The organism is Nocardia sp. NPDC049737 (assembly GCF_040674755.1).
Lineage (GTDB): Bacteria > Actinomycetota > Actinomycetes > Mycobacteriales > Mycobacteriaceae > Nocardia.
The window spans coordinates 1-192,474 of the sequence record NZ_JBFANH010000018.1 but is presented as its reverse complement, the minus strand read 5'-3'; the positions used below and the strand labels follow the sequence as shown (position 1 = coordinate 192,474).

At 64.8% G+C, this 192,474-nt stretch carries 189 protein-coding genes and 7 pseudogenes; 94 read left to right on the top strand and 102 right to left on the bottom strand.

The window, feature by feature from the left end:
- The first annotated feature begins 509 nt into the window (after window positions 1-509).
- Together AB0J47_RS24410 and AB0J47_RS24405 are read left to right on the top strand one after the other, a co-directional pair.
- Window positions 510-1,643 (top strand): ThiF family adenylyltransferase, encoded by a 1,134-nt coding sequence (locus AB0J47_RS24410; RefSeq protein WP_364350135.1) that lies wholly within the window; start codon window positions 510-512, stop codon window positions 1,641-1,643.
- On the top strand, window positions 1,640-2,848 hold the full coding sequence (locus AB0J47_RS24405; protein ID WP_364350132.1) for a hypothetical protein: 1,209 nt from the start codon (window positions 1,640-1,642) through the stop codon (window positions 2,846-2,848). The genes AB0J47_RS24410 and AB0J47_RS24405 overlap by 4 nt, the downstream gene beginning before the upstream one ends.
- Before the next feature lie 682 nt (window positions 2,849-3,530).
- On the opposite strand, the gene AB0J47_RS24400 is transcribed toward AB0J47_RS24405, so the two are convergent.
- A complete protein-coding gene (locus AB0J47_RS24400; RefSeq protein WP_364350129.1) occupies window positions 3,531-4,307 on the bottom strand; it encodes a LuxR C-terminal-related transcriptional regulator in 777 nt (258 codons plus the stop codon).
- Window positions 4,308-4,493: 186 nt separating this feature from the next.
- On the opposite strand from AB0J47_RS24400, the gene AB0J47_RS24395 reads away from it, so the two are divergent.
- Window positions 4,494-5,084, top strand: a complete 591-nt coding sequence (locus AB0J47_RS24395; RefSeq protein ID WP_364350126.1) for a hypothetical protein — start codon at window positions 4,494-4,496, stop codon at window positions 5,082-5,084.
- Between the two features lie 44 nt (window positions 5,085-5,128).
- Here the strand turns inward: AB0J47_RS24395 and AB0J47_RS24390 are convergent, their stop codons facing one another.
- Together AB0J47_RS24390 and AB0J47_RS24385 are read right to left on the bottom strand one after the other, a co-directional pair.
- Window positions 5,129-5,653: a DinB family protein gene (locus tag AB0J47_RS24390; protein WP_364350123.1), complete on the bottom strand. Its 525-nt coding sequence runs from the start codon at window positions 5,651-5,653 to the stop codon at window positions 5,129-5,131.
- Window positions 5,654-5,708: 55 nt separating this feature from the next.
- Window positions 5,709-6,278, bottom strand: a complete 570-nt coding sequence (locus AB0J47_RS24385; RefSeq protein WP_364350120.1) for a TetR/AcrR family transcriptional regulator — start codon at window positions 6,276-6,278, stop codon at window positions 5,709-5,711.
- Window positions 6,279-6,363: 85 nt separating this feature from the next.
- Here AB0J47_RS24385 and AB0J47_RS24380 point away from each other — a divergent pair, with 85 nt between their 5' ends.
- Entirely contained in the window at window positions 6,364-6,894 is a 531-nt protein-coding gene (locus AB0J47_RS24380) for a DUF1772 domain-containing protein (protein ID WP_364350117.1), read from the top strand.
- 149 nt (window positions 6,895-7,043) lie between these two features.
- On the opposite strand, the gene AB0J47_RS24375 is transcribed toward AB0J47_RS24380, so the two are convergent.
- The 3 genes from AB0J47_RS24375 to AB0J47_RS24365 form a co-directional block, all read right to left on the bottom strand.
- A complete protein-coding gene (locus tag AB0J47_RS24375; protein ID WP_364350114.1) occupies window positions 7,044-7,508 on the bottom strand; it encodes a hypothetical protein in 465 nt (154 codons plus the stop codon).
- Window positions 7,509-7,849: 341 nt separating this feature from the next.
- On the bottom strand, window positions 7,850-10,051 hold the full coding sequence (gene helR / locus AB0J47_RS24370; protein ID WP_364350111.1) for an RNA polymerase recycling motor ATPase HelR: 2,202 nt from the start codon (window positions 10,049-10,051) through the stop codon (window positions 7,850-7,852).
- A gap of 397 nt (window positions 10,052-10,448) precedes the next feature.
- Complete coding sequence (locus tag AB0J47_RS24365; RefSeq protein ID WP_364350108.1) at window positions 10,449-11,015, bottom strand: hypothetical protein; 567 nt, start codon at window positions 11,013-11,015, stop codon at window positions 10,449-10,451.
- A 240-nt stretch (window positions 11,016-11,255) separates the two neighbouring features.
- Here AB0J47_RS24365 and AB0J47_RS24360 point away from each other — a divergent pair, with 240 nt between their 5' ends.
- The 3 genes from AB0J47_RS24360 to AB0J47_RS24350 all read left to right on the top strand — a co-directional run bounded on the left by AB0J47_RS24360 (window position 11,256) and on the right by AB0J47_RS24350 (window position 13,041).
- The gene (locus AB0J47_RS24360; RefSeq protein WP_364350105.1) at window positions 11,256-11,660 is read left to right on the top strand and encodes a peptidase inhibitor family I36 protein; all 405 of its coding nucleotides are present in this window, start codon (window positions 11,256-11,258) and stop codon (window positions 11,658-11,660) included.
- 87 nt (window positions 11,661-11,747) lie between these two features.
- Window positions 11,748-12,404 (top strand): YdcF family protein, encoded by a 657-nt coding sequence (locus AB0J47_RS24355; protein WP_364350102.1) that lies wholly within the window; start codon window positions 11,748-11,750, stop codon window positions 12,402-12,404.
- Between the two features lie 163 nt (window positions 12,405-12,567).
- Window positions 12,568-13,041 carry a nuclear transport factor 2 family protein gene (locus AB0J47_RS24350; protein WP_364350099.1) on the top strand — a complete coding sequence of 158 codons (474 nt, stop codon included), beginning with the start codon at window positions 12,568-12,570 and terminating at the stop codon, window positions 13,039-13,041.
- 136 nt (window positions 13,042-13,177) lie between these two features.
- Here AB0J47_RS24350 and sigJ read toward each other — a convergent pair whose 3' ends face one another.
- Window positions 13,178-14,074 carry an RNA polymerase sigma factor SigJ gene (gene sigJ, locus AB0J47_RS24345; RefSeq protein ID WP_364350096.1) on the bottom strand — a complete coding sequence of 299 codons (897 nt, stop codon included), beginning with the start codon at window positions 14,072-14,074 and terminating at the stop codon, window positions 13,178-13,180.
- Entirely contained in the window at window positions 14,071-15,255 is a 1,185-nt protein-coding gene (locus tag AB0J47_RS24340) for an FAD-dependent oxidoreductase (RefSeq protein ID WP_364350093.1), read from the bottom strand. Before AB0J47_RS24340 ends, sigJ begins: the two co-directional genes overlap by 4 nt.
- A 169-nt stretch (window positions 15,256-15,424) precedes the next feature.
- Between AB0J47_RS24340 and AB0J47_RS24335 the strand changes: the two genes are divergently transcribed.
- A complete protein-coding gene (locus tag AB0J47_RS24335; RefSeq protein ID WP_364350090.1) occupies window positions 15,425-16,090 on the top strand; it encodes a hypothetical protein in 666 nt (221 codons plus the stop codon).
- Between the two features lie 236 nt (window positions 16,091-16,326).
- Window positions 16,327-16,788: a hypothetical protein gene (locus AB0J47_RS24330; RefSeq protein WP_364350087.1), complete on the top strand. Its 462-nt coding sequence runs from the start codon at window positions 16,327-16,329 to the stop codon at window positions 16,786-16,788.
- A 2-nt stretch (window positions 16,789-16,790) separates the two neighbouring features.
- Here the strand turns inward: AB0J47_RS24330 and AB0J47_RS24325 are convergent, their stop codons facing one another.
- From AB0J47_RS24325 to AB0J47_RS24315, 3 genes are all read right to left on the bottom strand, one after another.
- A complete protein-coding gene (locus AB0J47_RS24325; RefSeq protein ID WP_364350084.1) occupies window positions 16,791-17,762 on the bottom strand; it encodes an alpha/beta hydrolase family protein in 972 nt (323 codons plus the stop codon).
- Window positions 17,763-17,825: 63 nt separating this feature from the next.
- Entirely contained in the window at window positions 17,826-18,302 is a 477-nt protein-coding gene (locus tag AB0J47_RS24320; RefSeq protein ID WP_364350081.1) for a DUF1801 domain-containing protein, read from the bottom strand.
- An 84-nt stretch (window positions 18,303-18,386) separates the two neighbouring features.
- Window positions 18,387-19,307 (bottom strand): LysR family transcriptional regulator, encoded by a 921-nt coding sequence (locus tag AB0J47_RS24315; protein ID WP_364350078.1) that lies wholly within the window; start codon window positions 19,305-19,307, stop codon window positions 18,387-18,389.
- Window positions 19,308-19,382: 75 nt separating this feature from the next.
- Between AB0J47_RS24315 and AB0J47_RS24310 the strand changes: the two genes are divergently transcribed.
- Window positions 19,383-20,882 (top strand): MFS transporter, encoded by a 1,500-nt coding sequence (locus tag AB0J47_RS24310; RefSeq protein ID WP_364350075.1) that lies wholly within the window; start codon window positions 19,383-19,385, stop codon window positions 20,880-20,882.
- A 25-nt stretch (window positions 20,883-20,907) separates the two neighbouring features.
- Here the strand turns inward: AB0J47_RS24310 and AB0J47_RS24305 are convergent, their stop codons facing one another.
- From AB0J47_RS24305 to AB0J47_RS24295, 3 genes are all read right to left on the bottom strand, one after another.
- Window positions 20,908-21,417, bottom strand: a complete 510-nt coding sequence (locus tag AB0J47_RS24305; protein ID WP_364350071.1) for a pyridoxamine 5'-phosphate oxidase family protein — start codon at window positions 21,415-21,417, stop codon at window positions 20,908-20,910.
- A gap of 10 nt (window positions 21,418-21,427) precedes the next feature.
- On the bottom strand, window positions 21,428-22,675 hold the full coding sequence (locus tag AB0J47_RS24300; protein ID WP_364350068.1) for a helix-turn-helix domain-containing protein: 1,248 nt from the start codon (window positions 22,673-22,675) through the stop codon (window positions 21,428-21,430).
- A gap of 269 nt (window positions 22,676-22,944) precedes the next feature.
- The gene (locus AB0J47_RS24295) at window positions 22,945-23,673 is read right to left on the bottom strand and encodes a TetR/AcrR family transcriptional regulator (RefSeq protein ID WP_364350065.1); all 729 of its coding nucleotides are present in this window, start codon (window positions 23,671-23,673) and stop codon (window positions 22,945-22,947) included.
- A 55-nt stretch (window positions 23,674-23,728) separates the two neighbouring features.
- Between AB0J47_RS24295 and AB0J47_RS24290 the strand changes: the two genes are divergently transcribed.
- The 3 genes from AB0J47_RS24290 (at window position 23,729) to AB0J47_RS24280 (ending at window position 27,231) form a co-directional block, all read left to right on the top strand.
- Window positions 23,729-25,099, top strand: coding sequence for an AarF/ABC1/UbiB kinase family protein (locus tag AB0J47_RS24290; protein ID WP_364350062.1), 1,371 nt, complete (start codon window positions 23,729-23,731; stop codon window positions 25,097-25,099).
- A 118-nt stretch (window positions 25,100-25,217) separates the two neighbouring features.
- Window positions 25,218-26,174 carry an alpha/beta hydrolase gene (locus tag AB0J47_RS24285; protein WP_364350059.1) on the top strand — a complete coding sequence of 319 codons (957 nt, stop codon included), beginning with the start codon at window positions 25,218-25,220 and terminating at the stop codon, window positions 26,172-26,174.
- A gap of 310 nt (window positions 26,175-26,484) precedes the next feature.
- Window positions 26,485-27,231: an alpha/beta hydrolase gene (locus AB0J47_RS24280; protein WP_364350056.1), complete on the top strand. Its 747-nt coding sequence runs from the start codon at window positions 26,485-26,487 to the stop codon at window positions 27,229-27,231.
- A gap of 105 nt (window positions 27,232-27,336) precedes the next feature.
- On the opposite strand, the gene AB0J47_RS24275 is transcribed toward AB0J47_RS24280, so the two are convergent.
- The 3 genes from AB0J47_RS24275 to AB0J47_RS24265 are packed head-to-tail and all read right to left on the bottom strand — an operon-like array spanning window position 27,337 to window position 29,812.
- Window positions 27,337-28,305, bottom strand: a complete 969-nt coding sequence (locus AB0J47_RS24275; protein WP_364350053.1) for a superoxide dismutase — start codon at window positions 28,303-28,305, stop codon at window positions 27,337-27,339.
- Window positions 28,272-28,895, bottom strand: a complete 624-nt coding sequence (locus tag AB0J47_RS24270) for an NAD(P)H-binding protein (protein WP_364350050.1) — start codon at window positions 28,893-28,895, stop codon at window positions 28,272-28,274. The genes AB0J47_RS24275 and AB0J47_RS24270 overlap by 34 nt, the downstream gene beginning before the upstream one ends.
- Window positions 28,892-29,812, bottom strand: coding sequence for an EamA family transporter (locus tag AB0J47_RS24265; protein WP_364350047.1), 921 nt, complete (start codon window positions 29,810-29,812; stop codon window positions 28,892-28,894). The genes AB0J47_RS24270 and AB0J47_RS24265 overlap by 4 nt, the downstream gene beginning before the upstream one ends.
- Before the next feature lie 78 nt (window positions 29,813-29,890).
- Between AB0J47_RS24265 and AB0J47_RS24260 the strand changes: the two genes are divergently transcribed.
- The 5 genes from AB0J47_RS24260 (at window position 29,891) to AB0J47_RS24240 (ending at window position 34,245) form a co-directional block, all read left to right on the top strand.
- Window positions 29,891-30,775, top strand: a complete 885-nt coding sequence (locus tag AB0J47_RS24260) for a LysR family transcriptional regulator (protein WP_364350044.1) — start codon at window positions 29,891-29,893, stop codon at window positions 30,773-30,775.
- Window positions 30,776-30,865: 90 nt separating this feature from the next.
- Window positions 30,866-32,242 carry an MFS transporter gene (locus AB0J47_RS24255; protein ID WP_364350041.1) on the top strand — a complete coding sequence of 459 codons (1,377 nt, stop codon included), beginning with the start codon at window positions 30,866-30,868 and terminating at the stop codon, window positions 32,240-32,242.
- Window positions 32,232-32,651, top strand: a complete 420-nt coding sequence (locus AB0J47_RS24250) for a MarR family winged helix-turn-helix transcriptional regulator (protein WP_364350038.1) — start codon at window positions 32,232-32,234, stop codon at window positions 32,649-32,651. The genes AB0J47_RS24255 and AB0J47_RS24250 overlap by 11 nt, the downstream gene beginning before the upstream one ends.
- A 96-nt stretch (window positions 32,652-32,747) precedes the next feature.
- Window positions 32,748-33,974, top strand: coding sequence for a cytochrome P450 (locus AB0J47_RS24245; protein ID WP_364350035.1), 1,227 nt, complete (start codon window positions 32,748-32,750; stop codon window positions 33,972-33,974).
- 46 nt (window positions 33,975-34,020) lie between these two features.
- The gene (locus AB0J47_RS24240) at window positions 34,021-34,245 is read left to right on the top strand and encodes a hypothetical protein (RefSeq protein WP_157110482.1); all 225 of its coding nucleotides are present in this window, start codon (window positions 34,021-34,023) and stop codon (window positions 34,243-34,245) included.
- Window positions 34,246-34,255: 10 nt separating this feature from the next.
- On the opposite strand, the gene AB0J47_RS24235 is transcribed toward AB0J47_RS24240, so the two are convergent.
- Window positions 34,256-34,729, bottom strand: a complete 474-nt coding sequence (locus tag AB0J47_RS24235) for a hypothetical protein (protein ID WP_364350031.1) — start codon at window positions 34,727-34,729, stop codon at window positions 34,256-34,258.
- A gap of 159 nt (window positions 34,730-34,888) precedes the next feature.
- Between AB0J47_RS24235 and AB0J47_RS24230 the strand changes: the two genes are divergently transcribed.
- The gene (locus AB0J47_RS24230) at window positions 34,889-35,809 is read left to right on the top strand and encodes an LLM class flavin-dependent oxidoreductase (RefSeq protein ID WP_364350028.1); all 921 of its coding nucleotides are present in this window, start codon (window positions 34,889-34,891) and stop codon (window positions 35,807-35,809) included.
- 12 nt (window positions 35,810-35,821) lie between these two features.
- Here the strand turns inward: AB0J47_RS24230 and AB0J47_RS24225 are convergent, their stop codons facing one another.
- Window positions 35,822-38,368, bottom strand: a complete 2,547-nt coding sequence (locus AB0J47_RS24225) for an MFS transporter (RefSeq protein WP_364350025.1) — start codon at window positions 38,366-38,368, stop codon at window positions 35,822-35,824.
- Window positions 38,369-38,642: 274 nt separating this feature from the next.
- Window positions 38,643-39,644, bottom strand: coding sequence for a polysaccharide deacetylase family protein (locus tag AB0J47_RS24220; protein ID WP_364350022.1), 1,002 nt, complete (start codon window positions 39,642-39,644; stop codon window positions 38,643-38,645).
- Between the two features lie 118 nt (window positions 39,645-39,762).
- Between AB0J47_RS24220 and AB0J47_RS24215 the strand changes: the two genes are divergently transcribed.
- Entirely contained in the window at window positions 39,763-41,361 is a 1,599-nt protein-coding gene (locus tag AB0J47_RS24215; protein ID WP_364350019.1) for a putative glycoside hydrolase, read from the top strand.
- Window position 41,362: 1 nt separating this feature from the next.
- Here the strand turns inward: AB0J47_RS24215 and AB0J47_RS24210 are convergent, their stop codons facing one another.
- The gene (locus tag AB0J47_RS24210) at window positions 41,363-42,847 is read right to left on the bottom strand and encodes an alpha/beta fold hydrolase (RefSeq protein WP_364350016.1); all 1,485 of its coding nucleotides are present in this window, start codon (window positions 42,845-42,847) and stop codon (window positions 41,363-41,365) included.
- Between the two features lie 137 nt (window positions 42,848-42,984).
- On the opposite strand from AB0J47_RS24210, the gene AB0J47_RS24205 reads away from it, so the two are divergent.
- Window positions 42,985-43,311 (top strand): hypothetical protein, encoded by a 327-nt coding sequence (locus AB0J47_RS24205; RefSeq protein WP_364350013.1) that lies wholly within the window; start codon window positions 42,985-42,987, stop codon window positions 43,309-43,311.
- Window positions 43,312-43,359: 48 nt separating this feature from the next.
- Window positions 43,360-44,835 carry an AIM24 family protein gene (locus AB0J47_RS24200; protein ID WP_364350010.1) on the top strand — a complete coding sequence of 492 codons (1,476 nt, stop codon included), beginning with the start codon at window positions 43,360-43,362 and terminating at the stop codon, window positions 44,833-44,835.
- Window positions 44,836-44,883: 48 nt separating this feature from the next.
- On the opposite strand, the gene AB0J47_RS24195 is transcribed toward AB0J47_RS24200, so the two are convergent.
- A complete protein-coding gene (locus AB0J47_RS24195) occupies window positions 44,884-46,908 on the bottom strand; it encodes a M3 family metallopeptidase (RefSeq protein WP_364350007.1) in 2,025 nt (674 codons plus the stop codon).
- A 91-nt stretch (window positions 46,909-46,999) separates the two neighbouring features.
- Between AB0J47_RS24195 and AB0J47_RS24190 the strand changes: the two genes are divergently transcribed.
- From AB0J47_RS24190 to msrA, 3 genes are all read left to right on the top strand, one after another.
- Complete coding sequence (locus AB0J47_RS24190; RefSeq protein WP_364350004.1) at window positions 47,000-48,565, top strand: phosphatase PAP2 family protein; 1,566 nt, start codon at window positions 47,000-47,002, stop codon at window positions 48,563-48,565.
- A 130-nt stretch (window positions 48,566-48,695) separates the two neighbouring features.
- On the top strand, window positions 48,696-49,151 hold the full coding sequence (msrB, locus tag AB0J47_RS24185; RefSeq protein ID WP_364350001.1) for a peptide-methionine (R)-S-oxide reductase MsrB: 456 nt from the start codon (window positions 48,696-48,698) through the stop codon (window positions 49,149-49,151).
- A gap of 67 nt (window positions 49,152-49,218) precedes the next feature.
- Complete coding sequence (gene msrA, locus AB0J47_RS24180) at window positions 49,219-49,731, top strand: peptide-methionine (S)-S-oxide reductase MsrA (RefSeq protein ID WP_364349998.1); 513 nt, start codon at window positions 49,219-49,221, stop codon at window positions 49,729-49,731.
- Window positions 49,732-50,023: 292 nt separating this feature from the next.
- Here msrA and AB0J47_RS24175 read toward each other — a convergent pair whose 3' ends face one another.
- The 4 genes from AB0J47_RS24175 to AB0J47_RS24160 form a co-directional block, all read right to left on the bottom strand.
- Window positions 50,024-50,449: a hypothetical protein gene (locus tag AB0J47_RS24175; RefSeq protein WP_364349995.1), complete on the bottom strand. Its 426-nt coding sequence runs from the start codon at window positions 50,447-50,449 to the stop codon at window positions 50,024-50,026.
- Between the two features lie 85 nt (window positions 50,450-50,534).
- Window positions 50,535-51,089 carry a hypothetical protein gene (locus AB0J47_RS24170; RefSeq protein ID WP_364349992.1) on the bottom strand — a complete coding sequence of 185 codons (555 nt, stop codon included), beginning with the start codon at window positions 51,087-51,089 and terminating at the stop codon, window positions 50,535-50,537.
- Between the two features lie 135 nt (window positions 51,090-51,224).
- Window positions 51,225-52,076 (bottom strand): alpha/beta hydrolase, encoded by an 852-nt coding sequence (locus AB0J47_RS24165; RefSeq protein ID WP_364349989.1) that lies wholly within the window; start codon window positions 52,074-52,076, stop codon window positions 51,225-51,227.
- 287 nt (window positions 52,077-52,363) lie between these two features.
- Complete coding sequence (locus AB0J47_RS24160) at window positions 52,364-54,091, bottom strand: DUF3556 domain-containing protein (RefSeq protein WP_364349987.1); 1,728 nt, start codon at window positions 54,089-54,091, stop codon at window positions 52,364-52,366.
- Between the two features lie 233 nt (window positions 54,092-54,324).
- Here AB0J47_RS24160 and AB0J47_RS24155 point away from each other — a divergent pair.
- Window positions 54,325-54,573 (top strand): annotated as a pseudogene (locus AB0J47_RS24155) (ISL3 family transposase); the annotation flags it as partial.
- A 14-nt stretch (window positions 54,574-54,587) separates the two neighbouring features.
- On the opposite strand, the gene AB0J47_RS24150 reads toward AB0J47_RS24155, so the two are convergent.
- Together AB0J47_RS24150 and AB0J47_RS24145 are read right to left on the bottom strand one after the other, a co-directional pair.
- Window positions 54,588-54,725, bottom strand: coding sequence for a hypothetical protein (locus tag AB0J47_RS24150; protein WP_364350156.1), 138 nt, complete (start codon window positions 54,723-54,725; stop codon window positions 54,588-54,590).
- A gap of 49 nt (window positions 54,726-54,774) precedes the next feature.
- On the bottom strand, window positions 54,775-55,362 hold the full coding sequence (locus AB0J47_RS24145) for a TetR/AcrR family transcriptional regulator (RefSeq protein WP_364349984.1): 588 nt from the start codon (window positions 55,360-55,362) through the stop codon (window positions 54,775-54,777).
- 160 nt (window positions 55,363-55,522) lie between these two features.
- Between AB0J47_RS24145 and AB0J47_RS24140 the strand changes: the two genes are divergently transcribed.
- Entirely contained in the window at window positions 55,523-55,777 is a 255-nt protein-coding gene (locus AB0J47_RS24140; protein WP_364349981.1) for a hypothetical protein, read from the top strand.
- Entirely contained in the window at window positions 55,774-57,366 is a 1,593-nt protein-coding gene (locus tag AB0J47_RS24135) for a carboxylesterase family protein (protein WP_364349978.1), read from the top strand. Before AB0J47_RS24140 ends, AB0J47_RS24135 begins: the two co-directional genes overlap by 4 nt.
- Before the next feature lie 64 nt (window positions 57,367-57,430).
- Here AB0J47_RS24135 and AB0J47_RS24130 read toward each other — a convergent pair.
- Window positions 57,431-58,209 (bottom strand): annotated as a pseudogene (locus AB0J47_RS24130) (IS256 family transposase); the annotation flags it as partial.
- Window positions 58,210-58,437: 228 nt separating this feature from the next.
- Window positions 58,438-59,229 (bottom strand): transporter substrate-binding domain-containing protein, encoded by a 792-nt coding sequence (locus AB0J47_RS24125; RefSeq protein ID WP_364349975.1) that lies wholly within the window; start codon window positions 59,227-59,229, stop codon window positions 58,438-58,440.
- 111 nt (window positions 59,230-59,340) lie between these two features.
- Here AB0J47_RS24125 and AB0J47_RS24120 point away from each other — a divergent pair, with 111 nt between their 5' ends.
- Window positions 59,341-59,622 carry a YggT family protein gene (locus tag AB0J47_RS24120; protein ID WP_364349972.1) on the top strand — a complete coding sequence of 94 codons (282 nt, stop codon included), beginning with the start codon at window positions 59,341-59,343 and terminating at the stop codon, window positions 59,620-59,622.
- A 114-nt stretch (window positions 59,623-59,736) separates the two neighbouring features.
- Here the strand turns inward: AB0J47_RS24120 and AB0J47_RS24115 are convergent, their stop codons facing one another.
- Complete coding sequence (locus AB0J47_RS24115) at window positions 59,737-63,207, bottom strand: protein kinase (protein ID WP_364349969.1); 3,471 nt, start codon at window positions 63,205-63,207, stop codon at window positions 59,737-59,739.
- Between the two features lie 182 nt (window positions 63,208-63,389).
- Between AB0J47_RS24115 and AB0J47_RS24110 the strand changes: the two genes are divergently transcribed.
- Complete coding sequence (locus AB0J47_RS24110) at window positions 63,390-63,533, top strand: hypothetical protein (protein WP_364349966.1); 144 nt, start codon at window positions 63,390-63,392, stop codon at window positions 63,531-63,533.
- A 2-nt stretch (window positions 63,534-63,535) separates the two neighbouring features.
- Here the strand turns inward: AB0J47_RS24110 and AB0J47_RS24105 are convergent, their stop codons facing one another.
- From AB0J47_RS24105 to AB0J47_RS24090, 4 genes are all read right to left on the bottom strand, one after another.
- Window positions 63,536-64,033 (bottom strand): maleylpyruvate isomerase family mycothiol-dependent enzyme, encoded by a 498-nt coding sequence (locus AB0J47_RS24105; protein WP_364349963.1) that lies wholly within the window; start codon window positions 64,031-64,033, stop codon window positions 63,536-63,538.
- Between the two features lie 3 nt (window positions 64,034-64,036).
- On the bottom strand, window positions 64,037-64,492 hold the full coding sequence (locus tag AB0J47_RS24100) for an SRPBCC family protein (RefSeq protein WP_364349960.1): 456 nt from the start codon (window positions 64,490-64,492) through the stop codon (window positions 64,037-64,039).
- Between the two features lie 107 nt (window positions 64,493-64,599).
- On the bottom strand, window positions 64,600-66,021 hold the full coding sequence (locus tag AB0J47_RS24095; RefSeq protein ID WP_364349957.1) for an amidase: 1,422 nt from the start codon (window positions 66,019-66,021) through the stop codon (window positions 64,600-64,602).
- 385 nt (window positions 66,022-66,406) lie between these two features.
- Window positions 66,407-67,531 (bottom strand): cytochrome P450, encoded by a 1,125-nt coding sequence (locus AB0J47_RS24090; protein ID WP_364349954.1) that lies wholly within the window; start codon window positions 67,529-67,531, stop codon window positions 66,407-66,409.
- A gap of 324 nt (window positions 67,532-67,855) precedes the next feature.
- Between AB0J47_RS24090 and AB0J47_RS24085 the strand changes: the two genes are divergently transcribed.
- The 3 genes from AB0J47_RS24085 to AB0J47_RS24075 all read left to right on the top strand — a co-directional run bounded on the left by AB0J47_RS24085 (window position 67,856) and on the right by AB0J47_RS24075 (window position 71,308).
- Window positions 67,856-69,145, top strand: coding sequence for a transcriptional regulator (locus tag AB0J47_RS24085; RefSeq protein WP_364349951.1), 1,290 nt, complete (start codon window positions 67,856-67,858; stop codon window positions 69,143-69,145).
- A gap of 91 nt (window positions 69,146-69,236) precedes the next feature.
- Entirely contained in the window at window positions 69,237-70,760 is a 1,524-nt protein-coding gene (gene adh / locus AB0J47_RS24080) for an aldehyde dehydrogenase (RefSeq protein ID WP_364349948.1), read from the top strand.
- Window positions 70,760-71,308, top strand: a complete 549-nt coding sequence (locus AB0J47_RS24075; protein ID WP_364349945.1) for a DUF779 domain-containing protein — start codon at window positions 70,760-70,762, stop codon at window positions 71,306-71,308. Before adh ends, AB0J47_RS24075 begins: the two co-directional genes overlap by 1 nt.
- A gap of 28 nt (window positions 71,309-71,336) precedes the next feature.
- On the opposite strand, the gene AB0J47_RS24070 is transcribed toward AB0J47_RS24075, so the two are convergent.
- A complete protein-coding gene (locus AB0J47_RS24070) occupies window positions 71,337-71,540 on the bottom strand; it encodes a hypothetical protein (protein WP_364349942.1) in 204 nt (67 codons plus the stop codon).
- Between the two features lie 93 nt (window positions 71,541-71,633).
- The gene (locus tag AB0J47_RS24065; RefSeq protein WP_364349939.1) at window positions 71,634-73,346 is read right to left on the bottom strand and encodes a putative PEP-binding protein; all 1,713 of its coding nucleotides are present in this window, start codon (window positions 73,344-73,346) and stop codon (window positions 71,634-71,636) included.
- A gap of 145 nt (window positions 73,347-73,491) precedes the next feature.
- Here AB0J47_RS24065 and AB0J47_RS24060 point away from each other — a divergent pair, with 145 nt between their 5' ends.
- Genes AB0J47_RS24060 through AB0J47_RS24045 form a run of 4 tightly spaced genes read left to right on the top strand, consistent with a single transcriptional unit; the run spans window position 73,492 to window position 77,847 of the window.
- Window positions 73,492-74,259 carry a DeoR/GlpR family DNA-binding transcription regulator gene (locus tag AB0J47_RS24060; RefSeq protein ID WP_364349936.1) on the top strand — a complete coding sequence of 256 codons (768 nt, stop codon included), beginning with the start codon at window positions 73,492-73,494 and terminating at the stop codon, window positions 74,257-74,259.
- Window positions 74,256-75,206: a 1-phosphofructokinase family hexose kinase gene (locus AB0J47_RS24055; protein WP_364349933.1), complete on the top strand. Its 951-nt coding sequence runs from the start codon at window positions 74,256-74,258 to the stop codon at window positions 75,204-75,206. The genes AB0J47_RS24060 and AB0J47_RS24055 overlap by 4 nt, the downstream gene beginning before the upstream one ends.
- 11 nt (window positions 75,207-75,217) lie before the next feature.
- Window positions 75,218-77,560: a fructose-specific PTS transporter subunit EIIC gene (locus tag AB0J47_RS24050; RefSeq protein WP_364349930.1), complete on the top strand. Its 2,343-nt coding sequence runs from the start codon at window positions 75,218-75,220 to the stop codon at window positions 77,558-77,560.
- A 29-nt stretch (window positions 77,561-77,589) separates the two neighbouring features.
- Window positions 77,590-77,847 (top strand): HPr family phosphocarrier protein, encoded by a 258-nt coding sequence (locus AB0J47_RS24045; RefSeq protein WP_364349927.1) that lies wholly within the window; start codon window positions 77,590-77,592, stop codon window positions 77,845-77,847.
- 103 nt (window positions 77,848-77,950) lie between these two features.
- Here the strand turns inward: AB0J47_RS24045 and AB0J47_RS24040 are convergent, their stop codons facing one another.
- The gene (locus AB0J47_RS24040) at window positions 77,951-78,631 is read right to left on the bottom strand and encodes a winged helix-turn-helix transcriptional regulator (protein WP_364349924.1); all 681 of its coding nucleotides are present in this window, start codon (window positions 78,629-78,631) and stop codon (window positions 77,951-77,953) included.
- 155 nt (window positions 78,632-78,786) lie between these two features.
- On the opposite strand from AB0J47_RS24040, the gene AB0J47_RS24035 reads away from it, so the two are divergent.
- Window positions 78,787-79,215 (top strand): organic hydroperoxide resistance protein, encoded by a 429-nt coding sequence (locus tag AB0J47_RS24035; RefSeq protein WP_364349921.1) that lies wholly within the window; start codon window positions 78,787-78,789, stop codon window positions 79,213-79,215.
- Between the two features lie 180 nt (window positions 79,216-79,395).
- Here the strand turns inward: AB0J47_RS24035 and AB0J47_RS24030 are convergent, their stop codons facing one another.
- A complete protein-coding gene (locus AB0J47_RS24030) occupies window positions 79,396-79,803 on the bottom strand; it encodes a RidA family protein (protein ID WP_364350150.1) in 408 nt (135 codons plus the stop codon).
- 135 nt (window positions 79,804-79,938) lie between these two features.
- On the opposite strand from AB0J47_RS24030, the gene AB0J47_RS24025 reads away from it, so the two are divergent.
- Window positions 79,939-80,319, top strand: coding sequence for a helix-turn-helix domain-containing protein (locus AB0J47_RS24025; protein WP_364349918.1), 381 nt, complete (start codon window positions 79,939-79,941; stop codon window positions 80,317-80,319).
- Between the two features lie 85 nt (window positions 80,320-80,404).
- Here the strand turns inward: AB0J47_RS24025 and AB0J47_RS24020 are convergent, their stop codons facing one another.
- Window positions 80,405-81,340: an AraC family transcriptional regulator gene (locus AB0J47_RS24020; RefSeq protein WP_364349915.1), complete on the bottom strand. Its 936-nt coding sequence runs from the start codon at window positions 81,338-81,340 to the stop codon at window positions 80,405-80,407.
- Between the two features lie 132 nt (window positions 81,341-81,472).
- Between AB0J47_RS24020 and AB0J47_RS24015 the strand changes: the two genes are divergently transcribed.
- Window positions 81,473-82,165, top strand: a complete 693-nt coding sequence (locus tag AB0J47_RS24015) for an NAD(P)H oxidoreductase (protein ID WP_364349912.1) — start codon at window positions 81,473-81,475, stop codon at window positions 82,163-82,165.
- Between the two features lie 96 nt (window positions 82,166-82,261).
- On the opposite strand, the gene AB0J47_RS24010 is transcribed toward AB0J47_RS24015, so the two are convergent.
- A complete protein-coding gene (locus tag AB0J47_RS24010; protein WP_364349909.1) occupies window positions 82,262-82,714 on the bottom strand; it encodes a VOC family protein in 453 nt (150 codons plus the stop codon).
- A gap of 159 nt (window positions 82,715-82,873) precedes the next feature.
- Between AB0J47_RS24010 and AB0J47_RS24005 the strand changes: the two genes are divergently transcribed.
- A complete protein-coding gene (locus AB0J47_RS24005; RefSeq protein ID WP_364349906.1) occupies window positions 82,874-83,758 on the top strand; it encodes an aromatic prenyltransferase in 885 nt (294 codons plus the stop codon).
- Between the two features lie 171 nt (window positions 83,759-83,929).
- Here AB0J47_RS24005 and AB0J47_RS24000 read toward each other — a convergent pair whose 3' ends face one another.
- The 3 genes from AB0J47_RS24000 to AB0J47_RS23990 form a co-directional block, all read right to left on the bottom strand.
- Window positions 83,930-84,451 (bottom strand): flavin reductase family protein, encoded by a 522-nt coding sequence (locus AB0J47_RS24000; protein ID WP_364349903.1) that lies wholly within the window; start codon window positions 84,449-84,451, stop codon window positions 83,930-83,932.
- Window positions 84,444-84,980 (bottom strand): NAD(P)H-dependent oxidoreductase, encoded by a 537-nt coding sequence (locus tag AB0J47_RS23995; RefSeq protein ID WP_364350147.1) that lies wholly within the window; start codon window positions 84,978-84,980, stop codon window positions 84,444-84,446. The genes AB0J47_RS24000 and AB0J47_RS23995 overlap by 8 nt, the downstream gene beginning before the upstream one ends.
- A 61-nt stretch (window positions 84,981-85,041) precedes the next feature.
- Window positions 85,042-86,187, bottom strand: a complete 1,146-nt coding sequence (locus AB0J47_RS23990; RefSeq protein ID WP_364349900.1) for an RNA-guided endonuclease TnpB family protein — start codon at window positions 86,185-86,187, stop codon at window positions 85,042-85,044.
- A gap of 91 nt (window positions 86,188-86,278) precedes the next feature.
- Between AB0J47_RS23990 and AB0J47_RS23985 the strand changes: the two are divergent.
- Window positions 86,279-86,404 (top strand): annotated as a pseudogene (locus tag AB0J47_RS23985) (transposase); the annotation flags it as partial.
- Window positions 86,405-86,472: 68 nt separating this feature from the next.
- Here AB0J47_RS23985 and AB0J47_RS23980 read toward each other — a convergent pair.
- The 3 genes from AB0J47_RS23980 to AB0J47_RS23970 form a co-directional block, all read right to left on the bottom strand.
- Window positions 86,473-87,681 (bottom strand): SfnB family sulfur acquisition oxidoreductase, encoded by a 1,209-nt coding sequence (locus AB0J47_RS23980; RefSeq protein ID WP_364349897.1) that lies wholly within the window; start codon window positions 87,679-87,681, stop codon window positions 86,473-86,475.
- Window positions 87,681-88,796, bottom strand: a complete 1,116-nt coding sequence (gene sfnG / locus AB0J47_RS23975; protein ID WP_364349894.1) for a dimethylsulfone monooxygenase SfnG — start codon at window positions 88,794-88,796, stop codon at window positions 87,681-87,683. The genes AB0J47_RS23980 and sfnG overlap by 1 nt, the downstream gene beginning before the upstream one ends.
- A gap of 128 nt (window positions 88,797-88,924) precedes the next feature.
- Window positions 88,925-90,298, bottom strand: coding sequence for a styrene monooxygenase/indole monooxygenase family protein (locus AB0J47_RS23970; RefSeq protein WP_364349891.1), 1,374 nt, complete (start codon window positions 90,296-90,298; stop codon window positions 88,925-88,927).
- 125 nt (window positions 90,299-90,423) lie between these two features.
- On the opposite strand from AB0J47_RS23970, the gene AB0J47_RS23965 reads away from it, so the two are divergent.
- Entirely contained in the window at window positions 90,424-90,909 is a 486-nt protein-coding gene (locus tag AB0J47_RS23965) for a GAF domain-containing protein (protein ID WP_364349888.1), read from the top strand.
- Here AB0J47_RS23965 and AB0J47_RS23960 read toward each other — a convergent pair.
- On the bottom strand, window positions 90,906-92,336 hold the full coding sequence (locus tag AB0J47_RS23960; protein WP_364349885.1) for an LLM class flavin-dependent oxidoreductase: 1,431 nt from the start codon (window positions 92,334-92,336) through the stop codon (window positions 90,906-90,908). The genes AB0J47_RS23965 and AB0J47_RS23960 overlap by 4 nt on opposite strands.
- Complete coding sequence (locus AB0J47_RS23955) at window positions 92,333-93,556, bottom strand: acyl-CoA dehydrogenase family protein (RefSeq protein WP_364349882.1); 1,224 nt, start codon at window positions 93,554-93,556, stop codon at window positions 92,333-92,335. Before AB0J47_RS23955 ends, AB0J47_RS23960 begins: the two co-directional genes overlap by 4 nt.
- Window positions 93,557-93,736: 180 nt before the next feature.
- Between AB0J47_RS23955 and AB0J47_RS23950 the strand changes: the two genes are divergently transcribed.
- Complete coding sequence (locus AB0J47_RS23950; protein WP_364349879.1) at window positions 93,737-94,879, top strand: LLM class flavin-dependent oxidoreductase; 1,143 nt, start codon at window positions 93,737-93,739, stop codon at window positions 94,877-94,879.
- Window positions 94,880-94,953: 74 nt separating this feature from the next.
- On the opposite strand, the gene AB0J47_RS23945 is transcribed toward AB0J47_RS23950, so the two are convergent.
- From AB0J47_RS23945 to AB0J47_RS23935, 3 genes are read right to left on the bottom strand one after another with little or no spacing between them, the layout of a single operon-like run.
- Window positions 94,954-95,082, bottom strand: coding sequence for a hypothetical protein (locus AB0J47_RS23945; protein ID WP_364349875.1), 129 nt, complete (start codon window positions 95,080-95,082; stop codon window positions 94,954-94,956).
- Window positions 95,079-95,981 carry a lipase family protein gene (locus AB0J47_RS23940; RefSeq protein WP_364349872.1) on the bottom strand — a complete coding sequence of 301 codons (903 nt, stop codon included), beginning with the start codon at window positions 95,979-95,981 and terminating at the stop codon, window positions 95,079-95,081. The genes AB0J47_RS23945 and AB0J47_RS23940 overlap by 4 nt, the downstream gene beginning before the upstream one ends.
- Window positions 95,884-96,459, bottom strand: a complete 576-nt coding sequence (locus tag AB0J47_RS23935) for a hypothetical protein (protein WP_364349869.1) — start codon at window positions 96,457-96,459, stop codon at window positions 95,884-95,886. The genes AB0J47_RS23940 and AB0J47_RS23935 overlap by 98 nt, the downstream gene beginning before the upstream one ends.
- Window positions 96,460-96,759: 300 nt before the next feature.
- Between AB0J47_RS23935 and AB0J47_RS23930 the strand changes: the two genes are divergently transcribed.
- Complete coding sequence (locus AB0J47_RS23930) at window positions 96,760-97,236, top strand: GNAT family N-acetyltransferase (protein ID WP_364349866.1); 477 nt, start codon at window positions 96,760-96,762, stop codon at window positions 97,234-97,236.
- Between the two features lie 99 nt (window positions 97,237-97,335).
- On the top strand, window positions 97,336-98,976 hold the full coding sequence (locus AB0J47_RS23925) for a GMC oxidoreductase (protein ID WP_364349862.1): 1,641 nt from the start codon (window positions 97,336-97,338) through the stop codon (window positions 98,974-98,976).
- Between the two features lie 26 nt (window positions 98,977-99,002).
- Here AB0J47_RS23925 and AB0J47_RS23920 read toward each other — a convergent pair whose 3' ends face one another.
- Window positions 99,003-99,323 (bottom strand): DUF3349 domain-containing protein, encoded by a 321-nt coding sequence (locus AB0J47_RS23920; protein WP_364349859.1) that lies wholly within the window; start codon window positions 99,321-99,323, stop codon window positions 99,003-99,005.
- 422 nt (window positions 99,324-99,745) lie between these two features.
- On the opposite strand from AB0J47_RS23920, the gene AB0J47_RS23915 reads away from it, so the two are divergent.
- A complete protein-coding gene (locus tag AB0J47_RS23915) occupies window positions 99,746-100,021 on the top strand; it encodes a hypothetical protein (RefSeq protein WP_364349856.1) in 276 nt (91 codons plus the stop codon).
- A 767-nt stretch (window positions 100,022-100,788) separates the two neighbouring features.
- On the opposite strand, the gene AB0J47_RS23910 is transcribed toward AB0J47_RS23915, so the two are convergent.
- On the bottom strand, window positions 100,789-101,949 hold the full coding sequence (locus AB0J47_RS23910) for a lipase family protein (RefSeq protein ID WP_364349853.1): 1,161 nt from the start codon (window positions 101,947-101,949) through the stop codon (window positions 100,789-100,791).
- A 680-nt stretch (window positions 101,950-102,629) separates the two neighbouring features.
- On the opposite strand from AB0J47_RS23910, the gene AB0J47_RS23905 reads away from it, so the two are divergent.
- On the top strand, window positions 102,630-104,120 hold the full coding sequence (locus AB0J47_RS23905) for a wax ester/triacylglycerol synthase family O-acyltransferase (RefSeq protein ID WP_364349850.1): 1,491 nt from the start codon (window positions 102,630-102,632) through the stop codon (window positions 104,118-104,120).
- Window positions 104,121-104,232: 112 nt separating this feature from the next.
- Here AB0J47_RS23905 and AB0J47_RS23900 read toward each other — a convergent pair whose 3' ends face one another.
- A complete protein-coding gene (locus AB0J47_RS23900) occupies window positions 104,233-105,051 on the bottom strand; it encodes an SDR family oxidoreductase (RefSeq protein ID WP_364349847.1) in 819 nt (272 codons plus the stop codon).
- A 127-nt stretch (window positions 105,052-105,178) separates the two neighbouring features.
- Here AB0J47_RS23900 and AB0J47_RS23895 point away from each other — a divergent pair, with 127 nt between their 5' ends.
- A complete protein-coding gene (locus AB0J47_RS23895; protein ID WP_364349844.1) occupies window positions 105,179-105,826 on the top strand; it encodes a TetR/AcrR family transcriptional regulator in 648 nt (215 codons plus the stop codon).
- Window positions 105,827-105,961: 135 nt separating this feature from the next.
- Here AB0J47_RS23895 and AB0J47_RS23890 read toward each other — a convergent pair whose 3' ends face one another.
- Window positions 105,962-106,606, bottom strand: a complete 645-nt coding sequence (locus tag AB0J47_RS23890; protein WP_364349841.1) for a helix-turn-helix domain-containing protein — start codon at window positions 106,604-106,606, stop codon at window positions 105,962-105,964.
- A 173-nt stretch (window positions 106,607-106,779) separates the two neighbouring features.
- Here AB0J47_RS23890 and AB0J47_RS23885 point away from each other — a divergent pair, with 173 nt between their 5' ends.
- Window positions 106,780-108,060 (top strand): cytochrome P450, encoded by a 1,281-nt coding sequence (locus AB0J47_RS23885; RefSeq protein ID WP_364349838.1) that lies wholly within the window; start codon window positions 106,780-106,782, stop codon window positions 108,058-108,060.
- A gap of 80 nt (window positions 108,061-108,140) precedes the next feature.
- A complete protein-coding gene (locus AB0J47_RS23880) occupies window positions 108,141-108,311 on the top strand; it encodes a hypothetical protein (RefSeq protein WP_364349835.1) in 171 nt (56 codons plus the stop codon).
- A gap of 41 nt (window positions 108,312-108,352) precedes the next feature.
- On the opposite strand, the gene AB0J47_RS23875 is transcribed toward AB0J47_RS23880, so the two are convergent.
- Together AB0J47_RS23875 and AB0J47_RS23870 are read right to left on the bottom strand one after the other, a co-directional pair.
- Window positions 108,353-109,909: a carboxylesterase family protein gene (locus AB0J47_RS23875; protein ID WP_364349832.1), complete on the bottom strand. Its 1,557-nt coding sequence runs from the start codon at window positions 109,907-109,909 to the stop codon at window positions 108,353-108,355.
- Window positions 109,910-110,024: 115 nt separating this feature from the next.
- Window positions 110,025-111,677: an MFS transporter gene (locus tag AB0J47_RS23870; protein WP_364349829.1), complete on the bottom strand. Its 1,653-nt coding sequence runs from the start codon at window positions 111,675-111,677 to the stop codon at window positions 110,025-110,027.
- Between the two features lie 370 nt (window positions 111,678-112,047).
- Between AB0J47_RS23870 and AB0J47_RS23865 the strand changes: the two genes are divergently transcribed.
- Window positions 112,048-112,989, top strand: a complete 942-nt coding sequence (locus AB0J47_RS23865) for a LysR family transcriptional regulator (RefSeq protein ID WP_364349826.1) — start codon at window positions 112,048-112,050, stop codon at window positions 112,987-112,989.
- Window positions 112,990-113,049: 60 nt separating this feature from the next.
- Here the strand turns inward: AB0J47_RS23865 and AB0J47_RS23860 are convergent, their stop codons facing one another.
- The 3 genes from AB0J47_RS23860 to AB0J47_RS23850 form a co-directional block, all read right to left on the bottom strand.
- A complete protein-coding gene (locus tag AB0J47_RS23860) occupies window positions 113,050-113,859 on the bottom strand; it encodes a sugar phosphate isomerase/epimerase (protein WP_364349823.1) in 810 nt (269 codons plus the stop codon).
- Between the two features lie 21 nt (window positions 113,860-113,880).
- Complete coding sequence (locus AB0J47_RS23855; protein WP_364349820.1) at window positions 113,881-114,957, bottom strand: dihydrodipicolinate reductase; 1,077 nt, start codon at window positions 114,955-114,957, stop codon at window positions 113,881-113,883.
- A 197-nt stretch (window positions 114,958-115,154) separates the two neighbouring features.
- On the bottom strand, window positions 115,155-115,772 hold the full coding sequence (locus AB0J47_RS23850; protein ID WP_364349817.1) for a TetR/AcrR family transcriptional regulator: 618 nt from the start codon (window positions 115,770-115,772) through the stop codon (window positions 115,155-115,157).
- Between the two features lie 158 nt (window positions 115,773-115,930).
- Between AB0J47_RS23850 and AB0J47_RS23845 the strand changes: the two genes are divergently transcribed.
- The 5 genes from AB0J47_RS23845 (at window position 115,931) to AB0J47_RS23825 (ending at window position 121,114) form a co-directional block, all read left to right on the top strand.
- The gene (locus AB0J47_RS23845; protein ID WP_364349814.1) at window positions 115,931-116,764 is read left to right on the top strand and encodes a mycofactocin-coupled SDR family oxidoreductase; all 834 of its coding nucleotides are present in this window, start codon (window positions 115,931-115,933) and stop codon (window positions 116,762-116,764) included.
- Window positions 116,765-116,775: 11 nt separating this feature from the next.
- On the top strand, window positions 116,776-117,597 hold the full coding sequence (locus AB0J47_RS23840) for a mycofactocin-coupled SDR family oxidoreductase (RefSeq protein WP_364349811.1): 822 nt from the start codon (window positions 116,776-116,778) through the stop codon (window positions 117,595-117,597).
- 69 nt (window positions 117,598-117,666) lie between these two features.
- Window positions 117,667-118,497: a carboxymuconolactone decarboxylase family protein gene (locus AB0J47_RS23835; RefSeq protein ID WP_364349808.1), complete on the top strand. Its 831-nt coding sequence runs from the start codon at window positions 117,667-117,669 to the stop codon at window positions 118,495-118,497.
- 8 nt (window positions 118,498-118,505) lie between these two features.
- Window positions 118,506-119,984, top strand: coding sequence for an aldehyde dehydrogenase family protein (locus AB0J47_RS23830; protein ID WP_364349805.1), 1,479 nt, complete (start codon window positions 118,506-118,508; stop codon window positions 119,982-119,984).
- A gap of 317 nt (window positions 119,985-120,301) precedes the next feature.
- Window positions 120,302-121,114, top strand: a complete 813-nt coding sequence (locus AB0J47_RS23825) for an SDR family NAD(P)-dependent oxidoreductase (protein WP_364349802.1) — start codon at window positions 120,302-120,304, stop codon at window positions 121,112-121,114.
- Between the two features lie 58 nt (window positions 121,115-121,172).
- Here AB0J47_RS23825 and AB0J47_RS23820 read toward each other — a convergent pair whose 3' ends face one another.
- Complete coding sequence (locus AB0J47_RS23820) at window positions 121,173-121,592, bottom strand: MarR family transcriptional regulator (RefSeq protein ID WP_327099085.1); 420 nt, start codon at window positions 121,590-121,592, stop codon at window positions 121,173-121,175.
- 168 nt (window positions 121,593-121,760) lie between these two features.
- Here AB0J47_RS23820 and AB0J47_RS23815 point away from each other — a divergent pair, with 168 nt between their 5' ends.
- Together AB0J47_RS23815 and AB0J47_RS23810 are read left to right on the top strand one after the other, a co-directional pair.
- The gene (locus AB0J47_RS23815) at window positions 121,761-123,647 is read left to right on the top strand and encodes a hypothetical protein (protein ID WP_364349797.1); all 1,887 of its coding nucleotides are present in this window, start codon (window positions 121,761-121,763) and stop codon (window positions 123,645-123,647) included.
- Window positions 123,648-124,103: 456 nt separating this feature from the next.
- Window positions 124,104-124,748 carry a hypothetical protein gene (locus tag AB0J47_RS23810; RefSeq protein ID WP_364349794.1) on the top strand — a complete coding sequence of 215 codons (645 nt, stop codon included), beginning with the start codon at window positions 124,104-124,106 and terminating at the stop codon, window positions 124,746-124,748.
- A gap of 68 nt (window positions 124,749-124,816) precedes the next feature.
- Here AB0J47_RS23810 and AB0J47_RS23805 read toward each other — a convergent pair whose 3' ends face one another.
- The 6 genes from AB0J47_RS23805 to AB0J47_RS23780 all read right to left on the bottom strand — a co-directional run bounded on the left by AB0J47_RS23805 (window position 124,817) and on the right by AB0J47_RS23780 (window position 131,010).
- Window positions 124,817-125,635 (bottom strand): NAD(P)-dependent oxidoreductase, encoded by an 819-nt coding sequence (locus AB0J47_RS23805; RefSeq protein ID WP_364349791.1) that lies wholly within the window; start codon window positions 125,633-125,635, stop codon window positions 124,817-124,819.
- A 154-nt stretch (window positions 125,636-125,789) separates the two neighbouring features.
- Complete coding sequence (locus tag AB0J47_RS23800) at window positions 125,790-126,626, bottom strand: mycofactocin-coupled SDR family oxidoreductase (protein WP_364349788.1); 837 nt, start codon at window positions 126,624-126,626, stop codon at window positions 125,790-125,792.
- A 5-nt stretch (window positions 126,627-126,631) separates the two neighbouring features.
- Window positions 126,632-127,312 (bottom strand): SRPBCC family protein, encoded by a 681-nt coding sequence (locus tag AB0J47_RS23795; RefSeq protein WP_364349785.1) that lies wholly within the window; start codon window positions 127,310-127,312, stop codon window positions 126,632-126,634.
- Window positions 127,309-127,800, bottom strand: a complete 492-nt coding sequence (locus AB0J47_RS23790; RefSeq protein ID WP_364349782.1) for a (2Fe-2S)-binding protein — start codon at window positions 127,798-127,800, stop codon at window positions 127,309-127,311. Before AB0J47_RS23790 ends, AB0J47_RS23795 begins: the two co-directional genes overlap by 4 nt.
- Window positions 127,793-128,668, bottom strand: coding sequence for a xanthine dehydrogenase family protein subunit M (locus tag AB0J47_RS23785; RefSeq protein WP_364349780.1), 876 nt, complete (start codon window positions 128,666-128,668; stop codon window positions 127,793-127,795). The genes AB0J47_RS23790 and AB0J47_RS23785 overlap by 8 nt, the downstream gene beginning before the upstream one ends.
- A complete protein-coding gene (locus AB0J47_RS23780; protein WP_364349778.1) occupies window positions 128,665-131,010 on the bottom strand; it encodes a xanthine dehydrogenase family protein molybdopterin-binding subunit in 2,346 nt (781 codons plus the stop codon). Before AB0J47_RS23780 ends, AB0J47_RS23785 begins: the two co-directional genes overlap by 4 nt.
- 352 nt (window positions 131,011-131,362) lie before the next feature.
- On the opposite strand from AB0J47_RS23780, the gene AB0J47_RS23775 reads away from it, so the two are divergent.
- Window positions 131,363-132,439 (top strand): XdhC family protein, encoded by a 1,077-nt coding sequence (locus tag AB0J47_RS23775; RefSeq protein WP_364349776.1) that lies wholly within the window; start codon window positions 131,363-131,365, stop codon window positions 132,437-132,439.
- Here AB0J47_RS23775 and AB0J47_RS23770 read toward each other — a convergent pair.
- From AB0J47_RS23770 to AB0J47_RS23750, 5 genes are all read right to left on the bottom strand, one after another.
- Window positions 132,403-133,029 carry a helix-turn-helix domain-containing protein gene (locus AB0J47_RS23770; protein WP_364349773.1) on the bottom strand — a complete coding sequence of 209 codons (627 nt, stop codon included), beginning with the start codon at window positions 133,027-133,029 and terminating at the stop codon, window positions 132,403-132,405. The genes AB0J47_RS23775 and AB0J47_RS23770 overlap by 37 nt on opposite strands.
- Window positions 133,030-133,071: 42 nt before the next feature.
- Window positions 133,072-133,680, bottom strand: coding sequence for a TetR family transcriptional regulator (locus tag AB0J47_RS23765; RefSeq protein WP_364349770.1), 609 nt, complete (start codon window positions 133,678-133,680; stop codon window positions 133,072-133,074).
- 113 nt (window positions 133,681-133,793) lie between these two features.
- On the bottom strand, window positions 133,794-134,225 hold the full coding sequence (locus tag AB0J47_RS23760) for a nuclear transport factor 2 family protein (RefSeq protein WP_364349767.1): 432 nt from the start codon (window positions 134,223-134,225) through the stop codon (window positions 133,794-133,796).
- Between the two features lie 88 nt (window positions 134,226-134,313).
- Window positions 134,314-134,502, bottom strand: a complete 189-nt coding sequence (locus tag AB0J47_RS23755) for a ferredoxin (protein WP_364349764.1) — start codon at window positions 134,500-134,502, stop codon at window positions 134,314-134,316.
- A 428-nt stretch (window positions 134,503-134,930) separates the two neighbouring features.
- Entirely contained in the window at window positions 134,931-135,134 is a 204-nt protein-coding gene (locus AB0J47_RS23750; protein ID WP_327099590.1) for a cold-shock protein, read from the bottom strand.
- A 257-nt stretch (window positions 135,135-135,391) separates the two neighbouring features.
- Between AB0J47_RS23750 and AB0J47_RS23745 the strand changes: the two genes are divergently transcribed.
- The 3 genes from AB0J47_RS23745 (at window position 135,392) to AB0J47_RS23735 (ending at window position 139,032) form a co-directional block, all read left to right on the top strand.
- The gene (locus tag AB0J47_RS23745; protein ID WP_364349760.1) at window positions 135,392-136,450 is read left to right on the top strand and encodes an endonuclease/exonuclease/phosphatase family protein; all 1,059 of its coding nucleotides are present in this window, start codon (window positions 135,392-135,394) and stop codon (window positions 136,448-136,450) included.
- Window positions 136,451-136,477: 27 nt separating this feature from the next.
- Window positions 136,478-136,750, top strand: a complete 273-nt coding sequence (locus AB0J47_RS23740) for a hypothetical protein (RefSeq protein ID WP_364349757.1) — start codon at window positions 136,478-136,480, stop codon at window positions 136,748-136,750.
- Window positions 136,751-137,019: 269 nt separating this feature from the next.
- Window positions 137,020-139,032 carry a caspase family protein gene (locus AB0J47_RS23735; RefSeq protein WP_364349754.1) on the top strand — a complete coding sequence of 671 codons (2,013 nt, stop codon included), beginning with the start codon at window positions 137,020-137,022 and terminating at the stop codon, window positions 139,030-139,032.
- Here AB0J47_RS23735 and AB0J47_RS23730 read toward each other — a convergent pair.
- The gene (locus AB0J47_RS23730; RefSeq protein ID WP_364350153.1) at window positions 139,007-139,387 is read right to left on the bottom strand and encodes a hypothetical protein; all 381 of its coding nucleotides are present in this window, start codon (window positions 139,385-139,387) and stop codon (window positions 139,007-139,009) included. The two genes, AB0J47_RS23735 and AB0J47_RS23730, sit on opposite strands and share 26 nt — an antisense overlap.
- Before the next feature lie 278 nt (window positions 139,388-139,665).
- On the bottom strand, window positions 139,666-140,166 hold the full coding sequence (locus AB0J47_RS23725; protein ID WP_364349751.1) for a DUF6194 family protein: 501 nt from the start codon (window positions 140,164-140,166) through the stop codon (window positions 139,666-139,668).
- Between the two features lie 34 nt (window positions 140,167-140,200).
- Here AB0J47_RS23725 and AB0J47_RS23720 point away from each other — a divergent pair, with 34 nt between their 5' ends.
- Together AB0J47_RS23720 and AB0J47_RS23715 are read left to right on the top strand one after the other, a co-directional pair.
- Window positions 140,201-140,947 carry a MerR family transcriptional regulator gene (locus AB0J47_RS23720; RefSeq protein ID WP_364349748.1) on the top strand — a complete coding sequence of 249 codons (747 nt, stop codon included), beginning with the start codon at window positions 140,201-140,203 and terminating at the stop codon, window positions 140,945-140,947.
- A gap of 203 nt (window positions 140,948-141,150) precedes the next feature.
- Window positions 141,151-141,342, top strand: a pseudogene (locus tag AB0J47_RS23715) (amidohydrolase family protein); the annotation flags it as partial.
- 141 nt (window positions 141,343-141,483) lie between these two features.
- Here AB0J47_RS23715 and AB0J47_RS23710 read toward each other — a convergent pair.
- Window positions 141,484-142,659: an aromatic ring-hydroxylating dioxygenase subunit alpha gene (locus tag AB0J47_RS23710; RefSeq protein ID WP_364349745.1), complete on the bottom strand. Its 1,176-nt coding sequence runs from the start codon at window positions 142,657-142,659 to the stop codon at window positions 141,484-141,486.
- A gap of 95 nt (window positions 142,660-142,754) precedes the next feature.
- Here AB0J47_RS23710 and AB0J47_RS23705 point away from each other — a divergent pair, with 95 nt between their 5' ends.
- Window positions 142,755-143,360, top strand: a complete 606-nt coding sequence (locus AB0J47_RS23705; protein WP_364349742.1) for a TetR/AcrR family transcriptional regulator — start codon at window positions 142,755-142,757, stop codon at window positions 143,358-143,360.
- A 151-nt stretch (window positions 143,361-143,511) separates the two neighbouring features.
- Window positions 143,512-144,417 (top strand): hypothetical protein, encoded by a 906-nt coding sequence (locus AB0J47_RS23700; protein WP_364349739.1) that lies wholly within the window; start codon window positions 143,512-143,514, stop codon window positions 144,415-144,417.
- Window positions 144,418-144,460: 43 nt separating this feature from the next.
- Here the strand turns inward: AB0J47_RS23700 and AB0J47_RS23695 are convergent, their stop codons facing one another.
- Window positions 144,461-145,339 carry an SDR family oxidoreductase gene (locus AB0J47_RS23695; RefSeq protein WP_364349736.1) on the bottom strand — a complete coding sequence of 293 codons (879 nt, stop codon included), beginning with the start codon at window positions 145,337-145,339 and terminating at the stop codon, window positions 144,461-144,463.
- A gap of 54 nt (window positions 145,340-145,393) precedes the next feature.
- Entirely contained in the window at window positions 145,394-146,218 is an 825-nt protein-coding gene (locus AB0J47_RS23690) for an LLM class F420-dependent oxidoreductase (protein WP_364350144.1), read from the bottom strand.
- A 304-nt stretch (window positions 146,219-146,522) separates the two neighbouring features.
- On the opposite strand from AB0J47_RS23690, the gene AB0J47_RS23685 reads away from it, so the two are divergent.
- From AB0J47_RS23685 to AB0J47_RS23635, 11 genes and pseudogenes are all read left to right on the top strand, one after another.
- Window positions 146,523-147,728, top strand: a complete 1,206-nt coding sequence (locus AB0J47_RS23685) for a cytochrome P450 (protein WP_364349733.1) — start codon at window positions 146,523-146,525, stop codon at window positions 147,726-147,728.
- The gene (locus AB0J47_RS23680) at window positions 147,728-148,525 is read left to right on the top strand and encodes an SDR family oxidoreductase (protein WP_364349730.1); all 798 of its coding nucleotides are present in this window, start codon (window positions 147,728-147,730) and stop codon (window positions 148,523-148,525) included. The genes AB0J47_RS23685 and AB0J47_RS23680 overlap by 1 nt, the downstream gene beginning before the upstream one ends.
- Window positions 148,522-148,722: a ferredoxin gene (locus AB0J47_RS23675; RefSeq protein ID WP_329408583.1), complete on the top strand. Its 201-nt coding sequence runs from the start codon at window positions 148,522-148,524 to the stop codon at window positions 148,720-148,722. Before AB0J47_RS23680 ends, AB0J47_RS23675 begins: the two co-directional genes overlap by 4 nt.
- Window positions 148,723-148,777: 55 nt before the next feature.
- Window positions 148,778-148,900 (top strand): annotated as a pseudogene (locus AB0J47_RS23670) (nuclear transport factor 2 family protein); the annotation flags it as partial.
- Between the two features lie 183 nt (window positions 148,901-149,083).
- Window positions 149,084-150,709: an acyl-CoA synthetase gene (locus AB0J47_RS23665; protein ID WP_364349726.1), complete on the top strand. Its 1,626-nt coding sequence runs from the start codon at window positions 149,084-149,086 to the stop codon at window positions 150,707-150,709.
- A gap of 71 nt (window positions 150,710-150,780) precedes the next feature.
- Window positions 150,781-151,374, top strand: coding sequence for a TetR family transcriptional regulator (locus AB0J47_RS23660; RefSeq protein WP_364349723.1), 594 nt, complete (start codon window positions 150,781-150,783; stop codon window positions 151,372-151,374).
- A 782-nt stretch (window positions 151,375-152,156) separates the two neighbouring features.
- Window positions 152,157-153,509 (top strand): cytochrome P450, encoded by a 1,353-nt coding sequence (locus AB0J47_RS23655; RefSeq protein ID WP_364349720.1) that lies wholly within the window; start codon window positions 152,157-152,159, stop codon window positions 153,507-153,509.
- Between the two features lie 49 nt (window positions 153,510-153,558).
- Complete coding sequence (locus AB0J47_RS23650; protein WP_364349717.1) at window positions 153,559-154,800, top strand: cytochrome P450; 1,242 nt, start codon at window positions 153,559-153,561, stop codon at window positions 154,798-154,800.
- Window positions 154,801-154,843: 43 nt separating this feature from the next.
- On the top strand, window positions 154,844-156,100 hold the full coding sequence (locus AB0J47_RS23645; protein WP_364349714.1) for a glycosyltransferase family 4 protein: 1,257 nt from the start codon (window positions 154,844-154,846) through the stop codon (window positions 156,098-156,100).
- Between the two features lie 40 nt (window positions 156,101-156,140).
- The gene (locus tag AB0J47_RS23640; RefSeq protein WP_364349711.1) at window positions 156,141-156,872 is read left to right on the top strand and encodes a methyltransferase domain-containing protein; all 732 of its coding nucleotides are present in this window, start codon (window positions 156,141-156,143) and stop codon (window positions 156,870-156,872) included.
- Window positions 156,859-157,884 (top strand): prenyltransferase, encoded by a 1,026-nt coding sequence (locus AB0J47_RS23635; RefSeq protein WP_364349708.1) that lies wholly within the window; start codon window positions 156,859-156,861, stop codon window positions 157,882-157,884. The genes AB0J47_RS23640 and AB0J47_RS23635 overlap by 14 nt, the downstream gene beginning before the upstream one ends.
- Before the next feature lie 48 nt (window positions 157,885-157,932).
- On the opposite strand, the gene AB0J47_RS23630 is transcribed toward AB0J47_RS23635, so the two are convergent.
- Window positions 157,933-158,610 carry a class I SAM-dependent methyltransferase gene (locus AB0J47_RS23630; protein ID WP_364349705.1) on the bottom strand — a complete coding sequence of 226 codons (678 nt, stop codon included), beginning with the start codon at window positions 158,608-158,610 and terminating at the stop codon, window positions 157,933-157,935.
- A 283-nt stretch (window positions 158,611-158,893) separates the two neighbouring features.
- A complete protein-coding gene (locus AB0J47_RS23625) occupies window positions 158,894-159,634 on the bottom strand; it encodes a glucose 1-dehydrogenase (protein WP_364349702.1) in 741 nt (246 codons plus the stop codon).
- A gap of 117 nt (window positions 159,635-159,751) precedes the next feature.
- Here AB0J47_RS23625 and AB0J47_RS23620 point away from each other — a divergent pair, with 117 nt between their 5' ends.
- From AB0J47_RS23620 to AB0J47_RS23610, 3 genes are all read left to right on the top strand, one after another.
- Window positions 159,752-160,852 (top strand): diacylglycerol kinase, encoded by a 1,101-nt coding sequence (locus AB0J47_RS23620; RefSeq protein ID WP_364349699.1) that lies wholly within the window; start codon window positions 159,752-159,754, stop codon window positions 160,850-160,852.
- Window positions 160,853-160,935: 83 nt separating this feature from the next.
- Window positions 160,936-161,202: a hypothetical protein gene (locus AB0J47_RS23615; RefSeq protein WP_364349696.1), complete on the top strand. Its 267-nt coding sequence runs from the start codon at window positions 160,936-160,938 to the stop codon at window positions 161,200-161,202.
- 53 nt (window positions 161,203-161,255) lie between these two features.
- A complete protein-coding gene (locus AB0J47_RS23610; RefSeq protein WP_364350141.1) occupies window positions 161,256-161,408 on the top strand; it encodes a DUF1059 domain-containing protein in 153 nt (50 codons plus the stop codon).
- Window positions 161,409-161,766: 358 nt separating this feature from the next.
- Here AB0J47_RS23610 and AB0J47_RS23605 read toward each other — a convergent pair whose 3' ends face one another.
- From AB0J47_RS23605 to AB0J47_RS23560, 10 genes are all read right to left on the bottom strand, one after another.
- Window positions 161,767-162,372 (bottom strand): hypothetical protein, encoded by a 606-nt coding sequence (locus AB0J47_RS23605; protein WP_364349693.1) that lies wholly within the window; start codon window positions 162,370-162,372, stop codon window positions 161,767-161,769.
- Window positions 162,373-162,419: 47 nt separating this feature from the next.
- A complete protein-coding gene (locus AB0J47_RS23600; protein ID WP_364349690.1) occupies window positions 162,420-163,376 on the bottom strand; it encodes an MlaD family protein in 957 nt (318 codons plus the stop codon).
- Window positions 163,373-164,470, bottom strand: coding sequence for an MlaD family protein (locus AB0J47_RS23595; protein ID WP_364349687.1), 1,098 nt, complete (start codon window positions 164,468-164,470; stop codon window positions 163,373-163,375). Before AB0J47_RS23595 ends, AB0J47_RS23600 begins: the two co-directional genes overlap by 4 nt.
- Window positions 164,467-165,576, bottom strand: coding sequence for an MlaD family protein (locus AB0J47_RS23590; protein ID WP_364349684.1), 1,110 nt, complete (start codon window positions 165,574-165,576; stop codon window positions 164,467-164,469). Before AB0J47_RS23590 ends, AB0J47_RS23595 begins: the two co-directional genes overlap by 4 nt.
- Entirely contained in the window at window positions 165,570-166,604 is a 1,035-nt protein-coding gene (locus AB0J47_RS23585; RefSeq protein ID WP_364349681.1) for an MlaD family protein, read from the bottom strand. Before AB0J47_RS23585 ends, AB0J47_RS23590 begins: the two co-directional genes overlap by 7 nt.
- Window positions 166,592-167,548, bottom strand: coding sequence for an MlaD family protein (locus AB0J47_RS23580; protein WP_364350138.1), 957 nt, complete (start codon window positions 167,546-167,548; stop codon window positions 166,592-166,594). The genes AB0J47_RS23585 and AB0J47_RS23580 overlap by 13 nt, the downstream gene beginning before the upstream one ends.
- Before the next feature lie 47 nt (window positions 167,549-167,595).
- Window positions 167,596-168,651: a hypothetical protein gene (locus AB0J47_RS23575; RefSeq protein ID WP_364349678.1), complete on the bottom strand. Its 1,056-nt coding sequence runs from the start codon at window positions 168,649-168,651 to the stop codon at window positions 167,596-167,598.
- A gap of 4 nt (window positions 168,652-168,655) precedes the next feature.
- Complete coding sequence (locus tag AB0J47_RS23570) at window positions 168,656-169,519, bottom strand: ABC transporter permease (protein ID WP_364349675.1); 864 nt, start codon at window positions 169,517-169,519, stop codon at window positions 168,656-168,658.
- Entirely contained in the window at window positions 169,519-170,376 is an 858-nt protein-coding gene (locus tag AB0J47_RS23565; protein WP_364349672.1) for an ABC transporter permease, read from the bottom strand. Before AB0J47_RS23565 ends, AB0J47_RS23570 begins: the two co-directional genes overlap by 1 nt.
- A gap of 509 nt (window positions 170,377-170,885) precedes the next feature.
- Window positions 170,886-171,527, bottom strand: a complete 642-nt coding sequence (locus AB0J47_RS23560) for a TetR/AcrR family transcriptional regulator (RefSeq protein ID WP_364349669.1) — start codon at window positions 171,525-171,527, stop codon at window positions 170,886-170,888.
- 88 nt (window positions 171,528-171,615) lie between these two features.
- On the opposite strand from AB0J47_RS23560, the gene AB0J47_RS23555 reads away from it, so the two are divergent.
- The 4 genes from AB0J47_RS23555 (at window position 171,616) to AB0J47_RS23540 (ending at window position 174,260) form a co-directional block, all read left to right on the top strand.
- A complete protein-coding gene (locus tag AB0J47_RS23555) occupies window positions 171,616-172,329 on the top strand; it encodes an SDR family oxidoreductase (protein WP_364349666.1) in 714 nt (237 codons plus the stop codon).
- Between the two features lie 80 nt (window positions 172,330-172,409).
- The gene (locus AB0J47_RS23550) at window positions 172,410-173,222 is read left to right on the top strand and encodes an oxidoreductase (protein ID WP_364349663.1); all 813 of its coding nucleotides are present in this window, start codon (window positions 172,410-172,412) and stop codon (window positions 173,220-173,222) included.
- 32 nt (window positions 173,223-173,254) lie between these two features.
- On the top strand, window positions 173,255-174,106 hold the full coding sequence (locus AB0J47_RS23545; protein ID WP_364349660.1) for an alpha/beta hydrolase: 852 nt from the start codon (window positions 173,255-173,257) through the stop codon (window positions 174,104-174,106).
- The gene (locus tag AB0J47_RS23540) at window positions 174,099-174,260 is read left to right on the top strand and encodes a hypothetical protein (RefSeq protein ID WP_364349657.1); all 162 of its coding nucleotides are present in this window, start codon (window positions 174,099-174,101) and stop codon (window positions 174,258-174,260) included. The genes AB0J47_RS23545 and AB0J47_RS23540 overlap by 8 nt, the downstream gene beginning before the upstream one ends.
- A gap of 12 nt (window positions 174,261-174,272) precedes the next feature.
- Here the strand turns inward: AB0J47_RS23540 and AB0J47_RS23535 are convergent, their stop codons facing one another.
- The 4 genes from AB0J47_RS23535 to AB0J47_RS23520 all read right to left on the bottom strand — a co-directional run bounded on the left by AB0J47_RS23535 (window position 174,273) and on the right by AB0J47_RS23520 (window position 177,957).
- The gene (locus AB0J47_RS23535; RefSeq protein WP_364349654.1) at window positions 174,273-175,301 is read right to left on the bottom strand and encodes an AraC family transcriptional regulator; all 1,029 of its coding nucleotides are present in this window, start codon (window positions 175,299-175,301) and stop codon (window positions 174,273-174,275) included.
- 55 nt (window positions 175,302-175,356) lie between these two features.
- Window positions 175,357-175,872, bottom strand: a complete 516-nt coding sequence (locus AB0J47_RS23530; protein WP_364349651.1) for a hypothetical protein — start codon at window positions 175,870-175,872, stop codon at window positions 175,357-175,359.
- Window positions 175,873-176,149: 277 nt separating this feature from the next.
- Window positions 176,150-176,344, bottom strand: a complete 195-nt coding sequence (locus AB0J47_RS23525; RefSeq protein WP_364349648.1) for a hypothetical protein — start codon at window positions 176,342-176,344, stop codon at window positions 176,150-176,152.
- Window positions 176,344-177,957 carry a GMC family oxidoreductase N-terminal domain-containing protein gene (locus AB0J47_RS23520; protein ID WP_364349645.1) on the bottom strand — a complete coding sequence of 538 codons (1,614 nt, stop codon included), beginning with the start codon at window positions 177,955-177,957 and terminating at the stop codon, window positions 176,344-176,346. Before AB0J47_RS23520 ends, AB0J47_RS23525 begins: the two co-directional genes overlap by 1 nt.
- 208 nt (window positions 177,958-178,165) lie before the next feature.
- Here AB0J47_RS23520 and AB0J47_RS23515 point away from each other — a divergent pair, with 208 nt between their 5' ends.
- A complete protein-coding gene (locus AB0J47_RS23515; RefSeq protein WP_364349642.1) occupies window positions 178,166-179,161 on the top strand; it encodes an alpha/beta hydrolase in 996 nt (331 codons plus the stop codon).
- 300 nt (window positions 179,162-179,461) lie between these two features.
- On the opposite strand, the gene AB0J47_RS23510 is transcribed toward AB0J47_RS23515, so the two are convergent.
- Complete coding sequence (locus tag AB0J47_RS23510; RefSeq protein WP_364349639.1) at window positions 179,462-180,376, bottom strand: serine hydrolase; 915 nt, start codon at window positions 180,374-180,376, stop codon at window positions 179,462-179,464.
- Window positions 180,377-180,872: 496 nt separating this feature from the next.
- On the opposite strand from AB0J47_RS23510, the gene AB0J47_RS23505 reads away from it, so the two are divergent.
- From AB0J47_RS23505 to AB0J47_RS23490, 4 genes are all read left to right on the top strand, one after another.
- Entirely contained in the window at window positions 180,873-182,306 is a 1,434-nt protein-coding gene (locus AB0J47_RS23505; RefSeq protein WP_364349636.1) for an aminobutyraldehyde dehydrogenase, read from the top strand.
- Between the two features lie 518 nt (window positions 182,307-182,824).
- Entirely contained in the window at window positions 182,825-183,337 is a 513-nt protein-coding gene (locus tag AB0J47_RS23500) for a hypothetical protein (RefSeq protein ID WP_364349633.1), read from the top strand.
- A gap of 94 nt (window positions 183,338-183,431) precedes the next feature.
- Window positions 183,432-183,743 carry a DUF3467 domain-containing protein gene (locus AB0J47_RS23495; protein WP_364349630.1) on the top strand — a complete coding sequence of 104 codons (312 nt, stop codon included), beginning with the start codon at window positions 183,432-183,434 and terminating at the stop codon, window positions 183,741-183,743.
- Window positions 183,744-183,761: 18 nt separating this feature from the next.
- Window positions 183,762-183,920, top strand: coding sequence for a hypothetical protein (locus AB0J47_RS23490; RefSeq protein ID WP_364349627.1), 159 nt, complete (start codon window positions 183,762-183,764; stop codon window positions 183,918-183,920).
- Window positions 183,921-183,982: 62 nt separating this feature from the next.
- Here AB0J47_RS23490 and AB0J47_RS23485 read toward each other — a convergent pair whose 3' ends face one another.
- Window positions 183,983-184,405, bottom strand: a complete 423-nt coding sequence (locus AB0J47_RS23485; RefSeq protein ID WP_364349624.1) for a low affinity iron permease family protein — start codon at window positions 184,403-184,405, stop codon at window positions 183,983-183,985.
- Window positions 184,406-184,556: 151 nt separating this feature from the next.
- Here AB0J47_RS23485 and AB0J47_RS23480 point away from each other — a divergent pair, with 151 nt between their 5' ends.
- On the top strand, window positions 184,557-185,063 hold the full coding sequence (locus tag AB0J47_RS23480; protein WP_364349621.1) for a flavin reductase family protein: 507 nt from the start codon (window positions 184,557-184,559) through the stop codon (window positions 185,061-185,063).
- Between the two features lie 199 nt (window positions 185,064-185,262).
- Complete coding sequence (locus AB0J47_RS23475; protein WP_364349618.1) at window positions 185,263-185,391, top strand: CDGSH iron-sulfur domain-containing protein; 129 nt, start codon at window positions 185,263-185,265, stop codon at window positions 185,389-185,391.
- A 767-nt stretch (window positions 185,392-186,158) separates the two neighbouring features.
- Here AB0J47_RS23475 and AB0J47_RS23470 read toward each other — a convergent pair.
- The 3 genes and pseudogenes from AB0J47_RS23470 to AB0J47_RS23460 form a co-directional block, all read right to left on the bottom strand.
- A complete protein-coding gene (locus tag AB0J47_RS23470; RefSeq protein ID WP_364349615.1) occupies window positions 186,159-186,629 on the bottom strand; it encodes a VOC family protein in 471 nt (156 codons plus the stop codon).
- A gap of 25 nt (window positions 186,630-186,654) precedes the next feature.
- Window positions 186,655-187,605 carry a DUF5996 family protein gene (locus tag AB0J47_RS23465; RefSeq protein ID WP_364349612.1) on the bottom strand — a complete coding sequence of 317 codons (951 nt, stop codon included), beginning with the start codon at window positions 187,603-187,605 and terminating at the stop codon, window positions 186,655-186,657.
- A 79-nt stretch (window positions 187,606-187,684) separates the two neighbouring features.
- Window positions 187,685-187,807 (bottom strand): annotated as a pseudogene (locus AB0J47_RS23460) (alpha/beta hydrolase); the annotation flags it as partial.
- 692 nt (window positions 187,808-188,499) lie between these two features.
- Here AB0J47_RS23460 and AB0J47_RS23455 point away from each other — a divergent pair.
- Complete coding sequence (locus tag AB0J47_RS23455; RefSeq protein ID WP_364349609.1) at window positions 188,500-189,780, top strand: GNAT family N-acetyltransferase; 1,281 nt, start codon at window positions 188,500-188,502, stop codon at window positions 189,778-189,780.
- A 123-nt stretch (window positions 189,781-189,903) separates the two neighbouring features.
- Here AB0J47_RS23455 and AB0J47_RS23450 read toward each other — a convergent pair whose 3' ends face one another.
- The 3 genes from AB0J47_RS23450 to AB0J47_RS23440 all read right to left on the bottom strand — a co-directional run bounded on the left by AB0J47_RS23450 (window position 189,904) and on the right by AB0J47_RS23440 (window position 192,258).
- Window positions 189,904-190,239, bottom strand: coding sequence for a calmodulin (locus AB0J47_RS23450; protein ID WP_364349606.1), 336 nt, complete (start codon window positions 190,237-190,239; stop codon window positions 189,904-189,906).
- 162 nt (window positions 190,240-190,401) lie between these two features.
- Window positions 190,402-191,433, bottom strand: a complete 1,032-nt coding sequence (locus AB0J47_RS23445) for a MauE/DoxX family redox-associated membrane protein (RefSeq protein ID WP_364349603.1) — start codon at window positions 191,431-191,433, stop codon at window positions 190,402-190,404.
- A gap of 219 nt (window positions 191,434-191,652) precedes the next feature.
- Window positions 191,653-192,258, bottom strand: coding sequence for a TetR family transcriptional regulator (locus tag AB0J47_RS23440; RefSeq protein WP_364349600.1), 606 nt, complete (start codon window positions 192,256-192,258; stop codon window positions 191,653-191,655).
- Between the two features lie 92 nt (window positions 192,259-192,350).
- On the opposite strand from AB0J47_RS23440, the pseudogene AB0J47_RS23435 reads away from it, so the two are divergent.
- A pseudogene (locus AB0J47_RS23435) lies at window positions 192,351-192,474 on the top strand (hypothetical protein); the annotation flags it as partial.

Sequence of the window (192,474 nt, the reverse complement as noted above, 5' to 3'; positions counted from 1 at the left end):
AGCCGAAACATCCTCGGCCACAACATCATCAAGCACGCGCGACAAACTACAGCAGGATCAACTATCTTGCAGCACAACGAAATACAACTGTCGTGCTAGGCCGAGACTCGCAGTGGCTCACCAGATTCCAGACCGACCGCACAAGCAGGGCTTGACAGTACGGCGCTACGTACCTCAACGTTGTACACGTAAACGATGTGCACCTGATCGATGTGCACATGAATAGTGGACATCGATATTGTGCACTTATTTGATGGCGAGGAATTGAGTTCATGAAAAAGTCCAAAAACAAGGCACCCGCTCAGCCGACCATCCAGGATCGCGTCGTGATCAAGATCCGGCGCTTGGACAAGAAGGAAACGACCGGCAGTACCTCGGCGTCGGGCGCGTAGGCGTCACCGCAGGGTGCGCCTTCCATCCGGAGAGTCGCGTGGAGGTGCACCCTGCCTGGTTGGCCAGCGGGCGATGCCGCACCTCGGCGAGCGAGCCCGATATCGGGAGTCCCCTTGATGGACGGCACAATACGCGCCTCGGGCATGGTGCGTCCGCGGGTCAAACCGGAGCATGTCCCGTATGTCACCGTGGACGGCAATGTCAGGATCGGCGCGACGGTCCATGGCGTCGGTGCGGAGATCGAAGATCCGGACGGTTGGGTCTGGGTCCTGGTCGGGGCGCTGGACGGAACCCGGTCACCCCAGGGGGTGCTGGCCGTGGTGAAGTCCAGCCATGGGGATGTGCCGGATGCTGACGTAGCCGATGCTATGCAGCAACTCCTCGACGCCGGATTCGTCGAGGACGCCGGCGTACCCGTTCCGGCTCAGCTGTCCGAGCGTGAGCTGGAACGCTACTCGCGCGGCATGGCGTTGTTCCACTGGCTCGACCAGACACCCCGCTCGAGCCCCTGGGACATCCAGATCGAATTGAGCCGATCCCGGGTTCTCCTGATCGGCGTCGGCGGCACCGGCGGAGCTGTCGCGCAAGGGCTCGTCGCCTCAGGCGTCGGATATCTGCACTGCGTCGACTCCGACACCGTTGAACTGTCCAATCTCAACCGGCAGGTCCTCTACCGCGAGGATGACATCGGGAAGTCCAAGGTCGACGCCGCGATGGCGCATCTGCGCGCCCTCAACTCCGATGTGGAGGTCACGGGCGAACGGCGGCAGGTCGACGGACCGGCCGACATTGCCGACCTGCTCCGGCCCGGATACGACCTCGTCGCCCTCTGCGCCGACCAGCCGCGCGCGATCCGCAGATGGGCGAACCGTGCCTGCCTGGCTGCGGGCATTCCTTGGGTGACCGGCGGCTATCACGGCCCCATCACCTCGGCCGGCGCCTATGTCCCCGGTAAGGGCCCATGCTGGGAGTGTCTGCACGATCAGGAAATCGAGCAGGCCGATATGCGCCTCCCCCCGGACGTGCCTTTGGACAGCCTCGGGCCGCGACTGCCCTGGCAGCCCGCCAACGTCGTGTCCGCCGCTATCACGGGCAACCTGCTCACCCACTTCGCACTCGCCGTGCTGACCGGCGCGCCGCCGGTCGAGCCAGGCTTTCAGTACGGCGTGAACCTCGCTGTACCGGGTCTATCGGCCCTGAAGCGATACCCACGCCGACCGGACTGCCCTTCCTGCGGGGATACTCGGTGACCGAACGGCCCGTGGCCGACATCCTGCCGGCGAGCCAGATCCGCCTGTACGACTTGGCGATCCGCCCGGATCATGGGGAATGGATCGTGGGCCGGTTCGAGACCCGCCAGTTCGTGGCGCTTCCGAGGGCGGGCGCGGTCGCGATCGACCTGCTCGGTGCGGGGCTCACCGTCGAGCAGGCGGAGGTACGTCTGGCCGACGAAGAGGGCTGCGAGTTCGATGTCCTGTCTTTCGTCCGAGAACTGATCGCGCTGGGCTTCGTGGCCGAGATCGACCACCACCCCGTGCCATCCGAGATGCCGCAGCCGGCGTCCTTTCCCCGAGTGCGCCCCGAACACGTCCGATTCGCGCTCAGCCCGGTTCTGCCGGTGTTGTTCGGCAGCTTGATGCTGGCGGCAGTGCTGGCACTCGCCGTGCGGCCCGACCTGCTGCCAAGCTTCCAGGACCTGCTCTGGAGCCCGCGGGGCAGTCTCGTGCTGGCAGTCGGCTTCGTCGGCGGGTGGTCGTTGGTCTTCGTCCATGAGCTTGCGCACTTTGTCACCGCACGGGCCACGGGCGTCCACGCTCGGATCCAGCTGGGCACGCGGCTTCAATTTCTGGTGGCCGAGACCGATATCAGCGGGATCGAAATCGCCTCGCGCCGGCATCGACTGACAGCCTATTCGGCTGGCATGGCGGTGAATCTCTCGGTCGCCGCGACAGCGGTCTTGCTGCTGACGGTGACCGTCGAGACCACAACAACGCATAAGATCCTGGCCGCGGTTATGGTGCTGGCGTTGCTGGCGCTGCCGTTCCAGTTCTTGGTGTTCATGCGTACAGACGTCTATTTCATCCTGCAAGACCTTACTGGCTGCCGCGACCTGTTCGGCGACGGCAAGGCGTATGCGCGCTACAGCGGGAATCGGCTGTGGGGCGCCATTACCGGGCGCGGGCAGGCTCTGCAGGACCCGAGCCATTACCTGCCTGAACACGAACGTCGCGCAGCGCGCGTCTACAGCGCTTTCCTGGTATTCGGCACGACGCTCTGCCTGGCCTCGATGGCGGCGTTCACCATACCCGCCGACGTCACACTCATCTCCCGCGCCGTGACCCGACTCGGCCCCGAACACCCGATGACGACCAACCTGGACAGCATCGTCGTCCTCCTTGTCCTTGGCACAGTGCACACTCTCTGGGCGGTGACATGGTGGCGAAGGCGTCGGTGAACAACATCGTTGACGGTACCGTGCTCTCGCGATCCACCGGAGCTACCGAATACACCAGCACCGGGAGCACACCCGTACCGGTAAAGGAATGGCTGGCCGATCAGTGCAGGAGGGCAGACCCCGCTGGACTCGTCTGCCCGGGTCATCCGCTCACGTAGCCCTGCGGACGGCTGGGTTGCCGCTGCTTACGGTGCGCGCCACCCGAGCAGGGGTCCAGGCCGTGGCGCATCGCTGCCGCCCCAGCCGCGTCTACCAGTCACTGGGCCGGACGCATTGGCTGGCGCAGTACTGCTGCTGCTCGGAGCCGTGCTGGTCCAAATGGCCGGGCCCGAAGGGGTTTTCCGCGGACGCGGCCCGATTACGGATTGCCTCGATCTGATGGACGACCCGCGTGGGCGCGGCCGGGCGCGTTCCACCGCTGTCGGCCCGATTGCCTACCGATGCATCGCCGATACCTAATCCTGTCGGCGATCCCGACCGGCGAAAGCGCTGGTACGAGTGCAGTTTGTGTGGCATGTGCGGCAGGGCCCAGGGCGATAGGTAGTTAGTGGTAAACCGGCCGGCTTCGCCATGGCGGTTCCGGGCCCACCGTGCTACTCCTGCACAGCTATTCGATGGACGCCGAGATATTCGCCCCGCAGGTGCGCCTGAACTTCGACAGCGCCCAGGGTGTTCCTTAGAGCTACTCGGATTCCGCGAACCGGCGGGGTGGGACGAGGCCGAGACTGTGCGCTTTGCGCAATGCCGAGACGCGGTCGCGCACGCCGAGCTTGCGGTAGATGTTCTCGGTGTGCTTGGACACGGTCGCTTGGGTGATCGCGAGTCTGGTGCCGATGGCACGAGCGGTCAGCCCTTCGCACAGCAGGGGCAGGACTGCCAGCTCGCGTGGGGTGATCTTGTGTTCGGCGGGGTCCCCCGGTGGCGTGCGGCCGATGACAACTGTCTCGTGGGCTTCGACGGTGTCGAGCAGTGATCTGGCGAGCACGGCGTATTCGAGGTCGCGATCGCTGAATCCCACACCGCTGCGGCTCATGATGACACTTCGGATTCGGCCCGGCCGCGCGGACAGCGGCAAAGCGAGTTGGCGGTCGATACCGATGGCGTCCTTACCGGCGCGATACCCCTCTCCTTTCCACCAGCGGTCGTCGGCGACCTCGTCCATGCTCAGCGGTGTCAGGTCCCGAGTGTCTGCGTAATGTCGTAGCAACGGATGGGATCGCATGTGCGCGTGGATGAGTGCGTCCAGTGGTGCCTCGTGCAACCAGTCCGGGGCACCGGTGAGCGCGTGACCCGTGCCTGCGTTCCAGTTCAAGTCGACCAGCACGGCCAGGTCGCATGGCAGGTCGGTGGTCAACCTGTGCATCAATAGCGGCCAGACCCGCACCGGCTGTTTCTCGGTGATGATCTCCAGCGCTAGGTCGTGAATCTTCTTGGCGACCCCACCCGGCCGATCGGACACTCCTGCATTGTCCACCAACAGATCTCGCATATCAGCCGAAAGACAAGACTGCTATACGCAAGTCTGCGTATAGCAGTCGGCGCGGCGCGAAAACTACCGTTGTATTGCACGTAACCAGTTGACCGACAAGCGCTTTCGAGGAAATTCGAGGCCGTAGGTGTCGGGAGACCCGAAAAGGGGAGAATCATGATGCGACGGATCAGGGTAACAACAGGCTCGATATCGGGGGCGCACCGAGATGCACGTTCCCGTCGTCAGCGGCTGGCGATCTCGGCGGCCACGCTCCTGGCTGCCGCAGGTATAGCGGGGACCACTCTCACTGCCGCACCCGCCGCGCAGGCCGACGTTCCGTCGCTGTACCCGCTCTACACCTGGTGGAATCCGGACCGCGGCGACAACTTCACCACCGGCAACCGCAACGACGAGAACAGCGCCACCGCCGCCGACTACCTGCCCATCCGCAAGGAAGCCTTCGTCTACGAGACCCAGCAGCCGGGAACCGTACCGCTGCACCTGTTCTGGAGCAACAGCCGCCAGGACAACTTCAGCACAGCGACACAGGCAGGTATCGATTCCGCCTACAGTGCCGGATATACCCACATCGGCATTCAGGGATACATCAACACCAACCAGGAGCCCGGCACACGCCCGCTGTATCAGTTCTGGAGCGAAGCGCGCCAGGACAATATCGTCGCAGTCGATCAGACCACCATCGACTCCGCTTACAGCGCAGGCTATGTCCTCGTCCGCGTCGAAGGCTACGCGCCGTACTACTGACGCCCGACACGCCCGGAGAAGATTCCAAGGATCCGCATCAGCCATTACGGGCGGTGACCGCTAGCCGCCCGCAGTAGTCGCAACTGTCCGATCTCGGTGGCATTCTTCATCAGTTCGGCGTTCACCCATGCGATGGTGTGAGCCACGGATTTGTCGGGGTCGTTCTGCCATGGAAATGCGGTTGGCGCGTCTAGATCGGATCGGTCGAGGACCTGCAGCCAGTCCTGGCGCAGGTTGTGCAGCCAGTCAATGCTCGCGGGTCCGGGTCCAGGCCAGATGATCTCGGTACGGTCCGGAGGGGTGTGTCCGCGCATGTGGTCGATCGTCACGCTCCACCACCATCCGATGTGCCAGCTGATCCAACCGATGGTGGGAACGGGGATCGGATCAGGCTCGGAGTCCGCCCAGTCCGGCACCCACATACCGGTCTCGTCCTGGCACATCCTCCATGTCAAATTTGCTGGCTCCCAGAGGAAGTCGTCCGGTTCCAGTCGCTCGAGATGAAACTCGAACAGCGACCAGACCAGTTCGAACTGCCAGCGCAGCACAGCGGAACGCGACGCAACCATGCGCGGCATCCTGCTCGGCCGCCACCATTCCGACAACCGATTTCTTCGACCGGGCTCAGCCGAACAGACCGGCGCGCGCCGCGGTCAGCGCGACTGCGGCGGCCGCGTCGGCGGTGCTGTCGTTCACCGGCTCACGGGTAATCAGCACACGGAAATATATCGGCGCCACAAGCGTTTTGATCAGTTCGACGGGGTTTGTGCCAGCGGGGAGTTCGCCGCGTTCGACCGCACGCGTCGCGACGGGCAGCGCCTTGCGGATGCGGTCGCGGAAGGCATGGCGCGTCCGGTCGGGTGGCGCTGCATTGGAGAGCATGACAGCGAGGACCGCCCGGCCGGACGGGCTGCCGATCCACGCGACCAGACCGCGGGCCAACGCGCGAAGGTCGTCCTCTATCGAGCCCGTCTCGGGGATAGGGATTTCCGCTTCGACGCTCTCGGCCAGCGCATCGGCGATCAGGGCATCCCGATCGGCCCACCGCCGGTAGACGGTGGTCTTGTGCACACCGGCACGCAGGGCGACGTTCTCGACGGTGAACGCGGCGTACCCGTGCTCGCTCAGCTCCTCGACGGTCGCGGCGAGCACGGCGGAGCGAACCTTCGGTCCACGTCCGAGGGGTGCAGTCATTGCAACTCCTTGTTGCGATATCGGCGTACAGCGGGCATGCTGACGATATCGCAACTCGATGTTGCGATATGAGATGGGAGCTCCAATGTTGTCGAAATCCGTTCGGGCCGGGGCACTGCTGTTCCCAGGCCTGCTCGCCGGGGCATTCGGGTATGGCGCGGTGAATGTGCTGTACGCGTTTCGCGAAGTGCCCCTTGATGTTCGGTTCACCTTTCATACCGCGCTGATGCGGGTCAACGGGCCAGTGATGCAGTCGCTGATGGGGCTCGCCGTGCTGAGCACGCTGGTCTTGGCGGTGCTGTCGAAGTCGTGGCCGCGGTGGGTCGCGGCGGGCGCCTCGGCGCTGACATTCCTCTCCTTCCTGGTGACCCGCTTCGGGAACGTACCGATCAACCAGCAGATCAAGCAGTGGGCCGTGGGGACCCCGCCCAGCGACTATGCCGACATCCTGCGGCGTTGGGAACTGTTCCATTTCACCCGGACCGGCTGCGCACTACTCGCATTCATCCTGGTGATCACGGTCGTCGTCGGCTCCACCCGGCCCCGCAATGAGGCCGCGCGCCCGAGCTCAGCCGCGGACGAACCCTCGGCCGAGGTCTCCGTAGCGACGCCGTGACGCACCGTCCGCAAACGCCGGTCGGTGCTCCCGGATTCCATGCAGCAAGCATCATTCGACGTAGCCACGTGCCCGATGGCGGGCTGCCCGTAGCCCTCTGCCCAGCAGAATGAACCTCGCGGAATAGTACGAGTTGGTCTCGAGTCGGGTCACCAATCGTGATTGCGCGCGAGCTCTGCTTTTGCTTGCGATATCAAGTCGGATTGAAGTGGCCGACAATGTGCCCACCAATCAGGGTGGGCCACAGGGTCGCGCACAGCGTCGTGCAGCCCCCGAGCATGGGCGACCATACGGTCCCGCAAGGCATCTGAGCAGATGAGCTCGACCCGCTTCTCTGCTAGCCAGACGCTCTCGATCATGCGCTTCATGTCGTCCGGAGCGCCGCCTCGCTCTCGGACATCGAGCTCTCCCTGTAGTCGCTGCGCCGTCTCGAAGTAGTCGAGTATGGCGGACTTCAGTTCTTCCCGATGCGCGAGGCGACTTTCAGCGCGAAACTTGAACTTCGCCTCGCGCGCCGAATTCCGTTGCACCAGAAGCGTTGCCGATGCACCGAGACCAGCGCCCAGCAAGGGCATCAGACCCGTCACCAACGTCGAAACCACACCAGAAGACATGGGCCCGATTCTTGCAATCGGCAGCCCACCCGCGGGTCGATTCCGCGCGCTGCTGTCGTTTCCAGCCGGCTAGGGTGTCGATATGGAGTGCATAGTCGGCGACGTTTCCGTGCATTATGTCGAGTACAGTGCGGGCACTCCGATCCTGATGATCTTCGTTACTCCTTCGGACAGTGATCGACAACACCTGTGAATGCCGGTGGTCTGGCTCGCCTATCCGCAGATCGGTTGGCAGCCAGCATCATTCGTCGTCCACGTATGCCGACGAGCGCACATCGGTCCGCTGTCACAACCGTCGACCGCGGGCCCCGGTCTCGGGTCCGGGATCGCACGCGAAATGGCTACGTCCAACTTCGATCACCGGCCGGAGCGGGTGCGCCTAGTCCAGTGAGCGCCTGCGGCAATGGACCCTGGTGCAGCACGCCGAGGCGTTGGGTGGCACGGGTCAGGGCGACGTAGAGTTCGGCAGCGCCGCGCGGGCCCTCGGCGAGGATCCGCTCCGGCTCCACGACCAGGACCGCGTCGAATTCCAGCCCCTTCGTCTCCGACGCGGGCACCGTGCCCGGCACACCCGCCGGGCCGATCACGATGCTGGTGCCTTCGCGATCGGCTTCGTCGCGTACGAATTCCGCGACGGCAGTGGGCAATTCATCCTCGGTAACCTGCCTGGACCAGGGCTGTACACCGCACGCGCGGACCGACTCCGGCGCCTGCACCCCGGGTGCGAACTCGGCGAGCAATGCGGCGGCGACGGTCATGATCTCCGCCGGTGTGCGGTAGTTCACCGATAGCGACCGGTAGACCCAGCGGCCGGGCACGTACGACTCGAAGATCGTGTCCCACGAGATCGCACCGGCCACCGACCGACGCTGCGCGAGATCGCCTACCACTGTGAAGGATCGGCCCGGGCAGCGCCGCATCAACACCCGCCAGTCCATTTCGGACAGTTCTTGGGCTTCGTCGACCACGACGTGTCGATAAGTCCAATCCCGGTCCGCGGCAGCGCGTTCGACGAGTTCGCGGGTGTCGCGCTCGAGGAAGCGCTCGGCAAGGTCCTCGGCGTAGAGCATGTCCTGGGCGAGCAGGCCGATGTCGTCGTTAAGGTCTTCGCGCGTGATGAGAGTGTCGAACACGCCAGCGGCGTACTCGGCCTCGGCCTTGCGTTCCCGCTCAGCGGCTCGCGCGGCAGCCTCATCGGCCGCCTTGTCGCGGCCGAGCAGGTCGACCAGTTCGTCGAGCAGCGGAACGTCCGACACCGTCCAGGTCTCGCCATCGGCGCGCCACAGCGCCCGGTCGGCACCGGCGGCACGCAACCGTTCAGGAGACGAATACAGCTGTGCCAGTATTATTTCCGGCGTCAGTATCGGCCAGAGTTCGTCTAGCGCGGCGGTGAACTGGTCGGTGTCGGCGAGCTCGGCGACCAGGTCCGTCCGTAGGTTCTCCCATGCTTCGCGGTCCTTCCGGGTCAACCAGCCGCGGCCGATCCGGGCTATCGCCCGTTCGGTGAGCACATACGTGACGATCTCGCTGAATACCGCGCGGGCCTCGTTGTGCGGCAGCCCGCTCGCGCGTGCCTCCTCCCTTGCCCACTCCGCGGTCTCGGTGTCGATCCGCACCGTGACGTCTTTCAGTTCGATCTGCACCGAATGCTCCGGCACCCGCTGCCGATCGGCGATCGCCGCCGCGAGCACGTCCAGGATCTTCAGCGAGCCTTTGAGCCGCGCGGCATCCGGCGTGTCTTCGGCGGTGACGCGAAACCCTGGCATCAGATCGCCAGTGGTCATGAACACGACGTTCGTCTCGCCCAGCGACGGCAGAACGCGGCCGATGTGGTTGAGAAATGCCGGATTCGGTCCGACGACGAGCACACCGTGGCGTTCCATCCGCTCCCGCTGGGTGTAGAGCAAGTACGCGACGCGGTGCAGCGCGACCACGGTTTTGCCGGTGCCCGGGCCACCCTCGATCACCAGCACCCCGGGGTGATCGAGGCGGATGATCTGGTCCTGTTCGGCCTGGATCGTCGCCACGATGTCGCGCATGCCCGAACCTCGCGGCGCATTCACTGCCGCGAGCAAGGCCGCGTCGCCGCGCTCGCCATCACTCGGGCGGCCGAGCACTTCATCGGTGAAATCGACCACTCGACGCCCGCGCGTGTGGAACTGTCGGCGGCGGCGCATGTTCTCCGGTGTCGCGGCGGTCGCGACATAGAACGCGCGCGACGCCGGTGCCCGCCAATCGAGCAACAGCGGCTCGTACTCGTTCTCGTCGTCGAAAATGCCGATCCGGCCGATGTAGGAATGTTCGCCCGAAACTGTGTCCAACCGGCCGAAACACAGACCGTTGTCGGCCACATCCAGCCGCTTGGCCTCCTTGGCCAGCGCGCGCACCTCGAAATCTCGTTCCATGGGTGTCCCGCCGGTTCCGCGCAGTGCGGCGGTGTACTTGCCCTTCACTCGCGCGCGTTCGGCGTCGAGCCGCGTGTAGAGCTCGGCCACATAGCTTCGCTCGGACCGCAATTCGGTTTCGTACCACTGAGTCGTCATATGCCCCTTGCTTTCCTGGCTCTATGGGTTCACACGGACACGGTTTCTCGACTGAGCGCGTCGAGCAGCAGCGTCGCGGCCACTTCGCCCCGTCGGTGCGGATCGTGTCGGTCGGCCACGGCGGTCGCTCGTCCCCGGGTCTCGGGGATCACCCATACGTCGACAGCAATACGCGCATTTCGTAACCCCATTTCCGCAGGTTCTGGCTTCGGTCAGTGATTCTGCGGTACGACGGGGGTCTTGCCGCAAGCCCCCGGGTGCGCTATACGTTGAATATGGAAGGGAGTTCCCCTCCCTGCGTCTTGCGAAGTGCGTATCCCGGTTTCCCGGCCCCAGCGGTTGATCCTCACTTCGGTATCCCTCACCGACGACCTGGCCGTGTGCTCCTGAGGGCGTCCTACTTCATGAGACCCAGCAGACCGAGGTGCGGCTCGAGCGCGCCGTCCTGGCCGAGCGCCAGGAAGTCCGGCTCAACGTCCGCGAGCGCGAGCTTCCCGGCGCGTACCGCGCGGTAGCGCACAAACGACCAGAGGAAGACGTCGAGATTGTCGAAGCGGGTGCCGCCTTCGAGCACTTCTTCCTCGTGGAACCACACGGCCACTTGACCATTGGTGAGTACGACATACAGATTGCCGCCGCCGTCCGCACCGATCGAGTACACATCGTCGTCGGTCAACTCGGTCGTGTAGTCCGAATCAACGATGCCGCAGTCGTTTCCGGCGAAATCGAATCCGTAGGACCAATCGAAGATGTCCAAGAACTGCGGCAGCATGCCTGAGCGCACACGGCGGTCGAACGCGGCCAGCGCCGCAGAGTCCGCGGGAGCCAGGCGCGCGAGAAACGGTGCCACCGGCCGGGTCTGCTCGGGAACCTGGACGGGTGCGGCGGCGGGAAACCACCGCGCCAGATCGGTGTCGAGATCGCGATCGATGTAGCCGACCAGGTCGGCAAGGGTAAGCGTCACGCCGGGATTGTAGAAGTACCTCAGGACATCCTGCGACGTCGCTGTGAGCCAACGGTTGATACGCAATCGCGCCGGTACGTCTGAATCCGTGTACAGCAGGAATATCGGCTCGGTCCGAGTTGGTGGTGAGCCCGCTGATCTGCCCGATTAGTCCGTCGTTGGTCGGTCGTTGGTGAGTCCGCACAGAGTTGGTGTCAAGCCGTCAGAAGGCCGACACCGATTCTCACGAAGGACACCACCATGAAAATCACCTACCGCGCCAACGCCGTTCGCCGTCTGGTCCCGCTCGCCGCGGCCGCTCTGACACTCGGCACAGTCGCGGGTGGCGCGATGATCTCGGCCGCTCCGGCATCGGCGACACCGAGCTACGACTGCCCGGGCGGAAAGTTCTGCGGCTGGGACGGTGCGAATGGCACGGGCGAGATGCTCTTTCAGTATGGCGCGGACTGTTTTCTGCACGACATCGGCAATGGCGGTGTCGGCGACCGTCTGACCTCGTACTGGAACCGCACCGGCGTAACCGTCGCGGTGTACAACTGGACGGGCGAAAACTGGCAGTTGCTCGCATCCGTTCCGAACAACGCTCGCGGCACCCTGCCATCCAGCGCGGACAACAAGGCCGACGCGGTCGAGATGTGCCGCTGAACCGCGCCTCGGGGATGCAGCCGAGATATCGGTGAAAAGCCATGTCGCGAACCGGCCTTTCGAAAGGCTTGTGCTTGGCTGAATCTCATGCGGAAACGGACTTGGCTTTCGACGACCGGTCTCGTGCTCTTGCTGCTCTGGGGCGAGTGGGAGAACTGGCGCGCTTCCCACAGGCTCGTGGGATCGGCCCCGGGCACTTCCGAGGCCATCGTTGTCCTGGGCTATCGCAATGCGGGCACACGCGCGAACCTCATGAACCGGTGGCGGGTGCGGGCCGGTCTGCGATCCATCGACCCCGCGGTCAGCACTCGTCTCGTGCTCTGTGGAGGGGCGTGCGCGGGTCCGCGAACCGAGGCTGCACTGATGGCTCGATACGCCACCGAGACCTGCGGGTACCGCGGCGAGCTCGTCTTGGAAGATCAGAGCCGGACCACATGGGAGAACATCGGTTTCGCGATCCCGTACCTGGAGGACATCGACCGGATCAAAATCGTATCGATTCCCCTCCATGCCGAGAAGGCGCGACAATACCTTGCCCAGCAGCGCCCGGAGCTGGGGGCGCGTCTGGTGCGGGGCGCGGATTATCGGTTCGGTGAGTGGACGCTGGCAAAGCCGGTGGTGGCGATCTACAGCCTGTGGAAGGACGCCCGCGACCGCTCACGCGCCGACCGGAATACCCCCGCCGAGCCCGCGGGTCGCGGACCTCGTCAACGCTCCGACGACCGAGCCCACCGACGGCGGTAAGCCGAATACGACAACTTAGCGGCCGCTGATCGTTTGGTCCGCAACGCGTTTGGGCTCGCAAGAGCCTCGATGCACACGCCGACGGTCACGCCTGCACGCCAGGTGAACGGTATTACGTCGGAGGTAATCGACGCGGCGCAGCGGCGCGGGCATGGTGGCAGCCATGAACGAACTCGGGACGATCAACACCCGCACCGTCGTCGAGGAATTGCTGCGCCGGATCGGTGCGGGCGATCCGGACGCCACCGCCGCGCTCTACGCCCCGGTCAGCGACTGGAAACTCAATTGGCCGGACAATGAGCACGACCGACCCGCCACCCCATGGATCCGCCACCGCGCCACCCGCGCCGACGCGGCCGCGCATTACCGCCAACTCGCTCACCACCACGTGCCCGAAGAGGCCGGCACCGTGATCGAACGCATTCTGGTCGACGGCCCAGATGCAGTGGTACTCGGTGAAATACGCCAAACTGCCCGACCCACCGGCCGCGCCTACCGCTCCCGTTTCGCGCTACACCTCACCATCGAAAACGGCCTCATCACCCGCCACCACGTCTACGAAGACAGCCTCGCCGTCGCCCAAGCCTTCGACACACGGAAACCCGAGCGCCACCAAACCGGCTCGAACACACCATAATCCCGCCGATCGTGTCAGCGGAACCAGCAGATCAGTTGGCAGCCAATGTCACTCGGTATCCGCGCCCGCCGAATAGTGTGGGCTCGACGGCGACGGCCGGTATCGAAAATTGTTACCGTCAACCGCTTTCGAACCTCTATCGGCTGATCCGACGCGGAACCGCCACCGTAACGAGTTTGTCCGGGTTACGGATGGCGTAGAAGTTGGTGATCTTGCCGTCGACGATCTCCATCAGGAAGACACCTTCCAGGTAGTCGTCGCGGTAGACGGCCATCGCGGGCGTGTGGTTGCAGTTGAGCATTTCGATGCCCAGGTTCGGCGTCCTGCTCGCCTTGTGGAACAGTTCCACGAGGCATCGGGCTACCTTCTGCGCGCCCACGACCGGCCGCCGCGTCGCGACGGCCTTACCGCCACTGTCGGCGGTCCAGGTGGCGTCCGGAGCGAGTAATGAGAGCAGCCCCTGCGTGTCACCGGTGGACGCCGCTGTCATGAACTGCTCGGTGATCTCTGCGATTTTCGCCGCGTCGACTGGCACGAAGCGTTTACGCCGAGCCTGCACGTGTGACCGGGCGCGATGGGCGACCTGGCGCACCGTCATCACGGATTTGCCCACCGCTGCTGCGATGTCGTCGTAGTCGAAGCCGAATACCTCGCGCAGCACGAACACGGCACGCTCGTCGGGAGTGAGTGTTTCCAGTAGCACGAGCATCGCCATCGACACCGATTCGGCGAGCACCACGTCGGCCGACGCGTCGTGCTCATCGAGCAGCAGCGGCTCGGGCAGCCACGGGCCGATGTAGTCCTCGCGACGGCGTGCGCCGGCCCGCACGGCGTTGAGGGCCTGACGGGTCACCAACTGCGCCAGATACGACTTGGTGTCGCGCACCGTCACGAGGTCCACCTCGGCCCACCGCAGATAACTGTCCTGCAGCACGTCATCGGATTCGGTTGCCGAGCCGAGGATTTCGTAGGCGATCGTGAACAGCAGCGGCCGCAGCACGGTGAACCGCTCGGCGTGCTCGTCGGTCGTCACGAGGACGTGACCGCCGGCGCAGCGGAGGTCGGCTGCTCGGGACGCGGGCCGCCCTTGGGCCAGATCAGGGAACCCGGCTTGCGGGCCTCACGGCGGATCTTCCACACCGCGACCTTGCAGGTCATCTCCTTGATCCGCGCACCCATGCGGCCGCCGATGTAGAGGTTCACCGCGGTGTCGTCTTTGCGGGCGAGTTGTCGGATGCCGACGCGACGACCGAGGCTGACGCACGCCCCCGTGAGGGCCAGGTCGATTGCCGCGGGTTCGGTCCCCGCGATGTGACTCAATACCGTATCGGCGGCCTGCGCCCCGAGCGGCCCAGCGCCCTGGCAGCTCATCCGCAGCGGCTGGCCCGACGGTGCGGCGGCATCGCCGGTCGCCATGATCCGGTCGTCGTCGATGCTGGTCAGCGTTTCGTCGGTGAGCAGGCGGCCGAGCGCGTCGGTCCGCAGCCCGCTCGCGGCCGCCAACTGTGGCACGCCGAATCCCGTGGTCCAGATGGTGAGTGCGCTCGGACGCACCCCACCATCGGCGAAGACGACCGCATCCGGCCGGACCTCGGTCACCACATCGCCCTCGAGCACGGCGACGCCGTGCCGCGACAACCACTTGGCGACATATCGGCGACCCGGCGCACTCAGTGACGGCATCAGCGTTGCGCCACACGCCAGCGTGACCGTGCGTCCTTGTGCGGCCAGTTCGGCGGCCGTCTCGATGCCGGTCGGTCCACCGCCGACCACGGTGACGGCGGCATCGAGGGGCAACTCGTCCAGCTTGGCGCGCAGCCGCTGCGCGGACTCGAATTCGGCGATGGGGAAAGCGAATTCGGCCGCGCCGGACACCGACGGTATCGCAGCGGTGCTGCCGACTGCGTAGATGACATAGTCGTAGTCCAGCATGCGCCCCGACGCCAGTCGCACTGTGCGGGCAGCGGTGTCGATGCCCGTGGCGCTGTCGACAACCAACTCGATGCCCGTTCCGAGCAACGTGGCGTAGTCGATCGTCGCGTCGCCGGTGCCGGCCGCGAACTGGTGCAGCCGAACCCGATCGACGAACTTCGGGCGGGGATTTACCAGCGTGATGTCGACATCGGTGCGCATCCGCAGATGGTTGGCCGCGAGTGTCCCGGCGTAACCGCCGCCGATGACGACGACCTTGTGGAGCGTGTCGTGTTCAGTCATGCCCACAAGACACCGCGGACCGCCGAAATATGACATGGATACAACGTGACGTGCGTCACATCAATCTAAGACCAGTCGGTGATCGGCATCCGGCCAGGAGGTGGCGATGTGGAAGTCGGCATTGCCCCGTGGGCGGCGATCTGTCGGAGCACGCCGTTAATCTGCGAGCATGGTCAGACCTGAGTCGGCGCTGCGCCGCCTGTTGCGTGAAACAGGAAAACTGTTGCAACCGTATGGTTTTCATGGCTCTGACCCCAGGTGGATACGGGTCGAGCCAGGCGGTGTCGCCGCCGTCGGCCGCACCCGAGTTTCCCGCACGTGGACCAGTGGACAGCAGGTGCTCGGATTCGGCTTGGAGCTGAGTGCCACCCCAACCGCCTGGTGGGAATACCGCAATTGGCGCAACGCACAGCTGGGCCTGCCGCCCACACCACTGGAAGAGGCCACCGGCCCCGACCTGATCAATACCCACACCCTGCCCGACGAACTGACCGCATCGTGGTCGATAGGGCTCGACCCGGAACAACCCGGTCATGTGCTGCAAACCGATATCGATACCATCCGCACCGAACTCCCCCGGCGCGTACACGCTTACGCGCGCCACGCATTACGGCTGGTGGAGCCGGATCGATACCTCGACGAGCTGCTCGCCCACCCTGAACCGCACACCGGCACCTGGGAGGCGATCGTTGTCCTGCTCGCTGATCGGGGACCGGGACCACAACTGGAGGACGCATTCGACCGGCTCCGAATGCATTTCGCGGAACGAGATGCGTCCCCATACGCGGAAGATGTCATCGCGTACGCACGAAACCGCGCCGCCCTGGTCCACTGAGGCTTGCAGGAGACGACTTGATGGAGCTGCCGCCGGCTACGGCGCGGCTACTTGTGGTCGGCATCGTCGCGGATGTCCTGGACGCCACGCCATCCCGCCAGGGTGACCCATCAGGTTCAGGGGCCTGGTGACGGCTAAACTGCCGATCGAGTCAGCAGTGGTTCGCGTTGCATGTTCATCGGCGTCCAGCTCGACCGGCCGCGTGAATTACTGTCCCGTCGTAGGGAGGTGCTGCGGTGTCTGTTCGTCGAAGCGTGCTGGTAGCGGCCGTGCTGTGCGCCCTGCCGGTGCTGGGTGGGCCGCAGGTACAGGCCGACCCGCCGAGCGCCGGCAGCGGTGGTTGTCGGCAGGGCAGTTCGATGACCGGCCGGTTGGTGCCCGGCACCGGTAGCGCGGGGCAGAACATCCGGCGTACAGCCACGCTGCGGGGATGCGTCAGCTCGTTGCTCCCGGGTATCGATTCCGGACAGTTCGACGTGACCATTCCGTGGAACGCGCCCGGTACGCCCAGTTCGGCCCAGTTCTCATGGTCGGATGGCAGCATCAGCCCGGCGACCGGGTACGGCAATGGCCTGTGGTTGATCACCGACGGTCCGGCGCGTGGCCATGCGATCCAGGTGATTGTCGCCGATACGTGGAACGGCTGGTATTACAGCTACGCCGATGTGGCCGTGACATCGGCGATCTTCCAATCCTGAGTTCAGTGCGCGCCGAGGGCATCGAGAATCATCGGACGCGCCGACGCGAGCGCTTGCTGCCAATAGGGCCAGGTGTGCGTGCCGTTGACGACGTCGAATCGCGCGGCAATGCCGAGCTCGGCCATTCGATCACGCAGCATCTGGGCGGAGGTCAACGTCATCGCTTCGAGAGCCATCCCGTTCATCGTGTTGCCGATTCCGTACGGCAGGTCGAGCGGACCGGGCTGGCCATTGCCGGTCCAGATGTAGACCGGCAGCCCGCGCAGCGATTCCGCCTGGACGGTGGCATCGTTACGGCTCCAGGCGGGGTCACCGGCCAGACCCCACATATCGTCCACATTGAAGTTGCCCTCGTCCCACATGGCGGCGCGCATCGCTTCGTTCCAGAGCGGAAAAGTCGGGTGCACGAAGCCGGAAAATGATCCGGCGAACTTGAATTGGTCGCGATGCTGGCCCGCCATTATCAGTGCGGCATTGCCGCCCATAGAGGCACCGACGATCGCGTTGTTGGTTCGCGAAACGCCGTACCCCGCCAGGTATGCGGGCAACTCCCGGGTGAGGAATGTTTCCCATTTGTACGTCGTCTGCTGACCATTGGTACTGCTGGGTCGGTACCAGTCGGTGTAGAAGCTCGAGCGACCGCCAACCGGGAACACCAAAGTGACGTTGTCGCCTGCGAATTGGCGTAGCGCGTCGGTATCGCTGACCCACTGACTGTGATCGGCGGGCGCGCGCAGACCGTCGAGCACGTAGACGGCCGCGCTCCCGCCTCGGGCCGCCCACTGCACCTGGACCTTGATCGGTCCCATGCTCGACGGCACGAACAGGTCCTCGTAACCACCCGCGGGGGTGCGCAGTTTCGGTGTGGCGCCGGCTTGCGCCGCACCGATCGATGACAGCAGAACGGCGGCTGCCAGCACAGCGCCGATCTTGCGCAACCAACCCCAATGATTCCCAGACCGTGCTGCACCCACCCGCACACCTCCTACCGATCGGAAAGATCATCATAGTTTGCGTGACTGACTATCGCTCTCGCCTCAGCTGACCGCCTTCTCAATGAGCGCGCCGAGCCGTTCCTCATCCTCGGCCGTCAACTTCGTCAGCGCGAAGGCGGTCGGCCACATGGTGCCTTCATCGAGGTTCGCGATGTCGTTGAAGCCGAACGTCGCGTACCGCGACTTGAATTTCTCGGCGGTTTGGAAGAAACAGACGACCTTGCCGCCCATGGCATATGCGGGCATACCGTACCAGAGTTTCGGTGTAAGAGCTGGTGCGTTGGCCTTGACAATGGCATGGATCCGTTCGGCCATGGTGCGATCCGGTTCCGCCATCTCGGCGATCTTGGCGATCACGTCGGCTTCCCCGTCCGCTTTGGCCGCCCGCGAGCCGCGGCGCGCGGCGGTCTTCAACTCCTGGGCGTGCTCCTTCATCGCGGCCCGCTCTTCTTCGGAGAATCCGACCGAGGCCCGGCTCTTCGCGGTGGTCGCCTTGGTGGGCTTCTGCGCTTGCTTCATTGTCTTTTCCTCCGTGATCGTCTCGCTTTGGGGACGTTTCCAATGCTATGGAGCCGGTCCCGCACGGGGCTTCTTCGAAACTGATCAATCGATGGGAGCCAAAGCTTCGGCCGGCGGACGGAGCGCGTCGCGGATCGTGTCGCGCAGCCAGCGCTGCGCCGGATCGGCGTCGAGGCGTGCGTGCCAGAGCAGTCGCACTTCGACCTCCGGGAGGGGTGCCGGGATCGGAAACGCGCGAAGGCCGAGGGATTGGCCGTACTGTTCGGCGAGACGCTGTGGGACGAGCCCGACATACCGACCGGACGCGACCAGGAGCGCGGCAACAGCGGAAGTGGGCACGACGGCAGCGACGTGGCGTTGCAAGCCCGCAGCGTCGAGTGCATCGTCGAGCGGCCCGCGAGCGTGACCGCGCCGGGAGGCCGAGACGTGGGGATGGCGGCACAGTTGCCGCAATGTCGGGCGGCGGCCCAGTGGGCTGTCGGCACGGACGATGCCCACTATTCGTTCGCGATACAGCACAGCTGACCGAAGGTCGGGAGCGACGATGTCGCCCGCGCCGATATCCAGATCGACCGAGCCATCACGCAGCGCCTCGATGCTCTCGCTGCCCTCGGCGACGAAGCGCAATGTCACGCCGGGGGCGACTGCCGCGGTGGCATCGACCGCCACTGCCGCCAGGGTCGCGGCCACACCGTCGTTGATGCGAATTGTGAAGGTGCGCTGCAATTCTGCGACCGTGATCTGGCGATCGGCGCTGATCAGTGCTGATGCTTCGTCGAGCAGGGACCGCACCCGTGGCGCGGTGCGCAGCGCGAACGGTGTCGGAGCCATCCCACGACCAGCACGCACCAGGATCGGATCGCCCATCGCCCGCCGTAACCGTCCCAAGGCCCGGCTGGTCGCCGGGATGGACAGATGTAGGCGCTCGGACGCCCCCGTGACGCTGCCGTCCTGGAGCAGGGCGTCGAATACGCGCAGGAGATTCAGATCGAGCTGCTCTACCACAGTTGCATCATACGCAATAATTAGTTATGAAAGTTGCGTGGCACACAGACCACCCACGTCCATACCGTCGTGGCCATGCAATTCAATGTCCTGGATCAGGCTACGGCCCTGCCATCGCGTCCGGCCTCGCAGCGCGGACTGCTCGCGGTCGTCTGCGCCTGCGTCGTGCTCGTCGTCGGTATGGTCGCCGCGATCAATCTCGCCGTCCCGATGCTCGCCGCCAGCGCACTGCACCCCTCCGCGTCCGCGCTGGTCTGGATCGTCGACACCTATGTGATCGTTTTCGCCTGTCTGGTGATACCCGGCGGAGCGGCGGGAGATCGCTTCGGGCGCAAGGGGATTCTGCTCAGCGGACTGGGGCTGTTCGCGGTGGGCGCGCTCATCTCGGCGGCGGCACCGAATGTGGCACTGCTGCTCGCCGGGCGTGCGGTCACGGGTATCGGTGCTGCTGCCGTCCTGCCCAACACACTTGCCGTCCTGCTGCACGCTGTTCCCGCCGAGCGCAACAGCGCGACAATCGCGGTCTGGGCGTCGATGACCGGCATCGGTGGAGTTGTCGGCAATGTCGGTGGCGGGGTGATCCTTTCGGGCGGCTCGTGGCGTTGGTTGTTCGCCGCCGCCGTGCCGATCGCGCTGCTGCTCGCTGTGCTTGTGGGATGGATCGCGCCCGTGTCGCCGCGCCATGACCGCCGTCTCGACCCGCTCGGGGCCGTATTGCTCGTCGGCGCGTCGGTCGCGCTGCTACTCGGCATCGTCCAAGGTCCGGAGTCGGGCTGGTACAGTGCGCTCGTCCTCTCCGGATTCGCCTGTGCCGCAGCACTGTTCGCCGTATGGACGATAGTCGAGCTGAAAGTCGAACATCCGCTGCTGGATCCGCGGTTGTTCCGTCTCCCGGCCCTGCGCAGCGCCTGCCTCGGCATGACGGCTGTGTTCTTCGGCATGTTCGCGCTGTTCTACATCAACGCATCATTCCTGCAGTACGGCAAGGGATTCGGCGTGCTGCGGACCGGCCTCGGGATCATTCCGCTCACCGTCCCGATCATCCTCGGCGCGAAACATGTCGGACGACTCTCACCGCGAATCGGGCTCGACGCCACCGCCGCGCTCGCATTCGTATTCGTCGGAGGCGGACTGCTCGGCCTGTCCACGAGCGATGCGCAGACACCGTATATCGCATATGCCGCGTGGCTCGTAGTGATGGGAGTCGGAGTGGCGCTCGCACTTCCGACATTGTCCGGCGCGATCGCCGGGTCGCTGCCGCCGGAGCAGGCCGGGGTCGCAGCCGGATTGCAGGCCACCACCCGCGAGTTCGGCAGCGCACTCGGCGTCGCGGTCATCGGCACGGTGCTCACCGCACGATTCGTCGCCGCACTACCGCCGGACATCCGCGCCGACCACGATCCGCACACCGTAGCGCGAGCTCTCGCATCCGGGCACACCAATGATGTTGTCGCAGCGTTCGTTTCGGGCGCGGACGCCGGACTGAGGGTGATCGGCGTGCTCGTGCTCATCTGCGGCGTGCTCGTCGTGCTGCAGTCGCTGCTGTCCCGACGTGGATCCGATCGTCGGGCGTAGGACCTCGCTCTGCGGAATCTTCTTGTCACAGACGCGACATCATCACCGGGTACCGCACCAGCCGGAAGTCCGTGAAAGCGATATCACGAACGTGACTGAAATCGGACCACAGCAGCCTGCCACCACGCAGCAACCGCATCGGACGAACCCGCCGCCGAACCTGATCGAGTTCGGCGGCGGTCGCAGGCCGTCTGGGGCCGACCGTGCCGTACAACCGCACTCCAGGTGCAGCACTGAATCGTCCGAGCAGCAGCGAGCGGAACCAGAAGAACGATCCACTGTCGACCGCCATCAGACACACTCGCGGATTCGCCTCGAGGTTGGCCGCCAGTGCACTGGTGTACTGGTCGAAGTAGAAGCCGGTGCAGTCCGCACGAAGGAAAACGGTCCCCACCGGTGTGACATTCGGCATGCCCTCGGTATCGACCGACGCGATTGCGAAGTGTCCGGTAGAGCGTCGCCCCCGAGCCACGATTTCCCGGATCTGGTCCCAATGCTCGTCGAGCCTCATCGTCGTCTCCCCGCCCCACTTCATAGGCCGAAGGCTAACAGGCCGTTGATCGTGTCGGACGGTGTGCGGGGTGGCCCTTGCGGGCGACGATGGCAGAGCGCAGGTACCAGAGTCCGCTGGGTTCGGCTGGGTCGCAGCCGGTGAGATGGGCTATTCGGCGGAGTCGGTAGTCGACGGTGTTCGGATGGACGCATAGTTGGCGAGCCGCGCGCGTTCGGCTCAGGCCGGTGTCGATATAGATCTGCAGGGTTTCCAATAGGTCCGGATATTCGTTCAGTGGGGTGAGTCGGGTGGCGAGAGCATCGCGACCTATTCCGGGTCGAGTCAGTTGGTACTGCAGTGCCAGTTCGGTGAATCTGTATACGCCGGGCGCCAATTCGAGTTGTTGCACGGTGTCGAGGAGTTCGTGGGCATGACGCGCGGCGGCGGGCACCTCGTCCGGTCGGGTGGTGACAACGGCGACGGTGAGCGGCACCTGCGTGGCCGAGGACATCCGTTGCACCAGGTCGTCGAGATCGGGATCGGTCCGCACGGTCGACGGGAGCAGAATCGTTCCACCGTCTACGGATAACAGTGACAATGCATGGCCTCCGAAGATGGTCGCGAGTGCGGCCTGCAGGCGGCGGAGCTTACGGCGTGCGACGACCTGCCCGTCGAGCCGCGGATGACGCTCATCGGGATGCGCCGGAATCGCGACGGCGAGCACCGAGTACTCCTCGGCGATCGGTAATCCGCTCTCCCGCGCCGCCGCGGAATCGAGATGACCGGCGAGCAATGCCGAGGTCAGGCTTTGCGCGGCGGTCTGATGCGCGGCGGCGACGGCTTTGTGCTCGAGAACGTAGGCCTTGCTGACGGTGGCGGTAATCAGTTTCGAAAGCTCCAGCACCCTGGCGGTGCCCGTGACAACGCCGACGACATCCGCCGGACCCGTACGAGCGAAGATCAGATCCATCCCCACTTTGAAGCCCTCGTGAACGGCATGCAGAACGGTATCGACCGGGATCCCCTCCCGGGTACATCCGGCGGCCGCAATCGCCAGCCGGTCGGTGCTCGTCGGCAGCACATGTCCGTTAACGCAGTGGATCAACCATCCGAGGCAGATCCGGACCACGGCCTTCACATCGCGAACCAGCGTTTGTCCCGGCAGTGCGCCGCACTGTTCGTCCGACTCCGCGAGATGTGCCATCACCTCGCGGGTCAACCTGTCGATATCGCGTGCGGATGGCGAAATCGGCCGATCCAGCCCGTTGCGTTCGGGCCGGACGAGACTCTCGGTCGTCACGTATGACCTCCTTGTCACCGTAGTCACGCGGTCGCTACGACCAGGGTGAACAACTGCCGCGCCGAGAACTTTGCTGTTACCGGCTGTCTGCTGTATCAGGAAACGTTAAGCCGAGCGGTAGCTCACCTTCTACTCCTCTTTGAACAATCTGCAACGGCCGCAGATACCGTTGACTATCAGGCAAAATGCTGATTCTCGATCGACGCCGAGGAGCGCTCACGCACCAATAGTTGGGGAGGTACTCACTTTTACAGCCGCCGAGGGCGACGTCAGGCCGCCTTGGCCTTGATCTCGGCCTCGGCCATGGCCGTCATCATCCGCGCGGTCATCTCGATCGCCTCTTTGCGTTCCTGGCTGTCGACCTCCAGCGCCGACGCACGGAGCACTGCGGCAAAACCGGTGTTGATCAGCACGAATGTCATCACGTCGTACTCGTGATCGTCACCGGGGCCGAGCAGCTGGATCACCAGCAGCTTGACCAGCAGCCGCAGCCGCGGCTCGAATTCGGGGATACCGCTGCTGTAGAACTGGACCCCGGCCACCAGCGCCCGCACCAGCCGGGCGTTGACCACCAGTTCGTCGGTGATGACTTCCAGGATGCCCGTGATCATCTCCAGGATCGGCTTGTCCGACAGCCCGAATATCCGCTCGGTAAAGCGCCTTTCGACGTTTTCGAGCAGGCGCCGCAGCAGCTCTTCGACGATGACCGAGCGGTCGGCGAAGTACCGATAGACAGTGCCGATGCTCACCCCGGCCTCGGCCGCGATCCGGTTCGTCGAGGTGTTGGCGATACCGCGCTCCCCGAAAAGCTCTGCGGCGGTGTCGAGTATGTGTTCTCGGGTCGCCTTGGCGCGTTCCTGTGTCGGACGACGGCGCTGCCCAACGGTTTTCGATGGCATCGCACGCTCCTGCCGAACTGTCCTGAGAAGATGAGCGTGGCTCAGTTTAATGGCCGCGCCAATTTCATGCCACGAATTCCTGATCCGATGACGCCGCAATGGGGTGGAATGTGGTGAGTCCAGCTGTACAAGCGTTGCCGATGGAGGTGCGATAGTGGCCGGTCGGGTGCCGAAGAGTCGTCTCGCGCGGGGCGGCCGGGTGGGCCGATTGGTTGCGGGACAGGCCATCCGGGAAGTCGGCACCCGCCTGTCGATGATCGGTCGAACCGAACAGGCCCGGCAGTTGCTCGCCGAACGGTCCACACTGCGCACCGCACAGCAACTCGTCACCGTGCTCGGCGCCATGAAGGGCGCGGCGATGAAGTTCGGACAGATGCTGTCGGTATTGGATGTCGATCTGCTGCCGGAATCGCACCGTGAGATGTTTCGCGATAAGCTCGCCGAGCTACGCGATCAAGCGCCCGCATTCCCGTTTCCGGCAATGCGGCAGGTGCTCGAGGACGATCTCGGACCATTGGCGCGGGCATTCGCCGAATTCGACGAGACGGCGATCGCCGCGGCTTCGATCGGCCAGGTTTATCGCGCGAAGTTGCACGATGGACGCACAGTCGCGGTAAAGGTCAAATACCCGGGCGTGGACGAGGCCGTCGAGGCGGATATGCGCAATCTGGCTATGATCAGCAGACTCTGGAAATCCATTCTACCGAGCGCGGCGGACAGCGATGTGCTGGACGAAATCGCCCGCAATATCGGCAGTGAACTCGACTACGTGCGCGAAGCACGGACCCAGCATCGAGTCGCCGCACGCTACCTGGACCATCCGTTCATCACGGTTCCGGACAGTGTCGAAGAGCTCTGCGGGCACCACGTTTTGGTGACGGAGTTCGTCGACGGGAAGTCGTTCCAGCAGATCCGGGACCTGCCTGCGACCGAACGCGATGGGATCGGCGAGCTGATCTATCGCTTCTATGTCGGTTCGCTGTTTTCGGATTTCGAATTCTGCGGAGATCCACATCCCGGCAATATCATGCTCGCCGCGGACGGTCGCGTCGGCTTCGTGGATTTCGGACTATACAACAATATGGATCCGGTGCATGTCGAACTCGAGCGTGCGTGTCTGCAGGCCGCCGGTGAAAATCGGGCTCAGGACCTTTATGAGGCGTGGGTGGACCGCGGCATTATCGACCCGGAATCGGATGTCACGGCAGCCGAATGCCTGGAGTATGTGTGGGCGGCCGCGGGCTGGCATCTGACCGATGAGGAAATCACGGTCACACCCGAACTCGCCACCGGCGCAGTGATTCTCGCGGTCGACCCCAGGGCCGCGGAGTTCCGCGGTATGCGACAGCAGTGGCTCCCGCCGGAGCATGTCTTCTCGCGGCGAGCAGACCTGTTCACCCTCGCCGTATTGGGCCAATTGGGGACGACGAACAATTGGCACCGGATCGCCCGGGAATGGCTCTACCACGAACCTCCGGCAACCGAGATCGGACGGGCGACAGCGCGGTGGCGCACCGACCGGTAACACCTTGGTGGTGATCCGGTCCACCTTGGGGGAACGAGCTCAGCACTCGGGGACCTGATATCGGCGGCCGATGCGGCGGACAGTTAATCAAGTCACCGCAACCGAACCGGAGCACTCCATGTCGATCACCAGCACCATCGCCACCTCGGCGGAACGTCGTGCCACGGTCTCGACCGAGGACGGCGTGGAACTCGCGGTTCGCGAGTACGGCCCGCAAGATGCCGAGCTCACCGTCGTCCTGCTACACGGACACTGCCTGCGCACCGCGTCGTGGACCTACGTCCGCCACGCGCTGCTGCGCCAGTACCCGGGTGCGCGGATCGTCTGCTACGACCACCGCGGCCACGGCGATTCCGCCGCCGCGTCCCGGCGGACCTACCACCTCGAGCAACTCGGCAATGACCTGCGCGACGTCCTCGACGCGGTCGCCCCCACCGGGCCGGTCGTCCTCGTCGGCCATTCGATGGGCGGCATGACGGTGCTCACCTACGCCAGCCAGAACCCGCTCGAGATCGGCACGCGCATTACCGGCGTCGCCCTCATAGCGACCGCCGCGAGCGGACTCGCCGACGCCGGTTTCGGCCGTCTGCTGCGCAACCCGGCCGTTTCCGCATTCCAGGCGGCCGTCCGACGTGCTCCGGGCCTCATGCATCACGCGAAACTCATGGCCTGCAAGGTCTTCGCCCCGATCATCCGTACCGCCGAATTCGGCGATCGCAAGGTGAGTACGCGGGTCCTCACCCTCGCCAGCGCGATGCACAACGAGACGCCGATCGTAACGATGGCGAGCTTCCTGAGCGCCTTCATGGCCTTCGACCAGACCGATGCCCTCGCGGTCTTGTCGAAGATCCCGACATTGGTGCTGTGCGGTAATGCCGACCTGATGACGCCGCCGTCGCATTCCATCGCGATGGCCGCCGCCGTCGAGTACTCGGATTTCGTCCTGGTCGACGGCGCCGGTCACTCGGTGATCCTCGAGCAGCCCACCGAGGTCGCCGAGGCCATCACCCGCCTGATGGCGCGCGCCAGCGGCACCGGCAAGGTCGCGGGCGCGCGCCTCGCCCTCGCCGCGTAGTGAGGGCGGCGAGCAAGCTGGTCGGCATCGACGCCGAATTGGTAAGCAGCGTAATGGGAATCGTCAGCATCGGTGCGATCGACGAGCTGCGCTGAGTCATCCTTATACGAAATGGGTCATCCTTATAGGAAATGGTTGGGCGCGACGGCCTCCGGGCTGATAGCGTGCCGGAGACCGTGACATCGCGCGAGGAGGTGAGACCCATGAACGCTGTATCCATGTGGGTACTCCCCTTCGGTTCACGGTAGGGCGATTGAGGTAGCTGTCGCCGGGAGTGCCTCTGAGGCAATCCCGAAAGGCAACAAACCCTATGCATTTCACCTCGCAGACATCGTCGAACGGTGTCATCGAACGCGACTTCACGCTGGGTGAGGTCCCCGGCTTACTCTTCTCCCCCGCGTCCGGCCCCGACCACGCACCGCTGATCCTGATGGCGCACGGCGGCGGCCAACACAAGCGAGCACCGGGCATCCTGGGCCGCGCCCGCCACTACGTAACCAGCTGCGGCTTCCATGTCGCCGCCCTCGACGCACCCGGACACGGCGACCGGCCCCGCACAGCGACCGACGAGCAGCACGTAACCGCCCTGCGGCAGGCTCAGGCGGCGGGCGAGCCAATCGCCGCGATCGTGGTGCAGCTCCACCTCGCCCTGGCGGAGCGTGCTGTACCGGAATGGCAGGCAACAATCGACGCCCTCCAGAAACTGCCGGAAATCGGCACCGAAGCGCCGATCGGCTTCTGGGGCATCATGCAGGGCACCGGCATCGGCGTGCCATTGACCGCCGTCGAACCAAGGATCACCGCCGCTGTCTTCGGTTGCCTCGGGCACGAATACTTGACCGAGGCCGCAGCCCAGATCACCATCCCGATCGAATTCCTGCTCCAGTGGGACGACGAGCACATCGACCGCCAATCCGGTCTAGCGCTTTTCGACGCCTTCGCCTCGAAAGAAAAGACCTTGCACGCCAACGCAGGTGGACACGCCGCAGTACCCAGGTTCGAGGTCGATAGCGCGGGACGCTTCTTCGCCCGGCATCTCGGCCCGGACGGCAAATAACCGGCCTGCGGATCAGGTATCGGCGGCCGGCTTCGAGCCGTTCGCCGATACCGGTCGTAGATTTCGTCGGACCGGATCGCGGCACGTTCGGATCGAGCGCAGGCTCTACAGCGGCCGGGCGACCGCGACGGCGCTGTAGGGCGTAGTCGGAGACTGCGGTGTGGTGAAGCGAGCGTTCGGCAGATACAAGCGATTGCCGAACGCAGCGATGGTTGTCGGTGTGTCGAAGCGCGGATCGGTCACGCGCTGCTCTATCGAACCGGTCGTGCCCGCCGCGTTGAGCGTGATCACGGCGATCGCGTTGCGCCGGTTCTGGACAACCAAGAGCCTGCTCCCGCACAAAAGCAGTCCGTCCCCGTCGGGTACGGTCTCGGCGCCCAGGTCGATCTGGCGTGTCACCCCCGTCGAGGGGTCGACGCGGAACAGTTGGCCGGTCACCGACTGAACAATGATCAGCCCCGTGCCGTCGGGGGTGCGAACGATTCCGTTGGCGTTGAAGGCTCCCGGCACATAATCGATGTCGCCGCTCAGTGGGAGGCGCACCACCGCCTCGGGCGGTGGTAACGCACCGTCGCGGCCGACCGGTAGGTGGTACAGCGCCGGGGCGCGCGAGTCGGTGAACCACGCGCCGGTCGAGGTGAGCACCACATCGTTGACGAACGTGTCCGGCGGCGTGCCGAATCGGTAGCTCGCCGACACCACGCCCGTCCGGTTATCTACGACACGCGCATCGCCAGCGGTGCCACCGGCGACGAACAGCCGACCGCGGTGGTCGAGCCGGAGCCCGAGCGACGGTGAACCGTGCCCGGGGCTCAGGATGGCGCCCTGTCCGGTCATCAGGCTGACGCGGTATATCGAGCCGTCTACCTGCGAACCGAGGTAGGCGACCGGCAGTGCCCCGATCGCGATACCTTCTGGTCGAAATCCGGCGGGCAGGACGATCGTGGTGTGGAACGCGCCGTCTGCCGCCGCCTGATCCGCGGGTAGCGGCACGGCGACACCGAGGCAGGCGAGCGCGGCGAAGATGCCGCGGATTCGCCTCAGTACCCGACGGTGAAATGTTGGGTATCGCATGGGGTTTCGAGTTCGTCGAGGATTGCCACAGCGAGGTCTTCGACCGAGATTCGGGCTACGCCTTCGGCATCGGTCACGAGGGTGGTGGTGCCACGTCGGTACTTTCCGGTGCGATGTCCGGGTTCGAGGAGGGCGGGTGGACTGAGATAGATCCAGTTGGCCGGGTGTGTTCGGCAGGCTTCCAGTTGCGCGAGGCTGGCGGCGGCGATGGGACGGATTGCGGGCGGAACGTACTCCGGGCTGTCGATGACGAGCCGATCGGGATGTCCCGGGATTTGCAGCGGTGCGGCGCCCCCGACAACGAGGATGCGCGCATCGACTGCCACGGCCGCGTCGAGCAGCGGCTTCGTGGTCGCGGCGACGGTGTTTTCCTGCCCCGGAGCCGGACGAGTAGCCACCACGATCGCGTCGGTGCCACTGAACAGTCTGCTCATCTGGTCGGCGTCATGCGCGACGGCGGTCACCCCGGCGGGCAGCGTGGTCGGCCACTCTTTCCGAAATACCGCGATGAGGTCGTGACCTCGGCTTGCGGCTTCGTTGACGACGCGCGAACCGACCATGCCTGCGGCTCCGACAACGGCGATCTTCATCGATATGTCCTTTCCAGTACGGCGCGGGTGGGAACGGGAAGTTGTCCCGCGACTATGGCGGCGAGGGAGAGCCCGAACCCGATGAGCTGGATCGGGCCGAGTGTCTGGCCCAGCAGGACCGCACCGAGTACGGCGGCGACCAGTGGCGAGAACAGGGAGAGAATCGAGACCGAGTTGACGGGCAATGCGGTGATGCCGCGCAACCACAGGATGTAGGCGATCAGGCCCCCGATCAGTCCCAGCCAGAGGTAGCCGAGGACGGCAGGCGGGTCGATCGCGGGAGGTGCACCCTCGAAGAGGAGGGTGACGGGCACCAGGAACAGGCCGCCTGCGGTGAGTTGCCAACCGGCGAAGGCGGTGGGACTTACTTCGGCAGGGCGTCCCCACCGTTTCGTGAGGGTCACGCCCAGCGCCATCGTGGCCGCGCAGCCGAGACCCGCCGCAATCCCCAGGACATCGAGGGCCGCATTCGGCCCGATCACCACCAGGCCGACGCCGCCGACCCCCATCGCACCCCAGCCGATCCGCCAAGCCGACGGGCTCTCGTGCAAAACAGTCACAGCCAGAATCGCCACGATGAGCGGCTGAGCTGCCGCCAACGTCGCGGCGACGCCGCCGGGCAGGCGTTCGGCCGCGACGAACAGCAGCGGGAAGAACAGCCCGATATTCAGCACTCCGAGCACCGCTGCCTTCCTCCACCAGGCACCGCGCGGCACCGTCCGGGTGACCGCGAATGCGATGAGGCCGGCGGGCAGCGCACGCAAGAGTCCCGCGAACAGTGGATGTCCTTGCGGGAGAAGTTCGGTGGTGACGACATAGGTCGTGCCCCACGCCAAAGGCGCGAGCGCCGTCAGGGCGGCGCGAGGCAGGTTTCCCTTCGAAGCACCGGAAACCCCCTGTGCTACTGAACTTTTCACACGTGCAGTCTCACTCGCCGCAATCTATGAGTCCAACACATGTTTGTCAACGGATCAATCTCGATTCAAGATTGATCTATGGAGCTCCAGCAGATGCGCTACGTCATCGCGGTCGCCGAGACCAGCAACTTCACCCGGGCCGCCGAGCGATGCCTGGTCGTCCAGTCCGCTCTCAGTCACCAGATCGCGCGTCTGGAACGAGAACTCGGCGCACGACTCTTCGAGCGAACCAGTCGCCGAGTCCGACTGACTCCGGCGGGCGCGGCTTTCCTCCCCGCCGCCCGTCAGTGTCTGGACGCCGCCGAGCGCGCGGCCGCCGAGGTCGCCGCGGCAGTCGGTGAGATACGCGGACGGCTCTCCGTCGGCCTGATACCGACCGTCGCCGCGGTCGATATTCCGGGCGCGCTGCGCGACTTCCGTCGGAAGTATCCCCAGGTGCGCATCGACCTGCGGGTCGGCGCTAGCGACGACCTCGTCGACCAGGTCACCGACGGCGCCATCGACGTGGCCTTCCTCGGCCTGCCGACCACGGCACGACCCCAGGGCGTCGCCGTTCACGAACTCGCGCGAGACCGACTCGTCGCCGTAGTCGCGCCGGATCATCCCCTCGCTAGCGAAACGCTGGTCAACCTGCACAGACTTGCATCCGAGGTTTTCGTGGACCTCCCAGCCGGGACAGCCGGGCGCATCCAATCCGACCAGGCCTTCGCAGCCGCCGGTCTCGACCGTGACGTCGCCTTCGAAGTCACCAGCGCCGACTACATCGCCCGACTCGTCGGACCGGGCCTCGCCGTGGCCATGCTTCCCGCCGCCTACGCGCCGCAGCTCACCGGCGTTGTCACCATTGAGGTCACCGACGCACCGGCCCGTGTCGAGTACGTCATCTGGAGCCGCGTCGGCAGCACGCCCGCGGCGACCGCCTTCCTCGCCGTTCTCGGCATCCCGACCCACACTGGCAACTGAACGTCAGTCCCGCGCATAAGCGGGCATGTTGCGCGGCTCACACCCTGGAACCCCTTGCACTCGGAACAGTTGTAATTACACAATCATTGTGTGAATACAACTGTTGAAGAGTTGACGCCACGGCAGAAGTTGGTGGTGTTGGCGACGTGTTGCCTGAGTCTGTTGATCGTGTCGATGGATTCGACGATCGTGAATGTAGCGGTGCCCGCGATTCGGGCGGATCTGGGTGCGCCGCTGGCTCGGCTGCAGTGGATCGTTGATATCTACACGCTCACGATGGCGAGTCTGCTGATGCTCGCGGGCGCGACGGCGGACCGGTTCGGGCGGCGGCGGGTGTTTCGGATCGGATTGACGGTGTTCGCACTCGGCTCGCTGGCATGCAGCCTCGCACCCAACATCGAAACCCTGATCGGGGCACGGTTTTTGCAGGCGATCGGTGGGTCGATGCTGAATCCGGTTGCGATGTCGATCATTACGCAGGTTTTCACCGGAAAAGTGGAACGTGCTCGCGCGGTGGGCATTTGGGGTGCGGTGGTCGGCATTTCGATGGCGCTGGGTCCGATGGTCGGCGGTGTGCTGATCGATGCGCTGGGGTGGCAGTCGGTGTTCTGGATCAATCTGCCGATCTGTGTACTCGCGCTGGTCCTGACGACTTTGTATGTGCCGGAATCGAAGTCGGCCATAGTGCGCGGACTCGACCCGATCGGGCAGTTGCTGGCCATCGCGTTCCTGTTCACGGCGGTCTTCGGGTTGATCGAGCGGTTGCCGATCGCATTCGCGGTGTCGGCACTTGCCCTCGCAGCCTTCCTGTGGCAGGAATCGCGGCGCTCGGATCCATTCATCGATCTGCGCTTCTTCCGCAGTGTGCCGTTCGCCTCGGCGACGGTGACCGCGATCTTCGCCTTCGTCGCGCTCGGCGCATTCCTGTTCACCTGCTCGCTGTATCTGCAAGAGTTGCGCGGTTATTCGGCGGTGCACACCGGGGCGCTGTATCTGGCCATGGCGGTCGCGACACTCATCTTCTCGCCGCTGTCGGGGCGTCTGGTCGGTCGCTATGGCACCAGGCCTTCACTGCTCGCGGCGGGCATCGCGATGACCATCGCCGCCGCGCTGCTCACCCGACTCGATGCGACAACTCCGATCTGGCAACTTGTCATCATCTTCGCGATCTTCGGAATCGGATTCGGCATGGTCAATGCGCCGATCACCACTGCGGCGGTCAGCGGGATGCCGCTGGATCGCGCGGGCGCCGCGTCCGCGGTCGCCTCGACAAGCAGACAGGTCGGCGTGAGCATGGGTGTCGCACTGTGCGGCGCGCTGACCGGCGCCGGTCTGTGGTGGCTGATTGCGGTTTTCACGGCCGGGATCGCCATACTCGGCATAGTCGCGAACACCCGCTGGGCCGCGCGGTCCCGCGATCGCGTCGCCCCGATACTGGAAGAGAAGGTCCCCGCACATGCCGGATGACGTACCCACCGCCGACGATGTGTGGGCCCAGCTCACCCACCTGGTGATGGATACCCGTGACTCGTGGAAGCGGGCGGTCGCCGAGCGAACGGGCTTGCCGTTCAGTCGAATTCGTATTCTACGCCGCCTGCGCCCCGGCCCGCTCACACTCAACCAGATCGCGCAGGCCACCGGCATGGACGCACCCGCGACCACGGTCGCGGTCAATAACCTCGATGAACTCGGCCTCGTCGTGCGCGAGATCGATCCAACCAACCGCCGCCGCAAACAGGTCTCCATCACCACCGCCGGCCGTGCCGTACTCGCACAGGCGATGGCAACCCCCGACCCCGCACCGGCCGCTGTCGCCGCCCTGCCCCCCGACGACCTGCACACGCTGCACCGGCTCTTACGCAAGCTCGAGCACTGACACCGAACCCGCCGACGCATAGGCATTTCACCATCTCCGAGCGGCACATTGTGCTTCAATCGGTTGTAGAACGTGTTCCATCTCTGGGAGGTGGCCATGGCCACGCCGTCGATTCCCGCCGGATTCGATTTCACCGACCCGGACCTGTGGGCGAAACGCAGACCCACCGAAGAATTCGCGGAGCTGCGCCGAACCGCACCGGTCTGGTGGTGTGCCCAGTCCGACCGGTCCAGCGGCTTCGATGACGGCGGCTATTGGGCGGTCACGAAGCTCGAAGACATCAGGGAGATCTCGAAACATCCAGAGATCTTCTCCTCCTCCGCGAACAGCGCGATCATCCGGTTTCAGTCCACCATCACCCGCGAACAGATCGATATGCAGCGGCTGATTCTGCTCAATATGGATCCGCCGGCCCACACGAAGAATCGTCGCATCGTGTCCAAGGGCTTCACACCGCGCGCGGTGGAGGGTCTGCGGGCGGCGCTCACCGAGCGCGCGGCCCGAATTGTGCACGAGGCCAAGAAGTCGGGTAGCGGTGATTTCGTGGAGCAGGTCGCCTGTGAATTGCCGCTGCAGGCCATTGCCGAACTACTCGGGGTGCCGCAGCAGGATCGCAAGAAGCTGTTCCACTGGTCCAATCAGATGATCGGCGCCGACGATCCGGAGTACGCCAGCGATGCGCAGACCGCACAGCTGGAATTGAGCGGCTACGCCTGGACCATGGCCGAGCAGCGGCGCGGCTGCCCGGCCGACGATATCGTGACGCAGCTGGTCAATGCCGATATCGACGGTGAGCATCTGGGTTCGGACGAGTTCGCGTTCTTCGTGATCCTGCTGTCGGTGGCGGGCAATGAGACCACCCGCAATTCGATCACCCACGGCATGAAGGCCTTCGTCGACAATCCGGACCAGTGGGAGCTCTACAAGCAGCAGCGCCCGCGCACCGCGCCGGATGAGATCGTGCGCTGGGCCACCCCCGTATCGGTATTTCAGCGGACGGCGATGCGCGATGTCGAGCTCGGCGGACAGTTGATCCGCAAGGGCCAGCGCGTCGGATTGTTCTACAGCTCGGCCAATTTCGACGAGGACGCCTTCGAGAATCCGTTCACCTTCGATATCCTGCGCGACCCCAATCCACACGTCGGCTTCGGCGGCGCGGGCACGCACTACTGCCTCGGCGCGAACCTGGCCCGACTCGAGATCGATCTGATGTTCAATGCCATTGCCGACACCATGCCCGAATTGAGTCAGGTCGCCGAACCGGAGTATCTGCGCTCCGGATGGCTCAATGGCATCAAACGGTGGGAAGTACGTTTCGATTGATGCACGCGACTTCGGCAAAGCCGTTGCGAGCGCGCATCATGTAACTATGGATCCGGAACCAGTGCGGGTGCGGGTGATCCTGTTGTTCGGCGATCGGGCGCAGGTGCAGACACCATGGCATCCGGCACATTCGCCAATGTGGATACCGGCGGCCGATATCGCCGAACAAGCCGGGCTGCCACAGAACGAATTGCCGGGACGGGAGTTCTGGGCCACCGGTGATGAGCACGGGCTCACCGGATTTCGGCTGGTCTTCGATCCGCGACTCTGATACGCATGGGTTAGTTCGGCACGATGTCGTACTTCAGTAGTTCGAAGCCGGCGGGCACGGTGGCGCTCATCGAGATGCGATCTCCGGACCAGGTGCCGACCAATGCGACGTGGCCGTCGGCGCAATCCGCGCCTTCGGCGGTGAGCATCGGCAGCGGGTGGATGCGGTGGCGGTCGTCGCCGTGCCGGACCGTCGCCTTGTCCACATAGGTGCGTTTGTCGTGATTGAGGATGTAGCGGCCGATGAAGCCGTGCTGGGGCGCGACCAGAGGGGCGACGGAGGCGGCCTTGGCGTAGAGGCTGGCCTGCTCACCCACCTGCGGTCCGGCCCACACCACGCGTGTCGGCACCGTCAGGAGGCGCTCCACACCCTGGACGAAGTCGTCGCCGATCCAGGCGCGTTTCAGGAATCGGACCTTGGGTTCCAGATACCCGATCAGCTTGTGATCGGCGTCCAGGAAGACGGCTCTGCAGAACGGCCCCACGGGGTTGTTTTCCTTTCTGGGATAACGGCTTTCGGATAATCTAACCGTGCGGGCAGCGCTGCCGCTCGGCGGGCGGTTACAGTCGAGTTACCAGCATGTTCAGGTATGGCTCGAGATCACCGGAACGACTGGATCGACCCCGCGAGATAAGGTCCGACGATGCGATACGCCATTTCGGTTCCGCAGCTCATTCCCGACGGATCGTTCCAACCGGAAAATCTGCGGGCCTACCTGGATCGAGCCGAAGCGCTCGGCTTCGAGAGCGCCTGGACGACCGAACAGCTGCTCGGTTCCGCGCCCAATCTGAGTCCGATCGAGTTGTTGACCTACGCGGCCGCATGCAATGAGCGGCTGCGCTTCGGATGCGCGGTGTTCGTCACGCCGCTGCACAATCCGGTGCACCTCGCCAAACGCATCAGCACGCTCGATCAGCTCACGCGTGGCCGACTGGAGATCGGCGTCGGGATCGGCGGACGCAACCGGATGTTCTCCGCCTTCGATGTCGACCCCGCCGACAATCTGGTGACCCGTTTCAATGAGGGCCTGCGCGTCATGAAGGCGCTGTGGACGCAGCCGCGAATCGATATCGAGGGCGAGTTCTGGCAGCTGACCGGCGCCACCATGGAGCCGAAGCCGTTCCAGAAGCCTCATCCGCCACTGTGGTTCGGTGGCAGCACACCCGCGGCATTGCGGCGGGCGGTGCGGCACGGCAACGGATTCTTCGGTGCTGGTTCGAGTAGGACGGCCGAATTCGCCCAGCAGGTCCGGTACGTGCGCGGGACCTTGGCCGAAAACTCCGGCGACCCATCGGATTTCCGCATCGCCAAACGCGTCTACATAGCGGTCGACGATGATCCGGCGCGGGCCGAACAGCGCATGGGCACCGCTCTGATCGACTTCTACGGCGAATTCGGCGCAACCCTGCTGCCCGTCGCCGTACACGGCACACCCAAGGACTGCATCCAGGGCCTGCGCGCAGTGGCCGACGCCGGAGCCGAAACGATCCTGATCAACCCGTTGTTCGACGAGGGCGCTCAAATGGAGCGCATTGCCGCGGAGGTGCTACCGCACGTCGAATAGACCGTTCCAGCGTCATCGGGGGTCGGAGGCTTCGGCGGGTTCGTAGCCGAGCCGGACGTCGTGGTTTACTTCGCCGCCGGAGACTGTTACTCGGGTGGTAACGGGTGGGTAGCCGCGGGCTATCACCGTGTAGTGGCCTTCTGGGAGGTCGGTTACCAGGTAGCGGCCGTTGGCATCGGTGCGGGCGGTGGCGGTGAGGTCGCCGGCTGCGTCGAGGACGGTGATCTGGATGTCCGAAACGGCCCGGTCGCCGTCGGCCCAGGCGGATCCGGCCAGCACGGCCATCGATGCCATATCAATGTCGTGATGCAGGAGGCCGCTGTCGGGGATGGTGAGGGTGGTGGCGCTGGGGCGCATATGTTCGGCGACGGCCACCAGGGTGTAGGTGCCGGAGACGACGCCGTGGCAGATGTACGCGCCGTCACCAGCGGTAATGGCGGCACCGACGACCTCGCCGTGGATATCGGTGAGTGTGACGGTGGCACCCGGTAGCGGGGTGCCGCGACCGGCCGAGCGGACCACTCCGGACAATTCGCCGGAGCCGGTGAGGGTCAGGTCGAGCAGCTGTGGTCGCTGTCCGATGGCCACGCTGACCGCCTCCGGCCGGTGTCCGGTCGCCGACGCGATCAAGACATAATTGCCCGCGGCCGGTGCCTCGATGCGGTAGCCGCCGTCGGCATCCCCGGTCGCGCGCGAAACCTGGTGTCCCCGTTGGTCGATCAGGGTCAGCACCGTGCCGGGCACCGGTCTGCCATCCTCGCGTCCGATCCGCCCGCCGATCGACGTGCCTTCGTAGTCGAGGCCCGAATGCGACTGCGGCACAACGGCGGCCACATACACACCATTGCCGTCGTGATTCACCGAGACTCGGCTGACCGCGCCCGCCAGCACCGGTTCGGGTTCGGAGAGCACCTTCGCGGCACCCTCCCAGACCTGCGCCTCCTCCCAGCTGGATTCCAGGGTCACCGACTCCACGACGGGAGCCGGATTGTCCTGCAGCGGAATCTCTTTCATGAACATCAGCACCAAGCACGCCAGCAGCGCAACTCCCGCTGCGACATAGAAGACGCCGTGCATCGCATCGGTGAACCCGATCAGGATCGGCACCCTGAGCTCATCCGGCAGCGCCGCGATTCCGCTGGTATTGCTCTGCATGGTGCTCAACTGAGCGGCGTCGAATCCGGCGGGCAGCGCACCACCGAAGGCGTCGATGATCCGGTGCGGCAAGAGGTTGAACAGGATGGTGAGGAACACCGCGACACCGAGCGTGCCGCCCATCTGCCGGAAGAAGGTCGCCGATGCGGTCGAAACACCCATATCAGAACGCGGACCGGCATTCTGTGCCGCGATGATCAGGGTCTGCATGCAGCAACCGAGCCCGAATCCGATGACGCCGCCGTAGACCAGCGGCTGCCATAGCGGACTGTCGTAATGCACCTGCCCGTAGAGCGCCGCGCCGACGGCGATTATGAATGTCCCGATCACCGGCAGGATCTTGTAACGGCCGGTCAATTTGGTGGTCAGCCCGGCCAGCTGCGAACCGAACATGATCCCCAGTACCAGCGGCAGCATCAGCAGACCCGATTTGGTCGGCGAATATCCGCGCACCACTTGGAAGTACTGCGGCACCATGACGATCGCGCCGAACATCGCGATACCGACAATGAACCCACCCGCGATGGTCACGCTGAAGGTCGAATTCTTGAACAGTCGTAGCGGAATCAGCGCCGCATCCTTCATCAGGAACTCGACGAGCAGGAACAGCAGCAGTCCGCCCGCACCGATCCCATAGCAGATGAGCGCGCGCTGCGAACTCCAGCCCCAGTCCCGGCCCTGTTCGGCGACGATCAGCAGCGGCACCACACAGGTCGTCAATGCGACCGCGCCGAACCAGTCGATGCGGTGATCCTGGCGCTGATGCGGCGCATTGAGCACCTTGGCGACCACGCCGAGCGCGAGCACGCCGATCGGCACATTGACCAGGAAGACCCAGCGCCAACCCTCGAGACCCCAGAGCTGATCATAATTCGAGAAGAAGCCGCCGAGCACCGGGCCGAGCACGGTCGCCGTACCGAAGACCATCATGAAATAGCCCTGGTAGCGCACCCGCTCCCGGGCCGGCACGATATCGCCGATGATGGTGAACGCCAACGACATCAACCCGCCCGCACCAAGGCCCTGAAAGGCGCGGAATCCGGCGAGTTCGTACATCGAGGTGGCGAAGGTGCAGGCCACCGAACCGATGACGAACAGTCCGATCGCGGTGAGGTAGAACGGCTTTCGGCCGTAGATATCGGCGAGCTTGCCGTACAGCGGCGTGGTGATCGTCGCGGTGATCAGATACGCCGTGGTCGCCCAGGCTTGTTCGTCGAATCCGTCCAGGCTGTTGGCGATCCGCACGATCGCGACGCTCACGATGTTCTGATCCAGCGCGGCGAGGAACATGCCGAGCAGCAGTCCGGACAGGATGGTGAGGATCTGCCGGTGTGACAGTGACGCACCCTCACCGGCATCCAGGTCCGGCGACGTTGCCGGGGCCTGGGTCGTCGAATTCGTCATAATTTGAGCCCTAGTTCTGATCGGCTATCCGTGGTGGAAGTGTCTCGAAACCTGAGTCGAGCCGGTCGAGCAGTTGGCACACTGCGCCACAAGCGATCTGCCCCCACACGCCGATCACCCGTAACTAGTTGCGCTCGCTAATATACATACGGCCGCTCAGGGCGAAACGGCCTGGTCGGATCATCCCGACATCCAACACCTCAGCGGCCGTGAGTTGACCACTGTCTCCCGGGTCCGGCGCCGCAAACTCTTGGCATACTTGGATCTATGCTTGTCAATAGGGGTTGAACTGGCCACGCCAGCGCGGATTCAGTTCGTCGGCAAGCAGTTTGGGGGCCGAGATCTTGTTCGGATTGCCGTCGGAGGTGTAGCGCTGGTCGGGATGTTGATCGAGGCGGTCGAGCCAGTAGGCGGAGGCGAAGTCGACCTCACTCTTCCCCGACCGGATGCGCGGCACACCAGCGGGATCGAGCTGTCCGAATGGGGAGGGTGCGGGCTCGGCGCCGACCAGCAACACGGCCTCGAACGCGTAGTTCGTACCGTCCCAGCTTCCTGCGGTGGCGAGTACACGATCGGCCGGAAAGATGCCGAGCGGTAAGGCCATCGTGCGCACACGATTACCAGGCGCCGCGGTCACGATCGCGCGCAGGTTCTCGACCAGCTCACGCTGTACGCCGATGCTATCCAGGCGACCGAGGTTGGCGTGGCTCGCGGTGTGCGCGCCGATTTCGTATCCGTGCGCGGCCAGCCAGGGCAGTGCGTGCCCGTCACCGGCGAACGGCTCGTTATTGACATAGAACGTCGCGGTGGGCCGGAAGTCCGGATTGCGCGCTCCGAACTCCTCGAGTATCCCGATCGCGGTATCCGGGACCACCTCAGCGTCCTCGGTGAACCGAAGTTGGGTGATGGTGGAGTCGTCGAAGGTAAGCACCACCGGGTGGGTGCCTGCGGGGATGTCGATATGGCCGCAGATGTAATCGCCAGCGGTCACCGGTCGATAGTTCTCGCGGTACAACCGCTCGAGTTCGGCGCGGAACTTCTCCGGAGTCTGGTCGTATTCGCCCACCGGACTCGGTGTTACCTGGTGGTACATCAGAATGGGGACGAGTCCGAGTTCGTTGGCTCGCACTGCAATCGGGTCAGGCGTCCATGTGGCCACCGGAACCTTTTCGATGGCCGCCGGGACCGGATCCGCCGCCGCACCGCACGCGGTGCCCGTCGCGAATATCAAGGCCGACAGGACAACCCGAGTTCCGATAGCCGAGCACCGCACCACCGATCGAACGGTACGCGGCGCCAAGGAATCTCGGTTGCGAATCGGTATAACCACGCCCGGCAGCGCTGTCCGAGGTAGATAGTTAGGCAATAGCGACAAATGAAAGTTGGTGTGCGCGTTGAACAAATCGGTCCGGATCACCGGGCGGTGGCGGCTGGCGGCAATGGCGGTTATCGCAGCTTTATCAATCCTCATCGCATCCGTGATCATCGGCGCCAATCGGTCCGAACCCGCGGGGTTGGCGCTGGCCGGATTACCGGATGGAGTCGTCGGGGCAAGCACGCTGACCGGTCTGGCATTGCGCGTCGACGCCGAAGGCCACAACCCGAACGATATGCGGCTCGAACTCGACGGCAAGACGGTGACCGGCACGGTCGAGGGCGATTCGGTGGTGTACCGGCCCGGTCAGCTCGCCGATGGCAAGCACAAGTTCACCGCCGAGATCCCACGCGGGGGAATCGTCGGCCTATTCAGCGCCGGTCCGGGCGTTACCGCGACCTTTACCGTCGATACCGAGGCGCCGAAACTCGAGGTGACCCAGCCGGGCGGGCCCGGATCGTATCGTCAGCCGATCACGTTGCGCGGCAAGGAATCCGGTGCGGTACACGTCTCCGTCGGCACACAGTCGGTCACCCCCGCCGCGGACGGCACCTTCGAGATCACGCTGCCGCGCACACCGGTCGGCGAGGAGGTGACCGCAGTCGACGCGGCGGGAAATAGGGCGACGCAGGCGATTACGACCTCGGTCGATATGCCCCGGGTCAAGGCCGTGCACATCACGGCGTACGGGTGGGCATACGAGGGCTTACGCGATCCCATTCTGGATATGGCCCGCGAGGGACGCATCGATACCGTTCAGCTCGATATCAAGGATGAGGACGGGGTCATCGGCTACGACTCGCAAGTGCCGCTGGCACGGCAGGCGGGCGCGGCCGCCGATATCTACGATGTGCGCGCCGCACTGCGACAACTGCACGATATGAATCTGCGGGTGGTCGGGCGGATCGTGGCCTTCCGCGATCCGACTATGGCCGGATGGGCCTGGCGCGAAGGACATCCGGACTGGGTCATCCAGAATCCCTCCGGTCAGCCGTACGCCAGCAAGTACGGTGCGATCGCATTCACCAATTTCGCCAATCCCGAAATCCGCAAGTACAACATCGATCTCGCCACCGAGGCGGCCGAACTCGGCTTCGACGGAATCATGTACGACTATGTCCGACGGCCCGATGGTGCACTGTCGCAGATGCAGTTTCCGGGGCTGACCGTTACGCCGAGTGATTCCATCGCCGAGTTCCTACACGAGAGCCGGGATCCGGTGCGCGACAAAGGCGCGAATCTCAGTGCCGCGGTGTTCGGCATCGCTGCGACGCGGCCGGATGAGATCGCGCAAGACATACGACAGATCGCCCGGTACGTCGACTATGTCGCTCCGATGCTGTACCCGTCGCACTGGAATGCGGGTGAGTACGGTGTCACCAACCCCAATGCCCAGCCGTACGACATCATTTTCCGGTCGCTGGCCGACTTCTTCGAACAGACCAAAGGCACCGGCGCGAAAGTCATTCCGTGGCTGCAGGATTTCAGCCTTGGAGTGAACTACGGGGATGCCGAGGTCAAAGCGCAGATCGATGCCGCGGCCGCGGCGGGGACGAACAGTTTCTTCCTGTGGAATGCGGCGTCGCGGTATCACTCATGGGCAGTGGTTCCCGGTTGACCTACTGGTCCGCGTGGCAGGTGACGTCGGCGGCGGGCAGGGTGCCATCGGCGTAGTAGGTATTGATCGCGTTGTTGACGCAGGCGCTCAGATCCGGCCGGAAGGTCATGTGGATGCGGATGTCCTGCAGTGTGACCAAACGGGATGCGGACAGGTGCTGATGTAGTCGGATGCCGTGGGTGTACGGGGTTCGGGCATCACCGGTCGCCTGCAGGATGAGCACCGGAACCGAATTCCGGACGGTGGTGGCGGGTTCGACGGGTCTGGGCCAGAATGCGCACGGCTGGATGTTGTTGGCCAGCGGACCGAATATGGGCTGGGTGGCACGGCTGGCTTCGATATTGCCCGCATACCATGCCGAATCCGTCGGTGCCGCGGCATCGCCGCAGGCGATCTGGGCGAGGACGGAGTTCTCCTCGGATCGCAAGGCCTGCAAGACGATTTGCAAGCGTGGCGCTCGCGCGGCCACGGGAGGGCCGCCCGCCGCATCGGCGATCTCTCGTAGCGTTTCGGCCAGCACTTGGTTGCGCCGGAAGTCGGTCACCAGGTTGTGTAGGAGAAAGGGAAGCCAGTGATCGTTGATCGGGAAGTCTTCGATCACGATCGGTTGCCGTGCCACTGCGACGATCAGCTCTGTCAACCATGCCCGCACGTCGGTCGGGGACGAACCGAAGTGATACTTATCATCCTGTCCCGCAGCCCAATTCGACCATTCATCGATCGCCTGCTCGTCCGAGGCACCCCAATCCTGAACGAGGCCGGTCCAATATCGATCCGGATCGATCGCGCTGTCGAACACCATCCTGTCGCTGCGGTCCGGGAACATCTGGGTGAATACCGCACCGAGATATGTGCCGTAGGAGACGCCGTAATAGCTGAGCTTCGGTTCGCCCAGCGCCACTCGAATGACATCCATATCGCGAGCGGTATTGCGGGTGGTGAGCTGGCGCACCTTCACCGGATCATCGGCCAGACAGCCCGCTGCCATATCCGCCGCCAGTGCGGTTTCACGCGCGAAGCCTTGCGCATCCACACCCGCCGAATGGATCATTTCGCCGACCGGCCATCCGCAGCGCGGCGTGCGCCCGGAGTCGCCGACACCACGCGGATCCATACCGATCAAATCGAAACGGGCCCGCACCTGCGGGGTGAGCACGTCGCCGAGCAGATCCACGGTGTCCAGTCCCGATGCACCCGGCCCACCCGGATTGGCCAGCAGAACACCATGACGCTGATCCGGACCGCTGGCCCGAACTCGCGATATCGCGATCTTCAGCGTGCGATCGGAGGGTCGCAAATAATCGAGCGGCACCAGCACATCCGCGCATTCGGCCCCGGCCTTGTCCAGATCCTCGAGACCGCAAGCGTGCCAGTGCAGTCTCTGGTGATAGAACCGGTATTCCGGATCGACCTGTGCCCCCGGCACGGTGATCAGCGCCGCACCGACCACAACCAGCACCGACCACCGCAAAAGCCTCGCCGACAACCCACTCGCCTCTCACCGCCAAATCTCGCAACTTCGTACCACACCCCGCCGCAGGGCAGCCTTGCCACATTTGGTGGTGCCGCCGATACTCCAAGAGGGCCGCGCCACCGCCGGTTCCGCATCGAGGGGAGGAATCAATGCTTCGAAGCCAATTGAATTCACTACGCACAGTGGATGATTCGCTTATCTACGGGCAACCGTACGAAACATCCGACGGCACCACGATCATCACCGTCGCCAGGACCGGCGGCCTGCTGCACAGCGCGCGTCCGGTTGGTGCGTTCGTGGTCCATGAAGGCGCGGTCAGCTGGACACCCGCCGTCGATGCGACGCGGATCGCGCTGATGGGTGAAATGATCGGTCTGCTGGCCGCGGTCATCGCCACGCTCGCGGTGCTGCGCAGGCCGCCGTGGCCGGATCTATCGCGGGTGGTGGCAATCGGACGGGACTCGCGACACACTTGATCCCGTGAATCGCATGCCACTCGGACATATCGACCGGGGCGGTCCGCCGTGACCGCACTCGCACGCGGGGAGAATCGCCCCGCGCCCGGCGACCGGATGATCGTGACCGTCACCTGCGCAGCGCCGGTCGATGTATCGGCGCTGCTGCTCGGCGCCGACGGCAGGGTCCGCTCCGATGCCGACTTCGTCTTCTTCAATCAACCGGCCGGACCCGGTGTCACCTATCGGCACGGCCGCGGTGCCGGCGATATGGTCGATGTGCAGACCTCCGCGCTGCCCGCCGACGTCGACAAGGTCGTGGTCACGGCCAGCCTCGACGGCAGTGGGCCGCCGACCTTCGCGGGCGCGAGTTCGCTGACCGCGACGATCGGATCCGATGCCGCAACGCTGACCTTCCCGATGACCGGGCTCAGCACCGAGACGGCCGTTGTGTGCGTGGAGATCTACCGGCGCGGCGGTGCGTGGAAGGTGCGCGCGGTCGGGCAGGGTTATGACAACGGTCTGGCCGGAATCGCGACGGCATTCGGTGTGAATATCGACGACGAACCCGAAACAGCATCGCCAGCCGCTCCGGCTCAGCCGCAGTACCAGCCGCAGGCCACGGTGCCGCCCGCTCCGGTACCGCCGCAATACCCAGCCCAGCCGCAGTACCAGGCTCCGGTGCCCCCGGCGGCGCCGCAATATCCAGCCCAACCGCACTATCAGGCTCCGGTTCCGCCGGCCTATCCCCCGTCCGGCGCCGTGCCGCCGCCACCACCGATTGCACCCCAGCAAGGAGCGCTGCCGATGCAGAGCGAACTATTCAATCCGAGCCACGCCGAGGTCAACGGCATCGGCATCCAGAAGCAGGGCGGCAAGATGATCAAGGTCGCCGTCAACGGCGAGACCATGGCGCGGGCCGGCTCGATGGTCGCCTACCAGGGCGACCTGCAGTTCAAGGCGCTCGGTTCGGGCGGAATAGGCCGTGCGATCCAGCAGCGGCTGACCGGCGAGGGGGTGCCCCTGATGCAGGTGTCCGGTCGCGGCGACCTGTTCCTCGCCGATTCCGCCGCCGATGTGCACACCGTCGACCTCGACGGCACCGATGGCCTCACCATCAACGGCTCGAATGTGCTCGCCTTCGATACATCGCTGTCCTACAACATCCAAAGGGTCCAGGGCGCAGCCGGTTTCGCCAGTAACGCGGGTTTCTTCAACTGCGTGTTCAGCGGGCGCGGTCGCATCGCCATCACCACGCACGGCTCGCCCGTCGTCCTCAATGTCGACCAACCGACCTACGCCGATCCGCAGGCCGCGGTGGCCTGGTCGTCGAGCCTGTCCACCGGCATCAAACGGAACGACTCCTTCGGCCTCGGCCGACTCATCGGCCGCAGCACCGGAGAGGGCCTGACGCTGTCGTTCACCGGGCGCGGCTTCGTCATCGTGCAGCCCTCGGAACTGCCACCGGGCGGTTTCATCGGCGGCACCGGTGGCGGTCAGGAGGCCGGACAAAGCGGCGGCGTGCTCGGCGGCTTGTTCGGGTAGCGATCCCGCGCTGGAACCGGCTGCACCACAGCCGGTTCCAGCGCGGGATCAGTTCATCAGACCCCGTCGGACCAGCAGCGGTTCGATTTCGGGGGCGCGGCCGCGGAAGGATTCGAAGGCCGCGAGCGGGTCCTCCGAGCCACCGCGGGAGAGCAGTTCGCGACGGAAGGTCTCGCCCTTCTCGCGGATGGACCCGTCGCCCTCGTCGAACCATTCGACGGTGTCCGCGTCCAGCACCTCGCTCCAGATGTAGGAGTAGTAGCCCGCCGCGTAACCGCCGGAGAAGATGTGGGCGAAGTAGCCGGTTCGGTAGCGCGGCGGAATCGCGTCGATGGCCAGACCGGCCTTGCGCAAAGCTTCCTCTTCGAACGCCTCGGCATCGGTGTCGGCCAGCGCCTCGGGTGCGGGTACGCGGTGCCACGCCCAGTCCAGCAGTGTCGCGCCGAGGTATTCGACGGTCTTGAAGCCGGTGCCGAAACGCGCGGCCTCGGCCATCCGCTCGACCAGTTCGGTGGGCATCGGCTCACCGGTCTCGATATGCCTGGCGTAGTTGGCGAGTACGTGCGGTCGCGACATCCACATCTCGTTCACCTGGGATGGGAATTCGACGAAATCCCGCGGTACTTTGGTGCCTGAGAAGAACGGATACGTCACATCCGAGAACAGCCCGTGCAGCGCGTGCCCGAACTCGTGGAAGAGGGTGCGCACGTTGTCCCAGGTGAGCAGGGCAGGTTCGCCCGCGGGCGGCTTCACGATATTGAGGTTGTTGACCACCACCGGCCGCTTCCCCAAAAGCCGTGACTGGCTGACCAATGCGTTCATCCACGCCCCGCCGCGCTTCGACGGTCGCGCGAAGAAGTCACCGAGGAACAGTCCGAGCGCACTGCCGTCGGCGTCGAATACCTCGAAGATTCGCACCTCCGGGTGGTATCCGACCAGATCCTTGCGCTCCTGGAAGGTGATCCCGTACACCTGCTCTGCGGCGAAGAACACCCCGTCGCGCAACACCCGCTCGAGCTCGAAATAGGGACGCAACGCCTCCGCGTCCACCGAAAACCGTTCGGCCCGAACCTTTTCCGACCAGAACTGCCAATCCCAGGAGCGCAGCTCCTGCCCACCCATGGCTTGCGCCAACTCGGCCGCCTCCCGCTGCGCATTGGCCACCGCTGGTGCAACCAATCGCTCTAGCATCTCCTCCACTGCCGCAGGGGTTTTGGCGGTCTGATCCTCGACTGTATACGCCGCATGATCCGAATAGCCGAGCAGCGCGGCCCGTTCCGCTCGCAATGCGGCGATCCGCACGGCGAGCGCACCGTTGTCACCCAACCCGCGGCCCAGTGAAGCCGCCATCACGCGCTGCCGCAGATCCCGGTCGGCAAGTTCCGCCAGCACGGGTTGATTCGAAACATTCTGCAGCCGAAGCGCCCACGCGCCCTCGCGCCCCATCGCCCGAGCGTTCTCCGCGGCCGCGGCCACGGCGGCCGGCCCCAGCCCCGCCAATTCCGCTGCCGACTCGACGACCACCGTCGCACCATTGGTCTGCGCCAAAATGTTCTGACCGAATTCCGTAGCCGCCGCAGCGAGTTCCGCATTCAACTCACGCAACCGCGCTTGCCCCGCCGTATCCAATCGAGCCCCCGCCCGCACGAACCGAATGTGATACTGCTCCAACAGCCGCGCTTCCTCGGGATCCAAGCCCAATTCCGCCCCGCGCCCATAGAGCGCCTCGACCCGTGCAAAGAGTTGGGTATCCAAATAGATCACGTCCCGATGCGCTGCCAGCTTCGGCGATACCTCGGCCTCGATCGCATCGGTGGTCTCGCTGGAATCGGAGCCCGTGATATTGAAGAACACATTCGAGACCCGGATCAGCACGGCCCCCGAACGCTCCAAGGCCGCAATGGTATTCGCGAAACTCGGCTCCTCTCCGCTCGAGCTGATGGCGGCAACCTCTGCCAATTGCTCCGCCATCCCTCGCTCGAACGCGGGCAAATAGTGCTCCGTACCGATCTCGGCGAACGGAGGAAGCTCATACGGCAGCGCACTTGGCTCGAAGAACGGGTTGCTCGTCATAGGTCAACCCTATTGACCTATGACCTGCTTCGCACTGCCCTGGGCCACGAGCCGCACCAGGTTGTCCGCAGCGATCGGTAAGGTCGAGCGGGTGAGTAGCTGGGTACGCCGAAAGTTCTACAGGGTCGGACGATTCGATCGGGCGGTCGGCAGCGCGGTCGCCGAGTTGCCGGCCTCGATGGTCGACAGCGGCCTGCTTCGGCTCACCAAGAGTGCCAATTTCAGTGCGCTGTGGCTGGCCAGCGCCGCGCTGCTCGCCACCCGCCAAGGCACACCGCGGCGGGCCGCGCTGCGCGGAGTCGTGTCGGTGGGGGGCGCGAGCCTGGCCGTCAACCTCGGCCTCAAGACGCTCATTGCGCGACGCCGACCGGCCGCCGAACTATTGCCCGCATACCGGCGGCTGACGCCCGCCCCGAAGTCCTCCTCCTTCCCCTCCGGGCACAGCGCCTGCGCGGCGGCATTCGCCACCGCGGTCGCGCTCGAAAGTCCGCGCACCGCACTCGTTGTCGCCCCGCTGGCAGCCACCGTCGCGTACTCGCGGGTGCACACCGGCGTGCACTGGAGCTCGGATGTGCTCGTCGGAGCGGCCGTGGGTTCCGGTATCGCATTGGCCACCCGACGCTGGTGGCCCGTGCGTGAATCGGACGAGGCACAAGCCAGGCTGGTCCGTGAGGCGCCCGCACTAGAGGCGGGCGAGGGGCTTTTGGTGTTGGTGAATCCGGTTTCCGGCGATCCGAACTACGATCCCACCGCCGATATCATCGCGGCCCTGCCCGCCGCCACCGTTCTGCGCACCGAACCCGACCTGGATGCCGCCGAACAACTCGAACGGGCGCTCGCCGAAGGCGCCGGGCGGGTGCTGGCGTTGGGCATCGCCGGTGGCGACGGCACCGTGGCGGCCGCGGCCGCGGTGGCGCTGCGGCACGAGTTGCCACTAGCCGTCATCCCCACCGGCACGCTCAACCATTTCGCCCGTGATCTCGGCGTCTACGACCTGATCGAAGTGATCGATGCCACCGGTGCGGGTGAGGCGGTCGCGGTCGATATCGCGCGCGTCGAGTACGGTGACGAAACCGGTTCGCACACCAGGCATTTGATCAATACCGCCAGCATCGGCGCCTATCCTGACCTGGTGCGGCTGCGCGAGAAGTGGCAGGCGCGCTGGGGCAAATGGCCCGCCTTCGCTGCCGCGCTGTTGGTCACCCTGCACCGGTCCGAACCGATCGAGATCTATCTCGACGATCGCTGGCAGCGAGTGTGGTTCCTGTTCATCGGCAACGGCCCCTACCACCCGCACGGCGCCGTACCCGCCTTCCGCGACCGGCTCGACGCCGGACTACTGGATGTCCGCTGGCTGCGCGCCGATCTGCGCTGGTCGCGCACCCGCGCGTTGGTGGCGCTGCTGCTGGCCGCGATCGGCCACAGCAAGGTCTACGGCGAGCGCCGCCTACCCGAACTCTATGTGCAATTGCCCAGGCCGGAGGCCCTGGCCACCGATGGCGAGGTGATCGGCAAGGCCACCCACCTACATTTTGCGATGGCGGGCCAGCTCGCTGCCTACCGCCGCGACGAATCGAACCCGCGCTGGGCCGACCGGTTCCGCCCGCACCACCGCCGGGCGCCTTGGCTCCGCGATGCCTTCCGCACGAACCGGTGAATTTTCGACTTCGCACCCACGTTGCACGAGTTCTGGCCACGCAATAATGACGGAAGTGTGACGCGCTGGTCGGCGGGGACTTTCCGGATCGGACCGCGGGTTGTACGTGGGGCCGATATGAGGAGGTCAGGTGGCAAAGGAATACAACCGGAACCCCGCCGCGGTGGACGCGCTGTCGCCCGAGCAGTACCACGTCACCCAGGAGAACGGGACCGAGCGGGCGTTCACGGGCGAATACTGGGACAATCACGAGCCAGGTATCTATGTGGACGTGGTGTCCGGTGAACCGTTGTTCGCCTCGGTCGACAAGTTCGACAGCGGTTCGGGATGGCCGAGTTTCACCAAGCCGATCGAGGGCGAGAACGTGCTCGAAAAGCGGGATTTCAGTCATCTGATGATCCGCACCGAGGTGCGTTCGGCGCACGGTGACAGCCATCTGGGGCATGTGTTCACCGACGGACCGCGCGCGGCGGGAGGCCTGCGGTATTGCATCAACTCGGCGGCCCTGCGGTTCATCCGCCTCGATGACCTCGAGGCGGAAGGTTACGGTCGGTACAAGAGTTTGTTCACTAAGGAGGACGCATGAGCGAGCGAACAATCAGCACAGCCGACCTGTCGGTCGTGACGGAGCCGAGCACCAGCGAGGCGGAGTCATGAGCGACACGCGAAAGGCGATTCTGGCCGGCGGCTGCTTCTGGGGCATGCAGGATTTGATCCGTAAGCAGCCGGGAGTGATTTCGACGCGAGTCGGCTACTCCGGCGGGCAGAACGACCACCCCACCTATCGCAATCACCCGGGCCATGCCGAGGCCGTCGAGATCATCTACGACCCGGCGCAGACCGACTACCGGGCGCTGCTGGAGTTCTTCTTCCAGATCCACGACCCGACGACGAAGGACCGCCAAGGCAACGACATCGGTGCCAGCTACCGTTCGGCGATCTTCTATCTCGATGACGAGCAGAAGAGCGTCGCGCTCGAGACCATCGTCGATGTCGAGGATTCGGGCCTGTGGCCCGGCAAGGTGGTCACCGAGGTGACCCCGGCCGGCGAGTTCTGGGAGGCCGAGCCCGAGCACCAGGACTACCTGCTGCGCTATCCGGACGGCTACACCTGCCACTTCCCGCGACCGGGCTGGAAGCTGCCGAGGCGGCAGACCACCACGTAGTAGTTGGCCTTGTGCCGCAAAATTGGTTGCGGCACAAGTATTCGACGCGCCGAGCACCACTTGACACCAGAGGTGCCTGGCGGACGCGATTCATCGCGGGCGCGCTGGCGAAGGTGGTGCTCGATGATGACAACGAGGATCGGGTGCGGCGAGCGGCGGGCGCGCTCACCGTGGTGTCCATGCAGAACACGCCCGAGAGTTCCGCTGGGGCAAAGGTAGTCGCTGGCGGCGAAGCTGATGGCCTAGCGTGTGTCGAACCCCGCGACGATTTCCTGCGATCGGGGTCGCGTGACTAGAAGAATTGCGCGGCGGCGAATCCTGTTAGCAGGACACAGAATCCGCCGATTTCGCCGAGGATCAGTGCGACCAGTACCCAGCGCATGGCCGGCGGCGGATTGTGCATCTGGTTGTCGGTGTCGCGGCGGATACCGTGGTTGATGTAGTTGGCGATGGTGATGACGAACATCAGGATCAGCACAGTGGCCGCGGTCGCGTTGACGGCGGCGGGCCAGTCGGATAGTTCCACGAAGATCGCGATCATCGCGGTCGCGAACGAATAGAGCAGGGCCGAGCGGTGCGCGATATCGACGTACGGGTGCGCCCGGCCATCGGGTGCGCCGACCATCGCCAACCATTTCCACACTCCGAGGCCGAGCGCCGTCACGAAGAGCAGGCCGGCGGCGAGCAGTACCAGTGCAGTCAGCGGGCCGATGGTCATGCCCGGACACCTTTCACCGACGTTGTCATGTCAAGCGTCGAGTATGTCTGGACGGGCGACCATCTGCCACCGGTGGGAACGACTATTAACTCCCGGTGCGGGATTCGAGCTCATTGCGCAAGTCCGCGACCTCGGCGGCCAGCTCATCACGCAACTGTTCGCGTTCCCGGAGGCTGGCGCGCAGGTTGTCCACCGTGTCGTTCATTGCCGCCAACTTCCGGTCGGCACCGGCCAGCCGCCACTCGACGATCGCACGACGGTCGACCTCCGCACTGGCGTACATCACCCAGCCCACAACGTAATCCAGCCAGTCCGGCTGTTTGGGCATGCGCTGATCCGTATCCCACCCGCGCCGCATCGACGGCTTCGACGACAGCACCCGATCGGCGCTCGGTCCCGTCAGCTGCACGAGATCGAACTTTCCGGCACTCGTCACGACCGCGGTCAGGCGGAAACGCCCGGCGAGGTGCATTCGCAACTCGGCCGCCCCCCGACTGTCGGTATCCATCGCACCGAGCCACGAACCTTCCGCCGCCGCGATGATCGACCCGAGCACCCCGAGTTGCCCGGCACTTCGACGCCCCCGCATCACCCGCTCGCGGAGGTCATCGGGCGTTGCGGACATCTGATCCCAGTGCATGTCGCCTCCCTGTCTCACGTTTGTGACTACCGACAGTTTCACCGCTCGGTCTCAGGTGTGCGGGCGCGGCGCGCCAGGGTCAGCCATCGGAGTTGCCCGGCCGCGGATACGGCGTCGTCAACTGACCGGCGTCCGCTACAGCTTCGGATGAGGAACGGGACCAGGTGCGCGCTCCGGCCCCCTCACCTCCGGTGGCGAATCATCCGGAGACGGAGCCTCGCTGGTGCAGGTCAGGATGGTGCGCAGGACCAACGCCGGGTCATCGATCATGGGGACGTGCCCGACACCGGGCAGAACCTCGAACGTGACACCTGGTAGGCGCTGCTGGGCGATCGCGCCATTGACCGCTACCGGAAAGATACGGTCGGCCTGCGACCAGGCCACGGTGATCGGGCAAGGTAGCCGCTCGAACTCCGCGATCGCATCTTTGGTATTGAGCAGATCATCGGTGACCGTGCAGCCGAGAAGATCCGCGACGATGCCCTCGGCGGCCGATGATTCGAGGCGATCGCCGTGTTCGGCGATGACCCGCAAGGCCAACCGCCGCACCAGCGATGACCGTAGCGTCAGCGGTGCGAGCGGCCGGGTCAGGCGCGCGAAGGTGACGTTGCGCGCGATGGTGGCGGAAGAATCGGCATGCCCGGTTCCGCCCGCATCCCAGAATCCGGCGGGTGAGAGCGCGCAGACAGTACGTGCACGACCCCGCCGCGCCAACTCGATGGCGGTCCACCCGCCGAGCGAATTGCCGACCAGATGTGCTGTCGCCCAACCATTTTCGTCGAGCAGACGTTCGACCTCGTCGACAAAGTCGGTGATCCGCGCCGGCCGCCGCGACACCACCGCCCCACCCCGATGCCCCAGCGCGGTCGGTGCGAGCACCTGGTATCGGGCGGACAACTGCGAAATCAACGGATCCCATACACGCGCCGACATCGCTACACCGTGCAACAGCACCAACGGCTCACCGCGTCCCGCACTGACATTCATGGCCTTATCTCCTGGTCGATGTCGCTTCGGTACAGGTCTACTCGACTTCCTCCCTGCGCCTGAAGCCGGGGGATTCAGACCGGACATACCGCGCTCACGTGCCGTTCCGGCGCGATTATGCCGTCCTCGACGAGGAACGATACGTACCAGTGGCGGCCGTCGCAGGACAGTGCCGCTGAGCGGATCGCGCCGCCGAGAGCGCGGGACCAACGGAACTGGACCCACGGGTAGCGGGCGTGCGCCCGTTCAACGGGCTCGAGTGACGATCCGCAGGCGCGACCATCCGATCAGTCGCGGTCGGTGTGTATGACGTGGACGGGGACGTCGTCGGCCCAGGGTTGGCGGGTCACCATGTCGGCGACTTTTACTGTGCCGCGTTCGAATTCGCCGGTGGCGGCGTCGACCAGGCGATATGACTGGGTTTGTTTGTGGATGGGTTGGGCATCCAGGAGGACTACGCGGACTTCGCCGGGTTCGAAGTGGCAGCGCTCTTGCATGGCGGTGATGAGTTGTTCGTTGTGCATGTGGCCGTCGCCGAAATTCCAGCCGAGGGCGGTGCTGCAGATGCGTTCGCCGTCGGTGAGGGTGTATTCGTCCTCGCGGCCGGGTGGCATGGCTCGGTGCACGAGGGTGAACAGGGCGCGGCCGTGGGTGTTCATGGCGCGGAAGGCATATCCCATGAACATCGGGATCTGGGCGCGGTCCTTGCCGTAGAACCGTTCCAGTTGGGCCTGCGGCATGCTGGCGATCGCGACGATGTCGCGCCCGATCTTTCCGGCGGCGGAGGGTTTGATGCACCACATCGTGGTGTCCCAGTTACCGGCGTAGTAACGCATGCCCGGTAGGAACGAAATCTTGTGCGGGAAAAGGTTCCCAGCGATCACGATGCCCGCGATGACCAGGAACAGCAGCACCACCGGAGCCGGGTGGTGCAGATCACCGAGGCCGAGATCAGCGTGCGCGAGGAACAATACGAGCACACCGAAGATCATGAAGACGTTCCATTCCAGCGGAACACCCATCGGAATGGCGGTCAGGATCGCCAGATGGAAACACACCATCACGAATGCGGCGACCGCTGTCAGCCAGCCACCGTGGGAGAAGAACAGCACCAGCGGAATGCACATCTCGACGGTCGTACCGCCGTGGGCGAAAACGCGGGACAGACGACCCGGCCGCAGGTCGTCGGGAAAGTTCTCGAAGAACTTCCGCTTGAGCGACTTTCGCCGGAACACCGGACTATTGGACATCATCGTGGACACCACGAACGGAAAGTGCTTGTTCAGCTTCGATGTCGCCGCGCCCATCCAGATCACCAGAAAGACCAGCTTCGAGGCGACGACCATATCGGCGGCGAAAAGGAAGGTAACCGCGAGCGTGGCATAGACCTCCCCGCGCGCCGCCAGGAATACCACCTTGTCGCGCAACCCGGTCAGCGCCAGCAGGCCGAGGATCACCGCGATCTGCCACACCGGCAGCAGCCCGACCGTCGTATCCAACTCGGGCACCGCTCCGGTTCCGTCGGATAGCAAGGCGACCACGGTCATCACCAATAGCGCTGCGTACAGCCCGATATCCACCAGCGAACGGCTGTTCCCCTTGGTCAGCGGTACTACGCTCGGCCATGGCGGCAGCCGAATGGTCTTGGGCCGCAACCAATACAGAATCGAACCCATCGGCGGAAAGAACCTGTTGTTCAACGGACCGAACCCGCACCCGAGACCGACCACCTCGAACAGCAGCGTATACAGCACAACCTTTTCGAAGACGATCGGCTCCGACCACCACGCATCGACATCCGCGAATCCATCGATCCCCTTGGTGGCCAACGCGATCAGCCAGCCACCGAGAATATAGAGACAGACCTTGCCGACATAGAACAAATGCAGCGCGACCGGCGTCCCGAATCCCACCTCCGCCCAGTGCCGCGCCATCGGCCGGATCCGCTCACTGCGAGTGCCCTTGCTCCACTCCGCCATATCGACCACAGGCAGGTCGGGTTCGAGAAACCCCATCAAGCACTCTCCGATTCGCCGGCACCGGAGCACCGAGCCGATCACGTACCCCGATGTGCTCCGATACGTTGACAGCTCGACCATTTGCTGTCAATAACGGGTCTCGACGAACGAAGATGATGGCGTGGACGGTTGGCGGGAGCTGCTTTGACGGCCCGGGGCTATCGGCGTTAGTTTTGTGCGGCCCTCCGGCCAGATCGAACTGCCCGGCGGGATCGTCGACAGCATCCAAGTTGATCGACTCCGGTGTCGGGTTGCTGGACTGTTCCCGCCGGCTGGGGCTGGCGTTGAACACGGTGAAGCGGTATTCCCGTGCGCCAGAGCCGGATTCGCTGCGTCGTCCGCCTCGATACGGACCTGGGCTGGTCGATCCTTATCGTGACCACCTGCGGGCCCGGCGGGTCGCCGAGCCTGGCGTGCCGGTCAGACAGCTGTTTCGGGAGATCAAGGCACTCGGCTACACCCGTGGGCTGAACCTCCTCGCGTTCGGACTCGCTCAACCGCTCGCCGGCGGCACCGTCTCGAGTCTGACACCGAACTCGGGGGCAACCTGCGCCACCGGACGCCCGGTCTCCCGTACGATCCGCACCGCACCCTCATAGAACTCTCGATCGAACTTGCTCTTCTCCGCCATCTGGCCTTTCCTCTATGGTCAGGCCTCCACGATATGAGGGGAATCGCACTCAAGGGCACAGCGGCCGGACAGCATGTTCGATGAGCTCGCGGATACCCACGGCATGACCGAGTGCGGCGTGCTGTGTGAAGCCATCGATGAGCGCGTGCAGGCCGCGCGCTGTAGGTTCGGGATCTACGTCGTCGCGGAATTCGCCGATGCCGCGACCGTATTCGATCAACCAGATGATCAGCTCCAGTGTCTCACGGTGAGCGGTTCGAATGGCCTCCGCGTACTCCGCATGTGTCGTTGCGTGAGCCAGAAAGGCCAGCCACACCCGCGCCGCGGCGCACTGCTCGGGATCGGCGATGGCGAGCTCCTGTAGTGTCACCGTCAACAACACGCGGGCCGACCCGGGCGCACCGGATGCTTCGATACGTTCGGTGGCGCGCTGTTTGATCTGCGTGGATATGTGGTCGAGCGTGAACCGCAACATGCCATCCTTCGAGAAGGCGCGCTGCACTGCTCCCATGGAAACCCCAGCACGGGCCGCGGTTTCGCGAAGAGTCGCCGCTTCGATCCCCCGCTCGGCGATCAACTCGCACACCGCCCGCGCTATCTCGGTGCGCCGGGCGTCGTGATCGACATATCGTGGCATCTACTGTCCTCACCCTCGCCGCTGTGACAACCCGTGACTCGCGTCGACCCTCATCCTCACGGTTATGGAAGCTCATCCTTGGTACTGATGCAATTGCATCGAAAAGTGTTTTAGGATCGCGTTCCGATGCAGTTGCATCATAATGACTAGGAGGACAGAGATGAGCTCGGAGAAGGACCGGACACGGCGGAACTGGTTGTGGCTGCTGGCGGCAATCCTAGTTGTGCAGGGATTCGGGTCGGGGATCACCGAGGCCCTGTGGGGTTCGTCGTTCGGGGTGTCGGGCATTCTCATCGGCGGACTGGGTGCTCCGGCGTGGGTCTCATGGCCGATCGGGGTCGCGGGACTCATCATGGCCGGGTGGGCTGCGTTTGGCTCGTCCGGCAGCCGGAACGAAGACCGTCGTCGCATATGAACACCCGTGTTCATACGACTGCGGTACTGAGCTTCGCGATGACGGCAATTCTTGCTGCCAGCGCGTGTACCGCCGGGGACACCGAACTCGGGTCGGACGACGGCGTGGTCGTCAGTACAACCGCAGGCATGATCCGCGGCACCGTCGACGGGTCGGGCCACCGACTGTTCACCTCGGTGCCGTATGCACAGCCTCCCCTCAACGAACTGCGCTGGCAGCCACCCCGACCGATGGCTCTGTGGGATGGTGTGCGGGACGCCGCTGCCCCCACGCCCGGATGCGTACAGGACCCAGGCCAAACTTCAGCGCAGGTACTGCAAGAAGACTGCCTCTACCTCAACATCAGCACGCCCGCACGGCTCGATCCGGCCCGTCCGGCACCCGTCATGGTGTGGATTCACGGCGGCGGCGGATTCGCCGGAGCCGGAGCCGACTATCGACCCACCGGGTTCGTCTCTCGGGGAGTAGTCGTGGTCACGATCAACTACCGCCTCAGCGTCTTCGGATTGTTCAACCATCCGGCCTTTGCCTCCAGCGGAGGCAATCTCGCCCTGCAGGACCAGCAGCTGGCGCTGCGGTGGGTTCGTGACAATATCGCGGCGTTCGGCGGCAACGCTCGCAACGTGACCGTCGCAGGCGAATCCTATGGCGGCATGAGTATTTGCGCACAGCTGGCCATGCCCTCGTCGGCCGGACTGTTTGACAGGGCCATCGTCCAGAGCGGGTCCTGCGCCATCGAATGGCCTTCCGGCGCACTGTACTCGGGTTCTCCACCGTTCGCGCCGTACCGGTCACGCACCGACAACGAAGCCACCGCCGTACAAGCAGCGACCGAGTTCGGTTGCAGCGACCCCGCGGAAGTCGAGCGATGCCTGCGCGCGCTGCCGACCGCAACTCTGCAAACCAGAACACCTAGCTTCACCACGATTACGTACGACACGCCGACATTGCCGCGTAACCCCTTCGATGCTCTACGGGTGGGCAAGTTCTCCCGCGTTCCCGTGCTGATCGGAGAAGTGACCAACGGTCATTCGCTATGGGTGGCAGCGATCGTGGCGACCCAGCAAGCTCCTATCACCTCCGACTCGTATCGCAGCATCCTGTCCACGGCTTTCGGCACCGTCGCGGCGGCCGTGGAAGCCGACTATCCGGTCAGCGCCTACCCAACACCCGCAGCCGCGCTCACCGCGGTCCTGTCTGATCACAGCTGGGCCTGCCCCATGCTCGACACCGCCCGGGCGTTGGCGGCGAGAGTGCCCGTGTACACCTACGAATTCGCCGACATGACCACCCCCGCCCCGTCGCCGTACCCGCCCAGCCTGCCGACCGGAGCCGCCCACGGTGCCGAACTGACCTACCTTTTCGACCTGACCCCCTCACCGGGACCCGTAGTCGCCTCGTCCCAACCACTGGCCACAGCGATGCTCGACTACTGGGCCCACTTCATCGGCACTGGCAACCCCAACCAACCTGGGCTACCGCACTGGTCACGCTCCACCATCAGCGGTGACGCGGTTCTCCGACTGACACCGGGATCTCACGGCATCACCACCGAGTTAGCCGACAACCACCACTGCAATCTATGGTGATACCTACGTCCCGAAACCTGGCGCGTTGTGAACATCCTTGTGCGGCAACGACACTGCCCGGGATCTGTTCGGTCGGGAAGTGCCCTCGGGCGCGGATCGCGCGCCGGTAGCGGGCGTTCAATGATTCAATTGCGTTGGTGGAGCAGGTGATTCGCCGTATCTCGACGTCGTAGTCGAGGAACGGCACGAACTCGGTCCATGCGTTGTCCCACAACCGCACGATCGCTGGGTACTGCTCGCCTCATCTGGCGGCGAACTCACCGAAACGTTCCTTGGCGGCCGCTTCGGTCGGGGCGGTGTAGACCGGTTTGAGATCGCGACTCATCTCGGCCCAATACGTGCGGGATGCGTAGCGGAATGTAGTGCGCAGCAAGTGAATAACGCATGTCTGTACGACAGTTCGTTCCCACACGGTATTGATCGCCTCCGGCAACCCCTTCAGCCCGTCGCAGACCGCGATGCACACATCGGCGGTGCCGCGGTTCTTGATCTCGGTCAACACCTGCAGCCAGAACTTGACGCCCTCACCGCCGTCACCGGCCCAGAGTCCGAGGATGTCGCGTTCCCCGGCACATGTCACGCCGATAACGACGTATACGGGCCTGTTGGTGACCTGACCATCCCTGACCTTCACATGGATGGCATCGATGAACAGCACCGGATACACCCGCTCGAGTGGCCGGTTGCACCACTCGGCCATCTCCGCGATCACCTTGTCGGTGATGCGTGAGACGGTGTCGCGCGAGACCGACGCGCCATAGATCTCGTCGAAATGGGCCGAGATCTATCGGTGGTCAACCCTTTCGCGGTCAACGACAACACGATCTCATCGATACCGGTCAGACCACCGAAAGTGCGACAGAGCCGAAAGTGCGACAGAGCCGTTTACTGGACAGACCCCTCTACGGCGGCGACTTCGTCCCATGGGCAGGCGGTGTTCTGATCACCGACGGCGAGTTGATACTCGGCGCCGCAGGCGCATCCGGAGCCCACGCTCTCGAGACGAAGCGGCCGTACAAACAGCGGTGCGGCGGTGGCAGGATAACCGCTCGGCTCGATAGCCGGAAGGTGTCAGCCGATCCAGTCGGTCAACAGCTGATTGCTTCTGCCGGTGCGGATTTCGGATTCGAGCCAGGTGTTGACGACGGTGTTGAAGAGGGTGTCGCCCTTGGGCAGGAGGTAGGCCTTCGGAGCGGAGTCGAAGGGGGTGTCGGGGTGTAGGACCTGGAGGGTCGGGTGGGTGCGTTGACGGTAGCGGCCCTCGACCGAGTCGGTGACGAAGACGTCGGCATTGTGTTGTTCGAGCTGGTCGTAGATGGTGAGGTTATCAGGCCAGATGGTGAGTTGGGCTTCGGGGAAGTTGGCGCGGGCGAAGGCTTCGTTGGTGCCGCCGCGGTTGACGATTACCCGGACCTCGGGCCGGTTGATCTGGTCGACAGTGGCGTAGTCGTCGGCGTCGGCGCGACGGACGACGGGGGTCTTGCCGTCGATGGAGGTGGGGATGGAGAAATCGGCGACGACACGGCGGGCGGGGGTGTCGGAGATGCCGCCGACGGCGATATCGCAGCGTGCGAGGAAGTCGTCGGTCAAGGTGGACCAGGTTGTCGGAATCCATTGCGGAACAACATGCAAAGTGGCGGCGAGGTCGGTGGCGAGAGTGATGTCGACGCCGCGGTGGGTGCTGTCGTCTTCGCGCAGGGTGTAGGGCGGATAGTCGCCGGTTGTGCAGACGCGCAGCACTCCCGACTGCTGCACAGTGATCAGATGCGACGCCTCCTGTGCGGTCGCGACCGGCCCGGTGGCGAGCAGCCAGGTCAGGGTCGACAGGACGGCCAGCGGCAGATATCGGAGCGGTCGGTGCATCGGGACAGGCTAACCGACCTGATAGTCGACTGAGAACCCGACGAATACGGCACTTCCCAGCCGGTGCCGACCGTTGATACTCGTAGTTGGCCACCCACGAAGGAGTTCGACATGAGCCTTATCGGCACCTTGCTCGGGTTAGCCCTGACGGTATTCATCCTGCTGCTGCTCGCCCGGCTGGTACTCGATTGGGTAGGGGTGCTCGCTGAGGGCAGGCACCCGGGGTGGGTGAACCGCGCCCGCGACCTGAGCCACGCCGCGACCGAACCGGTGATCGCCCCGGTGCGCCGGTACCTGCAGCCGGTCCGGCTGGGCGGACTATCCATCGATCTGGCGTTCACCGTGGTGTTCATCGTCGCCCTGGTCCTGCGTCAGATCTTCTTCAGCCTGTAAGCGATGGAACCCATCGCCCGCGGCCCACACCGCGACCAGGTGGCCGACCTGTATCTGCCCGCACAGCTCGTGGTGGTGCTGCACGGGCGGATTCTGGCGCGCGTTTGAACGAACTCAGATTCGTTGCGCCGCATCTGCATTGACCAATGCCAGCAGGAATTCCGTTGGGACGTCCGGCCATTCGGGACACCAACGCCCAGCGAGCTGGTCTGCGTACACGGCCGCGAGTGTGGCGATCACGTGTGGCCCCCCGTCCAGCAGATAGCGGACCGATCCGAGTTCGGCGCACTGGGCGGTTACCGTTGCCAGCAAGGTCTTGGCCTCGTCGATGCGGCCCGCGGCGGCGAGGCAGGCGATCAACATTCGGCGTGCCTTCAGCAATTCCCTGGGTCGCTCGACTGTTTCGAGCAGATCCACCCATTGCTGGGCCCATGTGCAGGCGAGTTCGGTCTTTTCCGGCGTTTCCGCGGCGAGCAGCAGCCGGATAGCGGTGAATTCCTCATACAGTACGGTGAATTCGTCGATCGGGTCGACCGGCTCGCGGCGACTTCCGTATTCGACAACGGGTAGTGGACCGAATTCCGGATGCGGCGGCAATCCGAGTCGCAGCCGCTCGTTCTCCACCTCGGCGCCCAGTCGCGGCAATGACATCGAACGCGCCACGCGCGCACCTTCGTTCAATCTGCGAATCGCGGCCGCCCGATCGCCGCGCAACGCCTTGATGCGGGCCCCAACGACATAGCGCGCCAATTTGAAATCGACGACACCCGCCTCGGGCCCCAACTTGTAGCCCTCATCGAGCAGCCGCTCCGCCTCCGCGACTTCCCCACGCTCATACAGCAATTCGCCCAGCAGGGATCCGGCCAACCGCGCGCCGTAGGAATGACTGCCGCCGGATTGCTTGGCCACCTTCATCGCCTTGCGGAAGTACTGTTCGGCACTGGCGATATCGAGTCGCAGGCTCGCGGCCAGCCCGAGAAAGCACAGTCCGTGAATGTTGTTGTAGAAGCCCTTGTTCTGGCGCATATACGGTGCCGACCACTCCTGGATGCGCAGGGCCTCGTCGAAGTCGCAGCGATACCCCGCGGCGAAGGTCGCGACATTCGCGCCGATCGCCACCACATACGGTGACAGTTCCTCGGCCCGGAGAAAGCAGGGTGCCAACAGGTCGTCGACGCCGGCCAGCGCATCCGCGCGCACCGCGACCACCGCATGCACCACACCGGCCTCGGCCCGCAGTCGCGCGGTGTCGGCTTCGTCGAGTTCACCGAGGTCCAGCGTCGATTCCGCAAGGCGCAGTGCACGTTCGGCCGGTGCGGCCCGGTGCAGCAGGATATTCGCCCAGGCCAGATCCAGTTGCAGCCGTGGATGCGTTTCGATGATGTTGGCGGGCAGCTTGTTGACCAGACCGATGAGACTGGCGAACTGCCCATATTCGAGCAGCGACATCCCGTCCCGCTCGACTATCTCGATGGCCCGCTGCTTGTCCCCGGCCAGCAGGGCGTGATCGACCGCCTCGCTGACATGTCGATGCTCGGCCAGCCACCGCGAAGCCTCCCGATGCAGTTCGGTTATCCGTTCGGGCCGATCGCGTTCCAGCCGCTGCTGCAGGAAATCCTGGAACAGGTGGTGGTAGCGGAACCAATTGCCGTCATCGAGCTTGCGCAGGAACAGATCCTGGAGTTCGATCTGCTCCAGCATCGCCTGCCCGTCTGGTACACCGGTCAGCGCCGAGGCGAGTTCACCGCAGATCCGCGGCGTGATGGAGGTCGCCACCATGAAGTCGAGGATTCCAGGCTCGAGGGTGTCCAGGACGTTCTGCACCAGGAACTCGCTGATGGCGTGGTGACGGCCGGTCAGATGGCTGATCAACTCGCCGGGATCGTCACTGCCGCGCAATGACAGTGCCGCCAGTTGCAGCGCCGCGACCCAGCCTTCGGTGGATTCGGTGAGATCCTCGACATCGGCACGATCCAGGTCGAGTCCGCCCAGCTCGACCAGAAAGGTATATGCCTCCGCGACATCGAAACGCAATGCGCTGGGGGCAATTTCGACCAGTTCGTCGCGGGCCCGCATCGAACTCATCGGCAGGCCAGCCTGATTGCGGCTGGTGATCACCAGATGCAATGTGGGACTGCAGCCTTCGAGCAGAAAGCGCAGTGCGCGCGTGGTGGCGGAATCGGTGGCGCAATGCCAATCGTCGATGACGACGACCAGTTCCTCACCGCGGCGGTCGATATCGTTGATCAGCGAGGTCAGTACGTAGCGTTCGGATTCGTCGCCGTGCTCCTCGAGCAACTCGCCGAGTTCGCGTGCGAGCGAGGGTCGCGCGGCGCGTATGGCTTCGATCAGATGCGAGAGGAACCAGACGACATTGTTGTCGTCGTGATCAACGGTCAGCCAGGCCACCGCAATGCCCTCGGCGGTCAGCGCCGCACACCATTGGGCGGCGAGGGTGGTTTTGCCGAATCCGGTGGGGCCGTGGATGACCGCGAGCCTACGGTTGCGACCGTTGTGCAGCAGCGCGAGCAGGCGCTGGCGATCGACCAGTGGGCGATTGGCCACCGGCGGCCGCAAGCGGGTGGCGGGCACGGGTGGGGTGACGGTCGATGACGTCGCCGAGGTGCGGCGGCGACCGGAGGTGGGCGTCGGCGATGGCCGATGCCCGACGGGTTCGGCGGTGGGTAGCGGGACCGGCATATCGTCGGGCGGCAGGCCGTGCCGCTCCTGGATCTGGCGCAGTTGCTCACCGAATTCGGCTGCGCTGGAGGGCCGTTGCGTGCGTTCACGCGACATCGCGGCTTCGATCGCGGCGGTCAGGTCCGGGGGCAGGCCCGCCTCCCCCAGATCCGGTATCGGCTGTTTGGTGATGCGCAGGAACTGGGCGACCAACTGCTCGCCGTTGCGTCGCTCGAAGACCGCGTGACCAGTGCTGGCGCAGAACAGAGTCGAGGCCAGGCTGTAGATATCGGAGGTCACGTCCGGGACATGACCCTGCAGCACCTCGGGCGCGGTGAAAGCGGGCGAACCGGTGATCGTGCCCGCCGTCGTCTCGAAGCCGCCGACCAACCGGGCGATACCGAAATCGGCCAGCTGCGGTTCACCGTATTCGGTGAGCAGGATATTGCCGGGTTTCACATCGCGGTGCAGCAGGCCGCGCCGGTGCGCGGTCTCCAGTGCGCCCGCGATTTTCACGCCGATATGCAGCGCGTCCTGCCAGCCGATCGGACCGTGCTCCTGGACGCGGGTATCCAGTGAGCCGTGCGGGTGGTATGGCATCACGATGTAGGGCCGTCCGGTCGTGGTGGAGCCCACCTCGAAGACGCTGACGATATTGGGATGACCCGACAGCTTGCCCATGGCGAGTTGTTCGCGCACGAAGCGTTCGAGATTCTCCGATTCCAGATCGGCGGTGAGCACCTTGATCGCCACCATGCGCTCGAGCGCGGGCTGGGCACACCGATAGACAACACCGAATCCGCCACGTCCGATCTCGGCGGCATCGGTGAATCCGGCAGCGGCCAGCTCTGCCGCGAACCCTGAGGTGAGGTCGCGTTGCGTGGAAAGCGGATCGATATGCGACACGACGACCCCGATTACAACTACCAGCCAGCTACTTCGAGCATATTCCCGTCGCGACGATTCCGCGCGTGCTCGCCTAAGATGCCGCCGCATTGCCTGCGGTGCAGGCGATTCTGGTCACTGAATGCCCGGACCGCCGAAACTATTCGCGCCGCGCACGCCCGGGGGCTACTGGTTGGCGAACTATGTCACGATCCGTCCACGGTGAGCCAGAATCCGGTTCGCTCGCGCCACAGGTCGAGCAGGGCACTGTCGCCGCTGATTTCGAGCCTGCCCGGGGCTGGGCGCTGGTAGACGAACCGAAGGAGATCGGCGGCACTACCACGTAGCATCACCGATGCCGGTTCGTCGGCGCGGCGGCGACCTCCAGCCACTCTTCGAAGCCATCTGCCACGACATCTTCCGGCACGTCGAGTTCGGCCTTTGCGGCCGCCGCGGCATCCCAGCCGTGCACCACCGCCTCGTGCAGTGCGCGCCGCGCCCAGAAGACCGTCGTACCACCGGGTCCCGGTGTCCAGACCTTCGTCTCGGGCCCGGACGTCGACAGGGTTTCGGCCAGCCGGGTGGCGCCTTCGGTGAGCCACGGCACGACGGCGCTCGGATAGTCGGACAGATCGTTGAACTGTGCATCCGAGACCGGTCCCGCGGCGCGGGTGCGCACGATCGTCTCCATCCAGCGGTGGTAGCCGCCGATATGCCGCAGCAGCTGTCCGAGATTCCATCCCGGGCAGTCCGGCACCGGAAGCGCTGGATCGGCGTTCTCGACAAGCGATGCGAGCGCGCCGGTCTGCCTTGGGATTTCGGCACAGAGTCGGGCAAAGTGCAGCAATGCCTACCCTTCGGCGATGGCGGCGAGTCGGTCGATGGATGCCTGCAGCTTGGCGGGCGTGGTGGCGCGGGCGCGTGGGAGTCGGTTCTCGTCGGTCAATCGCGACCAGTCGTAGGTATGCGTGACCCGAGTGCGTGCCGCGTCCACCGGCTCGAGCTCCCAGCGCCACAGATGACCCGGCGGTTCGCTCGCCGGTTCCGCGGGCAGCCAGGCGATTCGGCGGCCCTCTTCGAATTCCACGATGTGGTTCTCGCGGATGTGGCCCTTGGTGGTGGTCATGGCGAAGACCTCGCCGACCTTCCGGACGCGTTGACCCGCCGGGGCTTCGGCCAGATTATCGTTGCCATCCCATCGCGGCTGTTGCGCGGGCTCGGCGATCAGCTCGAAGATTTCATCCGCCGCGGCCGCGATCTCTCGGCTGGCGGAAACAATGCGTGGCACCTCGCTGTCGTCGGTCATGCCATGATCGAAGCATCCGAACGCGACTCCCGCCAGGGTTGTGTGGCGATTCCAACCGGGGCAATCAATTCGGGCTTTCCGAGGGCTATTCCGGCGAGGTGCCGGGATCAGGCCTGCGGCGTCGTGGGCTCCACATCGATCCGTGGGAACGGATTCTCCGCTTCCAGCAGGTACCCGATCTCCAGCAAGGTGCGCTCGTCACCGTAGGCCGCACTGCACATGACGCCGATCGGGACACCGCTGGAGCCGATGCGCATCGGCATCGCTAGGGCGGGCGAGCCGGTCACATTGTTCATCGGGGTGTAGCCCACATACGTCCGCAGCCGCTCGATCAGCTCTTCGGACGGCACTTTTGGATCGAGATAACCCAGCGGCGGGACCACATGGGTGACCACCGGCGAAAGGACGACCTCATACCGCGTGAATACCTCCGCATAGATCCGGTACGCCCGGCGCAGCCGGTGAAGCGCGGCCGGTGTGCGCAGGATGCGCTTGCGGTGATAGCGGCCGAGACCGCGCGTGAGATCGTCGAGCGCATGGCGATCGAATGACCTGCCGTGCAGGATCTTGCCGCCGATGGCCGACATATCGGCAAGGAACGCCCAGTACAACAGGAAGTCGTCGGCCAGGTGCGGCGGGAAGGGGACGGCCATCGGCTCGATGTGATGTCCGGAGCGTTCGAGCAGCTTTGCCGCGAACTCGACCGCGCCGCGGGTTTCGGCATCGGGTTCGGCACCGGTTCCCGCGGTGGTCAGCAGTCCGATGCGCAGGCGGCGGTCGGCCGGGCCATGCACTTCGCCGATCGGCACGAGATCCGGATTCCGCCAATACCGTTCGGCGGCGGCGGTATACGCGGCGGTATCGCGCACCGTCCTGGTCAACACGCCCTCGGAGATGAGCCTTATCGGCAGATGCTTGTCGAGGACGTTGTCCAGGTGTCGATATCGACTCGGTTTCAGTGCGACCAGTCCGGCGCATGCGGCCGGGATCCGCAACGATCCCCCGCCGTCATTGCCATGGGCGACCGGCACCACACCGGCCGCGACCATGGCGGCCGAACCGCCGGAGGATCCCCCGACCGAATACTCCGGATTCCACGGATTCCTGGTCGGCTCGGCGGCTTGGAATTCTGTCGTCGGGTTCAGGCCGAACTCCGGCATCCGTGATTTGCCGAGTACCGTCACCCCGGTGCTGAGGAACTGCGCGGTGTAGGCGTCGTCGCGAGCGGCCGGACGGGCCACAAATGCGGCGCTGCCCTGGTTGGTCGGCATGCCGGCGACATCGGCATTGTCCTTGACGAACGTCGGAACGCCATACCAGGCACCGGTGCGCTCCGACGCGTATCGCGGCCGCTCGACACTCGAGTACGCGATGGCATTGAGCTGCGGCTCCACCAGCGCCGCCCGGTCGATCGCCGCGCGGGCCAGTTCCTTAGAACTCACTGCTCCCGACCGCACCATGGCCGCCAAGGCGACGGCATCGTGGTCGGCCAAAACATCATCGGAGAATGCGTGTACTCGATCGGCCATAACACTGCCCGCAGCTGCGAATCACGGGTTCGGGCGCGTCGAACCCTGTCTAGTGGACGTTCGTCCAGATAGGGGAAATGATACGCGCCCAGCCTCCGAATCAGAAGTATCGACGTCGCCTCAGGCCTGCACGGGCGTTTACTCTCTCCGGACGTCCTGCGGCGAGAATATTGTTGGCGGCGTTGCGGTCCCGGTCATGGACGCAAAATACCGTTCCGCCGCCTCCTTCATCACCGTGAGCAACACGAGGCCGATGGCAATTCCGATTGGGACCTGTCGTTGAACACCACCCTGGCACACCTGAATGCCCCTGCTGGACAGACGATCTGGCCTCAGCAGCACAGCCCGACGCGCCGATGCGATCGCCATTGCACCCGAGTGCGCATCAGAAGACTTGCAGCGGAGGGGATTTGGGGAAGGTGATGGGAAGGGCTACCAGGGCACGGTGGAACGGTCCCGGTCGCCATTCCAGTTCTTCGACAGGGACGGCCAGCCGCATTTCGGGTAGGGCATCCAGCAGTTGATCGATCGCGTCCTGTGCGATCAGGCTCGCGATCGAGCGGGCGGGGCAGGCGTGCGGGCCGACGCTCCACGCCAGGTGGGAGCTGTTGTCGGTGTACTCGCCGGTGGTGATCGCGGGATCGTTGTTGCAGCCGGTCATGCTGACGACGACCGGCTGGTGCGCGGGCAACCACGAGCCCTCGATCAAGATCGGCTGCCTCGGGAAGGTGATGCAGTAGTTCGATAGTGGCGGGTCGGTGAACAGCACCTCGTCCAATGCGTCGCGCGTGGACATGGTGCCGCCGAGTATCCCGCCGCCGAACCGGGTGTCGGTCAACATCAGCCGCAGTGTATTGACGATCAGATTCTGGGTCGGTTCCATACCCGCGCCGTACAGGCTCAGCACCTGGTGGATCATCTCCGGGTCGTCGAGCTTCGCCGGATGGGCGAGCAATCCGGAGACGATATCGTCGCCCGGCTGGTCGCGCTTGAGCTGGATCAGCTCGAACATCGAGTCCATGACCATTTTGTTGCCCTCGACGGCGGCATCCGCGCCTTCCATCAATGCGGCCATACCGGCCGCGGCACGCTGGCTGATCTCCTGCGGACAGCCGAGTATTGCGTTGATCACCGCGAAGGCCAGCGGCAATGCGTACTGCCCGACCAGATCCGCCGTGCCTTCCTGACAGAAGGTGTTGATCAGCGGTATGGCGATCTGCTCCACGGTGGTGTGTAAAGCGAACATGTCGACGACACCGAGGCCGGCAACGGTCGCCTCCCGGTAGCGGCTGTGCTCGAGGCCGCTGGAGCGAATCGCCGCCGGACGCCATTCCAGCATCGGCCGCACCGGGCAGTCCTCGGGAACGCCTTGCTGCCAGCTTCGCGAATCGTGCGGAAAATGGTCGGGATCATTGAGGATCTGCAATGCGGTGTAGTAACCGATCACCAGGGTCGCCGGTACACCGGGAGCCAACTCCACCGGCACCAGCGAACCGTATCTCTTCCGCATCTCGCGGTAAGCCTCGTGCGGGTTCGCGGCGAATTCCGCTGAGTAGAGCGAGATTCGGGGTCCGTTGGTATCAATCGGCGAGCCGTGCGGGACAGGGTGGGAGCGAGTGGTGGTTGCCGACTCTGGCGTGGTCAAGAGACGTGACTCCAGTCGTTGTGCAGAAGCGATGAGCATGGTGCGCGACCGCAGACGCATCCGTGCGCCTGCGCAGAGCAGAGCCAGCCTACGTGGGCTGTCCGGTCCGCGCGTACCGAGCGCCCCACCCTTGGCCATACGACATGTGACCGGCATTACAGTAGATAGGGGCGACACGAAGGACACCGATTGAGCACAGCAGCGCACAGCAACCCCTGGGTGGCCGTTCGACCAGAGGACGACCTCGCGCAATTGGCGCGACAGGTGTCCTGTGCGCATCGCTGCTTCATCGAAAGCGACGAGCAGCTGCCGATCGATCCGGTGCGCCCGGTGGTGCTGGATTCCTGGCGGCGCAGCCGCAGCAACGGCGTCGATCCGGATCGCTTCGGCGCCGGTGTCGACCTCGATGGCCTTGAACTGCAACGGTATCGGGCCACGCATCCGACCGCGCTGATTCGACCGGTGGTGCGCAAACTGCTGGTCGAAGATGCCGCTGATGCCGGACTGCTCGTCGCGATCAGTGATGCCGAAGGCCGTTTGCTGTGGGTGGAGGGCGATTCGAAGGTCAAGGACCGGGCGCTGGCCATGAATTTCATCGAGGGTGCGGACTGGAGCGAGGACCGGGTCGGCACCAATGCGCCCGGCACCGCGCTCGCCCTCGATCACCACGTGCAGATCTTCGGGGCCGAACACTTCAGTCGCGTGGTGCACGAATGGAGTTGTTCCGCTGCGCCCGTACATGATCCGCGCAGTGGCCGGATCATCGGCGCCATCGATATCACCGGCGGACCGCGTGTCGCGGCGCCGGAAGTGTTGTCACTGATTCGCGCGACGGTGTCGGCCGCGGAATCCGAACTGCGACTGCTCATGCTCGACATGCCGAAACCACTCGCGTCGACGGCACGCCTCGAGGCACTGGGCCCGGCCCGGCCGACCCTGATCCGCGATGGTGAGCGCATCCGTCTATCGCAGCGGCATGCCGAAATCCTTTTGCTGCTGGCCAATTTCCCGGAGGGACTGAGCGCCGACCATCTCGCCATGCTGCTCGACGAATCCGAACTGGATCCGGTGACGGTGCGCGCGGAGATGTCGCGGGTGCGAAAGATGTTGGGCGCCAATGGTCTCGGTTCGCGTCCGTATCGGCTGCTGATGGATCTCGATACCGATGTCGACGAGGTTCGGCGCGCTCTCGCCCGCGGCGATACGTCGGCGGCGTTGCGCGCCTATCCCGGCCCGATCCTGCCGCGATCGCTCGCACCGGGCATCGATGACCTGCGCGTCGAGTTGCGCGGACGCCTGCGTGCGGCCCTGCTGACAGCCGGTGACCGCCGCCTACTCGCCCGCTGGACCGGTTCGGTCGATGGCCGCGAGGACGTTGCCGCATGGACCGCCTACCTCTCCTCCCTGGACCGGCAGTCCTCGCTGTATGCCCAGGTAAAGACACAATTGCGGCTGCTCGATCGCAAATTGGGCATCTGACCAGTTTTTTGCAACTGTCGTGCAACATGGACGCTTCTAGTGTTCCGGATCACATCTGACGTAGAAAAGTCAGCAGATCGAGGAGCATTCGATGACCGTCTTCGCCCGTCCAGGCACACCCGGCGCCGCCATGTCGTTCCAGACCCGATACGACAACTGGATCGGCGGCGAATGGGTCGCGCCGGTCAAGGGGCAGTACTTCGAAAACCCAACGCCCGTAACCGGTCAGCCATTCTGTGAGGTCGCGCGCGGCACCGCGGAGGATATCGAACTCGCCCTCGATGCCGCGCACGCCGCCGCGCCCGCCTGGGGCAAGACCTCGGTCGCCGAGCGCGCCATCATCCTCAACAAGATCGCCGACCGCATCGAGGAGAACCTGGACGCGATCGCCCTCGCGGAGGCCTGGGACAACGGCAAGCCGATCCGGGAAACCCTGGCCGCCGACATCCCGCTGGCCATCGATCACTTCCGCTACTTCGCCGGCGCCATTCGGGCACAAGAGGGTTCGCTGTCGCAGATCGACGCCGACACCGTCGCCTACCACTTCCACGAGCCGCTCGGTGTGGTCGGCCAGATCATTCCGTGGAACTTCCCGATTCTGATGGCCACCTGGAAGCTCGCGCCCGCACTCGCCGCCGGTAATGCGGTCGTGCTCAAGCCCGCCGAGCAGACCCCCGCCTCGATCATGTTCCTGATCGGCCTGATCGGTGATCTGCTGCCACCCGGTGTGGTCAATATCGTCAATGGTTTCGGTGTCGAGGCGGGTAAGCCGCTGGCTTCCAGCCCCCGGATCAAGAAGATCGCCTTCACGGGTGAGACCACCACCGGGCGCCTGATCATGCAGTACGCCTCGCAGAACCTGATACCGGTCACGCTGGAACTCGGCGGTAAGAGCCCGAATATCTTCTTCAGCGATGTCCTCGCCGCCAATGACGACTTCCAGGACAAGGCACTCGAGGGCTTCACCATGTTCGCGCTGAACCAGGGTGAGGTCTGCACCTGCCCGTCGCGCGCGCTCATCCAGGCCGATATCTACGACGAATTCCTCGCCGCGGCCGTGGTGCGCACCAAGGCTGTGCGCCAGGGGGATCCGCTCGATACCGAAACCATGATCGGCGCACAGGCCAGCAATGATCAGCTCGAAAAGATCCTGTCCTACCTCGAAATCGGCAAGGGTGAGGGCGCGACATTGCTGACCGGAGGCGAGCGCGCCGATCTCGGCGGCGACCTGTCCGGCGGATACTACGTGCAGCCAACGGTTTTCGCGGGCAGCAACTCGATGCGGATATTCCAGGAGGAGATCTTCGGACCCGTTGTCTCGGTGACCTCCTTCGCGGATTACGACGAAGCCATCAAGATCGCCAACGACACCCTCTACGGACTCGGCGCGGGCGTATGGTCGCGCGACGGTTCGGTGGCCTACCGGGCCGGACGCGATATCCAGGCCGGACGCGTGTGGACCAACACCTACCACCAGTACCCGGCGCATGCGGCATTCGGCGGCTACAAGCAGTCCGGTATCGGCCGCGAGAATCACCGCATGATGCTCGACCACTATCAGCAGACGAAGAACCTGCTGGTCGGCTACGCGTCGAAGGCGCAAGGCTTCTTCTGATGGCCGCAGTTCCCCGGCGCGTGCGCGCCACCGCGGCGGCGATGGATCTACTCCGTCGCCTCCGCGGACTGCATGGTCCGTTGATGCTGCACCAGTCCGGTGGCTGCTGTGACGGATCGGCCCCGATGTGTTATCCCGCAGGCGAATTCATCATCGGCGATCACGATGTGCTACTCGGATTGCTCGATCTGCGGTTGCATGTCGATGAGTTACCAGCCACCGCACCGGAGCCGGCGGATATTGCGCCGGTGTGGATCTCGGGACCTCAGTTCGCTGCCTGGCAGCACACCCAACTCGTCCTCGATGTCGTGCCGGGTCGCGGTTCCGGCTTCAGTCTGGAATCGCCGGAAGGGTTTCGATTCCTCAGTCGTGGAAGGGTTTTCGATGACGACGAGCTAGTTGCGCTCGCCGCGGCCGAGCCGGTGACGGGCGCGGGCTGGGAGCGCGGGGAACGTCCGGCGGTGTCGAGCGAACCACAGGTAGTCGCCGAGGCAGCCGATGCCTGCCCGGTCCCCGGTAGCCGAACGCGGCCGTCGCTCGACAGCTAACTTTTACTGCGAGCCTGCCGTTTCCGGCTCAGACTCCAGTTCGCGGCTCGATCGCCACCAGGTCGAGTACCAAATCCTGGAGCACCCGGCGCGTGGTGTGAGCCTGTGCGATCAACGGTTCGGACGATTCCGTCTCGGCTAGCTCTACCAGCTTGTTGACTACGTGGCAGACCGCGACAAGTCGTCGGATCGCTTGACGTCGCTCGGCGAGATTCATGGTGTCGGTGGCCATATTCACCAGATCGCCGCAACACTCCCGAACCGTTTCGCTCAGGTTTGCTGGATCACCAAGCGGCACATTCAGCAATCGCGATGCAACCGTCGCTCATTCACCGGACTGAAGGGCCACTCGGGCGGCGGCGCGGGCGCTGTCCGGGTCGGAGGTCGACAGGACAGCGGCTGCGGCACGGCGACAGTCTTCCAGGCTGACCGTGGATAGGGCGGCACCCACGGCGGCCACCGCGGCACCGGCAGCGGAGAGCGAGCCGATGCCGAATCCGGTTAAGACACAGGCCAATAGCGGATCAGCGGCGGCTTCGCCGCAGACACCAACGGGCTTGTGCGCAGTCACGCCCGCGGCCGCGGTGCGGGCGACGAGCGCTAGCACCGCGGGTTGCCAGGGGTCGGTGAGTGCGGCGAGGTCGGCGGACATACGATCGGCGGCCATCGTGTATTGGGCGAGGTCGTTGGTGCCGATCGAGAGGAAGTCGACGTGTTCCAGAATGGCCTCGGCCAGTAGGGCGGCGGCGGGGACCTCGATCATGACGCCCGGGACCAGCCCGCGCGCTCGCACCTCGGCGGCGAACGACTTCGCCTCGGCCGCAGTGGAAATCATCGGGGCCATGACCCACGGCGTCGGCGTGCGGTCGGTGGCGGCCTGGGCGATCGCATCGAGTTGGCGGTCCAGGATTCCGGTGTGGTGGGCCGCGATGCGGATGCCGCGCACGCCGAGTGCCGGGTTCGCCTCGTTGGCATGGTCGGCGAAACGCAGAGGTTTATCTGAACCGGCGTCGAGGGTGCGGATCACCACCTTCGACCCGGCGTAGGCATCGAAGACCTCGCGATAGATCCCGGCCTGTTCGGTAACGCTAGGCTCGGATTCGCGGTCCAGGAAACATAATTCGGTGCGGAACAGGCCGATGCCCTCGGCCGGTTGTGAGCGCGTCGCGCGGGCTCCGGCCCCATCCTGAACGTTGGCGAGAATCTCGACCCGATGCCCGTCGGCGGTCGCGCCCGGACCGGTCCAGGCCGCAGTACGCGATTCCTGCTTGCGGTACTCGGCCACTGCGCGGGCGGCGGTTTCCGGGTCCGGGCCGATGGCGACCTGTCCGGCCGCCCCATCGATCAGCACGTCGACGCCAGCGGGCACATCGTCGAGCCCAGCGATCGCGACCACGCACGGGATGCCGAGTTGCCGGGCGATGATCGCCGTGTGGCTGGTCGGCCCGCCGCGCGAAGTAGCGAGGCCGACAATGAGATTCGGATCCAGACCGGCGGTATCGGCCGGGGCGAGGTCCTCGGCCAGCAGGATGGATGGCCGCGTGGGCGTAGGAATGCCCGGTTCGGGCGCTCCGGCCAATTCGGCGATCACCCTGTCGCATACATCGCGCAGGTCGGTGACGCGTTCGGCCATCAGCCCGCCCAGCTTGGTGAAAACCTCGGCGAATTGATCGGTTGCCGCGGTCGCCGCGACGGCGGCGGGACTGCCCGCGGCGATCAATTTTTCGGCGGCGGCGAGCCAGCCGCGATCGGCAGCCATGGCGGCATTCGCGGCGAGCACCTCCGCGGCCGCGCCGCTCGCACGGGTGGCACGCTCGCGCAAGCGCCGTGCAACCACCGATGTCGCGGCAAGGAAGGCTTCGTATTGGGATGCCCGATCGGACTCGGCGACCGGTTCGGAACGAAGGTCCACGCGGATCCGTGGCGCCGGACGCACGGTGGGCGCGGCGGCGATTCCGGGCACCGCCGGGGTGCCGCGCAATGTCATGGCACTGCGCGCTACCCGCGCGGAACCCGTGGCCTGCGGTGATCCGGACATTCGATTCCTCCTCCACGCCGATGTCGAGTGAGTGCAACCGATACTCAGCTCGGCTCGATGTGATCCAGACTACTCAAATCTCTTGACAAAGCAACACAGACGGGCATAAAACAACATAAACACACATTGCCAATCGGAGGGTCGGATGTACGCAGAGGAGCGCCAGCAGGCCATCGCCGCCCTGGTCGGGCAACGCGGGCGCGTATCGGTCGCCGATCTGTCCGAGCAATACGGGGTCACCACCGAAACCGTGCGCCGGGATCTGGCGGTCCTCGATCGGATGGGACTGATCCGCCGGGTGCACGGCGGTGCGGTGCCCGCGGCGGCGCTCACCGCGATCGAACTCGGAACCACCGAGCGTGAGCACACACGTGCCGCCGAGAAGGACCGCATCGCCAAGGCCGCCCTGGACTATCTGCCACCGACCGGCGGCAGCGTGCTGTTCGATGCCGGGACCACCACCGCGCGGGTGGCAGCCGCCCTGCCCACGGACCGCGAACTCGTCGCCGTCACGAACTCGGTGCCCATCGCGGCCCGGCTCAGTGGATTCGGCGGTGTGCGGTTGCATCTGATCGGCGGTCGGGTGCGAGGTGTCACGCAGGCCGCGGTCGGCGCGGAGGCGCTGCGCGTACTCGGCGAACTGCGGGTCGATGTGGCATTCATCGGGACCAATGCGCTGACCATCGGCCACGGACTGTCCACCCCAGATCCCGATGAGGCGGCGGTCAAGCGCGCCATGATCGCCAGTGCCCACCGGGTCGTAGTGGTCGCTGATGCCACCAAGGTCGGGCGCGAGGATCTGCTGAGCTTCGGCTCGGTCGAGGAGTTCGACGTGCTGGTCACCGATACCGGGCTGCTGCCTTCAGTGCACAACGAACTCACCGAGTACGGCATCGAGGTGGTCACGGCATGATCGTCACGCTCACCGCGAATCCCAGTATCGACCGCACCGTCAGCCTGCCCGATCCATTGCGGCGCGGCGCTGTACACCGTGCCGAGGCCGTGCTGTCGCAGCCCGGCGGCAAGGGCGTCAATGTCTCTCGGGTGATCGCCGCCGCCGGTGTCGAGACCGTTGCTGTGCTGCCCGGCAATGCCGGTGATCCGTTGCTGCGCATGCTCACCGATGCCGATATCGAGCACCGCGCGGTGCCGTGCACCTTCCCGGCGCGCACCAACCTCACCGTCGCCGAACGCGACGGCACCACCACGAAGATCAATGAACCCGGATCATCGCTGTCCGCCGAATGCCTTGCCGCACTGGCGAATCAGCTCGATGAACTCGCCGATAGGGCGAGCTGGGTGGTGCTGTCCGGGTCCTTGCCGCCCGCCGTCCCCACGGACTGGTACGCATATCTGCTGCACCGGCTGCGGGGCACTCGGGTCGCGGTGGACACCTCCGACGCTCCCCTGCTCGCACTGGCCGCCGAGCTGGAATCGGCTGCGCCGCAACTGCTCAAGCCGAATGCCGAAGAGCTGGCCCAGCTCACCCACGGCGACCCCGCCGAACTCGAGGATCCCATCGCCGCGGCTCGCGCGGCGAGCACGCTGGTCGCTCGCGGCGTCGATGCCGTGCTCGCGACACTCGGCGCGGCCGGGGCCGTGCTGGTCACAATGGACGGTGCATGGCATGCCGCCGCACCCGCCATTACCCCGCGCAGCACCGTGGGAGCAGGCGATTCCGCGCTGGCCGGATACCTGCTCGCCGATCTCGATGGGCTGGACGCACCGGATCGGCTGCGCCGCGCCGTCGCCTATGGCAGCGCGGCCGCCGCGCTGCCCGGGACCGGGCTGCCCGGCCCACACCACACCGACCCCCGCGCCGTGGCCGTCACGACGTTGGAATCCCTGCACAGTCGCTGAAGGACACTGCGATGGCCCACTCCCATGATTCGATCATCACCACCGAGCTGATCAGCCTCGATACCGACCTCGGCAGCGCCAAGGAAACGGTCATCGCGACGCTGGCGCAGCGACTCACCGACAATGGACGCGCCACATCTGCCGACGCATTACGTGATGCGGCGCTGGCACGCGAATCGCAATCCGCGACAGGGCTTCCCGGTGGGATTGCGATTCCGCATTGCCGGAATGCGGCCGTGACCAGTGCGTCGCTCGGGTTCGCCCGGTTGGAACCTGCGGTGGATTTCGGTGCTGCCGATGGGCCCGCCGATCTCGTATTCCTCATCGCCGCGCCGGAAGGTGCCGGGGCCGAGCATATGAAGTTGTTGTCGAGTTTGGCTCGGGCGCTTGTTCGGCCGGAGTTCGTGAGTTCGCTGCGGGGTGCCGCGAGCGCTGATGAGGTGGTTTCGCTGGTTACGGATGTGCTTACGCAGAAGCCTGCGATGACGCCCAAAACCCCTGCAGTGGGGTCTGTTTCGAGCGACGCCCGGGTGTCACGAGCTGCTTCGAACGGTAACGCCGCGAACGCCGCCGTTACGCAGGCCCCTTCCGGCAGCTCACCGACGCCCGAGGCAGCTCCGGACAGTGCATCAACGCCCCAGACAGCTCCGAATGGAACTCTACCGCCAGCAGCCGCTTCGATCGGCGCACCGGCACAGGATCCCGGTTCGAACCGTACTCCCACAGACGTAGCCGTTTCGAACGGCGCATCCGCGTCCCGAGCGGCTTCGAAAGGCACCACATCCGCACGCGAACCGGATTCGAACAGCACACCTTCGACAGCGGCCGGACGCGGCAGCTCGGACAGCGCGACAACACCTGCGCGCGACGGCGTTTCGGCCGACGCACCGGCCGGGCAAACAATCGTCGCGGTCACGGCTTGTCCGACGGGCATCGCCCACACCTACATGGCCGCCGACTCCCTCGTCGCCGCCGGTGACCGCGCGGGTGTCACGGTGCACGTCGAGACCCAGGGTTCCAGCGGCAGCACCCCGCTGAGGGCCGAAACCATCGCCGCCGCGAGCGCGGTCATCTTCGCCACCGACGTCGGTGTACGCGGTCGGGAACGATTCGCGGGCAAGCCGGTTGTGGAATCCGGAGTCAAACGCGCGATCAACGAGCCCGACACCATGGTCGCCGACGCACTGCGCGCCGCCCTCGACCCCACGGCGGCGACCGTCGCGGGATCGGCACGCAGCGATGGCGATTCAGCACCCGCCACACTCGGCTGGGGTACCCGATTGCGCCAGATCCTGCTCACCGGCGTCAGCTATATGATCCCGTTCGTCGCCGCGGGGGGCTTGCTCATCGCGCTCGGATTCCTGTTCGGCGGCTACGAAATCGCCGACCACGCCAAGAAGATCGTGCTCGACAACTCGCTGACCGCACTACCCGACGGCGGCCTACCGACCTATCTCGGCGCGGTGCTGTTCCAACTGGGTTCGCTCGCGTTCAGCTTCCTGGTACCCGCCCTCGCCGGATATATCGCCTTCGCCATCGCCGACCGACCAGGCCTGGCACCAGGATTCACCGCCGGTGCGGTGGCCGTCTTCGTCGGCGCCGGATTCCTCGGCGGCCTCGTCGGTGGTCTGATCGCCGGATTCGCGGCCCTGTGGGTGGCGAAACTGCCTGCCCCACAATGGGCGCGGGGACTCATGCCGGTCGTGGTCATCCCGCTGTCCGCCTCACTGATTGTCGGCGCGTTGATGTTCATCTTCCTCGGCAAGCCGCTCGCCGCGATCACCAGCGGACTCACCAATTGGCTCAACAGCCTGACCGGCACCTCCGCCCTCGCCCTCGGCGCCATCCTCGGCCTCATGATGTGCTTCGACCTCGGCGGCCCGGTCAACAAGGCCGCGTATTCCTTCGCCGTGGCCGGACTGTCGGTCACTGATCCGGCCTCGCTGCGCATCATGGCGGCCGTCATGGCCGCCGGCATGGTCCCGCCGCTGGCCATGGCGTTGGCCACGGTTCTGCGGCCCCGGCTGTTCACCACGGCGGAACGTGAAAATGGCAAGGCCGCATGGCTTCTCGGTGCCTCCTTCATCTCCGAAGGAGCGATCCCCTTCGCGGCCGCCGATCCGCTGCGCGTGATCCCCTCGATGATGGCCGGTGGCGCGGTCACCGGTGCGCTGATCATGGCGACCGGAACCACGCTCAGCGCACCGCACGGCGGCATCTTCGTCTTCTTCGCGGTCGGCCACATCGTCTGGTTCCTCGCCGCCCTCGTCGCGGGCACCGCCGTCGCCGCCCTCTGCGTCACCGCCGCAAAGGAATTCATCAAGCCACGCACCCCCGCCCTCGCCACCGCCTGAAGTCCCCTCTCACCCAAGGAGAATCCCCCATGGCCAGCACCACTGTCACCGTCGCCTCCGCCATCGGCCTGCACGCTCGCCCCGCCAACATCATCGCCGAAACCGTCACCGACTCCGGCGCCGAGGTCACCCTCTCCCTCGTTGGCGGCGACCCCGTAGACGCGGGCTCGGCCCTCATGATCATGACCCTTGGCGCGGCCCACGGCACCGACGTAGTCGTCACCAGCGACGACGCCAACGCCCTCGAGCTCGTAGCTAAACTCGTAGCTACCGACCTCGACGCCTGAACGACCGGTCCGTTGACGCCGATTCCCTTGTCTCATCGGCTGATTCGCGAACCTACGCGCACTCTCCATCGACCTAGGTGCGCGACGGCTCCAGCCGGCACAATCACGTGTGATCGGGCGTGCGGGAACGCGAGGGCGGCAATCGGAACAGGCCCTTCAGCCTGCGCAAGGCCTCGCTGTCCCCGGACGCCGACGCAGCACCGGTCTCGATCGCGTCGGCGAAGGTTCGCCCCTGACTCGTCACGTCGAGGAACGCTTCCTCGCTGATCGTGATAGTCGCATCAGGGTGCTGAGCAGGTCCGTGCAGCGCCTCGATCGTCCCGTCGTCGATCCGGGCATGGAAGATCTCATCGTCGATCCGGAACTCGTACACCGCGCGCAGCCCGGCGGCGACCTCGGCATCGAAGCAGGCCTGTAGGCCGAGCACCGCCCAGCCCGGATGGAACGTCTCGGTCTCGCGGCGTTCACCCATCGCCCACTTCAGGCCCCATCGAGCCAGTCCCAGGATCGGCGGTCCGAGTTCCTCGCCAGCCTCGGTGAGGGCGTACGCGGGGGTTCGGGCGGGCGGTGGGAGCGTGATCTTTTGTGCGAGTCCCTCGCGCTCGAGATGTTTGAGGCGGGCGGCCAGCAGTCCAGTGCCCAAGCCGCGCATGCTGGCCTGCAGGTCGCCGAACCGTTTGGGCCCGGTCAGCAGTTCGCGGATCAACAGCAGCGTCCAGCGCTCGCCGACAAGGTCGAGGGTGCGCGCGGTCGCGCAGTACTGGTTATAGGTTCGCTGGTCCACTTCCTAATTCTAGACTCCACGCTTCCCGTTCTTGGATGAACGAAGGCCAGGACGAACGGCTTGGCGCCCTCGTCAGATTCCAAACTTTAACCCATTGACTTCCTATTCTAGAAGTGCCAAGTTCTTTTACTGGTAGCTATCGAAGGGAGTTCAATATGACCGAGGCGCTGTACACGGCGGAAGCGCACGTCACTGGGGGAAGGAACGGCCGAGGGCACACATCCGACGGACGGCTGGATCTGGAACTACGGCAGCCCAAAGAGCTGGGCGGAGACGGTGCGGGAGCCAACCCCGAGCAGCTCTTCGCAATCGGCTACGCCGCCTGTTTCGGCACTACACTTGCCCTGCTAGGGCAGCGCGGGAACCTCGAGGCGAACGACGCGGAGATCGACTCATCGGTCTCACTGATCCCAATCGACGGCGGCCGCTTCGAACTCGGCGTCGAACTGCGAATCTCACTGCCCTCGCTCACCGGCGACCAGGCAGTCGAACTTGTCGAGACGGCCCACCAGGTCTGCCCGTACTCCAACGCCACACGCGACAATATCGACGTCGCACTGGTGGTCAATGGCACCCGGTTGTGACCACTTCCCCGCTCCTCTCCCGATGCGAGAAGCGGGGCATCACAACAGATTCAGTGCCGGAGCCGGTAACAGCCCGTCCAGAAGCTGGCGGACCGCGGTTTCAGAGGCTGTTCCCAGGCAGTGGATCATTAGCCGGTATGCCATTGGTAGCTCACCGCTCGGCCGCTCAGCGGTACATATTCAGTCGAGGACCGCGGTGGCTTCGATCTCGACCAGATGCTCGGGAACATCCAGCGCCGCGACGCCGATCAGCGTGGTCGGCGGCACCGGAGTGACCCCCAGCTTCGCGGTCGCCCGGGAGATTCCCTCCAGGAGCGCGGGCATCTTGTCGGCAGTCCAGTCGACGACATAGAAGGTCAGTTTCGCTACGTCGCCAAAGGAACCGCCGGCCTCGCCCAGCGCGGTGGCGATGTTGAGGTAGCACTGCTCAACCTGCGCGGCAAGGTCGCCCTCGCCCACCGTGACCCCTTCCGCGTCCCAGGCGACCTGCCCGGCGATGAAGACCAACTTCGAACCCGAGGCGATCGCCACCTGCCGGTAGACATCGATTTTCGGCAGTCCATCGGGATTCTTCAGGGTGATAGCCATGCTGTCCGCCTCCTTGTCCGGGCTCCTGAAGCCCGTGTTCGTCAAACGACCTTTGGTCTCTTGTAGTTACTCAGGAACTGTAGGAGAGTGTGCGTTGACATGGAAGAACGCACTTTTCAGTGACTGAGGAACCTTATGGTGACCAAGCAGCTCAGCGGCTCGGCCGAGGATGCCAACCTGCGGCGAGCCGACTCCCTGGCGCGGGAGATCTTCTCCGATGTCGCCAACAAGTGGGCGCTGTTGATCATCGAGGCCCTAGGGGAGGGCACCCTGCGCTTCAGCGAGCTGCGCAGCCGAGTCGAGGGCATCAGCCACAAGATGCTCACCCAGAACCTGCGTATGTTGGAGCGCAACGGCCTGGCCGAGCGGACCGTCCACCCCACCGTCCCGCCCCGGGTCGAATACACCCTTACCGAAGCGGGCCACGGACTTCGAGCGACCGTCGACGGAATGTGCGAGTGGACCTACCGGTACTTCCAGCACATCGAGTCCGCCCGGCGGCACTTCGAAGCCTAACGGTCGGTGAATGCGGAGCGCGCGGACTTCAGTGCCGAAGTCGGTGACAGCCCGATCGTGCAGGCCCTGATGGCTGGGTACCGGTTCACGCTCCGAGATCGGCGGTGGCGCGGAAATCGCTGGGGCGGATACCTCGATGGCGCTTGAACGCCGCGCTGAAACCGAAAGCGTCCGCATAACCGACAGCCTTCGCGACCTGCGCCACCGTGAGACTCCGGTCGGCCAGTAGTTCCTCCGCCTCATCCATCCTGCATTCGGTGAGATACGCCAGCGGCGACTGCGCCATGACCTCGGAGAACCGCCGGGCGAACAGCGCCCGCGATACCCTCGCCTCGGCGGCCAGCGACGCGACCGTCCAACCGGCGGCCGGCCTTCCGTGCATGGCCTCCAACGCCGGCCCGACCACCGGATCGGCCGGCCCGCGATACCAACCCGGCGCGTCAGCGTCCAGCTTGTCGAACCAGTTGCGCAGCGTGCACACCAACGCCCAGTCGAGCAGCCGGTCCATCATCGCCTGCGCTCCGGCCGGACGTCGGGCCGCATCCGCGGCGATCGACTCCATCCACGCGCACACCTCCACATCGTCGGTCACGACCAGGACGGGTGGTAGAGCACGCAGCAGCCGTTCGTGGCGCCGACTGGAGGCCCGATAGGCGCCGACAATCAGAGCGGTCTCACCGGCGGGGTCGTTCCCCCAGCGACCACTGTCCAGCGCGGGATCGCATTTCGCGTCCGGCGCGAAGCAGGCGACTTCGTACTCCTCGTGCGGTCGGCCGACAGTATCCGCGCGGTCGACTAGGACGAACGTTTCCGGGCCGCGCACGATCGCGGTGTCTCCCACCGTGATCCGATGCTCGAGACCGCCGGACAGCAGCAGTGTCCCCCCACCGCGCAGCACGGTGACCATGGTCAGCGGCGCTTCGTCGGCGAACCGGATGCTCCACGGTGCTTCCAAGACCGCGTTGGTGAGCACAGCTCCCTCGGCACGGATACCGCTCAGCAGTTTGCTCAATGGATCCACACCATCGACGGTAGACGAACTCCTATCGAATGTAGATCCTTACCCATAGATCGTCCATTGCCCGGAGTGTGGAATGAAACCCAGACCGCACAACCGATCGTCCGGAACTCCGGACCCACAGAGGAGGCACCCATGCAGCACAACTCGACCGTGGACATCGCGACCACCCGTACCGCGCTGGTCGTCGTCGCTCATCCCCGGCCCGACTCGCTCACGGCCCATATCGCCGAGCTGGCCACCCGGCGGCTCGCCGCGCTCGGCTACCGGATCGATCTGCTGGACCTGCACGCCGAGAACTTCGATCCCCGGATGAGCGCCGCCGACCTCCCGGAATGGGGCAACCGGGAGAAGGCATACTCCCCCGAAGTCGAGAATCACATGCGGCGCATCCTCGCCGCCGACGTGATCGTCGCGGTGTTCCCGGTGTACTGGATGCAGGTCCCGGCAATTCTGAAGGGCTGGATCGATCGAGTGTGGAACTACGGATTCGCCTACGGCCGCAGCAAACCCCGGCTCGCGGGCAAGCGGATGCTGTGGCTGGGCCTGGCGGGCGTGGCAGACGACGACGCGGTCGTCGAGCTCATGCAGGATGCGCTGAGCGCGCAACTCAACGACGGTATCGCCTATTACTGCGGCCTCACACAGTCCTCGGTGGGGTTGTTGCCCGGCGCGGAAGAAAAGCGGCAGCGCGTGGATGCCGCGGGCAATCTGCTGCTCGACGAGGCCCTCACCGGCGCGGTCCGCGAAGCCCACTATGCGGGCTTGGAAGAGCGGGCGCTCGGCTTCGTCGACGATTTCCTCGCCGCCGACAGGGTTCCGGCCTGACCACTGAAGGCATACCTCCCGGCGCTGGGCGCGGACCGAACCCGGCCACCGCCGCAACCGCGAGTCGGCCCCGTGTTCGACACTGAAGAGGAAATCCTATGCGGCGCAGAACTCGTTGCCTTCGGGGTCGCGCATAACCCACCAGTGACCGGCTGGTCCCTTATCGATTTCGCGGATCCGGGTTGCTCCCAATGCTTCCAATCGCGAGACCAGCGCATCAAGGGTGCCAGGCTCGCTGTGCACGTCGATGTGTAGACGGTTCTTACCGGATTTTTCCTCCGGAACGTCCTGGAAGAGCATTCGCCGCCCCTGGCCGACGCCGCTGATCGGGTCGAAGGGGTCGTCGGGGTGGCGGATGGCGGCGTAGCCGCGGAAGGTTTTGCGTCCGTGATGGTCGACGACCGCGGCCGCGGGGAGCTGCCCGGCGGCCAGTAGTCGCTCGACGAGGGTGCTCGGGTCTTCCACCTCGTAGTCCAGCGCCGCGGCCCAGAAATCGGCGAGGGCGGAGGCGTTCCTGGTGTCGACGACCAGTTTCCAGTTCAAAGCCACCGCCGAAACCTACCGCAACAGCGGGCGCACCTCACGGACGCCGGGTCCGCGATCGGTAACCGAACTTCACCATCGAATGGGCTGCCAACGCCCTGAATTCGCCCGCGAGATCATGCGAAGCGCTGCGATCGGGCGGACGTTTCCGGGACGATGAGCGTCATGGCAAGGACACTCGATCGACTCCGGAAGGATCTGCAAAAGTATGCGCGCCTGGCCGAGGTTCGCTACGACCCCGCGATCGCGGATCCGGTACTGGAAACACTGGCTGAGCTATGGACCAATTCGGTTGTGGGCGTGCGCACCACCACGCATCCGGTGCCCGAGCGCGAAGTCAACGCCCGGGTGATGCACCCCGGCGAGCCCACCGAGCTCATCGAGAAACTGCGTGGCGCAGGACTTCTCACCTATACGGGCCATCCGATGGAGCAGTTGCTTGCCGAGATCTCCGCCGAAGTCCCGGTCAGCTCGGGTGTCGATCTCGCGATCGCCAGTGGGGTGCAGAAGATCTGGCTGGTCTTTCCCGAACTGATCAGCGTCGAGCGGATTCTCGCCTTCTCCGGAATCCCGGAGTCCGCGCGCGCGCACGCGGACCATCTGTCCCGCTACGGCGGCCGAATCGGGATTCTCGCAGTAGATTTCGACGCCCGCACGATGAACCTGTACTCGAATGTCTTCGAGCCCGGCTACCTAACTCCCGCGGATATCACCGGAATCCTGGCCGAACTCGACTTCACCGCACCCACCGAAACCGAATTGGCCTTACTCGCCCGCACCTTCAACCTCTACCGCACCTTCTCTTGGACCTCATCACGCATGGAGCGCATCTGCTTCCCGGTGCGCTGCGAACCGTCCAGCTTCCCAACCGACCTCGACCCGGTCCTGGCCCGTTTCGTCGCCGATGCACCATTCGCCGAGCCCGAAACCCGCGGCTTCGTCTTCTACGCCACCTACGGCCCGACCAACCGCTACTACAAGGTCCAGGCCGAATACGCGGGCGTCCGCGTCGCCACCTTCCCAGGCGGCACCGCACCCCGCCCAACCTAGTATCTCGCCCGGATAGCTTCTGCCGTATCGAGCCTTGGTTCGGGGGTTCCGTCGAACGCAGTCCAATCGTGGTCGCCCACGCCGCATTCGACGGCCACATCACTACGCTCGGCGAACAGCCGGAGCGGGTGGCGCACAAGCCATCCGGACGAGGCGCTAGCTCATCGAATGTCAGCTGGCGATCTCGGTGATCTCCCGGTGCGGGTGCAGGCTGCGGAATTTGCTGCCGTGGAAGATCAGTGGTTCGGCATCGGCGCGGGCGGCGAGGCGGTTGATCCGGAGGATGACCACTGTGTGGTCGCCCGCGGGGATACGTGCCTCGACCGCGCCCTCGATCCACGCCGTCGCGCCCTCGATGAAGATCGCGTCGGCCGCGCCACGGTGCACCTCCACATTGTGGAAGCGGTTGCCGTTGCGGTTGCTCAGTGCCCGAGCCGCGTGCTCCTGATCGGTGCCGAGCAGGCTCAGACCGAGGTGCGTTGCGGTATCCAGCTTCGGCCAAGTCGCCGAGCTGTTCTGCACGCAGAACGACACCAGCGGCGGGTCCAGCGAGACCGGGACGAAGGTGCTCACCGCCAAGCCATGTGGCGTCCCTTCGATTTCGGCGCAGACCGCGACGACACCGCTGGGGAAGCTGGCGAAGACACGACGTAGGCCGGAACCGTCGGACGGGAATTCGAAGAGCTCACGCATGATTGGCCGCCTTCGAGGCGAGGGCAGCGGCGACCGGGCGCCAGCGTTCGGTGTAGCGCGCGATGGCGCCGTCTTCCTGAAAAGTACTGTCCGACAGGTAGAGACCGGGCAGCGCCGCCGTCGCACCGAGTTCGACCAACACCGGCTTGAGCAGCAGATCCGGGGCGAGCGCATGGACCGGGCCCGCGCCGAGCATGAGCGGCACCACCACCACATCGGCCAGTCCGGTACCGCCCTCGAATTGTTCGAGGAACAGCTTCAACAGCCCGGTGTAGGTGGCCTTGAAGGTGGGACTGGCGAAGACCACCAGCTCCGAACTGGCCACCGTGTGAACGGCGGCCGCGACCTCTGGATCACCCCAGGACAGCAGGCCCGCGCCGTAGGAGACCAGATCGATCACCTCCGGCTCCACGTCCGGGCGTAATCCCGCGGCGACCAGCGTTGCCGCGGTCAGGGTACGAGAGGCTGGCTTCGGATTACCGACGACGACCGTAACTTTGACATCCTCCCGGCTGTGAACGACCGGGATTCCTCCCGCGGCACCATGTGCCGCTCCGGTGGGTTCCTGTTTCACAGGGACTCGCCTCCCGCTAGGCGGCAGGACTTACGGTCCCTCCGCAGGCGTTTAAACTCTCGGCGCGTCCCGCCGCGAGAATGTTGACTGCCGCGTTCAGATCGCGGTCGTGGATGGTGCCACACGGGCACGTCCACTCTCGGACATGCAATGGCTTCTTCCCGCTGAGCGCCCCGCACACTGAGCACAGTTGCGTTGACGGGAACCAGCGGTCGACCTTCCCAAAATGCCGCCCAGACCGCCGGGCCTTCTCCTCCAACATCCGAGTAAACATGCCCCACCCGGCGTCGTGGACAGATTTCGCCATCCTGGTGCGTGCCAGACCCTTGACGCACAGATCCTCGACGAACACCGCTTGGTTGTCGCGGATGATCATCGTGGACTGCTTGTGCGCCCAATCCCGGCGTGTGTCGGCCACTTTGGCGTGAGCCTTGGCGACGCTCAGCCGAGCTTTCGCCCGGTTCGCCGAACCCTTGTCCCTGCGGAACAACGCTTTCTGCGCTCTCCGTAACCGGCGTTCCGCCTGCCGTAGGAACCGTGGCGACTCGATCCGCTTCCCATCCGACAGGACCGCGAACGTCGACAACCCCAGGTCGATACCCACCTCGGAATCGACCGGCGGCGACGGCTGATCGTCCACCTGCACCACGAACGACGCGAAGTATCGCCCCGCCGCGTCCCTGATCACGGTCACCGAAGACGGTTCGGACGGCAGTTCCCGTGACCACCGGACAGCCAATTCGCCGATCTTCGCCACATACAGCCGCCCGCCCGGCCGCAGCGAAAACCCGTTGCGGGTCAACCGGATCGACTGCCGGTTGTCCTTGCGAGACCGGAAACGTGGCGCGCCCAGCCTGGAGCCGTTGCGTTTGCCGGATAGGGAATCGAACCAGTTCCGGTACCCGGCCCGCGCATCCTGACACGCTTGGACGAGCACCACCGATGCCACGTCCGCCAGCCACGCCCGCTCCGGGCTGCGCTTCGCCAACGTGACCACCCGACGCTGAATCTCGGTGTCGGACACCTTCACACCGGCGGAATGTGCTTCCTGCCGCACCCGCAGGCAATCGTTGTACACCACCCGCGCGCACCCGAACCCCCGAGCCAACGCAATCTGCTGGCCCGGCGTCGGATAGACGCGGAAGTTGTACCGTAGCTGCACAATTCGACTTTATCATTGGTCCATGGTTTCGAATTCGGACCGCCTTCGCGACGGATGCCGTGGTTGAGTGAACCGGCACAGCATGAACGGAAACTTCTGGCCCCCGAGCTATTTCGCTGCCTCCTGCGGCGGCGCGCCACTGTCGATCATCCAGCAATACATCGAGCAGCAGCGACGGCCGCCCCGTACCCCAGGAAGACCGAAGTTGATGCGCTAACCCGACCCCGAAGGACCGGGCTTGCGCGCTACGTTTCTCGGTCACTTCCGTATCCTCTTCTCGCTCGATCAGATCACGCCGTGCAACGGCGGCGTGGTGTCGTGCAGTAGTGCCCGGCCGATGTGCTGATATTTCCACCGGACCGGGTCGTGCAGGGTGTGGGTGCGGGCATTGCGCCAGAAGTGGTGCAGGTTCAGATCCGCTGCGGCACTGCGTGTTCCGCCGACCTCGAACAATGCGGCCGAGACCTCGTTGGCGGCTCGATCGGCGAGCACCTTGGCGGTGGCTACGGCAAGCGATGCCGCAGCAACGGATTCGGTAGCGGAGACGGCGGCGTCGACGGCAACACCGGCGGCGGTGAGCGTGGCCTCGGCCGCTGTCACCGCGACCGAGAGCTCACCGAAACGCTGGATGAGCAGTGGATCGTCGATCGCCCTGTCGACACCCGATTCGAACCAGGGACGGCTGGAAGTGCGTACGAATTCCGTTGCGGTACTGAGCGCGCCACGAGCGATGCCGGTGTCGATCGCGGCATGCAGCAGTTGTGCGTAGGCACCGTAGCCTGTCGGCGCGTGCACGGCCGCCGAGCGGGCAATCAATTGAGTCGGCTCGACCGCGACTTCCGCGAATTCGATGGTCCCGCTGCCGGTGGTGCGCTGGCCGATGCCGTTCCAGTCGTCGATGATTCGTACGCCCGGTGTATCGGCTGGCAGATATGCGATGTACTCGCCCGCAGGCAGTCCACTGCGGCTCTCCGGATCATCGAGCCGGGTCAGCACCGCGAGCAGATCTGCGAAAAGCGAACCCGTACAGTAGAACTTGACGCCATCTATACGGAAGCGATCCCCCACCGGACGCACCGTAGTGGCGATATCGGCGACAGTCGCAGTGCCGCGCTCGGACTGCGCGTTGGCAATCCGAGCGCCCGCCAGAACTTGCCCGAAGTACCGCGCCTGCTGATCCGCGGTACCCGCCAAGCGCAACAGGTTCAGATACACGAAGTGGCTGTGTGGAATCTGCGCGATATTCGGGTCGGCGACCGCCAGAATGCGCACCACCTCCGCCACCGCACTCGGCGGCAGATCCGCGCCCCCGAATGCCGCGGGCACGGTGATCGCGAGCAATCCACTCGCCGCGAGTCGATCCACCTCGGCGAAGGGCAACTCCCGGCCGAGATCACGTGCCGCCGCGCCGTCGGCGAATTCCGAAGCAAGCTGTGCCGCCACCGAATACGCCTGCGCAGCGGATTCGATACGGTCGGCGACGACGGCGGTCATCAGTGCCCCACAGTGGCGGGCGTACGTGCGGCCTCCAGTTCGCGAACCAGCGGCAACACCTTCGCGCCGAAGTACTCGACCTCCTCCTGGAAGTGCAGGAAACCGGCCAGAATCAGGTCGACGCCGAGTTCCTTGTAGGCCACGATGCGCTCGGCGACCTGTTCGGGTGTGCCGATCAGCTTGGTACGGAATCCGTCGTTGTACTGCACGAGATCTTCGAACGTCGAATCCGCCCACATCCCCTTGCGGTCCTTCGATGACGCACCGGCTTGTTGCACCGCGTCCCGGAAGCCTTCCACCGCAGGCTTATTCGCCTTCTCGATGATTTCGCGCAAGGTATCGCGGGCTTCCTTCTCGGTATCGCGAGCAATGATGAAACCGTTCAGACCGAATTTGACCTCGCGCTGATTCGCCTGGGCGATACTGCGCAGCTCATCCAATTGTTCGGTGACGCCGTCGAAATCCTTGCCGTTGGAGAAGTACCAGTCGGCGTAGCGGCCACCATTGCGGCGCGCCGCGGTCGAGTTACCACCCTGGAACAGTTCGGGATTCGGACGTTCGGGGGTGTTCAGCGGCTTGGGCTTCAGCGTGAAATCGCGGATGCGATAGAAATCGCCACCGTAGTTGACATCATCCTCTGTCCAGATCTTGCGGATCACCTCGAGGAATTCGGCGCTGCGGCGGTACCGTTCGTCGTGCTCCAGCCACGGCTCGCCGAGGGCGGTGAATTCCCCTGCGAACCAACCGGATACGACATTGATGGCGAACCGGCCGTTGGAGAGGTGATCGGCGGTGGCACCGAATTTGGCCAGTACGGCCGGGTGCCAGAGTCCGGGATGGATCGCGGCGATCACCTTGAGCCGCTCGGTCGCACCGAGCAGCGCGAGACTGAACGAGGTGGACTCGTGCTGGTATTCCGCACCGTAGGAGGCTGTATAGCGGACCTGGGACAGCGCGTAATCGAACCCGTTGTTCTCCGCGGTTTGCGCCAACTTCTTGTTGTATTCGAAGTCCCAGCTGGTGCGTTGTTCGATATCACTGGTGACCAGCCCCCCGCTGACATTCGGCACCCAGTAGGCGAACCGGATCTGATCGGCGATGTGCTCTGTGGTCATACTTACTCCATTGGTGTCGGGGAACCGTCTATCGCCAGGAAGGGGCGCACCAAGCGCCCCTTCCACTCCAGCACCGCAAGCCCACCGACAGGAGGGTTTGAATCTGTGCGATCGGATGGGTGTAGCGATCAGGCGTTGGCGAGGCTGTAACCGGATCGGCTGAATCGACCGGCCGGTGTGAACCGTCCGAGCAGTGCCTCGGCATCCGCACCGGTGACCTGGGCGATGAATTCGGCGGCCGCTTCGAGCGAATCGACACCGAGGAATGGCTGCGGGCCGTGCAGCAGTCCGACGAGTGCGTTCGCGAAGCGCTGATCGACCGCGGCCGCGGCGAAGAGCTGATTGCCGATATCGGCCAATTCCGGATCGCCGAGGAACAAGCGGGTGACCTTATTCGCCGCATCCCCGCGCGCGGCGAGGAATGCGGCGTACTGTGCGCTGATCCAGTCCGCGTCGAACGGTCCCTCGTGCACGGCGGCCGCCGCGACCAGTCGTTGCGCCTGGATAAGTCCGCTCTGCGCGCCCTGCCCTGCGATCGGGTCGTAGGCGGCCGAGGTATCACCGAGCGAGGCAACAACATGACCACCGGCGGTCTGCCCGACGCCGGACCGGACCACCGGCCGGACCGCGCCCTTGAGCCAGGAGTGCGGATCCTCGGCGATCACCCGGGTTTCGAGCACCTCGGGCAGATCCCAATCGATGAAATCGCGGTACAGATCCTGCACGATCCGATGCGCCGATTCGGCCGAATCCGCTGCGGCGAAACGACTTTCCCATTCACTGCCCGGCCGCGCCCAGCCGAGGAATGCCCAGCTCGGACCCGCGTCCTTGTGCAGATACGGTCCCCACCAGCCCTCGCCCTGCCCGGCGAAGATGGAGAAGCCGCTGTGCGCACCACCGGCCCGACTGCGGTGCGCGAAAACGCTTTCGTCATGGCCGATTCCGGTCACGGTGACGGTAAGCAGTGACCGTTGTGGAGATTCGTAAGGGGTGCGTGCATGATCGATCGGGAACAGGTCGGACAAGCCGCCGCGCCCGGTGGCGACCAGCGTGAGATCCGCGGCCGCGGCGATAGTGTCGAGTTTATCGGGCGTCACCTGCTCGACGACGAAACGTCCGCCACGTTCCAGGAATGCGGTGAGCCGTTCGTCGGCCTTCAAACGGGTATCGACCGCAACCCCGACATATCCGTCGAAATGACCGTCGAATTGGATCAATTCCTCGCGCTCGGGTCCGGCAATGCGCACGCTCAGCCCGGTGTGCCGGGGTGCGCGACCGGTGTAGGTATCCAGACCGAGCGCGGATTCGGCCTGTTGGGTCTCCCCGAATTCGAGTGCGGTGCCGGTGGCCGGTACATCGTCGCGCAACGAACGCTGATCGCGGTCGCTGTAGAGCGCGACGTCGAATCCGGCGTCGAGTAATCCAAGAGCCGCAGTGACGCCGGTTTGACCGGCACCGATTACCGCGGCCGAACGTGTGGAGCGGGTATTCTGCGATGTCATGCCAATCATGGTCCGTCTACCGCAGCGATGATTGCAGTGTTGCGATCATCGAGAATCAATGGGGTGACCTGGAATTCGCGATCGCGCCGAACGCGTCCGATCGTGGCTGCCATAGGATTTCAGCCATGTCGTTCACTGTTGCCGAACTGACCGGTGACCGGTCCGAACAGTACCGTCAGCTCGTCGCGCAAGCCGAGGCGCTGGTCGCGGGCGAGACCGACCGGATCGCGAATGCCGCGAATCTCGCCGCGCTGGTCTTCCACGCGCTGACCGAGGTGAATTGGGTCGGATTCTATTTCTACGACGGACAGGAATTGGTGGTCGGCCCCTTCCAGGGCAAACCGGCCTGCGTGCGCATCGCCATCGGCAAGGGGGTCTGCGGCACCGCCGCCGAGACCCGGGAGACTCGATTGGTGCCCGACGTGCACGCCTTTCCCGGGCATATCGCCTGTGATGCCGATACTCGCTCCGAAATCGTGGTTCCGCTGGTACGCGACGATATCCTCGTCGGCGTCTTCGATCTCGACAGCCCACAACCGAACCGCTTCGACGATATCGACAGGAAAGGCCTGGAATCCATCGCCCAGGCCTTCCTGAATTCGCTCGATTAAGTGGCCGCGACGGAGGCGCCCGGCCTCGATTCGGCATCGGGCAATGCCGTCGATAATGAACCACCAAGGCGATATCGTGTGCCGCGGTGCTCTTGCGGCAGCCGATCTCCTTTGTCGAACAAGGCATTTCGCAGGGTGCCCGGTGTGTAGTCCGCAGCGTAGGCGCCACGCTCGGTCAGCACCGGAACCACATAGCGGACAATATCTTCGAAGCTTCCAGGGGTAATTGCGTAGGCCAAATTGAAGCCGTCCAGGTCGGTTTCGGCGACCCAGTCCTGGAGTTGATCGGCGACGGCAGCACCTGAGCCGACGAATACCGGCCCCATCCCGCCGATCCCGGCCCAACGACCGATATCGCGAACGGTCCATTCACGGCCGTCGTCGTCGAATTCCTGGAAGGCGGCCACGGCGGACTGGATGGCATTGCTCTGCACCTGGCCGATCGGATCGTCCAGGGCGTAACCCGACAGATCGATGCCCATCCACCCGGACATGAAGACCAGCCCGCCCTCGACGCTGGCGTAGGACAGGTACTCCTCGTATTTGGCGTGTGCCGCCTCGCCGGTCGCGTCGGTAATGATCGTGGCCAGTGCGTAGATCCGGGCCGAATACCGATCCCGTCCCGCCGCCTCGAGTGCGTCACGGATGCGAGAAACAGTCTGTGCCAGAATCCGTTTCGAAGGCCCGGCGACGAATATCGCCTCCGCATTCTCGGCAGCAAAGCGCACACCGCGCGGTGACGCACCGGCCTGATAGATCACCGGCGTCCGCTGCGGCGACGGCTCCGCGAGATGGATGCCAGGCACCTGATAGTGCGTGCCCCGATGGCCGATGTGATGCACTTTCGCAGGGTCGACGTAGATGCCCTGCGCGGCATCACGAACCACCGCGTCGTCCTCCCAGGAGCCCTCCCACAGCTTGTACAGGACCTCCAGGTATTCATCGGCCTGGTTGTAGCGCTCGTCGTGGTCCAGCTGGTCGTTGGCACCGAAATTCCTTGCGGCCGAAGGCAAGTAGCCGGTCACGACGTTCCAGCCGATGCGGCCGTTGGTGAGGTGATCGAGGGTGGAGAGTCGACGCGCGAACGGATAGGGGTGTTCGAAGCCGGTGCCGGTGGTGATGCCGAAGCCGAGATGTTCGGTGACCGCGGCCATAGCCGAGACCAGCAGCAACGGGTCGGCCACCGGAATCTGAGCGCCCTGGCGCAGCGCGGCAATGTCGTTGCCGCCGTATACGTCGTAGGTCCCGAGTACGTCGGCGATGAAGATGCCGTCGAAACGGCCCTGCTCCAACAGCTTCGCCAATTCGGTCCAGTAGCTCAGTTCCTTGTACCGGTGCGACTGGTCCTCGGGATGTCGCCACAGACCCGGTGATTGGTGCGCGACACAGTTCATGTCGAAGGCATTGAAGCGAATGCGGCGTGTCACTGCTGGTCTCCCGTCGCGGGCTTGCGCTCACCCGCGCTCCAAGCGAACGGCAGTTGCGTGCCGTTCAGCAGATAATCACCGATTGCCCTTGCCTTTTGGATGGCCGGATTGTGCACCGAGATGGTGCGGGCGTTGCGCCAGTGCCGATCCAGTCGCAGGCGCTCGGAGACGACCGACGCACCGCCTACCTCGAACAGCAATGTGGTGGCGGGCAATACGAGATCGATGACCGCGAGTTGTGCCTGTGCGGCGGCGAGTTCCGCTGCCACGATGGACTCTTCGTCCTGTGCACCGCCCGCGAGCACCTTGTCGAGCACATCGGCCACGGCGAGCACGGTCGCCTCGGCGGCGAATGCGGCGGCGGAAAGCCGTCCGATCACCTGTTGCACCAACGGATCCTGGCGTGGCAGGTCGGCGGCCGAATGGGTGTAGCCCCGGGTGCGCGCCGCCACCCACTCGCGGGCATCGCGCTCGGCTCGCTTCGCGATACCGGCGAGCACCGACAGCTGGACCAACTGCAGGTAGGAGGTCGCATAGGTCGGTCCGGGCGCGCCGTAGCCGGGCCCGAGAACGCGCTCCGGCTCGACCGCGACATCGGTGAATTCCGTTGTGCCGCTTGCGGTCAGCCGCTGACCGAAGCCGTCCCAGTCGTCGTGCTGGCGGACGCCGTCGGCATTCGCATCGACGAGCACGCCTACCCGCTCACCGTCGCGATCGGCCGCCGCGAGGATGTAGTCCGCGTAGAGCGAACCGGTGCTGTAGTACTTGGTGCCGTTGAGAAGCCAGCGATCGCCATCCTTGGTCAGCCGCGTGCGGTAATGGTCGACAGCCCCGATGCCCGGCTCGGTGATCGCATTGCCGACGAGCGTGCCACCGGCCGCGGCACGCAGCCAATGCTCACGGTTCTCCCCCGACTCGGCGAGCAACTGGTCCTCGACGAAGGAGAAGTGCACCCGCAATGCCTGCGGCAGATTCGATTCGGCGGCCGCCAATTCGATGAGCAACCGGAACAACTGTCGCACCGTGACGCCGTAACCGCCGAATTCGACCGGCACCCGCAACGCACCGAATTTGGCCTCGCGCAGCCAGCCCACCTCCTCGAAGGGCAGCCGACGATCGATCTCGCGCTCGACCGCGCCTTGCGCGATGCGGTCGAAGATCGGCCCGAAGATCGCATCCAGGTCGGAGTCTGTGGTGGATTTCGCCTCGATGGATGTCATCACCCCACGATCGCGCGGAGATGCCGTCAGCTCACCAGTTATCCGCACTGCGATCTAAACGCGCTGGCAGGAGGTAAGAACCACACAGATTCCAACCGGTGACACGGCTCAGCGACGCTGGCAGCATCGCGGTTGTCCGTGCCCGAAAGCGGCATCCGAACCGGCGAGGAGCAGTTGTCGATGTCACTGTCGTTCCATTGGTTTCTGCCCACCTACGGCGATTCGCGTGGCCTGATCGCCGGTGGTCACGGCACTTCGATGTCCGGTGACCGCCCGGCATCGCTGCGCTACCTCAACCAAATCGGCGCGGCAGCCGAGGACAACGGTTTCGAGGCGGTGCTCACCCCGACCGGCGCCTGGTGCGAGGACGCCTGGCTGACCACCGCCATGCTCGTCGAAACCACCGAAACACTGAAATTCCTGGTGGCGTTCCGCCCCGGACTGCTCAGCCCGACGCTGGCCGCCCAGATGGCCGGGACCTATCAGCGCCATTCCCGCGGCCGCCTACTGCTGAATGTGGTGACCGGCGGCGAACCACACGAACAACAGGCCTACGGTGATTTCCTCGATAAGGAGCAGCGCTACGCACGCACCGCCGAATTCCTGCACGTGGTGCGCGAGCTGTGGGAGTCCCGCGAACCGGTCAGCTTCGAGGGCACCCATATTCAGATCCGCGACGCCCTGCTCAACAACCATCCGGACCCGATCCCGCCGGTCTTCTTCGGCGGCTCCTCCGGCCCCGCCGGACCGGTCGCGGCCCGTTATGCCGACACCTACCTCACCTGGGGTGAACGGCCCGCCGCGGTCGGCAAGAAACTCGATTGGATCCGCGGGCTCGCCGCCGCTGAAAGCCGAGAACTCAGCTACGGCCTACGCATTCACGTCATCAGCCGCGACACCTCCGAAGCGGCCTGGGCCGTCGCCGATCGACTGCTGTCCGGCCTAGACCCCGCCGAAATCGCCCGTGTGCAGGCCAGTCTCGCGCGCAGCGAATCCGAGGGCCAGCGCCGCATGCTCGATCTGCACGGCGGCCGCACCGACCGTCTGGAGATCGCGCCGAACCTCTGGGCGGGCGTCGGTCTGGTCCGCGGCGGGGCGGGCACCGCCCTGGTCGGCTCACACGAAGAGGTCGCCGACCGGCTGATCGAGTACGCCGAGCTCGGCATCACCCACTTCATCCTCTCCGGCTACCCCCACATCGAAGAGGCCTACTGGTTCGGCGAGGGCGTGCTGCCCATCCTGGAACGCCGCGGCCTGTGGACGCACCCGAACCGCACCGAATCAGGACCGGTAGCAACGCCTTTCGCGACCGCCACGCACTAGCGGGTACCGTCCGGCGTTCTGTGGCGTGCCGCCGTCGGTGATCACGGCGGCGCAGTGGTAGGCGGCGCCGAGGATCAGGCCCGTTGGGCGAAGAGCTGGTCCGACCAGGGCAGGTCGATGCCGGTCTCGGCGGCTTCGCCGTCTTGGCGCTGCTCTCTGCGCCGGTTCTGGGCTCGGCCCGCGATCCGCTGGTCCGAGCTCACCGCCCTGGGCATTCACTCGGGGCCGGCTCACCGCGCAAACGTCCGTCGATCCAGCCGATCTCCCCGGGAAAGCCGGTGAACAGGGCGATGACGTGCTCGCCGGGTTCGGTGCGATGCACGGCGGGGACGCCGCGCGCGCATTGGTCGCGGTAGAGATCGTCACCGTTCTCGTGCGGGATCCAGAAGTCGCTTGCGGCGTGATAGATGTAGAGCGGCGCACCCGATTTACGGCCGGTCAGGCTGAGCTGCCCGAAGATTCGATCCGCGATACCGCTGGTCAGCGGGGCACTGATATTGGCGGCGACATCGATCGGAACGCTGACCACGCCGAGCGGGCCGTTGCTGTCACCGCAGGTGTCCTTGATCGGCGAGGTCGCCGCCCACTGGGCCAGATGATTCAAATAGCCGAGAATCTCCGGATGCTCCCGGCTCATCGCCAACGCGACAACCAGCAGAATGCCGGATGCGGAGTTTCCGTTGAAGCGGCTGGCGACCATTCGATAGTCGGTCACGAGTCCACCCATGGCCGCCCCGACCAGCACACCCGACAGTTCCGGCGCGTACTCGTCGAGCAGCATGGCGGCCGCATACGATGCGATCGCGCCACCGGAATATCCGGTAATCGCGAAACGACTGTCCGTGAACTCCGTCGGCAGCATGTTGCGCACCGCGCGAATCGAATCCAGCAGCACATGCCCGGCGACCTTCGGTTCGGCGTAGGCCATCCACGGACCCTCGTGATCGGGAATCAGCACCGCGTAGCCGCGGCTCAGGCCCCAGGCTGTGTTCGGCGGAAACAGATCACCCGCATTGAACTTGCTGTGCAACCCGTGCGCCATCGCGTAGCTCGGCGTGCAGCTGAGTCCGAGCGAATTGATCGGCAGGGCATTCACCAACACCGGCCGATCCCCCGGACCCGTCCATGCGGCGGCGGGAATCACCAAATGTCGCGGTCCCGAAGGATGGCACACCGGATGCGTCCGTCGTCCGGAACTTCAGCAGGATCGCACGCTGTATCGGCAAAATCGCCAGCGGTGCGGAAGTCGCTGTCACATCACGCCACTCGACGATATCGCCGGGAGCTAGACCGTCGAGCCCATCCGGCCACGCGTCGAACATCCGATCCCCCGACGGCGCGGACCGCACTGCCTGCCACAACGCCGCCAAGTCCGCGGGCACCTCACCGGACGGCGGTGACGCGGCAGGCGGAAACGATGGCGCGGGGATATGTGCGTCGATCCACCGCTGCGGATCGGACGGGCCGGGCAACACCGGCGCGGCCGGGCCTCCGGTCGGGTCGGCGTGTGCCGGCGCCGGCCCCACCAGCAGCGAGCAACCCAACGTGCTCGCGACGACGACAGCTCGGAGACTCGACATCTGACACCTTCCGAATTCGACACCCCCGACGGGGGCCAGACTATGTCCCGCCCCGACGGGGGCCAGACTATGTCCCGGTGGAATCACAGCTCGGATCTGTTTGGATTTGTCACGACTGAGCCCGCCCGACATGCTGGCCGAACCCAAAATTTCGAAAACCACTGGCGCACAAGCAACCTTCGATGATCCCCCGGCTCTGCCGCGACATCCGATGCACTGCCGATCACAGATGCTGGTCAGCCGCGTATCGTTCTTGGTGCAGTGGTCCGCGATGACCTATGCCCCGGCACTAGGAAGCTCATGGACATCGTAAGAGCGCCGCAGCCGCAATACCGGCAGGCACGCTTGGCCGACATCGAAGATATCGCGGCCATCGAGGCCGAGGTGTTCGCCGAGCCGTACCTGTATCTGATGCTGCGACAGCTCTACGACCTGCATGGATCCGATTGGCTGGTCGCTGAGCTGGACGGCCGGGTGATCGGCTATGCGCTGACGCTCCATAAGGCGGGCCGGGCGCTGCTGTTCACGTTCGCAGTGGCCGAGCAACACCGGGGCAAAGGCTACGGTCCCGCCCTGCTGCACCAGATGCTGCAGCAGTGCCGGACAGATGGAGCCGAGGTCGTTTATCTGACGGTACGGCCCGACAACCAGCCGGCCGCGGACTTGTTCAAGCGGGCTGGGTTCGAATTCGTCGAACATGATGACCAGTATTTCGGGCCAGGTGAACCGCGAGGTGTGTTCGAGTACCGATTGCGTAGCCGACACCTGGACTCCTGACCGTCAACATCACAATTCGCTCGAGCGCTCAACTAGAACCTGTTACAGTCTGCCGACTCGAGGCACTCTCCTATGCCTCACATCGGAAGGTTTTCGCTCATGTACGACCGACGCCCCTCGGCCAACACCGGCGTTCGCCAAGGGATGAATCGCCGGAAATTCTTGGCGGGCACTGCAATTGCGGCCGGGGCGATGGCGCTCAGCCCGGCCGCGTGGACCGCGAAGGCGTCGGCGGCACCCATCGGCAACGGGGATCACGTGCCGAATCTGATCATCGGCAGCGGCTACGGCGGCGCGGTCGCCGCGCTGCGCCTGTGCCAGGCGGGCAAGCAGGTGGCGATGATCGAGATGGGACAGAACTGGACCACACCCGGCTCGGACGGAAAAGTGTTCTGCACCATGCTCGATCCCGACGAGCGCTCCTATTGGTTCCGGACCAGAACCGAGCAGCCGGTCGGCTATTTCGTCGGGGCGGATATCAACCGGGACATCAGCCCGAGCGACGCCGGTGTGCTCGATTCGGAGCATTTCGCGGCGACCAGGGTGTATCAGGGCCGTGGGGTCGGCGGCGGCTCGCTGGTCAACGGCGGCATGGCTCCGCTGCCGAAACAGGACTACTTCCAACAGATCCTGCCATCGGTCGACGCGACGACGATGTACTCCACCTACTTCCCCCGGGCACAGTCCGCGCTCGGGGTCAACAATGTCGACTCGGCCTGGTTCGAATCCGCCGAATGCTACAAATACGCGCGGGTCAGTCGCACAACCGCCAACAAAGCAGGCTACACAACAACATTCGTGCCCAATGTCTACGACTTCAGCTATATGCAGAAGGAGCAGGCGAATACCGTTACCCGCTCGGCGCTGGCCGGCGAGGTGATCTATGGCAACAACTACGGAAAACGTTCGCTCGACAAGACTTATCTGGCGGTGGCCGCCGCGACCGGCAAGCTGAGCATCTCACCATTACACAAGGTCACCAGCGTGGCACCGGCCGCGAGCGGCTACACGGTGGTCATCACACAGATCGATGTGCTCGGCAATACGGTGGCGACCAAAACCGTCACCGCGGACAAAGTCTTCTTCGCGGCGGGCAGCGTCGGCACCAGCAAACTGCTTGTCACCATGAAGGCGCTGGGAAAGCTGCCCAACCTGGCCGATTCGGTCGGCGCGGGCTGGGGCAACAACGGCAATGTGATGGTCGGACGCGCCGGACTGGATTTGACCGGCGCGCTCCAATCCGCGATTCCCTGTATGGGCATCGACAACTGGGCCGATGCGAATGGTCCGGTATTCGCCGAAATCGCCCCGTTCCCAACGAGTACCGAGAACGGCGTGAATCTCTATCTGGCGATCACCAAGAACCCCAACCGCGCCGAGTTCACCTACAACTCCGCCACCGGCGGGGTGGATCTGTCCTGGCAGGCGTCGTACACCCAGCCTTCGATCGATGCGGCGAAACGCGTCTTCGATGCCATCAATTCCAAGGCGGGCACGGTTTATCGGTCTGATCTGTTCGGCGTCTACAAGGTCTGGGGCGACGACTTCGTCTACCACCCCCTCGGCGGCTGCCTGCTCGGACAGGCCACCGATAACTATGGCCGACTCAACGGCTACTCCGGGCTATACGTCATCGACGGATCGCTGATTCCGGGCAGCACCGGCGTCAACCCCTTCCTGACAATTACCGGTCTCGCGGAACGCAATATCGAAAAGATCATCGCCACCGACCTGGCATGACACTCGGCCGGTCCGTGCGGGGTCGGTTAGCTTACTTCCCCGTCCGGATCGGACCATGCGTCATCGATCGGCCAACCCGCGGCCAGCAACTGCGCTCGGACGCGCGCGATATCGGATTCGAGCGGCATCTCATTGGTCAGTTTGGTGATGAGCACGCCGATATCGACCCGGTCAGCTGGTATGGCACCTTGCTGAATGAGCTCATCCGCCACCTGCCGCACCTCCGCTTCGGGCAGCCTCCGCGACAATAGAGCCAGCAGCGGCACATAGTCCGGAGCCGGCACGCCGTGCGGATATCCGGCACGCAACCACGCGACGATTCTGGTGAGGAGATCGGATAGCGCCATAATCCTCCGATCAGATGGGCGACCGACCTGGTTCGCGCCTACCTGCCACCTTCGGCCGCCAAATATCTTGCCGCGCTATCGGATTCGGACCGAGACAACTCTCTCGCCCAGAACGCGTCGCTGTCCTGGTCCAACGGGCAAATCCACCGTCGCCTGGCGTTCGGGTTCGAACATGACGGCGTACGGTCGTATCCGCAACATTGCCACACGATCGGCGGCAAGGGCCGACTGCACAGCCGACTACGAGTGCTGACGACTCCGCGGAAGCTCCGTATCGCTCGAAGGGATGGCGAGCGCCGAAGTCGCGATGGTCGGGGCCGGATCGCGTTCACCATCGGTGGGAAGGTTCGGGCGACGGTCCTGAACGAGTATTGGAATACCGCCTCACCGAGGACCTAGCTGTTCGGAATTTGCGTGAACCGATGATCTGGCACCCCGCACCACGGTCGACCATGCTCACCGACGCCCACCCACCCCCGGGTGACGCAGCGAGCGCCAGAGCATCCCATGAGCCGGACGTGCACCTCCGGGTAAACCTGCGCGGAGTGATCCTGGACTTCATCGCACGGGCCAGCGCCGCCGAGCAGTTCATCGAGGACCACAAGACCCACCACTATGTCGACGCCGTTTCGGTAATCCCGGGCGACGGGCGTGGCCTGCCGCGGCTCCCAAACGAGGAGTTATACGTCGGGCCCTAGAACCGGCTGGCCCGTCCACCAGAGAATGAGTTCTGCATGATGTGACCCGAACTCCACATCGGCTGGAGCATTGACGACGCGGGATGGACTCTATTGCTGCGGCAAGCCCCAGCAGGGGTAATCACGGCCGGCGTCGACAAGGCCGACGCTCTGCGGTGTTCGGCAGATGACGTGCGGTTTGTGGCGATAATCCACCACCAAGTGCGAAGTCGCAGCCTTGTCGCCTGTGAACGTCTGATGGCATTGGGAACAATGGCACACGTTGTGCGCACTCAATGGCCACCAGCACCGGCATCCCCGGCATTTCACCGTCTCCGGCGATCTCGTCTTCATGATCACTCACCCACTCGCACAACCCGGATGCGGTCCGCCATCGCCACTTCGGTCGTACCCGCACCGAGCGGCGGCACACCTTCATCCTCGACCCGCCGAAAAGACCATCCTGCCACGGCATCGTCTCACCCACTTGTCACCCGAACACGAGGAGACCCCTTCCGAGCACTTGGAAGGGGTCTCCTTGTCAACCCAATCGAATCGTTCCGCACTGGACCGAACCAGCCCGGCCACAACCACTTTCACGATCTGCTCAGATAACCACACGGCGATCGTTGTCATCGTGGATCCGGCGACGGGAACTCTTACCGGTCCGATCTCAGCCCGTTACGTACGTCTCGAACTCGAGGCCCCAGCCCGGTCGAGCACTGCGGCCCGATGCCGTAGCAACTACGCCGCCGCAACGCGACCGTCGGTGGGCGAGTGCCGATCTCTCAGCAGCTGGCGGGTGCGGGCTCGCCGAGCATCCGGGCGTTCAGCCAGGTCATTACTTCTGGTGCGCCGATCAATGCGGCCGACAGATGCTCGAACGCGGGCACTTGCAGCGTCTGCATCGGCACCCCGGCCGCACACCAGCGGCTGTCGACATGGTCGATCGCGTCGATCGGAATCAGGGGGTCGGTCGGCGAATGCCATTCGAACACCGGTATTTCCGGCACACCATTGTAGAATTCCAGGCTGTTCTCCCTCAGTACCGCCCGAGCTTCAGGGAGGGCAGCGGTAGGGCTGCTGGCGAGGAATTCGCCGGCGCTGCCGCCGACACCGGTGACGAGGATCTGGTTGGTGCAGCTGTTGGCCATGGCGTCCCGGACCGCCAGGCCGCGCTTATTGAGATACGCGCTGACCGGTATCCGCTGCGGGTATTCCCGCTCCAGACCGATCGCCGCCGCCATGGCAAGCCCGAAGGCCGGATGCGTCTCCATGCCCACCGCCTCCGCCATTACCTCCATGTTCATCGGGGCGCCGCCGATGGCCGCGCCCGCAAGCTCCAGTTCCGGCGCGTACGACGGCTGCAGCGCCGCCGCCCATCCGGTGGCCATGCCGCCGCCGGAGTAACCGGCCAGCACCACCCGGCTGTGCTGCACGGCGAGTTCGGGCAGGCGTTTCACCGCCCTGACACCGTCCAATACGATCTTGCCGCCCAAACGCGCAGCCCCGAAAGCGAAGTTCGGGCCGAGATGATCCGGCAGCGCGACACTCCAGCCCTGCGCCAGCGCCGTGTTCAAAATCGACGCCGTGGTAACCAGATTCGGATCGCCGCTGTACAGCTGGTGCGATACCGAGCAGGCGGTGCCGAGGGCATTGATGAAGTGCTGAAACGACAGCAGCGGCCCGTCGGGCTGATGGCCGATGGGGGTAAGGATCGTGGTGGTCGCCGCGATCGGCGCGCCCTGCGAGTTGGTCGACCGGAATTTCACCAGCGTGACGGTGGCGCCGGGGAAGAGGAGCACCGGCGGCAGCGTCCGCACGTCGAGCACATCACCGGGCCGGTGCGCCGCCAGATCCGCCGGTGCGGCGTAGAAGGGGTCCGGATCGGGCTCCGGGTACACCGGTTGGGCGGTTGCCGTTGCCGCCAGCAGTAGCCCGAATGCCACGCTACCGAGCGCAGTCAGGACCTGTACTGAACCGCTGCGCCCGCGGCGAGGAAAGCGAAGAAACCGACGAGTCAAGACCATGACCTCCATGAGTAGTTCACGGAATTCGTTTGACCAGCAAGTTCGAGCTCACGTGCACCTTATCGGACGATGATCTGAAAGCGGACGAAAGACGAGAAGACTCTGATCTTGACCGAACCACACGCCGCCCACCGACCCACCACCGATCCGAGCCGACAGCGGCGGCGCGGAAACGTCCCCGGCGGCTATGCGGTCAAGGTGTGGGCACCGTAGGCCGATAGATCATCAACGGAGATCGACGCCGCCGTACCGCAGACGCTGCGCGCCGAATCCGTTGATACAGCTACGGGTTCGGCATTGCGCTGGTTCGCCGAAGCTGACGCAGTGCCGGCGCGCTCGCGAGTAATGGGGAGGGCTCGCACGTTTGCACAGAATTAACGTAAAGAGCACACGATCGCGGCCGACTGCACCCCGCCGACCACTAGGCTCAATGACACGTCTTCGACACGGAGGTCGGCGTCACCGCAAGAGCGGAGCGGCTCGAACGGTTCTCATCGCCCACAGATATCGACAGACCATCAATGTGGCGCGGCACCATCACCGCCGGTTGAGCTGAATCGGCAGTCTGTCCTGAAACCCAGCGACAACGCGGAGACCCCATGCCCCATGCCGACCTGAAACCCGCCCGCCACCTCGACGTCCGCATCATGACACCAGGCCAAATCGCCTCCTGCACATCCGCTGAACCAGCGATACCGTCGCAAAGAATTCCGCTATCGGGTGAGAACGGGCCATCCCGGCAACTCAGTTCGCTCGACGTCCTACTGCTCGATGCCGAATCACCCACCATGCTGCTCCACGTCGGGTCGGTCACACTGCTGGAACCACCCACCACAGGTCGCGCACTGGACGTCACCGTACTGCGGCGGTTGATCGCGAGCCGACTACACCTGGTCGCACCCCTGAGGTGGCGACTGCGCACCGTCCCGCTCGGGCTGGACCTCCCCTATTGGGAAGACAGTGACACCATCGACCTCGGATATCACGTGCGCGATGCGCGCCTCCCCGAAGGCTCGACCGATATGGCGCTGGCCGATCTCGCCGCACGTCTGCACGCGCAGCCGCTCGACCGAAATCGACCACTATGGGAATGCCACCTGATCTCGGGATTGACCGACGGCCGCCAAGCCATCTACACCAAGGTCCATCACGCCCTGATCGATGGCGTGTCGGGGGCCGAGGTCATGGCCGCGCTCTTCGATATCGTGCCCGACTCCCAGCCGCCACCGCCACCGCCCGACGGGCTCCGTTTGGGACGAACGCCCAATCCCGCCGAAATACTCGGCCGCGGCATCGCACACACGATGACCCGCCAAACCGATCGGATGCGCCTGCCCATGCGCCTGGGACCGATGCTGCCGAACGCACTCGCCGACATGCGCAAAGCCAATCCCACGCTGCCGAGCAACCGCCCCAACGGCACCGACCGGTCCTTCGCCTTCGTCTCGCTCTCACTCGACACTGTCAAACAGGTCAAGAACAGCTTCGGCGGCACCGTCAACGACGTGGTAATGACTTTGTGCACCACCGCATTTCGCCGCTGGCTACACGACCACGACACACTGGCCGACGACCCGGCCATGGCCGCGATCCCGGTATCAGTGCGCACCCAAGAGCAACTCGGCACCGCGGGCAACCAGTTCTCCATCATGCTGTGCGAACTACCGATCGGCGAACCCGACCCACAACACCGCATGAAACTCACCCACGCCGCCATGCTGGCCGCCAAGGACCACTTCCACGCCACCCCACCGGCCCTGCTGCATTACGCCACAGCGGCCCTCCCCCAGATCCTGCACGGCCTGGCCACCCGCCTACTCCTGCGCGTCGCCGCCCCCGCACTACCCCTGGCCAACATGGTCATTTCCAACGTGCCCGGCCCGCAGATACCGTTGTACGCCGCAGGAATTCGGGTGGCCGGAAGCTACCCCATCTCCGTACTCACCGACCTGTCCGGCCCACTCAACATCACCGTCATGTCCTACAACGGCCACCTCGACTTCGGCATCCTCGCCAGCACCGACACCATCCCGGACGTCTGGAACATCGCCACCTACCTACAGGATGCACTCACCGAGCTGGTTCAATAGCCGCCCAGCCGCAGCAGCGGCTCATGGCTACCGTCTCCGCAGGTCGATCTCTGGGGTCAGCGCATGCGTCCTCCCCCGACTCGACCACCCCACCGATCCACGAGGCTCGCGGTCAGATGGTGCTTCCGCCGTCGGCGAGTAGCGTGCTGCCCGTCATGAAGGCCGAGAGGTCGGATGCGCAGAACAGCACGACTCGGGCGATGTCGTCGGGAACGCCGATACGTCCGATCGGTCCGTTGAGCATCAAGGGGGTGGGCGGGGTAACGCTGTCGGCAACCGGAGCGGTGGCCGCGGCCATCTTCATATTGCCCTCCGTGGGGACGAAACTCGGCGCGACTCCGAGCACTCGGATGCCCAGCGACGCGAGTTCGAGTGCCAGCTCGCGGGTGAGGCCGCGCGCAGCGTGCTTGGAGCTTACATAGGCGGCCAAACCCGGTGCGCTACCACGGAATCCGGCGGTCGAGACGATGTTCACGATGACGCCGCCAGTACCCGCATCGGATATGCGCCGCGCTGCCTCGCGTGCGCCGAGGAAGACGCCGCGCGCGTTCACGGCGAATACCTTCTCCCAATCCTGCTCGCCCATCTCGAGCAGCGGGATGCTCGGGAAGACGCCGGCGTTGTTCACCCAGATCTCCAGGCCGCCCAGCTCCGCGACCGCACGGTCGGCCGCCGCCGCCACGGAGGCCGCGTCGGTCACGTCCATGGCAGCGCCGATCACGTGCACGCCGTGCGCTCGTGCCAGCTGCTCGGCGGTGGCTACGGCCAGCTCTTCGTCGATGTCGCCGATCAGGACGTCGGCGCCGGCCTCAGCCAAGCGCAGCGCGATCGCCTTGCCCAGCCCACGAGCACCTCCGGTCACGACCGCCCGCCGGCCCCGCAACGAGACGAGGTCGGCGAGAGATTTGCTCGATACGTCCGCGATGGACATACATGGCCTCCTGTAGCTGCACCGAGTCGACACCTTCGCAGTAAAAGTAACCATGGTGGTAACTTTTTGCAATACTAGACTACGGCGATCGAGAGACTCTGCCCCCGAGAACTGACGAAGGACGCTCGTGACCCCTCCCGCGCAGGCCGATAATCCCGCCGAACAGACTCGGCCGGGGCGGCGCCGCCGCGGCCCGAACGCGGCCACCCCGGCGCGGCGCGCGCAGATCGTTCGCGCCGCACTGGAGAGCTTCGCCCAGCACGGCTACGAGCGCGCCTCCCTGCGCGACATCGCCGCGCGGGCGCAGGTGACGCATGCGGCGCTGCTGCGGCACTTCTCCGGCAAGGACGAGCTTCTCGTCGCCGCTTTGAACCAGCGGGACGAGGACGAGGAAAAACTGGCGGCACAGATCCTCGAGGCCGGTACGGCCGGGGAGAGCGTGCTGGGCGAAGTCCTCCGCGCCGAGTTCGACGACCCCGATTACCAGCGCAACTGGATGTCACTCGCTGTCGCGGCGACCGACCCCGCGCATCCGGCGCACGAGTTCTTCACAGGTCGCCGTGAGCGGCTGCGCGCACACCTGGCCAACAGCCCGCTGCCCACCGCCCACGACAGCGAGTACCTTTCGGCCGACGAGAAGGTCACCCTGGTGCTGGCGATGATCGATGGCCTGCGCATCCAATCCCTGCTCGACCCATCTCGCGAAACCCTCGGTCTGCTGGAGGTTTTCATGAAACTGGTGATCACGCCCCGGGACGACAGGCCTGGCGCCTGAGCCAACCAGTCGGCACCGCTCGCACCGGATCGAACTGGGGATCACGATCCGGGCGGCCAGCATGTCCGCCATCCCGCCGGTCGGCACCGACGGCGATGCCGCTGACATGGAACCGGTTGATGTTCCCGCAATCAGCTACTCGTCACCGACCGCTTCTCGCATTGGTGGCGCAAGGGCCACAGCCGACTCACGCGGCGGCAACGGTGTGCCGAAACGTCGCAGGTAGCGTTCGACGAACGCACGCAATTCGGCATGGCCCTGCTCGACCCCCACCGCACTTTCGTTACCGAGAATGCGCGCCGCCCCGGTAAGCAGCATCGACATCACCACCGGTGGAAACTCATCCAGGTCCATGCCGTACGCGCGCAGGACCAGGGTGACGGCGGCGGTCTCGATGTCACGCACCCGTTCCGCATACGCCTTGAGCTCGGCGCCGATCACCTTGCGATGGTTGGCCAATGCCATGAATTCGGTATTCAGCTGAATGAATCGGGAGTCGGCGTTGATCGACCACAAAGCCCGCAACGGATCCTCGTCGGTAAGCACTCGACGCACCCGAGCCAGCTCGCGCTCGGCGCCCGCACGCAGCACGTCGAGAAACAGGTCGTCCATCGTGGGGAAGTAGTAGTACAACAATGCGGGCTTCACCCCGGCCTTGGCCGCCACCCTGCGCGATGTCGCCGCGGCGTACCCCTCTTCGCGCATAATTTGAGCGGTCGCCTCCATGAGTCGGCTACGTGCTCCCGCATCCTTGCCGCTGGCCGCACGCTTGTTGGGCATCAGTGAAACCTCTCGAGAAGAACACCAAGACAAGGCATTTCAAGGACATTCACGTCCCTTGACCGTTCACTTCGAGCCGTGGTAAGCATGCATCATCCTAACAGTTTGATCGATCGCTCAGTCTTCTGTCGACTGATCGAGCGCTCCACCCGCCACGAAAGGCCGGCGAGAAAATGACCGATCTGGCCGCAGTCGACTACTTCTCCGACCCCGCCGTCACCCAGAACCCCTACCCCTACCTGGAATACCTGCGTAGTCAGAACCCGGTGTTTCGCGAACCCCGCTACGGCGTCATCGCCGTCACCGGATACCAGGAAGTCATCGAGGTCTTCCGCGACACGGATACCTACTCCGCCGCCGTCTCCATCGGCGGCCCCTTCCCGCCGTTGCCCTTCGAACCCGAAGGCGACGACATCAGCGCCCAAATCGAAGAACACCGACACCAGTTCCCGATCAACGAGTTCATGGTGACGATGGATCCGCCGAACCACACGCGGACCCGGGCGCTGCTGAGCCGACTGATCACCCCCAAACGGCTGAAAGAGAACGAGGACTACATGTGGCAGCTGGTGGATCGCCAGCTCGACGAGTTCCTCGCGAACGGGCGGTGCGAATTCCTGGCCGAGTACGCCAAACCCTTCGCCACCCTCGTCATCGCCGACCTGCTCGGCGTCCCCGACGACGACCGCGACGAATTCCGCGCCACGCTGGCCGGGCACAAGACTCCAGGAAGCCGAGTGGGTGCGCTCGACGGCGAACCGGTGGGCACCAACCCGCTGCAGTGGCTGGACGACCAGTTCAGCGCCTACATCACCGACCGGCAGCGCACTCCGCGCGGGGACATCCTCAGCGTGTTGGCATCAACCACCTACCCCGACGGGACCAACCCCTCGGTCATCGAACTCGTCCGCCCCGCCACTTTCCTGTTCGCCGCCGGGCAGGAAACCGTCACCAAACTGCTCAGCTCCGCCGTTCGGGTGCTGGGCGAACGGCCCGACTTGCAACAGCGGGTTCGTGAGGATCGCAGCCTGATCGGTGGCTTCATCGAGGAATCGCTGCGCATGGAAAGCCCGACGAAAGTCGACTTCCGGCTCGTGAAAAAGACCACCACACTCGGCGGCGTCGACATCCCCGCGGGCACCGTGGTGATGCTGTGCCTGGGTGCCGCCAACCGCGACCCCCGCAAATTCGAGAATCCGGATCAATTCCACATCGACCGCCGCAACGCCCGCGAACACATCGCCTTCGGCCGCGGTATCCACACTTGCGCCGGCGCACCATTGGCCCGAGTCGAAGGCCAGGTCACCCTGAACCGTCTCCTCGACCGCGCCCACGACATCACCATCGATGACACCGCACACGGTCCAACCGGCGAGCGCACCTACAAATACGAACCCACCTTCCTGCTGCGTGGACTCCGCGAACTGCACATCACCTTCACACCCAGCGCGTAGAGAATCGAAGGAGCCGCCGTGGTCGAACGTCGCCGAGTACAAAGACCGCTACGCCTCCTACCGCTTCGAGCTGAGCGACGATGACGTACTGCTCATGTAGTGCCACACACAACCGTGGCCGATACCTCCTGCTGACCGGTGAGAAGCTGACCGCCCGGGAGGCCATGGAGTGGGGCGCGGTCGCGGAGGTGCATCCGAAAGACGAGCTCCTCGACCGCGCCTGGGACCGGCCCTGGACGCGCCGCCAATAGCGGACTGCACGTCCTTCGCCGAGTCTCGCTCGGCACTATCGCTATACGCGTCGCTGCCGCGACGGCTGCAGCAGGGGCATGGCACCGAAGGTGTATTGCTGCCAGAGCCGCCGGGAGGCCTCCTCCGGATACGGGGCAACGGTCGGCTTCGCATCGAGGAGCTGAACCAGCCGCCGGCCCGGCTCGTAAGCGGGCCAGCCCGGATCGCCCGTCGCGGCGAAGCGACCCCAGGTGGCGCGCATCCGGGCCGACAGCTCCAGCGCCTCGGCTGGGGGCTCGGGACCCAGCAGCAGTGGCCCGAGATGCGTTTCGTACGTACCGAACAGCAGCGTTTCGTCGAGTGCGTGGCATGCGCCGAAAGCCCCGCGCCTGTTGGGCGCCGCCCATGTGAGTTCATACATGTGAACACGTCCACCGGCGCCGGCCTGGGCATCCGCGAGATGTAGTGCGGGCATGCGGTATTGGTTGTCGGACTGCACCAGTTCGCACAACTGCGCAGCGGTGGCGTCCGGGAATGCCGCACGATAGGCCCGCTCGCTGCCGGGCCCCGGGCCGTAGAGCCGTAGGTCGAATTCGGCGCGCTCGTCATCGATCGCTTCTAGTTCTCCGGTCAGCACCAGAAAGAGCTGGCATTCGTGCCGGTTGTGTCCGATGATGAGGTCGATTTCCCGACCGGCACCGTCCGCGATCGCCTGCCAAGGCGTCGTCGGCAGGACCTCACCGTCCACTACGGGAGCGAAGGGCGCGAGCAGGTACGCGGCCGAGCCCCAGGTTTCGGCATACTCACGCATTACGCCGCCCACGGCCGCACCGGCATCCGGCAGTCGCCGCGGGTCAACGCCGGCCAGGTCCGCCACCGTCGGGCGGCGGCCCACGGCCTTCGCGATCACCTCGGCGATGTCGGCGGCCAATTCGTCGGAGAAGTACTTGCCGGGCATGCTCTGCAGGACGGCCCGCCGGAAAAGCCCTGCGGCACTGGGCATCGCCAACAACGCCGCCACCGATCCAGCGCCGGCGGACTCACCGCACACGGTGACCCGATCGGCGTCGCCACCGAATGCGGCGATGTTCTCCTGCACCCACCACAGAGCGGCGACCTGGTCGAGCAGGCCACGATTCGCCGGGGTTCCGGATATCCGGGCGAACCCCTCCACGCCGACCCGGTAGTTGAACGTCACGACGACGACGTCTGCCTCGCGGGCAATCCGGTATGCGTCGTAACCGGGGCTACCGGAAAAACCGAGCTTGTATGCCCCGCCGTAGATCCACACGATAACCGGCCGGCGTTCAGCCGAATCCGGTTGCGGCGTCCAGACATTCACCGTCAGCCAGTCGTCGCCCTCCGGGATCTCCGACATACCTGTCAGCCCGGCGATTCCCGCTTCCTGCGGTGGCGGCGGACCGAACTCGAATGCGTCGCGGACGCCCGGCCAAGGGGTGGCCGGGCGCGGCGGCGCAAACCGGGCATCGCCCACTGGTGGCTGCGCGAACGGAATCCCACGGAAGACGGCTATCCCGTGCTCGATTCGGCCTCGTACCGCGCCACCACTGGTGCGGACAACGGGTTCGGCGGGCTCTTGGAGCGACGCTTCGGACATAGTCAACCTCGCATTCTGCGCCGTATGACCGGCGCGCGAAACCGCCTCGGGCCTAACTACACGAGGCGAGCAGAGCCGACATGCGGCGCCCGGGTGGGCGCCGCATTCTCGGCGATCAGACCTCGAACCCGCCGGTCGCCGGCTTGTCGAACTGGCGCATGGCCACTACGGCGAGCACCAGCGCCACCGCGGCCGCGATGGCGAACATATAGAAGGCGTCGATGTAGGCCGACTCGCTCGGCAACTGCGCCATCGGCCCGGTGTCGAGCTTGCGGTCTTCGACGTGCCCCGGCGCGTTGATATGCAGGATGAGCGGATGTGCCGAGAAGATCGCCGCCGTGGCCGCGGCGGCCGCGGCGGTACCGAAACTGTTGAACGCCCCGTACATTCCGGCGCTGATACCCTGCTGTTCCTGCGGCACCGATTCCACCACCATGTTCGGCAGCGTGCCAAGGAAGGCGCCCGCGCCGATGCCGGCGATCATCGCAATCAGGGCCAGCTGCAACGCATTCTCGTGATACAGCGCGAACAGCACCGACGCAAGAATGAACATGACCGGCGAGATGATGTAGGGGCGCCGTAGCCCGAAGCGGGTGGACAACCAGCCGCACAGCGGTGACACGATCACGTACACCACGGTCATCGCCAACAGGGCGCGCACTGTGAACTGCAGCAGCGTCAGGTTGAGACCCGGCAGCTCTCCCTCGACCGAGAAGTACTGCATCATCATCGACGGGGAGATGTTCATTTGCGTCTGCTGCGACGCCTGCGCCGCCGCCTGCTGGGCCGCACCCTCGACGACCTGCCGCTTGATCGCCTCACCGGCGGCGCCGCCGGGCGTCTCGGCAAGGTAGCTCATCAGATAGCCGAGGCCCTGCATGATGCCCACCGATAGGAATGCCGCCGCCATGATGGTGACGAACCGCGGCGTGCGCAGCAATTTCGGGTCCATGATCGGTTCGGGCGTGACCAGTTCCCAGCCGTAGAAGACAATCAGTAGGACAACACCACCGATCAGCCAGGCGAGCGTCGAGAGGCTGGCCCATCCCCAGACGACTCCTTGGCTGAGGTAGATCAGCACGCCGCCGATTCCCGCGCCCAGCAGGACCGCGCCGACCCAGTCGATGCGGCTTTTCACCCGCAGCTTCGTCTCGGGCACGAGGATCGCCAGCGGGATGATCGTCAGCACGGTCCAGCCGACGCAGAACCAGAACAGCGACCGCCAGCTGAAGTGATCGGTCAACAATCCACCGGCCACCGGGCCGAGCACGGCGCCGACCCCGGTACCGCCACCGGCGAGGGCGATGGCCATATTGATGTGCCGACGCGGCATCAGATCGCGAATCAAGCCGTAGGAGACGAATATCGCCGGGAACGCCACCGCCTGCAAACCGCGGCCCAGCAACATCAGTGGCCACGTCGAGGTGACCGCGACCAAGACACTTCCGATCAGAGATGTTCCCAGGCAGGCCAGGATGATCTTCTTCTTGCCGAGGCGATCGGACAGTTTGCCGGCCACCGGGACCAACACTCCGCCCACAATCGCATACAGCGTCGACATCCAGGTCAGCTGACCCGCGCTTTGTTGCGGGAAGTCGGCACCAATGTAGGGCGTGGCCATCGAGACGAAGGTGAAGTAGTACGTCCCGACCTCGGTGGCCAAGACGATCGCCAGAATTATCAGGATCACCCGCATGCGCGAGGCGCCTTCGAGTCGTCCGGTGCCGACCTCGTCAGGACGAGCGACATCCACAGACGGTGTTGCCATGGGCTTGCTTTCTCCCTTCGTCCGCATCCAGCGCGGACTGCTGTGTTCCCCTCCAGAACTACGGATCATCATTATCCAAAAAGGAGAATCACATTTACATGGAATGTACACATCACATATCTCGATGCAGGTTCAGCATCCACACCAGCCCGCCACACCACATGTAGGGCGACTGAACAAATTGTCGAACGCCTGGGTCTGCACCGGCCCCTTCGCGACCACGCCACATCTCACCAGCTCTATCCGGCTATTGACTAGATACCTCACCCGGTGCTATCCATAGCCGAACCCCGTAGTTTGGGCAGACGTCTAGCATCCTGGGCGAACCCGAACAAACTTCGGAATCGAACCAGAGGGCTCGCCGATTGTCATGGACATCAAGCAGCTGACCGCCTTCGTGACGGTCGCCGAGCTGGGCAGCGTGACCAAGGCGGCCGACTCGTTGCATTCGACCCAGTCCTCGGTCACCCGGCAGATCCAGGCCTTGGAGCAGGAACTCGGCGTCACGCTGTTCGAGCGGAACCGCCACGGCATGACGCTGACCATCGCCGGACGGGTGATGGCCGAGCGCAGCCGATCCGCCCTGCTCGAACTCGGTCGCGCACGGGCGGAAATAACGCCGATGCCAGCCGCCACCGGCACGGTCACCGTGGGACTGCTGGAGAGCATGGCCGAGACGATCGGCCTACCACTGGCCACGACCGTTCTTCACGACTATCCCGGGCTGGACCTGCGTGTGGTCGTCAGCGATTCCGGTCACCTACAGCGCAGGATGGACGCAGGCGAGCTGGACGTCTGCCTCACCGCGGAGCGCCCGGGCAGCACAGGACTGTCACCGACACCGTTGGCGACCGAGCAGTTGTGGGCAATCGCCCCGGCGGATGCGCTATTGCGTGCCGACGCGCCGGTTGCGCTGCGCGACGTCGCCGAACACCCGATGGTGCTGCCGCCCCTCGGCAGCGCGTTGCGCGATTTGCTCGACAGCATGGACGTGCGTTTCCAGGTTGTGGTCACCGCTTCGCTGCGGATACAGAAGCAGTTGGTTGCCGGAGGGCGGGGGTGGGCAGTCCTGCCACCCATCGCTTTCGCGGAAGAGCTTGTGGCGCACTCGATCAGCGCTGCGCCGCTGCACGGTCCGCAACTGCAGCGCCGGATCGTCCTGGCCATCGCCCGAACCGCTCGTTCCAACCCGGCGGCGGAAGATGTGGCCCGGCTACTTGCGCGGCTGGTGCGATGCGAGATCCGCGACGGCCGCTGGCCGTCGGCCCGGCTGATCGGCTATCGCGGGGACGACAGCCGTCTCTGCCGTTGACTGGCGCCGGTGAACCCACCGCGGAAGCCGAAAACCGACGCCTGGCAACTTCATTCGTGATCACGGAATGGTGCGACCAGCATCGATCAGGATACGGCGGTTGGTGGCGAGAAGCTCGAACGGATCGGCCTCCGTGATGTCGATCTCGGTGATGTGCCAACAGCCGTCGGGGGCCGCACTTGCCGCGGCGAACACATCGACGACGCCGGCACCGATCGGGACCTGAGGCTTGGGCTGCATCGGGTCGTCCAGCCCACCTGGGCCGTCCTTCAGATGCAGGGCTGCCACTCGCGCACCCAGCCGGGCCAGAATCTCGACGGGGTCCTGCCCGGCCGACACCGCCCAATAGACGTCGAACTCGGCCACGACGATCGGGTCGAGCAATTCCCACAACACGTCGAAACCGAGTTCACCGCCACTCAATTCGGCCCATTCGAATTGATGGTTGTGATAGCCGAGCCGGATACCACGATCAGCGAGCTGATGCGCGACCCCGTTCATGCGCCCTGCGAACCTCGCGAGCGCCTCCCGGTTCCCGAACACCTCACCGCCAAATCCCTCGACAAGCAGCGGAATCGCCACGATGACGGTGTCCGTCTCCAGGATGCGACACACTTCGGCAACGGCATCCTGGCTGCCCGCGGGAATGGCTGCGTGCACGGTGCTCACGGCGAGCTCGGCAGCGTCGAGGTCCGCCCGCAAGACGCGGGCGTTGGCAAGCAGTTGCTCGGTCGGCGTATTCCAGAAGCCGAGCGCAAACGGCTCGACGTACCGGTAACCGATTTGCGCCAGCCGGGCAAGGGTTCCGGGACGATCGGCCGCGAGCGCATCGCGGACGCTGTAGAGCTGCACACTGAGCGTGCCGGACATGGCGGTACTCCTACGGTCCGATCATGCCAGCGACGCTGTAATAGTAGGCAGATCGACCGCGGTGCGGATGCCGGGTGGGGCTGCGCAGACGAACGGAATCGCGTTGACCGGCCGATTGGCGGTGTAGGCCGGTGAGATCTCGTTCATCTGCGTCAGCGGGAACGGAAAGCGCATATCGATGTCCAACGGCGCGTCACCGTCGACCCGCACGCGCCACCCGGTCGGGCGAAGATCCCAGGCGGCGTCGATGTCGGTGGTGCAGTACCAATTGGCGCGAAACTGCAGCAGCACAGTCCCCTTATGATGTCCGGAGATCGTGATTCGTTGCGCCGCAACAGTTCCCGCCTCCAGCGTGCCCGCAACGATCTCTGTCCTGCGGCGAGCGAGCGCGACCTCGGCGGTGGCGTCGACGGTATCCAGCGGCCTGCCGATGGCGTCGGCGACCAGCTGCAGCGACGGGCCGAAGGCGTGCCGCAGATTATCTGCCCGCCGAGTGTCGAACTGCGCGGGCGGGCGGCCGAAGCCCATGATCTCGAACGGGATCGCCGGTGAATCCCGTTGCGACATATCGGCGTATTCCTCGATCGTGAGGCCGCGCAACTCTCGCTGAATCGAGGACAGCACAAGCGGTACCGCTTCGGTGATGAAGCCGGGACTGCTTCCGGTGCTGTGTATCGAGGTGTTCCCGGCCCGGCAGGCGGACTCGACGCGTGCGCGGACGGCCGGGTCCATACTCGCAGGGCGGTGGAATTCGCCGCAGGTGGTGACGATATTGGCCCCCGATTCCAGCAACCGGCACACGGTATCGATATCACAGCGCAGCGGCATGTAGAGCACACAATCGGCACGGAGGGCGAGGATCTGATCGAGACTGCCGGTAGCCGTGACACCGGTGGCGCCCAGCCCACACAAGTCCCCCGCGTCGCGCCCGACCTTGTCAGCCGAGTAGGCGTAGACACCGGCCAGGGCTAGGTTCGGATGCTCGATCACCCCCCGCAGTGCCCGTGTTCCGACATCGCCGGTAGCCCATTGGACCACCCGATAGGAGGAAGTGGTGGGCGAGTCGACGACGGTGTGGGGCAACGGAACCGATTTCATGCCTGCCTCGTTCGTTCGGTCTTCCTCGACGAGCGTCGGCGGTGGGTCCGGTTGGTTCCGCATGAAGCAGCGTAGTTCGCGTGCACCCTCGACGAGAATGACAATCTCATATTTTGGTAACAGTATTACCACAGGTCAGCCTCCCGGCGGCCAGATTTCCGCGTCACCGCGGCTCGACGAGGCACGGCCGGCTCCGGTCAGGACCCCAGCGCTTCGCCCTCGTGCGCAGCCTCGTACCCGGAGGTCAGCCAGTACACCGTGCGGTCGACGGCGGGCACGATCGCGGATACTTCGATCTCGCCGCACGCGAAGCGTCCCAGGAGGCCGTAGACCAGGCTCGAAAGGATCGTCTCGAGATCTCGCACGAAATCGGCGTCGACGTCGGCCAGCACCGCCATGGCGGCGGGAACGACGGCGTCGAACCCGCGTCGGATCAACTTCTCGCCACCGGGCGTAGATCGGGCCCGGAAATAGGCGACAAGCAGGGCGGGGTGGCGCTCCCACGGCTCGAAAATGCTGCGCAACACCCGCATCAGACCGGCGTACAGGCTCTCGTCGGCACCGGAGACCTGCGCGTCCAGCCCGGCGTACCGGTTCTCCGCCATCCACCAGTCCAGCGCCGCCAGGATCAGCTCATCCCGGGTGCCATATAGCTTGTAGATCTTGGTCAGCGATACCCGGGCACACCGTGCGACCTCGCGCAACAGCAATGCTTCGTAGCCCTCGGTCTCGAGCAGTTCCACGACCGCCCGCCGGATCCGGTCGCTCGCCTGCTCCGGCGCCTCTCCCGACTCCACACCCACCCTCGCGATCAAATCCGATTCCTTCCCGCACGCCAGCGAGCGTGCTACTCTCCAATTCTGGTAATCAGATTACCGCAGTACAGCGCACACTTTTGCGCAATATGATAACCGTGTTCTCGCCCGACTCGGCCGGGGCGGCACGGATCCGCTCGGCATGAAGTGAGGATCAAATGGGTTCGTTAGATGGCAAAGTCGCCTTCATCACCGGTGTAGCGCGTGGACAGGGCCGAAGCCACGCTGTGCGATTGGCTACCGAAGGTGCCGACATCATCGGTGTGGACATCTGTTCCGACATCCCCGCCAACCCGTACCCGCTGGCCACGCGTGAGGAGCTCGACGAGACCGTCGCACTCGTGGAGGCCAAGGGCCGTCGCATGCTCGGCTCGGTCGCCGACGTCCGCGACTTTCATCAGATACGTGCCGCCTTGGACTCCGGTGTCGCCGAATTGGGCCGCCTCGACATCGTTTGCGCCAACGCCGGGATCGCCCCGACATCGTTCGACGAGGTTCCGATCGAGACCGAACTCGAAATGTGGAACGCCGTGATCGGAGTCAATCTCTCGGGTGTTTTCCATGTGACCCGCGCAGCGATCCCGCACCTGATCGCCGGTCAGCGTGGGGGCGTCATCACCTTGACCAGTTCCACCGCCGGTCTGGTCGGCCTCGGCGGCATGGAGGGCGGTGGCCTCGGCTACGCCGCCGCCAAGTCCGGCCTCGTCGGCATCATGCGCGTACTGGCGAATGTTCTTGCACCGCACAGTATTCGGGTCAACACCGTGCATCCGACCGCGGTGAACACCATGATGGCCATCAATCCGGCGATGATGGAGTGGGTGCAGAACCATCCCGAATCCGGGGGGCCGCACCTGATGAACCCCATGCCGGTCGCGATGCTCGAACCGGAGGACATCAGCGCGACGATCGCCTTCCTGGCCTCCGATGAGGCCAAGTACATCACCGGTGTGGCACTGCCCGTCGACGCCGGCTTCTGCAACAAGTTGTGAGCAGGGCCGAGATGACCGAAAACACGCAACCTATCGGACGCGTAGCCGGCAAGCGGGTGCTCATCACCGGCGCGGCCCGCGGTATGGGTCGCAGCCATGCGGTCCGGCTGGCAGAAGAGGGCGCCGACCTGATCCTGATAGATGTCTGCGGACCGCTGCCGGAGATCGAGTACCCACTGTCCACGCCAGCGGATCTGGCGGAGACGGCTCGCCTGGTCGATAAGCACAACCGTCGCGCGATCACCAAAACGGTAGACATCCGGGACGCTGCGGCACTGGCGGCTGCCGTCGCCGACGGCGTGGCACAGCTGGGCGGCCTCGACGCCGTCGTGGCCAATGCCGGTGTACTGACCGCGGGCACATGGGATACGACGACACCCGAGCAGTGGCGGACCGTGGTGGATGTCAACCTCATCGGTACGTGGAACACCTGCGCCGCGGCGCTTCCGCATCTCATCGAGCGCGGCGGCAGCATCGTCAACATCAGCTCGGCGGCCGCTCTCAAGGGCACTCCGCTGCACATCCCCTACACCGCCTCGAAGCTCGGCGTTGTGGGAATGAGCAAGGCACTCGCCAATGAACTTGCGGCACAGAGTGTTCGCGTCAATACGGTACATCCGACCGGAGTCCCCACCGGAATGATCCCGGAGTCACTGTTCAAGCTGCTCACCGAAGCGCGGCCGGATCTGGCGCCGCTGTTCGGCAACGCACTGCCGGTCCCGATGGTCGAGGCCCTCGACATCAGTAATGCCGTGCTGTACCTGGTCTCCGACGAGGCGCGCTACGTCACCGGCATGGAGTTCAAGGTCGACGCCGGCGTCACCCTCAAGTAGCACTCCGCTCCCGCACGCGAGACCCGATCACCGCGCGCCCGGAGCACCGACACAGAAGGCACACAATTCATGACAACAAACACGGTGGGTACCGCGGACCTGGCCCGCTCGGAACGCGGCAAGCGCGAGTTCGCCGAGGTGATGACGTTCCCTGCCCCGGACGATTCGAGCCCGACCATCGCCAATGGCCTGGTCGACTTCGTGTTCGCCGAGATTTGGACCCGTCCCGGCCTGACCCGGCGGGAACGGCGATTCATCACGCTGTCCTGCGTCGCCGACGCCGACGCCGAGCAGCCGATCCTCGACCACGTCTACGCGGCGCTGAACAGCGGTGACATCACCATCACCGAAATACGCGAGGCGGTCCTACATTTCGCGGTCTACGCCGGCTGGCCCAAGGCCTCCCGGTTCAACATGATCGTCGACCAGCAGTGGGAACGCATCAATCGCGAACGCGGACAGGAGGTTCCGCCGCAGGAACCGCTGCTGCCGCTGGTCACTCCCAGCGACCCACAGGCCCGGCTGGCCCGCGGTGAACAGTCATTCATGGACGTCAACTGCCTGCCCTACTTTCCCGACCGCAACAACCCGTACCAGGGCGCGGGAATTCTCAACTTCGTCTTCGGCGAGATGTGGCTACGGCCGGGGCTGGGGATGAAGGAGCGGCGCCTGATCACTGTCGCTTGTGTGGCATTCCAGGACGCGCCGTACCCGATCATGTCACACGTCTATGCCGCGCTGAAGAGCAAGGATCTGTCCTTCGCTGAAATGGACGAATTCGCATTGCATTTCGCCGCCTATTCCGGTTGGCCGAAGGCGTCCCAGCTCAATCAAGTGATCGCCGAGCAGAAGCCGCGGGTGCTGGAGGAATGGCACGCCGCAGACGGAAAGACACCGTAGGAGCACTCATGTCTACGACAACGGAAACTCTGCAACCGCCCGAACCTCCACTGCGGGGTGGATTGGTCATCGGCGGTGACCGGCTCGAACGGACGTCCGGAGGCAGCCAGGAGCACATCTACCCTGCTACCGGGCGGCCCAACGCGACGCTTCATCTGGCAGGCCCCGCGGAGATGGACCAGGCAGTCGATTCCGGGTGGGAGGCGCACCGGGAATGGATGTCGTTCACCGCCGACCGCCGCCGAGATCTGCTCATCGATCTGGCGGACGCGGTCGGGCAGGGCATGGCCGACTTCTCGCGGCTCAACGTGCAGGATTACGCGGTACCGGTATCGCTGGCCATCAATACCGTGCTGCTCGAGCGTTTCCTGCGCCATTTCGCCGGATATGTCGACAAACCGCACGGCCTCAGCACGCCGGTGGCCGGCTCCCTCGACCTCAACTTGATCGAGCGCGAACCCTACGGTGTGGTCGGTGTAATCGCGCCGTGGAACGGCGCCATGGTCGTGGCCGCGTCGTGTGTAGCGCCGGCGTTGGCCGCGGGCAATGCCGTCGTGCTGAAGCCGTCGGTGCTGGCGCCGTTCGCCGCACTGCGTTTCGGAGAGCTGTGTGCGGAGGTCGGGCTTCCGACGGGGCTGGTCAACGTGGTGCCCGCCCGGGCCGAGGGCGGTGACGCGCTCGTGCGGCACCCCGGCATTCGCAAGATCCATTTCACCGGTGGCGGCGACACCGCGCGCAAGATCCTGGCGAGTGCGGCGGTTAATCTGACGCCAGTGGTGGCCGAATTGGGCGGCAAGTCGGCCAACCTTGTCTTCGAGGACGCGAACCTTGATGCGGCGGCACAGCTGGCGGCGTACCAGGGTCCGATCGTGCAGTCGGGGCAGAGCTGCGCTTGCGCCAGCCGCATCCTCGTGCACGAGTCCGTTTATGATGCGTTCCTCGAGAAGTTCGTCGCAGTTGTCGAGGCTGCGAAGATCGGCGATCCGTTCGATCCGACCGTCACGTTCGGACCCGTGATCAGTGCGGGCGACGCCGAACGAATCCTCGGTGTCATCGACCAAGCGGTTACCGACAAATCCGGAGAGCTGATCACGGGCGGCAAACGCATCGGCGGCGATCTGGCCGAGGGCTACTACATCCAGCCCACGGTGTTCGGCAACGTCGACAACTCGTCGGCGCTGGCACAAGTCGAGACCTTCGGCCCGGTCGTATCGGTGATCAAGTTCGCCGACGAGGCGGAAGCGATCCGGATCGCCAACGATTCGCCGTACGGGTTGAACGCCTTCATCCAGACCACCAACCTCACCCGGGCACACAGGGTGGCGCGGCAACTGGAGGCGGGTTCGATCTGGATCAACCAGATCAGCGACATCTCGCCACAGGGACCTTACGGCGGCTACAAGCAGAGCGGCTATGGCCGCACCGGCGGCCTCGATGGCCTGTACGAATTCCTACAGATCAAAAACATCCGGATCGGGATGACCTGAGATATCGACCACGACATCAGCGGGCGTACCGACGATGCGGGCCCGGTGACCGAAACGGCCGCTGGACCCGCACCTCGCCCGTCGATATGCCCGGAGTCGAGCCGCATCCAGACGTTTGACAAATCCGTAGCTACGAGTACGTTCGATTCCGAACTATCTAGTTCGTTACATTTCGGTTCGATCGTCCGAGCGGAACGCGGTGATCGTCCAGACCGCCCCCAACGCGGCCGGATCGAAGACAAGCAGCGCCTGGAACGGCCGGAACTTCCACCGCGCATGCGCCGCTGGCGGACACCACTGCCGAGTAAGGAGTCGACATGACTGACCAAACCGTTCTGATCACCGGTTCTACCGATGGTCTCGGGCGGCATCTGGCCACACGTTTGGCGCGGTCCGGAGCGCGGATCCTCGTGCACGGACGCGACAAGGAACGGGCGGAGCAGGTACGCGAGGAGATCCTGGCGGTCGGTGGGCGGGAACCGGAGGTCCTGCTCGCGGATCTGGCCTCGCTACGAGAAGTAGACCAGTTGGCCGAGCAGGTTCGGCGGCGGACCGACCGCCTCGACGTACTGATCAACAACGCCGGCGTAGGATTCGGCGCACCGGGTGCACCGCGACAGGTCAGCGTCGACGGCGTCGAATTGCGCTTCGCGGTCAATTACCTGGCGGTGTATCGCCTCACTCGGCAGCTGCGGCCGTTGCTCATTGCCTCGGCGCCGTCGCGAGTGGTCAATGTCGCCTCGATCGGGCAGCAGGCACTCGACCTCGCCGACCTCAATTTCGAACATGACTACGACGGGGGTGCGGCCTATCGGCGTGCCAAGCTCGCCGAGATCATGTTCACCTTCGATTTGGCCGAGGAACTGCGCTCGTCCCGCGTTACGGTCACGGCCGTGCATCCGGCCACCTACATGGACACGTCGATGGTGGCCGAGTTCGGCGGATCACCGCTGAGCACCGTCGAAGAGGGCGGCGACGCCGTGATGCACCTGGTCGACGACGAAGTTCCCACCGGCACATACTTCAACGGCAAAGCCGAATCCCGTGCCGACGACCAGGCCTACGAACCCACCGTCCGTGCAGCGCTGCACCAGCGCTCGGACGAGCTGATCGCCGCAGCCATCGGTTAGGCCCTTCGCGCGTTGCTTCGCCCGCATGCCACCGGCGTCGTACGCGACGATGGCACGATCATCGATCCGGCAGCAGCACGTCAGCGAGCTCGGCAAGCAGTTCCTTCGCCCGGCGAGCCGCGACCGGATCGCCCAGTGCGGCAACCAAGGCATCGTCTATGCGCGGCGCGGTTCGTCGTGCGATGGCCTTGAACAGGACATCGGTTGGATAGACGAGGGTGCGCCGCCGGTCGGCCGGGTCGATGTCGGTGGCCAAGAGCGCATCGTCGACCAGCCGCGCGACACAGTCGGATACATGGCCCTGAGAGAATGCGACCCGCTCGGTAATCTCGCCGACCGAACTGCCCGGATTGTCGATCACATCGGCCAGTACGGCAATCTCCCCCTCCGGGGGGAGTTCGTCAGCGGATTCGAGACCGGCCTGGCGCGCGAGCTCGATCAGATATCTACCCAGCCGGTGCAGCCGTCTCCCGTCCATTGGACAAGCATACGGCATCATGTATCCATTGGTGCCGATACATTATCATGAATGTATCGGTGCCGATACTATTTCGGAATCGCATCCACACCTCGGGCATCCGCATTACGGTGTTCCGATAACAGCGTTACCAAAGTAGGTAGCGAGCATTACTGTAGGTAGGTGCACATGGGCGATGTGACTCACGTTCGTTCGGCTGGGCGGATCCGGCACTGGTGGCGCATCGCCGTCGTGGTGCTGTCGGTGTCGGCAAGTCTGTCCTGGCAGCCGGCGTGGGCGGAACCACCGGCAAGCGTGGTGACCGCGGACCCATCCGATCAACTGCACATCAAGGCCGACGTCGGCGAGTTACCGGTACCGCCTACAGCACCGTCCACCGACGCGGGCTCGTGCACAGAGGCGGTCAACCCGCACAACACCGGCTGCGTCAGCCCTGCCTGGGGCGCGCTGGGCGCGGCGGGTACGTACTACCCCTCGAGTGATTACGCGCTGGTGGGCGTGGTCCTCGCCGGCGCACCGGCGTCGGGGCCCGCCAGCAGTTTCAACGGCCCGCAGGTGCTGCTGGTACACACCGACCGCAACACGTTCCCCAACGGCGATGGCTGGAAGTGCCTGACCTGCGGTGTGTCGTACCCGGCGAGTTGGAGCGACAACAACAATTTCACGTATGCGCTCAACAGTTTCCATGACGGTAAACGGGCCCTGGCAGGCTCGGCCATCATCGACTGCGGCCAGTACCAGTTCGCCGATGAGGAATGCACACCGGCGCAACTGCACGCCTATCCGCTGTACTGGGACGATGGCTCCGGTAAACCCGGCACGCTGCGAGAACCACGCCTGAATCCGGACGACAAGCACATCGGATTCAGCTACATACCGCCGTCGAAGGAAGTCCTCGCAGAGTATGCCTTCGCGGGCACACTGAGATTCGATCAGGCGAACAGCCGCTACGACATCGACAACGTGCGGACCATGTACAACCCGGATCCCGAGTTCCAGCCGTACACGGTCGACGGCAACCAGCTGAAGTTCAACCCGGCCGGAATGATCGGCGAGTTCCGCGGCTGGAGCGCCGACGGCACATCCGCTCTCGGCATCCAGAGCTACGAGTCCGGCGGCATCGACCTGTGGGCTACCGACAACGCCACCGGAAAGTCGCGGCCAATCACCCGGCACGCGATGTACACCGACCCGAACTCCGCCTCACCCGACGGGAGATACCTGCTGTCGGAGCAGGTGATCGGTTCCGGCAGGCTGGACTTCATCTCCGGTCTGCGGGGTATTCCGCCGATCACCGACCAGATGCCGACCACCGCACACATCTCCGGCATACGCAATAACGAGCAACGCCGGTTCTTCCTGCCGTATCTGGTCGACGCCGACTCCGGACGCAGCGAGCACATCGACACCCCGGGCGAACCGAACTGGAACGCCGCCGCGGACCCCGCCTGGCTGGCCGACAGTACCGCAGCGATATGGGCGGAGAACCTTGTGACAACACCGGCTTGCGGTGGCAGCAACCCGCTGCCCTGCCCGACATCCAACGAGCCGGGTGGCCGCCACAGCCGGGTGATGATCGCCCGTTTCGGGGGTCTCCGGCCGACACCACCGCCCACTGTGGCGTCGGCGCCGGATGTGACGTGGGGCCTGCCGTACCACCCCGGCGACACACTGCCCGCATTCCCGCACCTGCCCGGCGGGACCTACACGCTCGATGGCGCGAAGGGTGGCCAGGCGAAGGTGATGATCACCGAGGACTCGTCGAAGGCACTGATCTCGAAGATCGAAGTCACCTACACCGATTTCCAGAACGACCCCGATGCCACGATCAACGGCAGCGAGAGCGTGGAACGCGGGTCCGACGCCCAGATCTCCGCGATCACCTGGCACGAGAACCTGCAGGTGTCAGGCAGGCATCAGGGAACCAAGGTCACCAGTGAGCCCGGCGGATTCACCCTGTCACCGGCAGTGCTGGAAAACAACTTCCAAGCCACGGGCACCATGACAACCACTATCGATGGGACGACCTACACACAGCCAGCCAACGGGGCATAGCCCGAACGAATCTCCGGCGGCGGACGTGATATTCCACCGCCGGAGATATCAATCTCGGGCGAATTACAGCCGACGGTTGCGATTCGCAATCGTCGGATTGGTTGCGCCTTCGAAAGAAGGATTCACGCAGCGCGCAGTTGTGAAACTGCGCCGACAAATTCTTCGGTGAGTCCCTTGTCACAGTCGGCAAACCTACTTACGGTGTATCTGTAGCGATCGAACGCAGAGTCCCGAGATCCAATGGCCCACCCCTTTCGGTAGCTGTCCGATAAATCCGCACGGATGGCGACACATTTCGAATGCCTGACGAATTCAGCATTTGCCGCACTGTCGACCGAATACAAGTAATCGGACATCGCGCTCCCCCGATCGGCTACGGAGCGATGTCGCTCCCGAAGACCGTCGATGAAACGGTGCGGGACGACGCCGCTCCAGAATCGGCACGGCACCAGGGCCGTGACGATCACCGCTTTGCTCGACGAGATGGAAACACCGATGGCTGCTCGACCCGTTGATCTCACTTCCCACAAAGCCAGGCGAGCGCACCCGCTCGCCCGCGCGGCAGCAGAGGCCCGCAACCATCGTCAGCGATATCAGTTGGTGGTGGTCGCGCCAGGAATTGCCGAGGTCGTCCGATATGCCGGCGGCTGGCTCTTCGATCGAGTAATGGCTGGATGGGATGTCACCGCGATGATCGCGGATCACACGGACACCCGGCCGCTCGACATTCTCGGTGTGCAGGTCGTCGGCCTCGATGAGGCATTGGAGTCGAGGGTGCGAAGCCCACTGCCACAGACCATCGCCATCGATGCCGGGCTATATGCCGCGGATGCCCGGGTCCGGGACGGGATGCTCGATGTCTTCGATCACATGCTGATCGATCAAGTGATCCTCTGGGGTGATGAGTGTCCCACCGAAATCGACCGTCGGGTCGACTCGGTGCAGCACCGGCTCAGCGTGGCCGCGCGGGCGTTCAAACTGCGCGCCCTCTCGGCCATCGTCGCCGCGGTGGATACAGCCGAGCCGACCGAGCGATTTCGCAACTGCGCCCTCTATCCCGGAAGTGGCGATTTCGGAGATCTCGTTCCGGCCGCACGGTAGCCGGACTGCTGGAACGAGCCGCCGGGTGCCGAGAAGGACGCAGCAGTTGTTGGCAAATCCGATATCTCTCAGCGGAGTTCGTCCATCAGGGCAAGCGTGGTCTCGGCCGCCGTGAGCACCAGGCCCTTCGGCGCGTCGGCTCGCACAGCGAGATCGGTTATCAGTCCGACGTCCTTGCGCAACAGGTCGGCGGCGTAGATTGCCAGCTGCTGAAGGCTTCCGGACAGCGGCGCGATCGTGCCCAGCGCAACGCTGTTTCCGCTGCCATGGGCGATGACCTCACCGAGCCGCGTGGTGTCGACACCGAGTTCGCGTCCGAGGTCGAACGTCGTGGCGGCGGTGGCGAGGTTCGCCGTGAACAGCAGATTGTTCAGCAGCTTGGCGACCTGCCCGGCGCCCAGTTCACCGAGATGGACGACATGCCCAGCGTAGGTGTCGAACACCGGCCGGCAACGCTCGACCACCTCGGTCTCGCCGCCGGCCATCACCAACAATCTGCGCTCGGCGGCGGCCTGCCCGCCGCCGCTCACGGGTGCGTCTAACACCGAAATACCCTGGGCTGCAGCTTTTTTCGCCAACTCACGGCAGGTGTCGGGATGCACGGTGCTGTGTACCGCGAGTACGCCACCACTCGCCAGTCCGGCCAGGACCCCTTCCACGCCGTCGACAACCTCGACGACATCAGCGTCGCCGACCACACACACGCACACCAGATCGCTGGCCGCGGCGAGCGCGGCGGGAGAAGCCGCCACCGTCGCGCCGGTGTCCGCGAACGCCGCCAGCGTCTCTGGTCTGCGCGCCCACAATGTGGTCTGGTAGCCCGCATCGATGATGCGGCGCGCCATGGGTCCGCCCTGGCTGCCCAGTCCGATAAAGCCTATGCGCATAGTCAGTCCTTCAGGTGAATTCGAATACTCACGTCGATGGTCTCCGGTAAATCCACACCAGCGGGGTGGACATCAAGCCGGATGACCTGAACGTTGACGAACGGGTTGCGGACGATCGCCTCGACTCGCAGCGCGAATTCCTTTGGTCTTCGGCTTACTTCAGCAGCATGCCGGCGTCGACCGGCAGGGCGACACCGGTAATGAACCTGGCCTCGTCGGAGACCAGGAACAGTGCCGCGTTGGCGATGTCTTCGGCATCGACCCAAGGGGTGGGCAGTACGTGCATGGACTGCGATGCCGGAGCGAAGTCCTCCTTGGTCGGGTTCTCCAGGTCGGGCCGAAACATCCGGAAAGTCTCGTCATTGAGCAGCAGCGGTGTGCCGACCTGGGTCGGGCAGATCGCATTGACGCGAATACTCTTGTCACCCAGCTCTATTGCCAGCGTTCGCATCACACCGATGACGCCATGCTTGGCGGCGATGTAATGTCCGATGTTCGGGTGCGCGCGCAGACCACCGCTGGAGCTGGTGATCACGATGGAACCGCCGCGACCACCCGCGACGAGATGCGGGATGCCTGCCTTTGCAGTGAGCCAGACCCCGGTCAGGTTGACATCGATCATGTCGCGCCAGACCTTTTCACTCATCCGGTCGAGCCGCTTGCCTTCGCTGCCCAGGCCGGCGTTCGCCACCACGATGTCGAGCCGTCCGAACTGCGCGACGCCCTCGTCGAGGACCGCTTTCATCGCGTCGTAGTCGCGCACATCCACCTCGGCGGCGATGATTCGGCGGCCGAGCGCCTGCACCTGGTCGACAGTCTCGGCCAGATCCGCCGGCGTCGACATTGGAATGATGACGCCATCGAGCTGCTTGCAGACATCGACGCAGATAATGTCGGCGCCCTCTTGGGCGAGGCGCACGGCGTGGGCACGACCCTGCCCACGGGCGGCACCGGTAATGAAGGCGACCTTGCCCTCAACTCTTCCAGCCATCTGTCTCACCTTTCACGGTGGCGGCGGCGAAGCAACACCACAATGTTCAGCGCCAGTAGCAATGCCACCGCCGGCGGACCGAACCGCTTCAAGCGGCCCATACCGGCCGCTTCGAGCAGGTCGATGGGGTCGGCCGCTACGCGCGGCGCGGTAGCCGACGCCGTCACCCCGGCGCCGACCGCATTGCCGTCGTCTTCGGAATCCGACTCCAGTGCAACGACTTCCGCCGAATCCCGGTCCTCGGCGGCGGTGATCTCCTTGGCCAGGTTCGCGGCGAACCGGCCGATGAGCGTGCCGGCCACCTCGGCCAGGGTGCCGCGACCGAACTGCGCGGGCTTGCCGGTGATAGCCAGGTCGGTCTCCACGACAACGTCGGTAGCACCGTCGGATTCCGCCAGTCGACAGGTGATGACGGCGTGCGCGGTGCCATTGCCACGAGCTTCTCGCCCGCCGCCCTCGAGCACGGCGACCTTGGTTGCCTCGTCGGTCGACCGGAATTTGATAACGCCGGTATAGGTCAGACCGACGGGACCGAGTTTGACTTTGATCTTGCCGGTGTAGCCGCCGTCGTCCTTCCCCGTGAGCATGGCCCCGGGCACACAGGGCGCGATCCGCTCGATGTCGAGCAGCACGTTCCACGCGTCCGACACCGGGACGGGAATGCTGAAGGTGTTCTCGAGCTTCATGCGGGGTCCTTCACAATGCTGCTCTTTTCCGCCGCCGCCCGGACGGCCTTGATGATCCCCTGGTACCCCGTGCAGCGGCACAGGTTTCCGGATATGGCCGCGCGAATCTCCTGGTCCGTGGGATGCGGATTGTCGCGCAGGAATGCGGTCGCCGTGACGACGAAACCCGGTGTGCAGAAACCACATTGCAGGCCATGGTGCTCCCGTAACGCGGCTTGCACGGGCGACAGCTCACCGTCGGCCGCGGCCATCCCCTCCACGGTTGTGATCTCGGCGCCGTCGGCCTGTACAGCGAAAACCAGGCAGGCCCGTACCGCGTCCCCATCCAGCAGTACCGTGCAGGCCCCGCAAACCCCGTGCTCGCAGCCGAGATGGGTGCCGGTCAGCCCGCAGTCGATCCGCAGGAAATCGGCGAGGGTACGCCGGGGTGGCACGACCTTACGCCGCGCAATCCCATTGACCCGCACTTGAATTTCGACATCAGTCATCACTAGCCTCCTGCACCGCACGCCGCCACGCCCGCGCCACCATGACCGCACCGACGCGGCGGCGATAGTCGGCTGATCCATGTAGATCCGACGGCACCGAATCCAGCCCGGACACCGCGGTACGTCCGACGTCCCCGGGGTCCACCTCGCTTGCGGCACGACCGATCAACTCGACCTCGGCCGCACCCGCTCGTACCGCCATCGGTCCGAGTCCGAACAATCCGATCGCACACCAGTCGATGCGCGAATCCGCATCCAGACGCACCGCGACCGTGGCGCCCGCGATAGCGAAATCGCCGCTGCGACGGGCGAATTCCTCGATCGCAAAGCCGCACCGCCCCTGCCGTACCGGAAACACGATGCCGGTCAGCAGTTCATCTTCGGCCAGTTCGGTGCTCCACATCCCGGTGAAGAATTCGGCTACGGCGATCCTCCGGCGCCCGCGCGGTGACAGCGCTTCGAGCTCCGCATCGAGTGTCAGCGCCACCGCCGGATATTCGGCCGCCGCATCGGCATGGGCGATTGATCCACCGATGGTGCCACGGTTGCGGATCTGGAAATGGCCGATCAGCGGGGTCGCCCGCGACAATAGTGGGACCGATCCGCGGATTTCCGCGGACTTGCCGACCGCGGAATGCGTTGTTCCGGCACCGATCCACACTGAATCATCGCGACTGTCGATGCCGCGCAATTCCTTCAGGCGGCGCAAGTCGACGAGGTGGTCGAAGACCGCGAGGCGAAGGATGAGCATCGGCATCAGGCTCTGCCCACCGGCGATCGCCTTGGCTCCGTCGCCGAGTTCGGCCAACAGTTCGACCGCCTCCTGCGCAGTGGCCGGCGCGTGGTACTCGAACGCTGCCGGCTTCACGCTGTCACCGCCCGGGTATCAGCCGCATCGATCAACGCGAGGATCGCAGCGGGGGTGAGCGGCAGCCGGGAGATTTCCACACCGAACGGGGCCAGCGCATCCGCGACCGCGTTGACCACGGCCGGCGAGGAACCGATCGCGCCGCCCTCCCCGACCCCCTTGTAGCCGCCGGGCCCCGGTCCCGGTGTTTCGATGTGACCGAGCTCGATGACCGGCACCTCCGTGGCCGTCGGAATCAAGTAGTCCATGAAAGTGGTGGCGACAGGGTTTCCACTCTCGTCGTAGGCGAGATTCTCGTAGAGCGCCCCACCGATGCCCTGCACCGTGCCGCCGTAGATCTGGCCCTCCACCACACTGGGGTTGATCATGGGGCCGCAGTCCTCGCTGACGATGTAGCGCAGCAGTGTGACCTCGCCGGTCTCGATGTCGACTTCGCACGTGCACAGGTGGGTCGCGTTGGCCCAGATCATCGGGCTCTGCGCTCGATAGCGCCCGCTACATTCCAATCCCGCAGGAACGCCCGACGGCAGCGCATCCGGCTGAAAATAGGCAATTGCGGAGATCTCGGGCAACGACAATTCGGCATCGGGCGCCCCGCGCACCATGGCCCGCCCGTGCGTGAACTCCACCTCGTCGACCGCCACACCCAAGCGATGGGCTGCGATGGCCACAATCCGTTCCCGCAGTACCGATGCCGTCTCGGCGATCGCCCCTGCCACCATCGAGCCGGAACGGCTGCCGCCGGTGCCGGCCCCGAACGGTGTCACAGCCGTATCACCCTGGATGGTGTGGACATCTGCGATGTCCACACCGAGTGCGTCGGCGGTCAGCTGAATCGCGGTTGTCTCCAGGCTGTTTCCCGAGGATCCACCGGCGAGATATACGTTGACCTTGCCCGAGGGCTCGATGCGGATCGTCGCGCCTTCTGTGCCGTGGTACGGGGTCGACGCTGCGGTCGGCTCCAGATATGTACAGGTGCCGACGCCGAGGAAGCGGCCCTGCGCGCGAGCCGGTTCCTGCTCACGGCGGAAGGCCGGATAATCGAGCATCCCGAGCGCCTGCTCGAACGTCTCCAGCGGGGTGACATCGCTGTACCGCATGCCGCTCGGGTTGAGTAGCGGCAGGTCCTCGCGGCGCAACATGTTCCGGCGGCGCAACTCGGCCGGGTCGATGCCCAGTCGCCGTGCGGCGGTGTCGAGCAACACCTCCCGCGCCATCGATTCGAACTGCCACGGTCCGCGATACGCCACTCGCCCGGCAGTGTTGGAGTACAGCATCTTCATCGTGAATGTCGCCGCGGGCACCCGATACGGCCCGGGGAACAGCATCCCGACAACTGCTGCGGCCGTCATGGGCGACGGCACCGGATACGCCCCGACGTTCTGCACGTAGTCGAGAGAGGCGGCCAGAATCGTGCCGTCCCGGCCGAAGGCCATGCGGGCCTCGCCATGGTCCTGGCGTGCCAGCCCCGCTGAGATCAGGTGTTCCTGCCGGTCCTCGATCCATTTCAGCGCGACCGGTACCTTCGTCGCCGCCAGCATGACACAGATGTCTTCGCGCTGGACCACCACCTTCTGCCCGAAGCCACCTCCAGTGTCGCGCACTATGACTCGCACCCGATGCTCGTCGACACCGAGCAGCCGGGCGCAGAAGCCGCGCACCTCGTGCGGCGCCTGGGTCGAGGTCCAGATCGTCATCTCACGGGCCGATGCCGACCACTCCGCGACCACGCCACGGGTCTCCATCGGGACTGGCGTATACGCCTGCTGAAAGATGGTCTGCCGCACCACATTCGGTGCGGCATCGAACAGCGGCGCCATCTCTTCGGCCGGCCGACCGGACAGCTGGCCGGCGACGTTCCGCGGAAAACGGGCGTGCACGAGGGCCTGCGAACCTTCTGCCGTCGTGTAATCGACCACGGCAGGCATCGGCTCGTAGTCGACCACGACCAACTCCGCCGCGTCTTCGGCTAGATATCGGTCGGAGGCGACAACCAGCGCGACCGGATCCCCGACGAACCGGACCTCGTCCTCGGCCAGCGGCGGCCAATTCGACGCAGGCAGGTGCGGCCCATCGATCCGGTACGACTGATCGTGCACGCCGAGATTGAGGTCCGCGGCCAGAAAGACAGCGTAAACCCCGTCGAGCGCAACAGCTTCCGTGGTATCTATTCCGGTGATCCGGGCGCGGGGCAGTGGACTGCGCACAAAGCAGGCGTGCAGCATCCCCGGCCGCGACACATCATCGACGAATGATCCGGCGCCCGTGAGCAGCCTCAAATCCTCGATCCGGCGGACGCGTGTACCGGCATAGGTATCGGCCCTGGTTTGTGCGGTACTCACCGCTCACCCTTTTCCTCGGTATGCCGTGCGATCGACCAACGCCCAGGTGCTCGACTACCCCGGTACTTCGGTTCGTGCATTTGGCCTCCATGTACATCGGATGGCTTCGCGCGACATCGGCGCATACCGCTTTTCCTCAGCTCTAGCCCCGCCTCCAAGTGGACGGCGTTGCGCTGCTCGATCGAATCGAGCGACCCGGATCCGTCATCCGCGGCGGTCCTGTCGGCGCGGCTCTTTGGATCTATATCGTGCTGTCCAACTGTCTAGCATCGGACTCGAACGCCTGTCAATATGGGTGTATGTCGGATATGAGAATGATATTCTCGCCCTGGTACGGCTCGAGAGGATGATCATGCGCGAATTGTCGGCACAGCTGCTGCAATGGCATGCGCAGCGCGCCTCGTATGCCGTAGCCACGGTTGTCGACGTAACCGGAAGCGCGCCACGGCTGCCCGGCGCGACTATGGCCGTGAACGACGCCGGCGCCGTCATCGGCAGCATCTCGGGCGGCTGCGTGGAAGCGGCCGTCTACGACCTCTGCCGTCAGGTACTGCGGTCGGGTACGCCGGCGCGGGAGACGTTCGGCTACAGCGATTCCGACGCCTTCGCGGTCGGGCTCACCTGTGGTGGCGAGGTCGCGGTTCTCGTCCATCGAGTCACCGCCCAGGAGTACCCGGCCATCGAAGCGGTCGTGCGAGCCGAGCATCCGATATCTCTGGTTCGCGATCTGAGAACGGGCGAGATCAGCGCCGTCGGACTACGAGAAACTGCCGGCACGAAGTTCGATCCGGCAGTGGTGCAGCAGGCTTTGGGCATGCTCGACGCGGACTCATCCGGCGTCCGGGTAATCGGATGCGAGGATGCCCAACGCACAGTGTTCATCGAGTCCTTCGGCTCGCAGCCACGCCTGATCGTTTGCGGGGCAACCGATTTCAGCGCCACACTGTGCCGGGTCGGGCGATTGCTTGGTTACCGGGTCACCATTTGCGATGCGCGATCGGTGTTCACTACGCAGGCGCGATTCCCCGACGCCGACGAGGTGGTCGTGGACTGGCCGCATCGGTATCTAGGCCGCACCACGGTTGATTCGCGCACAGCGGTGTGCGTGCTGACACACGATCCGAAGTTCGATATTCCGGTCCTGCAGCTGGCATTGCGGCTACCGATCGGATACGTCGGTGCGATGGGCTCACGCCGCGCCGATGCAGATCGTCGGTCACGTTTGCGGGCAGCAGGTCTCACCGAACCCGAGCTGCGTCGTCTGCACTCACCGATCGGTTTGGAACTGGGCGGACGGACTCCCGAGGAGATCGCGGTGGCGATCGCCGCAGAGATCGTCGCCGTGCGGCGCGGTGGGTCGACCCGGCCGTTGTCCGCGACGAACCGGCCTATTCACGCCGTGTCGGATACGCAGCCGTCACCGGCCTGACCTGCGGCAGCCGCCGGTGGTTCCAAGATGTCGAGGTAGTGTTCGACCAGAGCGAGCATCTCGTCATGACCCATGTCGAAACCGAAGTTGGCTTCCGTCACCATGATTCGCGGCAGGCCTGAGAGCAGCATCGACAGCGTCACCGGCGTAATCTGCGCGGCATCGATCCGGCGCTCCCGCAGGATGAATGTGAAAGCGGTGACCTGGATTTCCCGGTACCGCCGCGCATAAGCCATCAGCTCGGTACGAATTGCCTTGCGATGGTTGGCCAGCGCGATGAACTCCTGCATCAGCGCGTTGCCGCGCGGATCTCGGGACAGTTCCCACAGGGCATGCAGCGGCCGATCCGAGGTCAGCGCTTGCATTTGGCGTTCGAAGTTGGCCTCGGTTCCTTCACTGAAGACCGCGAGGAACAAATCCTCCAAGGTTGGGAAGTAGTAGTGCACCAACGCCGGCTTGACACCCGCCTCGACGGCCACTCGGCGGGTCGTCGCGGCTGCGTACCCCTCCTCGGTCATGACCCGGGCAGTGGCTTCCAGAAGAGTGCGCCGCGTCGCCGAGTCCTTCGCGCCTCGCCTGCGGGTGGACATGACGCGAGGCTATCACTGGGCAGTCGGACAGCAGCGGCTGACTCACGCGGTCAGCGCGCCGCTCGCTCCTGATCGGTCATCCCCGGCGGCAAAATGCTCGGTGAGCACGCGAACCGCGTCGGCGATGGCGGGGCGCAGGCGGTCCGCCGGGTATTCCGGTCCGAACAGCATCCGCCGCAACTGTGGCAGGGCCAAACTCCAGTCGACCATCGCGAGAATCAGGAAGACCAGCGTTCGGGGATCACGCTCGCCTGAACCCATCGCGGCCCGCGCGGCCCGGACTTTGTCCGCATAGTGTTCGGTGCGTGCCGGTTCGTCGGGAACCAGACCAGCCCCCATTTCGAGCGCCTCCCACATCACCAATCGCAGCGCCCGCGGATGCGCCTGGTGGTAGTCGAACAGCCGGACAGCATAATTGCCCAGGTCGGACTCGTCGAGCGGTACCGCCCGAGCCAGTTCCGCCATCGACCGTTCCAGGACCACCGCGAACAATGCCTTCTTGTCGCCGAAGTAGTCGTAGATCGCACGCTTGTTGGCCTTGGCATTGGCCGCGATGCGATCCACTCGCGCCCCGGCAATGCCGTATTCGGCGAACTCTGTCGTAGCGGCAGCGAGAATCCGTTCCTTGGTCGCAGCCGAATCGTATGCCACGAAATCATTGTAACGAAACAGTTCGTTTCACAGCTCGCGCAGGTGGCAGGCGCTTTCAAGCCTGCCACAAGCACATTGCGGCGTATGCCTACTCACTGGTTCACTCAGGGACCTTATGGCAGCACGACACCGGGATTACCGTCAGTCCAGGTGCTCGACAACAACCGGGACGCGATCCGCCAGCCGGACTCGGTGCGACGCAGCAGATCCTGATAGCGACCGGCCGCGAGGAAGCGTTCATCGCCGCGCATATGCTGGGCCAGGTAGTAGCAGCTGTGGGCGGCCTCGTCTCCGGTGATCGTCACGACATGGTTGGTAACGAAATGTTGAGTGGCATCGAGCCTTTCGATCCCCGCCCGAACTCGTGCGAGGATCTGGGCGGGGCCGGTACACCGCTGCTCGGCCGCCGAGTAATCCCAGACGGCGTCTGGCGTAAACAGGCTCTCGAACAGCAGCCAGTCGCGATTGTCGAGGGCAGTGGAGTATGCGGTCACGATGTCGACGACCGCGATCCGGTCAGCGAGCAGTTCTGTGGCGGTGGTCATCTGCGTTCCTGATCGGTAATGGTGATAGGAATTTCAAGGGGCCCGCTGCGAGCGTATTCGTCCGACATCATCGACACCACGCTGCGACTCAACTCGTCTCGATTGCCTGTTCGGGGCAGGCCTGCGCAGCAGATTCGACCGCCGCGCTGAACTCCTCCGGTACGTCGGACATCTGGACCTGGGCATAGCCGTCGTCGTTGATGGCGAACACCTGCGGACACAGACCGGTGCAGACGCCGTGACCCCGACAACGATCCGAGTCGACGGAGACCTTCATCCGGCACCTCCCTTCCCTACATCGAACTCCACGTGCAACCCGATTCGGCCGCGCCGGAACGAAGGTCGGCACGCCCCTTCGTCGCTCCATTGCGCACTACGGTTGTCAGAGCCACGGACTTCGCAGTCCACGCCGGGCCGTCACTTCGCGAATCCGGGAGAATCTTACTCTCAATATGTGGCAACAATATTCTCGTGAAGTAAGAACGTCAACTGGTCCGATCACCGTAGCCGCTCCTGATCGCGGCACTGTGGATGGTCGGGAGGTAGCGAATCGCACTCCCGACGAGCACGCCGACGCGCACCGCACACCGGTGCGAAGCCAGCCCGAGTTGGTGCTGTCCGGGGTCAGCAGCGCCGCATTCATCGCCCCGAAACACGCAACAGCCCCGCACCCTGAGGGTGCGGGGCTGTTGTGAGCCGCGTCGATCAGATAGCGCGGACGTCCTGGGCCTGCGGGCCCTTCTGTCCTTGTCCGACCTCGAACTCCACGCGCTGTCCTTCTTCGAGGGACTTGAATCCCGAGCCGGATACGGCGGAGTAGTGCACGAAGACGTCAGGGCCGCCACCGTCCTGCGCGATAAAACCGAAGCCCTTTTCGGCGTTGAACCACTTCACACTGCCTTGAGTCATTGCTTACTTCATTCTTTTCTGTAGATGAGCCAAGCGGATCACGTCGATAAGCCTGATCTCACCGGACAATCGTCCCATGGATTCACGGCAGAATACGCATAGTGTGATCCAACCAACCCTCAGCGCCGGTACGGTCACCGACGCGCGACCATCCCTCTGGCGCCCCGGAGATGAGCGTCGGTACCCCACCTGAGCCCTGGACCTGCTGCAACACTGCTCGCAATAGTTGGCATTTCGATGGAGGCGATGATGGGTTGATGACGCGAAGCAACGAGGACATGGGGTCGGCGGGAGCGGGCGGAGCGCTCGCGGCCGGTGCGGTGATGTCCGTTGTCGCTACTGCACCCGCGCCGCTAGAGATCCGGGTGCTCGCATTGAACACGTGGCACAGTGGCAGCAAAGTCTCCAATGGTATTCAACTGATCACTGATCTCATCATCTCGACACAGGCATCGGTCGTGCTGCTCTCGGAGGCAACCGAAGCGACGACCGCCGTCGCGGCCGAACTGGCGCGGCGGGGGCACGAATTCAACGCCGTCGCCTCGCACGACACGGGAATTCTGTCGGTGTCTACGGTCCAGGACAGCGCCGATCTGCAATGGATGGTCAAGGCGCGGTTGAACATTGACGGAAAGCGCCTTACCGTCTACTCCGCACACCTGGAGTATCGCTGGTACGCCTCCAACCTGCCCCGAGGGTACGGACCCGGGGCCCCGGCGCCCGGTGAGTTCGCCGAGCACGAGTGGAACAAGCTGCCGGACGGCCCCATGACCGACGCCGCCGTGATTCAGCGGGTCAACGCGGCTTCGGACCGCCCCGAAGTCATCAGCAACTTTCTCGCGGACGCGAAAGCCGAGATCGCCGACGGGGCCTCGGTGATCATAGGTGGCGACCTGAACGAGCCGTCGCTACTGGACTGGACGCCCGCCGCAGCGAACTTGTTCGATCACAACGGTGTGGTGTTGGCGTGGGAGACCACTCGACGCCTGCACGAAGCCGGATTCATCGATGCCTACCGATCGATGTATCCGGACCCGGCCACCCATCCCGGCCTCACCTGGCCCTCGGACAACGTCGATGTCGATGTCTCCGAACTCGCCTGGGCTCCCGAGGCCGACGAACGCGACCGCGTCGACTACATCTTCGCCCATGGTGCCGCACTGCGCCTGTCTGCGGTGGGCATCATCGGCCCGCGCGGGTCCATCGTGCGCGGTACCCGAGCGCAAGAACCAACCCAGGACAATTTCCTCGTCACGCCAGCGCAGTGGGGCAGCGACCATAAAGGCATCTTGGCGACATACCAACTCATCGACTGAGGCCATTTCCTGCGCGGGATGTCACCGGTGGCCGGTGCCGTCCTGCCGTGGCGGTTCGACGCGTACCAGCCCGGGCTGGAAGGCGATCACGACGAGTTGGGCGCGGTTCTGGACGCCCAGTTTCGACATGGCGCGCTGGACGTCGGCTCTGTCGTCGGCATCGTGCGAGTGAAGGCCGTTGCGCGTACTGCGGATGCAGTACGAACACCCGCCGAGTACTCGATCCGCAGGCCGCGTGCGATAAAACACCGGCCCGTTCATCGCAGCCATCCGAGCCATGGACGGCATCTGTTCGACTGATCCCGGAATATCGACGACCCCACCGAATTCGTCCTGGGGAGTCCGGCTGGTGTTCTCTGGAACATTAGTGACAGCACCTGATTGCGGCAGTCGGGTACCGCACTACTCATGCAATTGGTGGGCGATGCGATCAGTATTGAACAGTATCCGGGATATTTTTTACCGATGCAATTAATTGAGCGGTGAACTATATGCACTCCCACGAACAGCAATCGGACCAAAGAAAATGTAGACAACGGCAGTGGTCGGTGTGCCAGGGTAGGTGAATTGTGGCTGGTCAACGCAGCGCATTGATAGTTGCTTGCGATAGCTATCTGGATCCCAGTCTGCGTAAGTTGCGCGCTCCGACCCGTGACGCGCAGGCGCTTGCCGACGTTCTGCAGGATCCACTGATCGGAGGCTTCGAAGTGCATACGTCGGTGAACGAGCCGGCACATGTGGTGGGCGAGGCGGTCGAGGGGTTCTTCGCTGACCGAGTACCTGAAGATCTGCTGCTTCTGCATTTCTCCTGCCACGGTGTCAAGGATGAGGACGGAGAGTTGTACTTCGCCGCGTCGAACACGAAGCTGGGGCGCCTGGGCGCCACAGGTGTGGCAGCGGAGTTCGTGAACCGCCGGATGAACCGAAGTCGATCGCGGCGCATCGTGTTGCTATTGGACTGCTGCTACGCGGGCGCCTTCGAAAGGGGCATGACGCACCGGGCAGGAACCGGAATGCACCTGGAACAGTTGAGCGGGCGAGGCCGTGCGGTGATCACCGCGTCGAGCGCGATGGAATATTCGTTCGAAAGCGGAGAACTCACCGACACCGCCGATGGTGACCCGTCGGTCTTCACCGGAGCGTTGGTCGATGGTCTTTCGACAGGCGAAGCGGATCGAAACCAGGACGGTTTCATCACCCTCGATGAGTTGTACGACTACGTGTACGGCAAAGTCCGATCTTCCTCGCCGAACCAGACACCCGGGAAATGGGTATTCGGTGTACAAGGTGAGCTGTATATCGCCCGACGCAACCGGCGGTTGGCCGAACCCATGCCCTTGCCTGCCGAACTTCAAATGTTGATAGACAATCCCCTGTCCAGTGTTCGCGCTGTCGCTGTTCGTGAGCTCGAAAAGCTCCTGCGCGGTGTGCATCTCGGGCTGGCCGAGGCCGCGCAACAGAATTTGCGCGACCTCGCCGAGGACGACAGCCGCGCAGTATCGGCGGCAGCCGAAGCCGCGCTCCACGCGGACATCCCCTCCCCCGGTCCGCTGTTTCCCGCGCCGATCACCGACCAGACGAAACCGCCGCCACCGGCAGCTGCTGACACCATCGCACCACAGCCACCGCACCCGTTCACCGATGAAGCCGCCACCGCTTCCTCGACTGAACCGCAGCGACTCCACCCACAGCGCAGGACGCGGATCCCGCCGCCTCCCGCCGAACCGTCCGGGGAATTTCGGCAGCCGAGCAGAAAGCCGGTCCAGACGGCCGATGCCCGTCAATCCGACCCGGTCATGCTGCCACGCATCGCCGGTGCTTTGATGCTGTGCGGCGCCGTTTTGATGGCCTGCAACCCCTTCGTGCCGTATGGCCGAGCGTCCGACGCGAGGGTGCTCGCCCTCGGTCCTGAGGCAGTAGCGCCGGCCTTCGTAATGGCCGCGCTGGCAGCGTGCGCCGGAATAAGCCTGCTCGGTGCGCATAGAGGGCGGTTGATCGGCGCAGGCATTGCGTTGGGATTCAATGCCACGGTGCCGTGGTTCCTATGGAATCAGTGGGGCCCGTGGACAGACTGGGGGGCGGCGACGTGGTTGTGGTTCGTCGCACTCCAGTTATCGGTGCTCGCCGCGGGTTTCGCGACGTCGACAGTCATTCGAACGGCCGGAGTGCACCTCCGGTTTCAGCTGCCCACCGACCCCGGCGCCCGGACGATGGGATGTCTCGGCCTCGGTATAGCGCCGCTTCTCCTCTACGCCGTCACTACGTGCTCAGATGCGCCACAACGCTGGGGAGTCCTCGCCTTGATGGTCATGGCGGTGGCGGTACCGATCTGCGCCGCGATCGCGGCGCCGCGCGAGTTCGGAGTCGCGCTTCTCGCCGGCTGGTGTGGCGCGGCCGGGCTCGTTGCCTATTCTTCGATTCGCCTGCCCACGCCCGATAACCTCAACACCGAAGTCGTCATCGTCTTCGTACTGACAATGACGGTGGCGGTCACGACCGTGGCCATCGCCGTCGCATCTGAATCGAGCGCCGCACGGTCGCGCACGGCCCCCACGCTCACCCACTCGCGTGACGCTCGATAAAAGCGGCTACCAATTGCATCTCGGTCTCCGAGGAGGCATTCGTCAGCTCGAGACGATCCTCGCCTATCTGCACGCTGATCGCGAGATGCTCTTGGTTGGACCGCCAGCCACGCAGCGTGTCCAAAAGCTGACGCAGCGCTACCAGGCCCGGACCGATCCCGACGACGAGCTGACCGACCAGCTCCGTACCGAGTCCGCGGGTACCCGTCGGAGCGGGTCCACCGCTGACAGCGGAGACGTGATCGACATCCAGATCCAGCAATTCCGATCGAAGTTGCCGGGCGCTGCCATCGAGCTGCTCGATGTCGAGATCTTCGCCGAACAACCTGACGTTCACATCGACGACGCGGGGCATAGAACCTCCACGATGAGGAAATGGTCGCTGCCGGTAGGTTAGGAGACTTTTCCTCGCCCGAGTGTAGCCCGACGAGATCAGACCTACCTGTAGGAAGGCCAGACGTTGGTGACGCCGGTCGTGAGCCGTGACCCTGGTGGTGGCCGTCGGCTTCGCTGTGCGGTCGGTGGTAGTTGTAGTGGACTCCATCTCTGCTGCCACGTGGGCGATCGGTCGAGTCCGGCAGCGCTCGATCAATCGTCGTCTGCCCTCGATCGACAACGGGGCGTTGCGATGAGTCACCGATCGTTGCCTGACGTTGTGTCATCGGCGGACGCGGTGGACTTCCGGCGGGCCGCTCGTCGACGCGCCGCGTCATGCGCCTCGTGAAGGAGGCTGACCGCCAGCTCGTGGGTTTGCACGTCCGGGTTGATGATCGAGATCCAGCCCTGTCTGCGATACACAGGATGAGGGAGAACGGCGTCGACCGCAGTGAAGTCGACCTCCGCCGACCTGGCTTGCGGAGGCGCACCGACGAGTTCGGTGAAGGCGCTCCTGCCGACGTGGATGTTCAGCCGCCAACGGTCGGGACGATCGAGGTCACACGAACTGTCATCGGGGTAGTTCTTCGTCACGATGGTGGCGTACGGCTGCTCGCGTCGCGGCAGTTGGCCATCGGGCGCGTAGTAGAAGAAGTGGTCTCCCCAGGCGATCTCCGGGAACGGGCCGCCATCGGCCGGAGCAAGCTCGAGCACCCCGTCGAAGCCTCGGATCGTCTCGAGAATCTGGTCCATACTCATGGTTCAAGCGTGAACTTGAAGTGCTTATGGAGGGTTGATTCATGCTCGAGAACACCTGGCAGCGGAGTTGCTGACCGTCACCGCGGTGGTGGCAGCGACCGGCTACTCGGCCCAGCAGATCCGTGACCTGGAGAGGCTCGGTGTTATCCCCGCCGCAATCCGAGCGGGTAACCGATACCGGCAGTTCTCCGCAGACCACGTCCGCGACCTGCACGCCTACCGCGGCCTCGCCTACGCCGTGGGACCGGTCGAGGCTCGTCGCGCGATGCGCACGATCCGCTCACTGCCGCCCGACCAGGCCACAGCCCTGGTGTGCTCCTTTCACACCCGGCTCAACCAGGAACGAGAACAAGCGCTGGCTGCCCGTGCGGCGTTGAAGGCGATACATGACGAAGCGACAACCGACGCCGACCCCGTCGAAGCAGACGCAATGACCATCACCGAACTGTCAAGGGCGCTCGGGCTGCGAGCTTCGACACTCCGCTTCTGGGAGCAGGCAGGGCTGGTAGCACCCGAACGGATCATCACCCGAGCGGGATCAGCCCGGCGCTACCACCTTGCAGCGATCCGAGACGCCCGCATCACGACGGCCCTGCGAGCCGCTGGCTACCGCATCCCCGACGTCCAGAAGGCCATCACGGCGATCCGGGACCTCCACGACGTGAGTCACTCGCTCGAGGCACTCGGTGACCGCCTGAACACCATCGCTCAACGACAACTAGCCCTCCTTCGCGCAGCAGCGACACTGTCCGAGATCATCCAACCAACCTCGCAAACCTGAAACACCCCACCAGCCGTCGGCTTCGCGTGGCCCCAGGCGCCGTCAGCAACGTCCCGGCCCGCAACAACCCGGCATTGCTTGCTGCGGATGCCGCCCGCACTCGGGTAGGAGCACCAGCCCGGGGTTACTCGCAGGTGTGTGGCCCCTGCGCCACTCGTCATGACTCCCGGGACGGGTTGCTCGAATTCCCGGTCGGTCGCGGCCGCCGCATCCCGGCCGAACTGGTCTCCTACATGAAGACCAAATCCGGCAGCCACAAGGTCCTCTTCGGCACCAACTACCCCATGATCGCCCACCCCGCCGCCCTCGATGGGCTCGACGAGCTCGATCTGGACGAAACCACCCGTCAGCTGTACCTACACGGCAACGCCGCCCGAGTCTTCCACCTCGACTGATCACGTCACGGTCCAGTGTCCCGCCAGTGCGTGCCCCTCGGCGCGACACCCGTTCACAGCAACAACTTCGACCCCTCGCCACTCAACCGATAAGGACAACTCCGCTCTGTTTCGCAGGGGCCGTCCAAGCCGACCTCGATGTCAGTCGAGCAGCGATATTCCGAGTGCGTCGGCGAACACCCGGATCATGTTCTGCACGCCGATCTCGTTGCGGCCGATGATCATGTGGTCGTGCTGGCCTTGGCGGACGCCCTCACCGCATTGCGGGAGCATGGCGAAGTCCTCGTCGCGCACCGCGGCGTGGACCTGGTTGTAGATCTGGTCATATAGATCGCGCTGCTCGTCGGTGGTAGCCGGGATGCGGCCCATCCAGCTGTGACGGACGGTGCAGCGGGTGGGTGAGGCGGCCGGCAACATATCGATGATCTCCACCCCTACCGGGCTGTTCGCCAGGATGAGGTTCGGGTAGATCCAGTAGATGACACCCATCTGTTGGGAGGGATCCCATGATGCGGAGGGGTCCGTCTCGAGGTTGGTGATCCAGGTGAAGGGAAAGCCCATTCGGTGGTGGTTGCCGAATTTGTCGAACACCATCGTGTTGGGCAGCGTGTTCTGGCCGATCACGCTTCCGCCGTGCACGAACGGGAAGTGGTATCCCTCGGCGAAGGCTTCAAGAGCGCCTTTCCAGCTGACTTCGGACTGGAATTCGCGGTCGTCGTGGTAGCCGTAGTCGGCGTAGTTCCATTGCGCGAGTTCAGCATCCAAGGGGCCTAAGTGAGCGCTGAGCTCGATGTCGGCTCCGGCGGTCAGCACGGCCCAGATGAAGCCGTGGCGTTCTTCGCTGGGTAGTTCGACCAGACCGTAAGTGGCACGGTCGATCCCGGTGAATCCTTCCTTGCCGGGCATACCCACCAGCCGGCCGGTGGTGTCATAGGTCCACGCGTGGTACGGACAAGTGAAGCGCTTCGCGTTGCCGGCGCCGCAGGCGGGCATGGCCCCGCGGTGGCGGCAATAGTTCAGGAACACATGGCTTTTGCCGCCGCTGTCGCGGGTTATGAGCAGCGAGTCGCCGAGCACGGAGCGCACTACATAGTCGTTGGGTGCGGCGAGCTGGGCGCTGGGCACGATGGCCAACGGCGTGCGCCGCAGGATGGCGTTGATCTCTAGTTCGGTCAGCTTCTCGTCGCGGTAGTAGTTCAGCGGCACCCGCAGTACGTCCTCGGCCATCTGGGTGCTGCTTTTCAACGCGAAGTCGAGGGCGCGGCGGGTGAGGTTCTCGTCGAGGGGTGCGGGACCGATGAGGGGCTGATTGTGCATCGCGTACTCCTTCCATACGCAACGACCATACATTGGATGTCAAGTCGTATGGTCTCGCCTTATCGCGGCTCTCACCGACGCGATAGGGTGACGAAATGCGCACCCACGGCTGGGCCGGAGCCAGGCCAACCAGCGACGCAGAGGCCGTCGATCGAATCCTCGAGGCGGCCCGCTCGGCGATCGAACGCGGCATCGAGCCCGGAATCGCCGACATCGCGCGCACACTCGGAGTCACCAGGCAAACGGTCTACCGCTACTTCCCTGGCACCGAAGCCCTGCTCGAGGCGGCCGCGGTACGTGCGGCCGGCGACTTCCTCGATCGACTCGCCACGGATCTGGCCGGTATCAGCGACCCCGCGACCGCCGTCGTCGAAGGCATCGCCCTGACACTCGAGCGGCTACCGCTCGAGCCGCAGGTGGCGCTGTTGATGACCCCGGGCCGACGCAGTGGGCTGGCAGCGGGCGTGACCTCGTCGATCGCCCGGGATTTCGGCCGCTCGATCCTGGACCGTTTCGACGTGGACTGGGCGGCAGCGGGATTCGACGACGGTTCACGCGACGAACTGGTCGAGATGATGCTGCGCACGCTGCAGTCGTTCATCATCGATCCCGGCGAGCCGGCACGCGATGGCGAGGACATGCGGCGCTATCTACGGTGCTGGGTTGCGCCGGCGTTGGAGCCGGGCCGGGTCAGGCCCTGATGCCACTCCGATCCAGCTTGTAGCCCAGAAACAACATCACCGGAAATCGTGCACGATCTCCGGATCGGAATTGCTGTAAGGACAGGCGAGGAAGATTCGCCGATCATGACAGCCGGGAGACCCATTCGCTGTCGAGGTCGGCAACGGCAATGTGGCGCTGGATGTCGCCCGGGTACTCACCGCAGATCCGGACTCCCTGGCCCGCACCGACATCGCCGATCACGCGGTGGATGCGTTGCGCCACAGCGGTATTCGGGAGGTCATCCTGCTGGGCCGCCGCGGGCTGCCACAGGCTGCGTATACCGGCCCGGAGTTCCTCGCCCTCGGACAGCTGCCCGGGATCGACATCGTGGTCGACCCCGCCGATCTCGATGACACCGTGCGGGCCGCACTCTCGGATCCGGGCACAGATCCGGCGACGCGGCTCAAACTGACCTTGGCCGCCGAGTACGCCTCGCGTGCGCGGACCGGAGCCAGGAAGCGAATCGTGTTCCGATTCCACGTCTCGCCGACGAGCCTGAGTGGGAAGCAACAAGTCGATGCCGTACACCTGGTCCGCAACGAACTCCACGAAACACCGGATGGCCTCATCGCGGTGCCGACGGCGCACGCCGAAAGGCTGGATGCCACACTGGTGCTGCGGGCGGTCGGCTATCGCGGCGCACCCGTCCCCGATGTACCGTTCGATCCCACGGCCGGAGTCATCCCGAATGAACACGGCCGAGTCCTCGACAGCGCGGCAGCGGTGATACCGGGTGTCTATGCCACAGGATGGATCAAACGCGGTCCACGTGGCGTGATCGGAACCAATCGGCGCGACGCGGAGGAGACCGTGGCCGCTGTGGTGGACGACTTCCTCGCCGGACGTCTGACGCCGCCCCGCCGCGATCGAGAGGCCCTGTCGGCGTTACTGACTCGACGATGCCCGAATCTGGTCGATCGCGACGGCTGGGGACTGATCGACGCCGCCGAGCGTGCGAACGGCGCGAAGACGAAGCGCCCCCGAGTCAAGTTCATCCGGCTGAACGAGATGGTCGACACCGCCCGTCGCGGCTGACCGTCGGGGCGGGACGATCGCTCTCGCCCGCCCCGACACCGCCTCAACGCCGGTCGATCATGTGGTTCAGTTCCTCCATCGACCACGGCTGCTCGTGCGCATGGTCGCGGTAACCCAGCGGCGTCGCCACCGGACGTTCGAACCTGCCGACGAATCCGCCTGCGGCGATGAATATCTCACCGGTCACGGCACGAGCGGCATCGGAGGCCAGATAGAGGTAGAGCGCGGCGGCGTATTCCGGTGGCGGTGCATCGAGCGATCCGCGCATACTCATCTCGTCGAGCAGGCCCCGCCGGTGCAACTGACGAATATGCGCTTCGTAATCGGGGCCGGAGGACAGCCGGGTCTTCGCCCCCGGGCAGATGGCGTTCACTCGAACGCCGGACTCCTTCAGCTCGGCGGCCATCGCCATGGTCAGGCTCGCGACCGCGCCCTTGCCAGCGGGATAGCCCGTACCCCCGTAATCACCGAGGTAGGCGAACGATCCGGTATTGATGATCGAACCGGCACCACGCGCCGCCATCAGTGGCGCCGCCGCGCGACAGGTGTTGAAGACCGTCGTGAGATGTGCATCGAGAAGCTCGCGCCACTCGGCGGCTGTCACGGTCAGTATGGATGATCCGGACGGCTCGGCGATTCCCGCGCAGTTCACCAGGATGTCGATGCGGCCGTATGCCGACTCACAGGTCGAGACGAGCCGTTCGGCGACCCCCTCGTCCGCTGCGGAGCCCGCTATGCCCAGCGCCTTTCCACCACTGCGGGAAATGGTTTCGGCCGCTCGGCGCACCGCCGTCGCACTGCGCGAATTGACCACGACGCCCGCGCCATGGGCGGCCAGTGCGCGCGCGACGGCCAGGCCTACGCCGCTGCCACCTCCCACGACAACGGCCCCGCGGCCGGTAAGTTTCTGGTCTACGGACATCTCCGGCTCCTCACTGCCGCGCGATCGACGCGGCGATATGGACTTGTCAGCGGGTCACGCGCGAGAGGATGGATCCAAGGCGGCCAGCTTGGCGCTGAGGCGATCGAGATAGTGCAAGACTTCCTCGGTGGATCGGTCCGGAAGCCCGTAGAGCACATCCGTGACCCCCTCGGCGGACCAGCGCGCGAGCTTGTCCGGATCCGGTTTGAAATCCAGCGCGACGACGCGGGGCCGCCCCGATCGACCGGCATCGGCCCAGATCTTTTGCAACAGCTCGAGTCTGGCGGAGATGTCGGTTTCGGTCGGGGTGGTGATCCAGCCGTCACCGCTGCGTGCGATCCACTGGAAGGTCTTCTCGGTACCGGCGGCCCCGACGAGAACCGGGACGTGGGACTGTATCGGCTTGGGCCAGGCCCAGCTGGGACCGAAGCTCACGTACTGGCCGTCGTAGCTCGCCTCCTCCTGAGTCCACAGCTCCCGCATCGCCTCGACGTATTCGCGCAATACAGTGCGCCGCTTGTTCGGCGGTACACCGTGATCGGTGAGTTCGTCTGTGTTCCAGCCGAACCCGGCCCCAAGGGTGACGCGGCCGCCGGAAAGATGATCGAGCGTCGCGACAGATTTGGCCAGCGTAATCGGGTCGTGCTCCACCGGAAGGGCGACGGCGGTGGACAGTTCGATGCGCTCGGTCACCGCTGCCGCCATGGCCAGCGACACCCAAGGGTCCAGGGTGCGGGTGTAGCGGTCGTCGGGCAAGGAAGCATCACCGGTCGAGGGATGCGCTGCTTCGCGTTTGACCGGGATGCGCGTGTGTTCCGGTACGAAGAACGACCGGAAGCCGCGCTCTTCGGCGGCCTGGGCGGCGGCCGCGGGGGTGATGCTCGAAGAAGGCCCGAGCCGCCAGGGACCAGCTTGCCGCCGATCAGCAGGGGCGTTCCCACGGGAGGGACGAGGCCATTCACGATGCAAGCTCCGATACATGTCTGGACAAGTGTTCGGAATATAGTTTGGATAGATGAACGGGCGCAAGACCAACGCTCCGGGCCAATCTCCTTCGCCACGGCGGCGAACCCCGTTCACGCTGGATCGTGGCGACATTCGGAGTTGGCCTTTGTGATGAACCGCAGTCGGTGATACTGTCCAGACACATGTCCAGCTATGTGTCTTCCTGGAGAGGGGCGCAATGACTTCGGCCACAGTGGAGCCGTTCACGTTCGACCCTTACGACTATCGGTTCCATGACGATCCCTACCCGACCTACGAGCGCCTGCGCACCCACGCCCCGCTGTACCACAATCCGGAGCTGAACTTCTGGGCACTGTCGCGGCACTCCGACGTCATCGCTGCCTTCCGGGACAACGTGCGCCTGTCCAGCGCCAATGGTGTGTCGCTGGATCCCGCCGCCTGGGGCCCGCACGCGCACAGGACGATGTCCTTTCTCGCCATGGACGATCCGCGGCACGTGCGCATGCGGCGGCTGGTCTACAAGGGCTTCACGCCGCGCCGGGTGACCGAAATGGACAGCCGGATCCACGAATTGACCCTCGAGCACCTGGAACCGGCGCTGGCGCGCGGAACCTTCGATTGGATCGAGGATTTCGCCGGGAAGCTGCCCATGGACGTCATCTCCGAGCTCATGGGCGTGCCGGAATCCGATCGCACCGAGGTACGCCGGCTCGCCGATCTGGTCGTCCACCGCGAGGAGGGCGTGCTCGATGTGCCGGTCGCGGCCATCGAAGCCGCGCTGAAACTACTCGGCTACTACAGCGACATGGTCGCCGAACGGCGGCGCACGCCCACCGAGGATCTCACTTCCGCACTGCTGCAAGCCGAGATCGATGGCGATCGACTCAGCGACGAAGAGATCATCGGATTCATGTTCCTGATGGTGGTGGCCGGGAACGAGACCACCACCAAACTGCTCGGCAACGCCCTGTACTGGTCGGCACGCAACCCGGGCGAATACGCCAAGGTTTTCGCCGACGCCGACCTGGTACCGGACTGGGTCGAAGAGACACTGCGCTATGACACCTCGAGCCAGATCGTGGCGCGTAGCGCCGCGACCGATATCGACATGCACGGCTTGACGATTCCGGCCGGTTCGAAGGTACTGCTGCTCATCGGCTCGGCCAACCGAGACTCGGAGGTGTTCGAAGACGGCGACTCTTATCGGATCGACCGTCCCGACAAAGGCAACCTCGCCAGTTTCGGTGCGGGAGTGCACTTCTGCCTCGGCGCTCACCTGGCTCGCTTGGAAACCACGATCGCCCTGCGCGAATTCGCCTCTCGCGTACGCGGTTACGACCTCGTCGAGGCCGGCATCGAACGCGTGCACTCGACGAACGTCCGCGGATTCGCCAAACTTCCCATCACCGTGGAGGTCCGGTAATGCCACGGTTCGAACCCCACCCCGACCGCCGGCCTGCCCTGATCGCCGGGGCGTCCTCCGGCATCGGCAGAGCCACTGCCGAAGCGCTTGCCGAACTCGGCTATCCCGTGGCCCTGGGTGCCCGTCGCATCGAGCAGTGCGAGGCCCTCGCGGCCAAGATCGCGAGCAGCGGAGGTGAAGCCTTCGCGCACTACCTCGACGTCGGCGACACCACATCGGTCGACGCCTTCGTCACGGCCGCCGAGGCCGCGCTCGGCCCGGCCGAGATCGTGGTGTCCGGAGCCGGCGACCTGTCGTTCTCCCTCGTGCACGAGATGAGTCCCGAGCACTTCCTGCAACAGATCAACGTTCACCTGATCGGCGTGCAACGGCTGGCCAACCGCGTCATCCCCGGCATGATCGCCAGACAGCGCGGCGATTTCGTGATCATCAGTTCCGACACCGCGAACAACCCCCGTCCGCGCATGGGGGCCTACCCCGCCGCCAAGACCGCGGTCGAGGTCATGGCCCGGCAGATGTGGATGGAGTTGGAAGGCACCGGCGCTCGGGCCTCGCTCGTGCGGCCCGGCCCGACTCTCACCGGCATGGGCATGGACACCACCGCGGAGATCATCGGCCCGGTACTCGAGGACTGGTCGAAGTGGGGTTTCGCGCGGCATCCCGAAATGCTGCGCGCCGCCCATCTGGCCACCTCCATCGTCGCGGTCGTCTCCGCACCGCGCGGCGCCCATATTCAGCTCACCGAAGTCCAACCCGAGGCCCGGGTGCTCTCCGGCGACGCAGGGAGCGGCTCATGAAGATCACCGTCGATCTGGATCTGTGCCAAGGCCACGCCGTGTGCCAGGCCGAGGCGCCGGAGGTCTTCACCGTGCCCAAGCACGGCAAGGTCGAAATCCTCGACCCGAATCCGGGTCCCGCTGCCCGTGCCGCCGTCGCAGAAGCCGTCCGCTACTGCCCCACCCAAGCGCTGTCGATCACCGACGGCGACGACTGACCACCGACCGAGAACCGAAAGGATCCCTGCCATGGCCGATTTCGACCGCGCCGAACTCGACATGATCACCGACAACGCGCTGTCGGACGGCATGCGCAAGCGCATCGAACGGGCCACTTCGGGTGAGAAGCTGCCCGGCTGGTACACGATCGGCGAAGCGCCGGTGCCGCTGTGGTGAGTGCGAAGTCCGAGCGCGCCGGGAGCTGGCGATTTGTTTTCTACGAGCCGACAAGCCCTTCGCCGAAGCCGGTGAAGTCGCGATCACCCGGTTCGGTACTACTGGCGCCGAGTTCCGCTTCGCCGACCGCGGCATCCCGCTGCCCTTGACCGTGGTCTGAGCACCACTGAGAGACGAATTCCCATGGCGTGCAACTTCGCTGACCTATTCGAACATTCCGTCGACGCGATGCCGGAACGCATCGCGCTGATCCACGGCGGGCGGCGCATCACCTTCGCCGAACTCGACGCCCGGGCCAATCGGCTGGCCGATCACCTCGCTTCGATCGGTGTGCGCACCGGCGCCCATATCGGTTTCCAGATGCACAACAGCATCGAGACCATGGAGACCCTCCTCGCCTGCTTCAAGCTGCGGGCGGTCCCGATCAATGTCAACTACCGCTACGGCGTCGAGGAGCTGTGCTACCTCTACGACAACGCCGATATCGAAGTCCTGGTATATCACCGCAGTTACGAACCTGCTGTGGCACAGGCACTCTCACGCGTGCTCGGAGTGCGCCACGCCATCGTGGTGGACGACGATCTGTGCAGCGAGCACCTCGACAGCACGGCTGGCATCTACGAGGCGGCCCTCGCCGCCGGATCGCCCGCGCGTCGCGAGATCGAGCGCAGCGCCGACGACCTGTTCATGATGTACACCGGCGGCACCACTGGCATGCCCAAAGGCGTGATGTGGCGTCAGGAGGACATGTGGCGGGTCCTCGGCGGCGGCATCGATTTCTACACCGGCGAGCCCGTCGCCGACGAATTCCAGCAATCCCGGGTCGGCGCGCAGACCGATCCCAGCACCTGGCTGATCCTGCCGCCGCTGATTCACGCCGCGGCGATGATGCCCACGTTCACCGCGCTGTGGACCGGCAACGCCATCGTGTTCGAGTCGAAGTTCGATGCGCGACAGGTGTGGCGAACGGTGGAACGCGAACGGCCGCAGGTCATGGTGATCACGGGCGACGCCATCGCCCGCCCACTGCTCGACGCCTATGCCGCCGTCCCGGTGGACGCGTCCTCGCTGCTGGCCATCGCCTCCGGCGCGGCGCTGCTGTCCCAGCCGGTGAAAAACGCTCTGCTGGAGAAGTTTCCGTCCACGGTGGTCTCCGACTCCATCGGATCATCCGAAACAGGTTTCGGCGGAATCGGTTTCGCCACCAAGGACGATGATCCGGGCCGCAGACCGCGCGTGCAGACCGGACGCGGCGCTGTGGTGGTCGACGACTCCGGGCGGCCGGTCGCGGCCGGCGCGCAGGGCTGGCTAGCGAAAACCGGCTCGGTGCCGCTGGGTTACTACAAGGACAGTGCAAAGACAGAGCGCCTGTTCAAGACCGTCGACGGAGTCCGCATGGTGGTCACCGACGACCGCGCCCGCGCCGAGGCCGACGGCTCCATCACCTTGCTCGGCCGCGGCAATATGGTGATCAATACCGGCGGCGAGAAGGTGTACGTGGAGGAAGTCGAAGGTGTTCTGAAATCCCATGATTCGGTGTTCGACGCCGTGGTTGTCGGCATCGCGCACGAGCGCTGGGGCCAGCAGGTCGCCGCGGTGGTCTCCATCGCAGGCGATGGGCCGCTGGACTTCGGCACGCTGACCGCCCACGTGCGCCGCCACCTCGCCGGCTACAAGGTGCCTCGCACCATCTGGGTCGCCGAAACCATCACCCGCTCCCCCAGCGGCAAACCCGATTACCGGTGGGCCAAAGACTATGCCGCCACCCACATCCCGGACCACCGGGGCGGATGGAGAGACGATCGATAGCGAATCGCCCGACAGGGCATCGGGGCCATGTCAATTGTCCTGGTCATGAGACTACAGTAGGATCCAGACACATGTCCGAACTCGCATCTACCGGCATCGAAGCAACTCGACGGCGTCTCACCGAGAAGCAGGCCGACACCGTCGACCGCCTGACCGCGGCGGCAGTCGATGTGTTGTCCCGCGAAGGATACTCCGGCACAACGATACGACTGGTCGCCGCCGCTGCGGGTGTCGGTACAGCCACCGCCTACACGTATTTCTCCTCAAAGGAGCATCTGGTCTCGGAGGTGTACTGGCGCCGCCTGATCGCCGCTCCACCACTGGAGACCCGCGACGAGGACCCGGCCACGCGTGTGGTCGCGGTCCTGCGTCAGATTTCCATGTTGGTAGCCAACGAACCAGCATTGGCGAGCGCGGTCAGCAATGCCCTACTCGGCGACGATCCCGACGTACAGCATCTGCGGGTGCGAATCGGCAGAGAGATTCGCAGCCGACTCGCCGATGCGCTCGGATCGAAAGATTCCGAACGTCTCTCGATGCTGGAATTGCTCTACGCGGGCGCACTGTTGCAGGCAGGCATGGGCCTGCTCTCCTACGAAGCGGTCGCCGACCTCCTGGAAACCTCCACGCGGCGCCTGCTGGCCGATCCGGGCGCCGGCAACTGATCGGCGGACGCCGGCGAGGACGAGTCCCTCGTCCATCCGGCTCGTCGTGTCCGAATGCTCCACGCGGCGATGGTGCGGGCGGCAAGTGTCGCCCAGGCGTAGAAAATGATCCGCTCACCTCAGCAGGGCCAACACCTCCGGCGTCTTCCTCGCGACCCGCCGGTCCACACTGAAACTTCCCGATTCGATACGGCCGAAGGCCGGGAACAAGCCAGTAGGTGATCGGGACAGCACACTAGGCCTTTGCTCCGGCGATGCATGCCCGGCCGAACCGCTGTCCGGCGCGGTTGCGGTCGCCGTGGTCGTCTCGATGCCTTACTCGTGCGCCTGGCGTCGGAGGACCGACCGCTACCGCGGCAACGATCACAGGATCACCTGCTGCACCTCGCAGCTTCGGCGCCTCGGATCTCTCTTCGTCTTCTTACCGGCTCGAGCAGCGTGCCGCCTGAAAGACGCTGCGGCGCAAGCCGACATCGTTCTCCTCTCCCGCGACTCGTCGGACATGCGCAACGCAACGGCACATTCCGCAGCGATGTGGCCGTCGTACGCGCCGCGCATCGCACAGGCACTGGCGGCCCACAGCATTCACAGCTGCGCAGTCGGCGGACTTCGCGAACATTCCCCGGCCCACGAGATCAGCGCACTGGCAGTCGTCATCGAGCGCCGGTGGTAGCACCGGGCCTGGCAAAACGCCGGAAGCCTTGTCGCGCAGCTTTAACCATAGTACTGTCCGGACACATGTCCATCATGTGTCTGGACAGGTATCCCGGGAAGGATTTCCAATGACGCTGGTCAAGCCGCAGCGAGTGTCCGGAGGCGAGGACGAGCACGGGCACCTGGAGGAGTTCCGCACCGATCCGATCGCGCTGATGCGGCGAGTTCGCGCCGAATGCGGAGATGTCGGGTCATTCGTGCTCGCCGGGCGCGATGTGATCCTGCTGTCAGGCGCCGAGGCCAACGAATTCTTCTTCCGCGCCAGCGACGAGGACCTCGATCAGGGCGCGGCGTACCCGTTCATGAAGCCGATCTTCGGCGAGGGCGTCGTCTTCGACGCTCCACCCGAACGCCGCAAAGAGATGCTGCACAATTCGGCCCTGCGTGCCGACCACATGCGCGGGCACGCCGCCACCATCGCGCGCGAAGTGGACCAGATGCTGGCTCAGTGGGACGACGAGGGCGAGATCGATCTGCTCGAATTCTTCGCCGAGCTGACCATCTACACCTCCTCGTCCTGCCTGATCGGTGTGAAGTTCCGCAACCAGCTCGACTCCCGCTTCGCGCATCTCTATCACGAACTCGAGCAGGGCACCGATGCCCTGGCCTACGTCGATCCCTACGCGCCGATCGAGAGCTTCCGTCGCCGCGACGAAGCCCGCGTCAAGCTTGTCGAACTCGTGCAGGCGATCATGGATCAGCGCGAGGCGAACCCACCGACAGGCAAGGACGACCGCGACATGCTCGACGTCCTGATCTCAGTGAAGGACGAGGACGGGTCGCCGCGGTTCTCCGCCAGCGAAATCACCGGCATCTTCATCTCCATGATGTTCGCCGGCCACCACACCACCTCCGGCACCGCGGCCTGGACGATCATTGAGCTGTTGCGCCACCCGGAAACACTGGCGAGCGTCGTCACCGAACTCGACGAGCTGTACTCGGACGGTTCGGAGGTCAGCCACAATGCGCTGCGCCAGATTCCGAATCTCGAGGCAGCGCTCAAGGAGGCGCTGCGGCTGCATCCGCCGCTGATTATCCTGATGCGCATCGCCCGCGACGAATTCGAGGTGTGTGGCAACCGGATCGCGCCGGGCGACATGGTGGCCGCGACTCCGGCGATCTCCAACCGGATTCCGGAGGACTTCCCGGATCCGGACACCTTCGATCCGAGCCGCTACCTCGATCCTCGGCAAGAGGACACCGTCAATCGCTGGACCTGGATCCCCTTCGGCGCGGGCCGTCATCGCTGCGTCGGGGCGCCGTTCGCGCTCATGCAGCTCAAGGCGATCTTCTCGATTCTGTTGCGGGACTGGGAGTTCGAACTGGCACAGCCGTCGAACACCTATCGCAATGATCACTCCAAGATGGTGGTGCAGCTACAGCAGCCGTGCCGTGTCCGCTACCGCCGCCGGCCGCGGTGAGTCCCGCACATTTCGGTCCACAAAGACGTCGGCCTTTCAGGAGGAAGCTGTGTCAGCGCCGTCCATTCCCCCCGGATTCGATTTCACCGATCCAGCGCTCTGGGAAACCCGCAACCCCGTCCAGGAATTCGCCGAGTTGCGCCGCACCGCGCCGGTGTGGTGGAACCCACAGACCGATGCGCAGTCCGGAGGATTCCGCGACGGCGGCTACTGGGTGGTCACCAAACACGAGGACATCAAAGAGATCTCGCGCAAACCGGAGCTGTTCTCCTCGCAGCAGAAAGGCTCCATCATCCGGCTGCCCGGGCAGATCACCATCGAGCAGATCGAACTAACCAGCGCACTGCTGGTGAACATGGATCCGCCGAAGCACTCCAAGATCCGACGCATCATCTCCAGAGGCTTCAGTCCGCGCGCCGTCGAGGGGTTGCGCGCCGCGCTGACCGAACGAGCGGCCGCTATCGTGCACGCGGCCGAGAAGGAGGGCGGCGGCGACTTCGTCGAACAGGTCGCGTGTGAACTTCCCCTGCAGGCCATCGCGGAACTCCTCGGCGTACCGCAGGAAGATCGCCGCAAACTGTTCGACTGGTCCAACCAGATGCTCAATTACGACGACCCGGAATACGGCGACGCCACGACCACGACGGCGGGCACCAACGCGTCGGTGGAAATCCTCGGCTATGCCTGGAACATGGCCGAGCAGCGCCGCAACGATCCGCTCCACGATATCGTCAGCCAGCTCGTGCAGGCCGACGTCGACGGGGAAGCCTTGGGCTCGGACGAATTCGGCTTCTTCGTCATCCTGCTGGCGGTGGCGGGCAACGAGACCACTCGTAACGCCATCACCCACGGCATGAAGGCGTTCGTCGACAATCCGGACCAGTGGGAGCTCTACAAACAGCAGCGTCCGCGCACCGCGCCCGACGAGATCGTGCGCTGGGCGACTCCCGTGACCGCATTCCAGCGCACCGCCACCGTCGACACCGAACTCGGCGGACAGCTGATCCGTCAGGGACAACGCGTCGGATTGTTCTACGGCTCTGCCAATTTCGACGAGGACGCCTTCGAGAACCCGTTCAGCTTCGACATCCTGCGCGACCCCAACCCGCATCTGGCCTTCGGCGGCACGGGCGCACACTACTGCGTCGGCGCCAACCTGGCCCGGCTGGAAATCGATCTGATGTTCAACGCCATCGCCGACGCGATGCCGAACCTGTCGCAGGTGTCCGAGCCCGAGCGCCTGCGTTCGGGCTGGATCAACGGCATCAAGCATTGGCAAGTGCGGTACTGATGATCAGCGCGAATTGTGCCGAACTGCTGAGGGCGGAGGGCATATGCGCGTAGCCCTGCTGTCCTACCGCAGCAAGACCCACTGTGGTGGGCAAGGGGTTTACGTCCGATACTTGAGTCAGGGACTGGCAGAGCTCGGCCATGAGGTCGAGGTCTTCTCCGGCCAGCCCTATCCGGAACACCTCGATCCGCGTGTGCGGCTCACCGAGGTGCCCAGCCTGGACCTGTACCGCGACGACGCGCCCTTCCGCACACCCCATCCGCGCGAGATCCGCGACCGGATCGACCTGCTCGAGCTCGCCACCATGTGGACCGCCGGATTTCCCGAGCCCAGGACGTTCAGTCTGCGTGCCGAGCGGCTGTTATGGTCGCGCACACGGGATTTCGATGTCGTGCACGACAACCAGTGCCTCGGCTACGGGCTGCTCGACATCGCCCGGCACCTACCGGTGGTGGCGACAATCCACCATCCCATCACCCGCGACCGGGCGGTGGACCTGGCGGCCGCACCATGGCGGCGCAAGCCCTTCGTGCGGCGCTGGTACGGATTCCTCGGCATGCAGCAGCGGGTAGCACTGCAGATTCCGGACCTGATCACGGTGTCCTCGTCGTCGGCGACCGACATCGCAGAGGACTTCGGGGTGTCGCCACAGCAGTTGCACACCGTCCCGCTAGGCGTGGACACCGAGCTGTTCCGGCCGCGCGAGACGCCTCGGGTGCGGGGCCGCATCGTCGCGGTAGCCAGCGCGGACAAGCCGCTCAAGGGCATCGCGCATCTGCTCGAAGCCGTTGCCCGGCTGCGTCATACCCATGACATCGAGCTACGGCTGGTGGCGAAGTTGGAGCCCAACGGGCCGACCGAGAAGCTCATCGCCGAACTGGGGCTGGCCGACATCGTCACCGCTGTCAGCGGATTGAGCGACGAGCAAGTCGCCGAGCTGCTCGCCTCGGCGCAGGTCGCCTGTATTCCGTCCCTGTACGAGGGTTTCTCGCTGCCGGCCGTGGAGGCCATGGCCAGTGGCACGCCCCTGGTCGCCAGCAGGGCCGGGGCGCTGCCCGAGGTCACCGGCACCTGCGCGGACCTGGTCGAGCCCGGCGATGCGATGGACCTGACCCACACGCTGGGCCAGCTGCTGCGCGATCCGGATCGCCTGCACCACATGGGAAATGCGGGACGGCGGCGCGCACTGGAGGTGTTCAGCTGGGCCGCCGTCGGCGCACGGACCGTCACGGTCTACGAGCAGGCGATCGAGCGGCACGGCCGCCGCGCGCCAGTCGAATCGGCCGGAGCGAACCGTTGATTCATCTTCGACACTCATCACTGGCAGACAGGAGGGTCACATGCTGACCGTCGATTTCGATCGTCTGGGCATAGGTCCGGGAGTGCGGGTGATCGATATCGGCTGCGGGGCCGGGCGGCACTCATTCGAGGCGTACCGGCGCGGCGCGGACATCGTGGCCTTCGACCAGAACGCCACCGACCTCGCCGATGTCGGCGTTATGTTCGAGGCCATGGCCGCGGCCGACGAGGTGCCGGAGTACGCGAAGGCCGAGACCGTGCGCGGCGACGCGCTCGATCTGCCCTACGGTGACGGCGAATTCGATGTGGTCATCGCCTCGGAAATCCTCGAGCACATCCCGCAGGACGAGCAGGCCATCGCCGAGCTGGTGCGTGTCATCAAACCAGGTGGCGCACTGGCCGTCACGGTCCCCCGCTGGCTGCCCGAACGCGTCTGCTGGGCGCTTTCGGACGAGTACCACGCGAACGAAGGCGGCCACGTCCGCATCTACCGGTCCGACGAGCTGCGCGACAAGATCACCGCGCAGGGCGTGCGCCACATCCACCGGGAGTTCGCGCACGCCCTGCACTCCCCATTCTGGTGGCTCAAGTGCGCGGTCGGGGTCGCCGACGACGCGCATCCGGCGGTGACGGCCTATCACCGGATGCTGGTGTGGGACATGATGTCCGCGCCCGCGCTCACCCGCACGGCCGAACGCATGCTCAACCCCCTCATCGGCAAATCCGTCGCCCTCTACTTCACCAAACCTGCGGTGCACAGTGACGCACGCTGAGCTGCCCGCCGTTCCCGGCGTCCTCTCCGGCCCCGACATCCGGCGCAGCGGTGAATCCATCGCGGCCACACAGGAACCCGACGGCGCCCTGCCATGGTTCACCGGTGGGCACACCGACCCATGGGATCACATCGAGTCGGCCATGGCGCTCACCGTCGCCGGACTGTGGGATGAGGCTCGCGACGCCTACATCTGGTCGGCCAAGACTCAGCGCGACGACGGCTCCTGGCCCATGCAGTTCCGGCAGGGCGTCATCGAGAACCACGACGCCGACACCAACTTCTGCGCTTACCTGGCCACCGGTGTGCTGCATTTCCTCACCGTCACCGGTGATTCCGGATTCGCCGCCGAGATGTGGCCCACCGTCCGCGCCTCGGTCGAGTTCGTACTGGGCCTGCAGCAGGGTGAGCACGGCGAGATCCACTGGTCCGCAAGCGAATCCGGCAGCTCGGGCGAGGCCCTGCTCACCGGCTGCTCCAGCATCTTCCACAGCCTCGGCTGTGCGGTGACCCTGGCCGAGCGCCTCGGCGATCCCAGGCCGGACTGGGCCGCGGCCCGCCGCCGCCTCGGTAGCGCCTTGCGCGACCACCCGGAAGCTTTTCTGGATAAGAACCGCTATTCCATGGACTGGTACTACCCGATCCTCGGCGGCGCGGTCCGCGGCCGCCAGGCCCGCGACCGCATCCGACGCCACTGGGACGAATTCGTTGTTCCGGGCATGGGCATCCGCTGTGTGTCCGATGCCCCGTGGGTCACCGGCGCGGAAACCTGCGAACTGGTATTGGCGCTCGACGCCGACGGTGACACCACCACCGCCGCGACGCTTTTCACCGAGATGCAGCATCTGCGTGAATCGGACGGATCGTATTGGACCGGAATGGTATTCACCGACGGCAAACGCTGGCCCGAGGAGCGCACCACCTGGACCGCCGCCGCGGTCATCCTGGCCGCGGACGCACTGTCGCGCACCACGGCCGCCAACGGGATCTTCCGCGACGCGCTCCCCCACTGACGCCGACCACCCGCGCAGTGCGCGAATGGCCGACAGAAGTGGGTCCGGTCAGCGCCCGTTGTTCGCAACGCCCTGGTCACGGACGACGACGCGCCGCAGGATCCGCAGCGAACCGGTCACCGAGACTTCCTGGAACTCACCGGAATCCAGAGCACGGCGATAGATATTGAACGGGGCCCGGCCACCGTCGGCCGGGTCCGGGAAGACGTCATGAATGGCCAGCAGGCCGCCGATCGCCACCCAATGGGCCCAGCCCTCGTAATCGCGCTGAGCGGCATCCTCGGTGTGGCCGCCGTCGATGAACAGCATGTGCAGCGGTCTGCACCAGATGCGAGCGACGACCGAGGAGGAGCCGATGATGGCGACGACGGTCTCGGCGAGTCCGGCGCGCACGACGCTGCGCCGGAAGGCCGTCACAGTGTCGAAGACGCCGGTCTGCGGATCCACCAGCGAGATGTCGTGGTACTCCCAGCCGGGCTGGTGCTCTTCGGACCCGCTGTGGTGGTCGACGGTGAAGACGGTGGCTCCGGTTTCCGAGGCGGCAGCACCCAGATAGATGGCGGATTTGCCGCAGTAGGTGCCGATTTCGAGAATGGTGCCGTCACCGGCGCAAGCGCGGGCCGCGTCGTAGAGCGCGCGGCCTTCCTCGGGAGGCATGAATCCGGGGACCTGCTCGGCGAGAGCGAACAGGTCCCGGGCACGGGTGGCGATATCGGCCTCGGTCATGCGAAAACCTTTCTACGGATCACCATCCGCGGGCGATCCACTCGTCGAGGTGTGGACTCTCGGTGCAAGCGGGTTCGCATGGTTCGGCGAAAGTCATCGATGCCTCCATACGCGGTTCGATCATGGTTCGGGCCCGGGCCGACTCACCGCTGCGCTCTGCGGGTGCGCGCGGGGGCCTCGACGAGGGCCTGGCGGCTATCCGGGCGCGGATACGGCCAGGGCCGGGTACAGGATGGACCTGCCGCCACGCCCGGAGCTCAGGAGGTATGCCGCGCGGGCCCTCTCAAGAGGTCTTGTGTGGCACCGCTGCGACGAGACCGCCGTCCACGACGAACTCCGAGCCCGTCGCATACGAGGATTCGTCACTGGCCAGGAAGAGCACGAACGTGGCGACCTCCGAGGGCTGCGCGGGCCGGCCCAGCGGAATGGTCACCAGGTCATCGGGAATGTTCTCCGTCATCGGTGTCCGGATCAGGCCCGGATGCAGCGAGTTGACACGAATGTTGTGGGGCGCCAACTCGAGTGCCGCCGACTTGGCCAAGCCGCGCACAGCCCACTTCGAGGCAACATAGCCGTGCGCCCAGGGCGCGCCCCGTAATCCTTCGATCGAGGAGACGTTGATGATCGACCCGCCGCCCGCGGCGACCATCGGTTCCACGACGGCTCGCATCCCGAGAAAGGTGCCGGTCAGGTTCACGTCGATGATCTGACGCCATTTACCGAGATCGAACTTCCCCAGCGGACCGCCGTTGACGATGCCGGCATTGTTCACGAGGACATCGAGCTTCCCGAACGTATGCAGCGCCTCGTTCACCGCCGACTCCCAGTGCACCGGCTCGGTGACATCGAGATGGACGTAACGCGCTGCGTCGCCGAGTGATTCGGCGACCGCTTTACCGTCCTCGTCCAGGATGTCGCCGATGACAACCTTGGCCCCTTCGGCCACCAGCAATTCCGCGTGTGCGGCGCCCATCCCGCGCGCGCCGCCACTGATGAGTGCAACTTTGCCGTCTACACGTCCCATGGCGGCCACGCTAACATATCAACTGGAACTCAATCCAGACTACTGTCCAGAAATATGACCGGACTCCGGAACAGGTCCAGTTGACCGGCCGTGAGCCACAATTCGCGAGGAGAATCCATGCCCATCCGCGTCGCCCACGTCGGCACCGGGAATGTCGGCCGCCTTGCCCTTACCGGCCTCATCGAGAGCCCCCGATACGAGCTGACCGGCGTATGTGTGTCGACACCCGGCAAGGTCGGGCGAGACGCCGGCGAGCTTGCCGGTCTCGACATCACGACCGGAATAGCGGCCGTCGGCGACATCGATGCACTGCTCGCGACCGAACCGGAGTGCGTCGTCTACTGTGCGATGGGAGACACCCGTCTACAGGAGGCGATCGAGGATTGCCGGCGGATCCTCACGGCCGGGGTGAACGTCGTGGGCTCTGCCCCCGGATTGTTGCAATATCCGTGGCGAGTGTTGCCCCAGAAGTACATAGATCCGGTTGAAGAGGCTGCACGGCAAGGTGACTCGAGTCTGTTCATCACCGGCGTCGATCCCGGATTCGCCAACGATCTACTGCCCTTCGCACTGACGGGTACCTGCCAGACCGTTGAGCAGGTCCGCTGCATGGAAATCGCCGACTACGCGACCTACGACGGCGTGACGGTCATGTTCGACGTCATGGGCTTCGGAAAGCCTCTCGACGAAACCCCGATGCTGTTGCGGCCCGGCGTGCTGAGCTACGCGTGGGGGCCCGCGATACGGCAGCTCGCCACCGGGCTCGGCATCACCGTGGACACGATCACCGAACACTACGAACGGATTCCGGCCGCGGAGGCGTTCGACATCGCCGCCGGACACATCCCCGAGGGCGGTCTGGCCGCACTGCGGTTCGAACTGCGCGGCATGGTCGGCGATCGCCCGGCGATCGTCATCGAGCACATCACGCGCCTGCGCGAGGACTTGTGCCCGGATTGGCCGCAACCCGCACAGGCGGGCGGCTCGTATCGTGTCGAGATCACCGGCGAGCCATCCTATTTCGTGGACATCTGCCCAACCAGCCGCAAGGGCGATCACAACCACGCCGCGATCGTGGCGGCAGCGGGACGCATCGTGAACGCCATTCCCGCCGTGGTCGCCGCCGCGCCCGGCATCCGTACGATGCTCGACCTCCCCTTGGTGACCGCACCCGGCGTATTCACGACGCCGGGGCACGACCTGAAACTCGACCGATGACGACTCCGACCACAGCCGGCGATCACCGAACCGACCAGGCATTACCTTGCGCTGCACAGCATGCCGGACTATCATTCGGACACATGTCCGAACTATTGTCTGCCACCAGTCAGCTGCTCGACAACTCCGAGACAGATCGGGCCGAGATACTCGACCGACTACGCGATTCGGGTGAGATACAGCGCAGAATCCGGGCCGCGCTGGGGCCGCGTGCCGACCCCGCGATCATCCAGAACCTGGAGGCGATCTACACCGCCGCCCTGTTCGACGCCGCAACCGGATATGCCGCCGATTCCTGCGGCGACCGCTCACCCGAACAACTCGTGCAGCGCATACTCGACCGTCGCTGACCTGCCAGGCGTCGACCTGCACGACAACCCCGAGCACGTCGAACAAGGGGATGATGATGAAGAAGACCCGCCTCAGCTGCCCGTGCGGTGAGTACGTCCGCGGCACGGACGAGGACGACCTTGTCGAGAAGACACAAGCCCACCTGGCCGAGAAACACCCCGAGCACGAGTACACCCGCGACGAAATCCTCTTCATCGCATACTGATTCGAACCGATCACGGCGCACACCACAGGACACCATCGGCACCGGGACCGTACGAGGTTCCAGGTGGCGCGTCACCGCACCGAACCCCTGCCCGTCGTCCATGCTGCTGATGTGGTCCAGCGATCCCGCGGTGAGCCGCAGCGAACCAAATCGGGAACCTGCCGCGCTGGCTGAATCTTCCGCCTTCGACAGGAGCGGACTCGAACAGGCACTGCAGGCGCTATCGCCGCATCATGTTCGAGCGGTCGCCTAGCTGGCTCGTGGCTGCGCCCAGCAGTGGTTCGCCTCCGCCGAAATACTCGAACATGCAGCGCCGGGCTGCGAGTGCGCAGCATTACGAATCACCCGGCGCCGACCGCTATTTCGACGGCAACGCGTTCTGCAGCCCCCCGACGTCGGTGACCTTCCAACCTGAATTGCGGTCGATGGTCAGCGAATACGTGACGGTGGTCTGGGCCCCGTCCGGCGTCTGCGCACTGCTGGAGGTCACATTGAGGTAGGCGTTGACCTTGTATATCCCGCCGGACTCGGAAGTCACGCCCGCGGACAGCGGTGACGCTTTCGATGTCCACTGCAGTGGCAGCAGGATCTGCTCGAGCTGCGGGGCCGTGGCGTCGAACTTGGCCGAGAGCTGAGGGGTCGTACCGGCCTGGAGACGGCCCAGCCAGCCCTTGACGTCGTGATAGTCGATCGTCGACGCGCCCAGCGAGTAATCCATCGCGACCTGTTCGGCATGCCGGTCATCGGCGGCTTTCGCATCGCGGTCCGCAATGGTGGATCTGGCCGACCAGTAGAGCGCCGCGAATGTCACTGCGGCGGTAGTTAGAACGCAGATCGCAGCTGTGACCAGTACCGTCGACAGTCGAATCGATACGGTGCGCGGCTGCTTACCCCGCTCACCGGAAACCTTTGATTCGCTTGTGGGTTCGGTTCGGGCGGCGTCTTCGTCGGTGATTGTGCTCATGTTCAGTGTCCTTCCGCCGATTCGGCGATGTCCGGCAGTCACTCCGGCTACCTGACGCCGACTCGGAAATGCACTGCGCCGTCGTCTCCTACGCCGTGTAGCGCTTGGTCGATCAACGCACTGATATCGATGGCGGGCGCTCGGCGCACCGCATCCTTCACAACCGGTTCCAAGGCCGGTCCCAGCGGGGCGATACCGGGACCGATCTTATTCACCAGTGCCGTCAGGTTGCCGAGAAACGGGACGAGGCCGTCGCCTGTGAAATAGTCGGCCACCGGCCGGCTTTCGGAAAGCGCGGCTCCCGACTCCACAATCTGGTTCAGCGTCACGCCGAACGCGCCGAATTTCGGACCGGCGTCGGCGAGTGAGGGCCCGAGCCAGTCCATGTTGCCGCCCAATGCCTGCACGTCGGCGAACAGCTGGCGGATGGATGCCTTGCGACTCAGGAGGGCAGCCGCGAGCAGATCGGTCGACCGTTGCAATGTCTGCATCGCGGTATCCGTTCCCGCCAGTGCACGGTTGAAGGTATCGACCAAGCGCGCGACGGACTCGGGATGAATCTGCTTCAGCAGTTCGACCACCCTGGCGGACAGTGCCGTGATCGTCGTCGGCGTCCTGACTCGATCCGCCGCGATGACCTGCCCGTTCTCGAGATACGGTCCCAAGCCGGTCTGCGGCGCGAACTCGATGTACGGCTCGCCGAGCGCAGACAACTGCTCGATGCGGACGTCGCTGGAAACGGGGATGCGGTAGCGGTTGTCGATTCGCAACCGCACGAGTACGCCGGTGGCCTGTTTGCTCACCGACTCAGTGCGGCCGACTTGAATACCCGCCAAGAGAACCGGAGCGTTCGGACCGAGCCCACCCGAGTTGTCCATTCGCATGTCGGCGGTGATGTAGGTCCGCCTGGGGTCCAGATGCAGAACGCCGACCGTCATGTAGCCGACGCCGAGGACCAGTACCGCGGCGATCGCCGAGAGCGACACCGTCGCACGAAGATTCATCTGACCGCGCCGATCATCCGGAGGGCGTCGACGATGCGGCTGGTCTGTTCATCGGGAGACATCGTGGCGGCTCCCGCCGAGGGGGTGAGCGTGACATCGACCATGTTGACCTTCGGACCTCGTTCGACAAATGGAATGATCTTGTTTTGAATGAGATCGACGAGCTGCTTCATGTTCGACGGCGAGCCGGTATCGAGCGGGTGGCTACCGAAGAGCATGGGCACCACTGCCCGCGTGGTGCCGTCGAGCGATTGCAACAAGGGAGCGAGCCATTTGGCAGCGGGGGCGAGCGGGCCGAGCGACGTCAGCACGAAGATGACACCGATCTGGGCGTTCACCGCGTCGGTAGTGTGTTGGACTCCGTAGGGGGTGAGCAGGTCATCGAAGATCGGCGCGTTCTTCTGCAGACCGTCGTCCACCGTGGCCTGCAGGCCGTCGAGCAGGGCGTCGACCGAGTTCAGATGTTCGCCCAGATCGGACAGATCCGAACCCAGTACGCCGGCGATCCGAGCCGTGTCGGTCGGATCCCTGGGCATCACCGCGTTCATCTTGCGGACGATGCTCTGGAAATCCGAAACCGCTCCGCTGCCGACGAACGTGGACAGTCCGGCCAGGATGTCTTCGATCGACGGTGATTGTGCGGTATCCGAAAGCGGGATCGTCGCGCCCGGTTCCAACTCGCCCGAGCCGGCTTTCGCCGGTTCGGTGAGAGCGATGTGCACATCTCCCAGCGGAGTCTCCTGACGCAGTTCCGCCGTGGTGCCCACCGGCAGTCGCACCGACTTCCGAATAACGATGTCGGCGATCGCGTATCCCCGGCGCGCGACTCCACCGGGGGCGGCGGCGACCGGGTCGACGAGAGTGACCCGGGTCAGCTGCCCCACCCGGACACCGTCGGCGATGACCTTGGCGCCCTGCGGAAGATTGAGCACATTGCCGAACTCGATCCGCAGAGGGTAGGTGGGCCCGCCTACGCCGGCCCCGGGCACGGGCAGATCGGCCGGCTGCAAGTCGCATCCGGTGGCGGTGAAAACCATAGCGACGCAGGCGATTGCGTGCATGCCGATGCGGCGTGTCCGATGGCCTGTTCTCATCGCGCGCTCGCCGCCGCCAGGAGCACGGACAGGGCAGGCACCGTCACCGCACCGCCGTCGGACCTCTGGCACTGCTGCCCGGTGATGGTTTGCACGGCTGCGCAGATCCGTTCGGTATCTTGTTGGGCGAGTGCGAGTTTCGGCGGCAGGTAACCTATCGTCAGCTTGCCCGAGACCGGATCGATCGCGGTCGCGAATCCGGTTGCCACGGCCGGTGCCATCCGAATGACCTCTGAGAGCGACCCGACCCCGGACGCGATCATGTGAGATAGATCGGGGATCGCATCGAGCGCCCGCAAAGCGGGTGACCCGAACATCATGATGGCGTCGTTGCCCTGCGGCAGCAGCTCGGCCAGCGCGGCGACGAGTTCGATGATGGGCGGAAACGCGATGGTGACGATGTCTCCGAAGGTTTGGGGTAGCCCGGTCACGGTCGTCTGCACCTGCGGCCATCCCCCGCGGGCCCGATGCGCGAGTTCGGCGAGTGCGTCCAGCAGCTTCCCGATATGGCCGATGGCGGCGTCGGGCGCGGTGAGCGCCTTGGACAGCTGCAGGAGGATGCCGTTGATCTGGTCACCGGATCCGGCCGTAGCGTCGTCGAGCGCATCCAACCCGTCAGCGAGCGCGGTGCGCTGCGCGGGATCTCCGGAGCCGTTCAGCCGATCGACGAGGCCGGTCAGCGCCTCGAAAGTCTGCGAAAGACTCTTGGGCGTCAGGGTTTTGGTGATGCATCGGTCGGCTTCCCAGCCCGGGCCGGCCGGTTCGGCGCCGATGAGAGCCAGTTTCCGATCGGCGACCAAAGTATCGCTCACGGTTACGGCGCCCACGTCCGGCGGAAGCTTGCGGTCGGCCCGGACCGTGAATTGCACACGGGCCGAGGTGCCATCCGGCTGGATCTCGGTGACCCGGCCGACCGGCACACCCATGATCGTGACCGCGCTGCCCTTGTACAGCCCGATACTGTCGGGCATTTCGGCGCAATATCCGCGCATCTGCGGGCTCGGCTTGCTCAGCTTCAGCCCGATCGCGGCGGCCAGTACGAGCGTGATGACCACGGCGGCCGACATCAGCCCTCTGGATCCGAGAATTCGCTTCACTTTCAGCATCCCCCTCCGGGAACGGGCACGCATACCGCCGGCAGCGGGATCGTGACGGCGGCCTGGTCGACGGTCACCCCGCCACCGGCCGACATGAGCGGAAGCAGGCGCTGTTCCAAGCCGCGCAGAGAATCGACGAGCGCGCCGAGGCGGCCGCCGAGCTCTTGCAGCTTCGGGATCGCATCAGCGAGCGGCTGGGCTCGCTGTTTCAACGACTCATCCCACGCACGTCCCAGCGGTGTCAGATCGTGTAGGACCGCCGCTAGATCGTTCAGGGCCTGGGCGACCTGCACCTTATTGTTCTGGACAATCGTTTCGAGGGTGCCCAGCGTCGTCAGCAGTTTCGCCAGCACATCGGAGTTCTCGTTCAGTGCCGTCAGATACTCGTCGGCGATGGACAAGGTGCGGGAGATGTCCGCGTTCTGCTTGTCCAGCATTCCGACCAGGTCACCGGCCGCCTGTACGGCTACGCGAAGGGAAGCCGGGCTGTTGCCAACCGATTGCGCAACTGCGGCCAGATCCTTCCGCAACATGTCTCCGTCGATCTCCTGGACCGGTTGAACGGCATCCTGGAACGCCTGAGTAAGGTTGTACGGGAGCATGACTCGCTCCTGCGGTATCACCCCAGCCCCTAGCGGTTTCGTTCCCGCGGACTCGACTGCCACGTAGTTGCCACCCACCACGGTCAGCATGCGGATGTCGAGGGTGGTCTGATCTCCGATGAATGCCTGTTTCGCGACGGTGAATTCCATCCGGACCCGATTCGACAGCAGGGTCAGCGATTTCACTTTTCCGACCGGAATCCCGGCGATGCGGACGTCATCACCGGACCGGACGGCTCCGGCCTGCGCCAGGTCCGCCGAATACGTTCGTTCCGGGGAAGTTCCGGTCACGTAGACCGTCCCGATGGCGATGATCAGCAACACCGCGGCGCCTATCCCTGCGAGCCCCCACCGAAGATCGTTGGCAGGCAAGCGTTCCGCGGCGCGTTCTCTGCGGCGATCGGCGAATCGCCGCCGGAGTGTCACTTGTGACATAGGACGATCCTCTGTCCGGCGATCAGCATTCGAAGGGGCTCGGGTGCGGCTGCGGCGCCGTGCGAGCAGGTGAGTTCGGCCCCCGGCCCGGTTTGCGGAACGGCTGCCGTCATCTCCTGGATCAGGCCGGGCAGGCGGTCGAAGACGTTCACGGCCTCCTGCGGGTCGGGAAACGCCTGCTTCAGCACGGCGTCCAGATCCCGGTCCCGGTCACCGGTGACGCCCAGCACGGTCAGCATGCTCCGAAGTGGTTGCAGCACAGGCGGAATCTCGATCGAGAAGCTGACGAGTCCGGGCAACTGATCGCTGATGGTGATGAACAGATCGGTCAGATTCGTCAGCAGCTTCATGGCGTTGCCGGACTTGCCGCCGAGGTGATCGGAGATCTGGGAGAGATTGCCCACCAGCGTCGACAGCACCGCCTGGCGATCGGAGGCGTAACGGCTCAATTTCTCGATGGCGCCCAGCGCCGGCCCCAGCCCGGTGCCGTCGCCCTGGATGACCGCCAGCATGCTGGTGGCGAACTGATTGAGATCATCAGGCGACAGCTGCGCCAGGACCGGTTGCAGGCCCTTGAACAAGGTCGTGATGTCGAAAGGCGGCACCGTCTCGGACGTGCCGAAGACCGTTTTCGAGTCGCGCCGCGCGCCCGGCTGGTCGGGCTGCTGGATCTCGAGATACCGGAACCCGGTGAGGTTCTGGTATCGGATCGCGACCTTGCTGTTGGCGAACAGCGGATGGTCGCGGGTGACGGTGAAGCGTACCCGCGCGAACGTGCCGTCCAGACTGACGTCTCGCACCTTGCCGACCTGTACCCCGTACAGGCGCACGTCATCACCGAGGCGCAATCCGTTCGCGTCTGTGAACATCGCTGTGTGGGTATCGGTTTCGCCGCTTACGGGGCGCTCGACCAAGCGGAACACACCCGCCAGCACCACACCCATCAGGAGTATCGCGACGGCGACGCGCAGCAGCAGGGAACGCGTGGTCATCAGCGCTCCCCCGTGGCGGGACGCTGCGCCAGCATGGCCGACAGCGGTGCGGCCAGGCCGGGCACCACATCCAATTCGACCGCGGCGTCGAGCACCGGCCCCTCAGGTGTGTCGTGAAATGCCGCGCCGACACGCGCGAGCAGTTCGCTCAACTGCTGCGCGGACCGGTCCGGTGTGCTCACCGACGCGGACAGTTGGTCGAGAATCGTTGTGCCGATGGGCAACAGCCCGGAAAAGTACTGTCGCGAGGTACCGAGCAAGGTCGTCGCGGTCGGCAGCAGGTCCGTCCGGACCCTGGTGAACATCTCGCTGAATCGCGCGAGGCGCTCCGGAGACTCCAGATACTTGTTTGTGTAGGTCGCCTCCAGCACGGCCAATCCACCCGTCAACATCGGCGGGAGTCCGACCAGCGCCGAACCGAACCGATCGAACAGCAGAGACGGCGGCAGCTGCTGGGTCTCGGCGAACGAACGTGCGGTCACGCCGATGGCCTGCAACAGCGGAGTGAACGCATTGAGGTCCCGTGACACCTTGCTCAGCAACTCGACGAGTTCAGGCGTGAGCACGTCGCCGGTGAGCCTGCCCGTCGACTTCAGCAGGGCCGCGAGCGTGGCATCCCGGACCCGATCGGTGTCGCGGGTCAGATCGACCGTCGATCTGTTGGCCAGCGCCGCGCCACCCTGGTTGGCGTGCAGTTCGATGGCACTGATTCCGAACAGATTTCCCGGCGCATAGTCGACGGTTACCGCATCGGTGAGGCCGAAGAGCTGGGATCCGTTCAGGCTCAGTTCGATTCGCTGTCGACCGGGCGCGGCGGAGTCGATAGTGGCGACCGCTCCGACGCGCACGCCGTCGAGTCGCACATCCGTCCCCGGCCCGACGCCCTCGCCTACCCGGCCGACCAGCAGCGCGACGTGAATCTCGTCCGCGGGCTCGACGTCCGGCCACACCCGCCAGCCGATGGCGGTCAGGACTGTCAGCAGAATGGCGCAGGCACCGAGTATGCGGGCGCGGCGGGGCCCGACTTCCGTTCCGGGCAGAGCATAAGCAGGCATAACCTCACCCGGTGAAGGAGATGGGAGACTGGAATCCCCACAGCACGATGGTGGCGACCATGTCGAGGGCGATGATCGACACCAGGCTGGCCCGGATGGCGCGCCCCGAGCCGATGCCGACCCCCTCGGGCCCACCTGTGGCGAAAAACCCCTGGTAGCAATGGATCAGCACGACGGCGACCGCGAACACCATCACCTTGATGGTCGCGGCGATCACGTCCCAGCCCACCACGAACTGATCGAAATAATGGTTGTAGGTTCCCGACGGCGTGCCGTGGATGGTGGTCACGATCAATTCGCACGAGAAATAGCTGAGTATCAGCGCGACGACGAATGCCGGTGCGACAGCGACGATTCCGGCGATGACCCGGGTCGTCACCACGAACGGCACCGATCGGATGCCGAGCGACTCGAGTGCGTCGATCTCCTCGGAGATCCGCATGGACCCGATTTCCGCTGTCATCCGGCATCCGGCTTGCGCCGCGAACCCGACGCCCGCGGCAATCGGTGCCAGTTCACGCGTGACGCCGAATGCCGAGATGAGACCACTGAGCTGACCGAGCGACAACAGATTCAGGGCGCTGAATGCCTCGATACCGATGGACGCGCCCATCGCGGCGCCCAGCAACAGCATGAGGGGGACCACCCCGCCACCGATGATGACCGAGCCGCGCCCCCATGTCATATCCGTGATGACCGCAACCGTCTGGCGCCGGTAGTGCACCAGCGTGTAGGGCAGCGACGACAGCACCTGCCAGCCGAATCCGATCACGAACCCGATCGACTCGACCGGGCGCAGCGGATCAACCCGGCGCTGCAACCAGCCCACCCACCGCAGCCCGGCGGGGAAGTACGGGGTCGGCGTCATCACGCCATCCTTACCGGGAAGAACATGGTGACCACCTGAGTGATCGCGGCGTTGAGCACGGCGACCGCCGCAACGGACATCACCACCGCGGCGTTGACGCCGTCCGCGACACCACGCGGTCCCCCCTTGGCCTCCAGACCCCGCTGGCACGCGATGACCACCACCAGGAAACCGAAGATCAACGCCTTGACCAGCGAAACCCAGATATCGAGGGGCGTTGTGAAGGAACCGAACGACTGCCAGTAGCTGCCCGGCGTGACGCCGAGCGCGGATACCGCGACAACAAAGCCCGACGCGATTCCGATGAAGATGATCAGGATATTGAGCAGCGGAGCGACCAGCATCATCGCCACGATGCGGGGAACAACCAAGCGCTGTATCGGATCCACCCCCATGACACGCATGGCGTCGACCTCCTCGCGAATGGTCCGCGCCCCGAGGTCGGCCGCGATGGCGGCAGCGCCCGCACCACCGAGCAGCATCGCGGTGGCCATCGGAGCCCCCTGCTTGATCACCCCGAGTCCACCGGCCGCTCCGATCATCGAGTCGGCGCCGAGCTGAGACACGATATTGCCGACCTGCGCGGAAACGATGACCCCGAACGGAATCGCCATCAGCACGCTCGGCAACGCGGTGACCCTGATCAAAAACCATGCCTGCGTGAGGGTTTCGTGCACCTGGAAGCGCAGGCGCACCGCGTCCGCCACTCCGATGCGGACCGCACCGACGCCGATGCGCAATGCGCGACCGAGCGTGGCCAGGCTCGACAGGACGGTATCGGCGAAATTCCGACGGAGAACTCCCGCCGCCGTCATCTCATCGACATCCGCTCGAAAGGACAGATCTGCCGCCGACATCGAACCTCCTTGTCCGGCCGAGCAATCCCCCGCGAGGGTGTGAACTGGACGTCGGGCACCGGTACCCCCTAGTCCCACGCGGCCGCGCGAACCAACTCAATCTCTGCGCGGTGACGCTACCATATGAAATGGACCACATTCCAGACACTATTCCGGAATAGTGCTCGTTCACTTGTCGCGGTGCGCGGCGCCACAGCGCCCGAGGTGAGAGCGGCCCTGGATGACCTACAGCTCCCGTGCCCGATCCCAGTTGCTGGTCGTTTCGCCGCAGCGAATGCTCATGAGACCGCACCGCGATCGCGTCGGCGTGCGCGGACGCTGCACTGAGGAGCGGAAGGTGTGAGAATGACGGTGACACAGGACAATTGGTCAGCGTCGGTCACTCCAGCCAGGCCGTCGCAGATAATGGCGCGCGCGTTGCATGTCCGCCAGCGATGCCGAGCGCCTGCGCGACTACCAACACCAGGCTGACCCAAGCAGCACCGAGGTCGCCGGTGCGGGTGTCAGTCCTACGCGCCCGCGTTGGAGCCTGTCGCATTCTGGACGAAACCGTTGGACGGCAGGGAATTACCAACACCGGCAGCGTCGAGGAGTGTGGTGGCGGTGGCTACGGCGAGACCGTCGAGGTCGTGGGCTTGGACAACCGATCGGGCGCTGGCCCCGTCGAAAACGAGGGTCAGTTGCCGGCCGAGCAGGACGGGGTCGGGTGCGCCGCCGCGCTCGGCCTCGTATTGGAAGAACGAGGTCAGACCATCCTTGTGTCGGCGAGCGACCAGACTGGCCGGATGCTCGGGTGACTTGAGTTGGACCGCCGCCGCGACATAGGGGCAGCCGCGAAAATCTTGCGCCGGTTCCAGGTATTCCAACCGTTCGAAAACGTGCAGGATCCGCTCGCGCGGCGACCCGACATCGTCGGTCGGCAGCAGGGCGGCCCGATAATCAGGCGCGATCCGTTCCAGGCTCGCGGCCACCAGCTCGTCTTTGCTGTTGAACAGCTGGTACATCGAGCGCTTGGACACTCCGGCCGCTTTGCACAGCGCGTCGACACCGATGTGGACGCCCTGTTCGTAGAACAGCTGTCCGGCGGCGTCGAGCAACCGGTCGCGGGTGGAGGTGGAACCGGAGGCTACCGGCGGTATCGGGTCGGTCATAAAACTCAGATTAGCCTTCCTCTTGCATTTTGGAAACCGATCTGTTTATCTTGAGGAAACAGATCGGTTTCCAAAGGGAGTTCAGTCCATGACCAGCATCAAAGATTCGGTAGCACTCGTCACCGGCGGCAGCCGCGGCATCGGCAAGGCACTGGTGGAACAGCTCTACGCACGCGGCGCCGCCAAGGTCTACGCCACCGCCCGCGACCCGCGGACCATCACCCATCCGGATGCGATCCCTCTCGCGTTGGAACTCACCGATCCGGATGCCGCCGCGGCGCTGGCCGAGCACGCATCCGACGTGACGATCCTGATCAACAATGCCGGGACCGCGCTCGGCACGTCATTCCTCGACTCACCGATCACCGATATCCGCCGCGAGTTCGACATCAACTTCTTCGGAGCGCTGCACGTCACCCGCGCCCTGGCCCCGATTCTGGAAAGCAACGGCGGCGGCCACATCCTGACCATTCACTCGGCGTTGTCCTGGATCGCAGTCCCGGGCACCGATGCTTACGGCGCGGCCAAGGCGGCACTGTGGTCGCAGACCAACGCGCTGCGCCTCGCCCTGCGGCCGCGCGGTATCGGCGTCACCGGACTGCATGTCGGCTACGTCGACACCGATCTGAGCGCGGGGGTCGACGCCCCCAAGACCTCCCCGTACAGCGTCGCGACCCAAGCCCTCGACGGCATCGAAACCGACGCCCTCGAAGTCATCGCCGACGACCTGACACGACAGGTCAAGGCCGGGCTCGCCGCAGACCCGGCGATCCTCTACCCCCAAGTCATCGCGACCAGCTAGTCGGCTCGGATGCCCGCCATCTCCGGTGGCACACGAATCTCGTTACAGCACACCGAAACCACCACTATTAGGAGCTCACAATGATCACATCACGCCCTGTAGCCCTGGTCACCGGCGCATCCTCCGGTATCGGAAAATCGGCCGCCCTTGCCCTGGTCGAGGCGGGATTCCAGGTAATCGGAACCGGCCGCAACACCAGCGCGTTGACCCCGCCCGATGGGGTGACCTTCCTCGACCTCGACGTCACCAGTGACGAATCGGTCGCCACTCTCGTCGCGAAGGTGATCGCGCAGTTCGGCCGGATCGACATCCTGGTCAACAATGCGGGCATCGGCTCGGCCGGCGCAGCCGAGGAAAGCTCGGTGGAACTGGCCCGAAATGTCTTCGATATCAACGTCTTCGGCGTCATCCGCATGACCAACGCGGTCCTGCCGCACCTGCGCGCCCAAGGCAGCGGACGCATCGTCAACATCTCCTCCATCGTCGGGTTCATGCCGCAGCCCTATATGGCCGTCTACGCCGCCTCCAAGCACGCGATCGAGGGCTACACCGAATCACTCGACCACGAGATTCGCGAATACGGCGTCCGGGCCCTGCTCATCGAACCCGCTTGGACCAGCACCGCTTTCGACGCCAACAGCGTGCTACCCGACCAGCCCTTGGACGTCTATGCCACGCACCGACTGGTCTTCGAGGAATACATGGCCGAGGCGGTCAAGGCGGGCGACGATCCCGCCCTTGTCGCCAAGGCGATCGTCGCCGCGGCCACCGACACGAAGCCGAAGCTGCGCTACCCCGTCGGCCAGACCGCTCGGGTCAGCACGATGCGCCGCCTCGTGCCCGCCCGCATGTTCGACCAACAGCTCCGCAAGCTCAACCGGCTCCCCGCCTGACTCCCCCACCACAACAGAAAGCGACGCTCGCCATGAGCACCTATCTGTCAGACACCGCCGAGAATCGGACCGTAGACGCTGCGTCCGCGCGGTTCACTTATCGGCGGATCGGCCCACGCGGTGGCACCCCGCTGATCCTGCTGAACCGCGTCCGCGCAACCATCGACTGGTGGGACCCGCAGCTACTGGACCTCCTGGCCGCCGACCACGACGTGATCGTGTTCGACGACATCGGCGTCGGCTACACCACCGGTGAACCCCGCGACTCTGTCGACGGATTCGCCGACGGTGCAATCGAATTCATCGAAGCACTCGGGCTGACCCAGGTCGATCTGCTCGGCTGGACCCTCGGCGGCACCGTCGCCCAGCGGGTGGCGCTGTGGCGGCCCGACCTGGTCCGCAAGCTGGTGCTGGCGGCAAGCAATCCCGGCGGTCAGGTGCCCGGCGCACCTGCTCCGAACCAGAATGTGCTGGCCACCATGACCAAACCGGAGGTCACCGGCGACGACTTGGTGTACCTGTTCTTCCCCGAGACCGACACGGGCCGCGCCGCCGGACACGAATACCTCGCCAGGGTCGCCACCCGGTTGACCACCGGCGGGCCCGCTGTGTCCGAGGCAGCGGGCAAGGGCCAGATCACCGCGATCGGAAAAAACATGTCGATCCCGCTCGAGCAGGTGGTGACCGACCTGCAACGCCTCGACCAGCCAGTCCTGTACGCCACCGGCCTACGCGACATCATGACGCCGGCCGTGGTGTCCTACACCGCCGCCGAACACACCCGCAACGCCACTCTGCTCGGATACAGCGACGCCGGTCATGCCTTCCTGTTCCAGCACGCCGAAGCCTTCGCTATCCAGGTAGCCAACTTCCTCGATGACTGAAGAACACCGCTCGGAACCAGATCGCCCCGCACGAATCCATCCACTGCCGGGATTCCAGGCACGGCTGCCCCAGTTCGGCACGCTCATCGGCCAGATCGGACTCGACGAGGTCGAGAAGAACCTGGGTGAATACCTCGGCATGGCAAGCCAGTAGGCGCCTCGCGGCTCAGTTCCGTTCGTACCGTGCCGCAGTCGGTGAGCGTCCGGTCCAGCGGATGTAGGCCCGTCGGAATTCACGACCATTGCTGAATCCGACCTCACGGGCAATGGCGCCGATGGTCAGGGCAGACTCCTGCAGCAGGACGGTCGCCCATCGTTCGCGGACCCGGTCACGCACGGTGCTGAAACTTACACCGGCAGTGGTCAATTGGCGGCGTAGCGTGCGTTCGGTGAGGTTCAGGTGGCGGGCCACGGCGGTCACTGTCAAGGGGGTGCGGGCCTGGCCCTCGAGCAGGGTTTCGACCGCGGTGATGATGTCGCTCTCGAAGGTGTGCAGGCTGATCAGTTGGCGGCAGGCGGCCGCGGCCACGCTGCGGGTCGGTTCGTGGTGGTGTGGAAGTCGGGAAGCCAGCAGGGAAGTCGGGAAGCACACGCGGGTGGCTTCGGCATCGAACTCGATCGGACAGCGGAAGAACTGGGTGTACTCGCGGGCGTACGCCGGTGCCGGATAGGACAACTCGACCGAGAGCGGTGATCGGTTGGCGCCGAGCATTGTTCGCACGAATGTCAATGCGGTGCACAACGCCTCTTCGAAAAGGAACATCGTCAGCTCCGGATCGGTTTCACGCTGACGCAGAATCAGCACTACCTCGCCGTCGACGGTCTCGAACTCGATGTCGACCAGACTGCCGGAGGCCACGTGCAATTCGGCACCTAGTACGAGGGCGTCGGCGAGCGACGCGCACGCGCTCAGCGCGATTCCCAGCATCCCCATCGAGACCAGGACGTCGCGCTGGCCGAGTCGCATACCCCAGGGACCGGGAGGAAGCGCGCGCAGGGCGCGTCGCAACACGGGGGCCGCTTGATCGTAGGAGACCTTGACGATGTCGGACTCGAATAGTCGCTCCGAATCCAATCCGGTTCCCCAGAACCACGACTCGACCGATATGCCGAGGTTATGTCCTATCTCCACCACTCCGGACAACACAGTGGGTGGAATGATCGCGTCATTGAGCGCGTGGGGTCGTGGCACCATGCTGTGAACCTCGCGCCTTCGTACCGATGTGCGGATGGAACCCGAGCGTTGGCCGCTAGCGCCCAGCGGCGGCGAGCGCGGTGGCGCGATCGGTGTATTGCTCGGCAAGCCGATCGAGTTTGCGCTGTAGAATGGCGACCCCCGCCGGGTTCACGGGAATCCGCGAATCCTTGACGCTGTACAGCTCTGCGCCGACTTCCGCTATCCGACTGATTACCGTTCCGATGGTCTCGCCCGGTTCGACCTGAACGTCACCGTCCTGTCGGACATAGACTTCGATCCAGAAGTCGATGATCCGGATGATCCGCACCGCCCGCACCCGCGTATCGCCAGAGTGCTGGTTGTGGCCTTGTAAACAAATGTGGGCGAGCTCGCCCGCCCATCGCGCGATCGTATGTTGTTCCCGCGCAGCCGCTGTGGACTGTGCGCCGAGTACCGCGGCCAAGATTTCTCGCACGCCCGGCAGACCGTGGGCCTGCGAACTCTGGTGGGATACCCGAGTATGCGCCAGCTCTTGGACATCGACCAGCTTCAGCCACCGGTCTCGGGAAGGCGAGGTGGGTCGTTGCATGGGCGCCTCCTGGTTGGTGCACCCGGCGTGGCGACCAGACACGGTGGATTGGATTGCCGTGTAACGGTTCTGGCGCTACCGCTGTACGCGCCTGCGGAGACGGGTACCGACCTCAGCGGCTGCCACGCCGGGTACGTTTCCAGCTTTGCCGAGCGGCCGTGTCCAGCAAAGCGCCATAACTGATCCGAAAGTCGCACACTTCCGCTACATACCGTCCGCGGCGGTGCCCAAGTCGACAAACCGAGCACACTGCGGCCATCGATCAACACCGATCAGATCATCTGGGATTTCTTCCAGGCGCACCCGCTGCCGGGCTGACATCGATTGATGTCAGCAGGTACTCGAGCGCTCCAGTCGCGATGAGCACCACGAGCACCGCGCACAGCAGCCCGAGCGCCGCCAAGGCAGGCAGATTGGTGGCTATCGGAATCAGCGCGACCAAGATCGCGGCGGCCACCATGGCCACGGGCATCAGCCGACGGCACCGAGTAGCTCCGCGCACTTCTCACCGATCATGAGCGACGGCGCGTTGGTATTGCCGCCCGTGATGCTCGGCATGATCGAAGCGTCAGCGACCCGTAGACCTTCGATGCCGCGCACCTTCAGCGCGGGGTCGACCACGGCCGCCTCATCGACGCCCATGCGGCATGTGCCGACCGGATGATAGATCGAATGCACCCGGTTGGGCAGTTCCCGGCGCAGCGCGGATTCGTCCATCAGTTCCCTGCCGGGCGTGTGCTCCTCGACGATGTCACCGGCAATACTCTTGTGCGCCATGATTTCCCGGACGATTTTGATGCCTTCGATCAGGAATTCGGTATCGCGGGGATCGCTCAGATAGCCGGGGTCGATGAGTGGCGCGGCGAAAGGGTCCGTCGAGGCCAATTTCAGCTCACCACGGCTCTTCGGATAGATCAGGCTGGGCAGCACCGTCAGTGCGGGGCGGCGCTCCACCAGGTACATCTTGTCCTCGTCCTGATTGGGCACCGGATAGTTCCACGGCAGACTGTGCAGCTGCATATCCGGGTACCCGGCCTCGGCGAATCTGGTCTTGACGAAGCCGACGGCCTCGAACACGGTGCGCCCCATCCAGCAACTGCCCGGACGGCGCAGTTCGCGCAGCAGCGCGCGGGCGAAATACGTGGGTATGCCGCGGTGGATGGCTTTCTTGGAGATGTAGGTCATGGGCACGAACATGTGATCGTGCAGGTTCTGGCCTACCGGTAGATCCGCGTGCACGGTGATTCCGAGTTCACGAAGGTGTGCTGCCGGGCCGATGCCAGAGAGCATGAGCAGTTGCGGGGAGCCGATCACGCCGCCGGAAACGATGATCTCCTTGCCGGCGTGGACGATTCGGCGCGCGCCGTTGTTCTCCTGGATTTCGACGCCGGTGGCGCGGCCGTTGTCGATAACGATGCGGGTCACGTGGACCCGCGTGATGACCTGCAGGCCCGCACTCGGCCGTTCGGTGATGAATGCGCGAGAAGAGCTGTAGCGCAAGCCATTGCAGACACTCTGCTGGAAGATCGAGATGCCTTCCTGTGATTCGCCGTTGTAGTCCTCGATAATCGGTGTCCCGAGCGTTTCGGACGATGCGGTCATGAACTCTTCACCGATCGGGGTGAGGTCCTTCTGGCGGGTGACCTGGATGGGCCCTCCGGCGCCGCGATAGGCGTCGGGGCCGCCCTCCCAGTTCTCGAGGCGCTTGTAGGCGGGCAGGATCTGCTCGTAGGTCCAGCCGGTATTGCCTTGCGCTGCCCAAGAATCGAAGTTTGCTCGATTTCCGCGTACGTAAAGCATGCCGTTGACCGAGCTAGAGCCGCCGAGCACCTTTCCGCGGGTCATGGGGATTGTGCGGTTGTTGGCGTGCTTCTGCGGTATCGAGTACTGCTTCCAGCACACTTGTTTTTTGAGCGCCGGAATGGTGTGGACCATCGTGATCAGCCCGGGGCTGGTGACCAGTCGGGTGTTGTCCGCACGTCCCGCCTCCAGCAGGAGCACGTTGGCACCGTGCTCGGCCAGTCGGCCCGCGATGACGGCGCCGGCGCTGCCCGCGCCTACGACGATGTAGTCGGCTTCGCTCATGATTTCGCCTGTCTGCTCACGTCCTGATCGAGGGTAATGCGCTTCAGGACATGCGTCTGGATGCTATTCCGGACAGACTTCCAAATCAACACTGCGCCTTGTGAGCAGGACGGATTGACGCCCACATTGACCGATCAGCTGTCTGGACAGTTGTTCGTATATGGTTCCGCTTGTGTGATAGCGTCACCGCACCTTCGGGAGGTTCGGCATGAAAATCAGCGACGCGATGATCGACAAGCAGTTGCGGCGCACCGGCGTGTGGATTCGCCGGTTGATGTCCTCGCACGATGAACGGCGATTGCGGCGGACGGCCGAGCTCGTCGACGCGGTGGCGCCGCTGGCACGCATCGGTGTGTCGAGAACGATGCGGGTGCGACAGGTCGGCATCGAGCGAGGCGATGGCACCCGGCTGCGGATGCTGATCTACTCGCCGCTCGAACCGACCCCCGCCGCCACCGGCGTGCTCTGGCTGCATGGCGGCGGCTACTTCCTCGGACGGCCCGAACAGGATGTCGCGGTCTATCGCCGGATGGTCGTCAAGACCGGATGTGTCATCCTCGCCCCGGACTATCGACGCAGCGTCGAACAGCCGTATCCCGCGGCTCTGGACGATTGCTACACCGCGCTGATCTGGATGCGCGACAACGCGTTTCGGCTCGGTATTCGTCCCGATCAGCTGGTCGTGGCAGGCGAGAGTGCGGGTGGCGGACTGACGGCCGCGCTGACACTGCTCGCCCGCGACCGCGGTGAGGTGAATATCGCCTTCCAGATGCCGATCTACCCGATGATCGACGACCGGGTTTGCACTGCCTCCTCGTGTGACAATGACGCCCCAATGCTCGACACCGTCACCTTGGTGACCGCATGGAAGCTGTATCTACGCGATCTTTATGGGACACAACGTGTTCCGATATATGCCGCGCCCGCCCGCGCAATCGATCTGCGGGGCCTGCCACCCACTTTCACCTACGTCGGCGAACTCGAGCCGTTCCTGGACGAGACAGTCGCTTATGTGGATGGTTTGCGTACTTGCGGGGTGCCGGTGGACTTCGAGGTTTACCCGGGTTGCTGGCACGGCTTCGACCGTCTGGTACCCCGCGCCGAGGTGAGCCGGCGGGCCTTGCGGTCACGGGAACGCTGGTTCCGCCACGCGGCCGCCACCTACGTCGCTCCGCAGCCTGCACTGGACCGAGACCGGATCTGAGCTGTGGCGTACTGCCTTCGACAGCGCAGCGGCCGATTACCCGGCGACAGCATCGTCACCAATGCGAAATCGCTGGGCCGAATCTCGCGCCGCCGCAAGGAGCGCTTCGACCTGCGGGTGCGAAAGCCCCAGCGTCGGAGACTCGTTCACTACTCGTGGACCAGCGCAAGTACTCCGCCGGCGAAAGCTCCAGCACGCCGGCGATAACGCAGGAGCGGCGGGCGGCGGACACGGTCGTCGTGTGGCCGCGGATCGTCCTGGTGCGCACCGGGATCCGCAGGCGGCCTGCCGCATTCGACGCTAACTGATCGGCAGCGCGCTCAGGATCGGGCCGTAGGCCCAGTTCAACATGCGCTCGGCGTCGTCCTTTGCGGCGACGGCACTGTCGGGTGAGCTGTGCAGGACCACACCTATGAGCGGTATTCCTGCCCTGACCGTCTCGAACAGCAGGCAGGTTCCGGCGGCGTCGGTGGATCCGGTTTTGATGCCGATAGTGCCGGGATATTCGTGCAGCAGCCTGTTCGTGCTCTGCCAGAGGTGCGCGCGGTTGTCCGGGCCGGCGGGCAGGTGATAGCTCTGCGACCTGGCGATGTCGCGAAACACTGGCAGGCTCATGGCGCGCAGGCCGAGGGCCACCAGGTCCGTCGGTGTGGAGTAGGTGGAGTAGTCGGTGGGGGCGGGCAGCCCGCTGGGATCGGTGAAATGTGTTCCCACAAGGCCCATTTGATGCGCGGTGTCGTTCATTTTGGCGATGAAGCCGTCTTGGCCGGGTCCGTATGCCTCGGCAAGGGTATAGGCGGCGTCGCAGCCGGACGGCAGCATCATCGCGTACAGGAGCTGTCGGGCGGTGAGCACCTCGCCGGGGACCAGGCCCGCGTTGCTTCCGTCGTACTTGGTGCCGTAGGCGATGATTTCTTGCGGCACGGTGATGGTCCGGTCGAGGTCGCCGGCGTTGATCACAACCAATGCCGTCATCACCTTAGCGATGCTGGCTATCGGGACCGGGGTATTCGGCTGCCGCGACCAGAGCACCGTCCCGGTGATTCCGTCTGCCAGCGCTGCTCCCGGCGCCTGCACTGCGTCCGGCTCAGAAGTCAGCCAGGGCAACTGAATATGGGCCTCGCTCGCGGCGGGGGCGGCCGTGACGCCATGACCGGCGACCACGACCAGCGCCCCGGCGACCGCCGTCTGCAACAATCGAGCAAATGTCCGCATGGCCGCATTCTGCCGTGCGACACCGTCAACCAGTGGGATTTCACCGACCGAACAACCGCGCCGCGCTGGCGTCAGCATGCAATCGGCTAATCCAGGATGCGCTCGGGAAGGAATGGCGGCCTTCCTGGAGAAGCGCCCCACCCGCCTGGCCGGATCAGCGCCCCAACGGCGGCACCTTCGTGTGCTGATGCCCGCTCACCGACCGCCTCGAGCGTCGCAGACTCGTACCCCGCAGCGCCTCGGCGGCGTCGAGGATCGCTTTCCCGCACGCGACGCCCCGGGGTGGCACAGCAACCTTGCGTGCGGACTACCGCTCGACAAACTCGACCACGGTTCGCGATCAGCCGAGAACGCTTGAAGAGCTCGAGCTGAATAGCAGCCGCATCGTGATCGAACGAGCGGATCTTGTCGGGACGCTACGTCAGCATAGACAAGGGCGGGTGAAACGTTCCACGTCAGAGAGTTGGCGACTGAACAGAGCTATCGAGGAGGCTTCATGGTAATGGTCCAGAACTTCATCGACGGTAAGCTCGTCGACTCGGTCGGCGGTGCGACGATGGCCCTCGTCGACCCTGCCACCGGCGATCAGTACGGCACCGCCCCGGTGTCCACCGAACAGGACATCGACAACGCGTACGCAGCGGCGGCCAAGGCATTCTGCGACTGGAAGCGCACAACGCCGTCCGGCCGCCAGAAGGCGCTGTTGGATTTCGCCGACGAGGTGGAGAACGCCGCCGACACGCTCGTTGCGGCCGAGGGCCGCAACACTGGCAAGCCGAAGCACCTCACCTTGGCCGCAGAGATCCCGCAGATGCTGGACCAGATCCGATTCTTCGCGGGGGCGGCACGGGTACTCGAGGGCAAGTCGGCCTGCGAGTACCTGGCGGGCCATACATCGTGGATCCGCCGGGAGCCGATCGGCGTCATCGGACAGGTGACGCCGTGGAATTACCCGATGATGATGGCAATCTGGAAGTTTGTTCCCGCGATCGCGGCGGGAAACACCGTGGTGATCAAGCCGAGCGACACCACCCCGGTGACGACGGTGATGCTGGCCGAACTGGCCGCCGAGCACCTGCCGCCAGGCGTGCTCAACGTGGTAACCGGTGACAGGGTGACCGGTGCGGCGGTGGTCGCGCATCCGACCCCGCAGATGGTATCGATCACCGGTTCGTTGGCCGCAGGCCGTGCGGTCGCGGAGTCGGCCGGAACCCACCTCAAGCGCACGCATTTGGAGTTGGGTGGCAAAGCACCGGTAATCGTGTTCCCCGACGCCGATATCGCTGCTGCCGCCGCGGGCATCACGGCCTCCGGCTATTTCAACGCCGGGCAGGATTGCACGGCGGCCACCCGGGTGCTCGGCCACGCATCGGTGGCCGAAGATCTGACCGCGGCGCTGGCCGAGCAGGCCGGCAATGCCACAACGACGTTCGGCAAAGCCACCGAGGACGAGAACGCCTGGGTGCCACCTGTCAATAACGCCAACCAACTACAGCGGGTGCTCGGTTTCCTCGATGAGGTGCCCGATCACGCTTCGGTCGTGGCCGGTGGGCACCGGCAGGGCGACCACGGGTATTACGTCGAGCCGACGGTCATCGGTGGGCTGCGGCAGGCCGACCGACTGAGCCAGAACGAGATATTCGGCCCGGTGATCACCGTGCAGTCGTTCACCGACGAAGACGAGGCGATCCGGTGGGCCAACGGCGTCGAATACGGGCTGGCATCCTCGGTGTGGACCAAGGATGTGTCGAGGGCGCTCCGCGTGTCGGCCGCGCTCGACTTCGGCTGCGTGTGGATCAACACCCACACCGCGCTGATCGCCGAGATGCCGCACGGCGGGTTCAAGTCGTCCGGGCACGGCAAGGACCTGTCGATGTACGGGCTGGAGGACTACACCCGCGTCAAGCATGTGATGGCCAAGATCGACTAGGTCAGCTACCGCGCCGCACTTCCGAACTCGTTTGCGTGGGCCGGAATCCGAGACCACGATCTTCTCGTCAGGCACCCCGAACACTGCGGCCGCGGCGACGTGGGGGCGTCATGTCACCTTCCAGGGTTCGACCGATGAGATCCATGCCCGCATCAACAAATCCTGTTTTTGCTACCGCCGAGTGCCAGTGACCGAGTGTCCCGAATACGGTTCGGCGATGCGACACATCGACACACCGACTAGATAACCACGTCATAGCTGAGCGGGAGCGAAGGTAGATCGGCATGACACTAATCATGCTGGCTGGTCGCGCCGATCAGCAGAGAAGTCATACCTGTATCGGCGACCGTAGCCCGGTCGCGGACCAATGAACGCAACCGGAGCTGGATCGACCCGACGCGTTCACGTCCATTACCAAACGGTTGCAGTGAAGTTGCTGACAGGGTGTTGATCTTCGGTCAGAATGAGTTCGGTCAATCGAGTCTGTCCACTCAACCAACCCTTGGAGGGAAGCTCATATGGCTCAGGAAACAAGCACTGACAGCAAGCGTGGCGACGTGCTCGACATGCAGAACCTTCGGGACATCGAGATGGTGCTGCGGCTTCAGATCGATGAGGCGCGGCAGGAAGCTCAAAGCGCTCGTCAGTACGCCCAGCAGGCACAGAACCTTGCCCGGCAGGCGCAACACCAGACCCGTCAAGTCCAGCACCAGGCGCAAATCGCCCAGCACGAGGCCAACCAAGCCAACCAGCAGGCCCAGCAGGCCCGCCAACAAGCCCAGCAGGCGCAAAACCAGGCTCAGCAGGCCCAAGGCGAGGCCGATCGGGCGCAGAGCCAGGCCCAGCAGGCACAGGGCGAGGCCAACCAGTCCAACCAGCGGGCTCAGTCGGCACAGGATCAGGCCGAGCAGGCCAGCCAGTTGGCCCAGCAGGCCGAGGATCAGGCCAGCCGTACCCAGGACCGGTCCGGGCAGTGGGAAATGCAGCTGCATCACCTTCGCGAGCAGGCACGCCAGGCACAGTTCCGCTAGTCACCGAATCTGCTGTCGATGAACGACGTGTCGACGAAAGGGGCCACCGCCCAGCGATGTGCTCTTTTCGTCGACCGGTGAAAGGTGACCGCGGATGAACGAACCGACTCTGCCGCCCCCGAACGACGTCGAGGTGATCGTGCCGGAGGTGATGAGCGCCGGTGCCTACTCCAACGGGTTCACCTGCTGGTACAACCGGACCGACTTCACCCTCGACTTCCTCGTATATCTGCCGACCGATCAGGGTGTCGACGACGCCGGTCAGCCGGTGATGCGGCAACCGGCTCAAGTGGTGTCGAGGGTGAAGTTCCCGCCGGCGATGATCTTCCGGCTGATGCAGATCTTGAACGACAGCATGAGCAACTATGAACACCAGTTCGGCCCGATTACCCACCTCGGAGAATAACCGGACAGGAGAAAAACGATGCTCCTATCCAGTCCCATCATTATCCTCGCGAGCCCACGCGACCGGGCAGTCGTGATCGACTCCGCCATCTGCTACCGGCCCGCCAAGATCGCGGGCCGCCGCTACCACGTCACCACCACCACGCCAGAACGCGCAGACCAACCCGCCTTCGAATGAGCGCTGCCGGTCTCATCGACCTCGCGGCGCTGGGTCTCGAGCGCTCTGTTTAGCGCCGCCGATCAGGTCGATTCTCGTTTTTCCAGACCTACTGCGTCGGCGAGTTCTTTGCGGTGGCGGTCGAGTTCTGGATGCTCGGTGCGGAGTTCGCCCATGAAGTCGGCGAGGGCGTCCGCGATGGCGTTGAGTTTCTGCTGAACGGCTTCGTCGGCACGAGATTGCGTGTTCTGCAGCAGCGCTACCAAGAGAAAAGTGACGATAGTGGTGGCTGTGTTGATCACCAGTTGCCATGTGTCGATACTCGGCATTACCAGGAACGTCGGTGCCCACACCAAAACCAGGAGCACGCAGAAAACGAAGAATCCGGCCTTGGAGGCAAAAGCGGCAGCTGCCGTTGCGAAGCGGTCGAAAATCGTCAACCGGCCCCGCACATCCGACGGCATCGTGCCGGGCTCTTGGTCGGCTTGCTGTGGATTGTCCTGCATCGAACCCGCCCTTCCAGACAACGTACCGGGCAGCTCACCGCCCTGTGACACGCATAGCCGCGCCGTCGGCGCGCAAACAACCTCGCGCCAGCGGAGACGTGCTCATAGACAGTCGCGGCCGAAGTCAACAGCGGTCTGATATACACACACGATGTCGGATGCTCCGGTAGACGGTCCCAGCGCGTTCGAGTCAATGGTGGCCATGGCCGATGCCCCGGTGTTCATCGTGACGGTCGCGGTCGGGGATGAGCGCAGTGGTTGTCTGGTGGGGTTCGCGTCGCAGGTAAGTATCGATCCGGCACGGTTTCTGGTCTGTTTGTCGAAGAACAACCACACATACCGGACCGCCACGGGAGCCGCATATATGTCGGTGCACCTGGTCGATCGAGACAACCTCGCGCTGGCGCAACTGTTCGGTGCGGAGACCGGCGACGAGGTCGATAAATTCAGCCGGTGCCGATGGCGGGTCGGCCCGAACGGAGTACCTGTGTTGGTGGACGCGGTCGCATGGTTTTCCGGAACGATCCAGGCTCGCAACGACTTCGGTGACCATGTGGGCCTGGTCTTGGCACCCGAAGCTGGATACGCGCCCGGTCGAACAGTTGATGCGGTGCGATGGAGCTCTGTCGCCGACCTCGAGCCCGGTCACCCGGCTTAACACCCACGTAAAGCGTCGGCTTACCAGGGGTTTCGTTGCATTCGGAAATGCGGAGACGCGCCAGCCAGTGTTGGTTACGCCGTACCCAATGCCTCAGCAGGTTGACATCCCCAAGGAACGCGGCGTCGGGCCGCAGCGCGTGACGGCCGCCTCGGATCCTGATCGGCGATAAATCACCTTCGTCACCGATGGTCCCGCGTTGGTCCAGGGGCCGGTCGAGCTGATGCGCGAGGACGGCACGACGGTGCATTCGGATCGGTTCCTGGTGGCTGTGTGTAGGTGCCGTCGGAGCAAGACCTTGCCCTGCCTCCGCCAGGACGGCCGCTGACACGGCTGGCGTCACGCCATCGAGGCGTGGTTACCCGACCCCCGGTCGTCCGGACCGATGATGAGTTGAGCGACCGGGTGCTCGCCGTCGTTGAACTACTGTGTCACTGCGGCCTGGATTCGCGGGGCTGGTCCTCGGCTCTGCGTACGCCGCTCTGATGGCCGCCCTCTACACCCTCGTCGGCGGCTTCGGTTTCCGGGGCCTGCGATGCCGGTTGCTCGTCAGCCGGGGACGCGGTGGCCCCTCCGGGAGTGTCATCGGGGTCAGGCGCTTTGAACTTCGAGTCGCTCACCGGATGTACAGCGCCCGCGGTGTTGGCGCCGGTCCCCTCGCCCGCACTGCTACTGGCAATTCTTTCGGCGCTCGTTTGGCGGCCTTCGTAGGGCGGTATGGCCGGTTCCGCGTCTCCCGGAGGGACGGTCCCGGTCGTGCCGATGGTGTCGTCCGTCGGGTTGTGGTCGCGTGTTGAGGTGACTTCTTCTTGGTCGAATGTGCCGACCGGGCGATCCGCCGATCCGCCGCCCTGAATATCCGACCCGGTGTCTCGCGAGCCTTTGGCTCCTCGCTCCGATTGGGGCTCTTCAGATAGATGTTTGCTAGACATACCTCCATCGTCTCCTCTGATAGAGCGCTGGATTATCTACTCTGCATTTCAAGCGTGATGCCCGATCCAACCTCAGTCAAGCCATCGTGATGACGATGTGACGACCAAATCGGGCCAGCGTGAACGACTCGGCCGCGCATTCGCTCGGCATTTGCCGGAGCCTCTATCTTTCTCCGATTTCAGCGCCCCCCGCATGTCGGTCGGCGTATATGCCGCGGAGCATGCCGGTGGCCTGGCCGATCTCGATGAGGTAGCCGTCTGGGTCGCGGAGATAGCACCGGATCTCGGCTTTGCGGTCGAGTGGTTCGGTGAGGAATTGTGCCCCTTTGGATTTGGCGTCGGAGTAGAACGCGGCGATGTCGGCGACCCGCACATTCAAGAATGACGAGATCGGATCACCTGGTTCAGGGGAAGCCAGAGTGACGTCGGGCTTGTCCGGGGTCGGGCCGCCGCCCGGGTTCAGGATGATCCAACTGTTGGCGACCTTCACGATGGCCGGGTTCTCCGCCAGCACGACCCGGCCGCCGAAAACTTCGGTGTAAAAATCTCGGGAGCGAGCGACGTCGCGCACGGTCAAGAAATGCGTCAGGAGCAGTCCCTGTTCGGGAGCAGGTAGGTCGTTCCGATTGGTCACGATTCCCTCCTGGGTTCAGTGTTCGCTATTTCTGGGCCCACCGGTGCGGATCGCATTCGAGTGCTGCTCGGTCCCACTTGCCGCGTTCAGCGGCCGCTTGATAGGTGGTGTGCAGGAATTCCAGAAGGGTTCGTTCCGGATCTGCGGCGGTGCGTACCGCCTCGTAGGGCAGCAGAAACTGGCCGTTATCGGCGCTGTAAAAGGCGTGCCGAGGACCGACCGGATAGTCGGCGAAGCCGTCGGGTTCGGGATAGGCGTAGGCGTAGAAGGCGCCTTCGTCGCCACCACCCGGCCAGAAACCGCAGCTACTCAACTCGTGGGAGTAGCCCTCCACCATCACCCAATTACCGCAGTTGGGTGCGCCGCCCGGATGCTTCGGCGCGGTGCGGCCGGAGAACCTGGTACAGGCCAGATCCATGGCGCCCCAGAAGAAGTGCACCGGGCTCACTTTGCCGATGAAATGCGAACGAAACTCGCTCATTACTCGATGGGCCGCGACGAGTTGGCGCCAGAACAGATGCACGGCGTCGCGATCATAAGAAGCATGCGCATAGTCGTCGGCGAACGGGATCGCAGGATCGACCTCGTTGGGCTTCGCCTGAATCTGTACCGCTATGCCGAGTTCGTCGAGCGCACTCATCGTTTCGGCATAGAAATCCGCAACCGGCTTGGGTTCGAGCGCGACTTGACGGGCGCCGCCATCACTGGCTCGTATGTGCAACCGGTGCTCATTGAAGTCGAACTCGATGTCGAACACACCGGCCTCGTAGGGCATCGCGGAGGTGGTCAAACCCCGTGGGCTGACGTAGAGGGTGACCTGCCACCAGTGGTTGATCATCGGGGCATGAGCGAGTCGAATCTTGCCGATGATCTGGGTCCACATATGCACCGTGTCGCGGGTAGCGGTCCACTCCTCGACCCGCAACTGCGGCCAGCGTCGCGACGACGCGATCTCCGTGCGAGTGGTCTCGACCATCAGACCTCCTTGGTCCGTCTGTCGGTTTCGGTGCCGGTCGCGGTGCGGATGCCGTGGTGCTGCGGGCGTCGGCCTGGTATCAGGCACTCGGGAAAGCGAGCAGGTCCGCGTTGACGATCTGGGTGGTTGGCATGCCGCGCGGGAAGTCCTTATAGGTCTTCTGCGCACCGTTCTCGAGAAGCTGCCCGGACAACGGGCCGGAGGCCGGTACGGTATCGGGCTCACCCCACTGCCACGTCAGCTGTCCGATCCAGTGGAGCCCGCCGCACGACAACCGTGTCAGCAAATGACGACCCGAAATGTCAGCAGCTGTCCAGCCGGAATTGACCGCTGAACTCGGCGAAGCGCGCCCCAGCTGACGCCCCGCCAGGCAGAACCCCGCGAGCAGGTGCACAGACAGGTTTCCGCCGTTGCGGCTGCGGACCTATGGCCAGAACGACGACGGCTGGGTAGAGGCCAACAGATTTTAATGACCCAGGCCCCACTCGACCAGTGTAAATGCCCGCCCGCCAGCGATGGCCTGATTCGTCAGTAAGGCATCATCCTCAACGCTGGCCCCGAGGGGATTCGCGCAGGAGCGCCGGAGTGACGACATGGTCGGTCGCTCATGGCAGGCCAGCGGGAGGTCGCCACCCTCGGCTTCCCCCTGCCATGCCTTGACCAAACCGCGAACAAACACCCGAGCGCTACTGGCCGCTGCGCTGCATTCCTCGATCGAGCGGCAGCGCGGTCTGGATGAGACCGGCCAGCCCGACGGACGACGTGATTCCTGCGATGGACGTCACGCCGATTTGTATTTCCCGAGGTTCGCGCCCTGCCTTGCTCACACCCTCTATGGGTGTTTACTGAAAGAGCGTCTCAGTTGGCCCACTCCAATGGCAGTTCGAGGTGCGTATGCCGGTATGGCGACTGCGTGAATTTCGTGACGATGATCTGGATCAGGCAATCCAGATCTGGGAACAGAGCCGACGGGCGACCGGGGAGGAGCCGGTGTTCGCGTTGGCGGAGGTGCTGGCGTCCGCGCGAGCAGGGCAGCCGGCGGTGGTGGCGGAGGTCGGGGAAGAAATTGTCGGAATGGCCGTCGCCCAGATCCACAGCGAGCGTGCCTGGGTCCTGCTGGTGGCCCTGGGTGCGCAGTGGCGGCAGCGCGGTATCGGTAGTGCGCTGCTGACCGAACTGGAGCGGCGGCTGCGGTCGAACGGCGTGCGGCGGATCTGCACGCTCCTCCCACAGGATGCGACCGGGTCGGTCGCGTTCGAGAATTCCGGATATCAGCACAGGACCGGTCTGGTCTACTACGAACTGCTGGAACCGTTGGCACCCGCGCAGTCTTATTTGCTGACCGAGCTGGGTGGGCGGCTGCTGCCACCCGGGTTGTGGCAGTCGATGGCGGGGATGGACCGCGAGAAAGAAATCATCGAACGACGGATCGTGTTGCCGTTGGCGAACCCGGATGTCGCGGAGCGTTATCGGGTTCGGCCACCCAAGAGCGTGATTTTGTTCGGTCCGCCGGGCACCGGAAAAACCAGTTTCGCGAAAGCGGTCGCCTCGAGACTGGAGTGGCCGTTCGTCGAGTTGTTCCCGTCTCGGTTGGCCGCGACGGCAAGCGGCGGGCTCGCGGCGTCCTTGCGTGAGGTGTTCGCGGACTTGGCCGAACTCGACGAACTTCTGTTGTTCATCGACGAGGTGGAGGAGATCGCGGGCGCACGCGAGGGGACGGCGACCAGCGCGGCGCATGGAGTAACGAACGAGCTTCTCAAGCTGATTCCGGCATTCCGAGAGGATTACAGCCGCCTGCTGATCTGCGCCACCAACTCGGTTCGTTCGTTGGACTCGGCTTTCCTACGGCCGGGCCGCTTCGACTACGTGATACCGGTCGGTCCACCTGATGAACCCGCCCGCGAAGCGATCTGGCGGCGCTACCTCGGCCCCGCCGCCGAGAACGTCGACCTCGGCCATCTGGTGCGCGTTACAGCCCACTTCACTCCCGCCGACATCGAGTACGCAGCCCGTGCCGGTGCACAATCGGCGTTCGAACGCGCGATGCGCGACGGAACGAACAAACCCGTCAACCTCGAGGACTACCTCACCGCCATTGCCAACACCCGCCTGACTTTGACACCGGACATCCTGACCGCGTTCGAACACGACCAAGCGAACTACACCAGACTCTGAGGCCCGCCGTCTCAGTTCAGCTCCGCCTTGCAGATTGCGGTCGTGAGTAGGGCTTCAGTGGTGGAGGCACCCGCGGACCCCGGCCGAAAGCACTCGACCGGGGTCTCGGCTACGGCGTCGCGATCAGCGGATCTCTCGAGTAAGTCGGGACGACCACGGACACCAGAAGCAACCCGGTAGGAAAGCACCGCAAGCCTCGTCCAGGTGATCCTCGAGGTAGGAGATTGACGAGTCACAGACCTCGATCGCCATGGTGAAGAAGGTGATCGTGTCCGGGTCGAGGTGGAAGCTCCAACCCGGGTTGTAGTCGACCTCCTGCTTCCTGATGCGTCCCATGACATGGATCGACATCTGCTCATCGCCAGACAGGATCCGACGCGCTTCCTCGATGCGCTGTTCGTTATTGAGCCGGATGACGAATTCCTTGCCGGAATAATCGGTGAATGCGAAGTCCGCCATGACATCTCCCTGCCAAAAGTGGTGGATGGGGGTCGCGCGCGGTTCTGCATCGATGCACTCAGCATCGTATCGACGGGAGAGCACTGTTGTATACGAAAATCTCTGTGCGACAAACAATTTCGACTGGCAGCCGGTTTTCGACGTAGCTAACCTGGCTGAGGGTCAATTCCGACCCTGGTTAGCGGCGTGGTGGCCGTTGCTTCGAGAGGAAAGCTGGGCTCGGATCGATTTCCCGGCGAGGATCAACTCACGGATCGCGATAGCGCCCCGCGCGACAGGCGCGGCGACCCTGCCCTCAGCGTCGATCAGCACAGCCGACGGTGTACCGCGGACGCGATATCGCAGCGCGGCCTCGTTGCCCTGCTGCACCAGCGACGGGATCTCGCCCAGACCTTGTTCGACACCCCAAACTGCCTGCTCATCGGCATCACCGTTTCCGACGACGACCATGGTCATGGCCGTGCGCGCCCGCCACCGCGGCAGCTCGCGGGCCAGCGCGGCGCACATCTCACAGCCCGGGTGCACAAACACCAGCAGCACTGCCCGGCCACCCGAGAGCAGATCCGCGAGGTTCGTGCGGGCACCCGAGACATCGAGCAACTCGAACTCCGGCGCGACCGAGCCGACCGGCAAACCCTCGGCCCCCAGCGTCGAGAGCGCCTGCTCGTCCAGCCGACGCCGCAGCGCGCCGACCTGGGCGACCAGCCACCCGAGGACCCCGCACAGCAGCGCACCGAATGCGAGCCCCGTCGCGGCATCGGCAGCCAGTCCGGCGGGCACCGAGGGACGGGCCAACGCGCCCCACAGGACCAACGCCGCGAGCATCATCAGCACACCGTTGCGCACGATGCTGCGCGCGCCGATCGGCGTCGTACTCGCCGCGCCGAAGCATGAGCATGCGGGACGCTTGCCGCGCCGCAACAAGCCGACCATGACCACCGTGAAGACCATCAGCAGGAGCAGCGCGCCGACCGCCGCCGCGACGGCCGTCCACGACAGGACGACGCCGACCGCCAATACCGCCTCGACGACCGGCAGCCCCCACGCCACGGCGGGCACCCACCGCACCGGCACCTCGAACTCCCCCACCGCCTGCCGCGTACCGGCGCGATCGGCCAGCTTCCCCCAGGCCGACAACCCGAACACCACGGCGAGCGCCAACCGCGTAACCCACACCCCGTATTCGATCAGCATGGGCCGCACCCTCCCACATCCGCGGTTATTCGAATTCGGAATCGCCGGAAGAGTATTCGAGGTGTTGCGAAGGTCTACTCTTGTCAGAAGCATTTTCATGCCCGGCTGATTTCGCTGTGTCCCACCTGAGCGCGCACGTCTCGACACTGGCGGCATACTGAAAACCGCTGATGACCTGTCTTTAGAGCAGTGGCGGGCTCGGTGTCGGCGGCTTGCTGGTCAGGCGAATTCGTGCGTTGCTTGGTTTATGAGTGCCTCGGCTGTTGCTCGGGCGTGCGTCCAGGGTGCCGGATCGTTGAGGGAGGTGGATAGCGCGGCCGCCCCCTCGTATAGGACGGCGAGCTGGTTGCCCAGCAGCTCTGGGTCTGCGGCGCCGACTCGTCGGGCGAGTTCGGTGAGTCCGTCGATGTAGTGCCGCTTGTGCGCGTGGATGATGTCTTGAACACCGGGCATGGCCTCGGCTGCCTCAACCGCCGCATTGTGAAATGGGCAGCCACGCATCGGTGTATCCGCGGCATCGGGGGTGTCGAATAAAGCGAGCAGCAGCGCACGCGGGTTCGAATCGGAGTCCGCTGACGGCTCATCGGTTAGGTTGCCCGCGGCTTGACGGAGCATACGCAGATACTCTTCCACCAACGCGGTCTTACTCGGGAAGTGTTGGTAGAGAGTTCTTTTCGACACGGATGCTTTGGTCGCGATCAGTTCGACACCAGTGGTGTTGATGCCCTCGTTATAGAACAGTTCGGCAGCTGCCTTCAGGATGCGCTGACGCGCGCCACGCCCTCCCCGACGGGTTGGTTCCTGAGTATCGGTGAGCGAAGTCATGAAGCAAGTATACCGATCTGTTTACAAGTTGGACGCTCGAGGGTAGGGTCACCATTGAAAGTACACTAATCGGTTTACAATAGGAGGAAGTCATGACTAGTGCCAGCGGCACCTTGTACAAAGATGCGCCGTCGAAATCCGTGCTGGTCGGTGCAACGCGGTTCGCGTACCGCGAGTTGGGGCCCGATACCGGCGTACCGGTGATCTTCTTGAATC

What these genes read in the sequence shown, in the direction of transcription:
- AB0J47_RS23685 (WP_364349733.1), top strand. Translation starts at nt 146,523, where the DNA reads ATGACTTCGGCCACAGTGGAGCCGTTCACGTTCGACCCTTACGACTAT.
- AB0J47_RS23520 (WP_364349645.1), bottom strand. Translation starts at nt 177,957, where the DNA reads ATGAGCGAAGCCGACTACATCGTCGTAGGCGCGGGCAGCGCCGGCGCC.
- AB0J47_RS23755 (WP_364349764.1), bottom strand. Translation starts at nt 134,502, where the DNA reads ATGAAGGTCTCCGTCGACTCGGATCGTTGTCGGGGTCACGGCGTCTGC.
- AB0J47_RS23515 (WP_364349642.1), top strand. Translation starts at nt 178,166, where the DNA reads ATGAAAATCAGCGACGCGATGATCGACAAGCAGTTGCGGCGCACCGGC.
- AB0J47_RS23480 (WP_364349621.1), top strand. Translation starts at nt 184,557, where the DNA reads ATGTCGGATGCTCCGGTAGACGGTCCCAGCGCGTTCGAGTCAATGGTG.
- AB0J47_RS24175 (WP_364349995.1), bottom strand. Translation starts at nt 50,449, where the DNA reads ATGACCATCGGCCCGCTGACTGCACTGGTACTGCTCGCCGCCGGCCTG.
- AB0J47_RS23580 (WP_364350138.1), bottom strand. Translation starts at nt 167,548, where the DNA reads ATGGGTGTGGTGCTGGCGGGTGTGTTCCGCTTGGTCGAGCGCCCCGTA.
- AB0J47_RS23615 (WP_364349696.1), top strand. Translation starts at nt 160,936, where the DNA reads ATGTCCGAACTATTGTCTGCCACCAGTCAGCTGCTCGACAACTCCGAG.
- AB0J47_RS23805 (WP_364349791.1), bottom strand. Translation starts at nt 125,635, where the DNA reads ATGCGCATAGGCTTTATCGGACTGGGCAGCCAGGGCGGACCCATGGCG.
- AB0J47_RS23900 (WP_364349847.1), bottom strand. Translation starts at nt 105,051, where the DNA reads ATGTCCATCGCGGACGTATCGAGCAAATCTCTCGCCGACCTCGTCTCG.
- AB0J47_RS23490 (WP_364349627.1), top strand. Translation starts at nt 183,762, where the DNA reads ATGCTCCTATCCAGTCCCATCATTATCCTCGCGAGCCCACGCGACCGG.
- AB0J47_RS23505 (WP_364349636.1), top strand. Translation starts at nt 180,873, where the DNA reads ATGGTAATGGTCCAGAACTTCATCGACGGTAAGCTCGTCGACTCGGTC.
- AB0J47_RS23500 (WP_364349633.1), top strand. Translation starts at nt 182,825, where the DNA reads ATGGCTCAGGAAACAAGCACTGACAGCAAGCGTGGCGACGTGCTCGAC.
- AB0J47_RS23725 (WP_364349751.1), bottom strand. Translation starts at nt 140,166, where the DNA reads ATGAGTATGGACCAGATTCTCGAGACGATCCGAGGCTTCGACGGGGTG.
- AB0J47_RS24090 (WP_364349954.1), bottom strand. Translation starts at nt 67,531, where the DNA reads ATGCGGAAGAGATACGGTTCGCTGGTGCCGGTGGAGTTGGCTCCCGGT.
- AB0J47_RS23795 (WP_364349785.1), bottom strand. Translation starts at nt 127,312, where the DNA reads ATGAAGCTCGAGAACACCTTCAGCATTCCCGTCCCGGTGTCGGACGCG.
- AB0J47_RS23980 (WP_364349897.1), bottom strand. Translation starts at nt 87,681, where the DNA reads ATGACCGCCGTCGTCGCCGACCGTATCGAATCCGCTGCGCAGGCGTAT.
- AB0J47_RS24225 (WP_364350025.1), bottom strand. Translation starts at nt 38,368, where the DNA reads ATGACGAATTCGACGACCCAGGCCCCGGCAACGTCGCCGGACCTGGAT.
- AB0J47_RS24055 (WP_364349933.1), top strand. Translation starts at nt 74,256, where the DNA reads ATGATCGTCACGCTCACCGCGAATCCCAGTATCGACCGCACCGTCAGC.
- AB0J47_RS24110 (WP_364349966.1), top strand. Translation starts at nt 63,390, where the DNA reads ATGTCACGATCCGTCCACGGTGAGCCAGAATCCGGTTCGCTCGCGCCA.
- AB0J47_RS23555 (WP_364349666.1), top strand. Translation starts at nt 171,616, where the DNA reads ATGACCAGCATCAAAGATTCGGTAGCACTCGTCACCGGCGGCAGCCGC.
- AB0J47_RS24000 (WP_364349903.1), bottom strand. Translation starts at nt 84,451, where the DNA reads ATGCGTGAGCTCTTCGAATTCCCGTCCGACGGTTCCGGCCTACGTCGT.
- AB0J47_RS24230 (WP_364350028.1), top strand. Translation starts at nt 34,889, where the DNA reads ATGCGATACGCCATTTCGGTTCCGCAGCTCATTCCCGACGGATCGTTC.
- AB0J47_RS23675 (WP_329408583.1), top strand. Translation starts at nt 148,522, where the DNA reads ATGAAGATCACCGTCGATCTGGATCTGTGCCAAGGCCACGCCGTGTGC.
- AB0J47_RS23930 (WP_364349866.1), top strand. Translation starts at nt 96,760, where the DNA reads ATGGACATCGTAAGAGCGCCGCAGCCGCAATACCGGCAGGCACGCTTG.
- AB0J47_RS23935 (WP_364349869.1), bottom strand. Translation starts at nt 96,459, where the DNA reads ATGTCGAGTCTCCGAGCTGTCGTCGTCGCGAGCACGTTGGGTTGCTCG.
- AB0J47_RS23915 (WP_364349856.1), top strand. Translation starts at nt 99,746, where the DNA reads ATGATCTGGCACCCCGCACCACGGTCGACCATGCTCACCGACGCCCAC.
- AB0J47_RS23445 (WP_364349603.1), bottom strand. Translation starts at nt 191,433, where the DNA reads ATGCTGATCGAATACGGGGTGTGGGTTACGCGGTTGGCGCTCGCCGTG.
- AB0J47_RS24395 (WP_364350126.1), top strand. Translation starts at nt 4,494, where the DNA reads ATGATGCGACGGATCAGGGTAACAACAGGCTCGATATCGGGGGCGCAC.
- AB0J47_RS23920 (WP_364349859.1), bottom strand. Translation starts at nt 99,323, where the DNA reads ATGGCGCTATCCGATCTCCTCACCAGAATCGTCGCGTGGTTGCGTGCC.
- AB0J47_RS24120 (WP_364349972.1), top strand. Translation starts at nt 59,341, where the DNA reads ATGAGCCTTATCGGCACCTTGCTCGGGTTAGCCCTGACGGTATTCATC.
- AB0J47_RS24015 (WP_364349912.1), top strand. Translation starts at nt 81,473, where the DNA reads ATGCAGCACAACTCGACCGTGGACATCGCGACCACCCGTACCGCGCTG.
- AB0J47_RS23560 (WP_364349669.1), bottom strand. Translation starts at nt 171,527, where the DNA reads ATGACCGACCCGATACCGCCGGTAGCCTCCGGTTCCACCTCCACCCGC.
- AB0J47_RS23680 (WP_364349730.1), top strand. Translation starts at nt 147,728, where the DNA reads ATGCCACGGTTCGAACCCCACCCCGACCGCCGGCCTGCCCTGATCGCC.
- AB0J47_RS23905 (WP_364349850.1), top strand. Translation starts at nt 102,630, where the DNA reads ATGCCCCATGCCGACCTGAAACCCGCCCGCCACCTCGACGTCCGCATC.
- AB0J47_RS24145 (WP_364349984.1), bottom strand. Translation starts at nt 55,362, where the DNA reads ATGCCACGATATGTCGATCACGACGCCCGGCGCACCGAGATAGCGCGG.
- AB0J47_RS23865 (WP_364349826.1), top strand. Translation starts at nt 112,048, where the DNA reads ATGGACATCAAGCAGCTGACCGCCTTCGTGACGGTCGCCGAGCTGGGC.
- AB0J47_RS24250 (WP_364350038.1), top strand. Translation starts at nt 32,232, where the DNA reads ATGCCGGATGACGTACCCACCGCCGACGATGTGTGGGCCCAGCTCACC.
- adh (WP_364349948.1), top strand. Translation starts at nt 69,237, where the DNA reads ATGACCGTCTTCGCCCGTCCAGGCACACCCGGCGCCGCCATGTCGTTC.
- AB0J47_RS23745 (WP_364349760.1), top strand. Translation starts at nt 135,392, where the DNA reads ATGACGCGAAGCAACGAGGACATGGGGTCGGCGGGAGCGGGCGGAGCG.
- AB0J47_RS23965 (WP_364349888.1), top strand. Translation starts at nt 90,424, where the DNA reads ATGTCGTTCACTGTTGCCGAACTGACCGGTGACCGGTCCGAACAGTAC.
- AB0J47_RS23510 (WP_364349639.1), bottom strand. Translation starts at nt 180,376, where the DNA reads ATGCGGACATTTGCTCGATTGTTGCAGACGGCGGTCGCCGGGGCGCTG.
- AB0J47_RS24305 (WP_364350071.1), bottom strand. Translation starts at nt 21,417, where the DNA reads ATGAAGTGGGGCGGGGAGACGACGATGAGGCTCGACGAGCATTGGGAC.
- AB0J47_RS24045 (WP_364349927.1), top strand. Translation starts at nt 77,590, where the DNA reads ATGGCCAGCACCACTGTCACCGTCGCCTCCGCCATCGGCCTGCACGCT.
- AB0J47_RS23530 (WP_364349651.1), bottom strand. Translation starts at nt 175,872, where the DNA reads ATGCAACGACCCACCTCGCCTTCCCGAGACCGGTGGCTGAAGCTGGTC.
- AB0J47_RS23775 (WP_364349776.1), top strand. Translation starts at nt 131,363, where the DNA reads ATGCGCGAATTGTCGGCACAGCTGCTGCAATGGCATGCGCAGCGCGCC.
- AB0J47_RS24285 (WP_364350059.1), top strand. Translation starts at nt 25,218, where the DNA reads ATGTCGATCACCAGCACCATCGCCACCTCGGCGGAACGTCGTGCCACG.
- AB0J47_RS24350 (WP_364350099.1), top strand. Translation starts at nt 12,568, where the DNA reads ATGAACGAACTCGGGACGATCAACACCCGCACCGTCGTCGAGGAATTG.
- AB0J47_RS23855 (WP_364349820.1), bottom strand. Translation starts at nt 114,957, where the DNA reads ATGAAATCGGTTCCGTTGCCCCACACCGTCGTCGACTCGCCCACCACT.
- AB0J47_RS24075 (WP_364349945.1), top strand. Translation starts at nt 70,760, where the DNA reads ATGGCCGCAGTTCCCCGGCGCGTGCGCGCCACCGCGGCGGCGATGGAT.
- AB0J47_RS23565 (WP_364349672.1), bottom strand. Translation starts at nt 170,376, where the DNA reads ATGTCGGCGGCAGATCTGTCCTTTCGAGCGGATGTCGATGAGATGACG.
- AB0J47_RS24375 (WP_364350114.1), bottom strand. Translation starts at nt 7,508, where the DNA reads ATGTCTTCTGGTGTGGTTTCGACGTTGGTGACGGGTCTGATGCCCTTG.
- AB0J47_RS23760 (WP_364349767.1), bottom strand. Translation starts at nt 134,225, where the DNA reads ATGACCACCGCCACAGAACTGCTCGCTGACCGGATCGCGGTCGTCGAC.
- AB0J47_RS24340 (WP_364350093.1), bottom strand. Translation starts at nt 15,255, where the DNA reads ATGACTGAACACGACACGCTCCACAAGGTCGTCGTCATCGGCGGCGGT.
- AB0J47_RS24030 (WP_364350150.1), bottom strand. Translation starts at nt 79,803, where the DNA reads ATGGCTATCACCCTGAAGAATCCCGATGGACTGCCGAAAATCGATGTC.
- AB0J47_RS24140 (WP_364349981.1), top strand. Translation starts at nt 55,523, where the DNA reads ATGAGCTCGGAGAAGGACCGGACACGGCGGAACTGGTTGTGGCTGCTG.
- AB0J47_RS23665 (WP_364349726.1), top strand. Translation starts at nt 149,084, where the DNA reads ATGGCGTGCAACTTCGCTGACCTATTCGAACATTCCGTCGACGCGATG.
- AB0J47_RS24310 (WP_364350075.1), top strand. Translation starts at nt 19,383, where the DNA reads ATGCAATTCAATGTCCTGGATCAGGCTACGGCCCTGCCATCGCGTCCG.
- AB0J47_RS23535 (WP_364349654.1), bottom strand. Translation starts at nt 175,301, where the DNA reads ATGGTGCCACGACCCCACGCGCTCAATGACGCGATCATTCCACCCACT.
- AB0J47_RS24335 (WP_364350090.1), top strand. Translation starts at nt 15,425, where the DNA reads ATGGTCAGACCTGAGTCGGCGCTGCGCCGCCTGTTGCGTGAAACAGGA.
- AB0J47_RS23790 (WP_364349782.1), bottom strand. Translation starts at nt 127,800, where the DNA reads ATGACTGATGTCGAAATTCAAGTGCGGGTCAATGGGATTGCGCGGCGT.
- AB0J47_RS24380 (WP_364350117.1), top strand. Translation starts at nt 6,364, where the DNA reads ATGTTGTCGAAATCCGTTCGGGCCGGGGCACTGCTGTTCCCAGGCCTG.
- AB0J47_RS23575 (WP_364349678.1), bottom strand. Translation starts at nt 168,651, where the DNA reads ATGCCTGCTTATGCTCTGCCCGGAACGGAAGTCGGGCCCCGCCGCGCC.
- AB0J47_RS23525 (WP_364349648.1), bottom strand. Translation starts at nt 176,344, where the DNA reads ATGCCCGTGGCCATGGTGGCCGCCGCGATCTTGGTCGCGCTGATTCCG.
- AB0J47_RS24005 (WP_364349906.1), top strand. Translation starts at nt 82,874, where the DNA reads ATGGCAAGGACACTCGATCGACTCCGGAAGGATCTGCAAAAGTATGCG.
- AB0J47_RS24245 (WP_364350035.1), top strand. Translation starts at nt 32,748, where the DNA reads ATGGCCACGCCGTCGATTCCCGCCGGATTCGATTTCACCGACCCGGAC.
- AB0J47_RS23455 (WP_364349609.1), top strand. Translation starts at nt 188,500, where the DNA reads ATGCCGGTATGGCGACTGCGTGAATTTCGTGACGATGATCTGGATCAG.
- AB0J47_RS23770 (WP_364349773.1), bottom strand. Translation starts at nt 133,029, where the DNA reads ATGTCCACCCGCAGGCGAGGCGCGAAGGACTCGGCGACGCGGCGCACT.
- AB0J47_RS23885 (WP_364349838.1), top strand. Translation starts at nt 106,780, where the DNA reads ATGACCGATCTGGCCGCAGTCGACTACTTCTCCGACCCCGCCGTCACC.
- AB0J47_RS23610 (WP_364350141.1), top strand. Translation starts at nt 161,256, where the DNA reads ATGATGAAGAAGACCCGCCTCAGCTGCCCGTGCGGTGAGTACGTCCGC.
- AB0J47_RS23705 (WP_364349742.1), top strand. Translation starts at nt 142,755, where the DNA reads ATGCGCACCCACGGCTGGGCCGGAGCCAGGCCAACCAGCGACGCAGAG.
- AB0J47_RS23595 (WP_364349687.1), bottom strand. Translation starts at nt 164,470, where the DNA reads ATGAGAACAGGCCATCGGACACGCCGCATCGGCATGCACGCAATCGCC.
- AB0J47_RS24355 (WP_364350102.1), top strand. Translation starts at nt 11,748, where the DNA reads ATGCGGAAACGGACTTGGCTTTCGACGACCGGTCTCGTGCTCTTGCTG.
- AB0J47_RS23640 (WP_364349711.1), top strand. Translation starts at nt 156,141, where the DNA reads ATGCTGACCGTCGATTTCGATCGTCTGGGCATAGGTCCGGGAGTGCGG.
- AB0J47_RS24150 (WP_364350156.1), bottom strand. Translation starts at nt 54,725, where the DNA reads ATGGCGGAGAAGAGCAAGTTCGATCGAGAGTTCTATGAGGGTGCGGTG.
- AB0J47_RS23925 (WP_364349862.1), top strand. Translation starts at nt 97,336, where the DNA reads ATGTACGACCGACGCCCCTCGGCCAACACCGGCGTTCGCCAAGGGATG.
- AB0J47_RS24240 (WP_157110482.1), top strand. Translation starts at nt 34,021, where the DNA reads ATGGATCCGGAACCAGTGCGGGTGCGGGTGATCCTGTTGTTCGGCGAT.
- AB0J47_RS24160 (WP_364349987.1), bottom strand. Translation starts at nt 54,091, where the DNA reads ATGGGGTTTCTCGAACCCGACCTGCCTGTGGTCGATATGGCGGAGTGG.
- AB0J47_RS24385 (WP_364350120.1), bottom strand. Translation starts at nt 6,278, where the DNA reads ATGACTGCACCCCTCGGACGTGGACCGAAGGTTCGCTCCGCCGTGCTC.
- AB0J47_RS23815 (WP_364349797.1), top strand. Translation starts at nt 121,761, where the DNA reads ATGGGCGATGTGACTCACGTTCGTTCGGCTGGGCGGATCCGGCACTGG.
- AB0J47_RS23450 (WP_364349606.1), bottom strand. Translation starts at nt 190,239, where the DNA reads ATGGCGGACTTCGCATTCACCGATTATTCCGGCAAGGAATTCGTCATC.
- AB0J47_RS24050 (WP_364349930.1), top strand. Translation starts at nt 75,218, where the DNA reads ATGGCCCACTCCCATGATTCGATCATCACCACCGAGCTGATCAGCCTC.
- AB0J47_RS24060 (WP_364349936.1), top strand. Translation starts at nt 73,492, where the DNA reads ATGTACGCAGAGGAGCGCCAGCAGGCCATCGCCGCCCTGGTCGGGCAA.
- AB0J47_RS23845 (WP_364349814.1), top strand. Translation starts at nt 115,931, where the DNA reads ATGGGTTCGTTAGATGGCAAAGTCGCCTTCATCACCGGTGTAGCGCGT.
- AB0J47_RS23590 (WP_364349684.1), bottom strand. Translation starts at nt 165,576, where the DNA reads ATGCTGAAAGTGAAGCGAATTCTCGGATCCAGAGGGCTGATGTCGGCC.
- AB0J47_RS23600 (WP_364349690.1), bottom strand. Translation starts at nt 163,376, where the DNA reads ATGAATCTTCGTGCGACGGTGTCGCTCTCGGCGATCGCCGCGGTACTG.
- AB0J47_RS23890 (WP_364349841.1), bottom strand. Translation starts at nt 106,606, where the DNA reads ATGCCCAACAAGCGTGCGGCCAGCGGCAAGGATGCGGGAGCACGTAGC.
- AB0J47_RS23820 (WP_327099085.1), bottom strand. Translation starts at nt 121,592, where the DNA reads ATGGACGGGAGACGGCTGCACCGGCTGGGTAGATATCTGATCGAGCTC.
- AB0J47_RS23710 (WP_364349745.1), bottom strand. Translation starts at nt 142,659, where the DNA reads ATGCACAATCAGCCCCTCATCGGTCCCGCACCCCTCGACGAGAACCTC.
- AB0J47_RS24360 (WP_364350105.1), top strand. Translation starts at nt 11,256, where the DNA reads ATGAAAATCACCTACCGCGCCAACGCCGTTCGCCGTCTGGTCCCGCTC.
- AB0J47_RS24135 (WP_364349978.1), top strand. Translation starts at nt 55,774, where the DNA reads ATGAACACCCGTGTTCATACGACTGCGGTACTGAGCTTCGCGATGACG.
- AB0J47_RS24095 (WP_364349957.1), bottom strand. Translation starts at nt 66,021, where the DNA reads ATGGCCGATCGAGTACACGCATTCTCCGATGATGTTTTGGCCGACCAC.
- AB0J47_RS24390 (WP_364350123.1), bottom strand. Translation starts at nt 5,653, where the DNA reads ATGGTTGCGTCGCGTTCCGCTGTGCTGCGCTGGCAGTTCGAACTGGTC.
- AB0J47_RS24070 (WP_364349942.1), bottom strand. Translation starts at nt 71,540, where the DNA reads ATGGCCACCGACACCATGAATCTCGCCGAGCGACGTCAAGCGATCCGA.
- AB0J47_RS24270 (WP_364350050.1), bottom strand. Translation starts at nt 28,895, where the DNA reads ATGAAGATCGCCGTTGTCGGAGCCGCAGGCATGGTCGGTTCGCGCGTC.
- AB0J47_RS24035 (WP_364349921.1), top strand. Translation starts at nt 78,787, where the DNA reads ATGACCGAGGCGCTGTACACGGCGGAAGCGCACGTCACTGGGGGAAGG.
- AB0J47_RS23860 (WP_364349823.1), bottom strand. Translation starts at nt 113,859, where the DNA reads ATGTCCGGCACGCTCAGTGTGCAGCTCTACAGCGTCCGCGATGCGCTC.
- AB0J47_RS23835 (WP_364349808.1), top strand. Translation starts at nt 117,667, where the DNA reads ATGACAACAAACACGGTGGGTACCGCGGACCTGGCCCGCTCGGAACGC.
- AB0J47_RS23660 (WP_364349723.1), top strand. Translation starts at nt 150,781, where the DNA reads ATGTCCGAACTCGCATCTACCGGCATCGAAGCAACTCGACGGCGTCTC.
- helR (WP_364350111.1), bottom strand. Translation starts at nt 10,051, where the DNA reads ATGACGACTCAGTGGTACGAAACCGAATTGCGGTCCGAGCGAAGCTAT.
- AB0J47_RS23830 (WP_364349805.1), top strand. Translation starts at nt 118,506, where the DNA reads ATGTCTACGACAACGGAAACTCTGCAACCGCCCGAACCTCCACTGCGG.
- AB0J47_RS24275 (WP_364350053.1), bottom strand. Translation starts at nt 28,305, where the DNA reads ATGCGATACCCAACATTTCACCGTCGGGTACTGAGGCGAATCCGCGGC.
- AB0J47_RS23495 (WP_364349630.1), top strand. Translation starts at nt 183,432, where the DNA reads ATGAACGAACCGACTCTGCCGCCCCCGAACGACGTCGAGGTGATCGTG.
- sfnG (WP_364349894.1), bottom strand. Translation starts at nt 88,796, where the DNA reads ATGACCACAGAGCACATCGCCGATCAGATCCGGTTCGCCTACTGGGTG.
- AB0J47_RS23570 (WP_364349675.1), bottom strand. Translation starts at nt 169,519, where the DNA reads ATGACGCCGACCCCGTACTTCCCCGCCGGGCTGCGGTGGGTGGGCTGG.
- AB0J47_RS24280 (WP_364350056.1), top strand. Translation starts at nt 26,485, where the DNA reads ATGCATTTCACCTCGCAGACATCGTCGAACGGTGTCATCGAACGCGAC.
- AB0J47_RS23750 (WP_327099590.1), bottom strand. Translation starts at nt 135,134, where the DNA reads ATGACTCAAGGCAGTGTGAAGTGGTTCAACGCCGAAAAGGGCTTCGGT.
- AB0J47_RS24025 (WP_364349918.1), top strand. Translation starts at nt 79,939, where the DNA reads ATGGTGACCAAGCAGCTCAGCGGCTCGGCCGAGGATGCCAACCTGCGG.
- AB0J47_RS23870 (WP_364349829.1), bottom strand. Translation starts at nt 111,677, where the DNA reads ATGGCAACACCGTCTGTGGATGTCGCTCGTCCTGACGAGGTCGGCACC.
- AB0J47_RS23585 (WP_364349681.1), bottom strand. Translation starts at nt 166,604, where the DNA reads ATGTCACAAGTGACACTCCGGCGGCGATTCGCCGATCGCCGCAGAGAA.
- AB0J47_RS23465 (WP_364349612.1), bottom strand. Translation starts at nt 187,605, where the DNA reads ATGGTCGAGACCACTCGCACGGAGATCGCGTCGTCGCGACGCTGGCCG.
- AB0J47_RS23950 (WP_364349879.1), top strand. Translation starts at nt 93,737, where the DNA reads ATGTCACTGTCGTTCCATTGGTTTCTGCCCACCTACGGCGATTCGCGT.
- AB0J47_RS23620 (WP_364349699.1), top strand. Translation starts at nt 159,752, where the DNA reads ATGCCCATCCGCGTCGCCCACGTCGGCACCGGGAATGTCGGCCGCCTT.
- AB0J47_RS23970 (WP_364349891.1), bottom strand. Translation starts at nt 90,298, where the DNA reads ATGACATCGCAGAATACCCGCTCCACACGTTCGGCCGCGGTAATCGGT.
- AB0J47_RS23695 (WP_364349736.1), bottom strand. Translation starts at nt 145,339, where the DNA reads ATGTCCGTAGACCAGAAACTTACCGGCCGCGGGGCCGTTGTCGTGGGA.
- AB0J47_RS23840 (WP_364349811.1), top strand. Translation starts at nt 116,776, where the DNA reads ATGACCGAAAACACGCAACCTATCGGACGCGTAGCCGGCAAGCGGGTG.
- AB0J47_RS24195 (WP_364350007.1), bottom strand. Translation starts at nt 46,908, where the DNA reads ATGACGAGCAACCCGTTCTTCGAGCCAAGTGCGCTGCCGTATGAGCTT.
- AB0J47_RS24260 (WP_364350044.1), top strand. Translation starts at nt 29,891, where the DNA reads ATGGAGCTCCAGCAGATGCGCTACGTCATCGCGGTCGCCGAGACCAGC.
- AB0J47_RS23605 (WP_364349693.1), bottom strand. Translation starts at nt 162,372, where the DNA reads ATGAGCACAATCACCGACGAAGACGCCGCCCGAACCGAACCCACAAGC.
- AB0J47_RS24410 (WP_364350135.1), top strand. Translation starts at nt 510, where the DNA reads ATGGACGGCACAATACGCGCCTCGGGCATGGTGCGTCCGCGGGTCAAA.
- AB0J47_RS24170 (WP_364349992.1), bottom strand. Translation starts at nt 51,089, where the DNA reads ATGCACTGGGATCAGATGTCCGCAACGCCCGATGACCTCCGCGAGCGG.
- AB0J47_RS23825 (WP_364349802.1), top strand. Translation starts at nt 120,302, where the DNA reads ATGACTGACCAAACCGTTCTGATCACCGGTTCTACCGATGGTCTCGGG.
- AB0J47_RS24100 (WP_364349960.1), bottom strand. Translation starts at nt 64,492, where the DNA reads ATGACCGACGACAGCGAGGTGCCACGCATTGTTTCCGCCAGCCGAGAG.
- AB0J47_RS23730 (WP_364350153.1), bottom strand. Translation starts at nt 139,387, where the DNA reads ATGCCCCGCGTCGTCGATGTGAACGTCAGGTTGTTCGGCGAAGATCTC.
- AB0J47_RS23630 (WP_364349705.1), bottom strand. Translation starts at nt 158,610, where the DNA reads ATGACCGAGGCCGATATCGCCACCCGTGCCCGGGACCTGTTCGCTCTC.
- AB0J47_RS23800 (WP_364349788.1), bottom strand. Translation starts at nt 126,626, where the DNA reads ATGGCTGGAAGAGTTGAGGGCAAGGTCGCCTTCATTACCGGTGCCGCC.
- AB0J47_RS23540 (WP_364349657.1), top strand. Translation starts at nt 174,099, where the DNA reads ATGACTGAAGAACACCGCTCGGAACCAGATCGCCCCGCACGAATCCAT.
- AB0J47_RS24125 (WP_364349975.1), bottom strand. Translation starts at nt 59,229, where the DNA reads ATGCACCGACCGCTCCGATATCTGCCGCTGGCCGTCCTGTCGACCCTG.
- AB0J47_RS24320 (WP_364350081.1), bottom strand. Translation starts at nt 18,302, where the DNA reads ATGAAGCAAGCGCAGAAGCCCACCAAGGCGACCACCGCGAAGAGCCGG.
- AB0J47_RS23545 (WP_364349660.1), top strand. Translation starts at nt 173,255, where the DNA reads ATGAGCACCTATCTGTCAGACACCGCCGAGAATCGGACCGTAGACGCT.
- AB0J47_RS24205 (WP_364350013.1), top strand. Translation starts at nt 42,985, where the DNA reads ATGCTTCGAAGCCAATTGAATTCACTACGCACAGTGGATGATTCGCTT.
- msrA (WP_364349998.1), top strand. Translation starts at nt 49,219, where the DNA reads ATGAGCGACACGCGAAAGGCGATTCTGGCCGGCGGCTGCTTCTGGGGC.
- AB0J47_RS23645 (WP_364349714.1), top strand. Translation starts at nt 154,844, where the DNA reads ATGCGCGTAGCCCTGCTGTCCTACCGCAGCAAGACCCACTGTGGTGGG.
- AB0J47_RS23440 (WP_364349600.1), bottom strand. Translation starts at nt 192,258, where the DNA reads ATGACTTCGCTCACCGATACTCAGGAACCAACCCGTCGGGGAGGGCGT.
- AB0J47_RS23625 (WP_364349702.1), bottom strand. Translation starts at nt 159,634, where the DNA reads ATGGGACGTGTAGACGGCAAAGTTGCACTCATCAGTGGCGGCGCGCGC.
- AB0J47_RS23485 (WP_364349624.1), bottom strand. Translation starts at nt 184,405, where the DNA reads ATGCAGGACAATCCACAGCAAGCCGACCAAGAGCCCGGCACGATGCCG.
- AB0J47_RS23655 (WP_364349720.1), top strand. Translation starts at nt 152,157, where the DNA reads ATGACGCTGGTCAAGCCGCAGCGAGTGTCCGGAGGCGAGGACGAGCAC.
- AB0J47_RS24165 (WP_364349989.1), bottom strand. Translation starts at nt 52,076, where the DNA reads ATGAATGTCAGTGCGGGACGCGGTGAGCCGTTGGTGCTGTTGCACGGT.
- AB0J47_RS23955 (WP_364349882.1), bottom strand. Translation starts at nt 93,556, where the DNA reads ATGACATCCATCGAGGCGAAATCCACCACAGACTCCGACCTGGATGCG.
- AB0J47_RS23875 (WP_364349832.1), bottom strand. Translation starts at nt 109,909, where the DNA reads ATGTCCGAAGCGTCGCTCCAAGAGCCCGCCGAACCCGTTGTCCGCACC.
- AB0J47_RS23550 (WP_364349663.1), top strand. Translation starts at nt 172,410, where the DNA reads ATGATCACATCACGCCCTGTAGCCCTGGTCACCGGCGCATCCTCCGGT.
- AB0J47_RS24065 (WP_364349939.1), bottom strand. Translation starts at nt 73,346, where the DNA reads ATGTCCGGATCACCGCAGGCCACGGGTTCCGCGCGGGTAGCGCGCAGT.
- AB0J47_RS23880 (WP_364349835.1), top strand. Translation starts at nt 108,141, where the DNA reads ATGACGTACTGCTCATGTAGTGCCACACACAACCGTGGCCGATACCTC.